This is a genomic window from Microbacterium sp. NPDC091662, from assembly GCF_044756705.1.
Lineage (GTDB): Bacteria > Actinomycetota > Actinomycetes > Actinomycetales > Microbacteriaceae > Microbacterium.
This window is the reverse complement of record NZ_JBIVTM010000001.1, coordinates 1-227,428: the sequence shown is the minus strand read 5'-3', so window position 1 is coordinate 227,428 and position 227,428 is coordinate 1. Positions and strand designations below refer to the sequence as shown.

General features: G+C 67.8%; 219 protein-coding genes, 4 tRNA genes and 1 rRNA gene. 58 read left to right on the top strand and 166 right to left on the bottom strand.

Going from position 1 to position 227,428, the window contains the following annotated elements:
* Positions 1–7: 7 nt before the first annotated feature.
* Positions 8–775: an alpha/beta fold hydrolase gene (locus ACIQLD_RS01120; protein ID WP_402604065.1), complete on the top strand. Its 768-nt coding sequence runs from the start codon at positions 8–10 to the stop codon at positions 773–775.
* On the opposite strand, the gene ACIQLD_RS01115 is transcribed toward ACIQLD_RS01120, so the two are convergent.
* Entirely contained in the window at positions 770–2,008 is a 1,239-nt protein-coding gene (locus ACIQLD_RS01115) for an MFS transporter (protein ID WP_402604062.1), read from the bottom strand. The genes ACIQLD_RS01120 and ACIQLD_RS01115 overlap by 6 nt on opposite strands.
* Positions 2,005–3,384 carry a glycoside hydrolase family 1 protein gene (locus ACIQLD_RS01110; protein WP_402604060.1) on the bottom strand — a complete coding sequence of 460 codons (1,380 nt, stop codon included), beginning with the start codon at positions 3,382–3,384 and terminating at the stop codon, positions 2,005–2,007. The genes ACIQLD_RS01115 and ACIQLD_RS01110 overlap by 4 nt, the downstream gene beginning before the upstream one ends.
* Before the next feature lie 222 nt (positions 3,385–3,606).
* Between ACIQLD_RS01110 and rpsT the strand changes: the two genes are divergently transcribed.
* A complete protein-coding gene (gene rpsT, locus ACIQLD_RS01105; RefSeq protein ID WP_017830351.1) occupies positions 3,607–3,867 on the top strand; it encodes a 30S ribosomal protein S20 in 261 nt (86 codons plus the stop codon).
* A 101-nt stretch (positions 3,868–3,968) separates the two neighbouring features.
* On the opposite strand, the gene holA is transcribed toward rpsT, so the two are convergent.
* The 5 genes from holA to ACIQLD_RS01080 all read right to left on the bottom strand — a co-directional run bounded on the left by holA (position 3,969) and on the right by ACIQLD_RS01080 (position 12,053).
* The gene (gene holA / locus ACIQLD_RS01100) at positions 3,969–5,006 is read right to left on the bottom strand and encodes a DNA polymerase III subunit delta (protein ID WP_402604057.1); all 1,038 of its coding nucleotides are present in this window, start codon (positions 5,004–5,006) and stop codon (positions 3,969–3,971) included.
* Between the two features lie 61 nt (positions 5,007–5,067).
* The gene (locus ACIQLD_RS01095; protein ID WP_402604054.1) at positions 5,068–7,398 is read right to left on the bottom strand and encodes a ComEC/Rec2 family competence protein; all 2,331 of its coding nucleotides are present in this window, start codon (positions 7,396–7,398) and stop codon (positions 5,068–5,070) included.
* Positions 7,395–8,021: a ComEA family DNA-binding protein gene (locus ACIQLD_RS01090; protein ID WP_402604051.1), complete on the bottom strand. Its 627-nt coding sequence runs from the start codon at positions 8,019–8,021 to the stop codon at positions 7,395–7,397. The genes ACIQLD_RS01095 and ACIQLD_RS01090 overlap by 4 nt, the downstream gene beginning before the upstream one ends.
* Positions 8,022–8,116: 95 nt before the next feature.
* Positions 8,117–10,693, bottom strand: coding sequence for a leucine--tRNA ligase (gene leuS, locus ACIQLD_RS01085; protein WP_402604048.1), 2,577 nt, complete (start codon positions 10,691–10,693; stop codon positions 8,117–8,119).
* A 34-nt stretch (positions 10,694–10,727) separates the two neighbouring features.
* Positions 10,728–12,053: an anthranilate synthase component I family protein gene (locus ACIQLD_RS01080; RefSeq protein WP_402604047.1), complete on the bottom strand. Its 1,326-nt coding sequence runs from the start codon at positions 12,051–12,053 to the stop codon at positions 10,728–10,730.
* Positions 12,054–12,094: 41 nt separating this feature from the next.
* Between ACIQLD_RS01080 and ACIQLD_RS01075 the strand changes: the two genes are divergently transcribed.
* From ACIQLD_RS01075 to ACIQLD_RS01065, 3 genes are read left to right on the top strand one after another with little or no spacing between them, the layout of a single operon-like run.
* Positions 12,095–12,766, top strand: a complete 672-nt coding sequence (locus tag ACIQLD_RS01075; RefSeq protein ID WP_402604044.1) for a DedA family protein — start codon at positions 12,095–12,097, stop codon at positions 12,764–12,766.
* Positions 12,767–12,770: 4 nt separating this feature from the next.
* A complete protein-coding gene (locus tag ACIQLD_RS01070; protein ID WP_402604042.1) occupies positions 12,771–13,796 on the top strand; it encodes an App1 family protein in 1,026 nt (341 codons plus the stop codon).
* A 1-nt stretch (position 13,797) separates the two neighbouring features.
* On the top strand, positions 13,798–14,661 hold the full coding sequence (locus ACIQLD_RS01065) for a 3-methyladenine DNA glycosylase (protein WP_402604039.1): 864 nt from the start codon (positions 13,798–13,800) through the stop codon (positions 14,659–14,661).
* A 3-nt stretch (positions 14,662–14,664) separates the two neighbouring features.
* Here ACIQLD_RS01065 and ACIQLD_RS01060 read toward each other — a convergent pair whose 3' ends face one another.
* From ACIQLD_RS01060 to ACIQLD_RS01045, 4 genes are read right to left on the bottom strand one after another with little or no spacing between them, the layout of a single operon-like run.
* The gene (locus ACIQLD_RS01060) at positions 14,665–15,879 is read right to left on the bottom strand and encodes a glycoside hydrolase family 3 N-terminal domain-containing protein (protein ID WP_402604037.1); all 1,215 of its coding nucleotides are present in this window, start codon (positions 15,877–15,879) and stop codon (positions 14,665–14,667) included.
* Between the two features lie 25 nt (positions 15,880–15,904).
* A complete protein-coding gene (locus tag ACIQLD_RS01055; RefSeq protein WP_402604034.1) occupies positions 15,905–16,561 on the bottom strand; it encodes an SDR family oxidoreductase in 657 nt (218 codons plus the stop codon).
* 28 nt (positions 16,562–16,589) lie between these two features.
* The gene (locus ACIQLD_RS01050; protein ID WP_402604032.1) at positions 16,590–17,117 is read right to left on the bottom strand and encodes a hypothetical protein; all 528 of its coding nucleotides are present in this window, start codon (positions 17,115–17,117) and stop codon (positions 16,590–16,592) included.
* Positions 17,114–17,905, bottom strand: a complete 792-nt coding sequence (locus tag ACIQLD_RS01045; RefSeq protein WP_402604029.1) for a hypothetical protein — start codon at positions 17,903–17,905, stop codon at positions 17,114–17,116. The genes ACIQLD_RS01050 and ACIQLD_RS01045 overlap by 4 nt, the downstream gene beginning before the upstream one ends.
* Before the next feature lie 138 nt (positions 17,906–18,043).
* On the opposite strand from ACIQLD_RS01045, the gene ACIQLD_RS01040 reads away from it, so the two are divergent.
* Positions 18,044–19,066, top strand: a complete 1,023-nt coding sequence (locus ACIQLD_RS01040; RefSeq protein ID WP_402604027.1) for a DUF2804 domain-containing protein — start codon at positions 18,044–18,046, stop codon at positions 19,064–19,066.
* Here ACIQLD_RS01040 and ACIQLD_RS01035 read toward each other — a convergent pair.
* Positions 19,053–20,123 (bottom strand): NAD(P)-binding domain-containing protein, encoded by a 1,071-nt coding sequence (locus ACIQLD_RS01035; protein WP_402604024.1) that lies wholly within the window; start codon positions 20,121–20,123, stop codon positions 19,053–19,055. The genes ACIQLD_RS01040 and ACIQLD_RS01035 overlap by 14 nt on opposite strands.
* A gap of 148 nt (positions 20,124–20,271) precedes the next feature.
* On the opposite strand from ACIQLD_RS01035, the gene ACIQLD_RS01030 reads away from it, so the two are divergent.
* The 6 genes from ACIQLD_RS01030 (at position 20,272) to ACIQLD_RS01005 (ending at position 23,290) form a co-directional block, all read left to right on the top strand.
* Positions 20,272–20,344: transfer RNA gene (locus tag ACIQLD_RS01030), tRNA-Ala, on the top strand.
* 64 nt (positions 20,345–20,408) lie between these two features.
* Complete coding sequence (locus ACIQLD_RS01025; protein WP_402604022.1) at positions 20,409–21,029, top strand: hypothetical protein; 621 nt, start codon at positions 20,409–20,411, stop codon at positions 21,027–21,029.
* 107 nt (positions 21,030–21,136) lie between these two features.
* The gene (locus ACIQLD_RS01020) at positions 21,137–21,325 is read left to right on the top strand and encodes a hypothetical protein (protein ID WP_402604020.1); all 189 of its coding nucleotides are present in this window, start codon (positions 21,137–21,139) and stop codon (positions 21,323–21,325) included.
* Positions 21,326–21,387: 62 nt separating this feature from the next.
* A complete protein-coding gene (locus ACIQLD_RS01015) occupies positions 21,388–21,873 on the top strand; it encodes a hypothetical protein (RefSeq protein WP_402604018.1) in 486 nt (161 codons plus the stop codon).
* Between the two features lie 104 nt (positions 21,874–21,977).
* Positions 21,978–22,583: a DUF305 domain-containing protein gene (locus ACIQLD_RS01010; protein WP_402604016.1), complete on the top strand. Its 606-nt coding sequence runs from the start codon at positions 21,978–21,980 to the stop codon at positions 22,581–22,583.
* Between the two features lie 71 nt (positions 22,584–22,654).
* Entirely contained in the window at positions 22,655–23,290 is a 636-nt protein-coding gene (locus tag ACIQLD_RS01005) for a CueP family metal-binding protein (RefSeq protein ID WP_402604013.1), read from the top strand.
* A gap of 113 nt (positions 23,291–23,403) precedes the next feature.
* On the opposite strand, the gene ACIQLD_RS01000 is transcribed toward ACIQLD_RS01005, so the two are convergent.
* The 8 genes from ACIQLD_RS01000 to ACIQLD_RS00965 all read right to left on the bottom strand — a co-directional run bounded on the left by ACIQLD_RS01000 (position 23,404) and on the right by ACIQLD_RS00965 (position 31,656).
* A complete protein-coding gene (locus ACIQLD_RS01000) occupies positions 23,404–23,688 on the bottom strand; it encodes a hypothetical protein (protein ID WP_267414980.1) in 285 nt (94 codons plus the stop codon).
* Between the two features lie 105 nt (positions 23,689–23,793).
* On the bottom strand, positions 23,794–24,801 hold the full coding sequence (locus tag ACIQLD_RS00995) for an Lrp/AsnC family transcriptional regulator (RefSeq protein WP_402604010.1): 1,008 nt from the start codon (positions 24,799–24,801) through the stop codon (positions 23,794–23,796).
* A 23-nt stretch (positions 24,802–24,824) separates the two neighbouring features.
* Positions 24,825–25,724: an alpha/beta fold hydrolase gene (locus ACIQLD_RS00990; protein ID WP_021198533.1), complete on the bottom strand. Its 900-nt coding sequence runs from the start codon at positions 25,722–25,724 to the stop codon at positions 24,825–24,827.
* Positions 25,725–25,752: 28 nt separating this feature from the next.
* Positions 25,753–26,931, bottom strand: coding sequence for a M24 family metallopeptidase (locus ACIQLD_RS00985; RefSeq protein ID WP_402604007.1), 1,179 nt, complete (start codon positions 26,929–26,931; stop codon positions 25,753–25,755).
* Positions 26,932–26,940: 9 nt separating this feature from the next.
* Positions 26,941–27,840: an ABC transporter permease gene (locus tag ACIQLD_RS00980; RefSeq protein WP_021198531.1), complete on the bottom strand. Its 900-nt coding sequence runs from the start codon at positions 27,838–27,840 to the stop codon at positions 26,941–26,943.
* Positions 27,837–28,799: an ABC transporter permease gene (locus ACIQLD_RS00975; RefSeq protein ID WP_402604005.1), complete on the bottom strand. Its 963-nt coding sequence runs from the start codon at positions 28,797–28,799 to the stop codon at positions 27,837–27,839. The genes ACIQLD_RS00980 and ACIQLD_RS00975 overlap by 4 nt, the downstream gene beginning before the upstream one ends.
* A gap of 32 nt (positions 28,800–28,831) precedes the next feature.
* Positions 28,832–30,451, bottom strand: coding sequence for an ABC transporter substrate-binding protein (locus ACIQLD_RS00970; RefSeq protein ID WP_402604003.1), 1,620 nt, complete (start codon positions 30,449–30,451; stop codon positions 28,832–28,834).
* Positions 30,451–31,656 carry a dipeptidase gene (locus ACIQLD_RS00965; protein ID WP_402604000.1) on the bottom strand — a complete coding sequence of 402 codons (1,206 nt, stop codon included), beginning with the start codon at positions 31,654–31,656 and terminating at the stop codon, positions 30,451–30,453. The genes ACIQLD_RS00970 and ACIQLD_RS00965 overlap by 1 nt, the downstream gene beginning before the upstream one ends.
* Positions 31,657–31,825: 169 nt before the next feature.
* Here ACIQLD_RS00965 and ACIQLD_RS00960 point away from each other — a divergent pair, with 169 nt between their 5' ends.
* Positions 31,826–33,481 (top strand): dipeptide ABC transporter ATP-binding protein, encoded by a 1,656-nt coding sequence (locus tag ACIQLD_RS00960; RefSeq protein ID WP_402603998.1) that lies wholly within the window; start codon positions 31,826–31,828, stop codon positions 33,479–33,481.
* Between the two features lie 23 nt (positions 33,482–33,504).
* Here the strand turns inward: ACIQLD_RS00960 and ACIQLD_RS00955 are convergent, their stop codons facing one another.
* The 10 genes from ACIQLD_RS00955 to rplU all read right to left on the bottom strand — a co-directional run bounded on the left by ACIQLD_RS00955 (position 33,505) and on the right by rplU (position 40,869).
* A complete protein-coding gene (locus tag ACIQLD_RS00955; protein WP_402603996.1) occupies positions 33,505–34,194 on the bottom strand; it encodes an SDR family oxidoreductase in 690 nt (229 codons plus the stop codon).
* A 1-nt stretch (position 34,195) separates the two neighbouring features.
* On the bottom strand, positions 34,196–34,579 hold the full coding sequence (gene rsfS, locus ACIQLD_RS00950; RefSeq protein ID WP_402603993.1) for a ribosome silencing factor: 384 nt from the start codon (positions 34,577–34,579) through the stop codon (positions 34,196–34,198).
* Positions 34,579–35,742: a hypothetical protein gene (locus tag ACIQLD_RS00945; protein WP_402603991.1), complete on the bottom strand. Its 1,164-nt coding sequence runs from the start codon at positions 35,740–35,742 to the stop codon at positions 34,579–34,581. Before ACIQLD_RS00945 ends, rsfS begins: the two co-directional genes overlap by 1 nt.
* On the bottom strand, positions 35,739–36,344 hold the full coding sequence (gene nadD, locus ACIQLD_RS00940; RefSeq protein ID WP_021198523.1) for a nicotinate-nucleotide adenylyltransferase: 606 nt from the start codon (positions 36,342–36,344) through the stop codon (positions 35,739–35,741). Before nadD ends, ACIQLD_RS00945 begins: the two co-directional genes overlap by 4 nt.
* Before the next feature lie 6 nt (positions 36,345–36,350).
* The gene (locus ACIQLD_RS00935; RefSeq protein ID WP_021198522.1) at positions 36,351–36,575 is read right to left on the bottom strand and encodes a hypothetical protein; all 225 of its coding nucleotides are present in this window, start codon (positions 36,573–36,575) and stop codon (positions 36,351–36,353) included.
* A 65-nt stretch (positions 36,576–36,640) separates the two neighbouring features.
* On the bottom strand, positions 36,641–37,894 hold the full coding sequence (locus ACIQLD_RS00930) for a glutamate-5-semialdehyde dehydrogenase (protein ID WP_402603987.1): 1,254 nt from the start codon (positions 37,892–37,894) through the stop codon (positions 36,641–36,643).
* 9 nt (positions 37,895–37,903) lie between these two features.
* Positions 37,904–38,689: a glutamate 5-kinase gene (proB, locus tag ACIQLD_RS00925; RefSeq protein WP_402603985.1), complete on the bottom strand. Its 786-nt coding sequence runs from the start codon at positions 38,687–38,689 to the stop codon at positions 37,904–37,906.
* Positions 38,686–40,185 carry a GTPase ObgE gene (gene obgE / locus ACIQLD_RS00920; RefSeq protein WP_402603983.1) on the bottom strand — a complete coding sequence of 500 codons (1,500 nt, stop codon included), beginning with the start codon at positions 40,183–40,185 and terminating at the stop codon, positions 38,686–38,688. The genes proB and obgE overlap by 4 nt, the downstream gene beginning before the upstream one ends.
* A 99-nt stretch (positions 40,186–40,284) precedes the next feature.
* On the bottom strand, positions 40,285–40,542 hold the full coding sequence (gene rpmA, locus ACIQLD_RS00915) for a 50S ribosomal protein L27 (RefSeq protein ID WP_028501603.1): 258 nt from the start codon (positions 40,540–40,542) through the stop codon (positions 40,285–40,287).
* 18 nt (positions 40,543–40,560) lie between these two features.
* Positions 40,561–40,869, bottom strand: coding sequence for a 50S ribosomal protein L21 (gene rplU, locus ACIQLD_RS00910; protein ID WP_028501602.1), 309 nt, complete (start codon positions 40,867–40,869; stop codon positions 40,561–40,563).
* 245 nt (positions 40,870–41,114) lie between these two features.
* Between rplU and ACIQLD_RS00905 the strand changes: the two genes are divergently transcribed.
* On the top strand, positions 41,115–41,381 hold the full coding sequence (locus ACIQLD_RS00905; RefSeq protein ID WP_402603981.1) for a DUF4031 domain-containing protein: 267 nt from the start codon (positions 41,115–41,117) through the stop codon (positions 41,379–41,381).
* On the opposite strand, the gene ACIQLD_RS00900 is transcribed toward ACIQLD_RS00905, so the two are convergent.
* On the bottom strand, positions 41,346–43,988 hold the full coding sequence (locus ACIQLD_RS00900) for an Rne/Rng family ribonuclease (RefSeq protein ID WP_402603978.1): 2,643 nt from the start codon (positions 43,986–43,988) through the stop codon (positions 41,346–41,348). The genes ACIQLD_RS00905 and ACIQLD_RS00900 overlap by 36 nt on opposite strands.
* Before the next feature lie 283 nt (positions 43,989–44,271).
* On the opposite strand from ACIQLD_RS00900, the gene ACIQLD_RS00895 reads away from it, so the two are divergent.
* Positions 44,272–44,889 carry a vitamin K epoxide reductase family protein gene (locus ACIQLD_RS00895; RefSeq protein ID WP_402603976.1) on the top strand — a complete coding sequence of 206 codons (618 nt, stop codon included), beginning with the start codon at positions 44,272–44,274 and terminating at the stop codon, positions 44,887–44,889.
* Positions 44,890–44,977: 88 nt separating this feature from the next.
* On the opposite strand, the gene ndk is transcribed toward ACIQLD_RS00895, so the two are convergent.
* The 4 genes from ndk to ileS are packed head-to-tail and all read right to left on the bottom strand — an operon-like array spanning position 44,978 to position 50,544.
* Positions 44,978–45,394, bottom strand: a complete 417-nt coding sequence (gene ndk / locus ACIQLD_RS00890; RefSeq protein ID WP_402603974.1) for a nucleoside-diphosphate kinase — start codon at positions 45,392–45,394, stop codon at positions 44,978–44,980.
* Between the two features lies 1 nt (position 45,395).
* On the bottom strand, positions 45,396–45,809 hold the full coding sequence (locus ACIQLD_RS00885; RefSeq protein ID WP_402603971.1) for a DUF4233 domain-containing protein: 414 nt from the start codon (positions 45,807–45,809) through the stop codon (positions 45,396–45,398).
* Positions 45,806–47,158, bottom strand: a complete 1,353-nt coding sequence (locus ACIQLD_RS00880) for a bifunctional folylpolyglutamate synthase/dihydrofolate synthase (RefSeq protein WP_402603969.1) — start codon at positions 47,156–47,158, stop codon at positions 45,806–45,808. The genes ACIQLD_RS00885 and ACIQLD_RS00880 overlap by 4 nt, the downstream gene beginning before the upstream one ends.
* Positions 47,155–50,544 (bottom strand): isoleucine--tRNA ligase, encoded by a 3,390-nt coding sequence (gene ileS / locus ACIQLD_RS00875; protein ID WP_402603967.1) that lies wholly within the window; start codon positions 50,542–50,544, stop codon positions 47,155–47,157. The genes ACIQLD_RS00880 and ileS overlap by 4 nt, the downstream gene beginning before the upstream one ends.
* A 312-nt stretch (positions 50,545–50,856) precedes the next feature.
* Between ileS and ACIQLD_RS00870 the strand changes: the two genes are divergently transcribed.
* Positions 50,857–51,507 (top strand): pentapeptide repeat-containing protein, encoded by a 651-nt coding sequence (locus ACIQLD_RS00870; RefSeq protein ID WP_402603964.1) that lies wholly within the window; start codon positions 50,857–50,859, stop codon positions 51,505–51,507.
* 7 nt (positions 51,508–51,514) lie between these two features.
* On the opposite strand, the gene ACIQLD_RS00865 is transcribed toward ACIQLD_RS00870, so the two are convergent.
* From ACIQLD_RS00865 to ACIQLD_RS00850, 4 genes are read right to left on the bottom strand one after another with little or no spacing between them, the layout of a single operon-like run.
* Positions 51,515–53,023, bottom strand: a complete 1,509-nt coding sequence (locus ACIQLD_RS00865; protein ID WP_402603962.1) for an ATP-binding cassette domain-containing protein — start codon at positions 53,021–53,023, stop codon at positions 51,515–51,517.
* Positions 53,020–53,832, bottom strand: coding sequence for an ABC transporter permease (locus ACIQLD_RS00860; protein ID WP_402603960.1), 813 nt, complete (start codon positions 53,830–53,832; stop codon positions 53,020–53,022). The genes ACIQLD_RS00865 and ACIQLD_RS00860 overlap by 4 nt, the downstream gene beginning before the upstream one ends.
* Entirely contained in the window at positions 53,829–54,806 is a 978-nt protein-coding gene (locus tag ACIQLD_RS00855) for an ABC transporter permease (RefSeq protein ID WP_402603957.1), read from the bottom strand. Before ACIQLD_RS00855 ends, ACIQLD_RS00860 begins: the two co-directional genes overlap by 4 nt.
* 25 nt (positions 54,807–54,831) lie before the next feature.
* Entirely contained in the window at positions 54,832–56,442 is a 1,611-nt protein-coding gene (locus tag ACIQLD_RS00850) for an ABC transporter substrate-binding protein (protein ID WP_402603955.1), read from the bottom strand.
* 170 nt (positions 56,443–56,612) lie between these two features.
* Between ACIQLD_RS00850 and valS the strand changes: the two genes are divergently transcribed.
* Complete coding sequence (valS, locus tag ACIQLD_RS00845; RefSeq protein ID WP_402603953.1) at positions 56,613–59,228, top strand: valine--tRNA ligase; 2,616 nt, start codon at positions 56,613–56,615, stop codon at positions 59,226–59,228.
* On the top strand, positions 59,228–59,443 hold the full coding sequence (locus tag ACIQLD_RS00840; RefSeq protein ID WP_402603951.1) for a hypothetical protein: 216 nt from the start codon (positions 59,228–59,230) through the stop codon (positions 59,441–59,443). The genes valS and ACIQLD_RS00840 overlap by 1 nt, the downstream gene beginning before the upstream one ends.
* Before the next feature lie 25 nt (positions 59,444–59,468).
* Here ACIQLD_RS00840 and ACIQLD_RS00835 read toward each other — a convergent pair whose 3' ends face one another.
* From ACIQLD_RS00835 to tdh, 4 genes are read right to left on the bottom strand one after another with little or no spacing between them, the layout of a single operon-like run.
* Entirely contained in the window at positions 59,469–59,687 is a 219-nt protein-coding gene (locus tag ACIQLD_RS00835; protein ID WP_402603949.1) for a hypothetical protein, read from the bottom strand.
* Positions 59,684–60,307 (bottom strand): ArsR/SmtB family transcription factor, encoded by a 624-nt coding sequence (locus ACIQLD_RS00830; protein ID WP_402603947.1) that lies wholly within the window; start codon positions 60,305–60,307, stop codon positions 59,684–59,686. Before ACIQLD_RS00830 ends, ACIQLD_RS00835 begins: the two co-directional genes overlap by 4 nt.
* Before the next feature lie 57 nt (positions 60,308–60,364).
* Complete coding sequence (locus ACIQLD_RS00825; RefSeq protein WP_402603945.1) at positions 60,365–61,543, bottom strand: glycine C-acetyltransferase; 1,179 nt, start codon at positions 61,541–61,543, stop codon at positions 60,365–60,367.
* Positions 61,543–62,586 carry an L-threonine 3-dehydrogenase gene (gene tdh, locus ACIQLD_RS00820; protein ID WP_402603943.1) on the bottom strand — a complete coding sequence of 348 codons (1,044 nt, stop codon included), beginning with the start codon at positions 62,584–62,586 and terminating at the stop codon, positions 61,543–61,545. Before tdh ends, ACIQLD_RS00825 begins: the two co-directional genes overlap by 1 nt.
* Positions 62,587–62,669: 83 nt before the next feature.
* On the opposite strand from tdh, the gene ACIQLD_RS00815 reads away from it, so the two are divergent.
* Genes ACIQLD_RS00815 through ACIQLD_RS00805 form a run of 3 tightly spaced genes read left to right on the top strand, consistent with a single transcriptional unit; the run spans position 62,670 to position 66,188 of the window.
* Positions 62,670–63,587 carry a LysR family transcriptional regulator gene (locus tag ACIQLD_RS00815; RefSeq protein ID WP_402603941.1) on the top strand — a complete coding sequence of 306 codons (918 nt, stop codon included), beginning with the start codon at positions 62,670–62,672 and terminating at the stop codon, positions 63,585–63,587.
* Between the two features lie 32 nt (positions 63,588–63,619).
* Entirely contained in the window at positions 63,620–65,686 is a 2,067-nt protein-coding gene (locus tag ACIQLD_RS00810; RefSeq protein ID WP_402603939.1) for a M3 family metallopeptidase, read from the top strand.
* A gap of 4 nt (positions 65,687–65,690) precedes the next feature.
* The gene (locus ACIQLD_RS00805) at positions 65,691–66,188 is read left to right on the top strand and encodes a GyrI-like domain-containing protein (RefSeq protein ID WP_402603937.1); all 498 of its coding nucleotides are present in this window, start codon (positions 65,691–65,693) and stop codon (positions 66,186–66,188) included.
* A gap of 30 nt (positions 66,189–66,218) precedes the next feature.
* Here the strand turns inward: ACIQLD_RS00805 and ACIQLD_RS00800 are convergent, their stop codons facing one another.
* The 11 genes from ACIQLD_RS00800 to ACIQLD_RS00750 form a co-directional block, all read right to left on the bottom strand.
* Positions 66,219–66,725, bottom strand: a complete 507-nt coding sequence (locus tag ACIQLD_RS00800) for an NUDIX hydrolase (RefSeq protein ID WP_402603934.1) — start codon at positions 66,723–66,725, stop codon at positions 66,219–66,221.
* A 26-nt stretch (positions 66,726–66,751) separates the two neighbouring features.
* Positions 66,752–68,020: an ATP-dependent Clp protease ATP-binding subunit ClpX gene (gene clpX / locus ACIQLD_RS00795; protein WP_402603931.1), complete on the bottom strand. Its 1,269-nt coding sequence runs from the start codon at positions 68,018–68,020 to the stop codon at positions 66,752–66,754.
* 176 nt (positions 68,021–68,196) lie between these two features.
* Positions 68,197–69,048 (bottom strand): aldehyde dehydrogenase family protein, encoded by an 852-nt coding sequence (locus ACIQLD_RS00790; protein WP_402603928.1) that lies wholly within the window; start codon positions 69,046–69,048, stop codon positions 68,197–68,199.
* Positions 69,045–70,487, bottom strand: a complete 1,443-nt coding sequence (locus tag ACIQLD_RS00785) for an aldehyde dehydrogenase family protein (protein ID WP_402603925.1) — start codon at positions 70,485–70,487, stop codon at positions 69,045–69,047. Before ACIQLD_RS00785 ends, ACIQLD_RS00790 begins: the two co-directional genes overlap by 4 nt.
* A 13-nt stretch (positions 70,488–70,500) precedes the next feature.
* A complete protein-coding gene (deoC, locus tag ACIQLD_RS00780; protein WP_402603923.1) occupies positions 70,501–71,502 on the bottom strand; it encodes a deoxyribose-phosphate aldolase in 1,002 nt (333 codons plus the stop codon).
* On the bottom strand, positions 71,499–72,434 hold the full coding sequence (locus tag ACIQLD_RS00775) for a sugar-binding transcriptional regulator (protein WP_402603920.1): 936 nt from the start codon (positions 72,432–72,434) through the stop codon (positions 71,499–71,501). Before ACIQLD_RS00775 ends, deoC begins: the two co-directional genes overlap by 4 nt.
* Before the next feature lie 152 nt (positions 72,435–72,586).
* The gene (locus ACIQLD_RS00770) at positions 72,587–73,228 is read right to left on the bottom strand and encodes an ATP-dependent Clp protease proteolytic subunit (protein ID WP_402603918.1); all 642 of its coding nucleotides are present in this window, start codon (positions 73,226–73,228) and stop codon (positions 72,587–72,589) included.
* A 20-nt stretch (positions 73,229–73,248) separates the two neighbouring features.
* On the bottom strand, positions 73,249–73,845 hold the full coding sequence (locus tag ACIQLD_RS00765; RefSeq protein WP_017830295.1) for an ATP-dependent Clp protease proteolytic subunit: 597 nt from the start codon (positions 73,843–73,845) through the stop codon (positions 73,249–73,251).
* Between the two features lie 81 nt (positions 73,846–73,926).
* On the bottom strand, positions 73,927–74,421 hold the full coding sequence (locus ACIQLD_RS00760; RefSeq protein ID WP_402603915.1) for a tetratricopeptide repeat protein: 495 nt from the start codon (positions 74,419–74,421) through the stop codon (positions 73,927–73,929).
* A gap of 70 nt (positions 74,422–74,491) precedes the next feature.
* Positions 74,492–75,964, bottom strand: a complete 1,473-nt coding sequence (gene tig, locus ACIQLD_RS00755) for a trigger factor (RefSeq protein WP_402603913.1) — start codon at positions 75,962–75,964, stop codon at positions 74,492–74,494.
* 63 nt (positions 75,965–76,027) lie between these two features.
* Positions 76,028–76,101: transfer RNA gene (locus ACIQLD_RS00750), tRNA-Pro, on the bottom strand.
* A gap of 108 nt (positions 76,102–76,209) precedes the next feature.
* Here ACIQLD_RS00750 and ACIQLD_RS00745 point away from each other — a divergent pair.
* Positions 76,210–76,280, top strand: a tRNA-Gly gene (locus ACIQLD_RS00745).
* Between the two features lie 163 nt (positions 76,281–76,443).
* Entirely contained in the window at positions 76,444–77,673 is a 1,230-nt protein-coding gene (locus tag ACIQLD_RS00740; RefSeq protein WP_402603911.1) for a hypothetical protein, read from the top strand.
* A gap of 69 nt (positions 77,674–77,742) precedes the next feature.
* Here ACIQLD_RS00740 and ACIQLD_RS00735 read toward each other — a convergent pair whose 3' ends face one another.
* The 16 genes from ACIQLD_RS00735 to ACIQLD_RS00660 all read right to left on the bottom strand — a co-directional run bounded on the left by ACIQLD_RS00735 (position 77,743) and on the right by ACIQLD_RS00660 (position 93,738).
* Positions 77,743–78,096 carry an RNA polymerase-binding protein RbpA gene (locus ACIQLD_RS00735; protein WP_017830291.1) on the bottom strand — a complete coding sequence of 118 codons (354 nt, stop codon included), beginning with the start codon at positions 78,094–78,096 and terminating at the stop codon, positions 77,743–77,745.
* Complete coding sequence (gene secG, locus ACIQLD_RS00730) at positions 78,096–78,344, bottom strand: preprotein translocase subunit SecG (protein ID WP_047524024.1); 249 nt, start codon at positions 78,342–78,344, stop codon at positions 78,096–78,098. The genes ACIQLD_RS00735 and secG overlap by 1 nt, the downstream gene beginning before the upstream one ends.
* Positions 78,345–78,425: 81 nt before the next feature.
* Positions 78,426–79,217, bottom strand: a complete 792-nt coding sequence (tpiA, locus tag ACIQLD_RS00725) for a triose-phosphate isomerase (protein WP_402603908.1) — start codon at positions 79,215–79,217, stop codon at positions 78,426–78,428.
* Positions 79,208–80,422 (bottom strand): phosphoglycerate kinase, encoded by a 1,215-nt coding sequence (locus tag ACIQLD_RS00720; RefSeq protein WP_402603906.1) that lies wholly within the window; start codon positions 80,420–80,422, stop codon positions 79,208–79,210. The genes tpiA and ACIQLD_RS00720 overlap by 10 nt, the downstream gene beginning before the upstream one ends.
* Positions 80,423–80,432: 10 nt before the next feature.
* Positions 80,433–81,443, bottom strand: coding sequence for a type I glyceraldehyde-3-phosphate dehydrogenase (gene gap, locus ACIQLD_RS00715; RefSeq protein WP_402603904.1), 1,011 nt, complete (start codon positions 81,441–81,443; stop codon positions 80,433–80,435).
* Between the two features lie 115 nt (positions 81,444–81,558).
* On the bottom strand, positions 81,559–82,185 hold the full coding sequence (locus ACIQLD_RS00710; protein ID WP_021201518.1) for a superoxide dismutase: 627 nt from the start codon (positions 82,183–82,185) through the stop codon (positions 81,559–81,561).
* Between the two features lie 186 nt (positions 82,186–82,371).
* Entirely contained in the window at positions 82,372–83,349 is a 978-nt protein-coding gene (whiA, locus tag ACIQLD_RS00705) for a DNA-binding protein WhiA (protein WP_402603902.1), read from the bottom strand.
* A gap of 67 nt (positions 83,350–83,416) precedes the next feature.
* The gene (gene rapZ, locus ACIQLD_RS00700) at positions 83,417–84,289 is read right to left on the bottom strand and encodes an RNase adapter RapZ (RefSeq protein ID WP_402603900.1); all 873 of its coding nucleotides are present in this window, start codon (positions 84,287–84,289) and stop codon (positions 83,417–83,419) included.
* Positions 84,290–84,323: 34 nt separating this feature from the next.
* The gene (uvrC, locus tag ACIQLD_RS00695) at positions 84,324–86,228 is read right to left on the bottom strand and encodes an excinuclease ABC subunit UvrC (protein WP_402603897.1); all 1,905 of its coding nucleotides are present in this window, start codon (positions 86,226–86,228) and stop codon (positions 84,324–84,326) included.
* Positions 86,228–89,116, bottom strand: coding sequence for an excinuclease ABC subunit UvrA (gene uvrA / locus ACIQLD_RS00690; protein ID WP_402603894.1), 2,889 nt, complete (start codon positions 89,114–89,116; stop codon positions 86,228–86,230). Before uvrA ends, uvrC begins: the two co-directional genes overlap by 1 nt.
* 9 nt (positions 89,117–89,125) lie before the next feature.
* Positions 89,126–89,722, bottom strand: coding sequence for a hypothetical protein (locus tag ACIQLD_RS00685; protein ID WP_402603892.1), 597 nt, complete (start codon positions 89,720–89,722; stop codon positions 89,126–89,128).
* Positions 89,719–91,032: a DUF58 domain-containing protein gene (locus ACIQLD_RS00680; protein WP_402603890.1), complete on the bottom strand. Its 1,314-nt coding sequence runs from the start codon at positions 91,030–91,032 to the stop codon at positions 89,719–89,721. Before ACIQLD_RS00680 ends, ACIQLD_RS00685 begins: the two co-directional genes overlap by 4 nt.
* The gene (locus tag ACIQLD_RS00675) at positions 91,029–92,000 is read right to left on the bottom strand and encodes an AAA family ATPase (protein WP_402603888.1); all 972 of its coding nucleotides are present in this window, start codon (positions 91,998–92,000) and stop codon (positions 91,029–91,031) included. Before ACIQLD_RS00675 ends, ACIQLD_RS00680 begins: the two co-directional genes overlap by 4 nt.
* Positions 91,997–92,470: a hypothetical protein gene (locus ACIQLD_RS00670; RefSeq protein ID WP_402603886.1), complete on the bottom strand. Its 474-nt coding sequence runs from the start codon at positions 92,468–92,470 to the stop codon at positions 91,997–91,999. Before ACIQLD_RS00670 ends, ACIQLD_RS00675 begins: the two co-directional genes overlap by 4 nt.
* On the bottom strand, positions 92,467–93,222 hold the full coding sequence (locus ACIQLD_RS00665; RefSeq protein WP_402603884.1) for a DUF4129 domain-containing protein: 756 nt from the start codon (positions 93,220–93,222) through the stop codon (positions 92,467–92,469). The genes ACIQLD_RS00670 and ACIQLD_RS00665 overlap by 4 nt, the downstream gene beginning before the upstream one ends.
* Before the next feature lie 72 nt (positions 93,223–93,294).
* Positions 93,295–93,738 (bottom strand): MarR family winged helix-turn-helix transcriptional regulator, encoded by a 444-nt coding sequence (locus ACIQLD_RS00660; protein ID WP_402603881.1) that lies wholly within the window; start codon positions 93,736–93,738, stop codon positions 93,295–93,297.
* A 45-nt stretch (positions 93,739–93,783) separates the two neighbouring features.
* Between ACIQLD_RS00660 and ACIQLD_RS00655 the strand changes: the two genes are divergently transcribed.
* Positions 93,784–94,026 carry a hypothetical protein gene (locus ACIQLD_RS00655; protein WP_402603878.1) on the top strand — a complete coding sequence of 81 codons (243 nt, stop codon included), beginning with the start codon at positions 93,784–93,786 and terminating at the stop codon, positions 94,024–94,026.
* A 35-nt stretch (positions 94,027–94,061) separates the two neighbouring features.
* Here the strand turns inward: ACIQLD_RS00655 and ACIQLD_RS00650 are convergent, their stop codons facing one another.
* From ACIQLD_RS00650 to rpsA, 12 genes are all read right to left on the bottom strand, one after another.
* The gene (locus ACIQLD_RS00650; protein ID WP_402603875.1) at positions 94,062–94,409 is read right to left on the bottom strand and encodes a TfoX/Sxy family protein; all 348 of its coding nucleotides are present in this window, start codon (positions 94,407–94,409) and stop codon (positions 94,062–94,064) included.
* 11 nt (positions 94,410–94,420) lie between these two features.
* A complete protein-coding gene (gene uvrB, locus ACIQLD_RS00645; protein ID WP_402603873.1) occupies positions 94,421–96,493 on the bottom strand; it encodes an excinuclease ABC subunit UvrB in 2,073 nt (690 codons plus the stop codon).
* Between the two features lie 58 nt (positions 96,494–96,551).
* A complete protein-coding gene (locus ACIQLD_RS00640) occupies positions 96,552–97,343 on the bottom strand; it encodes a GNAT family N-acetyltransferase (protein WP_402603871.1) in 792 nt (263 codons plus the stop codon).
* A 12-nt stretch (positions 97,344–97,355) separates the two neighbouring features.
* Positions 97,356–98,573 (bottom strand): MFS transporter, encoded by a 1,218-nt coding sequence (locus ACIQLD_RS00635; RefSeq protein ID WP_402603868.1) that lies wholly within the window; start codon positions 98,571–98,573, stop codon positions 97,356–97,358.
* The gene (gene coaE, locus ACIQLD_RS00630) at positions 98,570–99,169 is read right to left on the bottom strand and encodes a dephospho-CoA kinase (protein WP_402603865.1); all 600 of its coding nucleotides are present in this window, start codon (positions 99,167–99,169) and stop codon (positions 98,570–98,572) included. Before coaE ends, ACIQLD_RS00635 begins: the two co-directional genes overlap by 4 nt.
* A gap of 31 nt (positions 99,170–99,200) precedes the next feature.
* A complete protein-coding gene (locus ACIQLD_RS00625; RefSeq protein WP_402603863.1) occupies positions 99,201–99,779 on the bottom strand; it encodes a CoA-binding protein in 579 nt (192 codons plus the stop codon).
* Positions 99,776–101,080, bottom strand: a complete 1,305-nt coding sequence (locus ACIQLD_RS00620) for an O-acetylhomoserine aminocarboxypropyltransferase/cysteine synthase family protein (RefSeq protein ID WP_402603861.1) — start codon at positions 101,078–101,080, stop codon at positions 99,776–99,778. Before ACIQLD_RS00620 ends, ACIQLD_RS00625 begins: the two co-directional genes overlap by 4 nt.
* 7 nt (positions 101,081–101,087) lie before the next feature.
* Entirely contained in the window at positions 101,088–103,091 is a 2,004-nt protein-coding gene (acs, locus tag ACIQLD_RS00615; RefSeq protein WP_402603858.1) for an acetate--CoA ligase, read from the bottom strand.
* Positions 103,092–103,093: 2 nt separating this feature from the next.
* On the bottom strand, positions 103,094–103,954 hold the full coding sequence (locus ACIQLD_RS00610; RefSeq protein ID WP_402603855.1) for an ABC transporter permease: 861 nt from the start codon (positions 103,952–103,954) through the stop codon (positions 103,094–103,096).
* Positions 103,951–104,991 (bottom strand): aliphatic sulfonate ABC transporter substrate-binding protein, encoded by a 1,041-nt coding sequence (locus ACIQLD_RS00605; RefSeq protein WP_402603852.1) that lies wholly within the window; start codon positions 104,989–104,991, stop codon positions 103,951–103,953. Before ACIQLD_RS00605 ends, ACIQLD_RS00610 begins: the two co-directional genes overlap by 4 nt.
* Positions 104,988–105,836 carry an ABC transporter ATP-binding protein gene (locus ACIQLD_RS00600; protein ID WP_402603849.1) on the bottom strand — a complete coding sequence of 283 codons (849 nt, stop codon included), beginning with the start codon at positions 105,834–105,836 and terminating at the stop codon, positions 104,988–104,990. The genes ACIQLD_RS00605 and ACIQLD_RS00600 overlap by 4 nt, the downstream gene beginning before the upstream one ends.
* Positions 105,837–105,978: 142 nt before the next feature.
* Positions 105,979–107,433 carry a 30S ribosomal protein S1 gene (gene rpsA, locus ACIQLD_RS00595; protein ID WP_021201539.1) on the bottom strand — a complete coding sequence of 485 codons (1,455 nt, stop codon included), beginning with the start codon at positions 107,431–107,433 and terminating at the stop codon, positions 105,979–105,981.
* A gap of 239 nt (positions 107,434–107,672) precedes the next feature.
* Here rpsA and ACIQLD_RS00590 point away from each other — a divergent pair, with 239 nt between their 5' ends.
* Both ACIQLD_RS00590 and ACIQLD_RS00585 read left to right on the top strand, forming a co-directional pair.
* On the top strand, positions 107,673–108,221 hold the full coding sequence (locus ACIQLD_RS00590; RefSeq protein WP_402603846.1) for a hypothetical protein: 549 nt from the start codon (positions 107,673–107,675) through the stop codon (positions 108,219–108,221).
* A gap of 224 nt (positions 108,222–108,445) precedes the next feature.
* A complete protein-coding gene (locus ACIQLD_RS00585) occupies positions 108,446–109,051 on the top strand; it encodes a hypothetical protein (protein ID WP_402603844.1) in 606 nt (201 codons plus the stop codon).
* A gap of 18 nt (positions 109,052–109,069) precedes the next feature.
* On the opposite strand, the gene ACIQLD_RS00580 is transcribed toward ACIQLD_RS00585, so the two are convergent.
* Positions 109,070–109,795: a hypothetical protein gene (locus ACIQLD_RS00580; protein WP_402603842.1), complete on the bottom strand. Its 726-nt coding sequence runs from the start codon at positions 109,793–109,795 to the stop codon at positions 109,070–109,072.
* Positions 109,796–109,883: 88 nt separating this feature from the next.
* Here ACIQLD_RS00580 and ACIQLD_RS00575 point away from each other — a divergent pair, with 88 nt between their 5' ends.
* On the top strand, positions 109,884–110,822 hold the full coding sequence (locus ACIQLD_RS00575) for a 5'-3' exonuclease H3TH domain-containing protein (RefSeq protein WP_402603840.1): 939 nt from the start codon (positions 109,884–109,886) through the stop codon (positions 110,820–110,822).
* 27 nt (positions 110,823–110,849) lie between these two features.
* On the opposite strand, the gene ACIQLD_RS00570 is transcribed toward ACIQLD_RS00575, so the two are convergent.
* Both ACIQLD_RS00570 and trpD read right to left on the bottom strand, forming a co-directional pair.
* Complete coding sequence (locus tag ACIQLD_RS00570) at positions 110,850–111,836, bottom strand: PHP domain-containing protein (protein WP_402603838.1); 987 nt, start codon at positions 111,834–111,836, stop codon at positions 110,850–110,852.
* Between the two features lie 2 nt (positions 111,837–111,838).
* On the bottom strand, positions 111,839–112,909 hold the full coding sequence (trpD, locus tag ACIQLD_RS00565; protein WP_402603836.1) for an anthranilate phosphoribosyltransferase: 1,071 nt from the start codon (positions 112,907–112,909) through the stop codon (positions 111,839–111,841).
* Positions 112,910–113,197: 288 nt separating this feature from the next.
* Here trpD and ACIQLD_RS00560 point away from each other — a divergent pair, with 288 nt between their 5' ends.
* From ACIQLD_RS00560 to ACIQLD_RS00530, 7 genes are all read left to right on the top strand, one after another.
* Complete coding sequence (locus ACIQLD_RS00560) at positions 113,198–113,755, top strand: heme-copper oxidase subunit III (RefSeq protein WP_208323613.1); 558 nt, start codon at positions 113,198–113,200, stop codon at positions 113,753–113,755.
* Positions 113,756–113,775: 20 nt separating this feature from the next.
* Positions 113,776–114,579 (top strand): c-type cytochrome, encoded by an 804-nt coding sequence (locus tag ACIQLD_RS00555; RefSeq protein ID WP_402603834.1) that lies wholly within the window; start codon positions 113,776–113,778, stop codon positions 114,577–114,579.
* A gap of 36 nt (positions 114,580–114,615) precedes the next feature.
* On the top strand, positions 114,616–115,692 hold the full coding sequence (locus tag ACIQLD_RS00550; protein ID WP_402603831.1) for a ubiquinol-cytochrome c reductase iron-sulfur subunit: 1,077 nt from the start codon (positions 114,616–114,618) through the stop codon (positions 115,690–115,692).
* Complete coding sequence (locus ACIQLD_RS00545; protein ID WP_021201549.1) at positions 115,689–117,500, top strand: ubiquinol-cytochrome c reductase cytochrome b subunit; 1,812 nt, start codon at positions 115,689–115,691, stop codon at positions 117,498–117,500. The genes ACIQLD_RS00550 and ACIQLD_RS00545 overlap by 4 nt, the downstream gene beginning before the upstream one ends.
* Positions 117,501–117,580: 80 nt before the next feature.
* Entirely contained in the window at positions 117,581–117,985 is a 405-nt protein-coding gene (locus ACIQLD_RS00540; protein ID WP_402603828.1) for a RidA family protein, read from the top strand.
* 2 nt (positions 117,986–117,987) lie between these two features.
* Entirely contained in the window at positions 117,988–118,503 is a 516-nt protein-coding gene (locus tag ACIQLD_RS00535) for a GNAT family N-acetyltransferase (protein WP_402603826.1), read from the top strand.
* Between the two features lie 151 nt (positions 118,504–118,654).
* Positions 118,655–119,074, top strand: coding sequence for a rhodanese-like domain-containing protein (locus ACIQLD_RS00530; protein WP_402603823.1), 420 nt, complete (start codon positions 118,655–118,657; stop codon positions 119,072–119,074).
* A 67-nt stretch (positions 119,075–119,141) separates the two neighbouring features.
* Here the strand turns inward: ACIQLD_RS00530 and ACIQLD_RS00525 are convergent, their stop codons facing one another.
* The 5 genes from ACIQLD_RS00525 to ACIQLD_RS00505 all read right to left on the bottom strand — a co-directional run bounded on the left by ACIQLD_RS00525 (position 119,142) and on the right by ACIQLD_RS00505 (position 124,196).
* Entirely contained in the window at positions 119,142–119,576 is a 435-nt protein-coding gene (locus tag ACIQLD_RS00525) for a cytochrome c oxidase subunit 4 (RefSeq protein WP_402603820.1), read from the bottom strand.
* 3 nt (positions 119,577–119,579) lie between these two features.
* A complete protein-coding gene (ctaD, locus tag ACIQLD_RS00520; RefSeq protein WP_171011008.1) occupies positions 119,580–121,313 on the bottom strand; it encodes a cytochrome c oxidase subunit I in 1,734 nt (577 codons plus the stop codon).
* A gap of 3 nt (positions 121,314–121,316) precedes the next feature.
* Positions 121,317–122,219, bottom strand: a complete 903-nt coding sequence (gene coxB / locus ACIQLD_RS00515; protein ID WP_402603817.1) for a cytochrome c oxidase subunit II — start codon at positions 122,217–122,219, stop codon at positions 121,317–121,319.
* A 140-nt stretch (positions 122,220–122,359) separates the two neighbouring features.
* Positions 122,360–122,722, bottom strand: coding sequence for an iron-sulfur cluster insertion protein ErpA (erpA, locus tag ACIQLD_RS00510; protein ID WP_017830247.1), 363 nt, complete (start codon positions 122,720–122,722; stop codon positions 122,360–122,362).
* A gap of 70 nt (positions 122,723–122,792) precedes the next feature.
* Entirely contained in the window at positions 122,793–124,196 is a 1,404-nt protein-coding gene (locus ACIQLD_RS00505) for a dipeptidase (protein ID WP_402603815.1), read from the bottom strand.
* A gap of 46 nt (positions 124,197–124,242) precedes the next feature.
* Between ACIQLD_RS00505 and ACIQLD_RS00500 the strand changes: the two genes are divergently transcribed.
* A complete protein-coding gene (locus tag ACIQLD_RS00500) occupies positions 124,243–124,815 on the top strand; it encodes a DUF3043 domain-containing protein (RefSeq protein WP_402603813.1) in 573 nt (190 codons plus the stop codon).
* On the opposite strand, the gene ACIQLD_RS00495 is transcribed toward ACIQLD_RS00500, so the two are convergent.
* The 29 genes from ACIQLD_RS00495 to ACIQLD_RS00355 form a co-directional block, all read right to left on the bottom strand.
* Positions 124,790–125,827 (bottom strand): quinone-dependent dihydroorotate dehydrogenase, encoded by a 1,038-nt coding sequence (locus tag ACIQLD_RS00495; protein ID WP_402603811.1) that lies wholly within the window; start codon positions 125,825–125,827, stop codon positions 124,790–124,792. The two genes, ACIQLD_RS00500 and ACIQLD_RS00495, sit on opposite strands and share 26 nt — an antisense overlap.
* A gap of 10 nt (positions 125,828–125,837) precedes the next feature.
* On the bottom strand, positions 125,838–126,308 hold the full coding sequence (gene nrdR, locus ACIQLD_RS00490; protein WP_292769157.1) for a transcriptional regulator NrdR: 471 nt from the start codon (positions 126,306–126,308) through the stop codon (positions 125,838–125,840).
* A gap of 10 nt (positions 126,309–126,318) precedes the next feature.
* Complete coding sequence (gene hisD, locus ACIQLD_RS00485; RefSeq protein ID WP_402603807.1) at positions 126,319–127,623, bottom strand: histidinol dehydrogenase; 1,305 nt, start codon at positions 127,621–127,623, stop codon at positions 126,319–126,321.
* A gap of 1 nt (position 127,624) precedes the next feature.
* The gene (locus tag ACIQLD_RS00480) at positions 127,625–128,875 is read right to left on the bottom strand and encodes a hypothetical protein (RefSeq protein WP_402603805.1); all 1,251 of its coding nucleotides are present in this window, start codon (positions 128,873–128,875) and stop codon (positions 127,625–127,627) included.
* 71 nt (positions 128,876–128,946) lie between these two features.
* On the bottom strand, positions 128,947–132,465 hold the full coding sequence (gene dnaE, locus ACIQLD_RS00475; RefSeq protein WP_402603803.1) for a DNA polymerase III subunit alpha: 3,519 nt from the start codon (positions 132,463–132,465) through the stop codon (positions 128,947–128,949).
* Between the two features lie 62 nt (positions 132,466–132,527).
* Entirely contained in the window at positions 132,528–133,628 is a 1,101-nt protein-coding gene (locus ACIQLD_RS00470) for a hypothetical protein (protein WP_402603800.1), read from the bottom strand.
* The gene (locus ACIQLD_RS00465; protein ID WP_402603798.1) at positions 133,603–134,208 is read right to left on the bottom strand and encodes an RNA polymerase sigma factor; all 606 of its coding nucleotides are present in this window, start codon (positions 134,206–134,208) and stop codon (positions 133,603–133,605) included. The genes ACIQLD_RS00470 and ACIQLD_RS00465 overlap by 26 nt, the downstream gene beginning before the upstream one ends.
* Before the next feature lie 41 nt (positions 134,209–134,249).
* Positions 134,250–135,374, bottom strand: coding sequence for a hypothetical protein (locus ACIQLD_RS00460; RefSeq protein ID WP_402603795.1), 1,125 nt, complete (start codon positions 135,372–135,374; stop codon positions 134,250–134,252).
* Positions 135,361–135,951 (bottom strand): RNA polymerase sigma factor, encoded by a 591-nt coding sequence (locus ACIQLD_RS00455; protein ID WP_402603792.1) that lies wholly within the window; start codon positions 135,949–135,951, stop codon positions 135,361–135,363. Before ACIQLD_RS00455 ends, ACIQLD_RS00460 begins: the two co-directional genes overlap by 14 nt.
* Before the next feature lie 31 nt (positions 135,952–135,982).
* The gene (locus ACIQLD_RS00450; protein WP_402603790.1) at positions 135,983–136,582 is read right to left on the bottom strand and encodes a GNAT family N-acetyltransferase; all 600 of its coding nucleotides are present in this window, start codon (positions 136,580–136,582) and stop codon (positions 135,983–135,985) included.
* 48 nt (positions 136,583–136,630) lie between these two features.
* Positions 136,631–137,551, bottom strand: a complete 921-nt coding sequence (locus tag ACIQLD_RS00445) for an RluA family pseudouridine synthase (RefSeq protein WP_402603787.1) — start codon at positions 137,549–137,551, stop codon at positions 136,631–136,633.
* 2 nt (positions 137,552–137,553) lie between these two features.
* Positions 137,554–138,234, bottom strand: a complete 681-nt coding sequence (gene lspA, locus ACIQLD_RS00440) for a signal peptidase II (RefSeq protein WP_402603784.1) — start codon at positions 138,232–138,234, stop codon at positions 137,554–137,556.
* A 9-nt stretch (positions 138,235–138,243) separates the two neighbouring features.
* A complete protein-coding gene (locus ACIQLD_RS00435) occupies positions 138,244–138,831 on the bottom strand; it encodes a DivIVA domain-containing protein (RefSeq protein WP_402603781.1) in 588 nt (195 codons plus the stop codon).
* A 180-nt stretch (positions 138,832–139,011) separates the two neighbouring features.
* Complete coding sequence (locus tag ACIQLD_RS00430) at positions 139,012–139,311, bottom strand: YggT family protein (RefSeq protein ID WP_029258344.1); 300 nt, start codon at positions 139,309–139,311, stop codon at positions 139,012–139,014.
* A 3-nt stretch (positions 139,312–139,314) separates the two neighbouring features.
* The gene (locus ACIQLD_RS00425) at positions 139,315–139,794 is read right to left on the bottom strand and encodes a cell division protein SepF (RefSeq protein ID WP_402603778.1); all 480 of its coding nucleotides are present in this window, start codon (positions 139,792–139,794) and stop codon (positions 139,315–139,317) included.
* Between the two features lie 43 nt (positions 139,795–139,837).
* Positions 139,838–140,545, bottom strand: coding sequence for a YggS family pyridoxal phosphate-dependent enzyme (locus ACIQLD_RS00420; RefSeq protein WP_402603776.1), 708 nt, complete (start codon positions 140,543–140,545; stop codon positions 139,838–139,840).
* Positions 140,542–141,684, bottom strand: coding sequence for a cell division protein FtsZ (gene ftsZ, locus ACIQLD_RS00415; protein ID WP_402603773.1), 1,143 nt, complete (start codon positions 141,682–141,684; stop codon positions 140,542–140,544). Before ftsZ ends, ACIQLD_RS00420 begins: the two co-directional genes overlap by 4 nt.
* Positions 141,685–141,848: 164 nt before the next feature.
* Complete coding sequence (locus ACIQLD_RS00410) at positions 141,849–142,781, bottom strand: FtsQ-type POTRA domain-containing protein (RefSeq protein WP_402603771.1); 933 nt, start codon at positions 142,779–142,781, stop codon at positions 141,849–141,851.
* Positions 142,782–142,784: 3 nt separating this feature from the next.
* Positions 142,785–144,185 (bottom strand): UDP-N-acetylmuramate--L-alanine ligase, encoded by a 1,401-nt coding sequence (murC, locus tag ACIQLD_RS00405; RefSeq protein ID WP_402603769.1) that lies wholly within the window; start codon positions 144,183–144,185, stop codon positions 142,785–142,787.
* A gap of 40 nt (positions 144,186–144,225) precedes the next feature.
* A complete protein-coding gene (locus ACIQLD_RS00400) occupies positions 144,226–145,302 on the bottom strand; it encodes a UDP-N-acetylglucosamine--N-acetylmuramyl-(pentapeptide) pyrophosphoryl-undecaprenol N-acetylglucosamine transferase (protein ID WP_402603767.1) in 1,077 nt (358 codons plus the stop codon).
* A complete protein-coding gene (gene ftsW, locus ACIQLD_RS00395; RefSeq protein WP_402603764.1) occupies positions 145,299–146,504 on the bottom strand; it encodes a putative lipid II flippase FtsW in 1,206 nt (401 codons plus the stop codon). The genes ACIQLD_RS00400 and ftsW overlap by 4 nt, the downstream gene beginning before the upstream one ends.
* Positions 146,473–148,008, bottom strand: a complete 1,536-nt coding sequence (gene murD / locus ACIQLD_RS00390; protein ID WP_402603761.1) for a UDP-N-acetylmuramoyl-L-alanine--D-glutamate ligase — start codon at positions 148,006–148,008, stop codon at positions 146,473–146,475. Before murD ends, ftsW begins: the two co-directional genes overlap by 32 nt.
* Entirely contained in the window at positions 147,998–149,104 is a 1,107-nt protein-coding gene (gene mraY / locus ACIQLD_RS00385; RefSeq protein WP_017830225.1) for a phospho-N-acetylmuramoyl-pentapeptide-transferase, read from the bottom strand. Before mraY ends, murD begins: the two co-directional genes overlap by 11 nt.
* Positions 149,101–150,513, bottom strand: a complete 1,413-nt coding sequence (gene murF, locus ACIQLD_RS00380; protein WP_402603759.1) for a UDP-N-acetylmuramoyl-tripeptide--D-alanyl-D-alanine ligase — start codon at positions 150,511–150,513, stop codon at positions 149,101–149,103. Before murF ends, mraY begins: the two co-directional genes overlap by 4 nt.
* 27 nt (positions 150,514–150,540) lie before the next feature.
* On the bottom strand, positions 150,541–152,310 hold the full coding sequence (locus ACIQLD_RS00375; protein ID WP_402603757.1) for a peptidoglycan D,D-transpeptidase FtsI family protein: 1,770 nt from the start codon (positions 152,308–152,310) through the stop codon (positions 150,541–150,543).
* Between the two features lie 24 nt (positions 152,311–152,334).
* Entirely contained in the window at positions 152,335–152,901 is a 567-nt protein-coding gene (locus ACIQLD_RS00370; protein ID WP_402603755.1) for a hypothetical protein, read from the bottom strand.
* A complete protein-coding gene (gene rsmH, locus ACIQLD_RS00365; RefSeq protein ID WP_402603753.1) occupies positions 152,898–153,836 on the bottom strand; it encodes a 16S rRNA (cytosine(1402)-N(4))-methyltransferase RsmH in 939 nt (312 codons plus the stop codon). Before rsmH ends, ACIQLD_RS00370 begins: the two co-directional genes overlap by 4 nt.
* A 102-nt stretch (positions 153,837–153,938) precedes the next feature.
* On the bottom strand, positions 153,939–154,370 hold the full coding sequence (gene mraZ, locus ACIQLD_RS00360) for a division/cell wall cluster transcriptional repressor MraZ (protein WP_017830220.1): 432 nt from the start codon (positions 154,368–154,370) through the stop codon (positions 153,939–153,941).
* Positions 154,371–154,634: 264 nt separating this feature from the next.
* Entirely contained in the window at positions 154,635–155,009 is a 375-nt protein-coding gene (locus tag ACIQLD_RS00355) for a DUF3040 domain-containing protein (RefSeq protein ID WP_029258357.1), read from the bottom strand.
* A gap of 97 nt (positions 155,010–155,106) precedes the next feature.
* On the opposite strand from ACIQLD_RS00355, the gene ACIQLD_RS00350 reads away from it, so the two are divergent.
* Positions 155,107–156,195, top strand: a complete 1,089-nt coding sequence (locus ACIQLD_RS00350) for a polyprenyl synthetase family protein (RefSeq protein WP_402603749.1) — start codon at positions 155,107–155,109, stop codon at positions 156,193–156,195.
* 31 nt (positions 156,196–156,226) lie between these two features.
* Here ACIQLD_RS00350 and ACIQLD_RS00345 read toward each other — a convergent pair whose 3' ends face one another.
* Positions 156,227–156,592, bottom strand: coding sequence for an Rv2175c family DNA-binding protein (locus tag ACIQLD_RS00345; RefSeq protein ID WP_402603747.1), 366 nt, complete (start codon positions 156,590–156,592; stop codon positions 156,227–156,229).
* Between the two features lie 121 nt (positions 156,593–156,713).
* On the opposite strand from ACIQLD_RS00345, the gene ACIQLD_RS00340 reads away from it, so the two are divergent.
* Entirely contained in the window at positions 156,714–157,910 is a 1,197-nt protein-coding gene (locus tag ACIQLD_RS00340) for a LysM peptidoglycan-binding domain-containing protein (protein ID WP_402603744.1), read from the top strand.
* A 78-nt stretch (positions 157,911–157,988) separates the two neighbouring features.
* Entirely contained in the window at positions 157,989–159,935 is a 1,947-nt protein-coding gene (gene pknB, locus ACIQLD_RS00335; protein ID WP_402603742.1) for a Stk1 family PASTA domain-containing Ser/Thr kinase, read from the top strand.
* Between the two features lie 110 nt (positions 159,936–160,045).
* On the opposite strand, the gene ACIQLD_RS00330 is transcribed toward pknB, so the two are convergent.
* On the bottom strand, positions 160,046–161,386 hold the full coding sequence (locus ACIQLD_RS00330; protein WP_017830214.1) for a class II 3-deoxy-7-phosphoheptulonate synthase: 1,341 nt from the start codon (positions 161,384–161,386) through the stop codon (positions 160,046–160,048).
* Between the two features lie 47 nt (positions 161,387–161,433).
* Positions 161,434–162,123 (bottom strand): 1-acyl-sn-glycerol-3-phosphate acyltransferase, encoded by a 690-nt coding sequence (locus tag ACIQLD_RS00325; RefSeq protein WP_021199324.1) that lies wholly within the window; start codon positions 162,121–162,123, stop codon positions 161,434–161,436.
* A gap of 152 nt (positions 162,124–162,275) precedes the next feature.
* Between ACIQLD_RS00325 and ACIQLD_RS00320 the strand changes: the two genes are divergently transcribed.
* Positions 162,276–164,108, top strand: coding sequence for an AMP-dependent synthetase/ligase (locus tag ACIQLD_RS00320; RefSeq protein ID WP_402603739.1), 1,833 nt, complete (start codon positions 162,276–162,278; stop codon positions 164,106–164,108).
* A 64-nt stretch (positions 164,109–164,172) separates the two neighbouring features.
* Here ACIQLD_RS00320 and def read toward each other — a convergent pair whose 3' ends face one another.
* The 3 genes from def to ACIQLD_RS00305 form a co-directional block, all read right to left on the bottom strand.
* A complete protein-coding gene (def, locus tag ACIQLD_RS00315) occupies positions 164,173–164,664 on the bottom strand; it encodes a peptide deformylase (protein WP_402603737.1) in 492 nt (163 codons plus the stop codon).
* Positions 164,664–166,421: a MinD/ParA family protein gene (locus ACIQLD_RS00310; RefSeq protein WP_402603735.1), complete on the bottom strand. Its 1,758-nt coding sequence runs from the start codon at positions 166,419–166,421 to the stop codon at positions 164,664–164,666. The genes def and ACIQLD_RS00310 overlap by 1 nt, the downstream gene beginning before the upstream one ends.
* A gap of 65 nt (positions 166,422–166,486) precedes the next feature.
* Positions 166,487–169,894: a pyruvate carboxylase gene (locus ACIQLD_RS00305; protein ID WP_402603732.1), complete on the bottom strand. Its 3,408-nt coding sequence runs from the start codon at positions 169,892–169,894 to the stop codon at positions 166,487–166,489.
* Positions 169,895–169,987: 93 nt separating this feature from the next.
* On the opposite strand from ACIQLD_RS00305, the gene ACIQLD_RS00300 reads away from it, so the two are divergent.
* Positions 169,988–170,800, top strand: coding sequence for a ParA family protein (locus ACIQLD_RS00300; RefSeq protein WP_402603730.1), 813 nt, complete (start codon positions 169,988–169,990; stop codon positions 170,798–170,800).
* 93 nt (positions 170,801–170,893) lie between these two features.
* On the opposite strand, the gene ACIQLD_RS00295 is transcribed toward ACIQLD_RS00300, so the two are convergent.
* The 3 genes from ACIQLD_RS00295 to ACIQLD_RS00285 all read right to left on the bottom strand — a co-directional run bounded on the left by ACIQLD_RS00295 (position 170,894) and on the right by ACIQLD_RS00285 (position 172,710).
* Positions 170,894–171,439: a MerR family transcriptional regulator gene (locus ACIQLD_RS00295; RefSeq protein WP_402603728.1), complete on the bottom strand. Its 546-nt coding sequence runs from the start codon at positions 171,437–171,439 to the stop codon at positions 170,894–170,896.
* A 99-nt stretch (positions 171,440–171,538) separates the two neighbouring features.
* Positions 171,539–172,225 carry a MerR family transcriptional regulator gene (locus ACIQLD_RS00290; RefSeq protein ID WP_402603726.1) on the bottom strand — a complete coding sequence of 229 codons (687 nt, stop codon included), beginning with the start codon at positions 172,223–172,225 and terminating at the stop codon, positions 171,539–171,541.
* Positions 172,225–172,710 (bottom strand): FHA domain-containing protein, encoded by a 486-nt coding sequence (locus ACIQLD_RS00285; protein ID WP_402603724.1) that lies wholly within the window; start codon positions 172,708–172,710, stop codon positions 172,225–172,227. The genes ACIQLD_RS00290 and ACIQLD_RS00285 overlap by 1 nt, the downstream gene beginning before the upstream one ends.
* Positions 172,711–172,810: 100 nt before the next feature.
* Here ACIQLD_RS00285 and ACIQLD_RS00280 point away from each other — a divergent pair, with 100 nt between their 5' ends.
* Together ACIQLD_RS00280 and lpdA are read left to right on the top strand one after the other, a co-directional pair.
* Positions 172,811–173,461, top strand: a complete 651-nt coding sequence (locus ACIQLD_RS00280; RefSeq protein WP_402603722.1) for a copper resistance protein CopC — start codon at positions 172,811–172,813, stop codon at positions 173,459–173,461.
* 9 nt (positions 173,462–173,470) lie between these two features.
* A complete protein-coding gene (lpdA, locus tag ACIQLD_RS00275; protein WP_402603720.1) occupies positions 173,471–174,868 on the top strand; it encodes a dihydrolipoyl dehydrogenase in 1,398 nt (465 codons plus the stop codon).
* Between the two features lie 66 nt (positions 174,869–174,934).
* On the opposite strand, the gene ACIQLD_RS00270 is transcribed toward lpdA, so the two are convergent.
* From ACIQLD_RS00270 to ACIQLD_RS00245, 6 genes are all read right to left on the bottom strand, one after another.
* Positions 174,935–176,086 (bottom strand): FAD-dependent oxidoreductase, encoded by a 1,152-nt coding sequence (locus tag ACIQLD_RS00270; protein ID WP_402603718.1) that lies wholly within the window; start codon positions 176,084–176,086, stop codon positions 174,935–174,937.
* Complete coding sequence (locus tag ACIQLD_RS00265; protein ID WP_402603716.1) at positions 176,073–176,798, bottom strand: methyltransferase domain-containing protein; 726 nt, start codon at positions 176,796–176,798, stop codon at positions 176,073–176,075. Before ACIQLD_RS00265 ends, ACIQLD_RS00270 begins: the two co-directional genes overlap by 14 nt.
* Entirely contained in the window at positions 176,795–177,955 is a 1,161-nt protein-coding gene (locus ACIQLD_RS00260; RefSeq protein ID WP_402603713.1) for a type III polyketide synthase, read from the bottom strand. Before ACIQLD_RS00260 ends, ACIQLD_RS00265 begins: the two co-directional genes overlap by 4 nt.
* Positions 177,956–178,016: 61 nt before the next feature.
* Entirely contained in the window at positions 178,017–178,631 is a 615-nt protein-coding gene (locus ACIQLD_RS00255; RefSeq protein WP_402603711.1) for a CYTH domain-containing protein, read from the bottom strand.
* A complete protein-coding gene (locus ACIQLD_RS00250; RefSeq protein ID WP_029258374.1) occupies positions 178,624–178,836 on the bottom strand; it encodes a hypothetical protein in 213 nt (70 codons plus the stop codon). Before ACIQLD_RS00250 ends, ACIQLD_RS00255 begins: the two co-directional genes overlap by 8 nt.
* A 65-nt stretch (positions 178,837–178,901) precedes the next feature.
* Complete coding sequence (locus ACIQLD_RS00245; protein ID WP_402603707.1) at positions 178,902–179,372, bottom strand: prepilin peptidase; 471 nt, start codon at positions 179,370–179,372, stop codon at positions 178,902–178,904.
* Positions 179,373–179,505: 133 nt separating this feature from the next.
* Here ACIQLD_RS00245 and ACIQLD_RS00240 point away from each other — a divergent pair, with 133 nt between their 5' ends.
* The 3 genes from ACIQLD_RS00240 to ACIQLD_RS00230 are packed head-to-tail and all read left to right on the top strand — an operon-like array spanning position 179,506 to position 185,281.
* Positions 179,506–180,288, top strand: coding sequence for a hypothetical protein (locus ACIQLD_RS00240; RefSeq protein ID WP_402603704.1), 783 nt, complete (start codon positions 179,506–179,508; stop codon positions 180,286–180,288).
* The gene (locus tag ACIQLD_RS00235; RefSeq protein ID WP_402603701.1) at positions 180,285–181,823 is read left to right on the top strand and encodes a DNA polymerase Y family protein; all 1,539 of its coding nucleotides are present in this window, start codon (positions 180,285–180,287) and stop codon (positions 181,821–181,823) included. Before ACIQLD_RS00240 ends, ACIQLD_RS00235 begins: the two co-directional genes overlap by 4 nt.
* Positions 181,823–185,281 (top strand): error-prone DNA polymerase, encoded by a 3,459-nt coding sequence (locus ACIQLD_RS00230; RefSeq protein WP_402608465.1) that lies wholly within the window; start codon positions 181,823–181,825, stop codon positions 185,279–185,281. The genes ACIQLD_RS00235 and ACIQLD_RS00230 overlap by 1 nt, the downstream gene beginning before the upstream one ends.
* A gap of 16 nt (positions 185,282–185,297) precedes the next feature.
* On the opposite strand, the gene ACIQLD_RS00225 is transcribed toward ACIQLD_RS00230, so the two are convergent.
* From ACIQLD_RS00225 to ACIQLD_RS00215, 3 genes are all read right to left on the bottom strand, one after another.
* Entirely contained in the window at positions 185,298–185,681 is a 384-nt protein-coding gene (locus ACIQLD_RS00225; RefSeq protein ID WP_402603699.1) for a hypothetical protein, read from the bottom strand.
* A 288-nt stretch (positions 185,682–185,969) separates the two neighbouring features.
* On the bottom strand, positions 185,970–186,344 hold the full coding sequence (locus tag ACIQLD_RS00220; RefSeq protein ID WP_402603697.1) for a DUF2255 family protein: 375 nt from the start codon (positions 186,342–186,344) through the stop codon (positions 185,970–185,972).
* A gap of 39 nt (positions 186,345–186,383) precedes the next feature.
* Entirely contained in the window at positions 186,384–187,028 is a 645-nt protein-coding gene (locus ACIQLD_RS00215; RefSeq protein WP_402603695.1) for a TetR/AcrR family transcriptional regulator C-terminal domain-containing protein, read from the bottom strand.
* A gap of 186 nt (positions 187,029–187,214) precedes the next feature.
* On the opposite strand from ACIQLD_RS00215, the gene ACIQLD_RS00210 reads away from it, so the two are divergent.
* From ACIQLD_RS00210 to helR, 3 genes are all read left to right on the top strand, one after another.
* On the top strand, positions 187,215–188,450 hold the full coding sequence (locus ACIQLD_RS00210; protein WP_402603692.1) for an MFS transporter: 1,236 nt from the start codon (positions 187,215–187,217) through the stop codon (positions 188,448–188,450).
* Positions 188,447–190,036, top strand: a complete 1,590-nt coding sequence (locus ACIQLD_RS00205; protein ID WP_402603690.1) for an amidohydrolase — start codon at positions 188,447–188,449, stop codon at positions 190,034–190,036. Before ACIQLD_RS00210 ends, ACIQLD_RS00205 begins: the two co-directional genes overlap by 4 nt.
* 115 nt (positions 190,037–190,151) lie before the next feature.
* On the top strand, positions 190,152–192,284 hold the full coding sequence (gene helR / locus ACIQLD_RS00200; RefSeq protein WP_402603687.1) for an RNA polymerase recycling motor ATPase HelR: 2,133 nt from the start codon (positions 190,152–190,154) through the stop codon (positions 192,282–192,284).
* Between the two features lie 20 nt (positions 192,285–192,304).
* Here helR and ACIQLD_RS00195 read toward each other — a convergent pair whose 3' ends face one another.
* Positions 192,305–193,129 (bottom strand): ABC transporter ATP-binding protein, encoded by an 825-nt coding sequence (locus tag ACIQLD_RS00195; RefSeq protein ID WP_402603684.1) that lies wholly within the window; start codon positions 193,127–193,129, stop codon positions 192,305–192,307.
* A complete protein-coding gene (locus tag ACIQLD_RS00190; protein WP_402603682.1) occupies positions 193,126–193,794 on the bottom strand; it encodes a FadR/GntR family transcriptional regulator in 669 nt (222 codons plus the stop codon). The genes ACIQLD_RS00195 and ACIQLD_RS00190 overlap by 4 nt, the downstream gene beginning before the upstream one ends.
* Positions 193,795–194,062: 268 nt before the next feature.
* Here ACIQLD_RS00190 and ACIQLD_RS00185 point away from each other — a divergent pair, with 268 nt between their 5' ends.
* Positions 194,063–195,790: a 2-isopropylmalate synthase gene (locus ACIQLD_RS00185; protein ID WP_402608464.1), complete on the top strand. Its 1,728-nt coding sequence runs from the start codon at positions 194,063–194,065 to the stop codon at positions 195,788–195,790.
* A gap of 23 nt (positions 195,791–195,813) precedes the next feature.
* Here ACIQLD_RS00185 and ACIQLD_RS00180 read toward each other — a convergent pair whose 3' ends face one another.
* On the bottom strand, positions 195,814–197,628 hold the full coding sequence (locus ACIQLD_RS00180) for a sigma-70 family RNA polymerase sigma factor (RefSeq protein WP_402603680.1): 1,815 nt from the start codon (positions 197,626–197,628) through the stop codon (positions 195,814–195,816).
* A 333-nt stretch (positions 197,629–197,961) separates the two neighbouring features.
* On the opposite strand from ACIQLD_RS00180, the gene ACIQLD_RS00175 reads away from it, so the two are divergent.
* Positions 197,962–198,642, top strand: a complete 681-nt coding sequence (locus ACIQLD_RS00175) for a hypothetical protein (RefSeq protein ID WP_402603677.1) — start codon at positions 197,962–197,964, stop codon at positions 198,640–198,642.
* A 248-nt stretch (positions 198,643–198,890) separates the two neighbouring features.
* The gene (locus ACIQLD_RS00170; protein ID WP_402603675.1) at positions 198,891–200,378 is read left to right on the top strand and encodes a VaFE repeat-containing surface-anchored protein; all 1,488 of its coding nucleotides are present in this window, start codon (positions 198,891–198,893) and stop codon (positions 200,376–200,378) included.
* Between the two features lie 38 nt (positions 200,379–200,416).
* On the opposite strand, the gene ACIQLD_RS00165 is transcribed toward ACIQLD_RS00170, so the two are convergent.
* The 5 genes from ACIQLD_RS00165 to ACIQLD_RS00145 form a co-directional block, all read right to left on the bottom strand.
* Complete coding sequence (locus ACIQLD_RS00165; RefSeq protein WP_402603672.1) at positions 200,417–201,001, bottom strand: NADPH-dependent FMN reductase; 585 nt, start codon at positions 200,999–201,001, stop codon at positions 200,417–200,419.
* Positions 201,002–201,092: 91 nt separating this feature from the next.
* On the bottom strand, positions 201,093–201,593 hold the full coding sequence (locus ACIQLD_RS00160) for a hypothetical protein (protein WP_402603669.1): 501 nt from the start codon (positions 201,591–201,593) through the stop codon (positions 201,093–201,095).
* Between the two features lie 92 nt (positions 201,594–201,685).
* The gene (locus ACIQLD_RS00155; RefSeq protein WP_402603666.1) at positions 201,686–202,777 is read right to left on the bottom strand and encodes an ATP-binding protein; all 1,092 of its coding nucleotides are present in this window, start codon (positions 202,775–202,777) and stop codon (positions 201,686–201,688) included.
* Positions 202,778–202,918: 141 nt separating this feature from the next.
* The gene (locus ACIQLD_RS00150) at positions 202,919–203,095 is read right to left on the bottom strand and encodes a hypothetical protein (RefSeq protein ID WP_402603663.1); all 177 of its coding nucleotides are present in this window, start codon (positions 203,093–203,095) and stop codon (positions 202,919–202,921) included.
* Positions 203,092–203,775 (bottom strand): hypothetical protein, encoded by a 684-nt coding sequence (locus tag ACIQLD_RS00145; RefSeq protein WP_402603661.1) that lies wholly within the window; start codon positions 203,773–203,775, stop codon positions 203,092–203,094. Before ACIQLD_RS00145 ends, ACIQLD_RS00150 begins: the two co-directional genes overlap by 4 nt.
* Positions 203,776–203,926: 151 nt before the next feature.
* On the opposite strand from ACIQLD_RS00145, the gene ACIQLD_RS00140 reads away from it, so the two are divergent.
* Together ACIQLD_RS00140 and ACIQLD_RS00135 are read left to right on the top strand one after the other, a co-directional pair.
* Positions 203,927–204,775: a hypothetical protein gene (locus tag ACIQLD_RS00140; protein WP_402603659.1), complete on the top strand. Its 849-nt coding sequence runs from the start codon at positions 203,927–203,929 to the stop codon at positions 204,773–204,775.
* Positions 204,776–204,940: 165 nt separating this feature from the next.
* Positions 204,941–205,327 (top strand): hypothetical protein, encoded by a 387-nt coding sequence (locus tag ACIQLD_RS00135; RefSeq protein WP_402603657.1) that lies wholly within the window; start codon positions 204,941–204,943, stop codon positions 205,325–205,327.
* A 33-nt stretch (positions 205,328–205,360) separates the two neighbouring features.
* Here the strand turns inward: ACIQLD_RS00135 and ACIQLD_RS00130 are convergent, their stop codons facing one another.
* From ACIQLD_RS00130 to ACIQLD_RS00120, 3 genes are all read right to left on the bottom strand, one after another.
* Positions 205,361–205,864, bottom strand: coding sequence for a hypothetical protein (locus ACIQLD_RS00130; RefSeq protein WP_402603654.1), 504 nt, complete (start codon positions 205,862–205,864; stop codon positions 205,361–205,363).
* Positions 205,857–206,300 carry a DUF6389 family protein gene (locus ACIQLD_RS00125; RefSeq protein WP_402603651.1) on the bottom strand — a complete coding sequence of 148 codons (444 nt, stop codon included), beginning with the start codon at positions 206,298–206,300 and terminating at the stop codon, positions 205,857–205,859. The genes ACIQLD_RS00130 and ACIQLD_RS00125 overlap by 8 nt, the downstream gene beginning before the upstream one ends.
* A 138-nt stretch (positions 206,301–206,438) precedes the next feature.
* Positions 206,439–206,515: transfer RNA gene (locus tag ACIQLD_RS00120), tRNA-Pro, on the bottom strand.
* Between the two features lie 106 nt (positions 206,516–206,621).
* Between ACIQLD_RS00120 and ACIQLD_RS00115 the strand changes: the two genes are divergently transcribed.
* From ACIQLD_RS00115 to ACIQLD_RS00095, 5 genes are all read left to right on the top strand, one after another.
* Positions 206,622–207,206, top strand: a complete 585-nt coding sequence (locus ACIQLD_RS00115; protein ID WP_402603649.1) for a GNAT family N-acetyltransferase — start codon at positions 206,622–206,624, stop codon at positions 207,204–207,206.
* Positions 207,207–207,239: 33 nt separating this feature from the next.
* Complete coding sequence (locus ACIQLD_RS00110) at positions 207,240–207,695, top strand: hypothetical protein (RefSeq protein ID WP_402603647.1); 456 nt, start codon at positions 207,240–207,242, stop codon at positions 207,693–207,695.
* Between the two features lie 77 nt (positions 207,696–207,772).
* Entirely contained in the window at positions 207,773–208,441 is a 669-nt protein-coding gene (locus ACIQLD_RS00105) for a lysoplasmalogenase family protein (RefSeq protein ID WP_402603645.1), read from the top strand.
* Positions 208,441–208,812: an RNA-binding S4 domain-containing protein gene (locus ACIQLD_RS00100; protein WP_402603643.1), complete on the top strand. Its 372-nt coding sequence runs from the start codon at positions 208,441–208,443 to the stop codon at positions 208,810–208,812. Before ACIQLD_RS00105 ends, ACIQLD_RS00100 begins: the two co-directional genes overlap by 1 nt.
* A 63-nt stretch (positions 208,813–208,875) precedes the next feature.
* A complete protein-coding gene (locus tag ACIQLD_RS00095; protein ID WP_402603640.1) occupies positions 208,876–210,297 on the top strand; it encodes a DUF222 domain-containing protein in 1,422 nt (473 codons plus the stop codon).
* 30 nt (positions 210,298–210,327) lie between these two features.
* On the opposite strand, the gene ACIQLD_RS00090 is transcribed toward ACIQLD_RS00095, so the two are convergent.
* The 18 genes from ACIQLD_RS00090 to rrf form a co-directional block, all read right to left on the bottom strand.
* The gene (locus ACIQLD_RS00090) at positions 210,328–211,233 is read right to left on the bottom strand and encodes an NUDIX domain-containing protein (protein ID WP_402603638.1); all 906 of its coding nucleotides are present in this window, start codon (positions 211,231–211,233) and stop codon (positions 210,328–210,330) included.
* 61 nt (positions 211,234–211,294) lie between these two features.
* Complete coding sequence (gene der, locus ACIQLD_RS00085) at positions 211,295–212,767, bottom strand: ribosome biogenesis GTPase Der (protein WP_208323601.1); 1,473 nt, start codon at positions 212,765–212,767, stop codon at positions 211,295–211,297.
* 40 nt (positions 212,768–212,807) lie between these two features.
* Complete coding sequence (cmk, locus tag ACIQLD_RS00080) at positions 212,808–213,527, bottom strand: (d)CMP kinase (RefSeq protein WP_402603636.1); 720 nt, start codon at positions 213,525–213,527, stop codon at positions 212,808–212,810.
* A complete protein-coding gene (locus ACIQLD_RS00075; RefSeq protein WP_402603634.1) occupies positions 213,520–214,656 on the bottom strand; it encodes a prephenate dehydrogenase in 1,137 nt (378 codons plus the stop codon). Before ACIQLD_RS00075 ends, cmk begins: the two co-directional genes overlap by 8 nt.
* Positions 214,653–215,459 (bottom strand): pseudouridine synthase, encoded by an 807-nt coding sequence (locus tag ACIQLD_RS00070; protein ID WP_402603631.1) that lies wholly within the window; start codon positions 215,457–215,459, stop codon positions 214,653–214,655. Before ACIQLD_RS00070 ends, ACIQLD_RS00075 begins: the two co-directional genes overlap by 4 nt.
* Positions 215,456–216,070 (bottom strand): SMC-Scp complex subunit ScpB, encoded by a 615-nt coding sequence (gene scpB / locus ACIQLD_RS00065; RefSeq protein ID WP_402603628.1) that lies wholly within the window; start codon positions 216,068–216,070, stop codon positions 215,456–215,458. Before scpB ends, ACIQLD_RS00070 begins: the two co-directional genes overlap by 4 nt.
* Positions 216,060–216,917 (bottom strand): segregation and condensation protein A, encoded by an 858-nt coding sequence (locus tag ACIQLD_RS00060; protein ID WP_402603625.1) that lies wholly within the window; start codon positions 216,915–216,917, stop codon positions 216,060–216,062. Before ACIQLD_RS00060 ends, scpB begins: the two co-directional genes overlap by 11 nt.
* The gene (locus ACIQLD_RS00055) at positions 216,901–217,734 is read right to left on the bottom strand and encodes a ParA family protein (RefSeq protein WP_181157642.1); all 834 of its coding nucleotides are present in this window, start codon (positions 217,732–217,734) and stop codon (positions 216,901–216,903) included. Before ACIQLD_RS00055 ends, ACIQLD_RS00060 begins: the two co-directional genes overlap by 17 nt.
* 155 nt (positions 217,735–217,889) lie before the next feature.
* Positions 217,890–218,792: a site-specific tyrosine recombinase XerD gene (gene xerD, locus ACIQLD_RS00050; RefSeq protein WP_402603623.1), complete on the bottom strand. Its 903-nt coding sequence runs from the start codon at positions 218,790–218,792 to the stop codon at positions 217,890–217,892.
* 2 nt (positions 218,793–218,794) lie between these two features.
* The gene (locus ACIQLD_RS00045; protein WP_402603621.1) at positions 218,795–219,376 is read right to left on the bottom strand and encodes an NUDIX domain-containing protein; all 582 of its coding nucleotides are present in this window, start codon (positions 219,374–219,376) and stop codon (positions 218,795–218,797) included.
* 11 nt (positions 219,377–219,387) lie between these two features.
* Complete coding sequence (locus ACIQLD_RS00040; protein WP_402603618.1) at positions 219,388–221,082, bottom strand: CTP synthase; 1,695 nt, start codon at positions 221,080–221,082, stop codon at positions 219,388–219,390.
* Positions 221,083–221,099: 17 nt separating this feature from the next.
* Complete coding sequence (gene recN / locus ACIQLD_RS00035; protein WP_402603616.1) at positions 221,100–222,791, bottom strand: DNA repair protein RecN; 1,692 nt, start codon at positions 222,789–222,791, stop codon at positions 221,100–221,102.
* A gap of 13 nt (positions 222,792–222,804) precedes the next feature.
* Positions 222,805–223,725 carry an NAD kinase gene (locus tag ACIQLD_RS00030; RefSeq protein ID WP_402603614.1) on the bottom strand — a complete coding sequence of 307 codons (921 nt, stop codon included), beginning with the start codon at positions 223,723–223,725 and terminating at the stop codon, positions 222,805–222,807.
* Positions 223,722–224,519: a TlyA family RNA methyltransferase gene (locus tag ACIQLD_RS00025; RefSeq protein ID WP_402603611.1), complete on the bottom strand. Its 798-nt coding sequence runs from the start codon at positions 224,517–224,519 to the stop codon at positions 223,722–223,724. Before ACIQLD_RS00025 ends, ACIQLD_RS00030 begins: the two co-directional genes overlap by 4 nt.
* Positions 224,516–224,692, bottom strand: a complete 177-nt coding sequence (locus ACIQLD_RS00020; RefSeq protein WP_168436332.1) for a hypothetical protein — start codon at positions 224,690–224,692, stop codon at positions 224,516–224,518. Before ACIQLD_RS00020 ends, ACIQLD_RS00025 begins: the two co-directional genes overlap by 4 nt.
* A 51-nt stretch (positions 224,693–224,743) precedes the next feature.
* Positions 224,744–225,781: an HAD-IIA family hydrolase gene (locus tag ACIQLD_RS00015; protein ID WP_402603608.1), complete on the bottom strand. Its 1,038-nt coding sequence runs from the start codon at positions 225,779–225,781 to the stop codon at positions 224,744–224,746.
* Complete coding sequence (locus ACIQLD_RS00010) at positions 225,781–227,274, bottom strand: primosomal protein (protein WP_402603606.1); 1,494 nt, start codon at positions 227,272–227,274, stop codon at positions 225,781–225,783. Before ACIQLD_RS00010 ends, ACIQLD_RS00015 begins: the two co-directional genes overlap by 1 nt.
* Positions 227,275–227,346: 72 nt before the next feature.
* Positions 227,347–227,428 (bottom strand): 5S ribosomal RNA (gene rrf, locus ACIQLD_RS00005); the annotation flags it as partial.

Sequence of the window (227,428 nt, the reverse complement as noted above, 5' to 3'; positions counted from 1 at the left end):
TGAACCCGTGAGCGTCCAGATCGTCTTCGTGCACGGTATCCGCACGTCCGCCACCATGTGGCGGTCCCAGGCGGCCTACCTCGAGGAGCGCGGCTACGCCTTCACCGCCGTCGACCTCCCGGGGCACGGTACGCGGATGCAGGAGGACTTCACCCTCCACGAGGCGCTGCACACCATAGATGAGGCGGTGCGCGCCGCGGCCGAGAAGGGCCCCGTCCTGCTGGTGGGGCATTCGATGGGCGGATTGCTCTGCCTCGCGTATGTCGGGGGCGCGGAGCAACCTCCCGTCGCGGGGCTGATCGCGGCGTCCTGCACCTCGATCCCCCACGGTGCCGGGCTCGCGGCCTACCGTCTCTTCACTCGAGCCGTCGATGCCCTTCCCGACCGCGGGATGTGGCTGACCGGCCGGATCCTCGAAGCCACCGTGCCTGTGGAGACCCGGTCCGACTTCGCCGCCGGCGGCTACGCGCTCGACACCCAGGACGCCGCGCTGCGCAGTCTGGCCGCGCTCGACATCGCCGCGGCGATCCCTCGCATCACGATCCCGCTCTGGTTCGTGAACGGGCAGTACGACCAGCTGCGGCTCAACGAGTCACTGTTCCGACGGCTCGCACCACACGCCGAGCTCATCATCGTGCCGCGCACGACGCACCTGGTCACCGCCATGCGGCCCCAGATTTTCAACGCCGTGCTGAACCTCGCCATCGCGACCGTGGAGACGGCGGCGGACCAGACTATGCAGCAGGACGCGGGACAGCACTCCTCGACGTCATGATGCTCTGGTGGGCTGCCGCGCGAAGGCGGTGAGCAGCCCTCCCGCGAGGGAGAGCACCGCGGCGGCGACGAACACGAGCCAGAAGCCGCCGACCAGCGCGACCAGTCCCGCCCCCAGAACCGGCCCGATGAGCTGCCCGAGGGCTGCCGTGACGTTCACGATGCCCAGGTCCCTGGCGTGATCCTGCTCGTCGGGCAGCAGATCGGCGGCGAATGCGAGTCCCACCGTCGAGAACGCGCCATAGCCGAGGCCCATCAGGGCGGCGGCGACCATCGTCATCTCGAACGTCGGCAGGACAGCGATCGCGACGCCTGATGCCGCCTGCACGATGGTCGCGGCGACCGTGAGCGTCCGGCGATTCCCCGTGCGGTCGGAGACGATGCCGGTGACCACTGAAGCGATCACGACGAACACCGTGTAGACGACGATGAGCAGCAGCAGATTGTCCTGGGCGATAGCGCTGGGCTGACCGAGGCCGTGCAGCAGGAAGAACAGGAACAGCGCGGTCCCGAGCGCATTTCCGACATTCGTCACCAGGCGTCCGGAGAGCATCCAGGCGAAGTCGCGATCCCGTAGCGAGGCCAGACGCCGTCGTCCGCTCTGCTTCGGCCTCATCGCCTCCGTGGTCGGCGGATCGGGCAGCAGCAGTGCCGTCGTCGTACCGACCACCGCGATGATCCCGGCGAGCAGGAGATAGCCCTGCCGGAGGTCGAGGCCGAGCAGGACGACGACCCCGACCCCGACCACGATGCCGACGGCCTGGCTCGACCCGACGGCCGCTGAGGCGGCGCCGCGCTGTGTGGTCGGCAGCTGGTCGGCGATGAGCGCGGTGAAGGCCGCCGACGATACGGCGACGCCGATCGACACCCCCACCCAGCCGGCCCCTACGGCCCACGGGCCCTGGGCGTAGCCCGTGAGGACGAGACAGACCGCCGTGAACAGCACACCGCCCAGCGCCCAGGGACGCCGACGGTGGCGTCCCGCAGCAGTACGGTCCGAGAGCGCACCGGCAGCCGGCCCGGCGATGATGCCCGCGAGCCCGCCGATTCCCAGAACCAGCCCGGAGGAGACGACACCGCGGATCCAGTCGTCCTCCGGGGTGTCGAGCTGCAGCGGCAGGAGCAGCTGCACCGGCGTGAGCTGCACGGTCCAGATCGCGAGCCACGCCAGCGTGAACAACGACATCCAGCGCGCGCCCGCTCGTACGGTGGGGGTTCCGGTCGCTTCGGTCATCTCGCCGCCTCCGTCGATGCAGCGGTCGCATCCGAGCGCGAGGTCTCGATGAGACCCCGGTACCAGTCGTAAGACGCCTTGGGTGTCCGCTCGCCCGTATCGAAGTCGACGTGGACGAGCCCGAACCGCTGGGTGTAGCCGTCGGCCCACTCCCAGTTGTCCAGCAGCGACCACACCGTGTATTCCTCCACGGGTACCCCGGCATCGATCGCTTCGCCGACAGCCGCGATGTGACCGGCGAGGTACGAGATCCGATCGGTGTCCTCGACGCGCGCGGCTCGGTCGGGCTCGGGGAACGAGGCACCGTTCTCGCCGATGATCACGGGCGGCATCTGCGGATGCCGGGTGTGCAGGTCGATCAGGAGATCGCGCAGCGCGCTCGGCATGATCGGCCATTCCGGACCGAACCCGGTGACCGGGACTCCCGGAGTGGGCACGATGTCGAACGGGATCGGGCTCCCCTGCTCGGCGGCGGTCACCGTGGTCGGGTTGTAGAAGTTGATTCCGTAGAAGTCGATCGAGCGGCCGATGGCCTCGAGGTCGCCGTCCTGCACGGGCATCGGGGGCAGGCCGAGTGATTCCAGGTCGGGGTATGTACCGGCGAGGAGGGGTTCGCTGAAGATCCGGTTGTGGATCAGATCGTAGACCGCTGCGGCCTGGTGGTCTTCGGCGGTGTCGCCCAGCGGCAGGACCCGAGTGTGGTTGTTGACCAGTCCGACCGATGCGGCACCACGCTCCCGCAGAGCGGCTGCCGCCCGAGCATGGGCGAGCAGTTGATGGTGAGCGGTCGGCAGCGCGCCGAAGAGGAGCTGCTTGCCGGGCGCCAGCGCGCCGACCGCATACCCCTGGAGCGTGGTCATCGCGGGTTCGTTCAGGGTGTACCAGTGTTGCACCCGGTCGCCGAGACGATCGGCCACGATGGCCGCGTAGTCGGCGAAGCGCTCCGCGGTATCGCGCTCGAGCCAGCCGCCGCCTGCTTCGACGAGACTCGGCATCTCCCAGTGGAACAGGGTGGGGAACGGGACGACCCCGGCATCGAGGAGGAGATCGACCAGGCGCGAGTAGTGATCGAGGGCCGACGTGTCACCGCGGCCGAGGCCGTCCGGCTGCACGCGAGCCCACGGAATCGAGAACCTGTAGCGGTCGAGCCCCAAGCCGGCGGCGAGGGCGACATCGTCCTCGGCGTGCCGGTAGCTGTCGCACGCGGGATCCGCCGTCGATCCGTCGACGATCGCTCCGGGCTTCTCGAGGAAGTCGTCCCAGATGGAACGGCCGGATATCCCGGTCGGGCGCGAGCCCTCGATCTGGAATGCGGAGGTCGCCGCAGACCAACGGAGCCCGGAGGGCGCGAACGGATGAGGGGAATCGAGGCTCATGAGGCTCCTTGACATCAGTGTCGGGATAGTGATGATTCTGCACCCGGTACCATCGAATGCGCGACTGGGTCTCGCATTCTCCTCGTCGTTTCGCGTCAACAGCCCGTCTGCTGGTAGACTCGACTCTTGGCTTGCGTGTGGGTTCTTCCCTCACGACCGCTGTGCAGCAGCCCTCTTCTGCTGCCGGCATTCCGAACACTCCTGTACAGAAAGCGTCCACACGTGGCAAACATCAAGTCGCAGATCAAGCGCAACAAGACCAACGAGAAGGCGCGCGAGCGCAACAAGGCCGTGAAGAGCGAGCTCAAGACGGTCATCCGCACCACTCGCACGGCCGTCTCCGCCGGCGACAAGGCCGCCGCAGAGGCCGCCCTCAAGAAGGCTGCCGTCAAGCTCGACAAGGCCGTCAGCAAGGGTGTCCTGCACAAGAACCAGGCGTCGAACCGCAAGTCGGCTCTCGCCAAGCAGGTCGCTTCCCTCTGAGCTGAGGCTTCTGAGAAAGGCCCGTCCCGTTCATCGGGGCGGGCCTTCTTGTTGCCTCGGAGCGTCTCCGCAGTCGAAGCCGACTGACCGCTCTCGTTCGATTACTCGCCGAAAGGCTGACGCGTGGCGATGACGGTGACCATGCGCTCCAACGCGAAGATCGGGTCGCGAGCCGCACCCTTGACCTCACCATCGGCCCTGGCGGTGGCCTGGATCGCCATTCCGAGCGATCGCTCGTTCCAACCGGCGAGGTCGCGGCGGGCGCGGTCGACCTGCCAGTCCTTCATACCCAGGCGCTGGGCGAGCTGGCGGCTCGGCTCGCGGTTGCCGGCGACGCGCGCCATGGTGCGGAGCTTCATGGCGAAGGCCGCGACCATCGGGACCGGATCGGCGCCCGACGAAAGTGCATGGCGGAGAGCGACGAGGGCCTCGCCGTAGCGGCCGGCGATGGCCGTGTCGGCGACGACGAACGCCGACACCTCGACCCGGCCTCCGTAGTACTTGGTGACGATGTCTTCGGAGATGTCGCCCTCGACGTCTCCGATGAGCTGCTGACAGGCCGCTGCGAGCTCGGTGAGGTCGTCGGCGAAGGCCGAGACCAGCGCACGCAGAGCGGGAGGCGCGATGCGCTTCTTCGCCGCGCGGAACTCACCGGCAGCGAAGTCGACCCGGTCGCTGTCGCGCTTGATGGCAGGGCACGCGATCTCGATGCCGCCGCCGCTCCCGGCTCGAAGCGCGTCGAGGAGCTTCTTGCCTCGCACGCTGGCGCCCGTGTGGCGAAGGATGACGGTCGCGCCCTCCTGCGGGTTGTCGAGGTAGGACACCGCCTCCTGGATGAACGCATCGGAACACTTCTCCACGCCGGAGACGCGTACGAGACGCGGTTCCCCGAACAAGGACGGCGACGTGAGGGAGAGCAGCGTTCCTGGCGCGTAGTCATCGGCCCGGACGTCGCTGACTTCGAGCGCGGGGTCTTCGGCGCGGAGGTAGTCGCGAACGCCGGCGATCGCGCGCTCAGCACAGACCTCTTCCGGCCCGGACACGAGCACGACCGGGGCGGGGTGCGGCTCACGCCAGGAGACCTGCGGGATCTTGGTGGGCTTCGCGCCGCCGCGGGAAGGGGTTCGCGAAGCTGCCATGGATCCAGCCTACCGGCGGTCGCCGACACGACCCCTCTCGGTCGAGGCCGGTCCCAGCGGCTCACCCCGCAGACTTCTCGGTCCAGACCTGCAGCTCGCCGGCGCGGAGGCCGAGCAGGATGCGCCCCCGTTCATCGGTGCGCAGCACGTGAGCACCGGTCGCCGCCAGGAGGTCGAGGGTCTCTGATCGAGGATGTCCGTAGTCGTTGTCCGCTCCGACGCTGAACAGCGCCACCCGGGGCCGCATCGCCTCGTACAGACCGGGATCCTGGTCGGCACTGCCGTGGTGCGCCACCTTGACCACGGCGTACGGTGTCAACCTCGCCGTGCGCTGCAGCATGCGCTGCGGTGCGGCCGAGAGGTCGCCGAGGTAGATCGATCGGGGGACCTCTCCCCCGTCGAACTGCATCACCACGCTCGCGTCGTTGCCCTCTGGAAAAGCCGCGGAGTTGGGCAGCGGCCAGAGCACGCGCCACGCGGCGTCGCCCAGCATGCCGTGCTGGCCCGCCGACGCCTCGTCGACGCGTGCGCCTGCGTCGACGAGGCCATCGAGGAGACGTCGATCCGATTCCTCGGCGATCGGGCCGTGCAGAACCGTCGCAACCCGTCCGGAGAGGGCGGAGACCCCGCCGACGTGATCGAGGTCGAAGTGCGTGAGCACGAGAAGGTCGATGCGTTCGATGCCGAGCGACCGCAGGCACGCGGACAGAGGCTCCGGATCGGGCCCCGCGTCGATCAGTGCGACCTTGGCCCCCGAGCGCACGAGCACCGCATCTCCCTGCCCGACATCGCACACCGCGATCGCCCAGGCGTCAGGTGCCGTCGCCGTCGCCAGGGGGCCGTCGAGGAGCGCACGAGAACCGGCGAGCGACAGAACCACCACCACGATCACCGCCGCAGCCCGACGCACCCAGACAGCCCCTCGCGCAACGCGTGACCGCGGCGGATGGATGGGGGTGCGCACGAGCAGCATGACGATCGCCGCGCTCACCACAGCTACGAGCAGGGCGCTGCCGAGACCTGCGGGCATCAGGACCTGCGCGCCCGGCAACTGTGCTGTGGTGGTCGCGGTCGTCGCGATCCAGGCTGCGGGGAGCCACGCAGAAGCCGCGAGCAGGTCGGCGAGCACCGGCAGCGCACCGGCGAGGCATGCGAGGAGTCCGACCACTGTCGCAACCGGGGCCGCGGGCGCCGCGATCAGGTTCGCTGCGACACCGATCAACGACTGCTGTTCAGCGAAGAGGGCGATGATCGGGCCGCATGCGAGCTGGGCGGAGAGCGGGACCGCGACTGCGACCGAGACAGGGCGCGGCATGCCCCGAGCCAGACCGCGCGCGAGCGGTGGGGCGAGCAGGATCAGAGCACCCGAGGCGACGGCCGACAGGGCGAACCCGGGCGTCGCCGCCAGCCACGGGTCGGCAAGGAGAATCGTGGTGGCGCACAGCGACAGCATCCCGGCCCCGGCGCTCGGCCTCCCCCACAGCACGGAGAGCATGCCCACGGCCGCCATCACCCCTGCGCGGATCACGCTCGGCTCGGGGGTGACCAGTACGACGAACCCGGCCAAACCCACGAGCGAGAGCACGACCCGCAACCGGCGACCGCCCCCGCACAGTGCCGTGAGCCCGAAGATCGCACCGACGACGATCGCGCAGTTCGCTCCAGAGACCGCGGTCAAGTGGCTGAGACCGCTCGTGCGCATATCGTCGTTCAGCTCGGGTGTCACGGCGCGCGTGTCGCCGACCGCGAGGCCGGGAAGAAGACCGGCTCCCGGTTCGGGCAGACGCGACGAGCGCTCGACGAACACGCCCTTGATCGTCGCCGCCGCACCGAAGACACCGGGCGCGGGCGAGATGACCTCGGCGTCGCTCGCGAAGACGACCAACGCCGAACGCTCCCCCGCATCCGTCGCCGATGACTCGCCCACGACCCGAACCGTCGCCCCGAGGTCGAAGCCCTCGGCCGGCACGACCCCCAGGCGCACCGGTGCTGCGGAGGGCGCCGCTCGTCCTGGTGCCCCGAGCATCGACGCGACCGCCTCGAACCACAGCCGCCCATCGCGTCCGACCGATGCAGAGGATGTCACCTGGGCCGTGATCTCGACCACGCGAGCGTCCCACCCCATCGCCGCCTCCCGAGCAGGCAGCGCGAACCCGACCGATGCTGCGGCAGCCGCCATCACGGCCAGCACCACGACGGTAAGGCTCCCGCGAGCCCGGGAGTCCCCGTGAAGATGGATTCGACGGCGCAACACGGATGCCAGCGCGCCTGCGGCCACGAGCAAGCACGCGCCGACACACCCCCACGCGACCGCAGGGAACAGCACACACAGCAGCGCGACGATCCACACCGCCACCGCGAGCGGCAGCAGCCGGAGATCCCGCCGCGTCACACCCTGACCTCGTCGCGCAGACCGGCGAGCAGCTTCTCCCCGATGCCGGGCACGGCGAGAAGGTCGTCGACCGACGTGAACCGACCGTTCTCCTCCCGCCAGGCGATGATCCGCTCCGCGAGCGCCGGCCCGATGCGCGGCAGCGTTTCGAGTGCGGCCTGATCAGCCGTGTTGAGGTCGATCCGGTCGTCGCTCGGTGGTGGCACTGCTCCGCCGGGACCGCCGACGATGGCCCCGGCTACCGGCACCACCACCTGTTCCCCGTCTTCGAGCGTCCGGGCGAGGTTGACCGCGGTCAGATCGGCGTCGGCGGTCGTCCCACCCGCGGCCGCCAGCGCATCGACGAGGCGTGCGTCCAGATCGAGCATGTAGAGCCCAGGTCTCTCGACGGCTCCGAGAATGTGCACGTAGAGCTCGCCGGCCGGATCGCCTTCCGATCCGGTGTCCGTCCCCGTGCCCGTTCCCGCGTCCGTCAGCGACACGGCTTCGACGGGCGCGACCTGTCCCCTCATGATGCCGAGCCCCACGGCAGCCGACAGGACGACGAGAGCCAGCACCACCGCCGCTCCGACGCTCAGGCGCAGTCGACGCCGGGGCGGAAGGGGCGGCTGGGGAGATTCCATGCGGCCACGCTAGGCCCGGTCGGTCCTCCGACCGGGCGGCGTTCGCCCGGTCGGAGACAAACCCGTACGAGGAGTCTTCCGTGGAGGAAAGGAGGTCAGCCCTTGACGACGAAACTCACGATCTTCGGAGCACGCACGACGACCTTCACGATCTCACGGTCGCCGATCGACCGGATCACGCGTTCGTCGGCACGCGCCAGAGCCTCGAGCTCCGACTCGCCGATACGTGCGGAGACCTCGAGCTGAGCGCGCATCTTGCCGCCCACCTGCACGACGGCGGTGATCGTGTCTTCGATCAACAGTGCCGGGTCGGCGGAGCGCCACGTCACCAGGCCGACGGAAGGCTCGTGTCCGAGGATCTCCCACATCTCCTCCGCCGTGTGCGGAGCGATGAGGTCGAGCATCACGGCGATCGTCTCCGCCGCCTCGCGGACGGCGGGGTCAGCCGCACCGGCAGCACCGTCGATCGTCTTGCGGGTGATGTTCACGAGCTCCATCAGGCGCGCGACCAGAACGTTGAACTTCGTCTGCTCGACCAGCGCAGGCGCTTCGGCGAGCAGCTTGTGCGTCGCACGACGCAGAGCCGAGTCGCCGCCGTCGAAGACCACGTCGACCGGGCTCGACACCTCGCCGGCGATACGCATCGCGCGCGCCAGGAACTTCTGGGCACCGGTCGTCGAGACGTCGGCCCAGTCCTTGTCATCCTCCACCGGACCGGCGAATGCCAGCCCCACACGCAGGGCGTCGGCGCCATGAGCGTCCAGCTCCTCCTGGAAGAGCACCAGGTTGCCCTTGCTCTTGGACATCTTCTGTCCGTCCAACAGAACCATGCCCTGGTTGATGAGGTTCGAGAACGGCTCGGTGAAGTCGATCAGCCCCATGTCGAACAGGACCTTCGTGATGAAGCGCGCGTACAGCAGGTGCAGGATCGCGTGCTCGACACCGCCGATGTAGGAATCCACCGGTGCCCAGCGGGCTGCCTGCGCCGGATCGAAGGCCACGGTGTCACTGTTCGGCGAGAGGAAGCGCAGGAAGTACCACGAGCTGTCGACGAACGTGTCCATCGTGTCGGGGTCGCGCAGCACGGGGTCGCCGGTCTGCGGATCGGTCGTGCGCACCCAGCTCTCGGCACCGCCCAGGGGCGACGTGCCCTTGGGCTTGAGGTCGAGTCCTTCGACGCTCGGCAGCTTCACGGGGAGCTTGTCCTCGGGAACCGGGATGATGCTGCCGTCCTCAGCGTGCAGCATCGGGATCGGCGTGCCCCAGAAGCGCTGGCGCGAGATCAGCCAGTCACGCAGACGATAGTTCTTGGCGGCACGGCCGGTGCCCGTGGCCTCCAGCTGCTCGATCGCTCGCGCGATGGCATTGCGCTTGGAGAGTCCGTTCAGCGCACCGGAGTTGATCATGCGCCCCTCGCCCGTGAGGGCGACGCCGGTAGCCGCGGGGCTCTGCTCCTCGAGCGCGGCCCCGGTGTCGATCGGCACGCCGTCTTCGTCGACCTCGATCACGGGCATCGCACCGGTGACGGGAGCCGTCGTGTCGACCACGACCTTGACGGGCAGGTCGAATGCGCGGGCGAAGTCCAGGTCACGCTGGTCGTGCGCCGGGACGGCCATGACCGCACCGTGACCGTAGTCGGCCAGCACGTAGTCCGCCGCCCACACCGGCAGCTTCTCGCCGTTGACGGGGTTGATCGCGTAGCGCTCGAGGAACACACCGGTCTTCGGGCGGTCCGTGGACTGCCGATCGATGTCGGTCTCCTTCTGCACCTGCTCCAGGTACGTCTGGAAGCGCTGACGCACGTCGTCGGAGGCACCGGCCGCGAGCTCGGACGCCAGGTCGGAGTCGGGTGCGACCACGAAGAACGTCGCGCCGTGCAGCGTGTCAGGGCGCGTCGAGAACACCGTCACCGGCTCCTCACGTCCCTCGATCAGGAAGTCCACGTCCGCACCAACGGAACGGCCGATCCAGTTGCGCTGCATCTGCAGCACCTTGTGCGGCCAGAATCCCTCGAGCTGGTTCAGATCGTCGAGCAGACGGTCGGCGTAGTCGGTGATCCGGAAATACCACTGCGTGAGCTTCTTCTTGACGACCTCGTAACCGCAGCGCTCGCAACGTCCGTCGACGACCTGCTCGTTCGCCAGCACCGTCTGGTCGTTGGGGCACCAGTTGACCGGGCTCTTCTTGCGATACGCCAGGCCCCGCTCGTACAGCTTCAGGAAAAGCCACTGGTTCCAGTGGTAGTACTCGGGGTCGGACGTGTGCAGCACCCGGCTCCAGTCGAACGAGACACCGTACTGTTCGAAGCCGACCTTCTGCTGCGCGATGTTCTGATAGGTCCAGTCACGAGGATCGGCACCCTGACGGATCGCCGCGTTCTCGGCGGGCAGGCCGAAGGAATCCCAACCGATCGGGTTCAGGACGTTGTGCCCGCGGTGACGCCAGAAACGGGCCACGATGTCGGAGTAGAGGTAGTTCTCGGCGTGCCCCATGTGCAGGTCGCCGGACGGGTACGGGAACATCGCGAGCACATATCGACGCGGGCGGGTGTCATCGTCGCCGCCCGTGAGGAACGTGCCATTGTCCGCCCAGTACTTCTGCCACTTGTTCTGGATGGCGTGCGCCGACGGGGTCTCGTCGTCGACAGGAGCGGTGGACAGGTTCTCAGACAACGAACGCACGACCAATCTGGTGGAAAAAGCGGGATCAGTTCAGGATATCGGAACGCCAGGGCACGGGCATTCCGGCACCGAGGGCAGCGAGCGGTGCCCGCGCTTTCGTGGCGACCTCCGCCACCTCGGACGCAGCGACCGACCCCCAGGTGATCCCTCCGCCGGCACCGACGAATGCCTGCTCCCCCTCGATCAGGATGCTGCGGATCACCATCGCCAGATCCAGAGTCCCGTCCGAGCCGATGTAGCCGAAGCAGCCGGCGTACACACCGCGGGGCCCACCCTCCAACTCGTGCAGCCTGGTCATCGCCGACAGCTTCGGAGCGCCGGTCATGCTGCCGGCGGGAAAGGCAGCGCAGAGGAGGGCCTCGACCGTCGTCCCCTCGGCCGCCAGCCCGCTCACGGTACTCACGAGCTGGTGCACGGCAGGGTAGCTCTCGACCACCCAGAGCCCCTCGACACGGATGCTTCCGGGCACGCACACTCGCGAGAGGTCGTTGCGCATCAGGTCGACGATCATGACGTTCTCGGCGCGCTCCTTGCGGTCCGTCGCGAGTTCTGCGGCGAGCGCGGCGTCTTCGACGGGATCGGCGCTTCGGGGCCTGGTTCCTTTGATCGGGCGGGTGCGGATGACTCCACCGGCGGCATGGAGAAACTGCTCGGGGCTGGCGCTCAACAGGGTGCGATCACCGATCCGCACGAATCCGCCGTGGTGGGCCGGCGTCGCGGTGCGCAACCGGCGGTAGACGTCGACGGTGTCATGGCTCCCCGTGACGGTGAAGCGGGTCGTCAGGCACAGCTGATAGGCGATGCCCTCACGAATGAGGTCGCGGCATCGTTCGATGAGTGCGGCGTACTCGCCGGGGTCGTGTCGGGCGACGGCGACGCGCGGCGGGTGGGCGGGGGCGTTCATGGACGAGGGCACGACTTCCGGGACCCCCACCACGGCCCGGACCACTGCCGACCAGTCCTCGAGGTCGCCCGCCATCCCGAGCGCCCAGACGCGCTGCTTGTCGTGGTCGAAGGCGACGACGCGGGTGGCGCGCAGCCAGGAACCGCCTGGGTTTTCACGCGGGCCGGCGATCGGTGCACCGACGGCGGCGGCGCCGCTCTCGTAATCGAGCCACCCCACCCACCCCCCGGTGAACGGCGGCAGCTCCGGGTCGGCAGCGACGACGTCGAGACGCACCTCGCGCGGAAGCGTCGAGCGCACCCCCGTCCCGACGAAGCTCCATCCCGTCGTGGCGCCGGCGCCGGCGTCGAGCCAGAAAACATCCGGAGTTGTGACCTCGAGCATCCCGAACACCGACGACGGCTCCACCCAGGCGGGAAGCGGGCGAGCACTCAGCTGTTCGGGCACCTTTCCAGCCTAGGACCGGGTGGCTCCCGTATCCTCATGGGGTGGACGACCTCCTGATCTGGCTCCTCGACACCGTGCAGTCGATCGATCCGGTCGCCCGCACGCTCATCGCCGGGCTCGCCGTGATGCTGGAGACGAGCATCCTGATCGGTCTCATCGTTCCCGGTGACACGATCGTGATCATCGCCTCGATGGGTGTCGCCACTCCCCTCGAGGGCATCGCGATGGGCGTCGCGGTCGTGATCGGTGCGCTGATCGGCGAGAGCATCGGGTTCTGGCTGGGGCGCTGGCTGGGCCCCCACATCCGCGTCTCCTGGCTGGGACGGCGGATCGGTGAGCACAACTGGGTACGCGCGGAGAACTATCTCGAACGCCGTGGGGGGATCGCGATCTTCCTGTCCCGTTTCCTGCCCGTGCTGCACTCTCTCGTGCCTCTCACCGTGGGCATGAGCGAGTATCCATATCGCAAGTTCCTGGCGTGGACGGCTCCCGCCTGCATCCTCTGGGCCACCGCCTATGTGAGCGTCACATCGCTCGCCGCCGGCAGCTTCCGCGAACTGGTCGACCGTGTGCACTTCGCGGGGTACATCTTCGTCGGTGTGATCGCGCTGTTCCTGCTCCTGGCCTTCCTCGGCAAGAAGGTGCTGCAGCGTGTCGAAGCCCGTCATCTGGAGTCCCCGGAGGCAGAGGCAGACGCCGACATGAAAGACTGAGGCAATGGCATCGGCTCCCCCAGCCCCCCGGATCCACTGGTTCGCCCGACTCGAACATCGCCTCCATGTCTGGCGTGAAGGTCGTGCGCGCCGTCGTGGCCGTGTCGCGACGATCCTTCCCTTCCCCGGATACGGCGGTCCGGGCTGGGTCCGCGTCGTCGGCCGGGTGCTGATCGTGCCACCTCAGCGTCGCACGCGTGACGGTGAACCCGCCAGTGTGCGCGGATGGCGCAGCTTCGTCGGCATCCCGGTGGGGTTCGCCGCTGTGAGCGTGCATTTCGGTGAGACCACTCATCAGGTGGCGGCCGACCGCGGCGGCGTGGTCGATGCCATGATCCGCGTCGACCTGGAGCCCGGCTGGCAGACGTTCACGTTCTCCGTCGAGGGACAGGCGCCGGTGGAGGCGCGCGCGTTCATCGTGGCCGAGGGCACCTCGTTCGGCGTGGTGTCGGATGTCGACGACACCGTGATGGTGACGGCGCTGCCTCGTCCCTTCATCGCCTTCTGGAACTCCTTCGTGCTCGACGAGCATGCGCGCCTTCCGGTTCCGGGGATGGCCGTCCTCCTCGACCAGCTGCTGCGGCAGCATCCCGGCGCGCCGATGGTCTACCTCTCCACCGGCGCGTGGAATGTCGCCCCCACCCTGTGGCGGTTCCTCGGTCGTCATCTCTTCCCGGCCGGCTCCATGCTCCTGACCGACTGGGGTCCCACCCACGAGCGGTGGTTCCGCAGCGGGCGTGAGCACAAGCTCACGAACCTGCGTCGCCTCGCGACGGAGTTCCCCGACGTGAAGTGGCTGCTGATCGGAGACGACGGTCAGCACGACGAGTCGATCTACAGCCAGTTCATGGACGAGTACCCCGACTCCGTCGCCGGTGTCGCGATCCGTCGTCTCCTCCCTGCCGAGGCGGTGCTCGCCGGTGGACGCGCCGGTCACGAACCGCACTCCGAGGATGCCGCCCCGTGGGTGAGTGCCGAGGACGGCGCCGGCCTTCGCGACCTGCTCGGCGAAGCCGGCATCCTGCGCTGATATGAACATCGCCCGCTCGGACTGGACCCTCCGCGAGGAAGCGCATCGCGAACGCGCCGACGCCCTCACCGCGGCGCACCGCGAACGGGCGAGGCGCGCGGAGAAGCATCCGGTGTGGGACTTCCTCTTCACCTATTACTCCTACAAGCCGGCACAACTACGTCGGTGGCATCCGGGGGCCGGCGTCGAACTCGTCGACGCCGCAGAACGCCTCGACTGGCGCTGGTACTCTCCAGGACGGACTGCCGGGAGCGCTGTTCCCGATGCCGCAGCTTTCGGCAGGGAGAAGGCGGAGCTGGTGGGGCTCATCGAGAAGATGCTGCGCCGCACCGCGTCTCGCCCCGGACAGTTCGGCTGCTTCGGCCTGCACGAGTGGGCGATGGTGTATCGCGCAGACGAGCATCGCCACGCGGTGCCGTTGCGACTCGGGCAGGCCGGCACGGATGCCGTCGTCGAGGATCACGAGCTGCGCTGCACCCATTTCGACGCGTTCCGCTTCTTCACCCCCGAGGCGGTCCCCCGCAACCGCACGCCGTTGAGCCGCGACGACCAGCCGTCGTTCGAGCAGCCCGGTTGCCTGCACGCGGGGATGGACCTCTACAAGTGGGCGACGAAACTCGGGCCCCTCATCCCCGGCGAGCTCCTCCTGGATTCGTTCGAGCTCGCCCGCGACATCCGCCTCCTCGACATGCAGGCCGCACCCTACGACCTCTCGGCATGGGACGTGGCTCCCGTCCGCATCGAGACGACCGAGGGAAAAGCCGAGTACGTCCGCCGGCAGCGAGGGTTCGCGGACCGCGGTTCCTCGCTGCGCACCGCGCTGTTGAACGCCTGGCTCGGCGACGGGGCGCGCGAGGCCGCCTGAGCGTCAGCCCGCCGGCTCGCAGTCGTCGCAGACCACCCACCGGGCCGTCGCCGCGGCGATCTGCATACGCAACGCGACCACACGCGTCGCCGCTTCCTCGAGCCGCTCGGGCGGAAGGGTTCCTGCCTCGGCTGACGCCGCGATGCCCGCGACCATCGCTCCGGCCGTCTGCGCGTCGGATCCGGCGATCATCAGCACGAGGTCGTTCCCCGCAGCGATCGCCGCCACACCGTTCGCGACCGGATCCGCATAGGCCGGATCTCCCGATGAGAGCAACATGCCGAGATCGTCGGTCACCGCCACCCCGTCGAAGCCGAGTTCGTCTCGTGCGATCTCATGCCACCGCGGCGAGAGCGATGCCGGCAGCGGATCGATCGCCGTGTATGCCAGATGCCCGTACATCAGGAGCGAGGCCCCGGCGTCGATACCCGCGGCGAACGGAACGGCGACGGTGGCGCGCCATTCCTCTAGCCCCATCGCCGTGGTCGGGATCGCGTGATGCGAGTCGCCGGGAGCCGCGCCGTGGCCTGGGAAGTGCTTGAGGGTCGAGGCGACGAACTGCTCCTGCGCGATGGTTGCCGCCGCCACGCGCTCCGCCGCCCCCGCAGGATCGGTGCCGAGTGCGCGTCCGTGGATGAACGAGCCGGGGTCGGCCGTGTAGTCGGCGACCGTTCCGAAGTTCACGGTGATGCCTGCTCGCCCCACCAGAGAGCCCCGTGCGGTGAACGCCGCGGAAGTCTCGGCGACCGGGAGCCCCTTCAGAGAAGGCGAGGCAGGAAAGCCGTCACCGTTCAGGCGGGAGACCAGGCCGCCCTCTTGATCCACCGCGATGAGCGGTGGCAGGGCGGGGTCGACGGTCAGAGCTGTGGTGAGAGCCTGCAGCTCGGTTTCGGAGGCGGGAATGTTGGCACCCATGAGGATGAAACCACCCACCCCGGACGCCATGTACGCGCGAAGCGCTGCCGGGTCGGTTCCCGCCACGTGTCCCATGACCACCGTCGACGCTCGTTCCGCGACGGTCATCTCCCGTACTCGTGCCTCCGCCGATTCGACGAATCTCTCCGCCCCGATGCTCGGCGCGGCGGTCTCCGGGCCCCGGGAGGTCAGAGACGACATCGAGGGCGCGACCGATGCCGAGGCGGTCGAGGACGCGCAGAGCCCCACCGCCGCGGCGAGCGCGAAAGCGCCCGCCGCCCATCCCCGGTGTCGAGACTTCACGGTCGTCGATGCGGTGCGGCGGACGTCAGCAGGCCAGCGCCTCGGCGATCGGCGCCGCGGAATCGACGTCGCCGTTTCCGAAGCGGATCGTTCGCCCCACCGTGCACGGCTCGTGGAGGGAGGCCGCGATCACGGCGGCGACATCGGCGCGCGACACCGCGCCGCGCCCGTCCGGATCGATCTGGATCCGCCCGGTGGGATCGTCGAACGTGAGCGTGCCCGGCGCGAGGATCGTACCCTCGAGGCCGGTGCCGCGCAGATGCTCGTCGGCGGCCCACTTCGCGTCGGCGTAGGGGAAGAAGGAGTCGCCCTCCGGTACACCGTGATCGGCGGTGGAGCCGAGCCACGACACCATGACGTACCGGCGGACGCTCGCGCGTTCGGCTGCGTCCATGGAACGCTGCGCGGCGTCGCGGTCGACCGCGTAGGTGCGCTCCGCCGATCCGCCACCAGCGCCGGCCGACCAGACGACGGCGTCATGACCACGGATGATCTCGGCGAGCGCTTCGACATCCATGTTCTCGACGTCGGCTATCAGTGCTTTCGCTCCGCCGGCCTCGACATCGGAGGAGTGGTCCGGGTTGCGGATCACCCCCGTCACCTCGTCTCCCCGGGCGACGAGGAGCGGCGCAAGCAGGAGGGCGATGCGGCCGTGGCCGCCGAAGACGATGATTCGCGACATGCCTTCACCCTACGCGCCCCCTCCGCACTCAGCGCGGGGTCTGATCGCTGTCGACAACGAACGCCTGCGGATGGTCCGGAAGGTAGCGCACGACGATCAGTTGACCGCCGGGGATGTAGGCGTCACGGTCGGGATACACAGCGGGGGTGAAGAAGTTGCTCTCCAGCGTGTACTCGACCCCTTCGGCCGTGGTGAACGTCACCCAGTCGCCGTTCAGTGTCGCTGCCGTCGGCCGTCCGTTGTCGTAGATGTACGCACGGGTGACGGGCACGCCGGTGAGACTGAGGATACCGATCACCAGGCAGGCGAGCATGAGGAACGCGAGGATGCGCGCGCCGATGCGCGCGATCCCTCCCCCGACCCCGCCGCGCGGGCGCTGATCCGGCCGCAGCAGTCCCTCCCGCTCGCGTATGGCCCGCAGTTCCCCACCGGGCACGGCGCCGCGTGCCGAGAGCGCGAACAGTCCGAGGATCGAGAACCCGGCGATGAACACCATCGCGTATCCGTGCGACGCCGGGAAGTTCACGAGCCAGATGAGCGTGTCCATCGGGTTCATCGCCCCACCTCCTTCTCGATCGTCACGGCGACGGTCTGCGGATCCTCACGCCGATAGAACGCCCAGATCGGCGCTCCGACCTGCAGGTGCGCAATGGCCTGCGGGTAGACGAAGACGGTGGTGTCCGCTTCCCAGGTCGCCGCTCCCTCCGGTGCCATCAGCACGCGCAGGGCGAGTTCGCTCTGCCCCTCACGACGCCGCCCCGTGGGCCGCACCTCGAGCACGGATGCCGTCACCGCGATACCGCTCGTGCGCGCCCGCACCTGCCGGGGGTCGATCAGCCCCCGCTCGATCCGCCACTGCAGCATCGCATCCCGCACCGCGGGGTCGTTCAGGTCGGCGAGTTCCACCGTGTCCTGGTCTGTGAGGCTGTACCGCACAGGCACCGGGAGCCCGACTTGCAGGCCGGCGAGGTCGGAGGCGTCGACCAGCATCCGCAGCTGGGCGATGAACTCCTCTGCGGTGCTCGGAGTCACCCGGATGAACAGGTCGTATTGCGGCACGTCGTTGACGGTGAGACCGGTGCGTGCGACCTCGACGATCGTGCCTACTCCGATCTGCGTCTCTCCGTGCACTCTCGTGCGGCGCCCGAGACCGGAGAGCATCCCACCGAAGGTCAGCAGCAGCCCCCACGCGACCCCGATGATGATCGGAGCACCCAACGTGTCCTCTCCCGAGAACGGAAGGATCGACTGTCTCTGGTCGACGCCGAACAGACCCTCCCCGACCCAGACGATGAGCCAGGCCGACAACAGCAACCAGACGACGAAGAGCAGGATGCGGAGCATGCCCTCAGCGTAGCCAGGAGCCGATCTGCTCCCGAACACAGGTTCTGCACCGGGTCCGGCATCCTGCGCACCCGGTCCTCTACACTCGGGGCAACGACGCCGACCCGAGACGGTGTCCCTCCCGACAGCAGGACGACGATGCCCACACCGCTGATCGAGCGCGAGATCACCGCGCACGTGTCTCTCACCACGCCCGCAGGGGCCCTGAACCGGGAGGCGCTCGGCTGGTCGCGCACGCCGGTGCACGACACAGCGGGGATCCCCGGCCGCGGACACTGGGGGCGCAACAAGCGGTGGGAGTACTGGAACGTGATGACTCCGTCGCACATCGTCGCCGTCACGGTCTCGTGCGTCGACTACATGGCGCTGCACGAGTTGTGGGTGCTCGATCGCGCGACCGGTGACGACATCGGCACCACCGTGATCTCTCCGGGAGGGCGCAGTGCGACGCTCCCGGCGTCCCTCGGCGCGGGGCCGGCTCGAGCGCGCACACGACGGATCACCGTCGACATCGACGAGACCTTCGACGGAACCCGCCTGCGCGCCTCTGCTCCCCGCGTGTCGATCGATCTGCTGGCCGGTCGTCCGCAGGCGCACGAGTCGCTCGGTGTCGTCGTGCCGTGGCGGCAGGGCGACGACATCCCCCGTTTCCAGTACACGGTCAAGGACGTGGCGCGTCCGACCACCGGGACCGTGACGGTGGACGGGCTGTCGCACGAGGTGCCCGCGGGCAGCTGGGCGGTACTGGACCATGGACGCGGACGCTGGCCGTATCGTGTGCGCTGGAACTGGGCCGCCGCCGGCGGTGCCGTCGACGGACGCACCATCGGGCTGCAGCTCGGGTCGAAATGGACCGACGGCTCTGGCGCGACCGAGAACGCGCTGCTCGTCGACGGACGGCTGTCGAAGATCAGCGAAGAGCTCGTGTGGGACTACGACTCCGAGCATTTCATGCGTCCGTGGCGCGTTCACGGGATCAGCGCCGACCTCGTGTTCACCCCGTTCTACGACAAGCACTCCCACACGAACGCCCTGGTCATCTCGAACCGGACCGATCAGCTGTTCGGTGTCTGGACCGGCTGGGTGCGTGACGACAGCGGAGCACGGGTGCACGTCGACGGCATCGAGGGCTTCGCAGAAGAGGTTCTCAACCGCTGGTGACCTGCGCGGCTACGGGCTGCAGGGCACGCTGCACGCCCTTCGCCGCTGAGCGGCCTGCCCGATTCGCACCGATCGTGCTCGCCGACGGCCCGTAGCCGACCAGCTGCACGCGGGGGTCGACGACCGCTGTCGTACCCCGGCCGCTCCGGTCGAGCTGGATGCCGCCGGCGGCACTGCGCAGGTGCAGCGGAGCCAGGTGACCGATCGCGGGACGGAATCCCGTGGCCCACAGGATGACATCGACCCGCTCGAAGCTGCCGTCGGCCCAGCGCACGCCGTCGGGCTCGATCCGCTCGAACAGCGGGCGACGGTCGGCGTACGCACCCAGACGCTCGGCCTCCCGCTCCTGGGGGCGGAGCATGAGCCCGGTGACGCTCACCACGCTTTCCGGGGGAAGACCCGCGGCGACGCGCTGCTCTACGAGAGCGACCGCTGCGGCTCCCGCCTCCGGGGTGAAATCGTCGTCGCGCCACACCGGTTCGCGGCGGGTGACCCAGAGCGTGTCGGTGATCGGCGCCAGGGCACCGAGAAATTGCACGGCCGACGCTCCCCCGCCCACGACGAGCACCCGTTTGCCGACGAAGTGCTCGGGCCCCGGGTAGTCGACGGTGTGCAGTTGCTCGCCGACGAATGTCTCCATGCCGGGGAAATGCGGGAGGAACGGATGCGACCAGGTGCCGGTCGCGTTCACGAGGGTGCGGGTCGTCCACTCCCCCTCACGTGCCCGCACGACGAGAAGGCCGTCCTGGTCCTCGACGTGCTCGACGTGCACGGGGCGGAGCACCGGCAGCTCGTGCATCTTCTCGTATCGGGCGAAGTATGCGGGAACGGCCTCGTTCGCGCGTGCGCCGTCTCGGGGCGGCGGGGTGTCGCCGGGCAGTTCGGCGACGCCATGCACGTCGCGCATCGTCAGTGCGTCCCATCGGTGCTGCCAGGCACCTCCGGGCTGTTCGTCGGCGTCGAGGACCACGTGCGAGATGTCCAGCCTCGAGAGGTGGAAGGATGCCGAGAGACCGGCCTGCCCTGCGCCGATCACCAGACTGTCGAGGATGCTCACGCCGGTTGCAACGCCCGGCGTCGTGCGCTTGTTCCTCCGCACCGCGCCCCGTGCGGTGACGCGCCCGGGATGCCCACCCCGATTGGTGCTCGCATCGATTCGTGTAGTACTCTTTTCAAGTTGCTCCGGCTGGTTCGGAACAGCGTCTGGGCCTGTGGCGCAGCTGGTAGCGCACCTGCATGGCATGCAGGGGGTCAGGGGTTCGAGTCCCCTCAGGTCCACAGAAAAAGCCCCCGGTTCTCCGGGGGCTTTCTTCGTTTAACGCGGGAGCGATCAGGAGGTCCGATGACGGAAGCACCACTCGCCTACGCGGATCGCGTGCGCGCATCGCGGGGATATCTGACGGTGAGCCAACTCATCGCGGACGACCTCAATGTCTTCCTCGATCCCTTCTCCACCCTCCTCTCCGCACATGCCCGGATCGGGACCGGCAACGTGTTCGGGCCGAACGTACGCGTCGACGCCGACTCCGACGCTCTGCGCATCGGCGACGACAACCGCTTCTTCGAGGGCACCCGCATCGAGGCGACCAGCGGCGGACGCGTGAGCATCGGCGCCGACAACGAGTTCGGCCCGCATGCGGTGGCTCTCCTCGCGAATCGCCCCGATGCCGTGATCGCGATCGGCAGTCGGGTGCGTCTGATCGGGAGGATCGACCTCGCCGGCGCTTCCACGCTGGGCGATGGATCGCAGATCCTCGGCGATATCACCGCGGTGAACGTCGCACTCGTGGGCGGCGGGAGCCACCGTGACCCCGATCCCGATCAGCGCGGAGCCGTGCTCAAGGGTCGGGGTCGCGCCTCCGGACTCACCCTGGCTCGCGGTCACGTCATCAATGGAGACGGTCACTTCGCCACCGCCGCTGTAGAGGCCCAATCGGTCTATCACCCTCGCCCCGCCGGATGACCGCGCGGAATCGACCTCGCTAGCGCGCGTGACCACGAGCGTCAACCCGATTCCGCCGAGCCCCTGCACCTTCTACCGTGAACGCACCTCGACGAAAGGATGCGATCATGTCGAACCCGATCATTCCCCCCGTTCCGCCGATCCCGCATGACGATGACCCTGGCGCTGTGCCGACCAGGGAAGTCGACGGCGAGCGCGTTCTGGATCCGGATGTCGATGACGCGCTCATCGACAGCGCCGAAGCCGACCGCGTCGCTGCCGGGGCGGAAGAGGACGAAGACGACAGAGACGTCTGACCGCACCACTGCCGCCGGGCATCGCGCCGCATGCCGACACCCGCGCCCCTAGACTTGCTCTCATGGCACCCATGGCGGCGACGCGGTCCGGAAGGGGCTCATCGAGCGTCTTCCGAGGCGTGCTGTCGGGCGTGCTCCTCGTCGCCGCGGTCATCCTCGGTCTGCTGGGGATGCACACCCTGAATCTGCACGGCACCGCAGCGGCCGATGCTCCGGCGGCGGCGACTTCGGCGGCGATGACCGTGTCCGAGCCGGTATCCGCGCACCACGGCACAGCACAGGAGTCTGCACCGGCGCAGGCACACCCGTCCGGAAGCCCGTCCGGCACGAACGCGATGTCCTGCGTGGGCTGTGGAACCGATGCCCACTCCGGCATGGCGATGATGTGCGTCCTCGCGCTCCTCCTCGCTCTCGTGCTCCTCATCGCGCCTGGAGTGCTTCGCGGTTGGACGGCGATGCTCCTCTGCTCGCCGCTTCTCGAGGTCCTGGCCGCGCGGGCCCTCCCCCGCGCCCCTTCTCTGCACGTTCTCTGCATAAGTCGCACCTGAGCGGCCGTCGAGCCCGCGCTCTCGTGCCACGGCTCCAGGCCTCTCACCCTCGCGCATCGCCGTCCGGCGTGCGCGCGACGACTATGCGTATTTGGAGAACACCCATGAAGATTCGTGCTGCGGCGACCGCCGCGCTCACCCTGTCCGCCGTGCTGCTGCTGTCCGGCTGCGCGCCCGATACCGACGACGCATCCATGCCCGGCATGGACCATGGCTCGTCATCGCCCTCGGCCGGCATGAGCGATGCCGACGTCAAGGATGCCGACGTCATGTTCGCCTCCATGATGATCGTGCACCACGAGCAGGCGATCGAGATGAGCGACATCGTGCTCGAAGCGGAGGGGATCGACCCCGCGGTGACCGCCCTCGCCGAGCGGATCAAGGCCGCGCAGGGCCCGGAGATCGAACAGCTCGAGGGATGGCTGGACGACTGGGGCATCGGCTCCGACGACCGCGACGCGAACGGGATGGACCACGGCGACGGGATGATGAGCGACGACGACCTCGCCGCGCTCGGCTCCGCCGACGGTCCCGAAGCGTCGCGCCTGTTCCTCGACCAGATGATCGTGCACCACGAGGGAGCCGTCGAGATGGCGCAGGCGGAGGTCGACGGCGGGAGCGATCCGGAAGCGATCGAACTCGCCCAGACGATCATCGACGCGCAGACCGAGGAGATCCAGGAGATGAAGGACCTCCTCTCTGCCCTCTGATCCCGTTTCCGGGGCCGGTGCCGGCGCATCCCGCCCGGCACCGACCCCACCTCGTACGAAGGACAGTCCCCATGAACAATCCCCTCCCCTCCGCCACGCCCGCCGCCTTCGCAGCGCCCCGACGGAGGCTGTCCGCTGGACTCGCCGCGCTGGCCGTCGCCGGCATCGCCCTCGCCGGGTGCGCGCCCGCGGTCTCCCCCGCCGACGTCGGCTCGGTGGCGTCGGCACAGGAGTTGCTCGCCGCGCACGACCTGGCGGGGCTCGACGTCGGCGAGGTGATCGAACGACTCGACGCGATGCCCGTCGCGGACCGCCCGGACGATCTCCTCGCATCCGTCGAACCCGACGCGCTCCTGCTGCGTGACACGAGCGGCCGGGAGAGTCGACTGCCGATGCCCGACGATGCGGTGTACATCTCGGTCGCACCGTTTCGCGATCAGACTCACGAGTGCCACTTCCACAGCCTCACGACATGCATCGGCGAGCTCTCCGACGTCGAGATGCGAATCGTCCTCACCGCCGACGACGGGACGGTACTCGTCGACGAGACGCGCCGCACCCACGACAACGGCTTCACCGGCATCTGGGTTCCTCGGGGTATCGAAGCCACGCTGACTGTGGAGAGCGCAGGCCTCACGGGTGCCGTGCCGCTGTCGACCATCTCACCGGACGATCGGACCTGCGTCACCGATCTGCAGCTGCTCTGATCCGGCCGGCGATCGCTGGCGCGCCGGCCGCAGGCACGCATGGATGAAGCGCACCTCCTCGGTGGTCGAGGAGGTGCGCTTCTGCACTCGCTGTCGGCACCGGGTGGAGTCGACTAGGTCGCCATCAGCGGCGGCCGATGCGGAATGGAGATCGGCCGCGTGGCCCTGCTCGAACCGCGCATCCTCTCGACGTCCTCGAGCACCTCGAACACGGTTCCGTATCGTGTGGCGAGCGGCAGATCGCGCAGCCAGGTCACCTCGACCTCGGTCTCGGCGAGTTCGTACACGCACGCGACGACATGGCGCGGATCATTGGGCGAGTATCGAAGGTCGTTGATCACCCACTCCGACGCCGTGATGCGATTCAGCATGAAACGCGGATCCGGAAGTTCAGACATGTGGGGCCCTCCAGGACTCTCTCTCCATAGAGAGTGCGCCACGGACGGTGCCCCGGGAAGCCCCTTGACACTGCGCGCGGAGGGTGCCGTCACGGAAACCCGGGGCTACGACGCGGTGTCCACAGCCCCTGCCGAGGCCACCTGGGCCCGCCACCACGGCGTCTCGATGAAGCCGCGCTTCATGAAGACGAGCTCCATCGCCGCATTCCATCCGCGAACTCCCTTGAGGTGCGCGATGGTCCCGGTGAGGAAGTCGTGCAGGGTCTCGGTACTCGGAAGGATGATCTCGCAATAGAGCGAGTTCTCCTCCAACGCCGCGGCGAGGAATCGTACCGACACGTGATGGGCGAGCGTCTGGGCGACGGAGGCGATCCGCGACGGTTCTACCCGCAGGATCAACAATGTCTCGGCACTCATCCCCAGTGCCGATGCCGGCACCATGGTCACGGTGGTCAGGCATCCGGCGTTGCGCATCCGCTCGTAGCGACGGCGCACGCTGCTCTCGTTCATGTCGAGCGTGTCGCCGATCGACTGGAACGACGCACGGCCGTTGTGACGCAGCTCTTCGACGATGGCCCGGTCCGCGTCATCGAAGTGCGTGGGATCGCAAGTGTTCGGCGCGGGCATGTACGACTGCGGGTCGCTTCTAGCCTCGGCATGGGCGTCGTAGAGCTGCCGCCCCCAGTCGAAGCTCACCTTGTACGTGTGCACGACCAGGTCGCTGCGCCACCGTTCGACGCCCGGGATCGCCTGCAGATCGGTGAGGACATGCGCATACGTCGCGGAGTCGCCCGGGATGACGACCTCGGCGAACACGTCGAACTTGCCGGTCACCAAGGTCACGAACCGCACGTAGGGCGAGCCGATCAGCGCCTGCGCGACACTCAACTGCGACCCCGGTGTGCAGTTGATGCGCACGAAGAAGGTCTCCACGTGCCCTTCGCTGCCCAGGGTCGGCACGATCCCTACACGCACCAGTCCTTCCGCCAGCAGCTGCTGGCCGCGTCGCGTGACGGTCGAGACCGATGCTCCGGCGAACTCCGCGATCGATGTCCAGCTTGCGCGCCCGTCCTGCTGCAGCGCTACGACGATCCGTCGGTCGAGGTCGTTCACTTCTCTCGTCAGGTGAACACTGCTCATCGGGTCGGCGGGTACACCCGGTGCAGGAACGTGCGCACGGTCTTCGTCCACGCCTCTGCCTCCTCGATCTGCGGGGAGTGCCCCGATTTCTCGAACACCACCATCTCGGAGTCCGGGATGAGATCGGCGATCGTCTGGCTACACGATACTGGCGTGATCCAGTCCGTCCGGCCCACGGTGATGAGTGTCGGCACACCGATCTCGTGCAGCCGTGGCTTGAGGTCATAATTCGGGAGGTTCACCGAGAAGGCGTAGTTGTGCGCGCGGTAGCGGTACGGCGTGGCCTGCACCTTGCGCTCGGTCGCCTCCGGATCGTAGACGAAGTCGTACAGCGGCAGGATCTCGCGCCAGCAGTCCTTGAGGTCTTCGTCGTCGTGGACCTGTCCCACGTCGATGCGATCGAACTTCTCCATGTCGATCGTCACGCGATCGGAGGCGAGCGCGTTCTCGCGAGCCAGGTGGGCGTTGGAGTTGTCCGGCGACGTGTCGCGCAGCACGATGGCCGCCACCCGCTCCGGGTATCGCAGCGCGTACTCCATGGCCATGAAGCCGCCGTACGAGCCACCCGCCATCACGATCTTCTCGGCGCCGATCCATTCCCGCAGACCATCGATGTCCGCCGCCCACTGCTCGTGGCTGTAGACGCCTTCCCCGTCGCTCTGGCCGCTCCCGCGCGCATCGAACACCACGACGCGGTACTCATCGGCCAGGCGCCCGAAGCTGGCACGCGGTTCCGCACGGGAACCGAGACCAGGAGCACCGTGGTGGGTGATGATGACGGGCGCCCCCTCGGGACCGAGCACCTCGACGGCCAGGTGGTTGCCGTTGATCTCGACCCACTCGTGGGTGCTGGTGGCTGCGGCGAACTCCGGCGATACCGGCGGTGTCGATGTCATGTTCTCTTCTCTCTCGGATTCCGGGGCGTCAGAGCGCGATGATGCAGTCGTCGAGACTGCGGGGGAAGGTGGTCAGAGGTTCGGCGCCGGTGTCCGTCACGAGCATGCTGTCGCTGATGCGGTACCCCGCGTGCCGTGGGACGTAGATGCCCGGCTCGTTCGAGACGACCATGCCCACCTCCAGCAGCGTCGCATCGCCGTCTTCCAGCCAGGGCGCCTCGTGCATGCCGAGACCGATGCCGTGTCCTTGACGATGCCGGATGAACGCGCCGAGTCCGGCACCGCGGATCACGTCGAGACAGAGGCGGTTGGCTTCGCGACACTCGAGCCCGGCGCGGATGGTCTCACGCCCGAGCTGCTGCGCCGCGTGGATCGTGTCGTGGTAGCGCCGCTGCTCCGCCGTGGGCTCGCCCAGCACGAAGGTGCGCTCGCCCTCGATGAAGCGACCGCCCACCGCGCAGCCCAACGACAGCATGAAGGTGTCGCCGGCTTTGAGGCGGTTCACCGAGGGGAGCCCGTGCGGGAAGGCGGAGTTCGTGCCGGAGTAGACCAGCCCGCCGGCGAGCAGGGAGGCCACCACCACGTTGCGGTGCTCTGCGTACATGATGCCGGTACCGGTCGCCGTGACGTGACGTTCGAGCTCGGCCTCGGTGGGGAGCTCTCCCCCGGCCGCGACGGCCTCGACCACCAGCGAGACCCCGGCCTCGAGCATCCGATCCGTCACGCGGGCGGCCTCGCGGTGCAGGGTCACCTCCTCGGGGAACTTCACGAAGCGGGCGCGGGTCAACAGGTCCGAGGCGACGAGATCGGCTCCGGGCATCGCCTCCCTCACCGCCGAGAGACGGGAGAACGGCATGGATGACGCGAACCCGACCCGTCCCCGCGCCGAGACCGCGCGAGCCAGAGCCTCGAACGGTGCAACGACTCCGGGGAACTCGAAGAACGCCACCAGTTCCGCCCTCGCGGACTGTGATTCCGCGTACTCGCGTTCCAGTTCGGGCAGCAGCATCACCACCCTGCCGTTCGCCTCGATCCAGATCGCCACCGGACGCTCGGAAGGGTGGTGGAAGAAGCCGGTGAGGTACGCGATGTCCTCCGGATGGTCGGTGAGGAAGGCGTCGAAGCCCTGCGCCCCCATCCGGTCGCGGACACGGGCCTGCACGCGATCGAAGAACTCGGGCGCGAGCCGCTGGTCGAACTCGGTCATATCCGGCTCCTATCGGGCGAGGTGGCGCGGGTTGCGCGCATCGTTGTAGGCGATCGACAACAGGGTCGCGGACAGCACCAGGATGAGGATCGCGATCGAGGGGAAGAGCGTCAGCCACCAGGCACTGACCATCGCGCCGGCCTGCTGCGCCTCGTAGAGGATGCGACCCCAGGACCAGGTCGTCGGGTCGCCGAGGCCGAGGAAGGCGAGTCCGGCGGCCGAGAGCACGGCCCGCGAGGCCGTCACGACCACGGACACCACGACCACCGGCGTGACGGCGGGGAGGACGTGTTTCGTGATGATCCAGACCGGAGAGGTGGTCATCAGGCGCGAGGCGTCGACATAGGGCAGCCCGACCACGGTCAGCGCCTGCGAGCGCACGAGACGGGTGACCTCCGGCCAGGAGAACGCGGCGACCACGAAGATGATCGTCGACGTGCTCGGCCCCACGAGCGCGGCGATCAGGATCATGAGCGGGAGCACCGGCAGCGAGAGCGTCATGTCGACGATCACGCTGATGAAGCTGTCGAGCTTGCGGAAGTAGGCGCCGAGCACAGCGATGATCGTGCCGAAGACGATCGCGATCAGCGAGGCAGCCACCGCGACGAGCACACTCTGCTGCGTTCCCCAGATCACCTCGGAGAAGACATCGCGGCCCAATGCGTCGGTACCGAACCAGTGGTCGCCGCTCGGCGGACGCAGGACGTCCGGTCCGTAACTGGCGGGATAGGGCGCGATCAGCGGCGCCGCGAGAGCCACGATCACCAGCAGGATCAACAAGCCGAGCGAGATCATGCCGAGCGGGTCCCGGCGGAAAGCGCGCCAGGTGTGCGCGCTCGCCCGCTCGCTGCCGGCGGCGGTCGGCTCGCTCGGAGCGAGGGTCTCTGAAGCGGGCATCGGAGCGGTCATGAGGTCTTCACTCTCGGGTCCAGGTAGCCGTAGATGATGTCGGTGATCGTGTTGGCGACCACGACAGTGATGGCGAGCATGAGGAAGGCGCCCTGCAGCACCGGGAAGTCGAGCTGTGTGACGGCCTCGTAGATCCCGCGCCCGATGCCCGGATAGGCGAACACGGTCTCGGTGAGCACTGCACCGCCGACCAGGAATCCGAGTTGCAGGCCGATCAGGGTCGTGGTGGGGAGCAGGGCGTTGCGCAGGGCGTGCTTCCAGAGGATGCGGCCGCCGCGGATGCCGTTCGCCTTCGCCAGGAGGATGTAGTCCTCGCCGAGCGTCTCGATCAGCGTCGAACGCATCGTGAGCACGTAGGAGCCGACCTGGATGAGCATGAGCGACACCGCCGGGAGGACGAGGTGCTGCGCGACGCTGAGGTACCACTCGAAGCCGTAGGTGTTGTTGGTGTAAGCACCTCCGATCGGGAACCATCCGAGGTTCAACCCGAACACGAAGAGCAGGAGGATGGCGACGCTCGGGACGAACAGGGACTGCCCCGTCACGCCGACCACCTGCACCGCCCTGTCGATGAAGCGCCCCTTGTGGGATGCGGCCGCGACCCCGAGTGGAACGCCGATGAGGATCGTGAGCACCAGTGCCGTGATCGTCAGGAGAAGGGTCCACGGCAGCCGCTGCATGAGGACATCGGTGACCGGGATCGACTGCGTGAACGAGATGCCGAGGTTGCCCTGCAGCAGCTGCCACATGTAGAGCCCGTACTGCACGATCAGGGGCTGGTCCAGCCCGTACTGCTCGAGGATGGTCGCCCGGATGTCGTCCGTCATGTTCGGACTCGCCAGCGCCAGGGCCGGGTCGCCGGGAAGCAGACGCAGGAGCAGGAACGTCACGGTCACGGCGAACCAGATCGTGAGCAGACCTCGACCCACGCGACGGAGAATGAACGATGCTCGGGACACCCGGGCGACCTTCCTCGAGATTTCAGTGGTTGTTACTCGACCGGGTGCGCGCTCGCGAGCGAGAGCGGGTTCACGATCGAGAGCAGCTCGCTCGGCTTCGAGATGAAGCCGGCCCATTCGTCGCTGGCCGCGAAGAACAGGTTCTGCGTGTACATGATGTTGTCGTAGACCTGCTCGTGCACGATCTTGTTCGCCTCGCGCATGATCGAGATCTTCTCGTCCTGGTCGAACGTGACCATGCCCTCCTCGATCAGCGCGTTCAGGTCGGCGTCGTCGACATGGGTGTAGTTGATCGCACCGCCGGGAAGGTACGACAGCGAGAAGTTCGTCACCGGATCGTCCATGATGGCGAAGTTGCCCGCGAAGATGTCGTAGTCGCCCTCGCTGGTCATCGAGAGGTACGTGTTGCGCTCGGTGCCCTGCAGCTCGATCGTGATGCCGGCCTCGGCCGCGCTGTCCTTCACCATCTGCGCCCATTGGCTTGTCACGCTGTCCTGCAGCGAGTAGATCAGCCGGAACGAGACGGGGAAGTTCCCGTTCGCGTCTGCCGCGTAACCGGCTTTCTCCATGAGGGAGCGCGACTTCTCGGGATCGAACTCGTACTCCTTCACCGACTTGTCGTAGTACTTCGCGAGCACCGGCATCAGAGCGCTGGAACCTGTCGAGACGGCCTGCCCCTGCAGTACGACGGTGCGGATCGCGTCATAGTCGACCGCATGGGCCAGAGCCTGTCGCACCTCGGTCTTCGCGAGGTCGGGCTTGTCCATGTTGTAGACCAGGTGCGCGTAGCCGAGCCCGGGCGCCTCGATGACCTGGAGGCCGTCGGTGCTGCTGAGCTGCTCGACCTGTGCGGGTGGCAGCGCGTTCGCGATCACATCGATCTCGCCGCTCTGCAGCGCCAGGATCTCGGTGTTCACGTCCGGGTATACGCGGTACACGACCTCGGCGGGTCCCGGGACGCCGCCCTTGACGAGCGGGTAGTCCTCGACGCGCTTCAGCGTGTAGTGCTGGCCGACCTGGAAGTCGCTCATGATGAACGGCCCCATGCCCACCCAGCCTCCGGCGCTGCCGTCGTTCGCGAACTCGGCGATCGACCCCTGCGGCTCGAACACGTGCTTCGGAACGACGACGCCCCAGAAGCCGATCTCTTCGACGATCGAGGAGTCGGGCTGGGTGAGGGCGAGCTCGACGCGGGTCTCCGACACCGCGGTCGCGGTGTCGAGGTTGCCCAGCTGCCCGTAGAACGTGCCGGGGGCCTGATCGCGCTTGACGGCGTTCAGCGTCCAGGCGACGTCCTCGGCGGTGAGGGGCTCACCATCGCTCCAGGTGAGATCGTCGCGGATCTCGTAGAAGCCGGTGGTGTCGTCCACGTAGCCCCAGTCGGTGGCCACGTGGGCTTCCTTGGTGCCGTCGTCGCTGATGCTCAGCAGATGCGGATACATCAGGTTCGTGATCCACGAGTCCGTGCGGCTGTTGCCGAGGACCGGATTGAAGTTCACGACATCTGTCGTCGTGCCGATGCTGATCGTCTCGTCGCTGGGGCCGGTGGAGCCGGATGACTCCCCCGGTTCCGGCGCGGACGGGGCGCACGCGGTGAGACCGACGGCGAGAACCGCGGCCGCACCGAGAGCGAGGAACTTGCTGTACTTCATCAGACCCAGACCTCCTCGAGTACGCGCATGGTGTTCCCTCCGACGACGGCGCGAATCTCGTCGTCGGAGTAGTCGTGCTTCACGAGCCAGCCGATGATGTTGTAGAAGGCCTCGGCCGGGTTCTCGATGCCGTCGACGTACGGCTGCTTCTCGTAATCGACGTTCGCATGTGCCTGCCCGAGCGACAGGTTCGACGAGAACGCGTCGTGCAGGCCGACGTGATCGCCGAACAGCGTGTCAGGACCGAAGCTGACGTGCTCGAGTCCCACCAGGTCCACGCAGTACTGGAAGTGGTCCATGACCGATTCCAGGGAGTGCTTCGGGTGCTGAGGCGAGATGGTCGTGTGCGGAGCCGCCTCGATACCGATCACTCCGCCGCGCTTGGCGCACTCGATGATCGTCTCGTCCGTCTTCATGCGGTTGGTCGGCCACAGACCACGTGCGCCGGCATGCGTGATGAACACGGGCTTGGTCGAATGCGCGATCACATCCAGACACGTCTGGTCACCCGAGTGCGAGATGTCGATCGCGATGCCGAGCTTGTTCATCCGCTCGACCGCGCGCTCGCCGAAGTAGGTCAGCCCGCCGTCGCCGCGCTCCTTGAGACCGCCGCCGAGCATGTTCGCCTCGGAGTAGGCGATGCCCATCTGGCGCACGCCGAAGCCGTACAGCACGTCGAGACGGTCGACCTCGTTCTCGATCATCGTGGCGGCTTCGAGAGCGAAGATGTGCGCGACGCGACCGGTCTCGGCGGCGTGGCGGATGTCCTTGATCGACTCGGCCTTGATCACGAAGTCCTGATGCGCGAGGTCGGCCATGCGCACACCGAGGTCGAACAGCACGTCCTGGTACTTCCACCCGGCATCGCTCGAGATGCAGCAGGTTCCGTCCATGCCGTTGTCGAACACCGCGGTCAGACCCGAGCGCGCGAGGCCCTGGTAGCCGGTGGGTTCCCGGCCCTGGCGGATGTGGTCGCGAAGCTCGCCCATGTCTTCGGGGAAGACCTGGACGTGCTCGTGCAGGGAGATCACGGTCTCCTCGCGGAGCAGACGCTCCGTGCGCTCCTGCTGCGCGTCGCTCAGTCCGAGATCGTAGGCGGGCACGCGGCCGATCTGCTTGGCGTAGCGGAATTCGCGGTAGTCCTTGCCTGCTTCGAGGTAGTCGTACGCGGTGTAGCCGGTGTACCGGCCAGCTTGTTCGAGCACGGATGCGCTCCTTCGGTTCGATGATGCGGGTGCCACTCCCGGTCGACGAGCGGGAGATTCCTCGAATCTGGAGGATTTCGGCGCAGAAGTCAACTGTTGTGATTATCTTCGGCTGAAATGTTTCCTTTTCGAAACAATTCAGAACCGAGAAGCTGGCATGATGGCATCCATGGAGAACACATCCGACCCCCAGAACGCCGTGGTCCTGGACGTCAAGGGACTCACCGTCACCCTCACCGGCGATGGACGCCGCAACCGCGTGGTCGACGGCATCGATCTCGCCGTTCGCCGCGGCGAAGTCTTCGCGCTGCTCGGCGAATCAGGCTCGGGCAAGTCGATGACCGCCCGCGCGATCATGGGTCTGATCGACGAAGGAGACGTCGAGGCGGCGACGATGTCACTGAGCGGAACCGACCTTCTCGCCCTCTCCCCCGAGCAGCATCGACGCCTGCGAGGCGTGCGCGTCAGCCTGGTCATGCAGGACGCCCTCTCCGCGTTGAATCCGGTCCTCAGCATCGGCGACCAGATCATCGATCTCATCCGCGCACATCGCAGCATCGGCCGCCGCGCCGCCGAAGCGCGCGCGGTCGAGCTGCTGACCCTCGTCGGTATCCCCACCCCCGACAAGCGTGTGCACGACTATCCGCACCAGTTCTCCGGCGGTCAGCGCCAGCGCATCCTGATCGCCATGGCGATCGCGCTGGATCCTGATCTCATCATCGCGGATGAGCCGACCACCGCGCTCGATGTGACGGTGCAGGCGCAGATCCTCGACCTGCTGCTGTCCCTGCGCGACCGGCTGGGCATGGGAATCCTGCTCATCACGCATGATCTGGGCGTGGTGATGGAGGTCGCCGATCAGGTCGCCGTCATGCGCTCTGGCCGAATCGTGGAGTCAGGGTCCGCCGACGAGGTGCTCACGAAGCCGCAACACGCTTACACGATCCGTCTGCTGAACTCCATGCCGCGAGATGTGAGCGCAGCCGCGGAGAACGACGGGACGGCGCCCATCCTCGAAGGTCGCGGCCTGAAGCGCACGTTCCGTTCCGGAAGCGGGCGACGAGCGCACCGAGTCGCCGCCGTCGCGGGTGTCGATCTCGAGCTCCGCCAGGGCGAGATCCTGGCGATCGTCGGCGAATCGGGCAGCGGCAAGTCGACGCTGGCGCGGATGCTGGTCGGACTCGACTCACCCGATGCTGGCACCCTGCGCTACCGCGATCAGGACGTGACGCGCGGTCGGCTCCGCGACCGGAAGATCCTGCGTCGCGGCGTGCAGATGGTCTTCCAGGACCCGTACATGTCGTTGAACCCGCGGATGACCGTGCAGCAGATCATCTCCGAACCGCTCGCCGCGACCCACTCGGGAACGCCGGCGACGCGACGTGAGCGCGTCGCCGAGCTGCTCGATCTCGTCGGCCTCACCGCCGAGATGGGGTCGCGCTTCCCGCACCAGTTCTCGGGCGGCCAGCGCCAGCGCATCGGCATCGCCAGGGCGCTCGCGCTCGATCCGGACGTTCTGGTGTGCGACGAGCCCGTCTCGGCGCTCGACGTGTCGATCCGCGCACAGATCATCGACCTGCTGTGCGACCTGCGCGAACGGCTGGGCATGTCGATCGTCTTCATCGCGCACGACCTGTCCCTCGTGCGCCACATCGCCGATCGCGTGGCGGTCATGTACCTGGGGAACATGGTCGAGATCGGGGAGACGGAAGACGTTTACCGCCACCCCGAGCATCCCTATACGCAGTCGCTGCTGTCCGCGATTCCGCCGCAGACGCGCGCGGAGCGCGGCATGCTCGCACGCCGGACGCGTGTGACCGCCTGACCGTCTGATACGACGAGGCCGGATCAGCGACCCGGGCGCACCGTGAGGTCGGTGATCTCCGCGTCGCGCGGAAGATCGAGAGCGGTGAGGATGGTCGTGACGACGGCGTCGGGTGTGATGAAACGACCCGCGTCGTAGTCCTGCCCCTCCTGCTGGTGCACGCGCTCCTGCATCGGAGTGGCCGTGCGACCGGGATAGATCGACGTCACCCGCACGCCGTGCGACGTCTCTTCAGCACGGAGGGCATCGGCAAGAGCTCTGAGACCGTGCTTCGATGCCGCATAGGCCGACCATCCGGCGTTGGCACGCAGTCCCGCCCCCGAGTTCACGAACACGACCTGTCCCTGCGATACGCGCAGGACGGGCAGAAGAAGACGCGTGAGCTCGGCAGGAGCCACCAGGTTCACGGCCAACTGCTGTTCCCAGAGCGCGGGAGCGAGGTCTGCGACGTCACCGAGATCGACCACGCCGGCGACATGGACGAGCGAATCGATCCGGTCGGGCAGGTGCTGCTTCGACAGCGCCCACGACAGACGACCGGGCTGAGCCAGATCTGCGACCAGGACGGATGCCCCCGGAAGGCTCTCTGCGATCTGTCTGGCGCGTCCGGCGTCTCGGGCCAGCACCGCCACGTCATCGCCACGGTCCAGCAGACGGCGTGCGAGGACTGCGCCGATGCCGGAACCCGCACCGGTGATCAGGTGCGTCGGCATGTCAGCTCGGGTCGGTGGTGGCCGGCTCTGCCACGTCGATCGGAACGACGGGGCAGTCCTTCCAGAGGCGCTCGAGACCGTAGTAGACGCGCTCCTCCTGGTGGAACACGTGCACGATCAGGTCGCCGAAGTCGAGCAGCACCCAACGGGCCTCTGCACGTCCCTCGCGCCGCACGCGCTTGTGTCCCGACTCGATCAGGCGGTCCTCGATCTCGTCGGCGATCGCGGCGACGTTGCGCTCACTGTTTCCGGTGACCAACAGGAAGATGTCGACGAGCGGAAGAGGCTCGGAGACGTTCAGTGCGACGAGATCTTCACCGCCCTTGTCGATGGCGGCACGGGCAGCGAGACGCAGCATCTCTTCGGCAGTTTCAGGTGATTGCATCAGAACACATTCGTGGTGATGGCGATGATGACGACGACACCGACAGCGAGGGCGAGGCCTCCGGCGACGATCGCCAGGGTGATCATCAACCGGTTGCCCTTCTCGGGCGCCGGCGGACGGATCACCTCGCCGGCGGGCTTGATGGTGCTGACCGCCGAGCTGGCGGCGATCGGCGTAGGCGACGACGCGGGGGGAAGTTCGCCGTCGATGAGAACGGCGTCGACATCCTTGCCGTCGGTGGTTCCGAGAGCATGACCCTGCGAGCCCATGCCCTGTGGCAGTTCGTAAGACCCGGTGACGAGGATCTCGCCCGTGGAGGCGACGGGCCCCGAGAGCGATCCTTCGCCCGGGGACGGCGTGAAGATCAGCGCATTCGGCGCGGAGTGCTGCGAGCCGGTCGAGTCACCCACGGTGAGCAACTCGTCGAACGACGGGCGGAAGGGCGCGTGCGGGTCGGGCGCATCAGCGAGGATGCCCTCTCCGAAAGCGGGGTTGACGGTGGGGCGCTCGTCGGTCACGTCGTCGTCATCGGTGTCACCCACGTCGGCGAGAACATCATCGGCGTCATCGGCGTCGCCCTCGAGTTCGGGCGGAAGGCCGAGAACAGAAGCGACGTCGTCTTCGTCCATGGGCTGCACTGCGGGCTCTTCGACAGCGTCCAGCGGCACATCGCCCACGGAGTCCGCGACGACGGCTGCACGCACGGGCGCGACGGCGACCTCGTCGTCGACATCATCGTCGTCGGCGTCGCCGGGCTCTTCGTTCCTGGTGGAGTTCGTGGAGTGCGAGCCGTTCTCCGCGGGGGTGTCGACGGGAGACGCTTCGACCGTCGACTGCTCGGGAGCGTGCGCGGCCTCCTCCTCGTCGGCACCGTCTGCTGCTCCCTCGGCGGGGATGACGGGCACGGAAGCCGTGCGGACCTTCTCCAGCTCGCGCGCCTGGCGACGAGTCAACGGAGCGTCACCGCTCTCATCGCCGATGACAGGCGCCGGTGCGACCTCCGCAGGTTCGGCAGCACGGGGCAGCGGCGGCGCGGGTGGTGCCGCCTCAGCCGCCGCAGCGGCCTCCTCGCTGGAGATGACCGGGGTCGAACCCGTCAGTCGGATCTCCCGCAGCTGCTTTCGCGTCAGCGGACCCTGCTCCTGCTGATCCGATGTACTCATGCCTTGCTCCGATACAGATGATGCTTCGCGATGTACTGAACGACCCCATCGGGGACCAGATACCAGACCGGCTGATCGTCGCGAACGCGTTCACGGCAGTCCGTCGACGAGATCGACAGCGCCGGCACTTCCAGTTGACTGACGTTGTCGCTCGGGAGGCCGTCTGTGCTCAGGACATGTCCCGGGCGTGAGACCGCGACGAAGTGGGCCAACTCCCACAACTCATCATGGTCCCTCCAACTGAGAATTTGCGCTACGGCGTCGGCTCCGGTGATGAAGAAGAGGTCGGCATCGGGTCGATCGCGCTTCAGGTCACGCAGGGTGTCGATCGTGTAGGTGGGCCCCTCGCGGTCGATGTCGACCCGGCTCACCGTGAACTGCGGATTCGAGGCGGTGGCGATCACCGTCATGAGGTAGCGATGCTCGCTGGGTGAGACGCCCGACTTCTGCCACGGGTGGCCGGTCGGCACGAAGACGACCTCGTCGAGTCCGAAGGAGTTCGCGACCTCGCTGGCTGCGACCAGGTGGCCGTGGTGGATGGGGTCGAACGTACCGCCCATCACGCCGATGCGCGGGGGGCGCGTGGTCGCAGCGTCGTTCATGGGGGCCTAGTGGCCGTGTCCCGCCTCGTGGCCGTCCTTGCCGTGCTGCGCGGCCCAGGCCTCGGCCTTCGCCGAGTGGCGGTTGGCGACGTTCTTGTACGAGAAGGTCACCAGCCCGAGGAAGGCGAACACGACCGCAGCGATGGCTCCGAAGATCACCGTTTCGAGCGCGACGTTGCCGTGGTGCTCGGTTTCGGCAGCGGCCATCGCGATCTGTGCGACGAGGTTCATCCTGACTCCGTTTCGTGGCGTGCTGTTCGGGATCCTGTGAGGTACAGCGTCCCCCAGTCTAGCCCTCAGCCGCGGGTCTGCCCCGCCCCACGCGCGAGCCATTTCGTGCTGGTCAGCTCGGACAGCCCCATGGGTCCCCGCGCGTGCAGCTTCTGGGTCGAGATGCCGACCTCCGCACCGAATCCGAACTCGCCCCCGTCGGTGAAGCGCGTCGAGGTGTTCACCATGACGACGGCGGAGTCCACCTCGGCGAGAAAGCGTTCCGCATTGCGCGAATCGGTCGTGATGATCGACTCGGTGTGCCCCGTGCTGTAGCGACGGATGTGGTCGAGGGCCTCGTCGAGGGAGTCGACGACCTTGATCGCGATGTCGAGGCTCAGATACTCGGTCTCCCAGTCCTCCTCGACCGCAGGGATCACGTTCGACACCATGCCCGCGACCATGTCGTCACCGTGAATCGCGACGCCCTCGCTCTGCAGCGCACTGGCCACGAGCGGGATGAGTCGCGGAGCCGCTTGCCGATGCACCAGCACGGTCTCCACCGCGTTGCACACGCTCGGGCGCTGCACCTTGGCGTTCACGACGATATCGCTCGCCCAATCGTCCGGGGCCGTCTCGTCGAGGAAGATGTGGACGTTGCCCGCGCCGGTCTCGATGACGGGAACGGTGGACTCCGTGACGACCGCTTCGATGAGCCCGGCGCTCCCCCGCGGAACCAGTACATCGATGAAGCCACGGCCGTGCATGAGAGCCTTCGCCCCCTCGCGGCCGAAGCCGTCGACGGTCTGGATCGCCTCGCTCGTGAGTCCCACGCTCTCCACCGCCCGCCGCATGACATCGACGAGCACCGTGTTCGACTCGCGCGCGGCACTCCCTCCGCGCAGCACGACGGCATTGCCGGAGCGCAGCGCGAGCGCGGCGATGTCGACCGTCACGTTGGGCCGGGCCTCGTAGATGGCTCCGACCACTCCGAACGGCACGCGCACCTGCTCGAGGGCGACGCCGTTGGGCATGCGGTGCCCGCCGACCACCCGGCCGACCGGGTCAGCGAGAGCGGCCACTTCGCGCACGGCGGCGGCGAGGGCAGCCACCCGCGTCTCATCGAGACGCAACCGGTCGATGAGCGACTCGCCGATGCCATCCTCGCGTCCGCGGGCGATGTCCTGAGCATTCGCCTCGATGATGCGCGGCGCGGCATCGAGGAGGGCCACGGCGATCGCTTCGAGCGCCCGGGCCTTGTCATCGCTCGTGAGCGCAGCGGTGGCACGGGAGGCCTCTTTGGCGCGCTCCAGGCGCACCTGCGGGGTCTGGTCGGTCATCCGCCCAGTTTATGAGGTGGCCGGCTCGAACCAGGTTCCTATTTCCGCGCCGGCGAGGGCCTGCGCGACGAGGTCGGCGCTGGTGACCAGAACGCCGATACCGGAAGCCGCCGCGAGGCGCGCCGCCGAGACCTTCGTGGCCGCTCCCCCGGTGCCGACGCTGTTGACGACCGTCGCCCCGAACTCGAGGCCGGTGAGGTCGGCGTCCGGTGCCACCACGTCGATCGGCTCTGCACCGGGATCGGTCGGAGGCTTGGTGTACAGCGACTCGATGTCACTGAGAAGGATGAGCGCATCGGCTTCGATCAACTGAGCGACGAGCGCTCCGAGCCGGTCGTTGTCACCGAAGCGGATCTCCTGCGTCGCGACGGTGTCGTTCTCGTTGACGATCGGGAGGGTGCGCAGCCCGAGCAGGCGCTCCATCGCGCGGCGGGCGTTGGAGCGGGACGTCGGGTTCTCGAGGTCACCGGTCGTGAGGAGCACCTGGCCGGCGACGATGTCGAAGGGACGCAGCGACTCCTGGTAGCGGTACATCAGAATGTTCTGCCCCACGGCGGCGGCGGCCTGCTGGGTCGCCAGGTCGGTCGGGCGGGCGTCCAGGCGCAGGAACGGGATGCCGGAGGCGATCGCACCCGACGACACCAGCACGACCTCGGCACCGCGCGCGTGCGCTGCCGCCAGAGCCTCGACGATGACAGGGATCCGCCACGACGACTCTCCACTGATCGAGGAGGATCCGACCTTCACGACGATGCGAGACGCGGTGGCGAGATCCGCGCGGGTGCGTGCTGTCACTCGCCGTCCTCGCGGTAGGCGGCGAGACGCTGCGTCTCGACCTCGGCACGCGCCTCGGCCTTCGCGTCCATCCGCTCGTAGTACTGCTCGCGTCGCTCCGACGTCGTGCGGCGCGCGTTCGGCGCCAGACGGGGGTCGGTTCCACGGGGCGCACTCATCAGTTCGGCCGCCGAAGTCATGGTGGGCTCCCAGTCGAAGACGATGCTGTCGCCCTCGCCGATCACGACGGTAGAGCCCTGCACCGCACCGAGACGGAAGAGCTCGTCCTCGACGCCGAGCTTCTCGAGTCGGTCGGCGAGATAGCCGACGGCCTCTTCGTTCTGGAAGTCGGTCTGCTGCACCCACCGGACCGGCTTCTCACCCATGATGCGGTAGACGTTTCCGTAGGTGCCACCCTCGACCCGGATGCTGAAGTCCTTCTTCGAACCTCGCGGCCGGATGACGACGCGCTCCGGCGGCGTCTCGAGAGCCGCTTCGGCGCGAGCTTTCTCGACGAGCTCGCCCAGCGCGAAGGTGAGTGGACGCAGACCGTCGTGGGAGACGGTGGAGATCTCGAACACGCGGAATCCGCGGGCCTCGAGATCAGGGCGCACGAGCTCGGCGAGGTCGCGCGCCTCCGGGACGTCGATCTTGTTCAGAGCGATGAACTGCGGGCGCTCCAGCAACGGAGTCTGTCCTTCAGGAACCTCGTAGGCGCCGAGCTCGGCGAGGATGACGTCGAGGTCGGAGATCGGATCGCGACCGGGCTCCAGCGTCGCGCAGTCGAGAACGTGCAGTAGGGCAGAGCAGCGCTCGACGTGGCGGAGGAACTCGAGACCGAGACCGCGGCCCTCGCTCGCGCCCTCGATGAGACCGGGTACGTCGGCGACCGTGTAGCGGAAGTCACCGACCTGCACGACGCCGAGGTTCGGGTGGAGGGTCGTGAACGGGTAGTCGGCGATCTTGGGTCGCGCGGCCGAGATCGCACCGATCAGGCTCGACTTGCCGGCCGACGGATAGCCAACGAGGGCGATGTCGGCGACCGTCTTCAACTCGAGGACGACATCTCCCTCGTGTCCGGGCGTGCCCAGCAGAGCGAAGCCGGGCGCCTTGCGCTTCGGTGTGGCGAGGGCGGCGTTGCCGAGCCCGCCCATCCCGCCCTTGGCGACGACGAACCGCTCGCCGGGGATGATCATGTCGATGAGGACATCGCCCGCGGTGTTCTTCACCACGGTGCCGACCGGGACGGGCAGCTCGAGCGTCTCGCCGAGGAACCCGGAACGGTGGTCGCCCATGCCAGGGCCGCCATTGCCGGAGGAACGGTGCGGCGAGTGGTGGTACGAGAGCAGCGTGCCGGTCTGCGGGTCGGCGACGAGCACGACGTCGCCGCCGTCGCCGCCGTTGCCTCCGTCGGGGCCACCGAGCGGCTTGAACTTCTCGCGGTGCACGGAGACGCAGCCGTTGCCGCCCTTACCCGCACGCAGGTGCAGTGTGACGGTGTCGACGAACGTGACCATTTGCTAGTCCTCTGGGTTGCTGTGCATTTTCGGAGGGTAGATACACGGACGGGGCGAGCCGAAGCCCGCCCCGTCCGGATGCCTAGTGTCGCGCTGTGATCACTCAGCTGCGGCGACGATGTTGACGACCTTGCGGCCGCCCTTCGCGCCGAACTGGACCGCACCGGCGGCCAGAGCGAACAGCGTGTCATCGCCGCCACGGCCGACGTTGACGCCGGGGTGGAAGTGCGTGCCGCGCTGACGGACGATGATCTCGCCGGCGAGGACCTGCTGACCGCCGAAGCGCTTCACGCCGAGGCGCTGAGCGTTGGAGTCACGACCGTTACGGGTTGAGCTTGCGCCCTTTTTATGTGCCATGTCCTAGTCCCCTCGGGCTTACTTGATGCCGGTGATCTTGACGCGCGTGAGCTCCTGACGGTGGCCCTGGCGCTTCTTGTAACCGGTCTTGTTCTTGTACTTCTGGATGATGATCTTCGGGCCGCGGAGGTTGCCGATGACCTCAGCCGTGACCTTGACCTTCGCGAGCGAATCAGCGTCGGTGGTCACCGTGGCGCCGTCGACGAGCAGCACGGCGGCCAGCTCGATCTTCTCGCCCTGGGCAGCCTTGACACGGTCGAGCTGAACGATCGTGCCGACCTCGACCTTCTCCTGCCGCCCACCGGCGCGCACTACTGCGTAAACCACTTCATACCTGTTTCGTTGGGGAGCTCGCGGCTCCGAGATCTCACGGGAAGACTGTTGCTTGCATGCGCCGCAGAACGGCGGGCGCGAACGCAAGGCTCTCCGCTTCGACCGACGAGGACGACGCGGCATACGCACCAAGGGACTACTTTACCGGATGCGGGTCGGTGTCGCAAAGCGGGCCGACTCCGACGCCCCTCGCATCCTGCATCGGGCCGCGCCCGACGGTGCGGACGTAGGCTGGCGAGGTGACCGTACTCGTCGACGAACCCCTCTGGCCCGCCCACGGACGCCTGTGGGCGCACCTGGTCAGCGATGAGAGCCTCGACGAACTGCACGCGTTCGCCCGCGCGAACGACGTCGCCGCTCGCGCGTTCGACCTCGATCACTACGACGTGCCGGAAGAGATCATCCCCCGACTCGTCGCCGCCGGCGCTCAGCATGTGCAGGGCAAGGAGCTGGTGCGCCGGCTGATCGCCTCAGGACTCCGAATCCGCAGCCGCGACCGGCGCTGACGGCTCGTTGTTCACCGAGACGGGTGTACCGGTGAGCGCAGCGGTACTCACCCGACGACGTCCGCGTCCCTGACCGGGGGCCTTCGGCTCCGGAAGGGCGTCGAGGACCGAGTCGAGGAGCTGCTCCGCGGGAGACTTCGGTCCCTTGCGGTCGCCGCGCTTCTTGCGGGCCTTCTTCGGACGCTCGGCGGCCACGGGTGCCTCAGCTGCGACGTCCACCGTCCCGGCGTCCTGAGTGCCCTCCGCCGCCGGAGCGATCGTGGACGCGGCGATCTGCGCGAGGGCCGACTTGGCCCCCTCCGTGATGCTGTGGGTGACGGCGGGAGCGGCCGGAGCGCTCTGGCTCTGCCCGTTTCCGTTGCCGCCGTTGCCTCGCTGACGCCGGCCGCTCTGACCGTTGCCGCCGTTGCTGCTGCCGCCGTTGTTGCTGGAGCGGTGCTTCACGACAGGGTCGTGGTGCACGATGACACCACGACCGGCGCACACTTCGCACGCCTCGCTGAAGGTCTCCAGCAGACCGAGGCCCAGCTTCTTGCGCGTCATCTGCACGAGCCCGAGCGAGGTGACCTCGGCGACCTGGTGCTTCGTGCGGTCGCGGCTCAGGCACTCGACCAGGCGCCGCAGCACGAGATCGCGGTTGGACTCGAGCACCATGTCGATGAAGTCGACGACGATGATGCCGCCGATGTCGCGCAGACGCAGCTGGCGGACGATCTCCTCCGCCGCCTCGAGGTTGTTCTTGGTGACCGTCTCCTCGAGGTTTCCGCCGGAGCCGACGAACTTGCCGGTGTTGACGTCGACGACCGTCATGGCCTCGGTGCGGTCGATCACGAGCGAACCACCCGAGGGCAGCCACACCTTGCGGTCGAGAGCCTTCTCGATCTGCTCCGTGATGCGGAACGCGTCGAATGGATCTGTCTCGTCCTCGTAGGCCTCGACGCGCTCGAGGAGGTCGGGGGCGACGCTCTCCAGGTAGGCGCGGATGGTCTGCTGCGCGTCCTCACCCTGGATGAGCATCTTCGTGAAGTCCTCGTTGAAGACGTCACGGACGATCTTGACGAGCAGGTCGGGTTCGGCGTGCAGGAGTGCCGGCGCCTGCTGGTTCTCGACCTGCTTCTGGATGTGCTCCCACTGCGACGTGAGACGCTGCACGTCGCGGGTGAGCTGGTCTTCGGTCGCGCCCTCGGCCGCGGTGCGGACGATCACGCCGGAGGACTCCGGCAGCACCTCCTTGAGGATGCGCTTGAGACGAGCCCGCTCGTTGTCGGGGAGCTTGCGGCTGATGCCGTTCATCGAGCCGCCCGGCACGTAGACCAGGTAGCGGCCGGGAAGCGAGATCTGGCTCGTGAGACGGGCACCCTTGTGACCGACGGGGTCCTTCGTGACCTGCACGAGAACCCGATCGCCGGGCTTGAGCGCCAACTCGATGCGACGCGGCTGGTTGCCGGTCTCGACACCGTCCCAGTCGACCTCACCGGAGTAGAGCACGGCGTTTCGCCCGCGACCGATGTCGACGAATGCGGCCTCCATGCTGGGAAGGACGTTCTGCACGCGGCCCAGGTAGACGTTTCCGATGAGCGACGCGTCCTGGTTGCGGGCGACATAGTGCTCGACGAGCACGCCGTCCTCGAGGACGCCGATCTGGGTGCGGCCGTTCTTGGACCGGACGACCATCTTGCGATCGACGGATTCACGGCGTGCGAGGAACTCGGCCTCGGTCACGACGGGGCGGCGACGGCCGGCGTCACGGCCGTCGCGGCGACGCTGCTTCTTCGCCTCGAGACGAGTCGACCCCTTGATCGCCTTCGGCTCGGTGATGTATTCGACGACACGCTGACGCTGACGCGGCTCCTCGCGCTGGTCGTCGCCCTCGGATCCGCCGCGGCGGCGACGGCCACGGCCTCGGCCCGCTGCATCGTCCTGCGCCTGCTCGCGCTCGGCGATCCGGTCGAAGATGCGCTCGCGACCCGGACGTGCGGGCAGCGGCACGATCTCGGGCGCGTAGAAGTGGAGCTGCGTGGAGACCTGAGAGACGAAGACCTCGGGAAGCAGACCGAGCGACACCGCGGTCACCGGTGCCGGAGCCTCGGGAACAGCCGGGGCTTCCTTCGAGGCGGTCTCTTCGACGCCCTCCTGCGCCGCGGGCGTCTCTGCGGGTTTCTCCTCTGCAGCAGCCTCCTCGATGATCGCCTCGGCGACCACCTCGACGTCGGCATCAGACGAGACCTCGGTCGGCGTCTCGGCGTCGGCGCGCACGGCTTCGGGAGCCGCAGCTTCCGGCGTCGCATCCTCGGAGGATTCCTCTGCGACAGCGGCTTCTGCCTTCGCTTCGGCTTCCGCCTCGGCGACGGCGACCGCGACGGACTCGGCCGCGGCAGCAGCGTCGTCGGCAGCAGCCGCAGCGTCATCGGCAGCGGCGTAGCCTGCGGCGACGTCGTCGGCGGCAGCGTCCTCCGCGACCTCTGCGGCATCAGAGAGCTCGTCGCCCTCGTCCGACGACCCTGCGAGGTCGTCCGCGTCGGGAGCGATGGGCTCCGTCAGCTCTCCCGCGGCGTCAGCCGGGAAGTCGAGGGTAGGGGCGTTGTTGTCATTGTTCTCATCGGCCATCTCTGGCTTACTCCCTGCACGGGACACTCGGTGTTCCGTGAAATCTCATGCGGTACCCGCGGGTTCCGCGAACTCACTCGGTTTGCGACCGGCTCATGGCTCTGATCGCGTGGGGCATTGGACCCCGAAGTCTGCTCGATGCGTGTCGCGGCAACGCCGTTCATCGCATCACAGGCCATTATCGCACCAAGTCACTCCGTTCGCGGCATCCCGCTTCCCTCGCCGCGTTTTTCTCCGGCCTGTTCTCGCCGCATCCATAGCAGTCGCTGGGATAATCCCCAGTATGAGCGAGCAGCGCACCCGCCCCGTCATCTACGCCGTCTGGCTGATCATCGCGAGCGTGGTGGGCTGGTTCGCCGCCTTCCAGCTCACGATCGAGAAGTTCGTCCTGGCCGCCAACCCCGACGCCGTACTGAGCTGCAACGTGAGCGTGATGATCCAGTGCGGGAAGAACCTCGAATCCTGGCAGGGCGCGGTCTTCGGCTTCCCGAACCCGATCCTCGGGATCGCGGGATGGATGGCGCCGCTGTTCGTCGGCGTCGCTCTGCTTGCGGGTTCCCGTTTCCCACGCTGGTTCTGGCTCACCTTCGGCGCCGGGGTCACCTTCGCCTTCGGCCTCGTGTGCTGGCTGATCTGGCAGAGCATCTACGCCCCCAACCTCGGTGTCCTCTGCCCCTGGTGCATGCTCACCTGGTCGGTCACCATCCCCACGTTCTTCGCGACGATGCTGCATCTCACCCGCAACGGCACTTTCACGAGCAACGAGAAGACGAAGGCGTGCGCGGAGAGGCTCATGGCGTGGGTTCCGCTGGCGACGATCCTCGCGTATGCCATCGTGATCCTGCTCGCCCAGCTGCGCGGCCTCGACCTCCTCGGCGAAGTCATCGGCATGATCTTCTGAACCCGCCGCTTCGCCACCTGAACACCGAGACGACGAAAGCCCGCCCGCCGAGAATCGGCGGGCGGGCTTTTCGCGTGCGGACGGTTTCTCAGTCGAACCAGATACCGAGCTCGCGTGCGGCCGACTCGGGACTGTCCGAGCCGTGCACGAGGTTCTGCTGCACCTTGAGGCCCCAGTCGCGACCGAAGTCGCCACGGATCGTGCCGGGAGCAGCGGTCGTCGGGTCGGTGGTGCCCGCGAGCGAGCGGAAGCCCTCGATCACACGGTTGCCCGCGAGACGGATGGCGACCGACGGGCCCGAGAGCATGAACTCCAGCAGCGGCTCGTAGAACGGCTTGCCCTCGTGCTCTGCGTAGTGGGCGGCGAGCAGATCCCGGTCGGGCTCCACCAGGCGGATGTCGACGAGGGAGTATCCCTTCGCCTCGATGCGGGCGAGGATCGTGCCGGTGAGGCCGCGAGCGACACCATCGGGCTTGACGAGGACGAGGGTTTCTTCGGTGGCCATGTCATTCACTCTCTGTCTGAGTCTCGGTCGTGGGCTCGGCAGGGCGTCGTGCGTCCAATCGGGCCCCTCCGATGGTCGCATACGCCCACATGCCGCCGAAAATCAGGACGACGAGCAGGATGGAAGGGACGAAGAACGCCGACAGCGCGACGAGGGCTTGGACGACCCACCCGGCGGTGAGCGCCCATGGTTTCGTGATCATCCCGGCGATGGCGATGCAGGCGAGCGCGAGCACGGCGCCGGCGACGATCGCCCACCATTGCTCGATCCCGTCTGGCAGCTGGCGCAGCCCGAAGATCGTCAAGCCCACGAGGAAGACCACGATGGCCTCGAACCCCAGCACGACCGGGGCGAGCTTCTGCACCAGGGTGCGCTGCGGGCGCGGTCGGTGGGCCGGTGTCGCATCGGCGCTCATGCGCGCCACCCCGCCTTCCAGTCCTCGTCCTGTGCCAGTGCGATCGCCTCTCCGGCGAGCACAACGGAGCCCGCGATGATGACCGCGCGTCGATCAGAGGATGCGGCCCACTCGCGCGCGGCGTCGGCGGCATCGGCGAGCGAGTGGTGCACGGTCGCCCGCTGTCCGGTCTGCTCGACGAGGTCGGCGATCGCATCCGCGTCACTCGCACGATCCGAATCCGGGGCGGTGGCGAACACGTGCGCCGCCCCCGGCGCCAGTTCGGCGACGATGCCCGCGGCATCCTTGTCGGCGAGCACGCCGAGCACCAGACCCCACTCGTCGAAGTCGAAACTGTCGTCCAGAGCCTGCGCGAGTGCCTTGGCGCCATGCGGGTTGTGTGCCGCGTCGACGATCACGGTCGGAGCGATGCCGAGCAGCTGCAGCCGACCGGGCGAGGTGCTCTCCTGCAGACCCGCGGTGACGATGTCAGCGGCGATGCGCTGCGTGGCCCCGCCGATGAGCGACTCGACCGCTGCGACCGCGAGGGCGGCGTTGTGCCCCTGATGCGCGCCGTACAGCGGCAGGTACTCCTCGGTGTACTCCCCCGCCAGACCGCGGATCGTGAGCAGCTGCCCGCCGACCGCGAGCTTCTGCTCGGTGAGGCCGAACTCCTCGCCCTCGAACGCGATCGTCGCGTTGCGCTCCGCCGCCACCCGACGCAGTACCTCGGCCGCCTCGGCGGGCTGCTGGGCGGACACCACGGCCGCGCCCTCCTTGATGATCCCGGCTTTGACCTCGGCGATCTCGGCGATCGTGCTGCCGAGACGGTCGGCATGGTCGATGTCGATCGGCGCGAACACCGCGACGTCGCCGTCGGCGGTGTTCGTGGAGTCCCACTCGCCGCCCATACCGACCTCGAGCACCAGCACGTCGATCGGCGCATCGGCCACCGCGACGAACGCGAGCACCGTCAGCAGCTCGAAGAACGTCAGCGGAGCGTCACCCGCCGCCTCCAGCTCGGCGTCGACGATGTCGACGAACGGCTCGATCTCGTCCCACGCGTCCGCCACGGCTTCATCGGCGATGGGCTCGCCGTCGATCATGATGCGCTCGGTGAAGCGCTCCAGGTGCGGACTGGTGAAGAGTCCCGTGCGCAGATCGTGCGCGCGCAGCAGGCTCTCGATCATCCGCGCGGTCGACGTCTTGCCGTTCGTTCCCGTGATGTGCACGACACGATAGGTGCGCTGCGGGTCGTCGAGGAACGCGAGGATGCGCGCGGTGCGCTCCTTGCGGGGCTGCACCCAACGCTCTCCGGCGCGGCTCAGGAGGACCTCGTAGACGGCATCCGCCCTGTCTTTGTCGCTCATGCTCCCGCTCCCTTCCTGGTGACGGCGATCGTGAAGTCGCCGGCGTTCGCGTACGTGCCGGCGGGGATGACCGCGGAGAACTCGGGCGTCACTCCCCCGGCGGCGGCGAGAACGGCCCCGTGTCCGAAGATCGAATCTCCCTGCGCATCGATCACGTAGTACTCCTCGGCGAGGGTCTCCGCAGCGATGCCGGCCAGGTCGAACGCCGTGACGACGGCCCGGGTGTCGGCGTCGTCCTGGAACCGGAGGACGAGCGTGATGCGGTCGCTGACGTCGAAGTCGGCGTTCTTGCGGGTCTCCTGCACGGCGCGGATCACATCGCGCGCGAGCCCCTCGGCCTCCAGCTCCGGGGTGGTGGTGGTGTCGAGCAGCACGAAACCGCCGGTCGGGACGATGGCCAGGGCCTCCCCCTCCGGGCGACCCGTCGTCTCGAGCACGAGCTCGTACTCGGACGGCTCCAGGACGATGCCGCCCGCCGTCACGACGCCGGACACCTCGCTCCAGTCGCCCGAACGCGCGGCCTGGATCGCCTTCTGCACATCCTTGCCGAGGCGCGGTCCGGCCGCGCGGGCGTTGACGCTGAGGCGGTGGGCGATGCCGTACTCCGCTGCCGTGTCATCGGCGAGTGCGACGAGCTCCACCGACTTCACGTTGAGCTCCTCACGGAGGATGTCCTCGAACTGGCCGAGCGACGCGGCGAGCGGCGACACCACCGTGAAGCGGGCGAGCGGGAGCCGCACGCGCAGCTTCTCCTTCTTGCGCAGCGCGTTGCCGACACTCGACAGCTCGCGCACCGCATCCATCGCGTCACGGATCTCATCCGCTGCGGGGAACTGCGCATCGTCGGGCCAATCGGTCAGGTGCACGCTGCGCCCGCCGGTCAGGCCCTGCCACACGCGCTCGCTGACGAGCGGCACGAGAGGCGCCGCCACGCGGGTGAGCGTCTCGAGCACCGTGTAGAGGGTGTCGAAGGCCTCGCGGCTCTTCGGGTCTTCCGTCACGCCGGTCCAGAAGCGGTCGCGCGAGCGGCGGATGTACCAGTTGGTCAGCACCTCGGCGAAGTCGCGCAGACGCGCGGACGCGGTGGTGGAGTCCAGTCCCTCCAGATCGACGCGCACCTCGCGGACGAGGTCGCCGAGGCGGGCGAGGATGTAGCGGTCGAGCACATCCGTGGAGTCGGTGCGCCATTCGGCCTCGTAGCCCCCGGCGCCCGACGCGTTGGCGTACGTGGCGAAGAAGTACCACGAGTTCCACAGCGGCAGCAGGAACTCGCGGACACCCGAGCGGATGCCCTCCTCGGTGACGGCGAGGTTCCCCCCGCGCAGCACCGAGCTCGACATCAGGAACCAGCGCATCGCGTCTGAGCCGTCGCGGTCGAGCACCTCGGATACGTCCGGATAGTTGCGCAGCGACTTCGACATCTTGTAGCCGTCGCTGCCGAGCACGATGCCGTGGCAGCTGACGCCCGTGAATGCCGGACGGTCGAACAGGGCCGTCGACAGCACATGCATGACGTAGAACCAGCCGCGCGTCTGACCGATGTACTCGACGATGAAGTCGGCCGGCGAGTGCGAGTCGAACCACTCCTGGTTCTCGAACGGGTAGTGCACCTGGGCGTAGGGCATCGAGCCCGAGTCGAACCACACGTCGAAGACGTCTTCGATGCGACGCATCGTGCTCTTGCCGGTGGGGTCGTCCGGGTTCGGACGTGTCAGGTCATCGATGTAGGGACGGTGCAGATCGATCTCACCCTCGGGGTTGCGCGGCAGCGAGCCGAAGTCGCGCTCGAGGTCTTCCAGAGACCCGTAGGCGTCGACGCGCGGGTACTCCGGGTCGTCGCTCTTCCAGATCGGGATCGGCGAGCCCCAGTAGCGGTTGCGGCTGATCGACCAGTCGCGCGCGCCCTCGAGCCACTTGCCGAACTGTCCGTGCTTGACGTTCTCCGGCACCCATGTGATCTGCTCGTTGTTCGCGAGCATGTCGTCCTTGATGTCCGTCACGCGGATGAACCAACTCGACACGGCCTTGTAGATCAGAGGGTTCCGGCAGCGCCAGCAGTGCGGGTAGGAGTGCTCGTAGCTCTGCAGGCGCACCAGTCGACCGTTCTCACGGATCAGGCGCACGATCGGCGTGTTCGCGTCCATCCACAGCTGGCCCGCGACGTCGGTGACGTTCGGGAGGAACTTCCCGCCGTCGTCGAGCGACAGGATCGTCGGGATCCCGGCCCCACCGGCGACCCGCTGATCGTCCTCACCGTAGGCCGGAGCCTGGTGGACGATGCCGGTGCCGTCGCTGACCGTGACATAGTCGTCGACGAGGATGCGCCAGGCGTTCTCGGTGCCGTAGGTCTCGGTGTCGGCGTAGTAGTCGAACAGGCGGTCGTAGGTGACGTCCTGCAGCTCGGCGCCACGCACCGTCGCGTCGACCGCGGCGAGCGCATCCTCGGTGCTCTCGTAGCCGAGGTCCTTGGCGTAGCCGCCCAGCAGCTCACGCGCCAGCAGGTAACGGTGCGCGGAGGCCTCGATCGCCGCATCCGTGGTCCCCGCCGCCTGGTGCACGTCAGCCGCACCGTTCGGGCCGGCAGCGAGCACCACGTACTCGATGTCCGGGCCCACGGCGAGCGCGAGGTTGGTCGGCAGGGTCCAGGGCGTGGTCGTCCAGGCGAGGGCGCGCACGCCGGTGAGGCCGAGCGCCTCGGCCTTGGCTCCCGTCAGCGGGAAGGTCACCGTCACGGAGGGGTCCTGACGCATCTGGTACACGTCGTCGTCCATGCGCAGCTCGTGGGCGCTGAGCGGGGTCTCGTCGCGCCAGCAGTACGGCAGCACGCGGTATCCCTCATAGGCGAGGCCCTTGTCGTACAGGGTCTTGAACGCCCAGAGGACGCTCTCCATGTAGCCGAGGTCGAGCGTCTTGTAGCCGCGGTCGAAGTCGACCCAACGGGCCTGACGGGTGACGTAGTCCTGCCACTCGTGCGTGTACGCCAGCACCGAGCTCTTCGCCTTCGCGTTGAAGACGTCGATGCCCATCTCCTCGATCTCGGCCTTCTCGGTGATCCCGAGCTGCTTCATCGCCTCGAGCTCTGCGGGCAGTCCGTGCGTGTCCCAACCGAAGACGCGGTCGACCTTATGGCCGGTCATGGTCTGGAAGCGCGGGAACACATCCTTGGCGTATCCGGTGAGCAGGTGGCCGTAGTGGGGCAGGCCGTTCGCGAACGGCGGGCCGTCGTAGAACACCCACTCGGGCGCGCCCTCACGCTGCTCGATCGAGGCGCGGAAGGTGTCGTCGTTCTTCCAGAACGCGAGCACCTCCTCCTCGATCTGCGGGAAGCGGGGGCTGGGTGCGACGGAGTCGGCGGCGGGGCCGAAGGAGGAACGGGGGTAGGTCATCGTGTCTCGCAGTGGTCGTCGTGGCGGATGCTCCTGCGAGGACGACCCTCGCGGACCGCGGTACCACCTCGCGTGCCGCGCCGTGCGACGCGACCACTCTCACTGCGGCTGTGACGGGCCTGCCCCGCTCGGTTCTACTGAGCAGCACCCGAGGGTGCTGCCGTTCTTCCGAGAGCTCCCCGGTGATGGCCGGATCGATGCTCTTGCCTCCAGTGTACGCGTGCGCGTCCTCTCAGGACGCCCCCTCCCCTCTCCGGCGCCCAGCCCCCGCTCTCGGTACGCGATGTCGTCGGCGCGCCCTACGCTCAGACCATGGCCCGCACCCCCGAGTCCCCCGCTCCTCCCCGCATCACCGCTCCCGACCTCCCACCCATGCTCGAGCCCGCTGTCCCCTCACGCAGCACCGACCTGATCGCCGCGCGGCTCGACCTGAGCGGCACCGTCGATCTCGCCTACTCGACGCTCGAGCAATGCGTCGTGAGCGCCGACGCCGACGCGGTCGACCTCACGGGAGCGACGGTCGTCGACGTCGACATGTCGGGCGTGCGCATCGCCTCGCTCCGCATGCGCGATGCCGGCGTGCGGCGGGTGCGGATCAGCGGAGGCCGCATCGGCACGCTCGACCTGAGCGAGACACGCATCTCGGAACTCGACCTGCATGATGTGCGCATCGACTACCTGAACCTCGGTGCCGCGAAGGTCACCGATCTCGAGATCTCCGGCTGCACCATCCGCACGATCGACATGCCGCAGGCCGAGCTCACGCGTGCGAGATTCACCGCCACGTCGACCGACGAGGTCGATTCGCGGGGCATGCGGGCGAAAGACCTCGACCTGCGCGGTCTCGACGCCGTCGCCTTCCTCGACGCGAACAGCCTTCGCGGCGCGACTCTCACGTCGTTCCAGGTGCAGCAGCTCGCCCCGGTGATCGCGGCGGGCATCGGCATCCAGATCAAGGACTGACGACGGATCAGGGGTGGGCAGGGCCGCTCGCCGCGAGCAGTTCGCGTGTGAACGCATGCTGCGGCGTCGCGAACACCTCTGCAGTGGCGCCCTGCTCGACGATGCGTCCGTCCTGCATCACGAGCACCTCGTCGGCGACCGCTCCGACCACATCGAGGTCATGGGAGACGAGGATCATCGTCAGCTGCCGTTCCTGCTGCAGCCGAGCGAGCAGCCGCAGCACCCGCTCCCGCACCGACGGGTCGAGCGCCGAGACGGGTTCGTCGAGAACCAGCACCTCCGGGTCGGCGGCGAGAGCGCGGGCGATGGCCGCCCGCTGCCGCTGACCGCCGGAGAGCGCGCTCGGACGCCGATCGGCGAGCTCCGGGGCGAGGTCGACCTCGGCGAGGAGCCGGGTGACGCCCGCAGCACGCTGAGCGCGCGGCACTCCACCCGCTTCCAGCCCCTCCCGCAGCGAGCGGCCGATCGTCCAGCGCGGATCGAACGCTCCGAGCGGATTCTGGTGCACGAGCTGCACCCGGCGCTCCGCCGTCCACCGCAGGGTTCCCGTGTCCGGCGCATCCACTCCGACGATCATGCGGGCGAGTGTGGTCTTGCCGGAGCCCGACTCCCCCACGATGCCGAGTGTCTGTCCGTCCTGCACCGTGAACGAGGCATCGACGACCGCGGGCACCGCGTCGAAACTCCGCGACACGTCGCGGGCGATCAGCACCGGAACGGAATCCGTGGGGGCTGAGGCCCGAGGTTCGTGGATCGTGGCGGCGATGAGCTGCTTCGTGTACTCATGCCGAGGGTTCTCGAGCACTTCGGCCACGGGGCCCGACTCCACGACGACCCCGCCCCTCATCACCATGACCCGATCGGCGATCCGTCGGACGGCCGCGAAGTCGTGACTGATGAACACGAGCGCCGTTCCCGCATCGGTGATCTCGCGCAGCAGCGCCAGGATCCGCGCCTGAACGGTCGCATCGAGAGCGGTCGTCGGCTCATCGGCCACCAGCACGGCCGGAGCCGCGGCGAGCGCGGAGGCGATCAGGGCGCGCTGCCGCAGACCGCCGGAGAGTTCGTGCGGGTGCTGTCGCGCACGGCGGTCGGGGTCCGGCATCCACACCCGCCCGAGAAGATCGCGAACGCGCGCCGCCTGCGCTGCACGTCCCCGCACGAGTCGATGAAGCTGCAGCGGCTCGGCGACCTCAGCCCCGATCCGTCGCAGGGGGTCGAGCGAGACCAGCGCGTCTTGGGAGACGAGCGCGATCGCGGCTCCCCGCACCTGTCGCCACGCACGTTCAGAGAGCCCGGCAGCATCCGTCCCGTCCACAAGGAACCCGTCCAGCGAGACATCGGCGTCCACAGGAGTCAGCCCCAACAGCGCACGGGCCGTGAGCGACTTGCCCGCGCCGGACTCCCCCACGATCGCGATGCACTCACCGCGGTCGACGGTGAAGGACACGTCATCCACGACCGGTTGACCGCCGAACGCGATCCGCAGCCCTCGCACGTGCAGTGCAGCGCTCATGAGGTCCTCCCGTCTCCGCGGGCGCGCAGGATGCGCCCCACGACGGTCACCGACACCACGGTGAGCGTGATCGCGATCCCGGGGAACAGCGAGATCCACCAGGCCTGTCCCAGCACGTTGCGCCCCCCGGCGAGCATCAGCCCCCACTCCGGCGTCGGTTCCGACGGGCCCAGCCCGAGGAAGCTGAGTCCGGCGGCGGCGAGGATGCTCGACCCGACGCCGATGGTCGCGAGCACGCTCAACGCGCCGAGCACACCCGGCATCACATGGCGCGTGAACGCGCGCATCCGCGGCACCCCGAGGATGCGCGCCGCCTCGACGTGTTCGGCGACGCGCAGAGTCTGCGTCTGCACGCGCGCCAGCCGGATGTAGACGGGCAGGGCGGCCAGGGTCACCGCGATCGCGATGTTCACAGGCCCGGGGCCCAGCACGGCGATGACGACCAGCGCGACGAGGAACTCGGGGAACGCCATCAGCACGTCGTTCACGCGCATCACGGTGGTATCGACGCCCCGCGGAGCGACGCCGGCGAGCGCGCCGACGACGAGTCCGCCGACGAGCGCCACCCCTGTGGCGAAGAGCCCGATCCCCAGCGAGCGTGCTGCACCGTAGACGACCCGCGAGTACACGTCGCGCCCGCTCTGGTCGGTGCCGAACAGATGCTCGGCGCTCGGCGGGAGCAGGGCGGAGCGGACGTCGGTCTGGAGAGGATCGTGCGTGGCGAGGACGCCGGGCCAGAGCGCCGCGAACGCGATCACCGCGAGAACGGCCACCGATGCCCAGAGCAGCACCCGCTGCGCGCGCCTCATCGGAGGGGCCCCGGACGGACGGCGCTCGTGCGGGCAGGGCGGGCCCGCGCGGCGTGGATGCGCGGGTCGATCAGCGGATGCACGAGTTCGACGATGAGGTTCACCGCAACGAAGACCAGGGCGCTCAGCAGGATGATGCCCGTGATGACCGGCAGGTCGCGGTCACTGATCGCCGCAAGCGTCACACGGCCGAGCCCAGGACGGGCGAACACGGTCTCCACCAGCACCGCACCTCCGAGCACGGATCCCGTGAGGTAGGCGGCGAGCGTGACGGCAGAAGCGGCACCGTGGCGCAGCCCGTGCCGCAGGGTGAACCACGACGGACTCGCACCACGCGCTCGCACCGTCTCGGCGAAAGGCATCCGCTCCGCCTGTGTCAGCCCGTCGCGCAGCACCTGGCTGAGCAGAGCGGCCACGGGGAGCGCGAGGGTGATCGCCGGCAGCACGATCGTGGCGGGATTTCGGGCGCCGGACACCGGGAACCAGCCCAGTCCGAAGGCGAAGACGCTCAGCAGGACCAGCCCGATCCAGAAGACCGGGGAGGAGAGCACCACCAGCTCGACCGCCGCCGCGACCGTCCGCCCCGCCCTGCCTCGAACGAGCACCGCCACGGACAGCGCGAGCACCAGGGCGATCACGAGGGCGAGCACCGACAGTTGAACCGTCGCACCGAGTTGACGCCCGATCACTTCGGTCACGGGCATCCGCAACTGGTACGACTCCCCCAGGTCTCCCCGAGCGAGCTGGCCGATGAAGCCGAGGTACTGCTCGAACGGCGGCCGATCGAGCCCGAGATCGGCTCTGATGCCTTCCTTGACCGCCTCGCTCACCTGCGCCTGGGGGCCCAGCATCACAGACACCGGATCTCCGGGGATCACCCGGAAAGCGAGGAAGGCGACGGTCGCCGCCCCCCACAGGACGATGACGACGGATGCGGCGAGGCCGGCGATACGGACGAGAGCAGCCTTCACCACTCGTGCCCTCCGCTCAGCCGGCGGTTCAGCCGACGGTCACATCGTAGAACAGCGGTCGACCGTACAGGTCGTACTGCAGTCCCTCGACGCGCTCGCCGACGGCCGTGATCGCCGACGGGCTGTAGAGCGGCACGATCGCCGTGTACGTGGCGTTCCACTGTTGCAGCTGTGTGTAGAGCTCGTTGCGCTCATCCTGGTCGCTGGTCGCGACGGCCTGCTCCAGCAATGCGTCGATCTCGGGATCGCTCACCTGCGACGCATTCTGGAATCCGTCGGTGTGCAGGTGGCTGCGCAGCAGGTCGGGGTCGACGCCCGAGAAGCCCCAGTCGGTCAGATCGAACGTCTTGGGCTCGTACTGCTCGTTGTAGGCACCGGGCTCGAGCACCTCGCGCTCGACCTCGAAGCCGATCCCCTTGAGGTCGGACTGGATCGCGTTGGCGAGAGCGGCGCGGTCGTCCGGGACGGGGGTCCAGGCGATCCAGCGCACCGAGAGCCGCTTGCCGTCCTTCATGCGGATGCCGTCGGTGTCGCGCGCAGTCCATCCCGCCTCGTCGAGGAGGGCATTCGCGGCATCCTGGTCGAATGGCCAGCTGCCCTCGAGCGACGCGTCGTACCCCGGGGTCGTCGAACCGAGGATGCTCCATGCGCGCGGGAACTGGCCGAAGTAGATCTCCTCCACCGCCGCGTCGATGTCGATGCCGCGCGCGAAGGCCTGACGCACCTTCTCGTCAGCGAACACCCCGTACTTCTCGTTCAGGTACAGCGAGTACGGCAGGCCCGGGTACTCGATCGAGTCGACCGTGATGCCCTCGCCGAGATCCTTCGCGAGGTTCGGCGGGATGTTGCTGGCGAGGTCGGCCTCACCGCTCGTCACCACGCCGGTGCGGACCGATGCCTCCGGCTGGATCTCGACACGGAGCGTCTCGAACTTCGGGGCCTTCGCGTCGTGAGGACCCCATGCGTAGTCGTCGTTGCGGGTGTACACGATCTCCTGGTCGGGCGTGTACTCGGTGAGTTCGAACGGACCGGTGCCGACGGTCACGCCGGGCCCGCCCGCCTTGAGCTTGTCCGCGGACTTCTCGAGGACCGCCGGCGAGTAGAAGCCCAGCTGCGGGGTGCTCGCCGCCTGCAGGAACGGCGCGTACGGCTGTGTGAAGGTCACCGTGACCGTGTGGTCATCCACGACTTCGGTGCCCTTGTAGAAATCGGCGCCGAGCATGCTGGATGCCTGGGCCGATGCCGTCTCGGGGTCGACGATGCGGTCGAAGTTGGCCTTGACCGCGGCGGCGTCGAACTTCTCGCCATCCGTGAAGGTCACGTCGTCGCGAAGGACGAACGTGTACTCCGTGCTGTCCGGCGAGACCTCCCAGCTCTTCGCGAGCCACGGGCTGAACGTTCCGTCTTCCTCTTGGAACACCAGCGAGTCGAGCACCGCCCGCTGCACCATGCCGGAGACGTCGAGCTGGCTCACCTGCGGGTCCATGTGACCGGCCGAGAGGTTCGCGCCCTCGATCGACCACACGAGCTCGCCGCCTTCGCTGTCGGAACCGGGAGCCGCGCAGGCGCTGAGCACCAGTGCGGAAGCAGCGGCGAGCGCCGCGAACGGCAGGAGACGACGCACTGATTTTGCGGGCATGACGATTCCTCTGGACGAGCGGGTCGGGATTCCTCCATCCTACGGCCGATTGTTGGACGGGGTCGATCTGCGACGGCCTGCCGGCGCCCCGATGCTCGATAGACTGTTCGGCACAACCCACACTCAGGCACGCTCACACAGTGCCGCATACATCGCTCGAGGAGACCTTCATGCCTGCTTCCGAATCGTCGCAGAACCAGATTCCCGACAAGCCCGTCCTCGAAGGCCTCGAAGCGAAGTGGGACGCCGCCTGGGCGGAGGAGGGCACGTACCTGTTCGACCGCCTTCGTGCGGCGCAGGCCGGCCGCGAGGGCGTGTACTCGATCGACACCCCGCCGCCGACGGCATCGGGCAGCCTGCACATCGGACACGTGTTCTCGTACACGCACACCGACGTGAAGGCCCGCTTCGAGCGCATGCGCGGCAAGACCGTGTTCTACCCGATGGGGTGGGACGACAACGGTCTGCCCACCGAGCGCCGGGTGCAGAACTACTACGGCGTGCGGTGCGACCCCTCGCTCCCCTACACCCCCGACTTCACACCCCCGTTCGAGGGTGGAGACAACAAGTCGAGCCGCGCGGCCGACCAGCAGCCCATCAGCCGCCGCAACTTCATCGAGCTCTGCGAGCGTCTCACCATCGAGGACGAGAAGCAGTTCGAGGCGCTGTTCCGACAGCTCGGACTGAGCGTGGACTGGACGCAGACCTACCGCACGATCTCGGATGACACCATCCGTCAGAGTCAGCTCGCGTTCCTGCGCAACATCGAGCGCGGCGAGGCGTACCAGGCGCTGGCCCCGACACTGTGGGACATCGACTTCCGCTCCGCCATCGCGCAGGCCGAGCTCGAGGACCGCGACCAGCAGGCGGCGTATCACACGATCGAGTTCCCCTTCGCGGACGGCTCTGGATCGATCGCGATCGACACGACCCGCCCTGAGCTGCTCCCCGCGTGCATCGCGATCGTGACGCACCCGGAGGGTCCGCACAAGCACCTCATCGGCACCAAGGTGAAGACACCCTTCTTCGACGCCGAGATCGAGATCCACGGACACCACCTCGCCCAGCCCGACAAGGGCACGGGAGCCGCGATGGTCTGCACCTTCGGCGATGTGACCGACATCATCTGGTGGCGCGAACTGCGCACCACCGAGAACGAGCCGCTGCCGAACATGACGACCATCGGCCTCGACGGGCGTTTCCTGCCCGGGGCGCCGAGCTCCGTCGTGAACCCCGAAGCCGTGACCTGGTATACCGAGGAACTCGCGGGCAAGACGGTCTTCAGCGCACGCAAGGCCATCGTCGAGAAGCTGCAGGCGACCGGCGACATGACCGCCGTCGGCAAGCCCTTCAACCACGCGGTGAAGTTCTTCGAGAAGGGCGACCGTCCGCTCGAGATCGTCTCCACGCGCCAGTGGTACATCCGCAACGGCGCCCGCGACGGCGAACTGCGGGACAAGCTCATCGCCCACGGCGAGGAGCTCTCCTGGCACCCCGAGTTCATGCGCGTGCGCTACGAGAACTGGGTCGGCGGCCTCACAGGCGACTGGCTCGTGTCCCGTCAGCGGTTCTTCGGCGTGCCGATCCCCCTGTGGTACGCGCTCGACGAGAACGGTGAGCGCGACTACGACCGCGTGCTGACTCCCGACACCGCGACGCTCCCGATCGATCCGACCACCGATGTACCGGCGGGCTACTCCGAGGACCAGCGCGGGGTGGCCGGCGGCTTCGATGCCGAGGCCGACATCCTCGACACCTGGGCGACCTCGTCTCTCACCCCGCAGCTCGCCGGCGGCTGGCAGCGCGATGAGGAGCTGTGGCAGCTCACCGCCCCGTTCGACCTGCGTCCGCAGGGTCAGGACATCATCCGCACCTGGCTGTTCTCGACCATGCTGCGCTCGACGCTCGAAGACGACCGCACGCCGTGGCGCAACGCCGCGATCTCCGGCTTCATCGTCGACCCCGACCGCAAGAAGATGTCGAAGTCGAAGGGCAACGTGGTCACCCCGGCCGATGTGCTCGACGCCCATGGCTCGGACGCGGTGCGCTACTGGGCCGCATCGAGCCGTCTCGGCATGGACGCCGCGTTCGATCCGCAGAACCCGACGCAGGTGAAGATCGGTCGCCGTCTGGCGATCAAGGTGCTCAACGCCGCCAAGTTCGTGCTGTCGTTCCCCGTGCCGGACGGCGCACAGGTCACGCATGCTCTCGATGCGTCGATGCTCACCGCACTCGACAGCGTCATCGCCGAGGCGACCAAGGCCTTCGAGCGCTACGACGCAGCGCGTGCCCTCGAGCTCACCGAGGCGTTCTTCTGGACGTTCTGCGACGACTATCTCGAGCTCGTGAAGGAGCGCGCCTACAACCAGGCCGATGTGGGGCAGGCCTCTGCGGCGCTCTCGCTGCGGCTGGCCCTGTCGACGCTGCTTCGCCTGCTGGCTCCCGTTCTGTCGTTCGCGGCAGAGGAATCGTGGTCCTGGTTCGAGGAAGGCTCCGTGCACACCGCCGCCTGGCCCACGCCTCTCGGCATCGACGGCGACCCGGCCGTGCTGGCCGCAGCCAGCGAGGCGCTGATCGGCATCCGTCGCGCGAAGACCGAGGCGAAGGCCTCACAGAAGACTCCGGTCTCACGTGCGGCGATCGCCGCCCCCGCCGCGAAGCTCGACGCCCTCCGCGCGGCGGCCGATGACCTCCGCGCCGTCGGCCGCATCGCCGAGCTCGAGTTCACCGAGGCGGAGGCGTTCGCGGTCACCGCGATCGAGCTCGCCCCGGTCGAGGCCTCCTGATGCAGCTGGGCACGCGCTGGGCCGCGGGGTCCGAAGCTCCGGCCTCGGTCCCCGCGTCCCTCCGACCGGCGATCGCCGAGGTCGAGTCGCGGGGCCTCGCGGGCCACTGGACGCTCACTTGGCTGGAAGGCCGCGCGATCGCAGAGCTCGACGCGGGGTGGGAGGTCTTCCAGACCGCGACCGGAGAGATCGTCGCCCGCCCTTTCGAGGACTGACCCCCGGACGGGACGAGGACACGCCTCAGCGCCGCGTCAGGCCGAGCTGTGCGAGTGCGTGATCGACGGCGCGCGGGTCGTGCTTGCGCGCCTGCTGCTCGCGCAGCAGGTCGAGGGAGATCTCGCGTCTCTCGGCGCGCCGGGAGATGCGGTGTTCGACGTAGGCGGTGAGATGATCGGCGAGTCGCAGCAGCCCGCGTTCGGTCTGCGTCGGAGCCACCAGGTGAAGCGTCGCGCTGGTCATGATTCCTCCACGGTGTCGTCGCTGGATCCGTGCGTCGCCTGTTGCGGCGTCGGCAGGTCGAAGAGTTCGGTGCGGAGCGAGACGCGCCGCACCTCGGGCCCGGTCTGGCCGCGGTAACGCTCGATAGCGCTCTCGACGATGGTCTCGAGCTCCTCGCGCAACGACATGGCCTGCTCCGGCGTCATGTCGAGGTGCGTGGTGATGGTGATCCCCACATCGCCCCAGCCCTCGGGCACCTCGGACTGCGGTCGGTTGAGGTACGACATCAGGGTCTCGTGCCGCAGTCGGAAGAACTCCGACGTCACGATCTGGGCGGCAGCGCGGTTCGCCGGCGAGGTCATCTCGTCAGGGCCGGGCACGTCGATGCGCCCCTTAGGCCGCTCCCACCACCGCTCACGCGCCGTCCCCCGCCCCTCGACCTCGCGGATGAGATCGTGCGCAGCCAGCGCGCGGAGGTGGTAGCTGGTCGACCCGGAGGTCTCCCCCACCAGCGCGGCCAGCGAACTGGCGGTCTGCGGGCCCCGTGCGGCGAGCAGGTCGAAGATCTTCACCCGGAGCGGGTGCGCCAGCGCTTTCAGCGCGCTGGCATCGAGAGTCCTGACCTGCGTCTCGTTCGTCATGCATGCAAAGATACCGTTGCAAAGACTTCTTTGCAAGAGTTTCTTTGCAACAACCGATCAGCCCACGACAGCGCGTGCCGCGACGAAGGCCGCGACGCAGCGCTCCACCTGTTCCGGGGTGTGCGCCGCCGACAGCTGCACACGGATCCGCGCCAGCCCGCGCGGCACGACGGGAAAGCTGAAAGCGGTCACGTACACGCCCCGCTCCTGCATCTCCCGGGCGATCCTGGCCGTCTTCGCCGCATCGCCGAACATGACGGGGACGATGGGGTGCTCGCCCGGCAGCAGGTCGAAACCCTCAGCCGTCATGCGATCCCGGAAGAGGGCGGCATTGCTGCGCAGCCGCGCTCGAAGGTCGGCAGACCCCTCGACGAGGTCGAGGGCGGTCAGGGTTCCGGCCACGATCGCGGGAGCGAGTGTGTTCGAGAACAGATAGGGACGGGACCGCTGACGCAGCAGCGCCACGATCTCGGCGTGCGAGGCGACGTACCCGCCCGAGGCCCCGCCCAGCGCCTTGCCGAACGTCCCGGTGTAGATGTCGACGCGGTCGGCGACTCCGCAGAGCTCCGGCGTTCCCCGACCGTTCTCCCCCACGAAGCCGACGGCGTGCGAGTCGTCGACGAAGACCAGTGCGTCGTAGCGCTCGGCCAGGTCGCAGATCTCGGCGAGCGGTGCGATGTAGCCGTCCATCGAGAACACGCCGTCCGTCACGATCACGCGGAACCGGGCGTCTGCCGCTGCCTGCAGCTGCTCTTCGAGATCGGCCATGTCGCGGTTGCGGTAGCGGAGCCTCCGCGCCTTCGAGAGTCGGATGCCGTCGATGATCGACGCGTGGTTCAGCTCGTCCGAGATGATCGCGTCCTCGGCGGAGAACAGCGTCTCGAACACTCCCCCGTTCGCGTCGAAGCACGACGAGTACAAGATGGCCTCGTCCGTGCCGAGGAAGTCGGCGAGCCGACGTTCCAGCTCGAGGTGCTGCTCCTGCGTGCCGCAGATGAAGCGCACGCTGGCGAGGCCGTAGCCCCATTCCTGCAGGGCCGTCGTCGCTGCGTCGAGGATGCGCGGATCGTCGGCGAGCCCGAGATAGTTGTTCGCGCAGAAGTTCAGCACCTCCGCACCGTCGGCGGTGATCTCCGCGTTCTGCGGTCCGCGGATGCCGCGTTCATGCTTGGTGAGCCCTGCCTCCTCGATACCCGCCAGCTCGTCCGACACATGCTTCTGAAAAGTCCCGTACATCACAGCTCCGTCCAGTCGAGGATGATCTTGCCGGTTCCCGCCGACTCGGCCGCGGCGAATCCGCGCTCCCAGTCGCGAGCGGGGACGACCTCGGCGATCACCCTGCCGATGGCGTCCCGCAGGGTGGCGCTGGTCTGCAGCATCGCCCCCATCGCGTTCCACGTCTCGAACATCTCGCGTCCGTAGATGCCTTTGATCGTGAGCATATGGGTGACGAGCTTGCCCCAGTCGATACCGAATCCCGCGCTCGGCAGGCCCAGCATCGCGATGCGGCCGCCGTGATTCATGTTGTCGATCATGGCGGGCAGTGCCGACGGCGCGCCGCTCATCTCGAATCCGATGTCGAACCCCTCGCGCATGCCGAGCGTCTGCTGCGCGTCGCGGATGTCGCGGACCGAGACGTCGACCACCTCATCGGCGCCCATCCGGCGCGCCATCTCCAGGCGGGGCACGCTGACATCTGTCGCGGTGATGAATCGCGCACCCGCATGTCGGGCCACGGCGATCGCCATCAGCCCGATGGGTCCGCAACCGGTGACGAGCACGTCCTCCCCGACGAGCGGGTAGGTGAGCGCCGTGTGGACGGCATTGCCGAGCGGATCGAAGATCGCGCCGAGTTCGGGCGTCACCTCCGAGTGATGCACCCACACGTTCGCCGCCGGAAGGGCGAGGTACTCCGCGAAGGCGCCGTTCCGCTGCAGGCCGAGACCGATCGTGCGGATGCACATCTGCCGGCGTCCCGCCCGGCAGTTGCGACAGGTGCCGCACACGATGTGCCCTTCGCCGGACACCCGATCGCCGACGGCGATGTCGTGCACGCCGGGGCCGACCTCGACGACCTCGCCGTAGAACTCGTGGCCGGGGATCAGGGGAGCGACGATCGCCGATGCCGCCCAATCGTCCCAGCGGAGGATGTGCAGATCGGTGCCGCAGATTCCCGTGCGCAGCACGCGGATGACGACGTCATCGGTGCCGGCGATCGGATCGGGGCGCTCGACGAGCTCGAGTCCTGCACCCGGTGCGCCTTTGAACAGTGCCTTCATGCTTCCGATCCCACCTCAACAGACGATGTAGAGCAACCGCTAACGTCTGCACCATCGATGTAGCAATTGCTAAACTTTCGGGGGTGGAACTCCATCAGCTTCAGATCCTGCGCGAACTCGGCGCTCTCGGAAGCGTCACCGCCGTCGCCGAAGCTCTCCGCGTCACCCCGTCCGCGGTCTCCCAGCAGTTGGCCGTGCTGCAGCGCGGATTCCCCACTCCGCTCACGCAGAAGCAGGGGCGGACGCTCGCCCTCACCCCGGCAGGCGAGGTGCTCGCGGCCGCCGCGACCGAAGCGATCGACGCCATGGCCGCCGCCCGGCATGCCGTGGAGGAGTTCGAGGACGCTCCGACCGGCGTGGTGAGCGTGAGCGGCTTCCACAGCGTGGGCCAGGCGTTGTTCGGCCCGCTGCTGCGCGAGTTCGCCGGCGATACCCGTGCACCCAGTGTGCAGGTGACCGATGAGGATGTCGCGCAGAGCGAGTTCCCCGCGCTCACCGCGCGCTACGACCTCGTGCTCGCTCATCGCATGGAGCACTCGCAGCCGTGGCCGACACAGGGCGTACGGAGTCTGACGCTCGTGCGTGAACCCCTCGATGTGGCCGTGTCGATCTCCCATCCCCTCGCTGCCCGCTCGAGCCTCACTCCCGCCGACGTCGCAGGGGAACAGTGGGTCACCAGCCGCATCGGTTACTCCCCCGACGACGTGCTGCGTGCGATCTCCGCCGTCGCGAACCGGCCGATCGATGTCCTGCACCGCATCAACGACTACGGCGCGGTGTCGGCCGTCGTCGCCGCAGGGGGCGTCGTCGGAATGCTGCCGCGCTTCACCTCGCGCAGTGTCGATGACCGCGACATCGTACGCATCCCGCTCGAAGGCGTGAGCACCCGCCGGATGATCGACCTGCTCGCGCGCCCGGAGACGCTGCGCCGCCGATCGGTCCGGGTGGTCGTCGATGCGCTGCGACGCGTGATGACGCGCCTGAGCGAAGACGGTTCCTGAGCACGCTGCATGCCGGTGGATAGGCTCGGAGGATGACCGACGCCACGAATCCGCTGCTGCAGCCGTCGACGCTCCCCTACGGACTCCCCGACTACCGTGAGATCCGCGCCGAGCACTACCTCCCGGCGTTCCACGCCGGCTTCGAGGAGCAGCTCCGCGAGATCGGACGCATCACGATGGTGCGGTCGATGCCGACGTTCGAGAACACCTTCGAGGCGCTGGAGCGCTCCGGCGAGCTTCTCGAGCGGGTCGCGCACGCCTTCTACACCGTGAGCTCGGCGGATGCGACGCCCGAGATCCAGGAGATCGACGAACAGCTCGCACCGCTCATGGCCGCTCACCAGGACGCGATCACCCTCGACGGCGCGCTGTACTGGCGCGTGCGGCGCGTGTACGAACAGCTCGACACCCTGAACCTCGATGCCGAGCAGCGGTATCTGGTGGAGCGTCACCACCGCGAGATGACACATGCCGGCGCCGGCCTCGACGACGACGCCAAGAAGCAGCTGACCGCGCTGAACCAGAAGCTGTCCACACTGACGAACACGTTCGAGCGCAACCTCCTGAACGACACGAACGATCTCGCCGTGGTGTTCGACTCCCCGACCGAACTCGACGGCCTGAGCGCCGGAGAGCTGTCAGCTGCCGCACGCGCTGCGGCAGACAGAGGCCTCGACGGCAAGCTCCTGATCACCCTCCCGCTCTTCACCGGGCATCCCGCACTGTCGCAGCTTCGCGTGCGGGAATCGCGCCGACGCATCATGGCGGCATCGCGCGCGCGAGCTTCCCGGGGCAACGCGAACGACAACCGCGCGGTGCTCTCCGAGATCGTGCGTCTGCGCGCAGAGCGCGCTGCCCTGCTGGGCTACGAGTCGCATGCGGCGTATGTCACCGCCGACGAGACCGCCGGCACCCCGGAGGCCGTCGAGCAGATGCTCCGTCGCCTCTCCGCCCCGGCCGCGCGCAACGCGCGAGCCGAGCGCGCCGCCCTCCAGGCGATCGTCGATGAGACCGAGCCAGCGCCCTTCGCGATCGAGGCCCACGACTGGGCGTTCTACACCGAGCGGGTCCGTACCGCCCGCTACGACATCGACTCCAGCGCGCTGCGACCCTGGTTCGAAGCCGAGCGCGTCCTGCAGGACGGCGTCTTCTTCGCGGCGACGCGGTTGTACGGAGTCACCTTCTCCGAGCGCGACGACCTCGCCGCTTACCACCCCGGCGCTCGGGTCTTCGAGGTGCGCAACGACGACGGCTCACCGGTCGGGCTGTACGTGCTCGACCTCTACACTCGCGACTCGAAACGCGGCGGCGCCTGGATGAACGCGATCGTGAGCCAGTCACGGCTGCGCGGCACGGCTCCCGTCGTCGTCAACAACCTCAACGTGCCGCTGCCGGGCGAGGGTGAGCCGACGCTGCTGACCCTCGACGAGGTCACGACGCTCTTCCACGAGTTCGGTCACGCCCTGCACGGGCTCTTCGCGACGGTGACCTACCCGCACTTCTCGGGGACCAACGTGTTCCGCGATTTCGTCGAGTTTCCGAGCCAGGTGAACGAGATGTGGATCCTGTGGCCCGAGGTGCTCGACAACTATGCACGCCACCACGAGACCGGTGCACCGCTCGACCCGGCGATCGTGGAGCGCCTGCGAGCGACCGAGACGTTCGACCAGGGACATGCGACCAGCGAATACCTGGCCGCGGCCTGGCTCGACCAGGCGTGGCACCGGCTGACCACGGCGGCCACCGTCGACGACGTCGCCGCGTTCGAGGCTGGCGCCCTGACCGATATCGGGCTCGACGATCCTGCCGTGCCGACCCGCTACTCGTCCACCTACTTCGCCCACGTCTTCTCCGGCGGGTACAGCGCAGGCTACTACTCCTACATCTGGAGCGAGGTTCTCGACGCCGACACGGTGGACTGGTTCCGCGAGAACGGCGGCCTCACGCGCGGGAACGGCGACCGGTTCCGTGAGCGCCTGCTCGGGGTGGGCGGCTCGAAGGATCCGCTCGAGGCCTATCGCGACTTCCGCGGCCGCGATGCCGAGATCGAGCCGCTGCTGAAGCGCCGTGGACTGGACGGCGGAGTCGTGGGACTCTGAGCGCATGAACGTATTCCCTGACACCCCGTTCGGCCCTGCGGACCGCCTCGACCTCGATGCCGTGCCCCTCGCGGTGATCCGCCACAACGGCATCCGTCTGGCCGATATCCAGGAGGCATTCGACGCGGGCTACGCGGCCATCGCCCTCACCTTCGCCGGAGAAGTGCTGATCCCGACCGGCCCGGCGCTCGCGATCTACCACGGAGATCCGATGGGCGTCTTCGACCTGGAACTCGGCTTTCCGGTTCAGACTCCCCCGGAGAACCCGATCCCGACGGCGAACGGGCGCGTCATCGTCGCCTCGACGCTGCCCGCGGGCCCTGCGGTGGCGACGACGCTGTTCGGCTCCTACGAAGAGCTCGGCGGTGCATGGGGTGGGCTCGTCGAGCGCGCCGGCGCACAGGGTCTCCGTCCCGGCGGCGTCTGGATCGAGATCTACGTGTCCGACCCGAGCACCACCCCGGCAGAGCTGCGCACCGACCTCGTCATGCCGACCACCTGAGAACATCGGGCGGATCGCGGAACGGCGGGCTCAGCGTCCGAGCTGGTCCATCGCCTTGTACCAGGTGAGCTGGTGGTAGCTCTGCGAGAGACGGTCGCCGAGTCCGTCGAGTGACAGCACGTGCACCGCGATCGACTCGCTGTCGTCGAGCGACTGCTCCGCCACGCGCTCGCATCCGCGAGCGAGGAAGTGATGCACGCGGTTGGTGTGGTTGCCGAAGTTCGCCCACGTCGCACCGAGGTCGATGAGCTCATCCGCCACGAAGCCCGTCTCCTCCAGGAGTTCGCGGGCGGCCGCGTCCTCCGGAGACTCTCCGGGCTCCACTCCGCCGCCTATCGTGCCGAGCGCCACGACGCGGGCACCGTGCCGGTATTCCTCCACCAGGATGGCGTCGTCGTTCCGATCGAGAGCGAGGACCGATATCCAGTCGGCGTACTCCAGCACGTAGTACGGCGCTATGGAGAGCCCGCTGACATCTTCACAGTCATCTGCATGCAGGCGGATCCACCGGTCGGCGACGAGAGTGTTCCTCGCCACCGTCTTCCAGGGTTCCGGCTCCGCACTCATGCGCTCTTGCGCTTGCGCTCCATCACGATCGTGGGCGGCGCGCCTTCATCGACGGCCGCACGGGTCACGATCACCTTGGCGACGTCTTCTGCCGACGGGATCTCGAACATGATCGGTCCGAGCACGTCTTCCAGGATCGCCCGGAGTCCACGAGCACCGGTCTTGCGTTCGACGGCGAGGTCGGCGATGGATCGGAGCGCTTCCTCTTCGAACTCGAGCTGCACGCCGTCGATCTCGAACATGCGCTGGTACTGCTTCACCAACGCATTGCGCGGCCCGGTGAGGATGTCGATCAGCGCATCCTGGTCAAGCGGCGACACGTTGGTGACGACAGGCAGACGCCCGATGAACTCGGGGATCAGACCGAACTTGTGCAGATCTTCGGGCAGCACCTCACTGAAGAGGTCGAGGTCCTTGCCCTTGTCATGCAGCGGGGCCCCGAAGCCGATGCCGTGTTTGCCGACGCGTGCCGACACGATGTCTTCGAGACCGGCGAAGGCGCCGGCCACGATGAACAGCACGTTGGACGTATCGATCTGCAGGAACTCCTGGTGCGGGTGCTTGCGGCCGCCCTGCGGAGGGACCGAGGCGACCGTGCCCTCGATGATCTTCAGGAGGGCCTGCTGCACGCCCTCGCCCGAGACATCGCGGGTGATCGACGGATTCTCGGCCTTCCGGGCGATCTTGTCGACCTCATCGATATAGATGATTCCCTGCTCGGCACGCTTGACGTCGTAGTCGGCGGCCTGGATGAGCTTGAGGAGGATGTTCTCGACGTCTTCTCCGACGTAGCCCGCTTCGGTCAGCGCGGTGGCGTCGGCGACGGCGAAGGGGACGTTGAGGCGTTTCGCGAGCGTCTGCGCGAGGTAGGTCTTACCGCAGCCGGTCGGCCCGATGAGCAGGATGTTGCTCTTGGCGATCTCGACCTCTTCGGCCTTCTGCTCGGCCGTCTGCAGGGTGCCGTGTGCGCGCACCCGCTTGTAGTGGTTGTAGACGGCGACGGCGAGAGCACGCTTGGCCGGCTCTTGTCCGACCACGTATTCCTCGAGGAAGGCGAAGATCTCACGCGGCTTCGGGAGCTCGAACTCGGCGACCCCGTCGGCAGACGACTCGGCCATCCGCTCTTCGATGATCTCGTTGCACAGCTCGACGCACTCGTCGCAGATGTACACGCCGGGGCCGGCGATGAGCTGCTGGACCTGCTTCTGACTCTTTCCGCAGAAAGAGCATTTGAACAGGTCAGCGCTTTCACCGATGCGGGCCATGCGCGTCCTCCTAGGGGGGATCAGAGATCGTCCTTCGAGCCTAACCTCTGCATACGACACCGGGCCGCATTGAGGACACTCGACATCGGGTCGTGAAACGGCGAAGGGGCCGGGAGCCTTCAGCTGCCCGGATGTGGGCGACGGCTCCCGACCCCTTCACGAGATCGACGGGACGGTCAGACCATGCTCTTGGTGTGCCAGACGGTCTTCACCTCGGTGAAGGCCCCGATACGCTCCGGTGAGGCGACGACCTCTCCGGGGGTGAGCACCCGCTTGAGCGTCTCCGCTGCGGCGATCTGCATGTCGACCCAGTCGAGAGCGCCGGCGCCGGCGAGGTCGAGAGCGTTCACGTCCTGATGCGAGGCCAGCCACGGTGCGATCTCCGCGGGCGAGCCCGTGAGCACGTTGACGACTCCGCCGGGAACGTCGCTGGTGGCGAGCACCTCGGCGAGGCTGATGGCTGAGAGCGGGTGCTGCTCGCTCGCGACGACGACCACCGTGTTCCCGGCGACCAGGGCGGGAGCCACGACCGACACCAGGCCGAGCAGCGCCGAGTCCTGCGGGGCGACGATCGCCACGACGCCCGTCGGCTCCGGCACGGAGATGTTGAAGTACGGTCCGGAGACAGGGTTCGCATTGCCTGCCACCTGGGCGTACTTGTCGCACCACCCGGCATACCAGACCCAGAGGTCGATCGCTTCGTCGACCTGCGAGGCGGCGGCTGCAGACGACACGCCCTCCTGAGCCGAGATCTCGTCGATGAACTGCGCGCGACGCCCCTCGAGCACCTCCGCGACGCGGTAGAGGACCTGGCCGCGGTTGTAGGCGGTCGCACCGGACCAGCCCTTGACGGCCGCACGCGCGGCCACCACGGCGTCGCGGGCGTCCTTGCGGGAACCCTTCGCGGCGTTCGCGAGGAAGGCGCCCTTCGGCGTGAGCACCTCGTACGTGCGGCCGGACTCGCTCCGCGGGAAGGCCCCGCCGATCGCCAGCTTGTACGTCTTCGGAACGGTCAGTCGCTTGCTCATGCTGCGGCTCCCTTGAGGTAGGCGGTGAGACCCTGGCGGCCGCCCTCGCGGCCGAATCCGGACTCCTTGTAGCCGCCGAACGGGCTCGACGGGTCGAAGCGGTTGAAGGTGTTGGCCCAGATGACGCCCGCACGCAGACGGTCGGCCACCGCAAGGATGCGCGATCCCTTGTCGGACCAGATGCCGGCGGAGAGACCGTAGGGCGTGTTGTTCGCCTTCGCGATCGCCTCGGCCGGAGTGCGGAAGGTGAGCACCGAGAGCACGGGGCCGAAGACCTCGTCGCGGGCGATGCGATGCGATGCCTCGACACCGGTGAAGATCGTCGGCGCGAACCAGAAGCCCTGCTCCGGGATCGCGCAGTCCGCGGTCCATCGCTCAGCGCCCTCGGCCTCGCCGATATCGCTGAGCTCGCGGATGCGGGCAAGCTGTGCCGCCGAATTGATCGCACCGATGTCGGTGTTCTTGTCGAGCGGGTCGCCCAGACGCAGCGTCGACAGGCGTGTCTTGAGCCGGTCGACGACCTCATCGTGGATCGACTCCTGCACGAGCAGACGACTGCCGGCGCAGCACACGTGACCTTGGTTGAAGAAGATCCCGTTCACGATGCCCTCGACAGCCTGGTCGATGGGGGCGTCGTCGAACACGATGTTCGCCGCCTTGCCGCCGAGTTCCAGCGTCAGCTTCTTGCGCGTTCCGGCCACCGCGCGTGCGATGTCGCGACCCACGCCGGTGGAGCCGGTGAAGGCGACCTTGTCGACGTCGGGGTGACGCACCAGCGTCGAGCCCGTGGCGCCGGCACCCGTGACGATGTTGACCACGCCAGCAGGCAGGTCTGCCTGCTGCAGGATCTCCGCGAAGATCAGCGCCGTGAGGGGCGTGGTCTCTGCGGGCTTGAGCACGACCGTGTTACCGGCGGCGAGAGCGGGGGCGATCTTCCAGGCGAGCATCAGCAGCGGGAAGTTCCACGGGATGATCTGACCGGCGACACCGAGCGCCCGGGGGTTGGCGCCGAGTCCCGCATGGTCGAGCTTGTCGGCCCAGCCCGCGTAGTAGAAGAACCAGGAGGCAACGAGCGGAACATCGACGTCGCGGCTCTCCTTGATCGGCTTGCCGTTGTCGAGGCTCTCGGCGACGGCGAGCTCGCGAGCGCGCTCCTGCACGAGGCGGGCGATGCGGAAGAGGTACTTCCCGCGGTCGCGGCCGCTCATCCTCGACCAGGTCTTCTCGTAGGCGCGACGGGCGGCGGCGACCGCACGGTCGACATCCTCGTCACTGGCCGAGGCGATCTCGGCGATGTGCTTCTCGGTCGCGGGCGAGATCGTGGTGAACGGGGTACCGGAGCCGTCGACGAACTCGCCGTCGATGAACAGCCCGTAACTGTCCTTGAGGTTCAGGATCGCGGTGGACTCCGGTGCGGGAGCGTATTCCAGAAATGACATGTTCGTCTTCCCGTCAGTCGATCGTGACGTAGTCGGGGCCCGAGTAGCGGCCGGAGCTGAGCTTCTGACGCTGCAGGAGAACGTCGTTGAGGAGGCTGGATGCGCCGAACCGGAAGAGGTGCGGCTGCAGCCACTCCTCGCCCACGGTCTCGGCGACGGTGACGAGGTACTTCACCGCGTCCTTCGAGGAGCGGATACCACCGGCCGGTTTCACGCCGATCTTCTCTCCGGTGCCGCGGTGCCAGTCGCGCACCGTCTCCAGCATCAGGAGAGTCGTCGGGAGCGTCGCGGCAGGCTGCACCTTTCCGGTCGAGGTCTTGATGAAGTCCCCTCCCGCCAGGATGCCCAGCCACGAGGCACGCTTGATGTTGTCGTAGGTGTTCAGCTCACCGGTCTCCAGGATCACCTTGAGCGAGGCATACGAGCCGTCTTCACGACGGCACGCTTCCTTGACCTGGGCGATCTGGTCGAACACGAGGCCGTAGCGGCCGGAGAGGAATGCCCCACGGTCGATGACCATGTCGATCTCGTCGGCCCCGGCGGCGACCGCTTCCGCGGTGTCGGCGAGCTTGATCGCGAGAGACGAGCGCCCGCTCGGGAACGCCGTGGCCACGGCCGCGACCGAGATCAGTCCGTCGTCGGGATCGCCATGCAGGCCGCCGAGTGCGGTGACCGCGTCGCCGACCATGTCGCCGTAGACGCAGACCGCGGCGACCCGCGGGGTCGAGGGGTCGGCGGCGTCGGGTGTCTTCGCCTTGGCGACGAGCGAGCGCACCTTGCCGGGGGTGTCCGCACCCTCGAGGGTGGTGAGGTCGATCAGTTTGATGATCGTGTCGAGCGCCCACGCCTTCGAGGTGGTCTTGATCGAGCGGGTGCCGAGGCCGGCAGCGCGCTGCTCCAGACCGACGGCGTCCACACCGGGAAGTCCGTGCAGGAAGCGCCGGAGCGTGGCGTCGTCGGGCTCTCCGCCCAGAACGTCCACCGCCGTCCTGCGGCTGAGTTCTTTGGTCGTCACTGTTCCTCCAACAATGCTCGTGCTGTGGTCTCATCGGTCACCAGAACGCCACAGAGGCCGCTGGTGACCACGGTGCGTGCGATGTCGTGCTTGGCGGGGCCAGCCGTCACGAAGATCGCGTGCGCGGCTCCGCGCAGACGATCGAGCGAGACGCCGACCGTTCGCGCATCGAGCTGCGAGTCGACGATGTTCCCCTCGGCGTCGACGTAGCGGCCGAGAACGTCTCCGACCGCGCCACGACGCGCGAGCTCCTCGACATCCTCAACGCTGAGGTAGCCGTTTTCGACGTGTGCGGACGAGGCGTCGCAGGGTCCGGCGGTGAACAGGAACGCCTGCGCCTCCGCTGCTTCTTCGAGCACGGCGGCGACGGTGCGGTCGGACTCGATCGCCTGCTTCGTCTCCACACGCTCGAGAATGGCAGGGCTCGGCAGCAGCGAGACCTGGCCCGATGCGCGCTGAGCGATCGTGACGGCGAGGCCTGCCGCGCCGCCGGAGCGCCGATTCAGGCTCACTCCCCCGTTGAGCTGCACGACGGTCACGCCGTTCGCCCATCCGTCCGGGAGCGCCTCGGCGACGGCGCGGAGCGTGCGCCCCCAGCTCACCCCGAGCGTGCGGGGCACCGGCCGCAGTGCGGTCAGGAAGTCGGCGGCGGCCTGCGCCACCCGCTCGAGCGTGCCGTCATCGCCTTCCGGGGCCGGCACGACGACGGCATCCGTCAGTCCGAACCGGTCGACCAGAAGCCGCTCGAGGCCGAGCCTGCGGGCGCGGGGGTGCACGATCTCGATGCGCACGATGCCGCGTTCGCGAGCCTGCGTCAGCAGGCGGCCGACCTTCCAGCGAGAGATCTTGAGGAGTCCGCCGATCTCGTCCTGGGTCTTGTCCTCGTCGTAGTACAGCTCGGCGACGCGAACCATGAGCAGATCTTCTTCCACGGCATCCTCCTTCCTCCTCCAGAGTAAGCCCTCGTCAGCGTTCGCGCATCAAGATGCTCATATGCGCATCCCAGGGAGAAGGCTCTGCACATCCGCCGGATACGACGAAGGGCGCCCGTCGTGATGACGGACGCCCTTCGGGATCGATCGGGTCAGACGCGCTTGCGCGTCGTGAGCACCTGGTCGACGATGCCGTACTCCAGCGCCTGCGCGGCAGAGAGGATGTTGTCGCGATCGATGTCGCGGTTCACCTGCTCCGGCGTGCGCTTCGTGTGGCCGGCGAGGGTTTCCTCGAGCCAGGTCCGCATGCGAAGGATCTCCGCGGCCTGGATCTCGATGTCGGAGGCCTGGCCGTGGCCGGCCTCCCCCATCGCGGGCTGGTGGATGAGCACGCGAGCGTTCGGGAGTGCGAGGCGCTTGCCCGGCGCACCGGCCGCGAGCAGCACGGCCGCAGCGGAGGCCGCCTGGCCGAGCACGACGGTCTGGATCTGCGGTGCGACGTACTGCATCGTGTCGTAGATCGCCGTCATCGCGGTGAACGAACCACCGGGCGAGTTGATGTACATGGTGATGTCGCGCTCGGCATCCTGGCTCTCCAGGACGAGGAGCTGCGCCATGACGTCGTCGGCCGACGCGTCGTCGACCTGCACGCCGAGGAAGATCACGCGGTCTTCGAACAGCTTGTTGTACGGGTCCTGGCGCTTGAATCCGTAGGCCGTGCGCTCCTCGAACTGCGGGAGCACGTAGCGGCTGGAGGGCAGGTCACCGGCAGCGCGGAAGGTGGGTGTGTACATGAGCGTCCTTTCGCTTTCCGTTACTCGGTGTCCTGGTCGGTTCCGCCGCCGCCGATGACGTCGGAGGCCGATTCGCGGATGTGGTCGACGAAGCCGTACTCGAGGGCTTCCTCGGCGGTGAACCAGCGGTCGCGGTCACCGTCGGCGTTGATCTGCTCGACCGACTTGCCGGTCTGCGCCGCGGTGATCTCGGCGAGGCGGTTCTTCATCGACATGATGAGCTGCGCCTGGGTCTGGATGTCGCTCGACGTTCCGCCGAAGCCACCGTGCGGCTGGTGCAGCAGCACACGGGCGTTGGGCGTGATGTAGCGCTTGCCCTTGGTGCCGGCGGTCAGCAGCAGCTGGCCCATCGATGCGGCCATTCCGATGCCGACCGTGACGATGTCATTCGGCACGAACTGCATCGTGTCGTAGATCGCCATGCCCGCGGTGATCGAACCGCCGGGCGAGTTCACGTAGAGGTAGATGTCTCGCTCGGAGTCTTCTGCGGCGAGAAGAAGGATCTTCGCGCAGATCTCGTTCGCGTTCTCGTCGCGCACCTCCGACCCCAGCCAGATGATGCGGTCCTTCAGCAACCTGTCGAAGACGCTCGTTGCGAGGAGGGGTTCTGCAGCCATGTCAGCTCCTGATTCCGTGTTTCAGTGATTCGAATCTACCGGCGACAACGCAGCACCCAGGCCGTGTTCGCCGTCGGCATATCAGGTGTCGGCGTCCGCGATCTCGCGGGCATACGCCGTCATCGACCGGTGGTAGCGCGGGAGATGCGGCACCAGAGCGAGCAGTGCCACCGAGAGCCCCTGCGCTGGCCGTCCAGCACTCGCGAGGATGAGGGCATGGACGCACGCGATGGCGTCACGATACGGGCCGTCCGCCGAGAGCTCCTCCTCGGCGCGGATCACGGCGAGGGCTTCGTCGTACTCACCGAGGTTTCGCAGCGAACTGGCCATCTGGATCACGCACTGGGGGCGATGCTCACCATCCAGCCCCAAAGCCAGCGCGCGCCGGTAGAGGACGACAGCCTCCGCCGGCCTTCCCGCGGAATCCCGCGCGCCTGCACGCTCGAATTCGGCGCGGGCGTCGTCGGGTCCGCGCTCGGCCGCGAGGGCGTCGATGCGGGCGATCGTGTCGTCCCCGACCTCCTCGCCCGCCGCGTCGTCCCACACCTCGTCGATGCGCTCATCCCACGTCTTCATCGTCGTCCTCCCTGGATGGAAAAGAGGGCGGATGCCGCAGCACCCGCCCTCTTCACTGGATCGTGTCCGATCACTCGGCCGTGTCGGCCGCCTTCTTGGCCGGAGCCTTCTTGGCAGCGGGCTTCTTGGCAGCAGGCTTCTCGGCGTCGTCAGCCTCGTCGGCCTTCTTGGCCGGAGCCTTCTTGGCGGCCGGCTTCTTGGCCGGAGCCTTCTTGGCGGCCGGCTTCTCCTCGGCCTCGGTGGAGTCGGTCGACTCTGCCTCGTCATCAGTCACGATGAAGTCGGACAGATCGACGGCCTTGCCGTTGCTGTCGACGACCTTCACCTTGCCGAGCGCGATCGCGAGGGCCTTGTTGCGGGCGACCTCTCCGACGAGCGCCGGGAGCTGGTTCGAGGACTGCAGCGCCTCGACGAACTCCTGGGGAGCCATGCCGTACTGCGCAGCCGACTGGATGAGGTACTGGCTGAGCTCTTCCTGCGAGACCTGAACATCGGCCTGCTCGGCGATCGTGTCGAGGAGCACCTGCGTGCGGAACTGCTTCTCGCTCGCCTCGGTGACCTCGGCGCGGTGCACCTCGTCCTCGAGACGGCCTTCGCCCTCGAGGTGGTTGTGCACCTCGTCCTCGATGAGCTGCGGCGGGACGGGGATCTCGATCTTCTCGAGGAGTGCCTCGACGAGCTTGTCGCGCGCGGCCGAACCCTGGGTGAACACGCCCTGCTGAGCGACGCGCTCGGCCAGGCTCTCGCGCAGTTCCGCGATCGTGTCGAACTCGCTGGCGATCTGCGCGAAGTCGTCGTCGGCCTCGGGGAGCTCGCGCTCCTTGACCGCCTTGACGGTCACGGAGACCTCGGCCTCGGAGCCGGCGTGGTCACCGCCGACGAGCGCGGAGCGGAACGTGGTGTCCTCACCGGCGGTGAGCGACTCGATCGCGTCGTCGATGCCCTCGAGCAGCTCGCCGGAGCCGATCTCGTACGAGACGCCCTCGGCGCGGTCGATCTCGGCACCGTCGATCGTGGCGACGAGGTCGAGCTCGACGAAGTCGCCCTTCGCTGCGGGACGGTCGACCGGGACCAGCGTGCCGAAGCGAGCGCGCATGTTGTCGAGCTCGGCATCGAGCGCGGCGTCGTCGGCCTCGACGGCGTCGACGGTCACCGTGATGCCGTCGTAGGAGGGCAGCTCGATCTCGGGGCGGACGTCCACCTCGATGTCGACGAGGAGGTCTCCCGAGAAGTCCTTCTCGTTCGGCCACTGCGTGATGTCGGCAGCCGGACGGCCGACGACGCGCAGCTTGTGCTCGACCGTCGCCTCGCGGAAGAACTTGTCCAGGCCCTCGTTGACGGCGTGCTCGATGACGGCGCCGCGACCGATGCGCTGGTCGATGATCGGAGCCGGGACCTTGCCCTTGCGGAAGCCGGGGATCTGCACGTCCTGAGCGATGTGCTCGTACGCGTGAGCGATGCTGGGCTTGAGGTCGTCCGGGGTGACCGTGATGGTGAGCTTGACCCGGGTCGGGGTCAGCTTCTCGACGGTGCTGTTCGCCATGCTGGTGTGTTCTCCTTGTGATTTCCGCTTCGAATCGCGGCTGTAAGGTCCGTGGGGGCCGTGTCGGGGCGACAGGAGTTGAACCTGCGACCTCCCGCTCCCAAAGCGGGCGCTCTACCAAACTGAGCTACGCCCCGGGGAATCCGCATGCGGATTCAGCCCCACCGAGTCTAACGGACAGGAGCATGCGTCAGAGTCCGGTATAGTCGATGAGTCGGTACCGAACCTCTCAGGGGTCCGGATCCGGGGCTGTAGCTTAGTGGTAAAGCCTTAGTCTTCCAAACTAATGATGCGGGTTCGATTCCCGTCAGCCCCTCCGCGCGAGAAGGCCTCCACCATCGGTGGAGGCCTTCTCCGATTCCGTGGGACCTTCTCCGATTCCGGTGAGACCTTCTCGGACTCCGCCCGTTCCGTCGAATACGCTGACAGCATCGCTGCACGCAGTCTCCGACCGGAAGGCATCATCGAATGGGCACGACGTGACCGACCAGTCGCGGCAGGGCGTCGACACACGCACGGCACCGCTCCCCGGTGGGCACGTGCTGCCCGTCGTGTTCTCCGCTGGTCCACCCGCTGCAGCGGCGACGCCACGCCGGAAGAGGCGCACGGGCATCACCGTCGGTCTGATCGGCGGAGCTGCCGCGATCACGGCGCTGGTCCTCACTCAGGTGACGGCGAATCTCGGGTACGACAGTGCCGTGTCGCGGTACGTGAGCGCTGCGGAAGCGACATCGACCACGAAGGCGCAGGTCCGCGAGGAGATCGCGGGCCTTCGCGCTGCCACAGACGCGGCGGGACGGATCCTCGCCGCGGGAAACCAACCGATCGCAGTGCCCGACGATGCCCAGACGGGTTTCGCCTCGGCGGTCACCGACGGGATAACCGCCGCATCCGACGCAGAGGGCGTGGTCTCGACGGAGATCCCCGGTGCGGGCACGAAGCCCGGGTGGTTCTGGGAACTGTTCGGCGCCACGTCGGAGTTGGAGCAGCGACGACAAGAAGTCGACGCGCTGTCCGACGACCTCGCGGAAACCGCCACCGATACGGCCGAAGCACTGAAGGCCGTGACGGAGGGCGGTCTGGCCGTGATCACCGCCGCCGGCGCGGCTGCTCCAGGATTCGAGTCCGCCCACGTCTCCGCCCGCAACGACGCCGTGATCGCCCTACGCACAGCAGCTGCCGACGCGACCGCCGCGACGACCGTGGATGACAGCACCGCAACCGCCTACCTCTTGCTGCAGGACGCGGCCGCCCAGGTCGTCGCCACCGAGAGCGAAGAGCTGGCGGAGAAGGCAGGACCGCTGCTGAACGCGCGGCTCGAGATCGAGGCGTTCGCCCGATCCCTCGCGCCCGGCGTACTCCTCGACTTCGACTGGTCGCCGGTCGTGAGCGGCGCCGGCTACAACGGCAGCATGGGCGGCTACACGACGTGGTGGTGGGGTGACTCCGGACGCGCCACGATCGAGCTCTCGAACTCGGTCGCCGAACAGTGGCCGGCCGTCCGCAGCAGGGCGCTCGTCGCCCACGAGGTGGGGCACGCGATCAGCGTGAAGTGCCAGAGCATGTACGACTCCTCGACCCAGGACAGCATCGAGAAGTGGGCGACCGCGTGGGCCATCAGCATGGGCTACACCGACGACGCCAACGGGGTATGGGCGTATGGCTATCCCCCGCAGAACTACATCGACGCCGCAGCGGGCTGCCGCTGAGGACTGCATCCGGATACGGAAGAAGCCGCCGCGATGACTCGCGGCGGCTTCTTCGATGTCAGACCGAGGTCACTGACCTCGGCGCTCGCGCAGCTGCGTGAGCGCGTCGTCCAGAAGCTGAACGGCTTCCTCGTCGGTACGACGCTCCTTCACGTAGGCGAGGTGCGTCTTGTACGGCTCGGCCTTCGCGAGCGCAGGAGGATTCTCCTTGTCGCGACCGGCCGGCAGACCGGACTGCGGGTGATCGATCGTCTCCGGGATCTCCTCTTCGGGGAGACCGGCGGCGAAGTACCGCACGGTCTCGTTGCCGAGACCGTCCCAGTACGAGACCGCGATGCGGTCGGCGTGATAGCCGTGGTCCTGCTCGCCCATGGGGCCGGAGCCGACACGGGTGCCGCGGATCGCGTTTCCACCGGTAGCCATCAGATGACCTCGAATTTCGTGATGAGGCCCAGCGCGACGATGGAGATGAACCACGTCAGCGCCAGGACGACGGTGAAGCGGTTCAGGTTCCGCTCCGCGAGCCCGGAAGAGCCGACCGCTGAGGTCATGCCTCCACCGAACATGTCGGACAGGCCACCGCCGCGGCCTTTGTGCAAGAGGATGAGGAGGGTCAGCAGAACGCTGGTGATGCCCAGCACGACCTGCAGGACGAACTCGAGAATTGCCACGAGAAAGAGCCTTTCGCTGGGGCCGGAGCGCCCCCGTAACGGTCAAGTATACGGTGCAGCGGGGCCGAAGCCCCGCTGCACTCACACGCCGACGTGCTTCTCGAAGCGGATGATCGCGGCGAACTCGTCCACGACGAGGCTCGCCCCGCCGACCAGAGCGCCGTCCACATCGGGCTCGCGCATGAAGCTGGCGATGTTCCCCGACTTCACGGAGCCGCCGTAGAGGATGCGCGTACGCGCTGCCGCCTCGTCGCCCAGGACCTTCGCGATGACGGCGCGCAGAGCGGCGCAGACATCCTGCGCCTGCTGCGGGGTCGCCGCCTGTCCGGAGCCGATCGCCCACACGGGCTCATACGCCACGACGATGTCCGCCTTCGACGAGACGCCCTCGAGCGCCGCCTCGAGCTGGGACACCGGGACCGCACTGGCACCGAACTTCTCGAGGTCGCCGGCGGTCTCGCCGACGCAGATCACCGGGACGAGGTCGTGCTTGAGCGATGCCTTCACCTTGGCTGCCACGACGTCGTCGCCCTCGGAGTGGTACTCCCGGCGCTCGGAGTGTCCGATGATCACGTACTTCGCGTCGAGCTTCGCCAGGAACGCACCCGACACCTCGCCGGTGTATGCACCGGAGTCGTGTGCCGAGACATCCTGCGCGCCGAGCGCGAACGGGATCTTGTCCGCATCGATGAGCGTCTGCACGCTGCGGATGTCGGTGAACGGCGGGAAGACCGCCACCTCGACGGATCCGTCTTCGTGCTTCGCGTCCTTCAACGTCCAGTGCAGCTTCTGCACGAACGCGACCGCCTGCAGGTGGTCGAGATTCATCTTCCAGTTTCCCGCGATCAGCGGGGTACGGGAGTTCACGCCCATCCGAGGACCTCCAGCCCAGGTAGTTTCTTGCCCTCGAGGAATTCGAGGCTCGCGCCGCCACCGGTCGAGATGTGACCGAACTGGTCGTCGGTGAAGCCCAACTGGCGCACGGCCGCCGCGGAGTCACCACCGCCGACGACGCTGAGGCCGTCGACTTCGGTGAGCGCCTGCGCCACGGTCTTGGTACCCGCCGCGAACGCCGGGAACTCGAACACGCCCATGGGGCCGTTCCAGAACACGGTCTTCGACTCGCGGATGACCTCGGCGAACTTCGCCGCCGTCTCCGGGCCGATGTCGAGGCCGATGCCCGAGGCACCGAACGGCGTGGACTCGATGGCATCAGCCGCAGCGACTTCGTGCGCGGCGTCCGCGCCGAAGGACGCGGCGACCACGACGTCGGTGGGGAGCACGAGCTCCACGCCGCGCTCCGCCGCCTCCGCGATGTAGCCGCGAACGGTTTCGAGCTGGTCCTCTTCCAGCAGGCTCGACGCCACGGCGTGACCCTGTGCCTTGAGGAAGGTGAACAGCATGCCGCCGCCGACGAGGATCTTGTCGACCCGCGGCAGCAGGTGCGAGATCACGCCGAGCTTGTCGCTGACCTTCGACCCGCCGAGCACGACCGCGTACGGCCGCTCGGGGTTCTCGGTCAGGCGGTCGAGCACGTCGAGCTCGGTCGCGATCAGCAGGCCGGCCGCTGACGGGAGCAGCTCGGCGAGCTCGTAGACGCTCGCCTGCTTGCGGTGCACGACCCCGAACCCATCGGAGACGAGCACATCGCCGAGCTCCGCCAGCTCTGCTGCGAAAGCCGCACGGGTGGTGTCGTCCTTCGAGGTCTCCCCCGGGTTGAACCGCAGGTTCTCGATGACGACGACTCCGCCGTCCTCGAGGAAGTCCACGGCGTCCTTCGCCGACTCGCCGACCGTGTCGCGTGCGAACGCGACCGGGGCGCCGAGCAGCTCGGACAGGCGCTGGGCCACCGGCTCCAGGCTGTACTTCGGGTCGGGCGCGCCGTCCGGCCGCCCGAGGTGAGAGCACACCACGACGCGGGCGCCCGCGTTGATGAGTGCGTTGAGGGTCGGCAACGAGGCGCGGACACGGCCATCGTCCGTGATGATCCCGTCCCGCAGGGGGACGTTGAGATCACAACGGACGATGACGCGCTTGCCCTCGAGCGACCCCAGGGTGTCCAGGGTGCGCAGAGTCATGTGTCTGAGCTTAGAGGCGCTCGGCCACGTACTCGGTCAGGTCGACGAGACGGTTGGAGTAGCCCCACTCGTTGTCGTACCAGCTGGAGACCTTGATCAGGTTGCCGCTCACGTTGGTGAGCGTCGAGTCGAAGATCGACGAGTGCGGGTTGTGCACGATGTCGCTCGAGACGATCGGGTCCTCGTTGTACTGCAGGTAGCCGGCGAGGCGACCCTCGGCAGCGGCCTTCTTGTACGCCTCGTTGACCTCGTCGACCGTCAGGTTCTCGCGGTCGGTGATGAGGGTGAGGTCGACGATCGAGCCGGTGGGGACCGGAACGCGGTACGACGAGCCGCTGAGCTTGCCCTGGAGTTCCGGGAGCACCTCGCCGATGGCCTTGGCGGCACCGGTCGATGCCGGCGTGATGTTGATCGCGGCGGCACGTGCACGGCGGAGGTCGCTGTGCGGGCCGTCCTGCAGGTTCTGGTCCGCGGTGTACGCGTGGGCCGTCATCATGAAGCCGCGGTCGATGCCGAACGCGTCGTTGAAGACCTGGGCGAGCGGCGCGAGGCAGTTCGTGGTGCAGGACGCGTTGGAGATGATGTGATCGGTCTCCGGGTTGTACGTGTCCTCGTTCACGCCCATGACGAACGTGCCGTCGACACCGGTGCCCGGAGCCGAGATGAGGACCTTCTTCGCGCCGGCCTCGATGTGCTTCTTGGCGAGCTCGGCCTTGGTGAAGAAGCCGGTCGACTCGATGACGATGTCGACGCCCAGCTCGCCCCAGGGGAGGCCGGCGGGGTCGCGCTCGGCAAAGGCCTTGATGACCTTGCCGTTGACGGTGATGCTGTCGTCGTCGTAGCTGATGTCGGCGTCGAGGACGCCGCCCACCGAGTCGTACTTCAGCAGGTGCGCCAGGGTCTTGTTGTCGGTGAGGTCGTTGACGGCGACGATCTCAAGGTCCGCTCCCTGCGCGAGAGCCGCGCGGAAGTAGTTGCGTCCGATGCGGCCGAAGCCGTTGATACCGATCTTGACAGACACTCAGGTCTCCCTGTTTCTCGTGCGCTGCACGCAGCTTTCCAGCAATCGTGAAGCGCGGGGTTTTTTGGCTGAGAGGGCGTCCCGACGAGCCGTGGCCCGTCGGGACGCGACCCGATTACGACAGTACCAGCAGGCCGTTCGTCTGCTTGCGGGCGACCTCGAGGCGCTGGGCGACGTTCTCCCAGTTCGCGATGTTCCATGCGGCCTTGACGTAGTCGGCCTTCACGTTGAGGTAGTCGAGGTAGAAGGCGTGCTCCCACATGTCGAGCTGGAAGAGCGGGATCGTGCCCTGCGCCGTGTTCGACTGCTGATCGAACAACTGCTGGATGATCAGACGCGAGCCGATCGAGTCCCAGCTGAGCACCGCCCAGCCGGAGCCCTGGATTCCGGTCGCCGCCGCCGTGAAGTGTGCCTGGAACTTCTCGAACGAGCCGAAGTACTCGTCGATCGCCGCCTTCAGCTCACCCTCGGGCTGGCCTCCGCCGTTCGGCGAGAGGTTCGTCCAGAAGATCGAGTGGTTGACATGGCCGCCGAGGTTGAACGCGAGGTCCTTCTCGAGCTTGTTGACGTTCGCCAGGTTGCCGCTCTCGCGGGCCTCGGCGAGCTGGTCGAGCGCCGTGTTCGCACCTGTCACGTAGGCCTGGTGGTGCTTGTCGTGGTGCAGCTCCATGATCTTGCCGCTGATGTGCGGCTCGAGGGCTGCGAAGTCGTAGGGAAGGTCGGGGAGCGTGTAGGTCGCCATATCGCTTTCATCCAATCCGCGCCGCGCCGCGGCGCTTGCCGATCCTCCGCGCCGCCGATGTGCGGCGTAGAGCGGACGTTCTTCATCCTACTGACGACAACGCGGGTGCGGCCCGGAACCTTCCGCCATATGACGAAGACCCGCCGCCCGGATGCCGGGCGGCGGGTCTCTCGTCGAGGGCGCAGGTCAGACGTCGAGTCCGACGGGGACCGCGGCCTCTGTTCCCGGGATGCCCTCCTGCTGAGCGCGCTTGTCCGCCATCGCGAGCAGGCGGCGGATGCGTCCGGCGACGGCATCCTTCGTCAGGGGCGGGTCGGCGTGGTGGCCGAGCTCGTCGAGGCTGGCGTCGCGGTGCGCCAGACGAAGCTCGCCGGCCACCTTGAGGTGGTCCGGCACCTCGTCGGCGAGGATCTCGAGCGCGCGCTCGACACGTGCGCACGCGGCGACGGCGGCCTGCGCGGAACGACGGAGGTTCGCGTCGTCGAAGTTCACCAGGCGGTTGACGCCGGCACGGACCTCGCGGCGCTGGCGGAGCTCCTCCCACGCGATGGCTGTCTTCTGTGCACCCATCTCGTTGAGGATGATACGGATCGCCTCCCCCTCACGCACGACGACCCGGGGCATCCCGCGCACTTCGCGCGCCTTGGCCGCGACGCCGAGTCTGTGAGCGGCGCCGACGAGGGCCATCGCCGCCTCCGACGACGGGCAGACGACCTCCAGCATGGCGGAGCGACCGGGCTCGCTCAGGGATCCTGCGGCGAGGAAGGCACCGCGCCACAGGCCGGCCACCTCGGCACGAGAGCCGGTGGTGAGTCGGTTGGGCAGCCCGCGTACCGGGCGGCGACGCTGATCGAGCAGACCGGTCTGACGCGCGAGGGTCTCCCCCTGTGCGATCACGCGCACGGCCCAGCGCGCTCCGTCGTTCGCGGTGCTCGACTGGACCTGAGCGATCTCGGGTCGCACGCCGTAGATCTCGGCGAGGTCACGCGCGACGCGGCGCGCGAGAGTCTCAGCATCCACCTCGGCCTCCACGGCCACGCGACCGGCGATCGAATGCAGACCACCGGCGAACCGGAGGATGGCGGTCACTTCCGCGACTCGCACCGTCGGGGGTGCATTGCGGATGCTGACCAGCTCGGCCTTGACGTCGGTGGTTAGTGCCACGACACTCCTTCACGTTCACGCGCCGGATCGCGACGCAAACGTCCAGCTTACTCGGCCGGACGGCCCGCTACTCTCGGCCCAGGTCCCGGTGACGTACGTTCACGGCGACGCCGGGGATCGCTGCCAGGCGACGCGACAGCTCCTCCGACATGGCGACGGAGCGGTGCTTTCCCCCCGTGCAGCCGATCGCGATCGTCGAGTGGCTCTTGTTCTCGCGCTGGTACCCCTCGAGCACCGGCACCAGTGCCGTGGAGTAGGCGTCCAGGAACTCCATCGCGCCCTCCCGGGAGAGCACGTACTCGCGAACGGTCTCGTCCTGGCCGGTCAGTCCTCGCAACTCCTCATTCCAGAACGGGTTCGGCAGGAAGCGCATGTCCGCGACGATGTCGACGTCGGTCGGCAGCCCGTACTTGAACCCGAAGCTGAGCAGCGTGACCCGGTGTCGCGCCTCCCCCTCTTCGGAGAAGATGTCGGAGACCTGCGTGGCGAGCTGGTGGATGTTGAGCGTCGAGGTGTCGATCACCAGGTCGGCCGCTTCGCGGATCGGTGCAAGCCGTGCACGCTCGATGCGGATGCCGTCGAGCAGGGTGCCTTCGCCCTGCAGCGGGTGCGGTCTGCGCACGGACTCGAACCGGCGCACCAGCACGTCGTCGGACGCATCGAGGAAGAGCACGCGGACAGAACCCCGGGAACGCAGTGCGCGCGCCACCCCGGGGAAGTCGTCGAAGAGGTTGCGTCCGCGCACATCGACGACCGCCGCGACCTTGGGCAGCGCGGTGCCGCCCATGTCGGTCAGATCCAGCAGCGGACGCAGGATCTGCGGGGGCAGGTTGTCGACGACGTACCAGCCGAGATCCTCCAGTGCGTTCGCCACCGTCGTCCGACCTGCGCCGGACATGCCCGTGACGATGAGGAACTCGCCCTTTTCCCCGTCAGTCATTACTCAGTGCTCCCTCTCCCCCTCGGCTTCCAGCCTAGCGAGTGGACAGGTGCGTGTGGATGTTCTGAGCGAGCACGGGACCGATTCCCTGGACTTCTTCGATCTGCCCGGGCTCGGCGGCACGGAGAGCGGTGACCGACCCGAAGTGCTTGAGCAGCACCTTGATGCGAGAGGCACCGAGCCCCGGCACTTCGGCGAGCACTGAGCCTATGTCGTTGCGCCGCTTCTTCCGCTGATGCGTGATCGCGAACCGGTGCGCCTCATCGCGCAGGCGCTGCAGCAGGTACAGGGCTTCGCTCGTGCGCGGCAGGATCACGGGGAAGTCCTCGCCGGGAAGCCAGACCTCTTCGAGGCGTTTGGCGATGCCGCAGACCGCGATCTCGGTGTGTCCGGCGTCGCGGAGCGCTCGGGCCGCGGCCTCCACCTGCGGCTGCCCTCCATCGACGAGGAGCAGCTGCGGCGGGTAGGCGAATCGGGGCTTGCGTCGCACCGTCGCCTCCCCGACGTCTTCCGCGACGACCTCGTCGGTCGTCGGATCGATGGTCTCGGGCTCTTCGGGACGGTCGAGGTAGGCCAGCCGGCGACGGAGCACCTGGTACATGGAGTCGGTGTCGTCGGTCGTCTCAGCGATGTTGAACGACCGGTACTGGTCTTTGCGGGGAAGCCCGTCCTCGAACACCACCATCGAGGCGACGACATTGGTGCCGCCGAGGTGCGAGATGTCGAAGCACTCGACGCGCAGGGGCGCTTCGTCCATGCCGAGCGCTTCCTGCAGATCGGTCAGCGCCTGGGTTCGAGCGACGTAGTCGGTCGTGCGTCGCGTCTTGTGCCGGATCAGCGCCTGTTGTGCGTTCAGTGTGGCGGTACGCATGAGGTCGGCACGCTGACCGCGCTGGGCGACCGCGATCTCGACCTTCTTGCCACGTCGCTCTCGCAACCACACCTCGAGCTCCGCTGCATCATCGGGCAGCGTCGGAACCAGGATGCGACGCGGAACATCCTGTGCCTCGCCGTATGCCTGCTGCAGCACCTGCTCGACGAGCTCGCCGCTGGAGATGTCGATCTCCTTCTCGATCGTCAGGGCGCGCACACCGCGGACCCTGCCGCCACGGATCACGAAATGCTGCACAGCTGCGGCCAGCTCGTCTTCGGCGATCCCGAACAGATCGGCATCCTCGTCGCTGGGAAGGACGAGTGCGCTCTTGCCCAGCACGGCTTCGATCGCCGACAGCTTGTCGCGGTACTTGGCCGCCGCTTCGTAGTCCATCGCCGCTGATGCTGCCAGCATCCGTTTCGTGAGCTCGCGGGTGAAGCGCTCGTCTCCGCCGGCCATGAAGGCGACGAAGTCGTCGACCATGGCGCGGTGCTCCTCGATGCTCACCGTCATCGAGCACGGGCCCCCGCACTTGCCGATCTGCCCCGGGAAGCACGGACGGCCCGTCTGCATGGCCCGACGGTAGCTGGAGTCGCTGCACGTGCGGATCGGGAACGCCTTGATCATCAGATCGATGGTCTCGTGCACCGCCCAGACCTTCGGGAACGGACCGAAGTACCGCGCGCCGGGGATCCTGCGGTTGCGGGTGACGATCACGCGCGGCGCCTCGTCGGCAAGGGTCACCGCCATGAACGGGTAGGACTTGTCGTCCTTGTACCTCACGTTGAAGGGCGGATCGAACTCCTTGATCCACATGTACTCGAGCTGCAGCGAGTCGACATCGGTCGAGACCACCGTCCACTCGACGGACGAGGCGGTGGTGACCATGCGACGGGTGCGTTCGTGCAACGTGCGCAACGGTGCGAAGTAGTTCGACAGGCGTTGACGCAGATTCTTCGCCTTGCCCACGTAGAGCACTCGGCCCGCGGAATCACGGAAGCGATACACGCCGGGGTCGGTGGGGATCTCCCCCGGCCGCGGCTTGTAGGGCAGCACGTCGGCCATCAGCTGGCCTTCCGCGCGGAGCGCCCCTCACCCAGGATCTCGCCGAGGAACAGCCCGGTGTGGCTCGCCTCGACGCGGGCGATCTGCTCAGGGGTGCCGGTGGCGACGATCTGACCGCCGCCGGAGCCCCCCTCGGGACCGAGGTCGATCACCCAGTCGGCCGACTTGATCACGTCGAGGTTGTGCTCGATGACGATCACCGTGTTGCCCTTGTCGACCAGACCGTTGAGTACCTCGAGGAGCTTGCGGACGTCTTCGAAGTGCAGGCCCGTGGTCGGCTCGTCGAGCACGTAGATGCTGCGCCCGTTGCTGCGGCGCTGGAGCTCGGTCGCCAGCTTGACGCGCTGCGCCTCGCCACCGGAGAGCGTCGTCGCCGACTGGCCGAGTCGCACGTAGCCGAGCCCGACATCGACGAGCGTCTTCATGTAACGGTGGATCGCCTGGATGGGCTCGAAGAATTCGGCCGCCTCCTCGATCGGCATCTCGAGGACCTCGGCGATGTTCTTGCCCTTGTAGTGCACAGCGAGCGTGTCGCGGTTGTAGCGCTTGCCGTGGCAGACCTCGCAGTCCACGTAGACGTCGGGCAGGAAGTTCATCTCGATCTTGATAGTGCCGTCGCCCGAGCATGCCTCGCAGCGGCCGCCCTTGACGTTGAAGCTGAAACGACCGGGCTGGTAACCACGGACCTTCGCCTCCGGCGTCTCGCTGAAGAGTGTGCGGATGCGGTCGAACACACCGGTGTAGGTCGCCGGGTTCGATCGCGGGGTGCGGCCGATCGGCGCCTGATCGACGTGCACGACCTTGTCGAGGTTGTCGAGCCCCGTCACCCGCGTGTGCTTGCCGGGAACCGTGCGGGCACCGTTCAACCGCGAGGCCAGTACCTGGTACAGGATGTCGTTGACGAGTGATGACTTGCCGGAACCGCTGACCCCGGTGACCGCGGTCAGGACGCCGAGCGGGAAGTCGGCTGTGACGTTGCGTAGGTTGTTCGCACGGGCCCCGACGACGCTCAGCATCCGCTTCTTGTCGATCTTGCGGCGCTTCGTCGGCATCGGGATCTCACGGCGCCCGGAGAGGTACTCCCCCGTCATCGACGCACTGTCGTTGAGCAACGCCGAATACGGACCCGAGTGCACGACCTCGCCGCCGTTGACCCCGGCGCCGGGGCCGATGTCGACGACCCAGTCCGCGGCTTCGATGGTCTCTTCATCGTGCTCCACCACGATCAGCGTGTTGCCGAGGTCGCGCAGGGTGAGCAGGGTCTCGATCAGGCGCCGGTTGTCACGCTGGTGCAGACCGATCGACGGCTCGTCGAGCACGTAGAGCACACCGGTCAGACCGGAGCCGATCTGCGTCGCCAGACGGATGCGCTGCGCCTCTCCACCCGAGAGGGAGCCTGCCGAGCGGCTGAGGTTGAGGTAGGACAGGCCGACCTGCAGCAGGAAGTCGAGACGGAGCCGGATCTCTCGGAGCACCTGCGCCGCGATCTTCGCTTCACGGTCGGTGAGTGTGAGGGTCTCCATGAAGGCGCGCGCATCGGCGAGACTGAGATGCGAGACCTCGGCGATCGAGTGGCCGTGCACCTGCACGGCCAGGACCTCGGGCTTGAGGCGGTTGCCGTCGCACACGGGACACGGCACCTCGCGGAGGTACTCGCCCCAGCGGTTGCGCTGGTTGTCGGATTCGGCCTGCAGGTACTGCCGCTCGATGTACGGAACCACACCCTCGAACCCGGACGTGTACCGCATCTCGCGGCCGTAGCGGTTCTTCCACTTGACGGACACCTTGTAGTTCTCGCCGCGCAGAACGGCGTTCTGCACGTCGGAGTGCAGCTCGCGCCAGGGCGTGTCCAACGAGAAGTCGAGGTCGTTCGAGAGCCCTTCGAGCAGACGCTCGTAGTACTGGAACAGCCCCTTTCCCTGGGTCGTCCAGGGGATGATGACGCCCTCGCGGATCGAGAGGTCTTCGTCACCGAGCATCAGATCGACGTCGACGGACATGCGCGTGCCGAGCCCGGAACAGGCGGGGCAGGCGCCGAACGGCGCGTTGAACGAGAACGTGCGCGGCTCGATCTCGGTGAGCGTGAGGGCGTGTCCGTTCGGGCAGGCCAGCTTCTCGGAGAAGGTCTGCCATGCGTCGTCGCCCTCGCCGTCGACGTAGTTGATCTGCACCACGCCGCCCGCGAGCCCGAGCGCGGTCTCGACCGAATCGGTGACACGACCGAGGATGTCGTCGGAAGCGACCAGACGATCGACCACCACCGCGATGTCGTGCTTGTAGCTCTTCTTCAGCGTGGGCGGCTCGGCGAGCTGGATGAGGTCGCCGTCGACGATGGCCCGCGAGTAGCCCTTGGCGCCGAGCTCGCGGAACAGGTCGACGAACTCGCCCTTCTTCTGCGACACGATCGGCGCGACCACCTGGTAGCGCGTGCGCTCGGGGAGCTCCATCAGCTGATCGGCGATCTGCTGCACCGTCTGACGCTGGATGCGCTCACCGCATTCGGGACAGTGCGGAATACCGATGCGCGCCCAGAGCAGACGCATGTAGTCGTAGATCTCAGTGATCGTGCCGACGGTGGACCGCGGGTTGCGGTTGGTCGACTTCTGGTCGATCGAGACGGCAGGGCTGAGGCCCTCGATGAAATCGACGTCCGGCCTGTCGACCTGGCCGAGGAACTGGCGCGCGTACGCGCTCAGCGATTCGACGTAGCGACGCTGCCCCTCGGCGAAGATCGTGTCGAACGCGAGGCTGGACTTTCCCGACCCGGACAGGCCGGTGAACACGACGAGGGAGTCGCGGGGAATGTCGATGTCGACGTTCTTGAGGTTGTGGACGCGGGCACCGCGGACACTGAGTTTTCCGGAGGAGGCAACGGGGACGATGGGCACCGGACAAGTCTACGAGGGGCCACGGACATTGGCTCCGTGAGGACTCTCGGCGACCGATTCCTCTCCCGCCGACGGTGCCTTCCTCCGCGGTGCATCCGAGCTCCGGACGGCCCGCAGCGCCAGCACCACACCCAGCACGAGCGCCGCTGCCGCGAGTGGGGCGAAAGGGGTGATGCCGTGATCGACGTCCGAAGGCGCCAGCAGCCAGACCGCGAGGACGACGGGCTGCGCCAGCAACTGGATGACGAGGAAGCGCGCGAGGCTCGGGCCCAGCACGGCGAGGGCGACACGCGAGGTGTTCGGGATCACGAGACTCAACGATGCGAGCATGTGGATCGCGGGAACGACCAGGACGGCGAGGGCCGTTCGTCCCGGATCCGGTTCGTTCAGGATGACGCCGAACGCCAGGCATGCCGCCGCGAGCCACGCCGCCAAGGACCGCGGGATCACGACCGCGAGGAAGGCGGCGATCACCGCCACACCCTGCCACAACGGGAAAGGAACGAGCACGACCGCCCCTCCCCACACGATCGCGACGAGCAGGAGTCGGACGGCGATCCCCGGAACAGCCGCCCGCACCCGGAACGAACGCAGGCCGCGCTTCATCGCCGCACCGTCCGCATCCGCTGCTGACGAAGAGCCGCGAGCCGCATCGCGACGTCGACGTCGGGATCCGTCCAGGCGACGACCTCGACGCCTGCATGCCGCAGCTCGACGAGGATGTCGACGCGTTCCGCGAGCAGGGTCCGCAGCGCGATGCGCTGCTCTCGGGTGAGTCGGCTCTCGTCAGGGGCAGGGAGGACGTCGACGGCGACCACGGCGTGACCCGCCGCTCGCCACCGGGTGGCGAGCTGCGCGGCGACGCCGTCGAAGAACGTGGAGAGCACGAAGACGATGGAGCCGGCCGGTACCACCGGTGACCGGCGGTACCGGGAGTCCTCGTCGCTCTGACCGGTCGCCGCGATCATGTCACGCAGACGCGCGAGGTGGCGCGGGCCGCCGCCGGATGGGAGGCTGCGTCCTCCGGCGGACAGCGCGTGATATGCGACCCGATCGCCGACTCCGACCGCCGCGGTCGCGATGGACAGTGCCGCCTCCCGCGCGAGATCCAGCGAGGTGACGCCTGCCCGGTCGGCATCGTCCGATCCCCAGGAGGCGACGACGGTCCCGAGATCCTCTGCCGTGTCGACCGCGATCACCACCGAGGAATCGCTGAGAGTGGCCGTGCGTCGCACGAGGAGTTCGCCCGGTCGACGGGCGGCACGCGCGGTCGCCCGCCAGTCGACACGGCGCAGCTCGTCTCCGGGGGCGAACGGATGGATGTCGCGGAAGTCGCCGCCCTGGCCGGGGCGCGATCCTTCGTGGGCACCGTGCAGTCCCGTCAAGCGCGGGGCGACGGGCAGACGGCCGATCCGGAGATGCCGCGGCGGCGTGTTCCACTCCAGCGCGACTCGAGGAGCGGACTCCGTGACCCACGCGCCGTCGAGTGCGGCCCCGCGGACCGTCACTCCCAGCAACTCCACCGGACCGGAGTGCTGCAGGCTGTTGCGCGACGCGAGGACGGAGCGCCCTGGCTTCACGTCAGCGACCCCTGACCGCTGCTCCTGCTGATCGACCGCGATCTGGAGCCAGTCGCCGTCGAGGTCCGCGTCCACCACAGCCATGACCTCCGATGAGGCGTCCGAGCCGCCCGGACGTGCACGCAGCTCGATCGACAGCACATCGTCACCGGGTCGACGCAGCAGCATCCATGCCGTCGCGAGCGCGAGCGGAAGCCCGATGCCGATCACGTCGGGTCGCGAGAAGACGAGCCCGACAGCGGCGAGGATCGTCGAGCCGGCGAGTCCGATCGCGATCACGGGCGTCCGGCTCCACCGCACGGGGGCGCGCGCCGTGACGCGGACCGGCTCGGTCACCGCACCGCAGCCACGGTCGGCGGCACCGGCGTAGCCTCGACGACGGCCGCCACGACGGAGCGGGGATCCACCCCTTGCGCCCAGGCCTGCGGCGTCAGGGTCAGCCGGTGAGCGAGCACGGGTTCGGCGATGCGCTTGATGTCGTCCGGTCGCACGTAGTCCCGACCGTCCAGAGCCGCGAGTGCCCGACCGAGAAGGACGAGAGCCTGCGACCCGCGCGGCGAGGCGCCGACCGCGACGTGCGCCGCATCCCGCGTGCCCCTTGTCAGCTCCACGCAGTACCTCGCGACATCGGCATCGACATGGATCCGCTCGACGGCCGCCTGGATCGCGAGGAGACCCACTCCGTCGACGACCGGATCGACGGACGCGTCGGGGCTCTGCCGGCGCACCCGGTCGAGGATGATGCGCGTCTCATCCTCCGGAACGGGGTAGCCGACGGCGAGGCGCACCATGAAGCGGTCGAGCTGCGCCTCGGGAAGCGCGTACGTGCCCTCGTACTCGATGGGGTTCGAGGTCGCGATCACGTGGAAAGGCAGTGGCAGCGCGAAACTGTTTCCCTCGACGGTGACCTGATGCTCGGCCATCGCCTCCAACATCGCCGACTGGGTCTTGGGCGTGGTGCGGTTCACCTCGTCGGCGAGGAGCAGCCCGGTGAAGATCGGGCCGGGTCGGAACACGAAGTCTCCGGTGGCCGGCGCATAGACGTAAGAGCCGGTGACATCTCCCGGGAGCATGTCCGGGGTGCACTGCAGACGTCGGAACTCGAGGCCGAGTGCACGAGCCAGGCTGCGCGCGGCCAGCGTCTTCCCCAGCCCCGGAACATCCTCGAAGAGCACATGCCCACCCGCGAGGATCGCGGCGAGGGCGATCGTGAGGGGCTCGTCCATCCCGACGACGGCGCCGCGGACGCTGTCGAGCACTCGACGCCCGGTCTCGGCGATCTGCGTGGTGTCCTGGTTGCTCATCCGGTCTCCTCCGTGTCGTTCGGGATGCGGTCGATCGCGTCGAGCACGATCTCGATGTCGGTGCTGCGCACTTCACGACGGTGCAGGGCGTCGCGCACCCCCTCGCCGAGGAGGACGTCGATGCGAGCGTGCTGCGTGGGATCGTCGAGGTCGAGTCCACGCAGGGCGAGGCGTCTTCTCAACACGCTCTGCACCCGGCGCACGACGACGTGGCCGGCGACCCCCGTACGTGTGTTGATCGCCCAGGCCAGGCGGGACACCTCCGAGCCGCGCGAGGTGCGGCTCGGCTTCTCGGGAGGCCAGACGGGCCCGACCTCGATGAACTCCTGGCGGCAGGCCAGGACCACCCCGACAACGAGGATCATCCAGGCGAGCACGAACGGCACGGGGAAACCCAGCTGACCGAGCACGAGGAGGACGACCAGAGCGACCACGGCGCCGACGCCCAGGACCAGCATCCGTCTCTTCATCGCCACCCCTCCTGGATGGCGCGGAGACACTCGGCGGCTCGGGCCCGATCACCCTCACCGGCGTCGTGGCCACCGAAGCGCACCTGTTCGTAGAGGCCCAGCAGGGCGACGACGTCGTCGGCGATCCCGGCGCGTCTGCCGACGATACGCACGGTGAACTCCGACGGGGTCTCATTGGCACCGCGACCGGCACCGGCATCCGCTGCCGACTCCTCCAGGCCCACCCACGCAGCCACGATGCTGTCGCCGGGCAGAGGCCGGCTGTCGATCGTCCGCAGCGCTTCCGCGATTCCGCGCCTGATCGTCGCATCATCCGGCTCGACGTCGGTCACGGGTGCGGTGACGGCCTGGGTATCGACGCGCGTCGCCTCCCGACGCGCGAGCGGACGGTCGCGCCAGAGGCCCACGAGATAGCGGATCAGGAGTCGGGCGCCGAAGAACACCATCGCGAGCACGGCGGCGATGACGACCGCCGCGAGGATGTAGCCGATGATGACGAGCAGCGGCGAATCCTCCGGAGGATCCAACGGCGGAGATGCGGTCTCCGCCGGCGCCGTCGGCACGACGTCATCGCCGGAGCGTTCCTCGGTGTCGGTGAACCATCCTCCGAACTGCGGAAGGCCCTGCGTCGCCGCAGCGAACATGATCGTCGCGAAGAAGCCGGCTATCACGATCAGCGGGAGCAGAAGCCACCGCGGCTTCTCCGTCCCGGCACGCTCCCGCACCGGGACCGAGGGCTCGGAGCGCGACATGCCTCCACCCTAGGGGGCTGATCCCCCACGTCGCGGTCATCGCCTCCGGTGGCGCGATGCGTGGATGCCGCGTCAGCCGAGGTCAGGACGACGGCCGGCGAACGGGCCGAGACCGTCGCGGAGCGCCGCGATCTCGTCGACTCCCATGCCCACCGCCGCCATGACCTGATGCGGAACGTCCACCGCCCGGTCGCGCAGCGCCGCGCCTGCCGGCGTGAGCGTGATCTCCAGGCGTCGCTCATCCTCGGCGCTGCGCTGACGACCGACCAGCCCTTCCGCCTCCAACCGCTTCACGAGCGGTGAAGCGGTCGCCGGTTCCATGGCGAGGTCGATCGCCAGGTCGTTGAGGGTTCGCGGTGCCCGCTCCCACAGCGCCAGCATGACGAGGTACTGCGGGTGTGTGAGGCCCAGCGGCTCGAGGATGGGGCGGTACAGGGCGACGACGTTCCGCGCTGCAGTCACCAGGGCGAAGCAGAGCTGGTTCTCGAGCCGGAGCAGGTCATCGGATGCGGTCACAAGGGAGACTATACATCTGCACTAATAGTTAGTACACTAATGAACATGCAACAGGACTCCGACCGCCCGCCCCTCCGCACTCGCATCCGCGACGCAGGAGGGCTGTACTCCTGGGTGAACACGAACCTCATCCGGTTCGCGGGACCCGCATCGGTCGGTCCATACGAGAAGACTCCGCCCCCGAGTGCCGCGGAACGCGCCGAACGCGCCTGCCCTCTCTGCGGCGCCCCGATGACGGAGCATGAGATCGACCGCACCGGTCCGAAGACCCTGGTGCACTGCCCGTAGAAACCCCTGCTGCGGCGACGATCCCGCCTGTCGCGTCAGTTCTGCTCTGGCGACGTCGCCGACCCCGTGGACTCCCGAGCGACGTCGAGCCAGAACATGAGCGCGGTGTCGTCTTCGATGGCCCCGGCCGCCACGTCGAGCCAGCCGGAGCTCATCGTGCGCGCACCCATGACGGCACGTGCTGCGCCGGGCTCGGTGAGCAGCGCGGCACCGTTCTCGTCATCGACGCGCACCAGCAGAACGCCACCCGGACGCGCGCCGACGAGGATGCGACCGTCATCGAGGAACGCCCGGGTGCCGAACATGCGACGCTCTTCTATCTCGGTTTCCGCTCCCAGCAGTGCACGCACCCGGTCGGCGAGCTCGTTCCCCGCAGCATCCATCGGTCAGCCTCCTACGCGTGTCCGGCGCGCTCCATGGCACGGAGTTCCTTCTTGAGGTCCTGCACTTCGTCACGCAGACGCCCGGCGAGTTCGAACTTCAACTCGGCCGCTGCCGCGAGCATCTGATCGGACAGATCCTGGATCGTGGCTTCGAGCTGCTGCGCTCCCTCTGCCGCGATGCCCGTGCGGCGCAGGTTGGGGGTCGGCGACTTGCCCTTGCCTGTGGCGCGGCCTCGGCCCGACAACATCTCCGCTGTGTCTGCCCCTTCGCGGGCCAGCACCTCTGTGATGTCGGCGATGCGCTTTCGGAGCGGCTGCGGGTCGATGCCGTGCTCTTTGTTGTACGCGACCTGCTTCTCGCGGCGCCGGTCGGTCTCCTCGATCGCCTTGGTCATCGAGTCGGTCATCTTGTCGGCGTACATATGCACTTCGCCGGACACGTTTCGTGCCGCACGACCGATGGTCTGGATCAGGGAGGTACCCGAACGCAGGAAGCCTTCCTTGTCGGCGTCGAGGATCGCGACGAGGGAGACCTCGGGAAGGTCGAGGCCCTCACGCAGGAGGTTGATGCCCACGAGGACGTCGTACACGCCGGCGCGCAGTTCGCTGAGCAGCTCGACGCGACGCAGCGTGTCGACATCGGAATGCAGGTAGCGCACCCGCACGCCGTGCTCGCCCAGGAAGTCGGTGAGCTCCTCGGCCATCTTCTTGGTGAGAGTCGTGACGAGGACGCGCTCGTCACGCTCGACCCGCACCCTGATCTCTTCGAGCAGGTCGTCGATCTGCCCCTTCGACGGCTTCACCACGATCTCCGGGTCGACCAGACCGGTCGGGCGGATGATCTGCTCGACGACACCGTCAGCGATCCCCATCTCGTACTTGCCGGGGGTCGCGGACAGGTAGACGGTCTGACCGATGCGGTTCTTGAACTCGTCCCACCGCAGCGGCCGGTTGTCCATCGCGCTCGGCAGCCGGAACCCGTGGTCGACGAGCGTGCGCTTGCGAGATGCATCGCCCTCGTACATCGCACCGATCTGCGGCACGGTCACGTGCGACTCGTCGATCACCAGCAGGAAGTCGTCGGGGAAGAAGTCGAGCAGCGTGTGCGGCGGCTCTCCGGGTTCGCGTCCGTCCATGTGCCGCGAATAGTTCTCGATTCCGGAGCAGAAGCCCAGCTGCTGCAGCATCTCGAGGTCGAAGGTGGTGCGCATACGCAGACGCTGCGCCTCGAGCAGCTTGCCCTGGCGCTCGAACTCGGCCAGTCGCTCTTCCAGCTCGGCCTCGATCGTGCCGATGGAACGCTGGATGACGTCGGTTCCGGCCACGTAGTGCGAGGCCGGGAAGATCGGTACGGCGTCGAGCTTCTCGATGACCTCTCCGGTCAGCGGGTGGAGCGAGTAGAGAGCCTCGATCTCGTCGCCGAACAGCTCGATGCGGATCGCGTGCTCTTCGTAGACGGGGATGATCTCGATCGTGTCACCCCGCACCCGGAAGTTGCCGCGTGAGAAGTCGACGTCGTTGCGGTTGTACTGCATCGCGATGAACTGGCGGATGAGGGCGTCACGGTCGTAGCGCTCCCCCACCTGCAAGGCGACCATGGCGCGCAGGTACTCCTCGGGAGCGCCGAGTCCGTAGATGCAGGACACGGTCGACACGACGATCACGTCGCGACGGCTCAGCAGCGAGTTCGTCGTGGAGTGCCGCAGCCGCTCGACCTCGGAGTTGATCGATGAGTCCTTCTCGATGAAGGTGTCGGTCTGGGGCACGTAGGCCTCGGGCTGGTAGTAGTCGTAGTACGACACGAAGTACTCGACGGCGTTGTTCGGCATGAGTTCGCGGAACTCGTTCGCGAGCTGTGCGGCGAGCGTCTTGTTGTGCGCGAGCACGAGCGTCGGGCGCTGCACCTGCTCGACCAGCCACGCCGTCGTCGCGGACTTTCCGGTACCCGTCGCACCGAGCAGCACGACGTCGGTCTCCCCCGCGTTGATGCGCGCCGCCAGGTCGGCGATGGCCTTCGGCTGGTCGCCCGCGGGCTCATACTCGCTGATGACCTCGAAAGGACGGACACTGCGCGTGGGTTGCATACCTCCAGCGTATGCCGCCCCTCCGACATCGAGGCCGTCGCGAGGGATCCGTCCAGGTTCAGATCGACGGTCGGGTCCACACATAGGGTGTCGTCGTCGACACCTTCAGGAACCCCGACCGCTCCAGGATGGGTCGGGAGAACTCCGTCGAGTCCGATTGGAGATACCGGATGCCGCGCGAGAGGGCCGACCGCGCCCGCTCGGCCGTGAGCGCGCGGTAGATCCCCCGCCCCCGCCACTCCGGAAGCGTCGCGCCGCCCCAGAGTCCCGCGAACTCCGTGCCGGCCACCGGTTCGAGACGCCCCGCACTGACCACCACGTCGTCGACGAGGGCGATCCACAGCTCGGTCGAGGCATCCTCGTGCAGACGGACGATGAGCGACTCCGCCCTCGAACGCCAATCCGGATCATCGAACACGAGTCCCTGCATCTCGCCCGCCGCGAGCACCTCGTCATCGGAGCGGCTCCGCCTGATCGTCACCTGCGTCGGGATGTCGACCTGCTGCGCGAGGAGCTGTGCCTCCCCGACCATGATCGACTCCGGATCCTCCGGCACGAACCCGCGGGCGATGAGGGCATCGTGGAGGCCGGGCGCCCGGTCGTGGCCACGGGTCTTCCACTCGACCTCGGTGACCTCGGGGACAAGGACGAAGTGATCTGTTGCGGCATCGACCAGCAGGGCGACGCCATCGGCATCCAGGTCGCCGAGTCCGGCATATGTGATGAATCCGCGTCCGCCGGGGAACGTCGCCAGCAGGAGCGGTCCGTGCTCGACCGTGCTCGAGGCGTCCGAGACCTCCGGGGTCGTGCGGAGCTGCGCGTCGTACGCGTCGAGATACTGCTGCTGCATGACGAGGTCCTCTCAGGACGGCGGCTGCCCGGTGGGTGCGCCGCGCAACGCCGAGACTGCGGCGAGAGCGGCCGCCGCGCACATCGCGACGATCACGGCGACGAACCATCCCCAGCTCGCGGCCCCGAACACGAGGCCGAGCATCCATCCGAACAGGCTCGATCCCGCGTAGTAGGCGAAGTAGTACAGCGACGACGCTTGCGCCCGACTGGCGGGACCGGCCGCGACCGGCGTCCATCCGGAGGCGATGGCATGGGCACCGAAGAACCCGGCGGTGAAGAGCACGAGCCCGAGCAGCACGATCGCCGCCACCGGCACCAGAAGCAGACCGGCGCCCGCGGCCATCACACCGATCGAGGCGAGCAGCACGGGAAAGCGTCCGATCCGCGAGGCGAGCGCCCCGGCCCAGGGAGACGAGACCGTGCCGGCCAGGTAGGCCAGGAACAGCAGTGTGACCACCCAGGCGGGCAGGACGAACGGCTCGGCAGAGAGATGGAAACCGAGGTAGTTGTAGACCGCGACGAAGGCCCCCATCAGCAGGAAGCCCTGCGCGTACAGCGCCCACTGCAATGGCGAGCGCAACGGCGCGCGCAGCTTCTCCAGGATGCCGGGCCCGCGATCGGCGCGCAGACGACCGGGAACGAAACCCCTGGCGCGCGGCGTGAGCCAGAGGAAGAGCGCGGCCGCCGCCGCGCACATCACGGCGACAGACAGGATGCCGGCGCGCCACCCGCCCACCTCCCCGACGATCCCCGAGCCGATGCGACCGAGAAGCCCGCCGACCGTGGTGCCGGCGATGTAGCTTCCCGCGGCCGCGGCGGCGTGGGTGACCTCGACCTCCTCGCTGAGATACGCGAGAGCCACAGCCGGCACTGCTCCGAGGGCCACCCCTTCCGCGAACCGCAGGACGAGAAGCGTGGCGATCTCCCCGCTCAGTGGCGCAGTGAGTCCGAACACCGTCGCCGTGAGCACGCCCGTGGCCATGGCAGGCACGCGACCGATGCGATCGGCGACCATCGACCAGGGGATGACGGCCAGCGCCAGCCCGAGTGTCGCAGCGGAGACGCTCAGTGCCGCAGTCGCCGGGGTGACCGAGAGATCGGAGGAGATCTGCGGAAGCACGGCCTGGGCCGAATAGAGCTGTGCGAACGTCGCGATCCCCGCGAAGAACAGACCGACGATGAGACGCCGATACTCGCGGGAGCCCGGCGCGTGACCGGAGAAGGTCACTGCGCGCTGATCCGCTCCCAGAGGGAATCCGTCTGCTCGCGCGTGCGCTCGAGAGTGTCGGACGTGTCGATGACGACGTCGGCGATCGCGAGACGGCGTTCATCGGAGACCTGAGCGTCGATGCGATCCTGCGCCGCGCGCTCGTCCATGCCGCGCAGTTCGACGAGTCGCTGTCGACGTACAGGGGCCGGGGCATGTGCGACCACGATGAGGTCCCAGGGATCGTCCACGCGCGCTTCCACCAGAAGAGGCACGTCGTAGACGACGACAGCGTGTGCATCGTCGGCGAGAGCTGCGTCGAAACGACGCTGCGACTCTTCGCGCACGGCCGGATGCACGATCGCGTTCAACTGCGCGAGGAGGTCGGCATCGCCGAACACCCTCGCCCCCAGCCTCGCCCTGTCGAGGGAGCCGTCCGGCGCGATGACACCGGCGCCGAAGGTCTCGGCGATCCGCCCGAGCACCGGCGATCCGGGCGACTGCACGTCGCGCACGATCTGATCCGCGTCGACGATGAGGGCGCCGTGCTCCGCCAGACGCCGGGCGATGGTCGACTTCCCGGAGGCGATGCCGCCGGTGAGCGCGATGAGGGGCATGCCGCCAGTCTAGGGTTCGCGGCGGCCGCTCTCACCTCGCGAGCAGCTGACGCCGCGAACTGATCACGCCCGTGTCGAAGCCCGCCAGATGCAGGCCGCCATGGAACCGTGCGTGCTCGATCTTGATGCACCGGTCCATGACCACCGAGAGACCTGCGCCCTCCGCGATCGCCGCCGCGTCCTCATTCCAGGAGCCCAGCTGCAGCCACAGCGTCTGCGCGCCCGCCTCGATCGCCTCCTGCGCGACGCCGGGAAGGTCGTCATGCCGTCGGAACACGTCCACGATGTCGGGAATCACGGGGAGGTCGCTCAGCGTCGCATACACGGGCTGTCCGAGGATCTCGGTCTCTCGCGGGTTCACGAGGTAGACGTCGTATGCCGTGCTGGAGAGCAGGTACGTCGCCACGAAGTACGACGCGCGCGCCGGGTTGTTCGAAGCGCCGACGATCGCGATCGACTTCGCGCGTCGCAGCAGACCGAAGCGCTCCTGCTGGCTCGGCCCGATCCAGGTCCGCCCGGGAACGGTCGCCGTCGTTCCGGGCAGCGCACAGGCCACAGCATCCGTGGCGGCGGGCAGCGCGCACGCATCGCCCGAAGTCGTCACGCTCATCGCTTCGCTCCTGTCGCCGTGGTGAGGGCCTGGTCGAGGTCCCAGATGATGTCGTCGGCGTCTTCCAGTCCGACCGATATGCGGATCAGATCTGCACGCACGCCTGCAGCGGTGAGCTGCTCCTCGGTGAGCTGGCGATGCGTCGTCGATGCCGGATGGATGACCAGGGTGCGGGCATCCCCGATGTTCGCGAGGTGGGACGCCAGCTGCAGGTTCTCGATCAGCGTCTCCCCCGCCGCCCGCCCATCTTCGGACTCGACGCCGAACGCGAACACCGAACCGGGTCCGAGCGGCAGGTACTTCGCCGCGCGCTCATGGTGCGGGTGTCCTTCGAGACCTGCCCAGGTCACGTAGGCGACTCGCGGGTCGGAGGCGAGCCAGTCGGCGACGACTCGGGCGTTCGCGAGATGCGCGTCGATGCGCTGCGGAAGGGTCTCGATGCCCTGGAGCAGATTGAACGCCGACTGCGGGCTGAGCGCGGGGCCGATGTCGCGCAGCTGCTCGGATCGGAGCTTGGTGAGGAAGCCGTACTCGCCGAAGTTGTCCCACCACCTGATGCCGCCGTACGAGTCCACGGGTTCGGTCATCTGCGGGAACTTGCCGTTGCCCCAGTCGAACGTGCCCTTCTCGATGACGACGCCGCCGAGTGTCGTTCCATGTCCGCCGAGGAACTTCGTCACGGAGTGGATCACGATGTCCGCGCCGTGCTCGAGAGGGCGCGCGAGATAGGGCGTCGCCAGCGTCGCATCGACCACGAGGGGTACCCCGGCTGCGTGGGCGACGGCCGCCAAACCTTCGATGTCGGCGATCTCGCCGGAGGGGTTGCCGATCATCTCGACGTAGACGACCTTCGTCTCCGGGCGGATCGCGGCGGCGAAGTCGGCGGGATCCGTCGAGGCGACGAACGTGGTCTCCACGCCGAAGCGCCGCAGCGTCACGTCCAGCTGGGTGACCGTGCCGCCATAGAGCTGCGCGGCGGCGACGACGTGGTCGCCCGTGCCGACGAGGGCCGCGAACGTGATGAACTCGGCACTCATCCCCGATGCGGTGGCGACAGCGCCGATGCCACCTTCGAGCGAGGCCAGACGCTCCTCGAGAGCGGCGACCGTGGGGTTGCCGATCCGGGAGTAGATGTTGCCGTACTTCTGCAACGCGAAGAGGTTGCCGGCATCCGCCGCATCGTCGAACACGAACGATGTCGTCTGATAGATCGGCACCGCACGCGCGCCGGTCGAGGCGTCTGGCGTTCCGCCGGCGTGCAGTGCCCTGGTGCGGAACCCGAAGCGATGTTCTTCCGTCATGATGTCCTCAGTTCAGCGGTGGCGAGAGTTCAGCGGTGGCGAGCACGCCGGCGATGTCGTCGACGGCCCAGGGGTTCTGCAGCGAGGTCGTGTCTCCGAGCGGCGGGGCATCCCGACCGGCTCTGCGGTCCTGCTCGGCTTCCCACAACTGCGCCAGGAGGCGACGCACGATCTTGCCCGAGCGGGTCTTGGGCAGGTCCGTTACGACCACGATGTGCTTCGGCTTGGCGACGGGGCCGATCGACTGCGCGACCTGTGCGCGCAGGTCTGCCGGAGTCACGTCGGCGCGGCCCGACGGCGTGACGAACGCCACCACGGCCTGCCCGGTGATCGGGTCGAAAACTCCTGCAGAGCCGGCTTCACCGACGGTGTCATGCGCGACGAGGGCCGACTCGATCTCGATGGTGGAGAGTCGATGTCCGGAGACGTTGACGACGTCATCGAGTCGGCCGAGGATCCAGACGTACCCATCGGCGTCTCGCGTCGCACCGTCTCCGGCGACGTAGAAGCCGCCGTACTCGCCCTGACCGGCATACGCCGACCAGTAGGCGTCGCGATAGCGCTTCGGGTCGCCCCACACAGTGCGGGCCATTCCGGGCCACGGGCGACGGACGACGAGCGTTCCGGAGCGCCCCGGTTCGACCTCGCGTCCGTCGGCGTCGACCACGGCGACGTCGATCCCCGGCAGCGGCACCGAGGCCGAGCCGGGCTTGAGGCGCGTGACCCCGGGCAGCGGCGCGATCATCGCGGCGCCGGTCTCGGACTGCCACCAGGTGTCGATCACCGGCAGTTCCTCACGACCGAAGTTCCGTCGGAACCACACCCAGGCCTCGGGGTTGATCGCCTCGCCGACGGTGCCGAGCAGCCGAAGGGTCGAGAGATCGTGGCCGACGGGGAGCCGCGGGCCGAACCAGGTCATGAACGTCCGGATCAACGTGGGGGCCGTGTAGTACACGGTCACCCCGTAGCGCTCGATGATCTCGAGGTGGCGCTCACGATGCGGGGAATCCGGCGTCCCCTCGTAGATGACCTGCGTGAGGCCATTCGAGAGCGGTCCGTAGATCTCGTAGGTGTGCGCGGTGACCCAGGCGAGGTCTGCAGTGCACCAGTGCACGTCGTCGGGCTTCGCGTCGAAGTGCGCCCAGTGCGCCCAGCTCGCCTGCGTGAGATAGCCGCCGGAGGTGTGCACGAGGCCCTTGGGCTTTCCCGTGGTGCCCGAGGTGTAGATGATGAAGAGCGGATGCTCGGCGTCGAACGGCTGAGCGTCGTGCACGGGCGATGCGGTGTCGACGACGTCGTGCCACCAGACATCGCGCCCATCCGTCCACGGCACGTCCTGGCCCGTGCGCCGGAGCACCAGCACGTGTTCGAGGGCGGGAAGACCGGACGCGGCGATATCGGCCGTCGACTTGACCTCGGTCGCGGTGCCGCGTCGGTACTGACCGTCACTCGTGACCAGGAGCTTCGCACCGGTGTCCTCGAGGCGGAACCGCACAGCCTCGGCGGAGAAACCCCCGAACACCAGTGAGTGCACGGCACCGATCCGCGCGCAGGCGAGCGTGATCACGATCGTCTCGACGAGCACAGGTAGGTAGATCACGACACGGTCGCCCGCCTCGACGCCGAGCGCCACGAGGGCGTTGGCGGCGCGGGACACGCGCTGCTGCAGGTCGGAGTACGTCACCGCGACACGGTCCCCCGGCTCCCCCTCGAAGTGCAGGGCGATCTTGTCTCCTCTGCCGGCCTCGACGTGCCGGTCGACGCAGTTGACGGCCACGTTGAGCGTGCCGCCGGTGAACCAGCGCGCCGCGGGAACGGCGTCTCCGATCGGCGGCTCCCATTCGTGTGCGGTGTGCCAGGACTCCGACCAGTCGAGGCGTCGAGCCGCATCCTCCCAGAAGGCGACGGGGTCAGCCGCGGCGCGAGCGTACGCCTCCGCCGTCACGTTCGCCTGCGGGAAGTCGTTCGACGGCTCGTAGACACGTGCCTCCTGCAACCGGACCTCGGTCATGCTCACACCCACCGACGAAGCAGGTACTTCTCCACCAGCACGAGAACGCCGTTGGTGACGGTGCCGAGCACAGCCAACAGCACGATCGAGAGGAGGATGCGGTCGACCCGACCGCTGTTCTGAGAGTCCGTGAGCAGGAAGCCGAGACCCATCGACGACGCGATGAGCTCGGCGGCGACCAGGAACAGCCAGGCCTGGGCCAGGGCGAGGCGGAGTCCGGAGACGACCGATGGCACGACCGCGGGCAGCTGCACGATGCGGAACAGCGACCAGCCGCGCAGGCTGAACGAGCGTCCGGCCTCGACGAGCTGCGGATCGACGTGCCGGAGCGCGGAGGCGACCGTGGTGTAGACGGGGAAGAACGCCCCGATCGCGATGAGCGTGACCTTGGACTCCTCCCCGATCTGCATCCAGAGGATCAACAGCGGCACCCAGGCCAGCGACGGCACGGCACGGATGGCGGCGAGCGTCGGGCTGAGCAGCACGTCGCCCAACCGGGACAACCCCACCACTCCCGCCGCGGCGAGGCCGATCACGGAACCGATCGCGAATCCGAGCAGCACGCGCTGTACGGAGATGGCGATGTGGGTCCAGAGCTGACCGCTCTCCGCGAGCTCGGCACCGGCTTGGAAGACCGAGGCGGGCGTGGGCAGGCGGTAGGGCGGGATCAGCCCGTTCGTCGTGACGACCTGCCAGACGATCAGGATGATCGCCGGGAGCAGGAGTCCGGCGATGATGCGGACGAGGGGTGTATCCCAGGTGCGCCGAGCAGCGGCATCCGACCGTCGGAGGCCGCCTCGCGCGACGTCGAGCGCGTCTCGCGAGTCTGCGGGCACGATCACACGCTGGTCGAGTTCACTCACTCGCCGCCGACCGCCTTCTCGGCGAAGGTCGCGTTCACGATCGAGGAGAGCGCCTTGTCGACCGAGTCCTTGCCACCCTGCACGTCGCCGGACTCCACGAGCACGGGGGCGATCTTCTCGAGAACCGCGATCTGGTCGTCTCCGGGGACGCCGCTCACGTCGAGGTTCGAGCGCTCCTCGATCACCGTGGTGGCGACGCCGATGTCGATGCCGGCGACGTCGGCGAGAAGTGCCGCGGTCTCTTCGGGGTTCTCCAGCGCCCATTCCCGTGCCTGCTCGTAGGCGTCGACGACCGCCTGCGCGAGGTCGGGGTGGTTCGTGATGAAGTCTTCAGTCGCGTTGAGGAAGCCGTAGGTGTTGAAGTCGACGTTGCGGTAGATGAGCTTGTCCCCCGACTCCGCCTCGGCTGCGGCCATGATCGGGTCGAGGCCCGACCATGCGTCGACCGAACCGCCGTCGAGAGCGGCGCGGCCGTCGGCGTGCTGCAGGTTCTGCACCTCGACGTCCGAGAGCGAAAGCCCGCCCTCTTCGAGCGCCTGCAGCAGGAAGAAGTACGGATCGGTGCCCTTGGTGGCGGCGACGGAGGCCCCCTTGAGGTCTTCGATCGAGGTGATGTCGCTGTCCGGGCCGACGACGATGGCGGCCCACTCCGGCTGCGAGAAGATGTCGATCACCTGGATGGGCGATCCGTTGGCACGGGCCAGGAGCGCCGCGGACCCCGCGGTCGATCCGACATCGACCGAGCCGGAGCGCAGCAGTTCGTTCGCCTTGTTCGAGCCGGCGGACTGCACCCACTCGACCGTGACCTCGTCGCCGAGGATGTCTTCGAGGATGCCCTGGTCGCGGATCACGAGACTCAGCGGGTTGTACGTCGCGAAGTCGATCGACAGCGTGTCGGACGACCACTCGGTCGTCCCGGACGTCGGCTCTGCGTCGGTGGCGGCGGCGTTCTCACCCGCGACACAACCGGTGGCGACGAGCATCATCGTTCCGGCGATGGCGATCGCGGGGATGATTCGGCGGGTGGTGATGCTCATCGGGTCTCCTCGGCGGTGCGGTGGTGGGTGTCGACGCCGAGACCTTCGAGGAGGTCGGCGCGCAGGTCGGCGAGACCGCGATCGGCACGGTCTCGAGGGCGGGTGCCCGGCACGGTGATCGTGCGGGCGATCGAGGACTCGTCGCCACCGGCTTCACCCAGCGTGCGCAACAGCAGGACACGGTCGGCGAGGTAGAGTGCTTCCTCCACATCGTGCGTGACGAGGAGGACCGTGGTCGGCTCCGCCGCGTGGATCTTCAACAGCAGATCGTGCATGCGCAGGCGCGTCAATGCGTCGAGCGCTCCGAATGGCTCATCGAGCAGGAGCACGCCGGGGTTCCGGGCGAGAGCTCTGGCGAGAGATGCGCGCTGCGCCATGCCGCCGGACACCTCGCGCGGACGCTGATCGGCTGCGTGATCGAGGCCGACCAGCTGCAGCAGCTCGCGGACGCGTTCACGACCGGGGCGGCGCGCGGTGCCCCGCGGGAGGCCGAGTTCGACGTTCTGTGCGATCGTGCGCCACGGGAGCAGACGAGGCTCCTGGAAGGCGACGGCCGTGCGCTCGTCGACGTCGGCGACGGGTGTGTCATCGAGTCGGATGCTGCCCCGTGTCGGCGCGTCCAGACCGCCGACGAGGCGGAGCAGGGTCGACTTCCCGCATCCCGACGGCCCGACGACGGCTACGATCTCGCCGGCGGCGATGTCGACGTCGACTCCCCGCAGCACATCGCGGCGCCCGTGTGGCAGAGGAAACGATCGTTCGATGCCGTCGAGCCGAACGGCCTGCGCCGTGCCCGCCGCCGTCGAGGCATCGGCGGTGCGCGGCGCGGGCAGCAGGGTGGTCATACGCCCATGCTGGCCGAGCTGATCGATTGTTACGAATGCCGTCGTAACGTTGCGTCACGCGCGGGATTCCGTGGTGCGGACATGCGAAACGGGCCGCCACGCCCGCCCGAAGGCGAGGTGACGACCCGTTTCAGAATGCTGCTTAAGCGTTGCCGCCCGAGAGCTTCTCGCGCAGAGCGGCGAGAGCCTCGTCGTCCGCGAGGGTGCCGGCGCCGGCAGCCTCGCTGGTGAAGGTCTGACCACCGAAGTCGTCTCCGGCCGCAGCCTCGGCCTCGGCCGCCTTGACGACCTGAGCCTTGTGCGCCTCCCAGCGAGCCTGGGCTGCAGCGTACTCCTGCTCCCATGCCTCGCGCTGGGCGTCGAAGCCTTCCTTCCACGCACCGGTCTCGGCGTCGAAGCCCTCCGGGTACTTGTACTCGCCGTTCTCGTCGTACTCGGCGAGCATGCCGTACAGGGCCGGGTCGAACTCGGTGCCGTTGGGGTCGACCGACTCGTTGGCCTGCTTCAGCGACAGCGAGATGCGACGACGCTCGAGGTCGATGTCGATGACCTTGACGAAGACCTCTTCGCCGACCGACACGACCTGCTCAGCAAGCTCGACGTGCTTGCTGGAGAGCTCGGAGATGTGGACGAGGCCCTCGATGCCGTCTGCGACGCGAACGAACGCACCGAACGGAACGAGCTTGGTGACCTTACCCGGCGTGACCTGTCCGATCGCGTGGGTACGGGCGAAGACCTGCCACGGGTCCTCCTGCGTCGCCTTCAGCGACAGGGAGACGCGCTCGCGGTCGAGGTCGACCTCGAGGATCTCGACGGTGACCTCCTGGCCCACCTCGACGACCTCGGAGGCGTGCTCGATGTGCTTCCAGGACAGCTCGGAGACGTGCACGAGGCCGTCCACGCCGCCCAGGTCGACGAACGCACCGAAGTTGACGATCGACGAGACGACACCCTTGCGGACCTGACCCTTGTGCAGGTTGTTCAGGAACGTGGTGCGCGACTCCGACTGCGTCTGCTCGAGCAGCGCACGGCGGCTCAGGACGACGTTGTTGCGGTTCTTGTCGAGCTCGAGGATCTTGGCCTCGATCTCCTGGCCGAGGTACGGCGTGAGGTCGCGGACGCGGCGCAGCTCGATGAGCGAGGCCGGCAGGAAGCCACGGAGGCCGATGTCGACGATGAGTCCACCCTTGACGACCTCGATGACCGTGCCGGTGACGACGCCGTCGTTCTCCTTGATCTTCTCGACGTCTCCCCAGGCACGCTCGTACTGTGCGCGCTTCTTGGAGAGGATCAGACGGCCTTCCTTGTCCTCCTTCTGGAGAACGAGGGCCTCGACCAGATCGCCGACGGCGACGACCTCGTTGGGGTCGACGTCGTGCTTGATCGAGAGCTCGCGCGAGGGGATGACGCCCTCGGTCTTGTAGCCGACATCGAGGAGGACCTCATCGCGGTCGATCTTGACGATCGTGCCTTCGATGATGTCGCCGTCGTTGAAGAACTTCAGGGTCTTCTCGACCGCGGCCAGGAAGTCCTCAGCAGATCCGATGTCGTTGATGGCGACCTGCTTGGTGGCCGGGGCGGTCGTTGCGGTAGTCATGTAGTGGGTTGTCCTTGTTGAATGGAGACTCGGGCTGCGAGGCAACGACCGCGCACGGCCGACTGCATGCTTCACAGCAGTTGGATTTTGGTTTTCTCGTCACGAGGGCACGCGCATGCACGCCACGAGTGACGATTAAGGCTATCAGAAGTTCTGATACTGCAGGAGTCGGATTCCGACGAGCGTGGACCTGTGGATAACTCCCGCGGCGCTCCCGCGCTCCCAGCTACCGTGACGGGGTGATCTCGCCGACCCGTCTCCCTGCCACATCCCGTCGCTTCGGCGCCCTCACGATGACCGCGGTCGTCGTGATGCTCGCGGGCTGCGCGCCGACCCCGGCCCCGACGCCCACGCCGACCGCAGCCTTCGCCTCGGAAGAAGAGGCCTTCGCTGCCGCAGAGGAGACTTTCCGCCAGTACACGGCTGCGACCAACGGAACCGATCTCACGGATCCAAACTCATTTGCACCCGTTTTCGACTGGCTACTGGGAGACGCACTATCGGCAGCCCGCGAAAACTACAGCCAGTTTCATGCAGCGGGGATCACTCGACGCGGCTCCTCCACCTTCGACACCTTCACACCAATCAAGTATTCCGAGGCGGTAGTTACAGCGCATGTCTGCCTTGACATCGCAGAGGTCGAGCTGTTCAACGCAGACGGCACCTCCGCAGTCCCCCCTGATCGACCGTCGCGTCAGGCCATCGAGGTGTTGTTCACGCCAGCGAAGACCGACACTAAGTTCGCGATCTCATCTACCACTCCGACAGAGAGCCTTCAGTGCGCTTGATGTCACCCGCCGCTGCCGTGTACTTGGTGCTCGCAGTCAGCGTCATCCGCATTGGAACACCTGACGTACCGCCACCTCAAGCAGGTTTCGATGGGGCTTGGGCATCGACCAGCGAGCACACGGTTGTAATCACCGGTACCCAGACCCAGCCCTCCTCCGGCACCCCGCATAACAACACCCCGGGCAGAGACTCCCCGTCTACCCCGACATCTCCGGTCTTCCCGGTGCACGAGTTCGACTTCGATTCGTGTCTCGACGACTGGAACAGCTCCCGCAGCTGCTTTCGCGCCACGGCCGACGAGGAACCGACGCCACCCCCGCCACCGGGAACGACTGAGCCGGCGGCCCCGGCGATCACGATCGGTGATCTCGCACAGTTCGCTCCCGACCCGGTCGCGAACGTCGGCGAGCCAGACAACATCGGCGTGGCCGGGATGCCGACGAACTTCGTCGCAGCGGCGTCAGCGCACACGCGCTCGGGGACCCTCTTCAGCGCTCCCCTGTCGGTGCGGTTCACGCCTGTCGGATACGAGTTCGTGCACGGCGACGGCACCTCAGCGACCTCGAGCACCGGTGGACAGACCTGGGCGGCGCTCGGGCAAGCGCCGTTCACCCCGACCGCGACGAGCCACGTCTATCGAGAGCGCGGCAGCTACCAGGCGCACGTCACCGTCCGCTACGCCGCGGAGGTCGACCTCGGCGACGGCTGGTTCCCCGTCACGGGCGAACTCACGATCCCCGGTCCGGCACGCGAGATACGCATCTTCGAGGCGCACACCGCACTCGTGGCCTTCACCTGCGAGCAGCGGCCATCGGCACCAGGCTGCTGAGTGACCTCCCGAGCAGGTCTAGCGCACGACCGTCACGTCGACCGGGGCCCCGTCCGCATCGACGTACCCGTCGAGCGTCAGTTCCGCGTCCTCACCGATTCCCTCAGCCGGCACGAACGTGATCTGCGGAACCAGATCCATCGTGCAGACCTCGTTCCCGCTCGCCTCCAGCCGAACGATCGCCTCTTTCTCGCTGACCACATCGACGGTTCCGGCCACCGGCATGCAGGTCGACGACCCCCAGGTGAGGATCGCGAGTTCCTGCTCGTCGATCCATGCCGCTGCGGGTGTCTGCTCAGGCATCCGATCGGCCGGGATGACCTCTCCTGCCGCGAGGCCGGGCAGCGTCAGCTCGGTGGTCAACCCACCGGGGTCCGTCACCGTCAACTCGACCGATCGTGAGGAATCGAACGCAGCGGGCAGCCCGACGTACATTCCGTGCGCGGTCTGCACTGCCGCGCACACCTCATCCGTGGTGTCGACGAGCACGATCTCGAGCGACTGGTCCCCGGCGACGATGTCCCCGATCTGCGGCGCGCACGCGTCGCCCCACGTCTTCAGCACGAACGACGTCGCATCGAGCCACGCCGCCTGCGGTGCGTACGACGTGTCGGAGGCGTCCGGATCGGAGGTCGATTCCGGAACCGGACCCGTCCCCGCCGAGGTCGCGCATCCGGTCAACACCGCAGCGAGCGCCATCCCGCCCACGACGAGGGACGAGAACCTGCGAAGAGAAGCTGTCATACCGGTGAGTGTCGTACCCGAGCGGATCGTCTCACCCTCCGACCCACGACGACCGGTCGGCGTCGCATGCCCGTGGCAGACTGTGCTCGTGACCGATCGCCTCATGCTGCTCGACACCGCCAGCCTCTACTTCCGCGCCTTCTACGGCGTCCCCGACAAGGTGACGGCACCGGATGGCTCGCCGATCAACGCGGCGCGCGGTCTGCTCGACATCATCGCCAAGCTCGTCGCGCTCTACGAACCCACCCACGTCATCGCGTGTTGGGATGACGACTGGCGCCCGCAGTGGCGCGTCGACCTCATCCCCAGCTACAAGACGCACCGCGTCGTCGAGGTCGTCGCGAGCGGACCTGACATCGAAGAGGTCCCCGACCCCCTCGAAGCGCAGATCCCGCTCATCCGCGAGACGCTCGCGGCGATCGGGATCCCGATCATCGGGGTGGCAGAGCACGAGGCCGACGACGTCATCGGCACGCTCGCGACCGACGCGACGATGCCGGTCGACATCGTCACCGGAGACCGCGACCTGTTCCAGCTCGTCGACGACTCCCGCGATGTGCGGGTCATCTACACCGCGCGCGGCATGAGCAACCTCGAGATCGTGACCGATGCGACGGTGGTCGCCAAGTACGGGGTGCTTCCCTCGCAGTATGCCGACTTCGCCACGATGCGCGGCGACGCCTCAGACGGTCTTCCCGGTGTGGCCGGCGTCGGCGAGAAGACCGCCGCGACGCTGCTGCAGACTCACGCCGATCTCGAGGGCATCCGCGCCGCCGCCGAGGCCGGAGAAGGCATGAGCGCCGGGGTGCGGGCGAAGGTGCTCGCCGCATCTGCCTACCTCGACGTCGCCCCGACCGTGGTCGCGGTCGCGACCACGCTCCCCATCACGGCGCCAGACCTCCCGCTGCGGGTGCTCGACCCTTCGGAGGTCGACGCGGCGACGGCTCTCGCCGAGAAGTGGAACCTCGGCGGCTCGATGACGCGCGCGGTGGCGGCGGTGTCCAAGGCCGCCCTCGCGGCCGGCTGACCACCGAGCACCCAACCGCAGCTGCGTCTACTCCGCCCAGGCGAGCAGCCGCGAGAGCCCCCAGGTCGTGACGATCCGGGAGGCGGGAATGCCCGCTCGCTCGGCTCGCTCTGCACCATGATCCAGCAGTGAGAGCTGGCCGGGAGCGTGCGCGTCCGAGTCGATGGAGAACAGGCATCCGGCGTCCAGCGCGATCGCGATCAGTTCGTCCGGCGGGTCCTGGCGCTCGGGACGCGAATTGATCTCGACCGCCACGCCGTTGTCCGCGCACGCGGCGAAGACCGCCGCCGCGTCGAACGCCGAGGGCGGACGCGTCCCTCGCTCCCCCTGTACCAGTCGACCCGTGCAGTGTCCGAGCACGTTCACCCTCGGGTGCGACACCGCCGCGATCATACGTGCGGTCATCGGACGCGAGTCCATGCGCAACTTCGAATGCACCGACGCCACGACGATGTCCAGCTCTCCGAGCAGAGCATCCTCCTGGTCGAGAGCGCCGTCTTCGAGGATGTCGACCTCGATGCCGGCGAGGAGGGTGAAGCCGCCGCCGGACTCCGCACGCACCAGAGGCATCTGCTCGCGCAACCGTTCGGCCGAGAGCCCTCTGGCCACACGAAGACGGGGTGAGTGGTCGGTGATCGCCTGATACTCGTGGCCCAACGCGCGCGCTGCCGCAGCCATGACCGGGATGGGAGTCGCGCCGTCGGACCAGTCGGTGTGCGCGTGCAGGTCGCCACGGAGCTTCGTGCGCAGCACCGAGACCCGCTCGGGTTCGACATCACCACGTAGTTCGACGAGGTAGTCCGGCACCTGCCCGGTCTGCGCCTGGCGGATCACCGCGAAGGTCGACTCTCCGATGCCCTTCGCCGCCCGAAGGCGCGTGGGATCGGCACGAACGTCATCCGGAAGGTCCTGAAGCGTCGCAGCCGCCTGACGAAAGGCCTTCGCTCGATACCGTGACGCCCGCTCGCGTTCCAACAGAGAGGCGATCTCCAGCAGCGCGTCGACGGGGTCCACGGTTACTCCTTCGGGGTGGCCAGCTCCCGGCTGACCGAGATCCACTGGTCGAGCTTGGCCAGGGCACGACCGTCGTCCACCGCCGCCGATGCCTTGTCGTATCCCTCGCGCAGGCGTTCCAGGATCGGACGCTGCACCTGGGTGGCATCCTGTGAGAGCTCGAACGCGACGATGCCTGCTGCGGCATTGAGCAGCACGATGTCGCGCACGGCTCCGCTCTCCCCCGCCAGAGTGCGCCGCAGCACCTCCGCATTGTGCTGCGGCGATCCGCCGATCAGGTCGGCCAGGTCGGCGAGCGGGATGTCGAGGTCGCGGGGGTCCAGGTCGTGCTCGTGGATGTCCCCGCGGGTGACCTCCCAGATGCGGCTGTGACCGGTCGTGGTGAGCTCGTCGAGTCCATCGTCGCCGCGGAACACCAGTGCGGTCGCGCCTCGGGTGCGGAAGACGCCGGTGATGAGCGGGACGCGCTCGATCTGCGCGACACCGACCGCGTTCGCCTCGGCGCGTGCCGGGTTGCACAGCGGCCCGAGCATGTTGAAAACGGTGGGGACGCCGAGTTCGGCGCGGACCGGCCCCGCGTGCTTGAAGCCGGGATGGAACGCGCCGGCCCACGCGAACGTGATGCCGGTGCGGTCGAGGATGGATGCGACGGCGGCGGGATCGAGCGATAGCTCCAGTCCCAGCGCTCCGAGTACGTCGGAGGATCCCGACGCGGAGCTGGCAGCGCGATTGCCGTGCTTGACCACGGGAACTCCGGTGGCGCCGATGATGATCGCCGCCGTGGTCGAGACGTTCACCGTACCGACGCGGTCACCGCCCGTTCCGACGATGTCGAGCACGTCGGGAGAAACAGGAAGAGGTACAGCCGCCTCGAGGATCGCGTCGCGGAAGCCGACGATCTCGTCGATCGTCTCCCCCTTGGCGCGAAGCGCGACGAGGAATCCGGCAAGCTGCGCCTCGGTGACGCTCCCCTGCATGATCTGACGCATGGCCCAGGTGGACTCCCACACGCTGAGATCGCGACGCTCCAGCAGAGAGGTGAGCACGTCGGACCAGGTCAGGGAATCAGCCATGTGTGCGATCCTATCGGCGCAGAGAAAACATGCAGATGCTTCCGAACGCACGTGCACTCCGCGCCCACCCCCTGTTTCCCGCGGATTCACCGGGTATTCGCAGTGTTTTCTTAGGGTCCCCTAAGTCACCGAGCGGCAATTCGAGGGCTGTCGGTGCAAGAATCACGCCCGCGGATCGGCCATAATGGAGGGGTGACGACCTCAGCGACGTATGCCCCGGCGGCGAGAACGATTAAGCGGCCCAACCCGGTAGCTGTCGGCACCATTGTGTGGCTCGGCAGTGAGGTGATGTTCTTCGCGGGACTCTTCGCGATCTACTTCACCCTCCGCAGCACCTCTCCGGAGCTGTGGGCGGCCCGGACCGAGCTGCTGAACGTCCCGTTCGCCGCAGTGAACACTGCGATCCTCGTGCTCTCCTCGTTCACGTGCCAGATGGGCGTGTTCGCGGCAGAGGACCTGCAGCCCTACAAGATCGGCAAGGGACAGAAGAACGGCGCCGGCCGCCGTCGCCTGTTCGGCTGGGGAATGGTCGAGTGGTTCTTCCTCACCTTCGCCCTCGGCGCGATCTTCGTCTCCGGCCAGGTCTGGGAGTACGCACAGCTGGTCGCTGAGGGCATGCCCATCAGCGCCGACTCGTACGCCTCTGCGTTCTACCTGACGACCGGCTTCCACGCCCTGCACGTCACCGGTGGACTGGTCGCGTTCCTGCTCGTCATCGGACGTGCATACGCCGTCAAGAACTTCCGGCACAAGGAGGCGACCTCCTCGATCGTGGTGTCCTACTACTGGCACTTCGTCGACGTCGTCTGGATCGTGCTGTTCCTCGTTATCTACTTCCTGAAATAAGAGCGGAGCTGATCCCCGAGATGGCACGAGAGAAGAAGCGCCGTTCCAGCGGTCGTCGCAGCCCTTTGGCGGCGGCCGCGCTCATCGGAGCAGGCCTCATGATCACCGGCGCCGTGTACGCCGGAGCGTCCGCCGCGTTCGCCGCGTCCGACACCCAGTCGGCTGCGACCTCGCAGCTGACCGTCGAAGACGGCAAGAAGCTGTTCACGGCCAACTGCGCCACCTGCCACGGCCTCGACCTGCAGGGAACCGCCAACGGCCCGAGCCTCTACGGCGTGGGTGAGCTGGCGACCGAGTTCCAGCTGTCGACCGGCCGCATGCCGCTGCAGATGCAGGGTCCCCAGGCACCTCAGAAGGCACCGCAGTTCACCGAGGACCAGATCCTCGCGATCTCGTCCTTCGTCCAGTCCGAGGCTCCCGGCCCGACGTTCCCGTCGGACCACATCCTCGACGGCAAGGGTGACGTCTCCAACGGCGCCGAGCTGTTCCGCGTCAACTGCGCGATGTGCCACAACGTGGCCGCCGCGGGTGGCGCGCTCACCGAGGGCAAGTACGCCCCCGGACTCAGCGAGACCAGTGCGCTGCACATGTACGCCGCCATGGTCACCGGCCCGCAGAACATGCCGGTCTTCGGCGACATGAACCTGTCCGACGAGGACAAGCGCGACATCATCTCGGCGCTGCTCTTCCAGCAGCAGTCCGTGCAGATCGGCGGATTCTCGCTGGGCTCGCTCGGTCCGGTCTCCGAGGGCCTGTTCGTGTGGATCTTCGGTATCGGCGCGCTCGTCGCCGTCACCGTGTGGATCACGGCGAAGTCCAACTGACGCTTAATCATCGAAGAGGAACGTACGAGGAGCACCATGGCACACGACGACGACTCGCAGGCTCTTGACAGGGCCTACCAGCCCTCTCCGGGGCTGGGTGTCGCAGTCAGCGATCCCGTGCAGAACCCCGGGCTTCCGCCGCACCGCGAGCGGATGACCGACAAGGACCCGCGCGCTGAGAAGGCCGCTGTCCGCACTGTCTACACGCTGTTCTATCTCTCGCTCGCCGGCAGCATCTGGGCGGTCGCCGCCTACATGCTGTTCCCGATCGAGAGCGGCGCGCTCATCGACATCCGGCAGAACAACCTCTTCATCGGTCTCGGCATCGCCCTCGCGCTGCTGGCCCTCGGCATCGGTGCGATCCACTGGTCCAAGGCGCTCATGTCCGATAAGGAGTTCATCGAACACCGCCACCCCACCCGCGGCAAGGACTCCACGCGTGAGGCGGCCATCAAGGCCTTCTCCGACGCGAATGAAGAGTCGGGCTTCGGTCGTCGCTCGATGATCCGCAACTCGCTGTTCGCCGCGATCGTCGCCTCGATCATCCCCGGTGTGACGCTGTTCCGTGGCCTGGCGCCGCACTCCACCCCGGACGACCCCACCGCGGGCGACCCGGTCGTGCTGCTCAAGCACACGATGTGGGAAGAGGGCGCACGCCTGGTGCGCGATCCCGACGGCACCCCGATCCGCGCCGCTGACGTCACCCTCGGTTCCGCGTTCCACGTGATCCCGGAAGAACTCGCCACCCTCAGCCACAGCGACGGCTACCTCGAGGAGAAGGCCAAGGCCATCGTGCTGATGATGCGCCTGCGCCCCGAGCAGTTGATCGAGGCCGAGGACCGCAAGGACTGGTCCTACGACGGCATCGTCGCCTACTCCAAGGTCTGCACGCACGTCGGATGCCCTGTGGCTCTGTACGAGCAGCAGACCCACCACCTGCTGTGCCCGTGTCACCAGTCGCAGTTCGACGTCACGGACCACGCAAAGGTCATCTTCGGCCCGGCGGCTCGTCCGCTGCCGCAGCTGCCCATCACCGTCGATGACGAGGGCTACCTGGTCGCACGCAGCGACTTCAAGGAACCCGTCGGCCCGAGCTTCTGGGAGCGCCATTGAGCACCGCAACGCTGTCCAAAGAGGACAAGGACACCAAGGCGCCGCTCGGCGGTCGCTTCGTCGGTGCCGCGTCGAACTACATCGATGAGCGCACCAGCCTCTCCGGCTTCGTCAAGGAGCTCGGTCGCAAGATCTTCCCCGACCACTGGTCGTTCATGCTCGGCGAGATCGCGCTGTGGAGCTTCGTCGTCGTGTTCCTCTCCGGAACCTTCCTGACGTTCTTCTTCCAGGCGTCCATGGTCGAGACCCACTACACCGGCGCCTACGCTCCGATGCGGGGTATCGAGATGTCCGCGGCGCTCGAGTCGTCGCTGCACATCTCCTTCGACCTGCGCGGTGGTCTCCTGGTCCGCCAGATCCACCACTGGGCCGCGCTCGTGTTCATCGCCGGCATCGGCGTGCACATGCTCCGCGTGTTCTTCACGGGCGCCTTCCGCAAGCCCCGCGAGCTCAACTGGGTGATCGGCTTCATCCTCTTCATCCTCGCGATGGCCGAGGGCTTCACCGGCTACTCGCTTCCCGACGACCTGCTGTCGGGCAACGGTCTGCGCATCATCGACGGCATGATCAAGGGTCTCCCCCTGATCGGAACCTGGACCTCGTTCCTCCTCTTCGGTGGCGAGTTCCCGGGTACCGACATCGTCGGACGTCTGTACACGCTGCACATCCTGCTGCTGCCGATGCTGGTCATCGCGCTGATCGTGGTGCACCTGATGCTCATGATCATCAACAAGCACACGCAGTTCGCCGGCCCGGGCCGCACGAACGACAACGTCGTGGGTTACCCGATGATGCCGGTCTACATGTCGAAGATGGGTGGCTACCTGTTCATCGTCTTCGGCACCATCGTGCTGATCGCGACGTTCTTCCAGATCAACCCGATCTGGAACTACGGCCCGTACGACCCGTCCCCCGTCTCCGCCGGTACCCAGCCCGACTGGTACATCGGCTTCGCTGACGGCGCCCTGCGTCTGGCACCGTCGAACTGGGACATCGTGTTCCTCGACCACACCTGGTCGTTCGGCATCATCGCCCCGGTTCTGGTTCTCGGCCTGTTCATCGTCGCCGTCGCGATCTACCCCTTCATCGAGGCGTGGGTCACCGGCGACAAGCGCGAGCACCACATCGCTCAGCGCCCGCGCAACGCCGCGACGCGCACCGCGATCGGTGTGGCCGGCGTGATCTTCTACGCCGTCCTCTGGGCTGCGGCATCGTCCGACCTCATCGCGACGCACTTCATGCTCACGATGGAAGGCGTCATCCACACGCTGCAGGCGCTGCTCTTCCTCGGCCCGATCCTCGGTTACTTCGTCACCAAGCGCATCTGCATCGCGCTGCAGAAGAAGGACCGTGAGATCGTGCTGCACGGCTTCGAATCCGGCCGCATCGTGCGCCTCCCCGGTGGCGAGTTCATCGAGGTGCACCAGCCCGTCGACAAGTACGACCGCTGGAAGCTCATCGACGTCGACACCTACGAGCCTCTCGTCGTGCGACCGAACGACAAGGGCCGCATCCCGTGGACGGAGAACCTCCGTTCCTCGATCTCCCGTTGGTTCTTCGAGGACCGCCTCGCCCCGCTCACGCAGGCCGAAGTCGAGGCAGCGGATGCTCACCAGCACCACGTCACGGCTCACAACGACGAGACCGAGGCCGCAGAGATCCAGGGCGCTCACGAGCGTGCGGGATTCCCTGACGCCCCGCTCACGGTCGATGAGACCCACGTCGACGAGACTCCGAACACGCCGAGCACGGTCATCGCGACCGAGCCGGTGAAGAAGCCTCGCAAGAAGTCGGAGGATGGCGAGTAGTCGCCACTCCCCCACTGATGAAGGCCTCGTCCATTCGGACGGGGCCTTCATCGTTAATCCCCGAATGAGAGGATCGAACCATGTCATCCGCCGTCCAGCTGATCCGCGCCGCCGCCCTCGCCGACGCTCCCTATGCCTACGCCGCGACCGCACCGGCCGGCTCACGCCTGATCTTCCTCGCCGGCGCGTGCCCGCTGAATGACGACGGCACGACCGCAGCACCCGGCGACTATGCCGCTCAGGCCGCCAAGTGCGTCGAGACGCTCAAGGGAGCGCTCGACGTCGCCGGCGCCACCATCACCGACGTCATCAGCACCCGGGTGCTCGTGGCCTCCTCCGCCCAGGCCGACCTCGTCACGGCCTGGGACGTCATCCATGCCGCTTTCGGCTCGCACGACGTGCCCAGCACGCTCCTGGGAGTCACTGTGCTCGGCTACGACGACCAGCTCGTCGAGATCGAAGCGATCGCGGCTGTCGCCGACTGATCATGAACGTCTCCGTGCGACCGACCTCTCCCGACGACGACGCGGTGACCGAGCAGATCGAGGTCGCCGCCGATGCTCTCCTGATCGAACGTTTCGGCGCAGCCGATTGGCCTCCCCCGACGCCCGCTCACGAACGCGCATCGACGCCGGGCTTCGTCCTCGTGGCCGAGCACATCGACTGCGCGACGACGAGACCGCTCGTCGTCGGCTTCGTGCATGTCTTGGAGTTCGACGGGCACGCCCATCTCGAACAGCTCTCGGTCCTTCCGTCATTCGGACGCCGCGGCATCGGTCGTGAGCTCGTCGCGGCCGCACTCGTGGAGTCACGCCACCGGGGTCATACCGAAGTCACCCTCCGCACATACCTCGACGTGCCCTGGAACGCGCCCTTCTACGCGTCCTGCGGCTTCGTCGTGAGTGAGCCGCGCACGCCGCTGCTCCAAAAGCTGGTCGACGTCGAGTCAGCGCTGGGGCTCTTCGAGCACGGACCGCGCGTGCAGATGACGGCATTGCTCTGATCGCTACGCTGCTTCGGTCGACGGCCACACCACGTTCGGCCACATACAGTCCTCGTTGGCGGCATCCCCCGCTTCGGCGTTGACCGCAATCCGTCGCGGTGCGACAGGAATCCGCTGGGTGGCTCGCGTCTGCGCTCCCTAGGCTGAAGTCATGATCGATCGCGCCGACTTCTACGCAGCCAAGTTGACCTATGAGACGGATCCCAGCGATGTCCACGCCGCGCTCCGAGCCGGAGCGGACATCGTCGTCATCGATGTCCGCTCCGACGAGGCATGGGCCCAGGGCCGAGTGGCCGGTGCCGTTCACATGCACTACAACGAGATCGCCTCGCGTGCCCCGACCGAGATCGCTGAGGGTACTGCCGTCGTGGTCTACTGCTGGAGTCCCGGCTGCAACGCCGGCGCGAAGGGCGCGCTCGAGTTCGCCCGTCTCGGATACACCGTGCGCGAGATGATCGGCGGCTTCGAATACTGGGTCCGCGAAGGGTACGCGGTAGAGGACGCCGATGGCGTCCATCACCGCCCCGTGGATCCGTTGACCGGCATCGCACGCGTCCGTACTCACGCCTGATCACGACTTTCCCGCGCACGAAGAAGGCCCCCGGAGGAATCCGGGGGCCTTCTTCTGCGGAACTGTATCAGCGGGCGAAGTTGCCGCGATAGTACTCGTACACCCAGCCGACGATCGCGACGACGAAGATCGCGAGACCGATCGGCAGAAGGAAGTGCCCGACCGCGAGACCCACGACGAAGATTCCGGCCGAGGCCGCGAGCACGATCGGCCACCAGGACCACGGGCTGAACTCGCCGAGCTCCGGGTCACCGTCATCGATGTCGGAGGTCAGGATGTCTTCGGGCAGCTCACCGCGCTGAGCCTTGTGGGTGCGATCGAGGTAGAACGCGATCATCGCTGCCATGAAGGCCGCGAAGAACAGGGCGACCGTGCCGACCCACTCGATCCGCATCGCGAAGTTCTCAGCCGGGGTGGCCAGGATGTGCCAGCCCGTGTAGACGACGCCCACGAGGGCGAAGAACGCGGTCAGGACCCACCAGAGAATGACGTTGTCGCGCATGACTTAGTGGGCCTCTCGCTCGCCGGGAGCCGTCGTGGCGAACTCCGCGGCCTCCGGGTGATTCAGGTCGAATGCAGGACGCTCGCTGCGGATGCGCGGGATCGACGTGAAGTTGTGACGCGGCGGCGGGCACGATGTCGCCCACTCGAGCGATCCGCCATAGCCCCACGGGTCGTTGACCGTGACCTTCGGCGCCTTGCGCGCCGTGATCCAGACGTTCAGGAAGAACGGCAGCATCGAAGCGCCGAGGATGATCGCACCGATCGTCGAGACCTGGTTCTGCCAGGTCCAGCCATCTGCCTCCGAGTAGTCGGCGTAACGACGCACCATGCCGTCGACGCCCAGCCAGTGCTGGATGAGGAAGGTCATGTGGAAACCGATGAACAGCAACCAGAAGTGCACGTAGCCGAGACGCTCGTTCAGCATGCGTCCCGTCCACTTGGGCCACCAGAAGTAGAAGCCGGCGAACATGGCGAACACCACGGTTCCGAACACCACGTAGTGGAAGTGGGCGACGACGAAGTACGAGTCGGAGAGAGCGAAGTCCAGCGGCGGAGCCGCGAGGATGACGCCGGTCAGACCACCGAAGACGAACGACACGAGGAAGCCGAGGGCGAAGACCATCGGGGTCTCGAAGGTGACCGAACCTCGCCAGAGGGTACCGATCCAGTTGAAGATCTTCACACCCGTCGGCACGGCGATCAGCATGGTCATCAGCGCGAAGAACGGCAGCAGGACCGAGCCCGTCACGTACATGTGGTGAGCCCACACCGCGACCGAGAGAGCGGCGATGGCGATCGTCGCGTAGACGAGGGTCTTGTATCCGAAGATCGGCTTGCGGCTGAAGACCGGGAAGATCTCGGAGACGATGCCGAAGAACGGCAGCGCGATGATGTACACCTCGGGGTGACCGAAGAACCAGAACAGGTGCTGCCAGAGCAGGACACCGCCGTTGGCCGGGTCGTAGATGTGAGCACCGAGGATGCGGTCGGCTGCGGCAGCGAAGATGGCGGCCGCGAGCACAGGGAACGCCATCAGGATCAGGAGGCTCGTGATGAGCGTGTTCCAGGAGAAGATCGGCATGCGCCACATCGTCATACCGGGGGCGCGCATCGTGATGATCGTCGTGATGAAGTTGACGGCACCGAGGATCGTTCCGAAACCGGAGATGCCGAGACCGACCATCCAGAGGTTTCCACCGGCACCCGGCGAGAACGATGCCCCTGCCAACGGCTGGTAGGCGAACCAGCCGAACGATGCCGCACCCTGCGGGGTGAGGAAGCCGGCGACAGCGATCGTCGATCCGAAGAGGAAGAGCCAGAAGGCGAAAGCGTTCAGACGCGGGAAGGCGACGTCAGGAGCACCGATCTGCAGCGGGAGGATGGCGTTGGCGAAGCCAGCGAACAGCGGCGTCGCGAACATCAGCAGCATGATCGTGCCGTGCATCGTGAAGAGCTGGTTGTACTGCTCCTTGGTCGGGATGATCTGCATGCCCGGCGCGAACAGCTCGGCACGGATGACGAGCGCCATCACACCGCCGAGGAGGAAGAACATCACGGACGCGATCAGGTACATGTACCCGATGGTCTTGTGGTCGGTGGAGGTGATCCACTTGACGACGATGTTGCCCTTCTGCTCGACGCGCGAGGAGCTCATGAGAGCGGCCTGACGTGCGGGCAGAGTGCTGGGACGCGAGCGGGGAGACTCGTCGGTACGGGGAGCTTCTGTGGTCGACATGGCTTACTCCCCTCCTTCCTCGGTGTCGGTCTTCGGGGTTGTCCCCGGGAAGTTCGAGAGACGGTCGTAGGCACCGGTGATGTCGCCGGTGTTGCCCTGCTCCTCGAGCGACGCGAGGTACGAGTCGTACTCGCTCTGCGAGACGACCTTCACGTTGAAGAGCATCATCGAGTGGTACTCGCCACAGAGCTCGGCGCACTTGCCGGCGTACTCGCCCTCACGAGTCGGGATGAAGGACCAGGAGTTGTCCTTCCCGATGAACATGTCCTTCTTGTACAGGAAGTCGATGATCCAGAAGGAGTGGATGACGTCACGCGACTGAAGGTTGATCGTCACCTTCTTGTCGACCGGCAGCACCAGCGTCGGCAGCTGCGCCTGGTCGATGTTGCCGTCCTTGTCGGGCTGAGCCTGGATGCCCATGGTCCACACGGCGTCGGAGTTGTCCTTCTCGTCACCGTCGTACTGGAAGTCCCACGCCCACTGCTTCGCGATGGCGGTGATCTCGACGTCGGGGTCGTCCCACTTGGCTTCGATCTCGGACTGATCGCGAGCGGTGAAGAAGAACATTCCCAGCACGAGGATGAGCGGCACGATCGTGTAGAAGATCTCGATCGGCATGTTGTAGCGCATCTGCACCGGCAGGCCGGTCTGGCCCTTGCGACGGCGGTAAGCGATCGCTGCCCAGGCCATCAGGCCCCAGGTGATGATTCCGACCGCGAGAAGCACGATCCAGGAGTTGACCCAGAGCGACGAGACACGCTCGGTCTGGTTGGTGGCGGCAGGACCGCCCTCCACGAAGCCCGGAAGAAAGCCGTTCAGCTCGGTGGGAGAGCATCCCGCCAGGGCCAAGGCTGCCGCAACTCCCACAGGGAGGGCGGCCCAACGAAGGCTGCGTTTCGAGGGCACGATGCACCTTTCAGATCGCGAACAGAGCACACCCAAGTCTAGGGCAACCTCACACCTGATTCATGCCATCCACGCAGGTTGTAGAACCAGAACGGCCGCCGTCACCAGTGGTGACGGCGGCCGAGCAGGTGGAGCGAAGATCAGTGGAAGCTGTCACCGCAGGCGCAGCTGCCCGCCGCGTTGGGGTTGTCGATCGTGAACCCCTGCTCGGAGATCGTGTCCTTGAAGTCGATCGCCGCGCCGTCGAGGTACGGGACGCTCATGTTGTCGATGATCACCTCGACGCCGTCGAAGTCGACGGTCTCGTCGCCCTCCAGGTAGCGCTCGTCGAAGTAGAGCTGGTAGATGAGGCCGGAGCATCCGCCGGGCTGCACGGCGACGCGCAGTCGCAGATCGTCGCGGCCTTCCTGCTCGAGGAGGTTCTTCACCTTCGTGGCGGCAGCGTCGGTCAGGGTGACGCCGTGTGCGCGGGTGGTCTCTGGGGAGAGTGTGGTGTCGCTCATGTCGCTCCTTGTGACGGGCCGCAGGTGCACGGCTTCTCGGACGATTCTACCGCCGCAGATCCTGTGCGGCTCAGAGTTCCGCCGCATTCATCCGCGCGAGCAGCAGCGCCTCGGTCGCAACCGCATGACGGAAGGTGTCGAGGTGCAGCGATTCGTTCGGGCTGTGTGCGCGCGAATGCGGGTCTTCGACACCGGTCACCAGGATCTGCGCGGCCGGGAACTCCCGCACCAGATCGGCGATGAAGGGGATCGATCCGCCGACACCCAGATCGACCGGAGGCACTCCGTAGCCGTCACGCATGGCGTCACGGGTCAGGGCGACGGCCCAGCCGCTCGTGTCAACGAGGAAGCCGTCGCCGAGGTCGACATCCGAGAACGCGAGCTCGGCCCCGAACGGGGCGTGCGCACGGAGGTGGCTCTCGAGGGCGTCGTACGCGTACTGACCGGTCTGCCCCGGAGCGACGCGAGCGCTGATGACGACAGTGACCTCGGGGAGCAGCGTGTTGGATGCCGCGGCCACGCTCGTGGCGTCGATCCCGATCACCGTGACCGACGGCTTGTTCCAGATGCGGCTGAGGATCGTGCCATCGCCGATCGGGGTGGTGCCCGGCAGGAGCCCGGCCTCGTCGCGGAGCGTCGCCTCGGTGTAGTCCGGAGTGGGCGCATCGCGCTCCGTCATGCCGTCGACGGCCACCGAGCCGTCGGCGTTCCACAACGTGGACAGCAGCGTGACGGTCGCCATCATGGCATCGGGCACCGCACCGCCGAACATCCCCGAGTGCGAGGCGTGATCCAGGGTGCGCACACGCATCGTGAAGCGTGCATTGCCGCGGAGGGAGACGGTGAGTCCGGGGGTCACGGAATCCCAGTTGCCGGAGTCGGCCACCACGATCGCGTCGGCGCGCAACGCATCCTTGTTGTCGGAGAGGAACTGGGCGAACGAACGGGACCCGTACTCCTCTTCCCCCTCGATGAACATCGCGATGCCGAGGTCGAGGTCGTCACCGAGCACCTCGCTCACCGCACGGATCGAGGCGATGTGCGACATGATCCCGGCCTTGTCGTCGGCTGCTCCACGTCCGTAGAGACGCCCATCGCGCACCGTCGGCTCGAACGGCGGAGTCTCCCACAGGGCGTCATCCCCGGGAGGCTGCACATCGTGGTGCGCATAGAGAAGGATCGTGGGCTTGCCGTTGCGCGCGGCGCGGGTGGCGAGGACGGCCGGCTGCCCCTGCTCGTCGGTGCCCGGAATCGCGGCGCGGAGCACCCGCACCTCGTCGAAGACTCCGATCCCGGAGGCCAGAGCCGCCACGGCTTCCGCGCTTCGCTCCAACTGGCTCTGATCGAACGCGGGCCAGGCCATCCCCGGAATGCGCACGAGGTGGCCGAGATCCGACAGCGCTGAAGGGATTCCGGTCGCCACCGCCTCGAGGACGGCGGCATCGGACTCACGGGGAGGAACAGGAGAGGTCATGCGAGTAATCTTAAGGTGATCCCCCGCCGGCGAACCGAGGAACTCCGTGTCCACTACCCCTACCTCCCCTTCCACGAACGACGACGCCCCCGAGACGACTGCCGTCGGCAAGGGGCGCGCGACGCCGACCCGTGCGGAGCAGGAGGCAGCTCGACGCCGCCCCCTGGTCGCCAACACCAAGGAGGCGAAGGCGGCCGCGAAGGCAGACCTCAACGAGCGTCGCGCCCGCGCACAGGCGGGCATGGCCGCCGGCGAGGAGAAGTACCTCCCCGTTCGCGACAAGGGCCCGCAGCGCCGCTGGGTACGCGACTACGTGGATGCCGGTTGGCACCCGGCCGAGTTCGTGATGGGCGTCATGGTGCTGGTCATCCTCGCCTCGCTCGTCCCGGCGAACACCGTCATCTCGTTCTACGCCTACATCGTGATGATGGGGTATCTCGTGATCGCGATCGGCGGCATGGTCCTGCTCGGCATGCGGGTCAAGCGCAAGGCGGCGGCGAAGTTCGGCAAGGAGCGCCTCGAGCGCGGCCTCGGCTGGTACGCCGCGATGCGCGCGCTGCAGATGCGCTTCATGCGTCTGCCGAAGCCGCAGGTCAAGCGCGGCCAGTACCCCGACTGAGCAGTCCCCTGTTGATCTCGCGGCCCCAGAACGGACCGCGGTACAGGAAAGCGGTGTAGCCCTGCACGAGGGTCGCACCCGCGTCGAGACGTTCCTGTACATCGGATGGCGTCTCCACTCCCCCGACCGCGATCACGCAGAAGTCAGAAGGAACGGCTTCACGCACGACGCGCAGCACTTCGAGCGAACGCTTCTTCAACGGCGCGCCGGACAGGCCCCCCGCTCCCGCCGCCTCGACCGTGGCGTCATCCGTCAGCAGTCCGTCCCGACTGATCGTGGTGTTGTGGGCGATGATTCCGGCAAGCCCCTCGTCGACCGCCATCTGCGCGATCGACGTGATCTCTTCGTCGGAGAGGTCCGGGGCGATCTTGACGAGCAGCGGCGTGGCACCCGAGGCCTCGCGCACGGCACGCAGCAGCGGCGCGAGCGTCTCGACGGCCTGCAGCCCACGCAGGCCTGGGGTGTTCGGCGACGACACGTTCACAGCCAGGTAGTCGGCGAGCGGAGCGAGACGTGTCGCCGAGGCCACGTAGTCGGCCGTCGCATCCTCGACCTCGACCACCCGGCTCTTGCCGATGTTGACGCCGATGATCGTGTCGGGAGCACCGCGACGCAGGCGCGCGAGGCGACGTGCCGCCGCGTCCGCTCCCGCGTTGTTGAAGCCCATGCGATTGATCACGGCACGGTCGGCGATGAGACGGAAAAGCCGAGGCTTCGGGTTGCCATCCTGGGGTATCGCCGTGACAGTGCCGACTTCGACGTGCCCGAAGCCGAGAGCCGCGAGCCCTCGCACGCCCACCGCGTTCTTGTCGAAACCGGCGGCCACGCCGAACGGCGACGGGAATGTGAGACCGAGCGCCTCCACGCGCAACGACGGGTCAGGACGTGTGATCGCACGAGTCGCCCACGAGAACGGGGGCGCGCCGAGTACACGGATCACCGCCATGCCGGCGTGGTGGGCGAACTCGGGATCGAAGCGCGAGAGGACAGCGCGGAAGAGCAGCGGATACATCCCTGCCAGATTACCGGTCCTCGGACTCCCGCTTCGTGTGGTCGGCGCGCAGATCGGTGATTGCGGCCTCGAAGTCCTCGAGGGAGTCGAACGCCTGATAGACGCTGGCGAAACGCAGGAACGCGACCTCATCGAGTTCACGCAGCGGGCCGAGGATCGCGAGACCGATCTCGTTGGTGTCGAGCTGCGAGACACCGGTCTGCCGCACCGCCTCTTCCACGCGTTGAGCGAGCACGGCGAGGTCGCCCTCTGTGACCGGCCGCCCCTGACAGGCTTTCCGCACGCCCGTGATGACCTTCTCGCGGCTGAAGGGCTCCATCACGCCGGAGCGCTTGATCACGTTGAGGCTCGCGGTCTCGGTCGTGGTGAAGCGGCCGCCGCACTCCGGGCACTGTCGACGACGCCTGATCGAGAGCCCGTCGTCGCTGGTGCGTGAATCGATGACGCGGGAGTCGGGGTGTCGACAGAAGGGGCAGTGCATCTGACCGATCCTACGCGGTGAAACGGGCCTCGATCGCTTCACCGTGTGCGGGGAGCACTTCGGTGTCGGCGAGGGCGACGACTCCGGCACGCACTGCAGCCAGCGCTGCCCTGTCGTAGGAGATCACCTGCTGCGGACGGAGGAACGTGTACGCCCCGAGCCCCGGGGCATAGCGCGCCTGTCCCCCGGTCGGCAGCACGTGATTGCTGCCTGCCATGTAGTCGCCGAGGCTGACCGGTGTCTGGTCCCCGACGAACACGGCGCCGGCGCTGGTGAAGTCCGCGGCGGCCTCCTCGGCGTCCACGAGGTGCAGTTCGAGGTGCTCCGGCGCGTAGGCGTTGCTGAAGGCCGTGGCCATCGCCCTATCGTCCACGAGGACGATGGCGGACTGCGGCCCCGAGAGAGCGGCAGCGACACGTGCGCTGTGTCGGGTGTTCGCGGCGATGCGCTCGACCTCGACGGCGACCTGTTCGGCGAGCTCGGCCGCATCGGTGACCAGCACCGCGGACGCCTGCTCATCGTGCTCGGCCTGGCTCACGAGATCAGCGGCGATGAGACGCGGATCGGCGTGGGAGTCCGCGACGACGAGGATCTCGGTCGCCCCGGCCTCCGAATCGGTGCCGACGACCCCGGCGACCGCACGCTTCGCTGACGCGACGTAGTTGTTGCCGGGGCCGGAAACGACATCCACGGGATCGAGACCCAGTGACGGCACACCGTGCGCCAGGGCGCCGATCGCCCCGGCACCACCCATCGCATACACCTCGGTCACCCCCAGCAGCGCGGCCGCTGCGAGGATGGTCGGGTGGATCCGACCGTCCTGGTCAGCTTGCGGCGGCGATGCCAGCGCGATCTGCTCGACCCCGGCGATCTGCGCAGGGACGACGTTCATGATCACGCTCGACGGGTACACGGCCTTGCCGCCGGGGATGTAGACCCCCACGCGGTGCACCGGCTGCCAACGCTGCGTGATGACGGCCCCTTCTCCGATCCGGGTCACCTGGGTCGCAGGAACCTGCGCGGCGGAGGCCAGTCGTACCCGGCGGATCGCCTCCTCGAGCGCGCTCCTGACCTCGGGGGCGAGTTCAGCGAGCGCCGTCGTGATGTGCGCGGCGGGCACACGCACGGCGTGGCCGGTGACCGCGTCGAATCGTTCGGCCTGCTCGCGGAGAGCGACTTCGCCGCGATCGCGCACGTCTTCGACGATACGCACAGCGGTGTCGAGTGCTTCCGCGCGTGCCTGGGTGGCCCGGGGTACGGCGGCGAGCATGCCGGCGGGCGAGAGCTCGCGCCCTCGCAGATCGATGGTGCGCATTTCAGCCCTTCGTGATGTCGGAGATGTCGTGGAGGTAGCCGATCCGTCCGTCATCATGTCGGACGACGAACGCACCCCCACGGTCTTCGATCACGAGAGCCCAGGCGCTCGGGCCGATGCGGAAGAGCGGTTCACCGCGTTCGTCGTGCACGTCGCGCTCGGAGGGAGCGAGGATCCAGAATGGCTGAGCGGCGGGAACCGTCTCGCGAGGATTCGTCTCCTCGACGTCGGCATCCGAGACGCTTTCCCGAGCCAGCGGCACCGGCTCATCCCCGATGACATCGGTCTCGTACGTCGCCGCTGTCTCCAGGAGCGACTCGATGCTCCCGGTGTCCGAGACGATCTCGGGTTCCTGACCACGAGAACGACGCGAATAGGCGGGCACGTACTCCTCGTCGGAGGTCTCCTGCTCGGTACCGATGCCGCCGCCCGAGGCGTGGGCCGTGAGCGGTACCTGCTCGGCCAGGTCGAATCGGGCGATCTCGTCGGTGGCCTGCCGGCCGGAGGGCTCGACATCGAGTTGAACGACGATCGGAGGCGCAACCGCACCCTCGACGTTGGCATCTGTCCGGCTGTCGTCCGGCGCATCTGACTCGTCCAAGGATGCGGACGGGTCGGGTCCAGCGGCCGCTCCCTCCGCCGACTCTTCAGCGGAGTCCGCGGCCGGCACGGGCTCAGGGCGCGGCCTCGCGATCACGGGACGCACCGGGTTCGCGTTGCGGTGCGCGAGAGTCACCAGGCGACCGTGGAAGTCTTCCTTCAGCCCCGGGATGATCGGCGCGAACACCGTGAGGACGACGAGCGCCAGAGACGTGATGACCATGGCCACCCCGTTCCACGGGAGGCTCCAGGTTCCACCGGCCGCCAGTGCGGAGATCGCGAGCCAGAGACTGCCTGCCCAGACCACCGCCGACACGGAGAAGGCGACCGAGGCGAACTGATCGATGCCGAGCGAACCGACCCGGCGGATGCCGTCGGGCGAGAATCGGCGCAGCACCAGCAGGAAGACGGCGACGGTCGGGAGCGCGACCGGGAGGACCCACTGGATGCCGACGCCCCACAGCGAGAGATCGCCGATCAGCGGGAAGAAGGAGAACACGAAGGACAGCAGCCAGACGCCCACGATCAGCAGCTCGCGCAACGTGAAGCCGAGGATGCCGAACTCGGGCGTGACCTCTTCGTCGTAGAGGACGCCGTCATCGTCGCCGAAAACCAGGTCCTCGGTTTCCGATTCGGGGAGATCCGTGCTCATGCGTGGTCCTTTCGTCACAGGGCTCGACGGGTGGATTCGTCGTGCTGCCGACGGCTCACGATCCTACCCGCTCACCCCAGACAGGTGGGTCCGAGCAGAGACTTGAGGTCACCGAACAGGTCTGCGGAGACCTTGACCGGCATCGGCACCTCGAACACCTTCGCGGTGCCTCCGCGGTGCACGCGAAGCACCACCTCGGTGTCACCGTTGTGTCGGCGGAGCACCTCGGCGAGCTCCATCATCACGCGCTCGGTCGCGCGCTGTTCGGCGAGGACCAGCGCCAGCGGACCGGCGGCGTCGAATGAGCCCACGTCGGGCGCGAAGGCCGACTGCGCATGCAGGTTGAGCCCGTCATCGCGCCGGGACACGCGCCCTCGGACGGCGAGAATCGCATCCTGCTGCAATGTGTGCTGGAACTCGGTGTAGGTCTTCCCCATGAACATCACGGTGACCTCGCCGTTGAAGTCCTCGACGGTGATCATGCCGTACGGGTTTCCACTCGCCTTGGCGACACGATGCTGCACGCTGGTGACGAGCCCGGCCACCGTCACCTGGTCGCCGTCCTGCAGGTCTTCGGAGTTGTTGAGGTCGTGGATCGAGATCGATGCATGCTTCGCGAGAGGCACCTCGAGCCCGGCGAGCGGGTGGTCTGACACGTAGAGACCGAGCATCTCCCGTTCGAAGGCGAGCTTGTCCTTCTTCCCCCACTCAGGACGCGCGGGGACCTTGGCGGGAGCCACCTCGTCCATACCGTCGTAGAGACTGTCGAAGTCGAAGCCGATGGCGCCCTGTGCCTCGTTGCGCTTGCGGTCGACGGCGGCCTCGACCGCGTCTTCGTGCACCTCCATGAGTGCGCGCCGGGAATCGCCCATCGAGTCGAAGGCACCGGCCTTGATCAGCGACTCGACCGTGCGCTTGTTCGAGACGTGCAGCGGAACCTTTTCGAGGAAATGATGGAACGAGGTAAAGCGCTCGTCCTTGCGGGCCTGCACGATCCCCTCGACGACGTTGCTGCCGACGTTGCGCACGGCGCCGAGACCGAAGCGGATGTCGTCGCCGACGGCCGCGAAGAAGTTGATCGAGTCGGAGACATCGGGCGGAAGGACCTTGATGCCCATTCGGCGGCACTCGTTCAGGTAGAGAGCCATCTTGTCCTTGGAGTCACCGACGCTGGTGAGCAGTGCCGCCATGTATTCGGCGGGATAGTGCGCCTTGAGGTACGCGGTCCAGTACGAGACGAGGCCGTATGCGGCGGAGTGCGCTTTGTTGAAGGCGTAGTCCGAGAAGGGCAGCAGGATGTCCCACAGCGCCTTGATCGCCGCCTCGCCGAACCCGCGCTCGGTCATGCCGCCCGCGAATCCCTCGTACTGCTTGTCGAGCTCGGATTTCTTCTTCTTACCCATCGCTCGACGCAGGATGTCTGCCTGTCCGAGACTGAACCCGGCGACCGCCTGAGCGATGGCCATGACCTGCTCCTGGTAGATGATGAGCCCGTAGGACTCCTCCAAGATCTCGGCGAGGGGTGCTTCCAGCTCGGGGTGGATCGGAGTGATCTCCTGCACCCCGTTCTTGCGCAGCGCGTAGTTCGTGTGCGAATTGGCACCCATGGGCCCCGGGCGGTACAGGGCGATGAGGGCCGAGATGTCACCGAAGTTGTCGGGCTTCATCAGGCGCATGAGTGAACGCAGGGGCGGGCTGTCGAGCTGGAAGACGCCCAGGGTGTCACCACGGGCGAGCAACTGGTACACGCCGGGGTCGTCGAGGCCGAGGTGTTCGAGGTCGAGCTCTTCGCCACGGTTCGTGCGGATGTTGTCGAGCGCATCCGAGATGATCGTGAGGTTGCGGAGCCCCAGGAAGTCCATTTTGATCAGGCCGAGGGACTCACACGACGGGTAGTCGAACTGTGTGACGATCTGCCCGTCCTGCTCGCGGCGCATGATCGGGATGATGTCGAGCAGCGGATCGGACGACATGATCACGCCGGCGGCATGCACGCCCCACTGACGCTTCAGTCCCTCGAGACCCTGCGCGCGGTCGAACACCGTCTTCGCCTCGGGATCGGTCTCGATCAGCGTGCGGAACTCACTGGCCTCTTTGTATCGGGGGTGTGACGAGTCGAACATGCCGTCGAGGGGCATGTCCTTGCCCATGACGGGCGGCGGCATCGCCTTGGTGAGCCGCTCCCCCATGCTGAACGGGAAGCCGAGCACACGCCCGGCATCCTTCAGCGCCTGCTTGGACTTGATGGTGCCGTAGGTGACGATCTGCGCGACGCGCTCGGAGCCGTACTTCTCCGTGACGTAGTCGATGACCTCGCCACGGCGCCGGTCATCGAAGTCGACGTCGAAGTCGGGCATGGAGACACGATCCGGGTTGAGGAAGCGCTCGAAGATCAGGCCGTGCTCGAGCGGGTCGAGGTCGGTGATCTTCATCGCGTAGGCGACCATCGACCCGGCACCCGAACCACGGCCGGGACCCACGCGGATGCCGTTGTCCTTCGCCCAGTTGATGAAGTCGGCGACCACGAGGAAGTACCCCGGGAAACCCATCTGCAGGATGATGCCGGTCTCGTACTCGGCCTGCTTGCGCACCTTGTCGGGGATGCCCCCGGGATAGCGGTAGTGCAGGCCGGCCTCGACCTCTTTGATGAGCCAGCTGTCTTCGGTCTCGCCGTCGGGCACCGGGAAGCGCGGCATGTAGTTGGCCGAGGTGTTGAACTCGACCTCGCAGCGCTCGGCGATCAACAGGGTGTTGTCGCAGGCTTCGGGGTGATCGCGGAACAGCTGCCGCATCTCGGCCGCGGACTTGATGTAGTACCCGTCGCCGTCGAACTTGAACCGGTTCGGGTCATCCATCGTCGAACCCGACTGCACGCACAGGAGCGCTTCGTGGGCGTCGGCCTCATGCTGGTGCGTGTAGTGAGAGTCGTTGGTGGCGACCAGCGGGATGTTCAGGTCCTTCGAGAGCCGGAGGAGGTCGGTCATCACGCGTCTCTCGATGGACAGCCCGTGGTCCATGATCTCGGCGAAGTAGTTCTCCTTGCCGAAGATGTCCTGGAACTCCGCTGCTGCCGCCCGCGCCGCGTCGTACTGGCCGAGCCGGAGCCTGGTCTGCACCTCACCTGACGGGCACCCCGTCGTCGCGATGATCCCCTTGCCGTAAGTCTGGAGCAGCTCGCGGTCCATGCGGGGCTTGAAGTAGTAGCCCTCCATGCTCGACCGGGAACTGATCCGGAAGAGGTTGTGCATGCCCTCGGTGCTCTGGCTCCACATCGTCATGTGGGTGTAGGCGCCCGAGCCGGAGACGTCGTCGCTCTTCTGGTCGGGTGAGCCCCACTGCACGCGCGTCTTGTCGCTGCGGTGCGTGCCCGGGGTCATGTATGCCTCGAGCCCGATGATCGGCTTGATACCCGCGTTGCGCGCCGCGTTGTAGAACTCGAACGCGGCGAACGTGTTGCCGTGATCGGTCACCGCGATGGCCGGCATCTTGTATTCGGCGGCCGCCTGGGTCATCGCGTTGATCTTCGCCGCACCGTCGAGCATCGAGTACTCGCTGTGCACGTGCAGGTGGACGAAAGAGTCGGATGCCATGCCTTCGATTCTACGGCGGGGCCCCGACACCGAGGTCGGTGTCGGGGCCCCGCCCCGCCCGGCTAGGGCAATGAGTCCACGATCGAGACCGTGAATGTCTTCCGGATGTCCGGGATGTTTGCCGGGACGATACCGTCCTCATTGCCACCCCGGTCAACTCGACTCGTGAACTCGGTCACCCAGCCAGTCTCCGCATCGATCGAAATCGTCGTGGTAGTCGGAATGCTCATGACGGAGTAGTGGATGCGGTAGATGATCACGCCGGCGCTCACGGAGATCTTCTCGGCGCGACCCGTCAGCTCGAGTGCCTGCAGGAGTGTCTTGCGAGTCTGCGCGGGAGCGTAGTTGGCCATCAACTCCTCGCTGAGGGCGTTGAGCATCAACTCTTCAGCCCGCTCCGGCTCCGCAGCCCCCGATGCGAACTTGTCACGAAAGAACTGGATGAGCTGACCGGGGTCATCCGGGTACTGCGCGTACCACTGAGCGGAGCCAGGAATCGGCATCTCGCCGTCCCCGAATCCCCCGACGTAGCTGGACTCGTAGATCTCAGCTCGGTAGGGCGCGACATTGTTCCAGAGCCGGAGCGAATCTTGGCTCTCTGGGTAGAGCCACGTTTTCTCGTTGGAGGGGCCGAACTGGGAGATCCACTCTCCGGTCCGGTCGCCCGGGACATAGAGCTCATGTCTCTCACGCAGAACAGCGGCCGTCGTGGGCTGATGCTCTTCGGGCCGGAACCACCATTGATAGATCGATGTCGCCGGATCAAGATAAAGCAGCCGATCATCAGTCGTCACGATCTTCAGGTACTGTCCTGCCTCCGGTGTCGTGCCCGGGAACGGTTCCGTGACCGACGCCCCCGACGTGGGAGCGGCCTGCGGTGTCGGCGATGTCTGCGGCGTCGGCCGGACGGTCTCAGGTCGGACCGCCTCGACGCGCGGGTTCGGTGCCGTCAACTGGTTGACCACCACGACACCGGCAGTCGCTGCAGCCACCCCGGCCACGGCTCCGGCGATCACGAACATCGGCCGACGCGTGATCCGCTTTCGCTCCGCGCTTCGCCCCTCGTCGATCCCGATGAGAAGCCGCGCCCTCGCCGCGGTGATCCGCTCCTCCGTCAGGCCTGCCCCCCGGTTGACCTCACGCACTCGCTCGAAAACGTCCATCGACCTCTCCCTTCTTCTCATTCACGACGTGTTCTCGCCTGTTCCCACGGGCCGGATTCAACCGTGTACGAATCCGGTTCATCCGCGATCGGACAGTCCCCACGGGGACGCCGAGAGCGACGGCGATCTCCTCGTAGGTGAGATCTCCCCAGGCGTACAGCAGCAGGGTCTCGCGATCTTTTGCCGAGAGCGATGCAATCATCGGTGCCAATTCGCGAGTGGAGATCTCGGCGTCGAGTCGGGCGACCGTCACATCGAGGTCACCATGTGAGATGTGTTCTTCTCTGGCCGCAGATGCAGCACTCGAGCGCAGGTGCTTCGCCTCGCGCGCACGATGCTTCCTGATCAGACGCGACGCGATCCCGTACAACCACGGAAGCGCCGAGTCCCAGGCCGTGTCGAACGACTTGCGTCGTGCGAACGCGACCAGGAACGTCTCACTGAGGATGTCCTCGCCCGCATCGGGGCCGAGACGGCGGGCGGCGTAGCCGCCCACCGTCCTGGCATGCCGATCGAACAGTTCGGCGAAGGCTCGGGGTTGCCCGAGCGACCGCTGAATGATCTCGCTGTCTGTGCTCACACTATGTATTGCCCCAGAATGCGAGGACGGTTCGAAAGTGGTCACGGCAGAGTGTCGACCACGCTCATCTCGAAGGTCGTCCGGGAGTCGGGGACGTCACTCGGCATGATCCCCACCCCGACATCACTGGTCTCCGTGGTCTCGGTAACGAGTCCTGTCGCGATCTCGATCGTCACCGTGTACCTCTTCAGCGAGGTCCCACCGCCCTCGGACGTTGCAAGACGGGAGTCGAACGTGATCGTCCGCTGCCCTCCCTGCTCCGGTCCGACCGTCGACCCGGGCAGAAGGCTGAGTGAACGGTACATGGTGGCGCGCATCTCGGGGTCCCCGACATTGAAGGAAAGCAGCCCGATGAGCATCCAACCGATCTTCCCTTCCTGCCAGCCATCGCGGTCCGGTCCCAGATAGTCACGGATCCACGCGACCATCGCCTGCGGGTCGCGCGGCATAGTGTCGAAGTACCAGAGCATGTTCTCGGCGGCGCTTTCAGGGAGCCACGGTACGTCGGGGGACAACGGCTGACCTTGGCCGGAACTCTGCAGGAACCGATCCGAGTATGTTCGCGCCAGCTCCTCGTCGCCAATGATCCTCGTCACCTGGTATGGACTTGTCTCCCGGTACCACTGAGAGCGGAGATCCGCCGGGCTGTAATCGGCCCCGCTTCGTTCGAGCACCCAGCCACTCGTCGCCGTTGCCCGAGTTCCGAAATCCCCCGGTGAAAATCCTTGTTCGGCAAGCGCCCGGTCGAAAGTCACCAGGTGCTCCTGCGTCCAGCCGTGCCGCAGGTACTGTCCGGGTCCCAGCACAGGCGGAGCAAACTCAGCTGCCGCGTTCGCAGCGCCCTGAAGGACGTCCGTCGCCGTAGCCGGTGTCGGAGTCGGGACCGGACTCGCCACGGCCGTAGGGCGCGGTTCAACTGTGGGCACCGCCTCCACGGTCGGAGCCGGCGCAGTGACGCTGTTAACGACGAGCACGCCTGCAGTCACTGCGGCCGCAGCGCCGAGAGCCCCTGCGGCAATGAACCAGGGTTGCCGAGCCGAGCGCGGCCGCGCGGGTCGCTGTTCCTCTCGGATCTCCATCAGGAGGAGTGCCCGCGCCGCGGCGAGGTTCTCCTCCTCGCCCTCGATCTCGGGCCTGGTCTGCTGAACCTTCTCAAACACGTCCAAGGGTCTCTCCCTTCTTCTCCTGCTGCTCGAATGCCTGAATCCTTCGGGTGGAGTCCAGTCGTCTGCGGACCCGGTTCAGACGCGATCTCACGGTGCCGACGGGAACGCCGAGGGCCGCCGCGATCTCGTCGTAGCTCATCCCCTGCCAGGCATACAGCAGCAGGGTCTCGCGATCTTTCGGCGCGAGCGCTGCGATACGCGCTCTCAGCATCTCGACCTCGCGCGCGGCATCGACGCGAGACATCGCATCGTCGAGGCCTCCGAGCGTCGAGTGCTCTTGCCGGGAGGTGGAGGCCGCGAACGACTTCCACTGCTTCGCCTCCAGCGCGCGATGGCGACGGATCAGGCGCGAAGCGATGCCGAGAAGCCAGGGCGCCGCCGATTCGATGTCCGTGTCGAAATCGGCACGTCGGCGGAAAGCGACGAGGAATGTCTCGCTCAGGACGTCCTCGGCCGCATGCCGACCGACCCGATACGCCGCGAAAGCGTTGACTGCGCGCGCATGTCTGTCGAAGAGCTCGGCAAACGCCGCCGGCTGCTGGAGAGATCGCTGGATGATCTCGCTGTCTGTGGTCACGCTATGTATTGGCCGTGCGCCGTCGTGCGGTTCACGCTTTCTTCGACGATTTCTGCGATGCACCCAGATCGAGCCGCATCAGCACTCGAGGGAATCCATCCAGGACAGAACCGGTGTCTGCCGCCTTCACGAACCCCGCGCTCTCGAACAACGACCGCGTGCCGACGTACGCCATGGTGAGATTGACCTTCTCGCCGCCGTTGTCGACCGGATAGCCCTCGATCGCCGGTGCTCCTCGCTTCTCGGCGTACGCGACGGCACCGTCGATCAGCGCATGCGAGATGCCCTGCTTCCGGTAGCCGGGGCGCACGCGGAAGCACCATAACGACCACACGTCGAGATCGTCGACGTGCGGGATCAGACGATTCCGCGCGAAACTGGTGTCGCGACGCGGATGCAGCGCCGCCCATCCCACCGGTTCCCCGTCGCGATAGGCGATCACGCCGGGCGGCGGATCCTCGTGGCACAGCTCACGCACGCGGTCGGCTCGAGCGTGCCCCTTGAGAGCCAGGTTCTCTTTGCTGCCGATGCGGTAACTCAGACAGAAGCAGACGTTCGACGTCGGCTTCTTCGGCCCGACGAGCGTCGCGAGGTCGTCGAACTCGGTGGCGGGGCGAACCTCGATGGTCATGGGTTCAGTGTGGCGCACAGCGCCGACATCCGGCCGGAGAAGCGCGGACTACTCGCCGCGCAGCACGTCCAGTGCGTGCCGGTAGTCCTCGGGATACGGGGACTCGAACTGCACCCAGTCCCCCGTCGTCGGATGCGCGAAGGCGAGCTGATGCGCGTGCAGCCACTGGCGGGTGAGCCCCAGCCGCGCGGACATCGTCGGGTCTGCTCCGTAGAGCGGGTCGCCGACACAGGGGTGGCGGTGCGCAGCCATGTGCACGCGGATCTGATGCGTGCGGCCCGTCTCGAGGTGGATCTCGAGCAGCGATGCGCCAGGAAACGCCTCGAGCGTCTCGTAGTGCGTGACCGACGGTTTCCCGTCGGGCACGACCGCGAACTTCCAGGAATGGTTGGGATGACGCCCGATCGGCGCATCGATGGTCCCGGCGAGTGGGTCGGGGTGGCCCTGGACGACGGCGTGATAGATCTTCTCGACCGTACGGTCCTTGAACGCCTGTTTCAGGACCGTGTAGGCGTGCTCGGACTTCGCCACGACCATCAGGCCGCTGGTGCCGACGTCGAGTCGGTGCACGACACCCTGACGTTCCGGCGCACCGCTGGTCGCGACACGGAAGCCCGCAGCGGCGAGAGCACCGACCACGGTCGGCCCCTCCCAGCCGACCGACGGATGGGCTGCGACCCCCGTCGGCTTGTCGACCACGATGATGTCATCGTCGTCGTACACGATGCCGAGCTCCGGCACGGCGATGGGAACGATCTTCGGTGCCTCTTTCGGCTGCCATTCGACGTCGAGCCAGCCGCCTGCGCGCAGGCGGTCGGACTTGTCGAGTGTCACGCCGTCGAGTCGTACTCCCCCTGCTGCGGCGACGTCAGCAGCGAAGGTGCGGGAGAACCCCATCAGCTTCGCCAGGGCCGCGTCCACGCGGGTGCCGTCCAGGCCGTCGGGGACAGGCAAGGACCGCGACTCCACGGTCAACGTCCTTCCGATGCGGGAGCCGCATCCTCCGAGGGAGTGTCGTCGTCGGCCGATCGCGGCGCGGTGGAATCGCCGGCCTCGACCATGTCGTCGTCGGTGTCGGTCGCCGCGACAGCCGCGGAAGCTGCGGCTTCGGCTTCTTCCTCGGTCTCGACGATCTCATGATCGCGTTCGCGCGTGCCGTCGAAGCGCAGACCGAAGACCACGAGCAACGCGACCGAGATCATCCCGGTCACGATGAAGATGTCGGCGACGTTGAAGATCGCCGGCATCATCCACGGCATCGAGATCATGTCGACGACGTGCCCCACCGGGAAGCCGGGATCGCGGAACAGACGATCGCTGAGGTTGCCGAGAACTCCGCCGAGGAGACAGCCGAGCACGACCGCCCACAGGCGGGACTTGAGCCCGAACGCCTTCCAGACGATCACGCAGGCCACGACCGCGAGAGCGATCGTGAAGATCCACGTGACCTCGGACCCGAGGGAGAAAGCCGCTCCAGGGTTGCGGACGTAGTACAGCTGAAGGAACTCCCCCAGGACGGGAACCGGTTCCTGGTACGGAAGGTTCTCGATCGTGAGGTACTTCACAAACTGATCGGCGGCCAGTACGAGCGCTGCGAGAATCGCAACGACCGCACCGGCCGCCGACCGACGAAGGGGACGGCGTCCTGACAAGAGGGCGCCTTACAGACCGATCGCGGAGACGGGCGTGGAATCCGTGGAGGTCGACTTCTCGTCGAGCTCGCGGAGCTGGCCCTCGATGTAGCCACGCAGCTGCGAACGGTAGTCGCGCTCGAAGTTGCGGAGTTCGGTGATGCGGGCCTCGAGCGTGTTGCGCTCGCGCTCGAGTCGTGCGGACTCCTCACGCTGCTTGGCCTCGGCCTCGGTACGGATACGGGCGACCTCAGTCTCGGCCTCGGCGATGAGCGCGTTGCGCTTCGCCTCACCCTCGGCGACGTGCTCGTCGTGCAGACGCTGTGCGAGTTCGATGATGCCGGCGGTCGCGGTCGCGGAACCGGTCGGAGCGGGCTCCGCAGGGGCCACAGCCACGGGGGCCGGGGCCTCGACAGCGGCGGGCGCGGCGGCTTCAGGAGCAGCACCGGACTCGTACGCGGCCAGCTTGGCCTTCAGCTCGACGTTCTCCTCGAGAGCCTTGCGCCACTCGATGACGATCTCGTCGAGGAAGTCGTCCACCTCGTCCGGGTCGAAGCCGTCCTTGAAGCGGACGTGCTGGAACTGCTTGGTGACGACGTCATCCGGGGTAAGTGCCATGGGTGGCTCCTCTTTCGATGAGTTCGATTGCCAGTATCGATGTATGGCGTGGTCGTGATGTGGCGCGAACCCGGGGCGCGCACCTGGGTGCCAGCATAGCCCCCGCGCATTGGCGCCGCGATGTCACGACACCCAGAGTGGGTGAAGTCGCTGGGCCGGGTCAGGGGACACGCCTGGATTTCAGCGGATGAACAACCCGACGACGTTCATCAGAATCAGAACGATCAGCAGGGTCAGCGCAAAGCCGAAGTCGAGCGACAGCGAGCCGATCCGCAGTGGCGGGATGATCCGTCGGAAGAACCGGATGGGCGGATCGGTGAGGGTGTAGACGGCCTCGGCGAGCACGAGCCCGAATCCCTTGGGACGCCATTCACGATTGAACATCGGGATGTAGTCCAGGATCAGGCGCGCGAAAAGCACGAAGACGTACAGCAGGAGCACCAGGTGAACGATGCTCGCGAGGACGGAGACCAGCTGCACGGGCTACGACTGGTCGAAGCCCGCAGACTCGGCGTCTGCGTGTGCGATGCCCCCGTGACCCGAGACGGCGATGTTCTCCGGCGACAGCAGGAACACCTTCGAGGTCACGCGCTCGATCCGGCCGTAGAGGCCGAGGGAGAGCCCGCTCGCGAAGTCGATGAGGCGACGCGCGTCGGCATCGCTCATCTGGGAGAGGTTGATGATGACCGGGACGCCCTCGCGGAAGCTCTCCGCGATCAACTGGGCGTCGCGGTACTGCTTCGGGTGGACGGTGAGAATCTCGTTCACGGCTCCTGCAGACGGCTGACGGACGGCGACGGGGCGGCGCAGCGGCGTGACAGGGGCCGGTGCCGGCTCCTCACGATCACGGTCGCGGTCACGCTCGCGGTGAGCGCGGACAGGTGCCTGCGCCTCTTCCTCGTAGACCTCTTCTTCATCGGCGAGGCCGAGATACACCATGGTCTTCTTCAGTGGGTTACCCATCGTGTCCTCCGGTTCGAACGTGTCGGGCTGGTCTTTTCACAGGTTAACCCCGGTCGGGCCGGGGTCCGGTGATTGCGGAGCCGATCCGCAGGTGTGTCGCGCCGGCGGCGATGGCCTCGACGAAGTCTCCGGTCATCCCGGCAGAGATCCAGGACGCGTAAGGGGCGACGGAACGGACGCTGTCCGCGACATCGCGCAGCCGGGCGAAGGCCGAGGCGGGCTCCTCGTCAAGGGGCGCCACTGCCATGACGCCGCGCAGGTGCAGCGACGGCAGCGCCAGGACGTGCTCCGCGAGGGCGATGGCCTGAGCCGGCACGACTCCCCCGCGCCCGGGATCGTCGGTGAGGTTGATCTGCACGAGCACGTCGAGTCGGTCGTCGCCGTCTGCCGCGCGGTGCAGGGCGTCCGCGAAGCGGTCTCGATCGACCGAGTGCACGACGTCCGCACTCCTGCGGATCGCCGCCGCCTTGTTGGTCTGTCCCTGGCCGATGAAGTGCCAGCGCAGATCCGGCGCGGCGACCTCGGTCCCCTTCGCCGACAGCTCCTGCTGGCGGTTCTCCCCGACGTCGTGCACCCCGAGTTCGTACAGATCACGCACCAGGGAGGCGGGGTGGAACTTCGTCACGACGATACGGGTGATCTCCTCAGGCCGTCGACCCGCGACCTGCGCGGCCGCGGCGATCTTCTCGTCGATCGCCGACAGCCGCGCAGCCAGGGGGGAAGTCCCCGAGGCGTCGACCGGAGAGGTCACTTCAGGAATTCGGGGATGTCGATGTCGTCATCGGCGAACGCCGGCTCGATGCTGGTGGTCGGAACGCGCTGCTGCACAGGCTCGGGCTGCACCGTCTCGCTCTTGCTCTCGGCCTCGTCCGCGAGCGCGACCTCGGGAAGCGGCGTCGTGGACGGCCGCGACACCACCATCGGGTCCAGACGCAGGGAGGGCTCGCCGCCGTCGAAGCCGGCCGCGATCACCGTCACCCGCACCTCGTCGCCGAGAGTGTCGTCGATGACCGTACCGAAGATGATGTTGGCCTCGGGGTGCGCAGCCTCCTTGACGAGGTCGGCGGCATCGTGGATCTCGAAGATTCCGAGGTTCGAGCCACCCTGGATCGAGAGCAGCACGCCGTGCGCACCCTCGATGCTGGCTTCCAGAAGCGGAGACTCGACCGCCAACTCCGCAGCCTTGATGGCACGGTCGGCACCGCGCGCGGAACCGATGCCCATGAGTGCCGATCCGGCACCCTGCATGACCGACTTCACGTCGGCGAAGTCGAGGTTGATGAGACCCGGGGTCGTAATCAGGTCGGTGATTCCCTGCACACCGGCGAGAAGGACCTGATCGGCCGTGGCGAATGCCTCGATCATCGAGATGCCGCGGTCGCTGATCTCGAGCAGACGATCGTTGGGCACCACGATGAGGGTGTCGACTTCTTCCTTGAGCTTGGACACTCCGGCCTCGGCCTGGCTCTGGCGGCGACGGCCCTCGAACGAGAACGGCTTGGTCACGACACCGATGGTGAGGGCGCCGATCGACTTCGCGATGCGGGCCACGACGGGCGCGCCGCCGGTGCCGGTGCCACCGCCCTCACCAGCCGTCACGAAGACCATGTCGGCACCGGTCAGAGCCTGCTCGATCTCTTCAGCGTGGTCCTCTGCGGCACGGCGACCCACCTCGGGGTCAGCGCCGGCGCCGAGGCCGCGGGTGAGTTCACGACCCACGTCGAGCTTGACGTCGGCGTCGCTCATGAGCAGCGCCTGCGCGTCGGTGTTCACGGCGATGAACTCGACTCCGCGGAGGCCGAGATCGATCATGCGGTTCACGGCGTTGACGCCGCCACCGCCGACGCCGACGACCTTGATCACGGCGAGGTAGTTCTGGTTCTGGCTCATGGCCGGCCTCCGATTATTCGAGCCTGGAAGTGGGTGAACCTTAAACCTCAAGTAGAGGTGTAAAGTATTTCCCGGTATTGCGTTCTCTTTGATTGACGGTAAGCGCCGCCCGGCTGCGCACGCGCGAAGACACGGGCGTGTCGCGCCATTCCCCGCGAAAGCGGTCAGCCGACGACGGCGACTTCGGCGGAAGTGACGTCGATCGATGCGGCGTCGGGGTTCGCGCCCATGGCCTTCGAGAGGACCACCGCCTTCAATGCGGACTCCTCAGCGCTCCCCCACACCACGGTCAACCCGCTGCTGAGCGTCAGAGTGACGTCATCGGCCGTGCTCGCGCTGATCCCCGTCAGTGCGGCACGGACATCGGCGGGGAGCGAACGCACCACGAGACCCGCGCTGCGGAACGCCGCGGAATCGACGCCGCCAGGGACGTCGATCACCGGCTGCCCCGCGGGCTGATCCGAGGTGGTGGAGAGCGCGACACCGGCAGCATCGACCAGCGTGTAGCCGGCGTCCGAGCGGAGAACGCCCACCGGAGTGCGTTCCACGATGCGCACCGTGAGGTCGTGCGGCGGACGCGCTTCGATGGCATATGTCTCGATGAGAGGGAAGGCGAGCAACGCGGCCTTCACCTTGCTGGAATCGACGAGAGCGAGCGGGGTTCCGAGCTGGTCCCCGAGCGCGGCCTCGATCGCGGCGGGGTCGAGGCTGGTGGCACCGGCGACGCTGATCTTCTGAACGGCGAAGAGCGGACTGTACGCGGCGGCGACGCTGCCTCCGACGAGCAGGACGGCGGCGCCGATACTGCTCAGCCAGACGATCCTCCGTCGTCGCGATCGCTGGGTGAAGCGGCGGATCTCGGCGCGGAGCGCCTTGCGACGCGCGCGCGCCGCGCGCCAGACATCCCTCGTCGACGTCGGCTGCGGATCGTCGGCTGACGGGTCATCCGTGTGCTCGTCGGGCGTCGCGTCGCCGGAGGACGAGAACCCGTCCTCCGCTTCGGCATCGCGTCGCCGTCGGCGGGACTTCACCGCCGGCGCGGCATCCTTCTCCCCCTGGCTATCCGGGGTGGTCGGAAGCGGTGCAGGGCGACGCATCGGCTACGCCCCGTCGGTCCGACGCAGCGAATCCAGAACCTGCGGGATGATCTGGTAGACGTTGCCGCACCCGAGAGTGACGACGAAGTCACCCTCTCGTGCCACCGTCGCGGTGTAGTCGGCCGCCTGCTGCCAGTCTGCGACGTAGTGCACGTGCGATGGATCTCGGAACGCACCGCTCACCAGCTCGCCGGTGACGCCGGGCACAGGGTCTTCCCTGGCCCCGTACACGTCGAGCATCACGGTGTGATCGGCGAACTCTTCCAGGACGTCGGCGAACTCCTGGTACATGTGCTGGGTGCGGGAGTAGGTGTGGGGCTGCTGGATCGCGATGATCCGGCCCGACCCCGCGATGCTGCGCATCGCCTCGAGCGCAGCCCGCACCTCCGTGGGGTGGTGCGAGTAGTCGTCGTACACCGTGACGCCACGCGCGACGCCGTGCTGCTCCAGGCGACGCACCGTGCCCGCGAAGCCTTCGACGGCGCGGACGGCGTCGGCGAGGGAGTAGCCCAGCGCACGCAGCACCGTCACAGCGCCCGCCGCGTTGATCGCGTTGTGCACGCCGGGAACGGCGAGCTGCATGCGCGCCTGCTCCTCACCGTGGGTCACCGTCGCCGCCACGGGACCTGCGGCGACGATATCGGTGACGCGCACGTCCGCTCCCTCCGCCTGGCCGAACGTCAGAACGGTCGGGTGAGAGAGACCGGCACCGACCCGCAGCGCACCGGGATCGTCGCTGGAGATCACGACGGCCTGGGTCGCGGCGTCGGCGAACTGCACGAACGCCTGGTGGAATGCCTCGTCCGATCCGTAGTGGTCGAGGTGATCGGGATCGACGTTGGTGATCAGCGCGACCGCGGTGTCGTACAGCAGGAAGGTGCCATCGGATTCGTCGGCTTCGATGACGAACAGATCGCCAGATCCCGTCGCGCTGGATGTGCCGAGCTGCTCGATCACGCCGCCGTTGACGAAGTGCGGATCAGCACCGAGCTCACGCAGGGCAGTCACGACCATGCCCGTCGACGTCGTCTTTCCGTGCGCACCGGCGACGGAGACCAGACGACGGGTGCCGATCAGCCAGTGCAGCGCCTGAGATCGGTGGATCACATGGAGTCCGCGGGCCTTCGCGGTCACGAACTCGGGATTCTCCGGCCAGATCGCTCCCGTGTGCACGACGGTGTCGGCGTCGCCGAGGTGGGCCGCGTCGTGGCCCACGTGCACCGTCGCACCGGCTGCGGCCAACGCGCGCAGATTGTCGCTATCGGCGCGGTCGCTGCCGGAGACGCGGATGCCGGCATCGAGGAACATCTTCGCGAGACCGCTCATGCCGGAACCGCCGATGCCGATGAAGTGCGCGGAGGTGATCGTCTCGGGAATGGGGAGGGAGAGGTCGGGTCTGATCATTTCCGCTTCAGTCTACTTTTCTTCGGTCTCGCCGACCGCGTCAGGCGGTGGCGAGTGCGCGGTCGATGAGGGTGATGACGTTCTCGGTTCCCGTGCGGGTCCCGGCCGTCTCGGCCGCGGCAGCCATCCGCGCGATCCGTTCTCTGTCTCCGAGCAGCGGGACGACGATGCGACGCACCGCGTCACCGTCGAAAGACCCATCGTCGAGCAGCTCCGCGGCTCCTGCAGCGACGGCGGAGGCGGCGTTCAGACGCTGCTCGCCGTTGCCCACGGAATAGGGAACGTACAACGCCGGGATACCCAGAGCGCTGATCTCACTCACGGTCGCCGCCCCGGAGCGGGAGACGATCAGATCAGCCAGAGCGAAGGCGAGATCCATGCGATCGACGTAACGGTGCAGCGCGTAGCCTTCGACGCCGGGGTCGACGAGATCGCTACGCTCCCCGGTCACGTGCAGCAGCTGCCAACCGGCATTCAGGATGTCGCGCCACGAATCCGCGAGCGCTTCGTTGAGACGCTGCGCGCCCAGTGAGCCGCCGAAGACGAGGAGGACGGGGCGCTCGGCGTCGAGACCGAAATAGTCCGCCGCCTCCGCTCGCGAAGCCGCGCGGTCGAGGGCGATCACCTCTCGGCGCAGGGGCATTCCGACGAGCTCGCCGCCACGGAGCGGAGTGCCTTCGAAGGCGACCCCCACCGCGGCGGCGCGGCGTGCGCCGAGCACATTCGCCAGACCCGGCTTCGCATTCGCCTCGTGCACGACGAACGGCACGCCCTCGCGGCGAGCGGCCACGTATGCCGGCGCGGACGCGTATCCGCCGAAGCCGACCACCACGTCGATGCTGTGCCGTCGGATGTGATCGCGCACCTGCGCGATGGCTCGGCGGAATCGTCCGGGGAACGACATCGCCTGCCTGTTCGGCCGTCGCGGGAATGGCACCTTGTCGACGATCAGCAGTTCGTAGCCGCGCGCAGGGACGAGACGGGACTCCAGCCCCTCGGCCGTGCCGAGCACGAGCACGGAGGCTTCGGCATCGCGTGCGCGGAGACCGTCCGCGACGGCGAGCAGGGGGTTGACATGACCGGCGGTGCCACCGCCGGCGAGGAGATACGAGGTCACCTGGTGACCCTACCCCGCTCGGCTGACTGCTTCTCGGTCACAGGAATCGTACGCGCGAAGGCCAACAGCACGCCGCACGCGATGAGCACCGCGAGCAGGGCGGTACCGCCCTGGGACATGAACGGGAGGGGGACGCCCATCACCGGGAAGACACCGATCACGACGCCGACGTTCATGACGGCCTGACCGACGATCCACACCGTGATGCCGCCGGCAGCCACGCGGATGAACGGATCCGGCGTCTTGCGGATGATGTGGAAGGCGCCGATCGTGAAGAACGTGAACAGGGCGAGCACCACGATGCAGCCGATCAGGCCGAGCTCCTCGCCGACGATCGCGAAGATGAAGTCGTTGCCTGCGGCAGGGAGCCACCCGTACTTCTCTTGCGAGTTGCCGAGCCCGAGCCCGAAGATGCCGCCGGTCGCCATCCCCCAGATCCCGTGGATCGACTGGTAGCAGTCCGTGTAGTAGAGCGCCATGTTGTCGCAGGTCGCGGTGATGCGCCGCATGCGGTCCTCGCTCGACAGCGCGTAGGCGAGCACCGCGATGACGCCGAGGATGAGCGGGATGATGAACAGCCGGAGCTTGACCCCCGAGAAGAAGAGGCACCCGAGGAGGATGAGCACCAGCACCATCGCGGTGCCGAGGTCCTTGCCCGCGAGCACGGTGCCGATCGCCAGCGCGCCGACCGGGATCACAGGGATGAACACGTGATGCCAGGTGCCGAGCATCGCGCGCTTGCGCAGCAGCACAGCGGCGATCCAGAGCGCGAGGGCGAGCTTGAGGAACTCCGACGGCTGCAGGGTGAAGCCCGCGATCTTGACCCAGTTACGGTTTCCGCCGTCTTCGATGCCCAGCGGGGTGAACACGAGCATCTGCAGCGCTACGGCGCCGAACAGGGCAGGCCAGGCCATCCTCTTCAGGAAGTCGACGGGCAGACGGCTGATCAAGAACATCAGCGGGATGCCGAGGAGCGCGAAGACTCCCTGGCGGAGCACGCCGTCCATCGGATTGACGCCCTTGGAGACGGCTGTCGCGCTCGTCGCCGACAGCACCATGACGAGGCCGAAGAGCGTGAGCAGCAGGGCGGTCGACGCGATGAGCAGGAACTCCGTCGACACCGGGGTGAACCGGCGCCCAAGCGAGACCCTGGCCGCGAGACCGCCGGACTCAGACCGCGGAGGGCGAGATACCTGTGTCATCGGCGCTCCCCCGGTCGATCCAGTCCCGCACCGCCTCGGCGAAGCGATGGCCCCGTTCCGCGTAGCCGGAGAACTGGTCGAAGGATGCCGCCGCCGGGGCCAGCAGGACTGTCCCCTCGTCGTCGACGATCCCCGCGGCGATCTCCACGACACGGTTCATGACCTGTCCAGTCTCGCCAGCATCCACCTCGAACACCGGCACCGCGGGCGCGTGTCGCCCGAATGCCGTGACCACTGCCGAGCGCTCGACCCCGATCACGACGGCGGCTCGTGCCGTTGTCCCGACGTCGGCGACGAGATCGGAGATGTCGACGCCCTTCAGATCTCCGCCGAGCACCCACACGGCACCGGGGTACGCGCGTAGCGACGACGCCGCGGCGTGCGGATTCGTCGCCTTCGAGTCATCGATCCAGGTGATGCCGCGGTGCCGGGCGACGACCTCGATACGGTGGGCATCGAGGTGGAAGGACTGGAGGGCGGTGTGGATCGCCTCCGGCTCGACGCCGAGCGACCGCGCCAGCGCGCTCGCGGCGAGGATGTTCTGCACGATGTGGGGTGCGGCGAGACCTGCGGCATCGAGATCGGCGATGGTCGTCAGTTCGAGGGCGCTGCGCGAGCGGTCGTCGAGGAAGGCCCGGTCCACGAGCAGTCCTTCGACCACTCCGAGATCGCTGGGGCCGGGGATGCCGAGATCGAAGCCGATGGCGCGCGCACCTTCGACGACCTCCGCCTCCTCGACCATCTGCCGGGTGGCCTCATCCGCCTTGTTGTAGACGCACGCGATCCTGGTATTGCGGTAGACCAGGGCTTTCGCGTCACGATAGGCCTCGGCGCTCCCATGCCAGACGAGGTGGTCGTCGGCGAGGTTGAGGCACACGGAGGCGTAGGGGAACAGCTCTCCCTCGGGGCACGACTGCCCCAGATACCAGAGTTGATGGCTGGAGAGCTCGACGACCAGGACGTCGAATCCCGCGGGGTCGCGCACCGCGTCGAGCACCGGCACCCCGATGTTCCCGCAGGGAGCCGCCCGCAGCCCGCCCTCGACGAGCAGCGTGGCCGTCAGCTGGGTCGTCGTGGTCTTGCCGTTGGTCCCGGTGATGAGCACCCAGTCCGCCGGCGTGCCGTCGTCGCGGACGACCTTGTCGCGCACGCGCCAGGCGAGCTCGACATCGCCCCAGATCGCGATATCCGACTCCTGCGCCCACCGGATGAGCGGATGCGACGGAGAGAAGCCCGGCGAGGCGATGACGACCTCGGGCGCGAAGTCGACGAGAGCTGTCGGCACTTCGGCGAGCGAGCCCAGTTCGAGTCTGGCGCCGATCACCGGGAGCAGGCGTTCGTACTCCTCCTCGGCGGATTCGCTCAGCACGAGCACGTCGGCACCCAGTTCGGCCAGCGTGTCCGCGACCGAGAAGCCTGTCATGGAGAGGCCGAGCACGGCGACCCGCAGACCGCTCCAGTCGGCGTTCCAGCTCGTCAGCCCGGCGAGACGATCAGTCGACACGGGTCAACCATTCGACGTAGAAGAGTCCGACGGCCGAGACGGCGAGCAGGCCCGCGATGATCCACATCCGCACCACGATCGTGACCTCGGACCACCCGCGCATCTCGAGGTGGTGATGGAAGGGGCTCATGAGGAAGAGGCGCTTGCCGCGCGTGAGCTTGAAGTATGTGCGCTGCAGGATGACGGAGCCGGACGACAGGACGAAGACGCCGGCGATCACGAGCAGGAGGAGTTCGGTGCGGGTGAGGATCGCCATCGCGGTGATGACACCGCCGATCGCCATCGAGCCGACGTCGCCCATGAAGACCTTCGCCTTGGGGGCGTTCCACCACAGGAATCCGATGAGGCTCGCGGCGAACGAGGCCGCGATGATGGCCAGGTTGAACGGATCGCGCACTTCGTAGCATCCGCCGAGCGCGTCGGGATCCCCGCCGATACAGGGCTGCTTGAACTGCCAGAATGCGATCACGCTGTACGCGCCGACGACGATGACTCCGGCTCCGGCCGCGAGGCCGTCGAGACCGTCGGTCAGGTTCACGCTGTTCGACGTCGCGACCCCGATGATCGAGATCCACACGAGGTAGAGGATCCATCCGAGCACCACGCCGAAGGCGAACAGGTTGAGCCAGGTGATGTCGCGGAACAGCGAGATCGCCGAGCTCGCCGGCGTCTGGCCCCACTTGTTCGGGAAGTTCAGCGCGACGATTCCGAAGGGGATGATGACCAGTAGCTGGCCGATCACCTTGCGCCAGCCGGAGAGCCCGAGGCTGCGCTGGCTGCGCACCTTCATGTAGTCGTCGATGAAGCCGACGGCGCCGAATCCGACCATCAGCCAGATCACCAGAAGCGCCGACAGTGCAGGAACCTCGCCGCTCACCAGCACACCGGTGAAGTAGCCGACCATCGAGCCGACGATGAAGATGACGCCGCCCATCGTGGGGGTGCCGCGCTTGGCCTCGTGACTCGGGTTGTGGACGGACTCCGGGGTACGGATGACCTGCCCCCAGCCCCACTTCCGGAAGAGCCGGAGGAAGACGGGAGTCAGGAACAGGGTGAAGGCGAGCGAGATCGCCGCCGACATGATGAGAGACCTCACGAGAACAATTCTCCCAGACGATCGCCGAGATGCCGGAGCCCCACGGAGTTGGATGACTTCACGAGCACGCGGTCGCCGTCGCGGAGCTCGGTGCGGAGGTACTCGAACGCCGAGTCCTGGTCGGGCAGGTGCACGGCTTCGCTGTCCCAGGAGCCCTCGCCGACTGCGGCGAGATAGAGCCGCCTCGCCTCGGGGCCGACGACGACGATCCGCTGGATGTTGAGACGCACCGCGAGCAGCCCGATCCGGTCGTGCTCCTCCCCCGCGCTCTCGCCGAGTTCGCTCATGGCGCCGAGGACCGCGACGGTGCGCTCGTCGGGGCCCGTGATCTGCGCGAGCGTGCGCAGAGCGGCGGCCATGGAGTCCGGGCTGGCGTTGTAGGCGTCGTTGATGATCCGCACCCGATCGCTGCCCAGAGGCTGCATGCGCCACCGTTCGGCGATCTCGACCGTCTCCAACCGGGCCACGGCGTCCGCTGCCGCGACGCCGAGCACGCGCGCTGCGGCGATCGCCGCCAGAGCGTTGGAGATGTGATGCGCTCCGAGCACGCGCAGCCGCAGAGGAAGCCGTGCGCCGTCGACCTCGATGACGCAGGACGTGCCGGCGGCGGACACCTCGATGTCGTGTGCGCGTACGTCCGCCGTGGGACCCTGGCCGAAGCCGACCGTGCGCAGTCCACGAGAGTCCGCGAGTTCACGCATGGCGGCGACCCGGGGATCGTCGACGTTGAGGACGGCGGTTCCGGGCACGCGGGCGGCGGCGACGAGTTCGGCCTTCGCCTTCGCCGTCGCCTCGATACCGCCGAATCCGCCGGCGTGCGCCATGCCGACCATCAGCACGACGGCGACATCGGGCTCGACGAGACCCGCCAGGTGAGCGATGCTCCCTGGGGCCGCAGCACCGAACTCGCTCACGAGGAATCGGGTGCCCTCCGTGACCCGGAGCATGGTGACGGGGGCGCCGACCTCGTTGTTGAACGACTTCACGGGCGCCACGGTCTCGCCCTCGCCCTCGAGGATGCGTGCGAGGAAGTTCTTCGTGGTGGTCTTGCCGTTCGACCCGGTGATGCCGACGATCCGGAGCGCGCCGCCCGCGCGAACGCGCGCGACGACCTCCTTGGCGAGTGCACCGAGGGCGGCGACGGCGTCCGGCACCACGATCTGGCTCACGGCGACGTCCACCGGGTGTTCGACGATCGCCAGGGTGGCGCCTGCGGCGACAGCGGAGCCGACGAATCGGTGCCCGTCGGTCTCGGCCCCGGGCTTCGCGACGAAGATCGAGCCGGGGCCCATCGTGCGCGAATCGGTGTCGACGAGACCGTCGACCACGGTCTCGGCGGTGTCTTCTCCGGCCACGCGCAGATCACCGCCGACTGCGGCGGTGATCTCAGCGAGCGTCAGGGCGATCATGTCATCTCCATGCGCGGCTCTCGCCGACTATCCGAACTTGGGAAGGAGCTCGTCCATCGGGACAGAGGACGGCATCACGCGATACGTCTTCATCACCTGCGTCATCGCCTTCTGGAAGGCGGATGCGGTGGCCGCGGACGATACAACCTTAGTCGGCTCGTCGAGGGTGACCACGACGACGTACTGCGGATCGTCGACCGGCGCGAAGCCCACCATGCTGGTGTAGTACACCCCGGCCTTGTATCCGCCGTTGCCGTCGGAGACCTGCGCCGTACCGGTCTTGCTGGTCACGCGGTAGCCCGGAACCTGGATGCGCTCGGCGTTGCCGCCCTGCACCGCCACGTTCTCCAGCATGCGTGTCAGCTCGGCGGCGGTCTGCTCCTTGATGATCTGCTCGCGCTTCGGGTCGGCCGGTGCGGTGACGGTGCCGTCCGCTCCGGTGCACGACTCGACGAGTGAGAGATCGATCTTCTCTCCGCCGTTCGCGATGGCCTGGTAGGCACCGGCGAGCTGGGCCGCCGTCACGGTGAAGTACTGCCCGAACGTCGTCGTGTAGAGCGACTGGTTGTCCCAGTCGCTGACCGGGTGCAGGATCCCGCCGACCTCCGAGGGGAAGTCGAGGGTCTTGTCCCCCACCCCGAACCGCTCGAGGTAGTCGTACCGCACCTCGGGGCTCACCATGGTGCCGAACTTCGACAGCGCGACGTTCGACGAGTCAATGAGTCCCCCGGCGAGGGTGTAGTTGTACGCGGGGTGGCTGAACGCGTCGTTGACGACGGCACCGTTCGGGAACTTCTCCCGCGAGGCCGCGCTCACCGTGCTGAGGGGGGTCAGGCCCGCGCCCTCGATGGCGGCAGCGGCGGTGACCGCTTTGAACGTCGATCCGGGCTCGAAATCGCGGTGGAAGATCTGGCTGGCCCTGGTCGCCGGCGTCGAAGCATCGAGATCGTTCGGGTCCAGCGCCGGCCACTCGGCCGCGGCGCGGATCTTCCCCGTCTTCACCTCGACGACCGTGACCGTGCCGCCCTTGGCGCCCTGCGTCTGCGCCTCCTCGGCGATCATCTGCTGTAGATACCAGTTGAGGTCGCTGTTGATGGTCAGCTGCACGGATCCGCCGTTCACGGCGTCGACCGTGCGTTCGCTCCCGGGAATCACGACGCCGTCTTTGCCCTTGCGGTACGTCTCCTCGCCGTCGATGGGCGCCAGGCAGGAGTCGTCGAGCTTCTCTACACCGGCCTGCGCCTCTCCCGAGTTGTCGAGGAAGCCGAGGATGTTGCCCGCGACCGCACCGTTCGGGTAGACCCGTGTCTCGCGCGCCTTCAAAGAGAGGTAGGAACCGACCCCGAGATCCCGCAGAGCCATGTACTGCTCCGTGTTCAGGCCCTTCTTGAGCGGCGCGTATTGACTGTCCGGATTCTCCGCGAGAGCGTTCGATACCAGGGTTCGCACCTCATCGCCGGTCTGCCCGGTGATGGCCGCGATCTTGTCGGACGCTTCGGCCCACGGCAGCTTCGGGTCCTTCTCCTCGAGCAGCATGATGACCTGCGGACTCAGCTGCGCGTCATAGACCATCACGCTGGAGGCGAGAACGGTCCCGTCGGAGTCGAGGATCGACCCGCGCTGGCCGGGAATGGCCGAGCTCGCCCCGAGATGCTCCAGGGACTCGGAGACGTGCTCGTCTGCGCTGACCACCTGGATATCGACCAGTCGCACCACGAAGGCGACCAACACCGAGAGGATGACGGCGAGAGCGACGACGGTGCGTCGCCGCGGTCCGCGGGTGGCTCGTGTCGTCATGGGACCTCTCCGTCGATCGTGGGGTCAGTGCGTGGTGGGGCTGGGGAGGCCGTCGGTGATCGACGGCGGGAGTTCCTGCGCCGGTTGCTCGGTCGTCGCCGTCCCGTCCTCGGTCTCCGCGGGAGGAGGCGGCGGCTCCACGATGAGCGAGTTGCTCACGGCACCGACGCCGGCGGGATTGACGGTCGACGTCCAGTCGGCCCCTGCACCGGTGCCGAAGACGGCGCCGTCGCTGAGACGCAGGTACGACGGCGAACCGGCGACCACCATCCCGAGCCCGGCGGCGCTGCTCGCGAGCACCTGCGGCGAGCTGACGCCGGTGAGCTCCTCCTGGAGCGCATGGGTCTTGAGGTTCAGTTCGCGCTGCTGTGACGAGAGACTCGCGAGAGTGAACGAATCCTGGGTGATGGCGAGCGACAGCCCGATCTGCGCGGCTCCGATCGCGAGTGCTCCGCCGAGCGCGATGAGGGCGTAAGCGAGCTTCGGCTTGCGGCGGGCTGCCTGCCTCGTGACCGGTTGCAGCTTCCGCTGCGGCGTCTTCTCCGGCGCGACCGGCTGCACCGGCTTCCGGACGACGGCGTTCAGGCTCATGCGCTCTCCCGCAGCTTCTCGGCGGCGCGCAGGCGCACCGGGATCGCCCGCGGGTTGCGCGCGCGTTCTTCGTCATCGGCGAGCTCGGCGCCCTTGGTCAGGATGCGGAACCGCGGAGCGTGTTCGGGGAGCTCCACCGGAAGCCCGGCGGGAGCGGTCGACGCGGAAGCCGCGGCGAAAGCCTGCTTCACGAGGCGATCCTCGAGCGACTGGTACGACATCACGACGATGCGACCACCGACGTCGAGCGCGTCCATCGCCGACGGGATCGCGTCCGCGAGCACGTTGAGCTCCGTATTCACCTCGATGCGCAGCGCCTGGAACACGCGCTTGGCCGGGTGCCCCGCGCGCTGGGCGGCAGCGGGAGTCGCCGCGATCAGGATCTCGACGAGTTCACCGGACCGGGTGATCGGCTGCTTCTGACGCGCCTCGATGATGAAGCGCGCGTATCGACCCGCGAGCTTCTCCTCGCCGTAGCGCTCGAAGATACGGCGGAGGTTGCCCTCGCTGTACGTGGCGATCACCTCGGCCGCGGTGACGCCCTTCGTCTGATCCATGCGCATGTCGAGCGGGGCATCCTTCGAATACGCGAATCCGCGCTCTGCCTCGTCGAGTTGCAGGGACGAGACTCCGAGATCGAAGAGGATCCCCGACGCCCCCTGCGCATGCAGGCCGATCTCGTCGTACACGGTGTGCACGAGCGTGACACGGTCCTTGAAGCGGGCGAGCCGCTCCCCCGCGATGCGCAGCGCGTCGGTGTCGCGATCGAGACCGACCAGGCGGATGTTCGGGAAGCGTTCGAGCAGTGCTTCGGAGTGTCCCCCCATGCCGAGGGTGGCATCGACGAGCACCGCTCCGTCCGCCTGGAGGGCGGGAGCGAGCAGTTCGACGCAGCGGTCGAGCAGTACTGGGGTGTGGATGTCTCGGAGGTTCATGATCTTTCTCGGGGTGACCTTCGGCTCTGATCCCCCTCCGCTTCTCGACCCGGCACCGGGGAAGTGTGTCGGGGCGGGAGCGGCGGGGCATCACAGCCGTGGTCAGAAGAGTCCCGGAATCACCTCCTGCTCGAGGTCGGAGTAGGTCTCCTCGCCGGCGGCGAGGTAGGCGTTCCAGCTCTCGGCATCCCAGATCTCGGCGTGTGCGCCGACTCCGGTGACGATGAGTTCCTTCTGCAGACCTGCGTACTGACGCAGGTGCGCCGGGATCGTGATGCGGTTCTGGCTGTCTGGCATCTCCGCGCTGGCTCCGGAGAGGAACAGTCGCATGAAGTCACGCGCCTGCTTGTTGGCGAGCGGCGCCTGACGGATCCGCTCGTGCATCGCCTCGAACTCGGCCGTGCTGAACACGTAGAGGCACCGTTCCTGGCCTCGGGTGACGACGATGCCGCCGCCGAGGTCTTCACGGAACTTCGCAGGAAGGATGACCCGTCCTTTGTCGTCCAGCTTCGGTGAGTGCGTACCCAGCAACATCGGCCATCACCCCCTCTGCGTCCGGCCAACTCGAGGTGCGCCCCACTTTACTCCACTTTCCTCCACATACCTACGACCAATCCGCAGACTATCGCGGGTTTCCTCGACGGGCACGCCGAAGAACCGCGGAATTCCGCGGTGGAGGATGGTGGAGGGCAGGTGGAGGGATCTGCCGGATCAACGAGACCGCCTCCCGCGACCTTCGTTAACGACAGAAGCCCGGATGCTCAGCATCCGGGCTTCTGTCGTGAAAGTCTGTGGAGGTCAGTGACCGTCCTGGCGTCGATCCCATCGGTCATTCATCCGATCCATGAAAGACGCCGATTCCTGTCGTTTCGGAGCGGAGCGCTCACGGGGCGTGGTCGCGGTCGTGCGCCGCACAGGTGTCACGGCGACCATGACGCCGGCGAGCATGGCGGCGAATCCGACGACACCGACGACGATGCCCCAGACTCCGCCGAGGATCACTCCGGCGACCAGACCGCCGACACCGGCGAGCAGGAGGAGCGCTCCGTAGACGAGATTTCGGTAGCTCAATGCTCGATCGCCGGACGGCGCGGTCACGACGTCGGCATCATTGTGAAGGAGATGGCGTTCCATCTCGTCGAGCAGACGCTGCTCCTGTTCGGAGAGTGGCATTTCGTCCCCCTCGGGTATCGTGCCTTCCATTCTACGCGCGCCGAGGCGTCCGGGGCTAGCAGTTCGGCGTCCCCTTGCTTTACGTATGCTGGGAGTCGTGCCGCCCTCCTCCCCCGTCCCCGATGCCGTCGCCGCACACCTCGAGCGCTTCCTCGCGCGGATGCGCGAAGAAGCGACGGACTACGGCCCTGATGCGGCGACGTTCCTCGATGCCGCCGCCGGCACACTCGATGGAGGCAAGCGACTTCGTGCCCGGTTCTGCCACGCGGGTTGGCGCGCCGTCGCGAAGTTCGGCGACCGTGCGGCCACGGAGACCGATGCCCTGTGGGACATGTGCACCGCCTTGGAGATCTTCCAGTCGGCCGCGCTCGTCCACGATGATCTGATCGACAACTCCGACACCCGCCGGGGCCGGCCCGCTGCGCATCGCGCGCTCGAGACGTCTCATCGCGCCTCGGGATGGTCGGGAGACGCGGAGATGTTCGGCCGAGCATCGGCCATACTCCTCGGCGATCTCCTCGTCGCCTGGAGCGATGACCTGCTGGAGTCGGCGCTCGAGGGACAGCCACACGCGCGCGCCGTGCGTACCGAGTACGCCCGGATGCGGAGGGACGTGACCACCGGCCAGTTCCTGGACATCGCCGAGGAGTCGGCGTGGAGCGTGAACGACGGAGGTCTCCACGCCGAAAGGGCTCTGCGCGTGGCGTCCCTCAAATCCGCCAGGTACAGCATCGAGCAGCCTCTGGTTCTGGGGGGCGCCTTCAGCGGAGCCGACGCGGACCAGCTGGCAGCACTGCGCCGCTTCGGGCATCCGATCGGCATGGCCTTCCAGCTTCGCGACGACGTGCTCGGCGTCTTCGGCGACGCATCTCTCACCGGGAAACCGACCGGAGACGATCTTCGCGAGGGGAAGCGCACGGTACTGATCGCGCTCACCAGACAGACTCTCGACGCTTCCGCGCGGAATCTCCTGGATGAGATGCTCGGCGACCCCGACCTGACGCCACAGCAGGTGTCGTTCCTGCAGGCGACGATCACCGATTCGGGAGCACTGGGTCAGGTCGAGACGATGATCGCCGACTTCGCACGCGAGGCCGATCGCGCACTCTCGGGCGCGCGGCTCGACAACGCCGCCGTCGGCGAGTTGCGAGACCTCGCACGCGCGGCCACCGTGCGCTCCTCCTGACGACCGGGGTCAGGCTTGCTCACGACCGGGGTCAGGCGAGCGTGCGCGCGAGGCGTCGGACCGAGCTCTTGTGTCCGGCCAGCAGTGCCTCGATCGGCGAGCGGCCAAGGCTCTCTTCTTCGGCAAGCAACCAGTCGATCAACTCGTCGTCCGTGAATCCGGCGTCCTGAAGGACGATCACCGTTCCCCGCAGAGAACTCAGCGGGTGGCCGTCGACGATGAACACCGACGGCACGGCGAAGGCCCCGTTGCGACGCGACCCGACGAGGTAGTGCTCATCGATCAGACGACGCACTCGGCCGAGGGGCTCGTCGAGCACCTCGACGAGGTCGGGCATCGTCAGCCACTCGACGGCGGCGGCAGGGGATCCAGCAACGTTCTCAGACACGTTGCCCACTATCTCACCTCTGCGTGACCGATGCATGTCGACCCACCAGTCACATCCTTCACTTGCGTCACTTCTGTTGACTTCTGTTTACATCCGTGTCAGCGTGAAAAGCTCGAAAAGGGGGCAAGCCTTGATACTCAAGACCGCCACGCGACGAACACGGCACCTGCAGATCGGAGTGCCTGCTGCGGTGCTCGGGGCCCTGGCGACCACACTCACCGCCACGCCTGCCCACGCCGCTCCATCGGACACCGCCGCGGTGGAGCGCCCACGCCTCCTGCCCGCACGCGTAGTCCCGACAGAAGCCGCCCCGTCGAGCTACGTCGTCCAGCCCGGCGACACGGTCTCGGCCATCGCGACGCGCTTCGGACTGCGCGCGGTCGACGTACTGACCTGGAACGGCCTCTCCTGGCGCTCCGTCATCTACCCGGGCCAGACCCTGACCCTCCAGCAGGCAGCAGCAGCCACTCCCGCTCCCGCGGTCGCCCCGGCCCCCGCCCCCGTGCCGGCGACCACGCACCAGGTCGTCGCCGGCGACACCGTCTACGCCATCGCGCAGAGATACGGCACCACCGTGGATGCGGTGCTGTCAGCGAACGGCCTCACCCGTGCCTCTGTCATCTTCCCCGGCCAGAGCCTCGTCGTCGCCACCGCGACAGCGGCCGCGCCGTCTCCGACAGCGGCGCCCGCTCCTGCGGTTGCGCCGACGTCCGCGGCGACGCATACGGTCGTCGCGGGAGACACCCTGTTCGGCATCGCGCAGAAATACGGCACGACGACGCAGACGCTGTATGCCGCGAACGGCCTCGGCCCCGCGTCGATCATCTACCCCGGCCAGACGCTCTCCGTGCAGGGAGTCGCCGCACCGGTCCCGACCCCCGCATCGGCCCCCGCCTCGGCCGGCGGCCCGCAGGCGGCGACGCTCACCGCTGAGCAGGCCGCGAACGCGGCGCTGATCATCCGCATCGGTCGCGAACTCGGCGTCTCGGATCGTGCGATCGCGATCGCCCTCGCGACCGGGATGGTCGAGTCCGGGCTGCGCAACCTCGACTGGGGCGACCGCGACTCGCTCGGCATCTTCCAGCAGCGTCCCAGCACAGGGTGGGGAACGCCTGCACAGATCATGGACGCCGACCGGAGCACGCGCGTCTTCTACGGCGGCCAGAGCGACCCCAACGGTCAGGTGACGCGCGGCCTTCTGGACATCCCCGGCTGGGAGAGCATGCCCTTCACAGAAGCAGCCCAGGCGGTGCAGATCTCGGCCTATCCGGACAAGTACGGACAGTGGGAGACGCAAGCCTATGCCTGGCTCGCACTCCACGGTTGACGACATCCGGGAAAACCCGCAGGCCCGAGGGGTGAGCCGCTCCCCTGTCTTTCAGCCAGTTCTCCATAGAATTCTGACGTGACGACCAATCAGCAAGCCGACCCCCTCATCGGGCGGCTTGTCGACGGCCGCTACCGTGTGCGTGCCCGCATCGCCCGCGGAGGCATGGCGACGGTGTACGTCGCAACCGACCTCCGCCTGGAGCGTCGCATCGCCCTCAAGGTGATGCACGCGCATCTCAGCGACGATTCCGCCTTCCAGAGCCGCTTCATCCAGGAAGCCAGAGCCGCAGCCCGCTTGGCGGACCCCCACGTCGTGAACGTGTTCGACCAGGGGCAGGACGGCGAGCTGGCCTATCTCGTGATGGAGTATCTGCCCGGCATCACGCTGCGCGAGCTCCTGCGCGAGCAGAAGCGCCTCACGATCCCGCAGACCATCACCATCATGGATGCGATCCTGGCCGGTCTGTCCGCCGCGCATCGCGCCGGGATCGTGCACCGCGACGTGAAGCCCGAGAACGTGCTCCTCGCCGAAGACGGCCGCATCAAGATCGGCGACTTCGGGCTCGCGCGAGCGACCACCGCGAACACCGCCACCGGACAGCAGCTGCTCGGGACGATCGCCTACCTCGCCCCTGAACTCGTCACCCGCGGCACGGCCGACGCCCGCAGCGACATCTACGCACTCGGCATCATGCTGTACGAGATGCTGGTGGGCGAGCAGCCTTACAAGGGCGAGCAGCCCATGCAGATCGCGTTCCAGCACGCCACGGAGTCGGTGCCGCGGCCGAGCGTCCGCAACCCCGCAGTGCCGGAGCAGCTCGACGAGCTCGTGCTCTGGGCCACGGAGAAGTCGCCCGACGACCGACCCGACGACGCGCAGCAGATGCTCGAGCGCCTGCGCGAGATCGAGCGAGACCTCGGCATCGCCCCTGCCGCTGCCAGAGCCACCGCCCCGCAGCACAGTCAGGGCGACTCCGGCGACCTCACCAAGGTGTTGCCGGGCACGATGGTGATCGCCGATCCCACGGCGCCCGTCCCTGCTGCGCTCGACAACGCGACCCTCTTGCGCCGACGGGCATCGAAACGACGCGCACGCGGTGCGTTCCTGCTCACCCTCGTCCTGCTGCTGGCGGTGCTCGCCGGCGGGGTCGGCTGGTGGTTCGGCTCGGGCCCCGGCTCGCTGATCGCTGTACCCGCGGTCGCCGGAGGGACATACGACACCGCCGCCGCGACGCTCACCGACGCCGGATTCGTGCCCACACAGAAGGACGAGTTCTCGATCGACATCCCCGCGGGCACCGTGATCGAGACGGATCCTGCTGAAGGTGCGCGACTCGACAAGGGCGCGTCTGTCGCGGTGATCGTCTCCGCGGGGCCGGCGACGCACACACTCGATCCGCTGAACGGACGTGCGGAGCAGGACGCGCGCGACTATCTCACCGGCCTCAACGTCAACGTCACGGACAAATCGCTCCTGCTCTTCTCCGACGCCGACGCCGGGATCGTCATCAACGCCTACGTCACCCCGAGGGCCGGCGGAGAGGCGTACATCTGCGGCGACGGCTGCGAGATCTTCGAAGACGACACGGTCGAGCTGTACGTCTCAGCCGGCGACTTCCCCGACGTCGCGGGCATGTCGGTCGGCGAGGCGACGTCCACGCTCACGGACAAGGGCCTCACCGTGACCGCCGACCCCCAGTACACCTTCAGCGACAACGTCGCCAAGGACGTGGTCATCGGCGTGGCCGATCGGGCAGAAGAGGGCAATTGGCGGCCGGGCGACAGCGTGCAGCTGATCGTCTCGAAGGGCCCGGAGCTCTTCCCCGTCCCGGATGTCTCGGGCAAGACCCTGAACGAGGCCAAGAAGATCCTCTCCGACAACGGGTTCAAGTCGACCTATGCCGCCTGGGGCGATCTGCCTGGCTTCGCCGAGATGGCCAAGGTCACCGGCCAGGACCCCGGCCCGGACAAGTCGCTCCCCCGCGGCGGCACGGTGAACCTCTCCATCCAGCTCAGCGGCTGAGAGGGGGCGCCGTTCTCACGCGGTCCCCGCTGAGAACGCGAACGACAGAAGAGAAGCCGCCCTCCCCGGTGATTCCGGGAGGGCGGCTTCTTCGTCTCGGTGACGGAGCGTCAGCGTTTCTCGAGCTCCTCGGCCACCAGGAAGGCCAGCTCCAGCGACTGCATGTGGTTCAGTCGCGGGTCGCAGAGGCTCTCGTAGCGCGTGGCCAGAGCGGCCTCGTCGATCTGCTCCGACCCGCCGAGGCACTCGGTGACGTCGTCACCGGTGAGCTCGACGTGGATACCACCGGGGAAGGTGCCGACCGCACGGTGCGCTTCGAAGAAGCCCCGCACCTCGTCGACGACGTCGTCGAAGCGACGGGTCTTGTATCCCGTCGGCGTGGTGATGCCGTTTCCGTGCATCGGGTCGGTGACCCACAGCGGCTGCGCGCCGGAATCGCGAACGGCCTCGAGCAGCGGCGGCAGAGCATCGCGGATCTTGCCCGCCCCCATGCGCGTGATGAAGGTGAGGCGTCCGGGCTCGCGTTCGGGGTCGAGCTTGTCGATCAGTGCGAGCGCGGTGTCGGGCGAGGTGGTCGGTCCGAGCTTCACGCCGATGGGGTTGCGGATCTTGGAGAAGTAGTCGACGTGCGCGCCGTCGAGCTCACGAGTGCGCTCCCCGATCCAGAGGAAGTGCGCCGAGGTGTTGTACGGCGTGTCCGTGCGCGAGTCGATGCGCGTCATCGGACGCTCGTAGTCCATCAGCAGACCCTCGTGCCCGGTGAAGAACTCGACCCGCTTGAGTTCGTCGAAGTCCGCTCCCGCAGCCTCCATGAACTTGATCGCGCGATCGATCTCCGCGGCCATGCGCTCGTAGCGCTGGTTGGCGGGGTTCTGGGCGAAGCCCTTGTTCCACGAGTGCACCTCGCGGAGATCGGCGAAACCGCCCTGGGTGAACGCACGGATCAGGTTCAGCGTCGACGCCGCCGTGTGGTAGCCCTGGAGCAGCCGACCGGGGTCGGCGGTGCGGGAGCCCTCGGTGAAGTCGTAGCCGTTCACGATGTCACCGCGGTAGGCCGGCAGTGTGACGTCTCCACGGGTCTCGGAGTCGCTCGAACGCGGCTTCGCGAACTGCCCTGCCATACGCCCCATCTTGACGATGGGCATCGAGGCGCCGTACGTGAGCACGACCGCCATCTGCAGCACCGTCTTGATGCGGTTGCGGATCTGTTCGGCCGTCGCCCCGGCGAAGGTCTCGGCGCAGTCGCCGCCCTGGAGCAGGAACGCCTGGCCGGATGCCGCACGGGCGAGCCTGTCGCGAAGGTTGTCGACCTCGCCCGCGAAGACCAGCGGCGGAAGCGTCGCGATCTGCTGGGAGACGTCGGCGACGCGGTCCGCGTCGGGCCACTGCGGCTGCTGCTTGATGGGAAGCGAGCGCCATGCATCAAGGGCTTCGATGTGGTGCGGGAGCATGCGTTCCAGCCTAGTGGTCGCGGGTGCCACCCAGATCCGCGCGAGGCCTATGTGACACGGGTCGGAAGCCGGTCCTTGACCGTCGACGCGTAGACGTCTTCGTACTTCTGCTCGCCGAGCCGCTGCAGGGCCACCATGATCTCGTCGGTGACCGAGCGCAGGATGTAGCGGTCATTCTCCATGCCCGCATAGCGCGAGAAGTCGAGAGGCTCCCCGATCACGATGCCGACGCGCACGATGCGCGGCAATCTCCTGCCGATCGGCATCGCCGTGTCGGTGTCGACCATGATCACCGGCACGACCGGGACTTTCGCCTCGAGCGCCATCCTGGCGATACCGGTGCGACCCCGATACAGCTTGCCGTCGGGGCTCCGCGTCCCCTCGGGGTAGATCCCGAGCAGGTCGCCTCCGCCGAGCACCTGGAGCCCCGTGTTCAGCGAAGCCTCTGACGCCTTGCCACCGGATCGATCGATAGGGATCTGCCCCGTCGCCTTCATGAAGAACTTCGTGGCCCAGCCCTTGAGCCCGCGGCCCGTGAAGTAATCGCTCTTCGCGAGGAACGACATCGATCGGTCGATCACCAGGGGAAGGAAGATGGAGTCGGCGAAGGAGAGGTGATTGCTCGCCAGGATCGCCGCGCCGTTCGCGGGCACGTTGTTGCGCCCCACGATCCAGGGGCGGAACACCGCCTTGACCACGGGGCCGATCACCACGTACTTCATCAGCCAGTAGAACATCGTGGTGAAGTCTAGCGCCGCGCCCGGCGTCCGTCGGAGTCGTCTTCCGGCTTCGACCATGCACGCGACCCAGTTCCACCTGGGGCGCGACTCGGTTCCATGCCCTAGACTCGGAGGCAAGTCCGTGCCCGACCGGTACCGAAGGAGCTGCCGTGGTCCAGTTTGAAGTCCCCGCGATCGTCCCAGCCGATCCCGACGCGAACGTCGCCGACCTCCTGGTGAAGCGCGTCGAAGCCACCCCGGATCGTGCACTGTTCTCGGTTCCCGAGGGAGAGGGCTGGCGAGACATCTCCGCTGCCGACTTCCAGACGGCCGTGATCGCCCTCGCGAAGGGCTTCGTCGCCGCCGGTATCCAGCCCGGCGAGAAGGTCGGCTTCCTCGCGCGCACCACGTACGAGTGGACACTTGTCGACTTCGCGCTGTTCTACGCCGGCGCCGTGATGGTCCCGATCTACGAGACCAGCTCGCCCTCCCAGATCCAGTGGATCCTCGAAGACTCCGGTGCGATCGCGCTCATCGTGGAGTCGCCCGAGCACTTCGCCCGTGTCGACGAAGTCCGCGGCGACCTTCCGCTGATCCGCGAGGTGTGGCAGCTGCACCTGGGCGCCATCGACACCCTGACCGCCCAGGGCGCTTCTGTGACCGACGCCGAGATCGAGCGCCGTCGCAACCTCGCGGTGGGGTCCGACATCGCGACCCTCATCTACACCTCCGGATCGACCGGACGTCCGAAGGGATGCGTGCTCACGCACAGCAACTTCGTCGAGCTGTCCCGCAATTCGGCCAAGGCCCTGGACGAGGTCGTGCAGACTCCGGGCGCTTCCACGCTCCTCTTCATCACGACCGCCCATGTGTTCGCGCGGTTCATCTCGATCCTCGACATCCACGCGGGAGTGCGCACGGGGCACCAGCCCGACACGCGCCAGCTCCTGCCGGCGCTCGGATCGTTCAAGCCGACCTTCCTCCTTGCTGTCCCGCGCGTGTTCGAGAAGGTCTACAACTCGGCGGAGCAGAAGGCCGAAGCCGGCGGCAAGGGCAAGATCTTCCGCGCTGCGGCCGACGTCGCCATCGAGCACTCGAAGCTGCTCGAGGCGGGCAAGTCGATCCCGTTCGGCATGAAGCTCAAGTTCGCGCTGTTCAACAAGCTCGTGTACAGCAAGCTCCGTGAGGCCATGGGCGGCAACGTCGTCTACGCCGTCTCGGGCTCCGCTCCCCTCGGCTCGCGGCTCGGACACTTCTTCCACAGCCTCGGCGTGGTGATCCTCGAGGGCTACGGCCTGACCGAGACGACCGCGCCCGCCACGGTGAACCTGGCGGACAAGTCGAAGATCGGCACGGTCGGTCCTGCACTCCCCGGGGTCGGCGTGCGTCTCGCCGACGACGGCGAGATCGAGGTGCGCGGCATCAACGTGTTCAAGGAGTACTGGAACAACCCCGAAGCGACGGCCGAGGCGTTCAGCGAAGGCGGCTGGTTCCATACCGGAGACATCGGCAGCTTCGACTCCGAGGGCTTCCTCACGATCACCGGACGCAAGAAGGAGATCATCGTCACGGCCGGCGGCAAGAACGTCGCTCCTGCCGCGCTCGAGGACCCGATCCGTGCGAACCCGATCATCGGTCAGGTCGTGGTCGTCGGCGACCAGCGTCCGTTCATCTCGGCGCTCGTCACGCTCGACCCCGAGATGCTCCCGACCTGGCTCGCGAACAACGGCCTCGAATCCACCATGTCGCTCGTGGATGCATCGAAGAACGCGGCCGTCCGGGCCGAGGTGCAGCGCGCCGTCGATGCTGCGAACGCTCGCGTCTCGCGTGCCGAGTCGATCCGGAAGTTCACGATCCTCGATTCCGAGTGGACCGAGGCTTCCGGGCACCTGACCCCGAAGCTCTCGATCAAGCGGAACATCATCATGAACGACTTCGCGGACGAGATCGCCGCGATCTACGATGAGCCCGTCGCGACGACGAACGTCCCGATCGGCGGCTGACACACCCCCGAACGATGAAGAAGGGCCCCGCTCATGCGGGGCCCTTCTTCATCTGTTCCGGCGTTCAGAACCAGGAGCTCTCCCGTACTTCGCGCATGGCGACCTTGCGCGTCTCCGGGTCGAGTCTGGTCAGGAAGAGCTTGCCGTCGAGGTGGTCGGTCTCGTGCTGCAGCGCCTGAGCGAGCAGGCCGTCGCCCTCGAGCACCACTGCGTTGCCGTCGAGGTCGATGCCCTCGACGCGCGCCCACGGGTGGCGCTGCGCGTCGTGCCAGAGACCGGGGACGGAGAGGCAGCCCTCCCCTGTCGGCTCAGGCTCACCGCGCACCTCGGTGAGCACCGGGTTGAGCACATAGCCGATATCGCCGTCGATGTTGTAACTGAAGGCACGCAGAGCGACGCCGATCTGCGGCGCCGCGACGCCCGCTCGTCCCGGCAGCTCGACGGTATCGACCAGGTCGGCCACCAGCGCCCGAACCCCGTCGTCGATCGCCTCGATCGGTGCGCAGACCGTCCGCAGCACGGGGTCGCCGAAGATGCGGATCTCGCGGACCGCCATCAGGCAGCCCTGGCCCGCAGGCCCTCGACCAGCAGCGCCGCGAGTTCGCGGGCAGCGATGCGGGTCTCCGGCAGGAGGTTGGCGAACACGATCGTCCCGCCCCCCGCGATCTGCGGGTCGTAGGGCACCCGGACGACGCTCCGTGCACGCGTGGCGAAATGCGCCTGCAATTCGTTCAGACGGACCAGAGGCGTGCCGGGTGTGGACTGGTTGAGGACGACGATCGCTTCGCGCGCCTGCTCCGCATACCCGTTGGTCTCGAGCCACGTGAGGGTCTCGGATGCGAGTCGGGCCTCGTCGACGCTCAGTCCCGAGACGATGACGATCTGATCGGCGAGATCGAGCGTGGCCGACATCACAGAGTGGACGATCCCCGTGCCCGTGTCGGTGAGCACGAGCGAGTAGTAGTGCGCGGCCACACCGGCGACGTCACGGTAGTCGCTGTCGCTGAAGGCCTCGGCGATGCGCGGGTCGGCATCGGAGGCGAGGACGTCGAGGCGTGTCGCATCCCGAGCCACGATGGCCGAGATGTCGTGGTATCCCTTGACGTCGTCGTGGATCCGGACGAGGTCGCGCACGGACTTGCTGTGGTGCGGACGCACGATGCGCTCGGCGAGGGTCCCGCGATCGGGGTTGGCATCGACCGCGATCACGCGGTCTTCGCGGGCATCCGCCAACGCCATTCCCAGCAGGGCGGTGATCGTCGTCTTACCCACCCCGCCCTTGCGGGACAGCACGGGCACGAAGCGCGCACCGCCCGCGAGCGGTGCCGCGATCCTCGCGGAGAGGGCCTTGCGATCCCGGGCGCGACGGCCGTCGCCGATGTTGATGCGCCGGCCGGAGACGGCGTAGAGGAAGTGGCTCCATGCCCCCTCGGGCTCCGGCTTCGTTATCCGGTGCGGGTCGAGCAGACGGTCGGCGGTGAGCAGGTCGGCGGACTCGCGTGAGGACTCGCCCAGATCGTCCAGACGCTTCGAGGTGAGCGTCACGTCCGTTCGGGCCGCCGGACGAGCCGGTTGCGCCACGACGGGTCGCTCTTCGGGGATGGACACGATGGTGGTCTCCTTCTCGGCGGACGCCCGCACGGCGGATGCCGGTGCGGGAGTCGTCTCGATCTCGGATTGAGCGTGGGAGAGGAACCGGGCGGCCGCGGCTTCTTCTGCAGCCCGCTCCTCGGGGGAGTCCTGATCGCCGGCGATCGATTCAGAGTGCTGTTCGTCGACCACGACCGCGTCGACGACGGCATCGTCCACAGGGATCACCGGATCGAGCGCGGTCACGTCGATCACGATCGGTTCTGCGACGACGGTGGCCTCATCGATGATGACCTCATCGACAAGGGGCGCATCGTCGATCACACCCGTGACGACAGGAGGTTCCGCGGTCGGCTCGATCGGGGATACCGTCTCGACGATCGGGGAGGTCGCGGCTTCCTCTGTCGACCCGGAGGGCGCCGATGAGGAGACCGGCGCAGAAGCGGAGACGGGGCGGGGTCCTGTCTTCGTCTTGGACTTCGTCTTCGACGGGGCCTTCGGCATCTGCTCTACGGCAGGCACCTGATCGATCACGAGATCGCCGATGACCTCGCCTTCGACGACGCCGTCGTCGGCGAGGTCATCGTCCTCGTCTCGAGGAAGGGTCACGCTGACCTGAGCGGTCCCGCCGAGGATGCCGATGCCCGCCGTGTCGAGATACGCGGCTTCGTCGAGCACCCCCAGCGAGTTCTCCTCGGGGTCAGTGGTGTTCTTCGGTGTCACGATGTCGCTCCAAGCCTGCGCGGGCCTCGGGTGCGCACGGATGCGCGGCCCTCGCCCGCACAAGATTAGTGCGCCGGACGGATCACGACCAAAAGATCTCCCGCATCCACCTGCTGCGTCTCGGCGATCGCGTGCCGTTCGACGACACCGTCGACGGGGGCGGTGATGGCTGCCTCCATCTTCATCGCCTCGATGGATGCGACGGGTTCGCCCGCCCGGACGACGGCCCCGACCTCCGCCTTCAGAGTGACGACACCGGAGAACGGAGCGGCCACCTGACCGGGAACGGAGGTGTCGGCCTTCTCGACCTCGATCGCATCGACCTTGATGGAGCGGTCCCGGACGAACACCGGGCGGAGCTGCCCGTTCAGCGTCGTCATGACGGTGCGCATGCCCTTGTCGTCCGCGTCACCGATGGCCTCGAGTCCGACGTACAGCCGCACCCCGCGATCGATCTCGATCTGGTGCTCCTGGCCGGCGACGAGGCCGTACAGGTAATCGCTCGTGTCGAGCACCGAGAGGTCGCCGAACAGCTCGCGGCGCTCGGCGAACTCCGCACTGGGCGCGGGGAACAGCAGCGTGTTGAGTCGCGTCCGCCGTTCAGCGCTGGTCCCGGCGAGGGCGGCCTCATCGTCTGCAGTGATCGCGGTGAGACCGGTTCGCACTGAGCGCCCGGCGAGGACCTTCGTGCGGAACGGCTCCGGCCATCCCCCGGGAAGATCGCCCAGCTCGCCGGCCATGAAGCCGACGACCGAATCCGGGACGTCGTACTTCTCGGGATGAGCTTCGAAGTCGGCAGGGTCCGCCTTCACCGCCGCGAGGTGGAGGGCGAGATCGCCGACGACCTTCGACGAAGGCGTCACCTTGGGCACGCGGCCGAGGATGCGGTCAGCCGCGGCGTACATGTCCTCGATGAGCTCGAAGTCGTCGGCGAGGCCGAGCGCCTTGGCCTGCTGCCGGAGGTTCGACAGCTGTCCGCCCGGGATCTCGTGGTGGTAGACGCGGCCCGTGGGACCGGGCAGTCCCGACTCGAAGGGCGCGTACTGCCGACGCACCGCCTCCCAGTAGGGCTCGAGGTCGGAGACGGCGTCGAGCGAGATGCCGCTGTCGCGTTCGGTGTGCGCGAGCGCCGCCACGAGGGAGGACAGCGACGGCTGGCTCGTGGTCCCGGAGAGCGGTGCCGATGCGGCGTCCACCGCATCCACGCCGGCGGCACTGGCGGCGAGGAGCGTCGCGAGCTGACCGCCGGGTGTGTCATGCGTGTGCAGGTGGACCGGCAGATCGAAGCGTTCGCGCAGCGCCGTGACGAGCGTGGCGGCCGCGGCCGGGCGCAACAGGCCCGCCATGTCCTTGATCGCGATGATGTGCGCGCCGGCCTCGACGATCTGATCCGCGAGATGCAGGTAGTAGTCGAGCGTGTAGAGGTCTTCCGCCGGGTCGAGCAGGTCTCCGGTGTAGCAGAGGGCGACTTCGGCGACGGCGGTCCCGGTGTTGCGAACCGCCTCGATCGCCGGCCGCATCTGCTCCACATCGTTGAGGGCGTCGAAGATGCGGAAGATGTCGACGCCGCTGGCGGCGGCCTCTGCGACGAACGCCTCGGTCACCGCCGTCGGGTACGGCGTGTAACCGACGGTGTTGCGACCGCGCAGCAACATCTGGATCGCCACGTTGGGCAGCGCGGCACGGAGCTTGTCGAGGCGCTCCCACGGGTCTTCGCCCAGGAAGCGCAGCGCGACGTCATAGGTCGCGCCGCCCCAAGCCTCGACCGAGAGCAGGCCGGGAGTGAGCCGCGCGAGATACGGAGCCGCGGCGACCAGGTCCTTCGTGCGCACGCGCGTGGCCAGCAGCGACTGATGCGCGTCGCGGAACGTCGTGTCGGTGATCGCCAGCGCCGTCTGCGCGCGGAGACTGCGGGCGAAGCCCTCCGGCCCCAGTTCGAGGAGCCGCTGGCGCGAGCCCGGTACCGGCTCGGAGGTCAGATCGACGACAGGCAGCTTGGTGATCGCGTCGACGACACCGGGGTGCCCCCCGTGCGGCTTGTTCACCGTGACGTCGACCAGCCAGTTGAGCAGCTTCGTGCCGCGATCCTTGGAGACGCGACCGCGAAGCAGCTCAGGGCGCTCGTCGATGAACGACGTGCTGACGTCGCCGGCGATGAACGCATCGTCTTCCAGGAGCGCCTGGAGGAAGGGGATGTTGGTCGAGACGCCGCGGATCCGGAACTCCGCGAGGGCACGACGGGCACGGGCGACGGCCGCGGGGAAGTCGCGTCCACGGCAGGTGAGCTTGGCCAGCATGGAATCGAAATGCGGGCTGATCTGCGCACCCTGATGGACCGTGCCGCCGTCGAGACGGATGCCGGCACCGCCGGGAGACCGGTAGGTGGTGATCTTGCCGGTGTCGGGGCGGAACCCCTGCGTCGGGTCTTCCGTGGTGATCCGGCACTGCAGCGCCGCTCCACGCAGATGAAGGTTCTCCTGTTGCAATCCCAGATCGGCGAGCGTCTGACCGGAGGCGATCCGCATCTGGCTCTGCACCAGGTCGACATCGGTCACCTCTTCGGTGACCGTGTGCTCGACCTGGATCCGCGGGTTCATCTCGATGAAGACGACCTCGCCCGTGCGCTCCCCCGCGGTCTCGAGCAGGAACTCGACCGTCCCGGCATTCTCATAGCCGATGGAGCGGGCGAAGGCGACCGCGTACCCATGCAGCGCGGTGCGCACGCTGTCGTCGAGGTTCGGCGCCGGCGCGATCTCCACGACCTTCTGATGGCGCCGCTGCACCGAGCAGTCGCGTTCGAACAGATGCACCGTCTCGCCGGTCTTGTCGGCGAGGATCTGGACCTCGATGTGCCGCGGGCGCACGACCGCCTGCTCCAGGAACATCCTGGCGTCGCCGAAGGCGCTCTCCGCCTCACGCATCGCCTCGGCCAGAGCAGGCGCCAGGTCACCGGCCGTCTCGACACGGCGCATACCGCGTCCGCCGCCGCCGGCGACGGCCTTGGCGAACAGCGGGAATCCGATGTCGTCCGCCTGCGCCACCAGCGCCTCGACGTCGTCGGATGCCTCGGTGGAGCGCAGGACCGGGACGCCGGCCTCGATCGCGTGACGTTTCGCCTCGACCTTGTTGCCTGCCATCTCGAGCACGTTCGAGGGCGGGCCGATGAACACGATCCCGTTCGCCGCGGCCTTCTCCGCCAGCTCCGGGTTCTCAGAGAGGAAGCCGTACCCGGGGTAGATCGCGTCCGCCCCCGACTCGAGTGCGACGCGGATGATCTCGTCGACGTTCAGGTACGCGCGCACCGGATGCCCGCGCTCACCGATCTCGTAGGCTTCATCGGCCTTGAGCCGATGCACGGAGCCGCGGTCCTCGTGGGGGAACACCGCGACGGTGCGCGCTCCCACTTCGACTGCCGCACGGAAGGCACGGATCGCGATCTCGCCGCGATTCGCCACAAGGATCTTCTGGAACATGCACACCTCTGGGAGCTCGATGCGCAGCGTTTTCGATGCGCATGGGGCGGGGCTGAGTGTTCCCCCAGCCTAGGGGAAGGTAACGTGGACTCCGTGCACGTACTCAGCGTCAGCTCTCTCAAGGGAGGCGTCGGCAAGACGACCGTGACACTCGGGCTGGCCTCAGCGGCTTTCGCCCGAGGAGTCCGGACTCTCGTCGTCGACCTCGACCCGCAGTCCGACGTCTCCACCGGGATGGACATCCAGGTGGCAGGACGCCTCAACATCGCCGACGTCCTGGCGAACCCGAAGGAGAAGGTCGTCCGTCAGGCGATCACCTCCAGCGGCTGGGCGAAGGTGCACCCGGGCACGATCGATGTCCTCATCGGCAGCCCCTCCGCGATCAACTTCGACGGACCGCACCCCAGTGTGCGCGACGTGTGGAAGCTGGAAGAGGCGCTCGCCTCCGTCGAGGCCGACTACGACCTCGTGCTCGTCGACTGCGCGCCCTCCCTGAACGCGCTGACCCGCACGGCGTGGGCCGCGAGCGACCGCGTCATGGTCGTCACCGAACCCGGCCTCTTCTCCGTCGCCGCAGCCGACCGCGCGCTCCGTGCGATCGAGGAGATCCGCCGCGGACTCTCGCCGCGACTCCAGCCGCTCGGCATCGTGGTGAACCGCGTGCGCCCCCAGTCCATCGAGCACCAGTTCCGTATCAAGGAGCTGCGCGACATGTTCGGGCCGCTCGTGCTCTCCCCTCAGCTGCCCGAGCGCACGTCTCTGCAGCAGGCCCAGGGCGCTGCCAAGCCGCTGCACATCTGGCCGGGAGACTCCGCACAGGAGCTCGCCGCCGACTTCGACCAGCTGCTCGACCGCATCATCCGCACCGGTCGCATCGCCGTCCCTGAGAGTGGTCAGCAGAACTGACCACTCTCAGCGCGCACAGCGAAACGGCCGTCCTCTTCGAGGACGGCCGTTTTCTGCAGGACGAGAGCTCCTGTACGTCGAGCGAGCGCGACGTCAGGCGGAACGCTTGGTGCGACGCGCTGACAGCTCGTCGACGGGGTCCGCAGCGGTGGCATCGAAGGCGACGAGCGTCGACTCCACCTCGCGGAGAACCTTGCCGACGGCGATGCCGAACACACCCTGGCCGCGGCTGACGAGGTCGATGACCTCGTCGTTCGAGGTGCACAGGTAGACCGACGCACCGTCGCTCATGAGCGTGGTGCCTGCGAGATCGCGGATGCCGGCGCGGCGGAGTTCCTCGACGGCCGTACGGATCTGCTGCAGCGAGATGCCGGTGTCGAGAAGGCTCTTCACGAGCTTGAGGACGAGGATGTCACGGAAGCCGTAGAGACGCTGCGAACCGGAGCCGCTCGCGCCGCGGACCGTGGGCTCCACCAGTTCGGTGCGGGCCCAGTAGTCCAGCTGACGGTAGGTGATGCCGGCGGCCCGAGCAGCGACCGCACCGCGGTAGCCGACCTCGTCATCCATGGCCGGGAGACCGTCGGTGAAGAGGAGTTCGGGTACGAACCGCGGGTCGCCTGTGAGCTCATCCGCATTCATCTGAAATCCTCCCTGGAACGGTTATCTCCACGGTAGAGCAGTGCCTGGGCACCGGCAATCACATCCGTGCGACCGCGAAGGTGTGTCGCAATCAGTTCGTTACGAAAGCACTCGGGAGAGCGCGTCCTTGACGAAGAGCGAGCGCACCTCGTCGATGCGCGTGGCGAGCTCGGGAGCGAGCTCGCTGGCCTTCGCACGGGAGGCGGCATCCGTCCGACGCAGCAATGCGGACATGGCCGATTCGATGAGGGCGACCTCACGCTCAGCTCCCTGGCGGAGCGAGCGCAGGTGCCGCGGTTCGATCCCGTGGCGATCGAGGCCGACGAGACCGCGAAGCAGTGTCACCGTCGCCTCGGGGTAGCTCTCCTGAGCGGTGATGACGCCCGTGCTGATGGCGTCGTTGAGAAGCTGAGGGCCGGCTCCGGCCGCGGCGAGGAGCTCGTCGCGACGGTAGCGGCGCGGCGTCGGGGCGATCGACGGCGGCGGCACGAGCGCGGTCGCGTCTCCCCCGGCGTCGACGTCATCGAGCTGCTCGCGGATGACGCTCAACGGCAGGTAGTGGTCGCGCTGCAGCGTGAGGCCGAGACGGAGCCGCTCGATGTCGGACGCCGAGAACTTCCGGTAGCCGGATTCCGTGCGAGACGGAGTGACGATGCCCTGCACCTCGAGGAAACGCAGCTTGCTGGAGGTCAGGTCGGGGAACTCCGGAGTGAGCCGTGCGAGCACCTGACCGATACTCAACAGGCCCGCGGACGCAGAGCGTTCGCGGGCGGGAGAGGCCGCCATCAGGCGTTCGCCGCCAGGCGGTCGTGCGGAGAGGCGAAGAAGTTCAGGCGGAACTTGCCGACGCGGAGTTCGGAACCGTCCACCAGGGTGCTGCGATCGACGCGCTCGCCGTTGACGTAGGTCCCGTTGAGCGAGCGCTGATCGATGATCTCGAACGTCGATCCCGTACGGGTGATCTCCGCATGGCGACGCGAGACCGTCACGTCATCGAAGAAGATGTCGGCCTCGGGGTGCCGGCCGACGGTCGTCACGTCGGTGTCGAGGAGGTATCGCGCTCCGGCGAGAGCGCCGGAGCGGACCAGCAGAAGCGCCGATCCCGCAGGCAGCGCGGCGATCGCCGTCTGCTCGACGTCGGTGAGTTCCACACCGAACGGCACGAACGACAGGTCGGAATCGTGTCCGAACGTCTGCGTCACGTCGTGTCTCTGCTCACCGGAACGGTGGATCGCGGCTTCTCCGGCCGGTCGGCTGTCGCTGTCAGTCACTGTGCCCTCCTGGTTGTCCAGACTAACGGATGCCGAGGCGGTCGGGGGAGGCCGCTTTCACACTCAGCCGCCCCATACCGTGGATTCATAGGCTGTACTCGTGAAGACCAAAGCTCTGCGCCGCTCGGCCGCCCCGATCGCCCTCGCCACGACACTGCTCGTCGCCTTTCTCGTGCTCCTCTCCCCTCTTTCGGCGTCTGCGCACGACGCGCTCGTGTCGTCCTCGCCGGCGGCGGACGAATCGGTCGACGTCGTTCCCGCCGCACTGACGCTCACCTTCAGCGCGAAGCTGATCGGCGGCGAAGGCGCCACCGAGGTCGTCGTGACCGATCCGTCTGGCGCCTCCATCACCGATGGTCCGGCGACCGTCGACGGCGCGATCGTCACGCAGCCGTTGACGGGCTCGGGCCCGGCCGGCGCCTACCACGTGATCTGGAAGGTCGTCTCCAGCGACGGTCACCCCACGTCGGGCGAGTACTCCTTCACCGTCACCGTCGGCGACGAGGGCACCGCCACGACCGAGCCCACCACCGCGCCGACCACGACGGCGCCGACGGCCGAGCAGACAGCAGCGCCCGCGCCCACGGCCACCGCCGTGACGGATTCCGGCGATTCCGCCGACGGCTCCGCGTGGATCTGGGTGGTCGCGATCGTCGCCGTGCTGGTCATCGCCGGCGTGGTCGTCTGGATCATCATGAGCCGCCGCCGTGGAGGGCCCCGGACCGATTCCGACCCCTCGTCCGAGCGATAGGCTTAAGGCATGCCACACTACGACGTCGTCATCCTTGGTGCAGGTCCTGGCGGATACGTCGCTGCGGTTCGCAGCGCGCAGCTCGGTCTCTCCACCGCCATCATCGAGGAGAAGTACTGGGGCGGTGTCTGCCTCAACGTCGGCTGCATCCCCTCCAAGGCGCTCCTGAAGAACGCGGAACTCGCCCACACCCTGAACCACAAGGCCGATTTCTTCGGAATCTCCGGTGAGTTCACGATCGACTTCGGCAAGGCCTTCGATCGCAGCCGCGAGGTGGCCGAAGGCCGCGTCAAGGGCATCCACTTCCTCATGAAGAAGAACAAGGTGACCGAGTACAACGGTCGTGGCACCTTCACCGGCCCCAAGGCGATCTCGGTCGCCAAGGCCGACGGCACGACCGAAGAGGTCACCTTCGACAACGTCATCATCGCCACCGGTTCCAAGGTCCGCCTCCTCCCGGGTGTCACGCTCAGCGAGAACGTCGTGACCTACGAAGAGCAGATCATGACCCGCGAGCTGCCCGAGTCGATCGTCATCGTCGGCGCCGGCGCCATCGGCATGGAGTTCGCGTACGTCCTGACGAACTACGGCGTCAAGGTCACGATCATCGAGTTCCTCGACCGCGCGCTTCCCAACGAGGACGCCGACGTGTCGAAGGAGATCACGAAGCAGTACAAGAACTACGGCGTCGACATCCTCACCTCGACCAAGGTCGAGTCGGTCGTCGACAACGGCTCCTCGGTCACCGTCACCTACACCGGCAAGGACGGGCAGCAGTCGTCGATCGAGGCCGGCAAGGTGCTCATGTCGGTCGGGTTCGCCCCGAACATCGAGGGCTTCGGTCTCGAGACCACCGGCGTGAAGCTGACCGAGCGCGGCGCGATCGACATCGACGACCACATGCGCACCAACGTCGAGGGCATCTACGCGATCGGCGATGTGACGGCCAAGCTGCAGCTCGCCCACGTGGCAGAGGCGCAGGGCGTCGTCGCGGCCGAGACCATCGGCGGCGCGGAGACCCAGACGCTCGGCGACTACCGCATGATGCCGCGCGCGACGTTCTGCTCTCCGCAGGTCGCGTCGTTCGGTCTCACGGAACAGCAGGCCAAGGACGAGGGACGCGAGATCAAGGTCGCGACCTTCCCGTTCATGGCGAACGGCAAGGCGCACGGCCTGGGCGAGCCGGTCGGCTTCGTCAAGCTGATCGCCGACGCCGAGCACCTCGAGCTCATCGGTGCGCACATGATCGGCCCGGACGTCTCCGAGCTCCTGCCGGAGTTGACCCTGGCCCAGAAGTGGGACCTGACGGCGCTCGAGCTTGCCCGCAACGTGCACACGCACCCGACGCTGTCGGAGGCCCTGCAGGAGGGCTTCCACGGCCTCGCCGGGCACATGATCAACTTCTGATCGAGACTCCTCACGAAGGCCCGGTCCGCACACAGCGGATCGGGCCTTCGTGCGTCTCCGGCCCCGTCAGAGGCCGCGCATGGTGAGGAGCCCGGCCGTCCATCCGCGCAACGGGGCTGACCCGAGCCCGTGCATCACCAGCTCCCGCCCGCGCACGACCGCCCAGGGGGCAGGAGCGCCCATCGACATGTAGAACGCCGAGCGGCGCTGCGCCCGGGAAGCCGACCTGCGCACCTGTCGTTCGAACCCCGACAGGTCGGGTTCCCGGCTCGGTGGCGTCCGCACGAGGTCGGCGGCGAGACGCACGGCATCCATCCACCCGAGGTTCATCCCCTGCCCGCCGATCGGGCTGATCTCGTGCGCGGCATCACCGAGGAGCACCACCCGCCCGTGCTGCAGCCGCCTCGCCGTGTGCTGCGCGGCGACGAACGCTGTCGGCGTCGCATCGGGCGCGGGTTCGAGGGCGATTCCCGTGCGCATCTCGATCGTCGCGCAGAAGCCCTCGATGCGGCCCAGGCCTCCGCCCTCCGCATTCCCCATCGCTGCTTCCCCCGCCGCCGGCTCCCGCACCACCCATCTCCGCCGCCCACCGGGAAGAGGGAACGACTCGACGAGTCCCTCCGGTTCGCAGTGCAGCACGGCCCGCGCATCGGGCGTCGCATCGGCGAGGTCGACCATCGCGTAGGACGCCCGTCCCCTGCGGCGGCGCCACCCGGCCTCGATCTCGTCGCGGAGTCGGCTGCGCACGCCGTCGGCGACGACCACGACGGAGGCCGACAGCTCGTGCGGTCCGTCGGTGGAAGCGGCTGTGACCTGCACGGCATCCGCGGTCTGCCGCAGGCCCTGCACGTCGCATCCGAGGAGCAGTGCCTCGGAGGAGAGCGACTGCAGGCGGGCACGCAACAGCGCTCCTGTCCGCGGCTGCGGGAGGATCAGCACCGGGCGATCCGGCCCGAAGGTCAACGCCGCCAGAATCCGGCGGCGACTGCGCACCTCGCCGCCGTCGAGGCGCAGCGCCTCCATCCGCACCGAGTCGCCGATGCCCGCGGCATCCAGAGCCTCCAGCCCCGGATGGTGGATCCCGATCGCCCTGGTCCGATCATCCGCATCCGCACGGCGCTCGCACACCGCCACGCGCACCCCCTCCTGCACCAGCAGACAAGCCAGCAGCAGTCCGACGGGCCCCGCTCCCACGATCAGGACGTCATGATCGGGCACGGTCCCCCTCCCATCGCAGTTCCAGGCGAGCGGGCACACCCCCGCGGACGATCCAGTCGGTCGGGGCGATCGCCGCGAGCTCGGAGACCGTGTACGAGCGGCGGATGCTGATGAGGCCGTCCTCGCGGATGAACGAGTCCGCGAGCAGGGTCCTCGATATCGGCCACGTCGCCGCGTCGAACAGCACATGAGCCATGCGACTGCGGGCGATGTCGTGATGCGACACCAAGCCGTCTGGAGCCGCGAGCTGCACGGAGTCGCGGAGCACGGTCCGGAGTTCGGCGTCGCCGAGATGGTGCAGCACGTGATTGGACAGCACCACGTCGTAGGTCTCGCCCGCCGCCACCAGCTCGGTCGTGAGGGCGCGGCGATATCGAATGCCGGCGCCGCGGTCGTGCGCCGATGCCCAACGGATCGCCCGCTCGTCGGCATCGAGAGCGGTGATCTCGGCGTCGAGCCCGTCGTGACGCAATCGCCAGGCGAGCAGACGGCAGAGGTCTCCCCCGCCCGCGCCGACGTCCAGGATCCGCAACCGCCGGGAGCGCAGCGCCCGCGGCCGGATGTCACGGCGGTAGAGGGTCCCCGGGCGGGAGACCAGAGCGTTCACGAACCCGAACCGCCCGTAGGTCCTGGCCAGCGCGCGCGTATCGGCATGCGGATCGTCCATCAGCTCGGGAGTGTCGATGTCCCGCGTCGTGAGCACCGGCCTCATGACCCGGGCGAAGCGACGACGGTCATCAGCGCGCTCTCGGCGGTGAGCCCCGGACCGAAGGCCATCGCCGAGACCCGATCGCCCGCGCGCGCCCCCTCCTCTTCGAGGATCTTCTTCAGGACGAACAGCACGGTCGCGCTGGACATGTTGCCGTTCTGCCTCAGCACTTCCCTGGCCGGGTGCAGCTGCGCGTCGCTGAGATGCAACCGCTCCTGCACCTTGTCGAGGATGCTGCGCCCGCCGGGGTGGATCGCCCAGTGCTCGACGGTCGACCCCACGCTGCCGGCCTCGAAGGCTTCGCCCAGGCGCCCTTCGGGAGCATAGAGCGGTCGGAGTGCGCCGATGATCGTCTCGCCGATGATCTGCGGAACCGCGGTGGAGAGGATCATCTCGAAGCCGGTGTCGCCGATCGTCCAGGCCATGTCCTCCTCGCCCTCCGGCGCGATCGCGGTGTGGAAGCGGTCGAGGCGCAGCCCGGTCGAGGGAGAGGGAAGATCGCGCGCCGTGACGATTCCGGCGGCCGCGCCATCGGCGAACAGGGATGAGGCGACGATCGTGTCGGGGTTCTCCGAGGAGCGCAGATGCAACGTGCACAGCTCGACACTCACCACCAGGACGACCGCGTTCTCATCCGCCGCGCAGAACTGACTCGCCGCACGGAGCGCCGGCATGGACGCATAACAGCCCATGAAGCCGAGGTGGAAGCGCTGCACCGCGTCGGACAGGCCGAGCGCGCGCACGATCTCGTACTCCGGGCCCGGGGCGTGGAACCCGGTGCAGGAGACCGTGATGACGTGCGTCACATCGGCAGGCTCGAGATCGGGGTCGGACTCGATCGCCCGCCGCGCGGCCTCGACGAAGAGCTTCGCGGCCTCTCGGCTGTAGAGATCGTTGCGTGCTTTCGTGCCGGGGGCGAGCAGCATTCCCGTTCGTCGGTCGAAGAAGACGGGATCGGTCGTGTCGGATTCGAGCGACAGCTCGTCGATCACGGTGTGCCGGGTGTCGATGCCCGAGACGTTGAAGGACGTCGTGACGATGCGCTGCGCCAGCCTCCCGAGGTCGGGTTGCTGCGCGAAGACATCACGCACCTGCTCCTGGACGAGAACGGTGTCGGGGACGATCGTCTGCAGCGATCGAAGCACAGGCGGTCGGCTCATGGTGCCACTCAAGCACCGCGCACCGCCCGGGGGAAGGGGTTGCGCCCGACCGCGGTCTGGCCTAGAAGCCGAGCGCCCGTGCGAGCTTCGAGCCGGACGCCGATTCACGGCCCCCCGCTGCGAGGACGGCTTGCTCCACGGCATCGAAGAACCTGGTGCGCCCCGCGTCGTCGGATGGCGCTGCAGGACCGAGCTCCATCTCCCACTCACGCCATTCGCGCTGCACGTTCTGACGCAGGTCGGTGGCCCGCACTCGATCGTCGACGAACTCGGCGACGATTCCGCCGGGCCCGGTGAGCAGATAGGCGGTGCGGTCGTTCTCGATGCGGGCGAGCGGGGTGAGGGGTGCGCTCGTCCACTCGGAGACGGTCTCAGCGACAGCCGACGGAAGCTCATCGCCCTCGCCCAGCGGCCAGCCGAGTTCGAGTCGTCCATCGCCCCGCCGCGGGCCCTTCACGTGCCAGCCCTCATCAGGACCACCGGTACGACGACGCAGCGCCACGCCGCCCTGCGAGAGCGCGCCGTCAGCGGTGTCGAAGTACCGGGCGTCCAGGACGCGCACTTCGCCGGAGGTGACGGCATCGACCCCGGGGATCGCGTCCCAGCGCGGCAGCGGCGTCTCGAGATCGACGTCGTACTTGCGCTCGACCTCGACCGTTCGGGACGGCTCAGTCATCGTCGAGCGTGAGGTCCTCGAGAGACTCTTCGAACCAGTAGTCGATCTCGGTGGGCCCATCGTTCGGGCCGGTGTTCTGCGGTCCGCCTCGGCGGTTGTACACCACCTGCGTCTCGCTGTAAGGGACGATCAACTTGTCGTCCGCGTCGCCGAGAGGGATGATCTGCCCGTCGAGCGGGCCGCCGTGAAGCCGTGCGAGTGCCATGTGCTCAGGGTAGCGCCGTCGTCGCGGTATCCGGGCGAGGCATGCGGATTCCTCTGAGGGCGGCGTCATCCGAGGACGACGCCGACGAGGGCGCCGGCGATCATCCACGGCCCGAAGGCGATGCGGGTGGAACCTTCCGCTCTTCGCAGCAGGATGAGCACGAGCGCGTAGAGCGCCCCCAGCACGAAGGCCGCTGCTGCACCGATCGCCAGCGCCTGCCAGCCGTGCCAGCCCAGCACGAGGCCGATGACGGCGGCGAGCTTCACGTCTCCCCCGCCCATCCCCGCACGGCTGATCGCCCGCAGCACCGCATAGAAGCCGCCGAGCAGCAGCATGCCGAGGAGGGCGCGGAGGAACGGCCCGCTCTCCCCCGCGCACAGGGCATCGATCGCACCGAGCACGAGCAGGGACGCGAGCGTCGGCAGCACGATCCGGTTCGGGAGCCGATGCGTGCGGATGTCGATCACGATGAGCCAGGCTCCGACTCCGATCAGTGCGGTGTGCACGAGCGCGATGAGAGCGAGTCGGATGTCCATCCCCGCAGATTAGGAGATCGACGAACCCCGCCCCGACCTCCTGTGGACAACCTTGCGCCGATGTCCGATGTACGAACTATCGTCGTTCACACAACTTGGTATATTAGAATATATCTTCGAGAAAGGATGCAGGGTGATCGGGCTCGATGCAATCGCCTCGCTCTCTCCGGCGGGCGATTCCCGCGCAGGAGAAGTGCTGCGACTGCGCCGCGAGATCAGTCGGATGCAGCGGCGACGCAGCGAGCATGCACTGCTCCCCCTCGACCCGGCCCTCACCGACCTCTTCCCGGAGGAAGGACTGCAGACCGGCACCTCCTACACCGTCTCTCCCTCCCCGAGTCTCGTACTCGCACTGCTCAGCGCGGCGTCGCAGAAGGGGCTCTGGTGCGCCGTGATCGGGATGCCGACCCTCGGCGTCGAAGCGGCCGCCGCATTCGGCATCGACCTCGCGCGGCTGATCCTCGTACCCTCGCCCGGAGACCGCTGGCTCGCGGCGACCTCGGCCCTGGCCGAAGTCGTGCCGCTGATCGTCGTGGCCCCCGGCTCACGAGCTCGAGACGCCGACGTCTCCCGACTGAGCGCGCGCCTGCGCGACAGGGGATGCACACTCCTGGTCACCGAATCACCCGGCGCCGAACGCTGGCCGCAGAGCGAGGGCACGATACGCCTTCACGATCCGCGTTGGCACGGCCTCGGCGCCGGCTGGGGGCTGCTCTCCGACTGCACGGTCACCGTGACGGCCCGGACACGGCACAGCCCTCGCCCGTCGAGCGTGCGCGTGCAGCTGCCGGGAGGGCACGGTGCCATCGAGCCCGTCACGGCCGAACTGACCGCACTGCCTGCTTTCTCCCCGGAGATCGTCGTTCCCGGCGAGTCCGCACCGCCGGAGCTCCTGCACTGGGCGGAGGCGGGATGAACAGCCCGCTCCGCGTGCTCGTGCTGTGGTTCCCCGATTGGCCGATGCGGGCCGTCCTCGGCAGCGCGCCCCCACATCCGCCCACAGCCCTGGTGCAGGCGAACATCATCGTCGCATGCACCGCCTCCGCCCGCGAACACGGTGTGCGCACCGGCCAGCGTCGCCGCGTCGCACAGGGGCATCTCTCGTCGCTGCGGGTGCTCCCCCATGATCCCGAGAGGGACGAACGCGCCTTCCTGCCGGTGCTGCAGCTGATCGAGAAGCACGCCCCCGGGGTCACACTGCTGCGGCCGGGGCTCGCGATCCTCCGCGCTCGGAGCATCTCCCGCTATCACGGAGGGGAGGCAGAGGCCGCTACCGCGCTCACCGCCGTCTTGGCGGAGGCCGGGTTCCCCGAGGTGCGCATCGGTGTCGCCGACGGTCCGTTCACCGCCGAGATCGCCGCACGGGGCCCCGCGCCCTGCACGGTGGTGCCACCGGGAGGCTCCCGGGAGTTCCTGGCACCCTACCCCGTGCAGGTGCTGCGCGATGAACAGATCACCGGCCTCCTCGTCCGGCTCGGAATACGCACCCTCGGCGAGTTCACCGCCCTCGCCCCGCTCGACGTGCGCGACCGCTTCGGCGAGCACGGCGCGCGCCTGCACGCACTCGCAGCGGGCGCCGACTCCCGTCCGCTGACCCCGCGCCCGCCCGACCCGGAACTGGTACGCGGCATCGAGTTCGACTCCCCGCTGGGTGGAACGGATCAGGTGGCCTTCGCGGTGCGTCAGACGGCGGACGCGGTGATGCTCGCCCTCGGCGACGCCTCGCTCGTCTGCACAGAGGTGCGGATAGACCTGACCGACGACAACGGCGTGGTCTTCTCCCGGTCTTGGCTGCATCCGACCTGCTTCGATGCCTCCGACCTCGTCGACCGGGTGCGCTGGCAGCTGGAGGCTCTGGCCGCGCAGTCCGCGAAGGATCCCGTCGACGAGGCACGGGCGTTCGGGGGCATCATGGCGGTGCGCATCGTCCCCGGCGCCGTCGACGATGCCGCGCATCACCAGCCCGGCCTCTTCGGTTCCGGCACCGATGAGCGACTGCATCATGCGGTCTCCCGCGTGCAGACCATGCTGGGCCATCAGGGCGTGGTCACCGCTGCCGTCGCGGGCGGGCGCTGGCTCGCCGACCGCCAGGTGCTGACGCCCTGGGGAGAGCGCGCGGTCCCCCCGCGCGACCCCGACTCCCCCTGGCCAGGGAGCCTTCCCGATCCGCTGCCCGCCGAGGTCTTCCTGCCCCCGCGCCCCATCGGCGTGCTCGCCGCGGATGAGACCGAGATCCGCATCGACGAACGCGGGGCGCTCTCGAACGATCCCGCCCGCATCGACGGAGCGGCCGTGCAGGCGTGGGCCGGCCCCTGGCCGGTGCACGAACGTCGCTGGACGTCGAGCGGGGGAAAGCGAGGACACCGGCTCCAGATCGTCGACGATCACGATCGCGCGTGGCTGGTCTTCCACACCGGCGAGCGCTGGTGGGCCGAGGGGCGGTACCGCTGATGGGCTGGCACAACCCGCCCCTGTCCTGGAACGAGCTGGAGCGCACCCTCAGCGGCGAGGAGTCGGCTCCACCGGGTGCCGAGCCGCGGGGGCAGCGGACCGATCCCGGACCGGTGAGCCGTCGTCGCAAGCGCACCCCTCCCCCCGCCGTCACCCGCCCGGAGGACGCGGTCCCCTACGCCGAGCTGCACGCGCATTCGTCGTACTCGTTCCTCGACGGGGCCTCCTCTCCCGAAGACCTCCTCGCCGAGGCCGAGCGCCTGGGCCTGACCGCACTCGCCCTCACCGACCACGACGGCTTCTACGGTGCCGCGCGCTTCGCCGAGTCGGCCGACCTCATGCAGAGCCCCCTGCAGACGGTGTTCGGCGCCGAGCTGTCACTCGACCTTCCTGCACCGCAACGGGGTTCCGCCGATCCTGCCGGCGAGCATCTGCTGGTCCTCGCCCGAGGGATGGAGGGATATCACCGGCTCTCGGGGGCGATCACGGCGGCGCAGCTGCGCGGCGGCGAGAAGGGGCGCCCGGTGTACGACCTCGACGACCTCGCCGCACGTGCGGACGGGCACTGGACGATCCTGACCGGCTGCCGGAAGGGCGCCGTGCGCCGCGGGCTCGAAGCCGGAGACGCCGCCCACCCGTTGCGGTCGCTGGTCGACCTGTTCGGGAGCGAGCATGTCGCCGTCGAGCTCTTCGACCACGGAGACCCCCTCGACACCCGCCGCAACGACACCCTCGCCGAGCTCGCCCGACGGATGCGGCTGCCGGTGGTCGCGACCAACAACGTGCACTACGCCACCCCCGCACAGGCACCGCTCGCCGAGGCCGTGGCCGCGGTCCGCGCGGTGCGCAGCATGGACGAGCTCGACGGGTGGCTGCCCTCCCACGGTGGTGCGCACCTGCGCAGCGGAGCCGAGATGTCGGCGCGCTTCCAGCGCTACCCCGGAGCGATCTCGTACGGGCTCGAGCTGGCCGCGGCGTCCGCCTTCCCCCTGCGCCTCGCCCGCCCGGCGCTGCCGCAGCAGAAGGTGCCGGAAGGGCACACGCCCATGAGCTGGCTGCGGCATCTGGTCTGGGAGGCCGTGCCGTCGAAGTACCCGCGGCTCGACGACGACGGGCGCCACCGGATCGCGCGCGAGCTCGACGTGATCGAGGAGAAGGACTTCCCCGGGTACTTCCTGATCGTGCACGGGATCGTCACGGAGGCGCGCAGGCTCGGCATCCTCTGCCAGGGTCGGGGGTCGGCTGCGGCGAGCGCGGTCTGCTACCTGCTGGGGATCACCGCGGTCGATCCGATCCTCTACCGCCTGCCCTTCGAGAGGTTCCTCGCGACCACCCGCACGGAAGAGCCCGACATCGATGTGGACTTCGACTCCGACCGCCGCGAGGAGATCATCCAGTGGGTGTACCGGGAGTACGGCAGGGAGCGAGCGGCCCAGGTGGCGAACGTCATCCAGTACCGCCCGAAGAACGCGGTGCGCGACATGGCCAGAGCACTCGGGCATTCCCCCGGTCAGCAGGATGCGTGGTCCCGCCAGGTCGACGGCTGGGGCACCGGGCTGGAACCCGTCGAGGGGCACGACATCCCCGAGAACGTGCTCGCCTATGCCGGTGAGCTGCTGAAGGCTCCGCGCCATCTCGGCATTCATTCCGGCGGCATGGTGCTCACCGCGCGGCCGGTCGGCGAGGTCGTCCCCGTGGAGCACGCCCGCATGGAGAACCGCACGGTCATCCAGTGGGACAAGGACGACTCCGCCTTCATGGGGCTGGTGAAGTTCGATCTGCTGGGCCTCGGGATGCTCGCCGCCCTCCAGCACTGCTTCGACCTGATCCGGGAGACCACCGGGGAGGAATGGCGGCTCGAGACCATCCCCAAGGAGGAGGCGGGGGTCTACGACATGCTCTGCCGCGCGGATTCGATCGGGGTCTTCCAGGTGGAGTCCCGTGCGCAGATCGGGCTGCTCCCCCGTCTGCAGCCGCGGTGCTTCTACGATCTCGCCATCCAGATCGCGCTCATCCGCCCCGGGCCCATCCAGGGCGGTGCTGTGCATCCGTTCGTACGCCGCAAGATGGCGAAGGACCGCGTCGACGAGGAGAACCGGGAGCGGGCGGCTCGCGGGGAGGATCCGGTGGAGTTCCCGATCCCCTACCCGCACAGCGATCTGGAGGACATCCTCAAGCGCACGCTGGGCATCCCGATCTTCCAGGAGCAGCTCATCCAGATGGCGACGGCGATCGGCGACTGCACGGCCGATGAGGCGGACCTGCTGCGCAGGGCCATGGGCTCCAAGCGCGGCCTGGAGAAGATCGAGAAGGTCAGGGACAAGCTGTATGCGGGGATGGCGCGGCGCGGACTCGTCGACGAGGCGGCCGATCGCATCTACGCGCAGATCCAGGCGTTCTCGAACTTCGGATTCGCCGAGTCGCACTCCCTGTCGTTCGCCCTGCTCGTCTACGCCAGCTCCTGGCTGAAGCTGCACTACCCCGCCGCGTTCCTCGCCGGATTGCTGCGCTCGCAGCCCATGGGCTTCTACTCTGCGGCGACGCTCACCGCTGACGCGCGACGGCACGGGGTCGAGGTGCACCGCCCCGATCTGCACATCTCCGGTTCGACGGAGACCCTGGAACCGCTCGCGGGTTCCGCGAGGAACGGGCCGACCGGGCGGGACGAGTGCCTCGCCGTCCCTCAGCCCTTGGTCCCCCGCTTCGACCGAGAGGCTCCGGATGAGTCGGCCGCGCATCGCCGGGACGGGGAGTTCGCGGTACGGCTGGGGCTCGGCGGCATCCGCGGGATCGGCGTGCCGATGGCCGAGAGGATCGTCGCCGAACGCGAGGCGAACGGCCCGTACCGGGACCTGAACGATCTGGTGCGACGGACGGATGCCACCGCCGCGCAGTTGGAGGCTCTCGCCACCGCCGGCGCCTTCGACTGTCTGGGCCTGGAGCGCCGAGAGGCCATCTGGATGGCCGGCGCCGCGGCGGACGATCGTTCCCGTTTCCTCCCGGGGACGACGGTCGCCGTGCAACCGCCCCTGTTCGCCGACCAGACCAGTTACGAGCGCCTCTCGGCCGACCTGTGGGCGACCGGCGTGTCGACCGACGATCATCCGATGACACACTTCCGCGAAGAGCTCTGCGCGCGCGGAGTTCTGACAGCGGTCGATCTGCAGGGACATGAGGTCGGCCGACGCATCGAGGTCGCCGGTCTCGTCACCCACCGTCAGCGGCCGGCGACGGCCGCCGGGATCACCTTCGTGAATCTCGAGGACGAGAGCGGTCTGGTGAACGTCGTCTGCTCGGCCGGAGTCTGGAACCGCTACCGCCGCATCGCCAGGGAGTCACCGGCGCTCATCATCCGCGGCATCCTGGAGCGCTCGGCGGAGGGCGTGGTCAACGTCCTCGCCGATGGGTTCGAGGATCTGCGCACCGGTCTCACACATCGGTCCAGGGATTTCCACTGAGGACGGCAGCCCCGACTCACCAGAAGCGCTCGGGCTCCTCGACGGGAGGACGATCAGCCCCACCCCAGCGGTCCGCCTCGGCCTTCGCGGCGTCCGCGGCGGCGTCGGCCTCGCGGAGAGCAACCTTGGCGCCGGTCGGACCGGGCCCGATGGGATCGACGAGCAGCGACGTGTGCGCACCGGCACCGCCCATGGTCACGGTGCACCGCAGGACGCGCCCGATCCAACGGGAGAAGTCGCCGCTCGGGTCTTCTGCGCGTCGATACCGGATGCCGGTGTCGAGGTCGACGAGGGCGAGGATCACCGGTTCGTCGGTGAGCGGATCGACCTGCTCTGTCACCTCGATGCGGTGGCCGTGGGCGATGGCGACCTGAGCGGTGAGCACGAGCAATCTGTCCATGAGTCCACCCTAGAGAAGCCCGTCAGGAAGACAACAGGGAGTCGCCGCGGGCAACTTTCGCAAATTTCTTTGTCCCCCAAATGGCGGACAAGACGATTAAGCGATATTCTGCTCTCCGTAGCGGGGGCTACGAGGCTGATGGACTGGGGAATCAGCCGTGAGCGCAGCGAGATCTTCGCCGCCTCCCCCACCGTCCGGGAAGGGCGGTGAGCCCTCTCGACGACACCGTCTGGGGCGGGTCATCGAGAGGGCCAATCTCCCCGGACGATGCACCGCACCGCGACGCGATCAGTCGAGCGGGATGACCTCGAGCGTGTTCGAACGCACCGGCTCCTGGCCCATCTCGGGCGCGTACGGACTCGGCGTGTACTTGCGGAGGTACTCGGCATCGATCGCGGCGTTGATCGCCTCATCGCCGACCCGCTCGAAGCGGACATCCTTCGTGACGCCACCCGCGGACACACGTCCGCGCAGGCTGGCCAGGGCCGGGGCGTACCACTTGCCCGCAAGACCCGTGTAGGAGCGGACGAACAGGCGCCCGTCGACCGCGACAGCCCAGATCCCCACGGTCTTCGGCATCGTCCCGTCCTCGAGCTGCGCGGAGAGATCGAACATCTCCGGCTCGGCGATGCGGCCGAGCTCGTCAGGGTTCCAGGTCGTCATGAGTCCTCCTCGGGATCGGCGGATGCAGCAGAGTGCATGCTACGTCAGATCCGCTCGGACCCCACGATCGGTCACGGATCGAGTGCCGATGAGACGTGCACGCAGCGAGTCGAGGAGGAGGCCGACCCCGAGCTCGAACATGCGATCGGACCGCGCACTCCCCCGCTCCGCACCGTCGATGAGACGCCCCAGGGTGCGCGTGGCCTCACCCGGCTGCCAGACCTCATCGGGAGAGGCGAGATCGAGACCGAAGCCGATCGCGAAGGCGTCGATGACGGCGATCACCGAGAGCACCTCATCGTCGGGGAAGCCTCCGTCGACGAGCACGGATGCGAGATCGTCGTATGCGGCGATGACCGCCGGGTTCGTGATCGTCTTCCCCACGAGCAGCGGCACGAGCTGGGGGTGATCCGCGTACATCCGGCGCTGCGTGCGCAGCACTGCGAGCACGAACTCGTCCCAGCGCTCACCGTGCCACTCGACGCGGTATCCCTCCACGAGCTCTCCGCGCATCAGTTCGAGGATTCCGTCCATGCCGTCGACGTGGTTGTAGAGCGATGACGGGCGCACGCCGAGCTCGCGGGCGATGGCGTTCACCCCGAACGGCTCACCGGCTCTCGCGAGCGCGAGGCCCGCTGAGCCGATGATCGCCGGGGACAGCAGCGGAGAGGAAGGCCTCGGCATCGGGGGCTCGCTTTCTCCGGAAGACCGGACGTGAGATCTGGGGGTTCCGTGCGAACCCTCTCCTGTGCATAATAATGAACACCATTCGTTTACGAACACCATTCGTTTACGACGTCGTGCCCCACCCGCCGCACGTCCGCTGTCTCCCTCTCCGCGTACAATGCCGTGCCGACTCCCTGGAGCCCCATGACCACTCTCGATCTCCGCACCAGAATCCCCCTCCGCTTCCCGACGGCGACGGCGACCTTCGTCATCGGGATCGCGGGATACCTGGGCGTCAATCTGTCGCCGTACATGATCACCGCCGCGCAGACGGGACTCGGCCTCGACGTCCTCACCGCCAGCTGGCTCGTCACGGCGACCCTGCTGCTCACTGCGGTGACCGGCTTGGCGATCGCCCCGCTGTGCGCCGGAGCGCATCGCCGCACCGTCGCGCGCACCGGGCTCGGCCTCGCCGTCGTGGGCTTCGCGACCGCGGCCCTCGCACCGGCCGCCATGCTTCCCGGGCTGCTCCTCGGTGGCGCCGGAGCGGGTGGCGCGGTCGCCGCATCGGGCGCGGCGCTCGCCGCTTTCCGCAACCCCGACCGGGTCGCCGGCTTCAACGGGCTCGCGAACCGGGGAGTCATCACGGTGGTGCTCGCCGTCATCCCCCTGATCGGCCTCGCCCCTCTCGACGTCTTCGGCGCGCTGGCGCTGTTCAGCCTGATCGGGCTGATCGCCTCCGCGTGGCTCCCGGCCGCACCGGTGATCGCCCCGCAGGCGGGGGCGGCCGTCGCCGAGGCGATGCCCATCGAGGTTCCTCCGACCGGCACTGTGCGCACCTCCCCCGCCCGTTCACGAACGGTCACGATCGCCGGCTTCGGACTCCTCCTCGTGTTCGCCCTGTGGGCGGCGAGCGAAGACTCCCTCTGGGCGATGGCGGGCGTCATGGGCGCAGAACAGGCCGGTCTGACGCCCGAGGGACTCGGCATCGCACTCAGCGGCGCGACGGCCGGCGGACTCCTCGGCTCGCTTCTGCTGATGATCGTCGGGGCTCGGTTCGGGCGCGCGGTACCCCTGGTCGTCCTGCTGGTCGCCGGAGGCGTGCTCAAGATCGTCGAGGGGTTCGTGACCGATCCCACCGCCTTCATCGTGGTGTTCATCACCTGGAACTCCGTCTACGCCATCGCGTTCATGTACTTCGTGTCGACGTCGGCGGCACTGGATGCCGACGGGCGCTGGTCGGGGCCCCTGCTCGCCGTCTACCTGGTCGGCTCGGCGCTCACCCCGGTCATCGGCGCCGCCCTCGTCGGCGCTCTGGGTTATCAGGGATTCGCGGTGGCACTCGGCATCGCGAGCTTCGTCCTGGCCGTGCCCACAGGGGCGATCGCCCTCATCTCCACCCGTCTCGAACGCATGACCGCACAGGAGGTCGACGAATGACCCGCACCCTCTACCGCAACGGCCGCATCTTCACCGGGGATGAATCCCGATGGAGCGAGGCGCTCGTGGTCGACGGCGACACGTTCGTGCATGTCGGCACCGAGGAAACGGCGCCGTCCGCTGACGAGGTCGTCGATCTCCACGGCAGCGTCGTGCTCCCCGGGTTCACCGACGCGCACACCCACCTGCTCATGATGGGCGAAGCGCTCGGGCAGGTGGGGCTCACTGATGCCTCCTCTCTCGAGGAGATCCAAAGCCGGCTCCGCGCCGCGCGCGACACGGCACCCGGCGTGCTCCGCGGACGCGGATGGCTGTTCGATGCGATCCCCGACGGCGAGCCGACCGCGGCCATGATCGATGCGGTCGTCTCCGACGTCCCGGTCTACCTCGACGCGAACGACTATCACTCGTGCTGGGTGAACACGGCCGCGCTCATCGAGCTCGGAATCACCCGCGACACCCCCGACCCCATCGGCGGGCGCATCGCCCGCGACGCGGGGGGCGACCCGACCGGGATGCTCTACGAGACCGCCGCGCAGCTGCACGCCTGGGCGCACCGCGATGCCACGACCACCGACGCCCAGCGCGATGCTGCGATCGAGCGGGTCGTCTCCGCGTACCTCGCCGCCGGCGTGACCGGAGCCGTCGACATGGCTTTCGACGAGCTCGGGCTCGCCGCCCTCGGCCGGGCGGCCGCTCACGGCCGCCTGCCGCTGCGCATCGCCGCGCACTGGTTCATCGTGAACACCGGAGACGATGCCGCGAACCTCGCACAGGTCACGCAGGCCGCAGACCACGCGTCGACGACGACGGCGGGGGTACGAGTGCTCGGGATCAAGCTCGTTCTCGACGGCACGATCGACGCGTGCACGGCCGCCATGCGGGCCCCCTACGCCGACGGGTCGAACGCCGCGCCGATCTGGCCCGCGGAACGCCTGTTGCCGGTCGTCGCCGCGGCGGACGCCGCAGGACTGCAGATCGCGATGCACGCCATCGGCGACGCCGCGAGCACGCTCGCCCTCGATGCGATCGAGCACGCCGTCGCGGTGAACGGCGACCGCCCGCGTCGGCACCGCATCGAGCACCTCGAGTACGCGGCGCCGGGCACCGCGGAGCGGATGGCACGGCTCGAGGTGACGGCGTCGATGCAGCCCGTGCACGCCGATCCCGCGATCTTCTCCAACTGGGCGGCACAGGTCGGAGACGAACGGGCCGACCGCGCGTTCGCCTGGTCGGAGTACGACGACGCGGGTGCACTCCTCGCCTTCTCCACCGACGCGCCGACCGCGCCGCATGACGCCATGGCGAACATGTACGTCGCGGCCACCCGCGCTTCGGCTCTGGCTCCGGGCGTTCCGGCGATCCATCCCGAGCAGGCGCTCCCCCTGGAGCGTGCGATCGCGCATGCCACTCGGGATGCCGCGGCATCGATCGGCGACGGGGACTGGCGCGGCCGTATCGCTGCCGGATATGCGGCCGACTTCGTCGTTCTCGATGTCGACCCGTTCGAGGGGGATCCCTCTGCACTGCTGACGACCCGGGTGGTGCGGACCGTGATCGCGGGCCGCGCGGTGCACGAGATGTAGCTCTCCGTCTGCATTTCCAGGATATCGCCGAGGTGGGGGCTTGCCGCAAGGCCCCCACCGTGGGGCAGAATCGACCCTCGCTCGTGCGAACTGCGCGCGAGCGTGAAGGAGATCCATGCCTTTCGACCCCTTCCATCTCCCCGACGATCTGCGCGCGAAGTCGACGGCAGAACTCATCGACGCCGACCGCGATCACCTCCGCAGGATCGACGACGCCCTCGAGGCGCACCGTGCCGCCGTGACCTCACGTCTGGCCGAGGTCCGTCAGCGTTCCGCCCGGTTCGGAGACGCGGCCGTGGAACGCGACCTCGAGATACGTCGCCTGAGCGGACGGCTCCGCGTGCTCGAGCGCTACGGCATCGACATCTGCCTCGGTCGGATGACTCCGGAACACGGCGACCCCGTGTACATCGGCCGCACGGGCCTGGCCGCCGCCGACGGCACCCGGCTGCTCATCGATTGGCGCACCCCGGCGGCAGAACCGTACTTCGCGGCGACCATGGAGGATCCGCGCGGGCTCCTGTCCCGACGTCGATATCGGTGGGTCGACGGACGGATCAGAGACTACTGGGATGAGGCATTGACCGACGCCGCATTCAACGGCGCGGCCTCGCTCGACGACCAATCCGCCTTCATCGCCAGTCTCGGCGCCCATCGCACGTCGCGCATGCGAGACGTGCTGGCGACGATCCAGGCCGACCAGGACGCGATCATCCGCGCGTCTTCCCCCGGCGCACTGGTCGTCGATGGTGGACCCGGCACGGGAAAGACCGTCGTGGCGCTGCACCGCGCGGCGCACCTGCTGTATGCCGAGCCGCGACTCACGCAGAGCGCGGGCGGCATGTTGCTGGTGGGACCGCATCCGCAGTACCTCGCGTACGTCGAGGATGTGCTGCCCAGCCTCGGTGAAGACGCCGTCCGATTGTCGACGCTGCGTGACCTGGTGCCGGAGGGAGCAGCGGCCGTGGACGAGCGGGATGCGCGGGTGACGCAGCTGAAGGCCTCGCTCGATCCCGTCGCGATGCTCGAGGCGGCGACGACATGGTTCGAGCGTCCTCCGCAGCACGCCACGCGTGTCGAGTCGCCATGGGCCGACCTCTGGATGAGCCGCGAGGAATGGGCCGAGCTGTTCTCCGGTGCCGACCCGGCCGTCTCGCACAACGAGGCGCGCGACGAGGTGTGGGAGGAGATCCTCGAGCTGCTGAGCGACCAGGTCCATGACGATGACGTGCCTGCCCACATCGTGCGACGGTGGCTGCGTCAAGACGAGGAGCTCACCGGAACGTTCGTGCGCGCCTGGCCGCTGCTGTCACCGACCTCGGTGGTCGCTCGGCTGTGGAGCTCGCCCGAGTTCCTGCAGCACTGCGCCGCGGGCCTCTCGCCCGGAGAGATCGCGATTCTGCAGCGCGAGGACCCCGAGCGCTGGACCGTCGCCGACCTCCCTCTCCTCGACGCCGCACGCCGTCGCATCGGCGATCCCGACGCCGTCCGCGAGGAGCACCGGCGCCAGGCCGTGATCGCTTCGGCACAGGAGCAGATCTCCCACGTCGTCGACCACCTGATCGAAGACGATGACAGCGAGATGAAGGTCATGTCGATCCTGCGCGGACAGGATGCGAGGAACGTTCTGCTCGGCGTCGACGCCCCGCCCCCGCTCACACCGGATGAGCTGGCAGGGCCGTTCGGGCACATCGTCGTCGATGAGGCGCAGGAACTCACGGACGCGGAATGGCAGATGCTCGTGGCCCGCTGCCCCTCCCGCAGCTTCACGATCGTGGGCGACCGCGCACAGGCGCGACACGGCTTCACCGAGAGCTGGGAGACGCGGCTCGCCCGCATCGGTCTCCGCGATGTCCGGATCACCCACCTGGGTGTGAACTATCGGACCCCGGCCGAGGTGATGGAGGCAGCCGCTCCGGAGATCTTCGCCGTGATCCCGGATGCGAATGTGCCGACGTCGGTACGCGAGAGTGGAATGCCGGTGCGGTACGACGTCGCCGCTTCTCTCCCACACCTGCTGAGCACCTGGCTCGATGAGCATCCGGACGGTGTTGCGTGCGTGATCGGCGACCCGGACCTTCCTGTGAGCGCACGCGTGCGATCTCTGACTCCCGAGGGGTCGAAGGGCCTGGAGTTCGACCTGGTGGTCCTGGTGCGCCCCGAGCAGTTCGGTGATGACATCACCGGCGCCGTGGACCGTTACGTGTCGATGACCCGGTCGACGCGGGAGCTCGTCGTGCTCCGGTGAGCACGCCCGGGCTCGCGCCGTCAGTCCACGAGCACCCGACCGGCGCGGGCCTGCCATCGCTCTTCGCGGTGCTCGATCCGAATGGGGTAGTCGAACGCCTCGGTCACGAGGTCGGTCGTGAGGATGTCCTTCGCCAGCCCCCGCGCCACGATCTCGCCCTTCGAGACCAGGGCAGCATGCGTGGTCGACCCGGGCAGCTCCTCGAGGTGGTGCGTCACGAGCACTGTCGCCAGATCGGGCTGCGCGTCGTGCAGCAAGTCGAGGGTCTCGAGGAACTGCTCCCTTGCGGCGACATCGAGGCCGGTGGAGGGCTCGTCGAGCAGCAGCAACGCCGGGTCGGGCAGCAGTGCTCGCGCGATCAGCGCCCGGCCGCGCTCTCCCTGCGACATGGTCGGCCAGGTGGCGTCTTCACGCGCGCCGAGGCCCAGCATCCCGATGAGGTGATCAGCGCGCGCGATGATCGACGGCGAGGGCTCCCAGCGGTTCATCATCTCCGCCGTCCCGGTCGCGCCGGTCAGGACGACCTGTCGCACCGTCAGCGGCGAGCGCAGCGGATGACGCGGATTCACATGTCCGATCGATTCCCGCAGCCGTCGGATCTCGACCCGTCCGAGCTGCTGACCCAGGACGTGCACAGATCCTCTGGTCGGGTGCGCCTCAGCGCCGCACATGCTCAGGATCGTGCTCTTGCCCGCGCCGTTGGGGCCGATGAGGGCCCAGTGCTCCCCCGTCCTGACGGTGAGGTCGACGCCGGTCAGGATCTGGCGCGAGCTGCGGACGACATCGACGCCTCTCAGCACCAGCACTTCGGTCGCATGGTTCTCGCGACGCCCCTCCTCGATCATGCCAACGCATCCCGCAGGGTGAGGAGGTGTGCCCGGCTCCGCTCGGAGGCGGCGCGCTCGTCGCGGTCGGCGATCGCATCCACCTGCGCGACATGGGCGTCATGGTCGACATCGTCGCCGAACTCCCGTCGGATGCGGAGCATCTCGATCATGGCCGCGCGCAGCCGTGGGGTGAAGCTGTCGAACAGGTCGAGGAGGACGGAGTTGTGCGATGCGGCGACGATCGCGCGGTGGAAGGCGGTGTCGGCGTCGACGTGGCTGTCGATGTCCGACCGATGCGCATCGCGATCCGCCAGGGCGCGGCGGATGCCGCGCAGATCAGAGGGCGTGCGCCGTGCCGCGGCGAGCGCGGCGGCCTCGGTCTCGATCGCGATGCGCGCTTCGATCACCGCGACGATGCCGGCTTTTCGCAGCACCGCATCCCAGTCCTCGGGGGCATCGAGCGCGGTGACGAAGACGCCGGCGCCCTGTCGCGAGGCCAGCACCCCCCGCCCGGCGAGCTGACGGATCGCCTCGCGCACGGTGGAACGACCGACTCCGAGCTGCGGCGCCAGCGTCGTCTCACCCGGGAGCTTCTCCCCCAGCGCCCATTCTCCGGCGCGGATCCGCTCCAGTAGGAGTTCGGCAGCCTGGTCTGCCAGCGGTTCTCGCCTCACCTGGGCCATCGCATCTCCGAATCTCTCGTCTACTTGTCTGAGGAGCTGTGTTACAGTCTAGCCATGTTCTCATCAGAGCACCTTCTTCTTCGCCGCCACGGCGGGACGTAGCCGGACCGGCTCCCCGTCGTGGAGTCGAACGTGTGCCGGTCGCAGATTCCCGTAGAAGGACGCCGCACCAGCCATGACCCCGACATCGTTCCCCCACACCTCCGCTCCCGCGTTCCCCCACCCCTCCCCGGCCGCCGGCCTCGATACCGACGCCGGCCCCGACCGGATGCCGACCTGGAACAGTCAGCGACGTTCCCCGATGCCGTCGCACCGCTACCGCGACGTGTACTCCCGCGTCGACGTGCCCCTCACCGAGCGCGACTGGCCGACACAGCGTCTCACCGCGGCCCCGCTCTGGGTGCCCGTCGATCTGCGTGACGGCAACCAGGCGCTCGCCGAGCCGATGGACCCCGCGCGCAAGCGCCGCTTCTTCGAGTTGATGGTGAGGATGGGCTACAAGGAGATCGAGGTCGGATACCCCTCAGCGTCGCAGACCGACTACGACTTCGTGCGGCTGATCGCCGAGAGCGACATCGCCCCCGATGACGTGACGATCGTGGTGTTCACGCCCGCGCGCCGCGACCTCATCGAGCGCACGGTCGCATCCATCCGGGGCATCGCGAATCCGGTCGTTATCCACATGTACACCGCGACCGCCCCCACCTGGCGCAGCCTGGTGCTCGGACAGGAGCCCGAAGAGCTGAAGCAGCTCATCCTCTCCGGTGGCCGTGACGTGTGGGAGTTCGCCGGAGAGCTGCGAAACGTGCGGTTCGAGTTCTCCCCCGAGGTGTTCAACCTGACCGAACCCGACTATGTGATCGACATCTGCGATGCGATGACCGAGCTGTGGCAGGCGACGCCCGAGCGCCCGGTGATCCTCAACCTCCCGGCCACGGTCGAGGTCGCCACCCCGAACGTGTACGCCGACCAGATCGAGTACATGCACAAGAACCTCGCTCGTCGCGATGCCGTGATCCTGTCGGTGCACCCCCACAACGACCGCGGCACCGGCATCGCCTGCGCCGAGCTCGCGCTGCTCGCCGGCGCGCAACGGGTGGAGGGCTGCATCTTCGGCAACGGTGAGCGCACAGGCAACGTCGACATCGCGACGCTCGCCCTGAATCTGCATGCGCAGGGGGTGGACCCCATGATCGACTTCTCCGATATCGACGAGATCCGGCGCACGGTCGAGTACTGCAACCGGATCGAGGTTCACGCCCGGCACCCGTACGTCGGCGACCTGGTGCACACCGCCTTCAGCGGGACTCACCAGGACGCGATCAAGAAGGGCTTGGCCGAGCATCGCGCTCGCGCCTCAGCCGAGGGACGCGCAGAACGGGAGATCGAGTGGCGGGTCCCCTACCTGCCGATCGATCCCGCCGACATCGGCCGTGACTACGACGCGGTGATCCGTGTGAACTCGCAGTCCGGGAAAGGCGGCATCGCCTACCTGCTCGAGACGGAGTACGGGATCGAGCTGCCTCGTCGCCTGCAGATCGACTTCGCTCGACACGTGCAGCGGCACACGGACACCACCGGCGCCGAGGTCACGGCAGCCGAGCTGTGGAGGGTCTTCGGGGAGGTGTACCTCCCTTCCGATGCCCGCACCGATATCGCGCTCGTCTCGTACGACACCGCCGAGTCCGACGGCGATTCCCGCACGCGGATCACGCTGCGCATCGGCGGGCGCGAGCACGCGACCACCCATGCCGGAGGCGGTCCGGTCGAGTCCCTCGCTGCGGCTCTCGACGCCCAGGGGATCCACGTGGAGATGGTGGGTCTGCACCAGACCAGCGTCGGGTCCGGCTCCGACAGCGACGCGCTCACGCTTCTCGAACACCGCACTTCAGGGGGGAGCTTCTGGTCGGCCGGCCAGGGTCGGTCCGTTCTCTCGGCGAGCCTGTCCGCCGTGATCGCCGCGGCGAACCGCGTGCGGCCGGCTCCTAGCCGATAGTCGCGCCGCGTGGTGAAGCGTCCTCAGAACTCGCTGACGTCCCAGAACCTGATGTCATCGAGCACGTAGGGATCGAAGAGCCCCTCCGTGACCGTCACCACGCGTCCGACTTCGGGGCCGAAGCGGGGGCCGTCGCACGCGGAGATCCGAAGGACGTAGATCCCGTAGTTGTAGAACCGCAGAACCCGCGTCGCCGACCCGGCGGCGTCGAGGGGGACCACAGCGGATTGGCCGGTGTCGGACTCGATGCAGATCGATCCGTTCGGCGCGCCGCGCATCGTGAACGGGAGGCCGCCACCCACCCCGTCGCGAAGCGTCACCGACGGATAGCTGTCAGGAAACCCGTCGAGCGTGATCTGCTCGATCGTGAAGGTCACCGTGGTCGCTTGCGACGCCACGCCTTCCGTGATCGTCCACACTTCCCCGGGGTGAGTGCCCGTCGGGAGCTGGAGTGCGCGCAGGTCGAAGGTCCACGCACCTTTCGCATCCGGGAGCACCTCGTACGCGAGGCCGGCCACCTGCACCGCGACAGTCGTGCCCGGTTGCACGATGCCCGTGAAGACCGGTGCGAGGAACGCGGAGGAGGGGGCCGTGGATCCGACCGCTGGCGCAGCCGGACTCGACGGGCTCGACCCCGGTGGCACGGTCGTGCCGGCGGCAGCCGGCGCCGCGGGAGCCGGGCGATCGGGGAAGCCGAAGGGCCCATCCGCAGAGAAGCGGATCGGTATCTCCGCAGCGGGGGTCGGCCGTGAAGACGGCCCGACGACGGCCTGTGTCGCGGGGAGCGCATCGAGCGGGACGGCTGTCGACGTGGTCGCGGCGGGCGGGGTCGTCGCCGCACTGCTCGTGAGCGGGGCCAGGTCCGCGGAGATCGCCGCTGCGGGGTCAGCCCCCTGTGGCGGGAACAGCGACAGCGTGGTGGCCCCGAGGCCGAGGGCGAGCACACCGGCCGCGACGGCCGCCGCACCCAGTGGACCGATCCCGGCTGCGATCGTGATCGTGACCGGTGCGACCAACCAGGACGACGCCGCGGGGAGGACCACGCCGAGAGCTGCGAGGCTGCCGATGGAAGCCGCCGTCTTCCGGCCGTCCCGATACGACGCCCGAAGGTCCCTTTCGACGGCGTGACAACGAGAGCACGTGGCGAGGTGGCGTGTCAACCGTGCGCTCAGCGGAAGCGACCCTCGGAGGATCGCTCGCGGGAGGTCGTCGGCGATGTGGGCGGGATCCCCCCGCAGGTCCGTTGGAATGTGCTGCTCCAACCAGCGCAGTCGAAGCCCGTGACGCGCGCGCCGATGCAGCGACGACACCGCATTCGGCGGAATGCCGAGCTCACCGGCGATCATGGGCCGGGCCGCGTTCTCGACATCCGTCAACCAGAGGATCCGCTGCCAACGAGACGGCAACTCCTGGAACGCGTGCAGCAGCATGGCACGGTCGTCGGCACGCTCGAGCTCCTGGAGCGCGTCGTCCTCGACGATGAGGTCGACATCCGGGTCCTGGATGAGACGGGATCCCTCGCGATACCAGCGTGCGGCTATGTTTCGGATCACCGCGAACAGATAGCCGCGGAACGCTTCGGTCGGTCCTGCACCCCGATGCCGGATCTGCTCGTAGACCGTCAAGAACGCTTCGGAGACGAGGTCATCGGCCTGGGTCGGAGCCCACCGACGGGCGACACGAACGGCTGCGCCGACATGGCGCAACCAGAGGTGCTCGTAGGCGGCATCATCACCCGCGCGAAGAGCGTTCACGAGTTCGTCGTCCGGCCACGCCGACATGACGCTCTCGGCACGAGCCGGCTGCGATCCCTGAGGCGTCACACGGAGGATGGTCACAGCGGTGGAGCCTTTCCGAGGCGGCCTCGATGGTTCTATCGCGCCCGCGCACCACGACATCTCAGCGGAGGAATGCGGACGGTCTCACTGTAGCGGTGCGCCGCCGCGTCGTCGTGGCGATCCCGCTCCCCCGCTCGGTTGACCTCCTTTCGGGCGTCACAAGACTCCGTCGAAAGTCAGGAGAACTCGTCGCGACACTTTTCGTGGCTTTCCTGCACTTCCTCGATGACGGCGCATGAACACCGGCTCGACCGGGTATGCCCGAGCGAAACGGGAAGAAGGAGACGCGTGTTCGAGAAGCGAGGAGATGCGAGGCGCGCACGGCGAGCTGCGGTGACGGACGAATCCGTCCTCCAGCGCAATCGGATCCACCAGCTGCTGACTCAGGAGCTACGCCTCGACGTGGTGCAGACGGGGGGCGGCATGCGCCCTCTCCTGGAGTGGTTGCGCCGGGCAGATCAGACGCAGTGGCCGCACCTCTTGGTCTTGGGCGTCCCCTCCGCGGGCGAGGCGGGCCCGCACTCCGAAGCGGTGGCTGCCCTGCGCGGAGCAGGAGTCCGTGTGCTCGCGGTGACGTCACTCCCCGCGCGACGCATCGCCCGTCGACTGCTGGCAGACGGCGTCGAGGGGTTCGTCTCGACAGCCGACAGCGAACAGGACTTCCTGTCGGCAGCAGGCAGCGTGTTGGCAGGTCGTGCGATCACCACATCCCGCGCTCGGACGGATCTGCAACGGCAGGTTCGAGGGCCGCGACTCAGCATCCAGGAGGAGCGGGTGCTCGCCCTCTATGCCTCCGGGCTCACGATCGTCGAAGTCGCCGATCGTATCGGGGTACGACACGACACCGCACGCAAGTACCTGAATCGTGTGCGTACCAAGTTCACGGCTGCCGGGTGGCCGGCCCGTTCCAAACTCCAGCTCGCACGGATCGCCTGGGCCGAAGGCTACGCCGACCCGGATGCAGAGGGGATCCTCGCCGAGATCGGTCCCCTCGTGGCAGCGGACTTCGGCTGAGTCGGCGCCCCCGACTCGTCCCGCATCGACGGCCGCCTTCCGTGGGCGGGGAGATACCGGACCGCGGGATGACCCCCGCCGGGGGTCAAACCCGGCAGGACCGTCTACCGGTCCGCGCTCTCGTGCCGATAATGAGTCGGGGGTCGCGAAGAAGACCTCTCCCCCCGCCGTACCCGGCATCGCCGCGGAGCCGACAGAAGGATGCTGCCCTGATCGTGAAGATGAGAGAATCGGTCCGCTCAGCCGGGATGCGACGGAGAATCGCCGTCGCGCTGCTCGCACTCACCTTGATCGCCCCGGCGTCGTTCGCATCCGCGTCCGCCATGGCGGTCGAATCGGGAGACGCCGTCTGGATCGGTTCACGGACAGGACATGGATACCCGGGCACGGCGATCTTCCCGATCTACTCGCAGACTCCGGCCGACCCGTCCGATCCCGGGGAGCCGGATCTGTGGGCGTACTGCATCGAGCACGACGTCTCCGCGCTCACGAACCGGGAAGGCACCGTCGGCGACCACTCCGGCTACCTCGGCAGCAACAAGTTCACCGACCCGGCGGTGCAGGCACGGGTCCATTGGACGATCACCCACTCCTACCCCGCAGTGAGCCTCGCCGACCTCGAAGCCGCCACCGGCATCGCCGGGCTCACGCGCAACGATGCGATCGAGGCGACACAGTACGCGATCTGGAACTTCACCGACCTCTGGTCCGATCCCACGACGGCATGGAGCTGGGAGACGCCGGACTCAGAGGCCGTGTACCACTACCTCGTCGACGGTGCGCTCGCCGGAGCAGGCGCCACACCACCCGCACCGCAGGCCGTCTCCGTCTCCGTCGCCGCACCGGCGGTCTCGCCCGTCGCCGGCAGCCTCGCCGGACCGTTCGTCGTGACCACCGATCAGCCGAGTGCACGCGTGTCGACCACCCCCGCATACGCGATCACGGATGCGACCGGTTCAGCCGTCGACGCTGACGCCGTCGTCGACGGCCAGGAACTGTACATCGATCTTCGCGGCGTCACCACCGCTGGTTCGGCGCGCCTCACCGCTGCTGTCGACGGCACCGGCGCAACGGGCCTCGTCGTCTCGGTCCCCGTGGTTCCCGGGGACACGCCGACGAGTGCATCTCACGCACAGTCGATCGTCCTCGTCGGCGCGGCCAACGCCGCCACCTCGGCAGCCGCGGACATCACGTGGCGCGCAACCGCATCTCCGACGATCGGCACCACCCTGACCGATGCAGCCGACGGCGATCAGGCGCTTCCCTGGAATGGGGGCTCGCTGGTCGACAGGATCGCGTACACAGGCCTGACGCCCGGCACCGAGTACACCGTCTCAGGCCTGCTGATGCGGAAGTCCGACACGTCGTCCACCGGCATCACCGGATCGACGACCTTCACCCCCACGGCTGCGGACGGTTCGGTGGATGTGACCTTCATCGTGCCGACCGGGTACGCGGGCCAGACTCTGGTGGCATTCGAATACCTCTTCCTCGGCGCGACCGCCGCCGGCACACCGATCGCGACGCATACGGACATCGACGATGCGGCCCAGACCGTTGCGGTCGCTGCCGCCCCGGCCAGCGGAGCGTCAGCGTCGCCGGCAGACACCTCGGTGGGAGCGGCCAGGCTTGCGGCGACAGGTGGAGACGCGCCGATCGGGCTCATCTCTGTCGCTTTCCTCGCAGTGCTCTCCGGTGCTGCCCTGTTGGTGATTCGCCGACGGGTGCACGTCTGAGCCGTCCGGTTCACTGAACAGGCGACGTCGGCGAAAGGCTACTCCGGGTCCCCGACGTGCCCGGGCGCGGTGAGGGAGAGAACCCGCTCGACGAAGGCCGCGTATTCCTCCATGTAGTGTTCCAGGAACTTCCGCGTGCTCTCGTCTTCGACCGCCCCGTCCGTGCCGAACATCTCGGGGCGATAGGTCAGGTACGCCTCGGGGGCGTTGAGCTGCGGCGCGTTGAGAAAGCTCAGCACGCTGCGCATCGACGACTGCATGACAGCGGTGCCGATGGCCCCGGTGGAGGCGCCGATGATGCCGGTGGGCTTTCGCGCGAACGAGTTGTGACCCCACGGGCGCGACCCCCAGTCGATCGCGTTCTTCAGCGCCCCGGGGATCGAGCGGTTGTACTCGGGCGAGATGATCAGCAGGCCCTCCGCGTGCTCCACCGCCGCCTTGAACGCGCTGACGGCGGCAACCGGGTCGAGCTCGTCATCGCGGTTGTACAGCGGCAGATCGCGGATGGGGATCTCGACCATCTCGAGGCTGGGCGGCGCCAGCTTCACGAGCGCGGTCGCGACGACACGGTTGATCGAGTCGTGGGCGAGGCTTCCGATGAGGTAGCCGATCCGGTGAGTCATGCGGGTTCTCCCTTGTTCGTTCCGCCGTGTTCGTTGGCGTTCAGGCTAGCCCCGTGCGCCGGATCCGCAAGCCCGTCCCGGCCCACGGGCCTCAGTGCACCAGAGCCTTGAGCACCACGAAGACGAGACCGAACGACGCGGTTCCGAGGGCCCCGAGAACGCGCGTGAGCAGCGGGCTCCCCCGACGGAGGAAGGCCACATAGCCGAGGAAGGCGAGGATGATGACGCCCGACCAGAGCGCGAGGTCGTTCGCGAGCCCGTCGGGGATCACGCGGGTCGTTCCGGCCAGCAGGAACACCGCCGGCACCGTGGCGGAGCTGAGCATGCCGAGGGAGTGCTTGACCGATGCCGCGAACGCCGCTCGGACGCCGACGACTTCGCCCTGCTCCCGTTCGTCACGGTCGCTGACCCTGGCCACGGTGCCGGCGTAGACATGCGCACCCCAGAACACCAGCACGGTGACGGCGACGGTGACCAGCACCACCAGCGACGTCTCACCGTGTGCCGAAGACACGGCGACCAGGCCGCTGACGAGAATCGTGCCGTAGACCGCGGCCTCCGTGCCGAATCCCGATCGCAGGGCTCTGTGCATACGGAGGATCCCGTCATCCGCCGCCGTTCTCCGCCTGTCCATCCCCGGTGCCGCTCCTGTTCCGTCGTCCCACCGCGACATTCGCGCTTCCATCATGCCTCGGGGCGCAGCGGAACCTTCACGTCGCCGCCGGCCTCCTCGGTGATCCGCTCCCCCATCTGCACGAAGGTCGGTGCCGAGATGAACCCCCCGGCGAACAGCGCTTGCCCCTGCACGAAGTCGGCGGAGCGGCGGATGGCGTCCTCGGAGGCGAAACCGAAGACGTCGGCGAGCTCGGCGAGATCCCGAGGCGCGTTGACCCGCATCAGCGCGAGGTTGTCGCACTGCGAGAGCACGTTGGGATGGATCTTCGTCGGACGCTGTGTGGAGAGCAGCAACCAGAGCCCGAACTTGCGCCCTTCGGCCGCGATCTGCACGAGATGCTCGGTGAGGGCACGTTCGACGGCGGTCTCGGGGTTCGGCGAGCAGAGGTTGTGCGCTTCGTCGATGACGACCAGAACGGGCCGTCGTTCCTCGCGGTGTGCCCAGAGGTGTTCGAGCACGGCGAGGGCCGCGACCTTCGGCTCGGCACGATGCTCGAAGCCGCCCAGGTCGAGGACCGTGGCTCGTGGACGTTCGTCGATAGCGTCGGTCACCGACAGCGCACCGCGCGACCAGAGTTCCCACTCCAGCACCTGCAGGTTCTCCATCCGGTTCGCCAGGCTGACCCGAGCGGGGTCCGCCGACGCCCGCAGCTCCGGGAGCATGTCGCGTGCATCGAAGCTCTCCGCCTCCTGCTCCACGTGGATCAGGGCGTTGTACTCCTCCGCATCAGCGATGGGATCCATCTGCAGCACGGCCGCCTTCGACGACGGAGCGAGGTCGACGAAGCGCACGTGCAGCCGGTCCCCCTCCCCCGCACCCGAGCGGAAGACACGGATGTCGAGCTCGGCCATCCGGTCCGCCTCCGTCGCACCTGCGGAGGCACGAGTCTCCCGCACGCGGGTGAAGTCGCCGTTCGGGTCGAGGATGAGCATCGGAAGTTCGGTGTGCAGGAGCAGCTGTTCGAGCACGACACCGAGCGCGTAGGTCTTCCCGCTGCCACTCTGCCCGACCCAGAAGGTGTGCCTGTTGAAGCGTCGGGCGTCGAGATCGACGGCGGAATCGGGGTCGTCGAGGGCTGTGCCGATCGTGAGGTGCGTCATCGTTGTCGTGCGCCTTTCGCCTCGGGAGTCAGACCGGATCGGCTCACCGATACCGTGATCGACATCATCCTCGTTCCGGCGGGTTCCCGCCAGCTCGGGAGCGCAGGCCAACGATGGTACATGCGAGGGGGCCGCAAGCCGTCAGCGATCGACGGTGAACCATGCCGTCGGGCCGTTGGTGAGCTTCGCGGTCTCCTTACCGCCGAAGCGGCAGGCGGCGTCCGGCCACGCGACGAAGTTCCTCTCCGCGCGACGCGCGGTGTCACTCGCGGGTGTCATGAAGACGCAGAGCCGATGGAGCTCCGACGGTGGGTTCATGACACCAGCGGGGACGTGATCTTCGTGGCCCGGTAGGACTTCCCGTCCTTCGTGGCACGCCAGCGGCGCCAGTGCTTCGCCGACAGACGGACGGGCAGGTGCTTCTGGACGTGAGCGGCCGCATCGTGCAACCGGTCGTCGGCGGGGAACGCGAGCCAGAGCGAGAGAGAGGAAGCTGTCGTGCCGAACGTGGCACGCACCCCTGACGCACCGAGGAGGCGACCGTAGCCATCCACCGCGAACCGCCCGAACGCATCGGTGTCGATCCCCTCGTAGGGCGCGCGCGTCGCGGGGTCGACCAGCGCGACCTGCGCGTTCCAGACCAGTGAGGCCAGCGGATGCCCGTGCTCGGTCACCGCTTCGGAGTCCGCACCGCTCAGGGCGTCGAGGGTGGCATCGACGTCGTCCGAGCGAACCCGCCACCGGGTGTGCGTGCGCTGCCGGCTCTGCGGTCCGCCGAGGTGCGCTGCCGCGAAAGACTCGAAGCGGCCTGCGACGTCGGGCGGGCCTCCGGCCCAGACCTGGAAGGACATCTCCGGTGCACCGATGGTCCGGCCTGCGGCATCGAGGAAGGCCTGCACGCCCTCGTAGGCCGAGCGGGGCTTCTTGGTGCGAAGCGAGTGCGCGCCTCCCGCCGAGGCCGGCAACCCGTCGTAGGTCACGACCTCGGGATTCACCATCACCCCACCATTATCGCGACTGCCCGGACGCGCACGTAGCGTGCGCAGGCTCTGCGGGAACGGCGGCGGCGCGTCCGGAACGACGACAGCACGCACAGCTAGTGTGATTCGTGCGACGCGGACGACAGCCGACGGATTCAGGGGTGAGTGGATGAGGACGTCAACGGGTAAGCCGACCATGGTGCTGCACAGCGCGTATCAGGAGCAGTTCGACAAGCCGGACAGAGACCTCGTCTTCTACGACCAGTCCTACGACACCGAGCAGCTGTCACACATCACCGACGTGCATCTGTGGTCTCCGCCGGACGGGCCCATCGACCGTCTCCCGGAGATCATCACTGCGATGACGAGCATGAAGACTCTCCGCATCGGACCGGGGCGTGTCCTCCCCACCGTCGTCACCGAACTGCGGCAGGGCGATCTCCCCGAGAGCCTGGAAGAGCTCTCCGTGCACATCGGCGATCGGGCCCTGGTGTGGCCGGAGGTGGTGGTGCCGAACCTGAAGACCCTCTACGTCGGCGAACCCTTCCGCTTCAAGAACGAGCACTTTCCCCGGCTCCGGGTCCTCTCCCTCTACCCGCAGAGATCTCTGAGCAATGTGCGGCAGGCGCTCGAACTGCCGCTGGAAGAGTTGAATCTGCTCAATGTCCCCACGGACGAGGAGATCTTCCGCCTCGTCGAACCGGTCGGGCTTCGCCGTCTCGGGCTGATCGGTGGACGCACGCTGACGAGCCTCAACGGAATCAGCGCGCTCCCCCAGCTGGAGTCGTTGCGGCTGAAGAATCTCACCGCTCTCGGTGACATCTCGGAGCTGGCTGCCCTCCAGCACCTCGAGATCGTGAACATCCAGTACTGCAAGAAGATCACGGGCATCGCCGCCATCAACGACCTCCCCCGACTGCGCAGGCTCACTCTGGTCGGATGCGGGAACATCGGCCTCGAGACGATCGAGTCGAAGCTGTCGACACTGGAATGGGCCAACACCGGCGCGACGACGTGACGGCCTGCGGCGAGAGTGCTCGGTAACGTTGGCATGATGACGGGACTCTTCGGGCGTGCGGTCGGATCCTTGCAGGAAGCCGGGTGGACGTCCGCGCCGCCTCTATCCACAGATGATGGTGTTCCCTCCGCGCTGCGAACGGCACCGGAACCGGTGATCCGCTGGGTGTCCTCGTTCTTGTTGCTGTCGAACTCGGACGAGACGGTGTGGTTCTTGTCTCGCCACGACTACTCGAACGTCGCGGAGGATGCGTTCGCGTGGAACGAGTGTGAGCAGCTGAGTATCCAGGCAGCGACGACGGAAGACGAGGTGGTCGCGGTCTCCCGTTTCTGGGAGCGTCACGTACCCATCCTGCTGTCCGTTCGCGACGGCTACGAGTACCTGGCAGTGCGTGACGACGGAGCAGTCGTCCACGGAGCGGAGCCGGAGTTCGAAGAGGCGGTTGTCGTGTTCTCTCAGTTGGAGGATCTGCTGAAGTACATCATCGCGTGTCCGACAGCACGGAACGGCGTCGTCGAGAGACTCCTGTTCGACGACACCGGTCGCCCCTGACCCGGCCCTCAGCCGCGAGCCCGCCATACGCTTTCATCGGCTCATCCCATCCGCAGCAGGACCTGCATCTGCGCCGGGCGCAGGCTCGTCATCGATGAGGAACGCGATCTTCCGTCGCTCCGCGTCCGCGTCGAAGGCAGCGTCCCGAGCGGCGATGCGACCGATGAGATCTGCGACCGACACGTGGATCGTCTGACGAAAGAAGGCGACCGGATCAGAGGCCGCGCTGACGTCGTCTTTGCTGATGCGGATCTCTCCCGTGACAGTGCGTCGCGACAGGAACACGCGTGGTGTCCGCAACCCCGACGGCGCGGGCACCGGAGTGATCTCGCCACCGACCATCAGGAAGAGGTCGAAGTGATATGAGAATTCCACCGTACGCACGTGCTGCTTGATTCGCCCGAGCTCCTCGATGAAGCCGGCCTGCGGCGATGGACCACCCCATACCGTACGAAACGTGAGCCGCCCCTTCGGCATGCTCTCGCGTGCCGCGCTGACCTGTTCTCGCGGGGCTTCGCCTCCGGAGGGATCAGTCATCGTGACGCCCCACACGTATCGGGTCCATCGCGCCGTCCGGCGTCACGACTTCCCACCGCAGATCAGGCGTTCCCGTCGGGATGAGCGGGTCGATCCATTCGGCCACGACTTCGACGATGACATCTTCGAGCTGTTCTCGAGACCAATCCGCGGGTCGCGCCGGAACCGGGGGCTCCCAGCCTTCCTCGCCCCAGATCACACCGAACAGCTCCCGTTCATCGCCGAGTTGCCGGTCGAGGGCGAACGAGTCGGCGCCCTCGAAACGTGCCCACACTCCGAACGGACCCTCGGCATCCTGATCGACGAACACCTCGATGAGCACCCCTTCGGCACCGGCAGTCGCTGCACGATGGAGAGCGGAGAGCCGCACAGCCGCGGACTGCGACACCAGATCGAGCACGGCTCTCATCGCATCGCGGTACTCGACGGTGTTCACCGGATGAGCCTATCGACAGCGCCCGTATGGCTGTGTGTGCAGGCTCGGCTGTCACGTTCGGCGAGAAGTCGAGGAATCCTGCGGCGGAAATGACAGAGGCTCGGAACCTCGCGGCTTCCGCGTGATTCCGAGCCTCAGTGGTCGGGCTGACAGGATTTGAACCTGCGACCCCTTGACCCCCAGTCAAGTGCGCTACCAAGCTGCGCCACAGCCCGTTGTTCTGCACTCTCGCGCAGGCAACTCCCCTATCTTAGCCGCATCCCGCGCCCCTCCGCGAACCGGGCCGTTGCGAGTGTCGGATGCCACGCGTAGCGTCGCGGCATGGCGACGATCACAACCGAGGTGGCGACGACCGCCCGCTGGGACGACGTGCAGCACGCGCTCACGGGCGGCGGCGATGGAGCCAGTTGCCAGTGCATCTGGCCGGTGCTCAGCAACAAGGACTGGAACGCGACCACGACCCCGCAGCGCACCGAGATGTTTCGCGCCGAGATCGACGATGGTCCGCCACCGGGGATCATCGCGTACGTCGACGGCGAGGCCGCCGGGTGGATCCGCATCGGTCCTCGCACCCGCCAAGCACGGGTTCCCCGCACCCGCATCATCGCTGCGGCCAGCACCGAACCGTTCGACGACGACTCGGTGTGGGCCGTGACGTGCTTCGTGGTGCGCCGAGAACACCGCGGCACAGGGCTCAACCTCGAACTCCTGCGCGCCGCCGTGGAGTATGCCCGACAGTCCGGGGCTCGCCTCATCGAGGGGTATCCCGTGGACACCGGAGGAGAGAAGAAGCGCACCAACGACCTGTTCCACGGCACCCTCGGCACCTTCCTCTCCGCTGGCTTCACCGAGAAGACCGAACTCAAGCCGGGCCGCACCCTCGTCACCCTCGACCTCGCCGCATGATCGCTACCCTCGGAAGCCACTAGCGTGAAACCCATGACCGACGAGAATTCGACCATCGACGATCCCGAACTCGGCCCGTTCACCCGTGCCCACTCGGAACTCACCGACGGCACGGTGCTGACGCACGACTGGTTCGTCGGCACGACTTCCGTCGAGGGCACCGAGATCGAACTCATGCTGGAGGGCACCAGCTCCGGCGAGGTCGCGCCACTCCTCCCCCGGATGCGCGACACGGTGAAGCGACTGGACATCGTCCGCCGGATCGCCACCGACGCCGTTGTCACGAACTTCAGCACGGGCGCCCCGGAGACCCGTGAACTCGATGACGCCGCGTCCGACCTCACGATCGAAGCGATCGAAGCGGCCACCGACGGCACCGTCGTCCTGCACCTCATCGACACCTGCGGCGAGCACTTCCCCGAGGGGTACTGGCCGGCCGTGCACCTCGGGGTCGATGACAGCGTCGTAGTGGTCACCGTCGAGTCGTGAACCGTCGAGTCGTGACCAGCGGGACCACGCAGAGCACGTCGCAGGACCCCACCACGCCCCGACCCTACGATGAGGGGATGCAGCGTCGCACCCCGTCCCTCACGCTCGCGTGGGCCTTCCTCCCGTTCGTCGCGGTTTCCCTCCTCCACGTCGGCTTCCTGGCTGCCGACAATCCGCTCGCTGCGCCCACGAAGCTGATGCTGATGCCGCTGCTGGCCGTTCCGGTGCTGGTCTCTGCACGACGTCTCGTTCCGCGAGTCACACTGATGCTCCTGCTCGCCTCATTGGTGTTCTCCTGGCTCGGAGACGGTGCCGGAGCGTTCTTCCCCGCGGGCCCCGAGCTGCCTCTGATGCTGCTCTTCTTCGGCATCGCCCATGTGGCATACATCGTGCTGTTCGCGCGTCATCTGTCGATTCGCCGGATGCCCTGGTGGGCGCTGGTGTACGTGGCCTGGTGGATCGGGATGATCGCGATCCTCGGCCCGCACACCGGCGGTCTGCTCATCGCGGTAGCCCTCTACGGACTCGTGCTGGGTGGAACCGCTGCCTTCTCGGCTCGCTGCCACCCTCTCGTCGCAGTCGGCGGGGCGTTCTTCCTCGCCAGCGACACGATCCTCGCCTTCCGCCTGTTCCTGCCCGATTCGCTGCCATCTTGGAGCAGCCCTGCGGTGATGCTCACCTATACGATCGGCCAGGGCCTGATCATCGCCGGCGCCCTCGTGACGCTGCGCAAGAGGAGTACCTGATGGATGCCGCACGTGTCGACCGCTGGCTCTGGGCTATCCGGGTCTACAAGACGCGATCGGCCGCCACGACAGCATGCCGTGCGGGGCATGTACGGGTGAACGGCGACAAGGTGAAGGCCGCGCAGCAGGTTCGCGTCGGAGATGAACTGCGCATCCGCATCGCCGGATTCGACCGGATCCTCATCGTCCGTCAACTCCTCGTCAAGCGCGTGGGAGCACCGATCGCCGCACTCGCCTACGACGATCGCACCCCCGAGCGGGAACCGCAGGCGGCCCTGGGTCTCCGCGACCGCGGGGCCGGGCGACCGACCAAGCGCGAGCGGCGCGACATCGACAAGCTGCGCGGGCGGAACGACGAGAGCTTCGGCTGATATCTCGGCATGCATCGCCTCCACACTCTTTCTTGATTCGAAACTTTGTTCTAGCCTGGAGGCATGGTAGTCACGACCGATCTAGACCTCGAACTCGAGGAACGACGCCGCGTTCTGGATGCGTGGGTCACCACCAGACGCCGGATCGCCGCACTCGAAGCCGAGGCCGCAGAACTGCTGACAGAACAGTTGGCCATCCACGAAGCCGATGTCTCCGCAAGCCCGTTCCATCGTGAGTCGATCCATCGCTCGATGATCGCGGAGTTTTCCGCCGCTGGACACCTGTCGAAAGGTTCGATGGAGTTCGCCTTCGCCGATGCCCACGCTCTTCATGCCCACCTCCCTGCTGTGCGCGCTGCATTCGCCGACGGCCTGATCAGTGCCGGACATGTGCGTGAGATCGCCAGGGCCTGCGCGGTCGTCGCCGAAGCGATCCGCAACAAGAAGGCCGCCCCCGCGGTCATGGAGCTCTTCGAGACGGCGGTGCTCGTCGTCGCCGAACAAGACACGGCAGCACGCACACGCGCTCATGCGCGCCAGGTCGCCGCTGCCCTCGTCGGCGAGACACTCGTTGAAAGGCACGGCCGGGCCGCGGAAGAACGATGTGTGACGGTGAAGTCGCTTGACGACGGACTTGCCGTGCTCACCGCGGTGCTCCCGGAGTGGATCGCCACCGCGATCTCCGACCGCCTGAACCGCATGACGCGCGAGGTCGTGCGGGCCCGAGACACCCGGGAGTTCGTGCCCCAGCCCTGGTGGTTCGATGACGAGGGCGACAGCGCCCCTCCCCACGCCCACCCCTTCGACGACGCCTCGCTCGACCTCGTCGACAGTGCCGTGATCCGCGGTGCCGACGGTGACACGTTCGCGACCGATCCAGAAGTGGTGCATTTCCCGGCCGACACCCGAACGTGGAGGCAGACCGAAGCAGACCTCTTCACGGATCTGCTCCTGACCGCAGACCCGAGCGTCGCTCACGGCGACGGTCTCGACGGCATCCAGGCTCGTATCCAGGTCACGGTCGCCGCGACCACGCTCGCCGGTGCCGACCACGGCCCTGCCGAACTCGACGGACACGGCCCCCTGCACCCGGACATCGCCCGCGAACTGGCGGGGCGCAACACCGGCTGGACCCGTCTGTTCCTCGACCCGGCCGGCATGGTGGTCGAGACCGACACCTACACACCGACCGAGGGCATGCGCCGGTTCCTCCGCGCACGTGATCGACACTGCCGCTTCCCGGGGTGTCGCATGCCGGCGCACCGCTGCGAGATCGACCACAACCACGATCACGCAATGGGCGGGAAGACCAGACTCGACAACCTCAGTCACTTCTGCCGAGGCCACCACACGCTCAAGCATCCGGACGTTCCCGATCCGCATCGCTGGACCGCCCAGCAGGAGAGAGACGGCAGCGTCACCTGGCACAGTCCGCTCGGCCGCGACTACACCGACCCACCACCCCGACGAGTGATATTCGTCTGAATCATGATGTGCGCGAAGCTGGAGACGACGTCATTCGTGTGCGGAGAGAAGCTCGAGCAGCCATCCGGCCGAACGGATTCGGGTGGCACCGGCACGCTCGGCTCGTTCGCGGAGGCCCCGGTCACTGGTCACGGCCACGACTGTGTGGGTCGCTGCGACACGGCGCTCGACCTCCGCGACGATCGCGTCATCACCTGCAGCTTCCGCACGGACCACCGACACCGTGCTCACCTGGTCGTCGATGCCTCGTGCCTGCCCCTCGACCACCAGGGAGACGTCCGGGAACCACTCGTCGCCTGCGAGCTCCAACGCGTCGGCGGGAACCGCCAGCCCCTCCAGGCGAGCACGAAGACGAGCGGCGGCGCCCGCACGGTCCTTCCACCACCCGTCCGGGACCGAACCGACGACATTAGCGGCATCCACCACGATCGCCGGACGCACCTCGAGCAGCCCGCGCAGCGCCGGCCACGCCGAACCGAAACCGGGGTGCAGAGGTCGCGTTGCGACCTGATCGACCGGCACCCATTCCAGGGCGACGCTCTCGGGGTCACTGATCACGGGCTCGAACGGGACCCGCACGTCAGCGACGACGGTCGTGTACGACCAGATGCCCAGGTCGAGAACGCTCGTGAACCGGGCGCTCACGGCACCGTCCGGCACGCCTGCCTCTTCCTGGGCCTCACGAATCGCTCCCGCGATCGCGCTCTCGTCCTCGTGGAGTGCGCCGCCCGGCAAGCCCCAGGTCCCACCGAAGTGACTCCACGAGACCCGATGCTGCAGCAGGATCCCGCGCGCGGGGTCGTAGGCGAGAAGTCCGGCAGCGCCGAAGCGCCCCCAGTACTTCTCCCCCGACTCCGCGATCACCCAGGCATCGCCGGGGTTCCGCGGCCCCTCGGGGCGACGCGGCTCACCGAAAGCAGGAGGTACGACAGTCACCCCTTCAGCCTTTCACAGCATGGGGGTCACAGCACTACGGCGCGACATGCGCCGGAACAGATCAGCGCTGACGCTTCTCGCGCACGCGCATGTTGATCACGATCGGCGTGCCCTCGAACGAGTACAGCTCGCGCAGACGTCGCTGGATGAACCGGCGGTATCCCGGGTCGAGGAAACCGGTCGTGAACAGCACGAACGTCGGCGGGCGCGTCGACGCCTGGGTGCCGAACAGGATGCGCGGCTGCTTGCCGCCACGCAGCGGGTGCGGGTGCTCGGCGACGAGCTCGGCGAGGAACGCGTTGAACTTGCCCGTCGGGATACGACGGTCCCAGTTCTCCAGGGCCGTCTCCAGCGCGGGCACGAGCTTGTCGAGGTGACGGCCGGTCTTCGCCGAGATGTTCACGCGCGGAGCCCAGGCGACGTGCGCCAGGTCCTGCTCGATCTCACGCTCGAGGTAGCGACGACGGTCGGCGTTCTCGAGGTCGTCGTCGTTCAGACGATCCCACTTGTTGAACGCGAGCACGAGGGCACGGCCCGACTCCAGCACGAGGTCGATGATGCGCACGTCCTGCTCGCTGATCGACTCCGAGACGTCGAGCACGACGACCGCGACCTCGGCCTTCTCCAGCGCGGCGGAAGTGCGCAGCGAGGCGTAGAAGTCCGCCCCCTGCGCCATGTGTACGCGACGACGGATGCCGGCGGTGTCGACCAGACGCCACATCTTCCCGCCGAGTTCCACGACCTCATCCACCGGGTCACGGGTGGTGCCGGCCAGATCGTTGACGACCACGCGCTCCTCGCCGGCCGCCTTGTTCAGCAGGGACGACTTGCCCACGTTCGGACGACCGAGGATCGCGACGCGGCGCGGTCCTCCGATCTCCTGCTTCGCGACGGCCGAGACCTCGGGAAGCTTCTTGAGCACGGCATCCAGCAGGTCGGCGACGCCACGTCCGTGGATGGCCGACACGGGCCAGGGCTCGCCGAGACCCAGGCTCCACAGCGCTGCGGTCTCCGGCTCCTGGCGTGCGTCATCGATCTTGTTCGCGACGAGGAACACCGGCTTGCCGCTCTTGCGCAGCAGCTTCACGACGTGCTCGTCGGTCGAGGTCGCACCCACCATCGCGTCGACGACGAACAGCACCATGTCGGCGAGGTCGATCGCGACCTCGGCCTGCATCGCGACCGAACGGTCGATGCCGCGGGCGTCAGGCTCCCACCCACCGGTGTCGACGAGCGAGAAGCGACGGTCGGCCCACTCGGCCTTGTACGTCACGCGGTCACGGGTGACACCGGGAGTGTCCTCGACGACGGCCTCGCGGCGGCCGAGGATGCGGTTGACGAGCGCCGACTTGCCCACGTTCGGTCGTCCGACGATCGCCACCACGGGGAGCGCAGGACTGTAGTGGATGCCGTCTTCGCCGAGCGTGATGCCCGCGAGGAGTTCCGCGTCCTCATCATCCAGCTCGTAGTCGGAGAGGCCGGCGCGCAGGGTCTCCGCGCGCTGCTCGGCCAGATGCTCGTCCAGCTGGTCCATCTTCTCGGCGAGCTGGTCGGGGCCGCCTTCATATTCTTCGTCAGCCACGGTGTGCTCCTTGGATTCGTTCGATCACCGTGAGCACGGCGTCGATGGTCTGGGGGAAATCGAGTTCCGTCGAATCGACGACCTCGACGCCTTCTGCGGCGTTCAGGAAGTCGACGACGGCACTGTCTGAGGCGTCACGCTTGTGCAGCGCCGCGGCGACAGCAGCCGCATTCTCGCCGGCGAGTTCACCGGCACGTCGTGCAGCCCGTACTTCGGGGGCTGCGGTGAGAAGGATCCGCACGGGGGCGTCCGGTGCGACCACGGTGGTGATGTCACGGCCCTCCACCACGACGGCGGGGTACGGCGATTCCGACACCAGGCGGCGGAACAGCTCGTTGACCTGCGCGCGCACCTCGGGTACGCGCGCCACGCCGCTCACCGCGCCCGAGACCCGCGGGTCTCGAATGGCCTCGGTGACCTCGACGTCGCCGACGAGCACCGTCCGCTCGTCGGGGTCGAGCCCCAACGTGATCGGGAACTCGGCCGCCGCAGCGCGCACGGCCTCGGGGTCGTCGGTGTCGGCGCCCCTCTCGAGAACGTGCCAGGCGAGGGCGCGATACGCGGATCCGGTGTCGAGGTAGCCGAACCCGAGCCTGCGGGCGACGGCCTTCGAGACGCTGGACTTGCCGGATCCGGCCGGCCCGTCGATCGCGATGAACTTGTGGGCGTCGGTCGCCGACGCCTGCGCGGCAGAGGTCGAGATATCAGTCATTCGTGCTCCCTGCGATGCGCCATCCGCGTTCCTGCAAACCGGTGATCGCGCCGTACAGCGCCGCGGGGTCGACGCTGATCTCGGCGAGGCCGAACTGCGCACCGGGCGAGTGCTCGAGACGGAGGTCCTCGACGTTCACGCCGAGTTCGCCGAGCTCTCCGAACAGGCGCCCGAGCTGGCCGGCCGTATCGTCGACCATGACGACGAGGGTTTCGAAACGCTGGTTCTGTCCGTGCTTGCCGGGGAGGCGTTCGACGCCGTCGTTGCCCTGACGGATGGTCTCGGCGACGGTGCGCCGGGCGCCGGGCGCACCCGGGTCGCGCAGGGCGTCGGAGATCTCGCCGAGGTCGGAGGCCAGCGCGTCGAGGATCTCGACCACGGGCGCGGCATTCGCCCCCAGGATCTGCACCCAGAGCTCGGGGGCGGACGCCGCGATGCGCGTCGTGTCACGGACGCCCTGGCCGGCAAGACGGAGCGCCCCCTCTTCCGCTTCCGCGAGGCGACCGGCGAGCAGGCTCGCGACCACCTGGGGCACGTGCGAGGTCAGCGCGACCGAACGATCGTGCTCCTCCGGGGTCATCTCGAGCGGCGTCGCTCCCACGTCGAGCGCTAGGGCCTCGACGAGCGCGAGGTCGGAAGCCTTCGTCTCCTCGTCTCGGCACACCACCCAGGGGCGACCGATGAAGAGGTCGGCGCGCGCCGAGATCGCGCCACCGCGCTCGCGACCAGCGAGCGGATGAGAGCCGATGTAGCGGGCGAGGTCGACCCCGCGAGCCTGAAGCGTGCGGAAGGGCTCGAGCTTCACGCTCGCGACGTCGGTCACGACGGCCTGCGGGAAGCGTTCGAGCTCGGCCTGGATCACATCGGCGGTGACGTCGGGCGGCACGGCCACGACGATCAGCGACGGTGAGTCGTCATCGGCGGAGACACGGCCTGCGCCGTAGTCGACGGCGAGACGCAGCTGCGCGGGCGAGGCGTCGGTCAGGACGACGTCGACCCCCTTCGCGCGGAGGGCATGACCGATGCTGGCACCGAGCAGACCGGCGCCGACGATGCGGACGGTGCCGGAGAGACGCGGCGCGACGAAGCCCGCTCTCCGCCCCGTGGGCGCACTCGTCGTATCGGTCATTCGTTCTCCTGCTCGCCTGGCGCCTCGGCGACACCGGAATCACGGCGCGACAGGGTCAAAAGCGCGCCGAGTTCGATTTTACTCAGTTCCCGCGTCTTCCCGGCCGGGAGGGTTCCCAGGTGGAGGGGCCCGAACTGCCGTCGGACCAGCTCGGTGACGGGGTGGCCCACCGCCGCGAGCATGCGTCGCACGATGCGGTTGCGGCCGGAGTGCAGCGTCAACTCCACCAGGCTCTCCTCGCGGGAGGTGTCCAACAGCCGTGCCTTGTCGGCGGCGATCGGTCCGTCCTCGAGCTCGATGCCCTTCGTCAGCTTCGAGATCGTCTGCGGGAGGACCGTGCCCTCGACCTTCGCGATGTACACCTTGGTCACACCGAACGAGGGGTGGGCGAGCACGTGCGCGAGCGCACCGTCGTTCGTGAGGATCAGCAGACCGCTCGTCTCGGCGTCGAGGCGGCCGACGTTGTAGAGGCGCTCCTCGTACTTCTCGGTGAAGCGACGCAGATCGGGGCGGCCGTTCTCGTCCTTCATGCTGCTGACGACGCCGGTGGGCTTGTTGAGCATGACGTAGCGCTTGGAGACATCGAGCTGGATCGCGGTGCCGTCCACGTCGACGAGGTCGTGCTCGGGGTCGATCCGTCGCCCCTGCTCGGAGACGACGATGCCGTTGACGCGGATGCGCCCCTCGGCGATGTACTGCTCCACCACGCGGCGGGAGGCCACGCCGGCGGCGGCGAGCACCTTCTGCAGGCGCACGCCTTCGGGCGCGCCCTCGGATTCTGCGGAGGCGTCGAAGCCCGTCATCGGATGGTCCCTTCGTCGAAGCCGTCTGCACCGTCATCGAGCAGCGGGGAGATCGGGGGCAGCTCGTCGAGCGAGTTGATGCCCAGGTGCTGCAGGAGCGCGTCGGACGTGCCGTAGTTGATCGCGCCGGTCTCGGAGTCCGCGAACAGCTCGGTGATCAGCCCTCGGGCGAGCAGGGTGCGGACGACCGAGTCGACGTTCACTGCGCGGATGGAGGCGACCTGGCTGCGCGTCACCGGCTGCTTGTAGGCGATGACGGCCAGCGTCTCGAGCGCCGCCTGCGACAGGCGCGCAGGCGCCTGTCCCCCGACGAACTCGGCCACCACGGCGTCGAGGTCCTCGCGGACGTACAGTCGCCACCCGCCGCCCACTTCGCGCAGCTCGAAGCCGCGCCGTGGCCCCGCGCCCCGACCGTCGTAGTCCTCGACGAGCAACTCGAGCGTCTGGCGCACCGCGGGCACGGGCGACCCGACGGCGGCGGCCAGCGCGACCAACCCGATCGGCTCGTCCACAATGAACAGGATCGCCTCGATCCGCTCGGCGAGGGGGAGCTCAACGGATGCCTCCGCTGTCGCAGCGGTCAGGTGCTCTTCCGTCACATCATCGGTCATAGTCGGCCCCCAGGGTCGCCAGCGTCTCATCCGACCAGGAGTCGGCGGCCCAGCGGAGCGTCAGCTCGCCGAGCGGTTCCAGTTGTTCGAAGGACAGGGCCGCATGCCGGTAGAGCTCCAGCACGGAGATGAAGCGTGCGACGACGATGCCCGGCTCGGTCACACCGGCGACGAGCTCACGAAAGCTCACCGACTCGGTCCCGCGCAGCAGCGTCACGACGATCGCCGCCTGCTCGCGGATACTGACCAGCGGCGCGTGCAGGTGGTCGAGCCCGACGTGTGGGATCTCCTTGGGCGCGAACGCCAACAGCGCGAGCGCGGCGAAGTCGTCGGCGCTCAGCGACCATACGAGCTCCGGAGTCTGGCGTCGGTGCGTCTCCTCGAGACGGACGGCACGGACGTGACGGCGGTCCTCGCGCTGCAGGCAGCGGGCGAACCACGTCGAGACCTCCTTGAAGGCCCGGTACTGCAGTAGGCGGGCGAACAGCAGGTCGCGCGCCTCGAGAAGCGCCACGGCTTCGGCGTCGACGAGCTCGCCCTGCGGCAGGAGTCCGGCCACCTTCATGTCGAGGAGCGTCGCGGCCACGACCAGGAACTCGGAAGCCTGGTCGAGATCCTCGTCATCGTCGAGCGCGCCCAGATACGCGATGAACTCGTTGGTGACCGCGCTCAGCGACACCTCGGTGATATCCATCTCGTGTTTCGAGATGAGGTTCAGCAGCAGGTCGAAGGGACCGTCGAAGTTCGACAGCGACACCCGGAACCCGGTGGGGTCGGCGGGCACGGCTTCGCCTGCGCTCTCCACGAGCGACGCGTCGACAGGTCCCTCGCTAGGCGACGGCGCCACGGGCGACCAGCTCCCGCGCCAGCCGCAGGTACGCCTGAGCGGCAGCGTGCTCGGGGGCGAACTCGGTGATGGGCACACCCGAGACCGACGCATCAGGGAACTTCACGGTTCGACCGATCACGGTCTCCAGCACATCGTCGCCGAACGCCTCGACGACCCGCTCCAGAACCTCACGAGAGTGCAGTGTGCGCGGGTCGTACATCGTCGCCAGCAGGCCGTCCATCGTGATCGACGGATTCAGCCGGTCGCGGACCTTGTCGATCGTCTCGATCAGCAGCGCCACACCGCGCAGAGCGAAGAACTCGCACTCGAGCGGGATGATCACACCGTGCGCCGCGGTCAGCGCGTTGACGGTGAGGATGCCGAGAGACGGCTGGCAATCGATGAGGATGACGTCGTACTCCCCCGCCACCTGGCGCAGGACGCGGGCGAGGATCGTCTCTCGTGCCACCTCGTTGACGAGGTGGACTTCCGCGGCGGAGAGGTCGATGTTGGCCGGCATCACGTCGAGGCCCTCGACACTCGAGTGCACGATCGCATCGTGCGCGTCGCGCTTGGTGTCCAGCAGCAGGTCGTAGATCGTCGGCACGTCGTGCGTCGGGATGCCGAGGCCGGCCGACAAGGCGCCCTGCGGGTCGAAGTCGACGGCGAGAACCTTCCGGCCGTACTCCGCGAGGGCAGCGGCGAGGTTGATCGACGTCGTCGTCTTGCCGACGCCGCCCTTCTGGTTGCACAGCGCGATGATGCGCGCGGGACCGTGCGACTTCAACGGTTCGGGGGTCGGGAACCCGTGATACGGGCGGCCGGTGGGTCCCATGGGGGTCTCGTCGGCCTTCTGCGCCTTCGCCCTGGACTTCGCCACTTTCTCAGCCACCCGTTCTCCTGCTCCTTCGTGCTTGGTCGATTGTACCGGGCAGGCTCCCTCTCCTACGCCTCGGCACGCGGCAGACGCCCTCCCGGGCATGGCGGAGGTCACCGCGCACGGGGATGCGAGGTCGCGTAGATGTCACGGAGTGTGTCGACAGAGACATGGGTGTAGATCTGCGTCGTCGCGACGGAGGAGTGTCCGAGCAGTTCCTGCACCACGCGCACGTCGGCGCCGCCCTGCAGGAGGTGCGTCGCGAACGAGTGTCGAAGGGTGTGGGGTGAGACGTCCACGGTGATCTGGGCGCCTTCGGCCGCTGCCCGGATCACGAGCCACGCGCTCTGGCGGGAGAGCGGGGCACCCCGCGCGCCGAGGAAGAGTCGGGCCGAGGCACGACCCTTGGCGGCGAGATCCGGGCGCACACGTGTCAGGTACGCGTCCACGGCGGCGCGCGCGTAGGACCCCAGTGGCACGATGCGCTCTTTCGACCCCTTCCCCCGCAGCCGTAGGACGTCGCCGTGTGCGAGGTCGTCCACATCGAGGTCGATCGCCTCGGAGACGCGCGCGCCGGTCGCGTACAGGAGCTCGAGCAGGGCGCGATCACGGATGCCGAGTGGTTCCTCGGGCGAGGGCGCGGCGAGCAGGCGCTCGACCTGTTCGACGGTGAGGGCCTTGGGCAGCCGTCGCGGCGCTTTCGGTGGACGGAGCCTGCCGCTCGGGTCGTCGGCTTCGATCCCCTCTCGTGCGAGGAAACGATGCCATCCCCGCACGGACGACTGCAGCCGTGCGAGGCTCGTCGATGCCGGCGGCGGCGTCGCGGACGCCCGTTCCGCGATGAATCGATCGATCGTCGCCGGAGTCACCTCCGCGGTGTCGCTGATCCCCTCGGCGACCAGCCACTCCCGGTATCCCCCGAGGTCACGTCGGTAGGCCGCGATCGTGTGCGCACTCAGTCCGCGTTCGACGGTGACATGACGCAGATAGGTGTCGAGGGCGCGATCGAGCAGCATCCTCAGCCCCGGTCGCGCAGCCTCTGCGACGCCGCGAGCACGCCGATCGCGAGGATGCCGTTGCGCATCCGCCCCTCGAGCACCGCGGAGACGGCCTCAGCCAATGGCAGCCATTCCACGCGGATGTCGGCTTCCTCGTCTTCGCGATCATGTGCCGCGCCCGACGACTCGACGCCGGTCGCGAGGAACACGTGGATGATCTCGTCGTTCCCCCCGGGCGTCGTCCAGGAGGAGACCAGCGGTTCCCAGTGGCCGGCGACGAGGTCGGCCTCCTCGGCGAGCTCACGTCGTGCGGCGTCGAGTGGCTCTTCGCCTTCCACGTCGAGCAGCCCGGCCGGAAGCTCCCAATCGCGGTGACGGATCGGGTGGCGGTACTGCTGGATCAGCAGCACACGCCCCTCATCGTCGAGAGCGACGATCGCCACCGCGCCGGTGTGATCGACGTACTGTCGGACGATCTCGCCGTCGCCGTACCGCACGCGGTCGGAGCGCACGTCCCAGACCTTGCCCCGGTAGACGAGGTCGCTCTGGAGGACCTCCGGCTCGAAGGGCTCGTCCCGGAGGCTCTCCGTCGACTCCGTCATCGCGACTCGATTCAGTCGTCCGCGCTGACGTCGAACAGCTCGCTCGCGCGGTGCCGCTCGATCGCCGCGCCGACCAGTCCGCGGAACAGCGGGTGCGGGGCGGTCGGACGCGAGCGCAGTTCGGGGTGCGCCTGCGTGGCGATGTAGTACGGGTGCACGTCGCGGGGCAGCTCGACGTACTCGACCAGATCGAGCTCCGGGTTGAGGCCGGAGAACACGAGCCCGGCCGCGGAGAGACGATCACGGTAGGCGTTGTTCACCTCGTAGCGGTGACGGTGACGCTCGGATGCCTCCGGAGCGCCGTAGAGCTCACGGGCGAGCGATCCTTCGGCCAGGGCTGCCTGATACAGACCGAGGCGCATGGTGCCGCCGAGGTCGCCGCCGTCGAGGATGTCGACCTGCTCGGCCATCGTCGCGATGACCGGCTCAGCGGTCTCCGGGTCGAACTCGCTGGAAGAGGCTCCGACGATGCCGGCGACGTCGCGAGCGTATTCGATGACCATGCACTGCAGGCCGAGGCACAGGCCAAGCGTCGGGATGCCCTGTTCGCGGGCGAACTTCAGCGCGCCGAGCTTGCCCTCGATGCCGCGGATGCCGAAGCCGCCGGGCACGCAGATGCCGTCGAGCTGTGCCAGCTGCTCCTGCGCGCCCTCCGGCGTCTCGCAGAGATCGGAGGGGATCCAGCGGATGTTGACCTTGGTCTCCTGCGCGAACCCGCCCGCCTTGAGCGCCTCGGTCACCGAGAGGTAGGCGTCGGGCAGGTCGATGTACTTGCCGACCAGGCCGATCGTGACCTCGTGCTTGGGGTTGTGCACCGCGTGCAGCACCTTGTTCCAGCGGGTCCAGTCGACGTCGGCCGCCTTCTGGTCGAGGCCAAGGCGACGCACGATGTACGAGTCGAGACCCTGCTCGTTCAGCGTCGAGGGGATGTCGTAGATGCTCGGCAGGTCGACGGTGTTGATGACGCCTTCGACGTCGACATCGCACATGAGCGCGATCTTGTTGCGGTTGCTCACGCTGACCGGACGGTCGCTGCGGAGCACCAGGGCGTCGGGCTGGATACCGACCTGACGCAGAGCGGCGACGGAGTGCTGCGTCGGCTTGGTCTTCTGCTCCCCCGACGCGCCCATGAACGGGACGAGCGAGACATGCACGAAGAACACGCTGTCGCGTCCGAGCTCGTGACGCAGCTGACGCGCGGACTCGAGGAAGGGCTGCGACTCGATGTCACCGACCGTGCCGCCCACCTCTGTGATGATCACGTCGGGGCGCGGGTCTTCCGAGGCCTGCAGGCGCATGCGGCGCTTGATCTCGTCGGTGATGTGCGGGATCACCTGCACCGTGTCGCCGAGGTACTCGCCGCGACGCTCTCGCGCGATGACCTGCGAGTAGATCTGGCCGGTCGTGACGTTGGCCGCCTCGGACAGGTTGATGTCGAGGAAGCGCTCGTAGTGTCCGATGTCGAGATCGGTCTCGGCTCCGTCGTCCGTCACGAACACCTCACCGTGCTGGAACGGGTTCATCGTGCCCGGGTCGACGTTCAGGTACGGGTCGAGCTTCTGCATCACGACGCGCAGACCGCGGGCCGTGAGGAGGTTTCCGAGGCTGGCCGCCGTCAGTCCCTTGCCCAAAGACGAAACGACACCACCAGTCACGAAGATGTGCTTGGTCGTGTCGTTCTTGGGTCCCGCAGAAGAAGAGTTCATCACGGGCTTCGATCCTATCAGGAGGTGGGGACGCGGAGGCTGAGAAGTTCGCGGGCGTGAGTCAGAGCAGCATCGGAATCGGCGAGTCCCGACAGCAGGCGTGCCATCTCGGCTTCCCGCTCCTCCCCCTCCAGACGACGCACGCTGGAGGCGGTGACCGCGCCATCATTGGCCTTCACGACCGTTAGGTGATTGTTCGCGAAGGCGGCGACCTGCGCGAGATGGGTCACCGCGATCACCTGAGACTTCTTGGCGAGCCGGGCGAGTCGCCGACCCACTTCGATGGCCGCGGCACCGCCGATGCCGGCATCGACCTCGTCGAAGACGAACGTCGGAACCGGATCGGTCGCGGCGATCACCACCTCGATGGCCAACATCACACGCGACAGCTCTCCGCCCGAAGCACCCTTCGAGACCGAGCGCGGCTCGGCGCCGGGATGGGGCGCGAGGAGGATCGCGACATCATCGCGACCGTGGGCGCTCTCGGCTCCCTCGGAGACCGAGACCTCGAGGCGTGCGTCCGGCATCGCGAGCGCGTGCAACTCTTCCGTCACGGCGTCGCCGAGGCGAGCAGCCGCCTCGGTACGCGCGGCCGTCAGCGCCTCGGCGTGCGCGTCGAGCTCGGCACGCGCCGCATCGCGCTCGGCGATCAGCCGTTCGATGCGATCGCCGTCGTCATCGAGCTCGGCCAACCGGGCGGATCCGGTCCGCCAGACGGTCAGCGCCTCGTCGAGCGATCCGTGCGCACGGATCAGGGTTCCGAGCGCGGCGCGGCGCTCCTCGACCGCGGCGAGCTCATGCGGACCGGTCTCGTCGAGGTCGGCGAGATACGCGGAGAGCAGCCCGGCGATGTCGGCGATCCGATACCCGATGTCGGCGAGGTTCTCACCGATCTCCGTCAGCTTGGCGTCGGAAGCGCGCTCGAGCACGCGACGTGCCTCCGCGACGAGAGCCGAGGCATCGGGCTCGCCCTCTTCGCTCGAGAGCGCTCCGTGAGCGAGCGATGCCGCGAGACGCAGTTCTTCGGCGTTCGCGAGACGTTCGGCGCGCGCGGTGAGCTCCTGGTCCTCCCCCGGCTCCGGAGCCGTCGCCTCGATCAGCGCGAGGGCCTCTCGCAGGCGCACGGCCTCCTCGGCCCGACGGTCCCGGTTCTCGGTGATCTCCGAGATCTCGGTGTCGAGGGTCCGCCAGCGGGCGAAAGCCCGGGCGTATCTGTCCACGGCGTCAGCGATCGGGGTGCCGCCGAAGCGGTCGAGCGCATCACGCTGTGCGACGGCCGAACGCAGTCGCAGCTGCTCGGACTGGCCGTGCACGACCACGAGCTCTTCCGCGAGGGAGGAGAGCACACCGGCCGGGGCCGCGCGCCCGCCGACGCTGGCACGGCTGCGCCCTTCCGAGCTGAGGGTGCGCGATACGTAGAGTTCTGCGGAACCGGCACCGACGGGTTCGAGGTCGCCACCGGCATCGGCGACGATCTCCGAGACAACGCCGCTTTCGGGGACGATCCAGACACCGGCGACCGATGCCTGCGACGCGCCGGCACGCACGGCGCCCGAGTCGGCGCGCTGACCCAGCAGCAGCCCGAGCCCGGTGACGACCATGGTCTTCCCCGCACCCGTCTCACCCGTGATGGCTGTGAATCCGGGGCCCAGCGGCAGCACGGCGTCGGCGATGACACCGAGCCCCTGCATCCGCATCTCCTCGATCATGACGTCTCCTCGATCACGACGATGTTCCCTGCGCCTGCCCGCGCCATCCTTCGACCGGGAGCTGGAATTTGCGAACGAGACGATCGGTGAACGCCGTGGGGTGCAGACGGGCGAGCCGCACAGGACGCGAGGACCGGCGCACCACGACGCGAGCGCCCGGCGGCAGGTCGTGCGAGCGGCGGCCGTCGCACCACAGGATGCCCGAGCCGTCCGTGCGCTCGAGCATCTCGATCGCCACCGAGGCATCGGGGCTGACCACGAGCGGCTTGGCGAACAGCGCGTGCGCCGACAGCGGCACGACCGCGATCGCTTCCACGCTCGGCCAGATCACCGGCCCGCCGGCAGAGAAGTTGTAGGCCGTCGAGCCGGTCGGGGTGGAGATGACCATGCCGTCGCAACCGAAACTCGACAAGGGCCGACCGTCGATCTCGAGCACGACCTCGATCATCCGCTCGCGGCTGGCCTTCTCGACCGTGGCCTCGTTGAGAGCCCACGTCTCGTAGACGACCGCGCCGTCGACGTCTTTCACACGCACCGACAGGGCGAGCCGTTCCTCGACCTCGTAATCGCGGTCGATCACACGGCGCACGGCTTTGTCCATGTCATCGCGATCGATCTCCGCGAGGAAGCCGACGTGCCCCATGTTGATGCCGAGCACGGGAGCCCCGCTGTCGCGCACGAGCTCTGCGGCACGCAGGATCGTCCCGTCTCCGCCCAGCACGATCGCCAGTTCGAGGTCGGCCGGATCGACAGAGATGCCGAGCACATCGGTATCCGTGAAGAACGGATCCACGGCCACGAGGGCCTCGTGATCGTCGGCGGCCAGGACCGGCCGCGCACCGGCCTCCCGAAGAGCGTCGATCACCCGACGTGCGGCCTCGACGGTATCCACACGGCCCGCGTGAGCGACGACCAGGATGCTGCGCTCGTTCATCGTCCTCCTGCCAGTCGGTTGATGCTGTCCAGCCATTCTGTCGGATTGCTGCCCCGACCCGGCGCGAGGTGCACGAGATACTCCGCGTTGCCGTGGGTTCCGAGGATCGGGGAGGGGAGGATGCCGAGCATCCCGAGCCCCACGTCCCACGCACTCCACACGGTGCGGGCCACGGCGTCGGCGCGCGTGGCGGGGTCGGTGACCAGTCCCCCGCGCACGGCGGTGCGTCCGACCTCGAACTGCGGCTTCACGAGAAGAAGGACGTCGGATTCCGACGTGGCCACTGCGGCGACGGACGGCAGCACGAGTTCGAGGGAGATGAACGAGAGATCCCCGACGACCAGATCGGGGGCTGCGACCTCGCCCGTCGCCTCGGCGAGGTTCTCCCGCGTCATGTAGCGCACGTTGTAGCCCTCGACGGAGACGACTCCCGGGTCGGCGGCGATCGACGGGGCGAGTTGTCCATGCCCGACATCGACCGCGAGCACCTCACGTGCTCCCCGCTCACGCAGCACCTGGGTGAAGCCGCCGGTGGATGCTCCCATGTCGAGCGCGAGCCGCCCCTCGACCGGTATCCCGAAGCCGTCGAGACCCGCGATGAGCTTGTGAGCGGCACGCCCGACGTAGTGGTCGGCGCCGGCGATGGTGATCTCCGCCGCATCGTCGACCGCGGTGGAAGCCTTCACGACAGGTCGTCCGTCGACGCTGACGAGGCCCTCGGAGATGAGCGTGGCCGCGTGGGTGCGCGAACGGGCGAGTCCTCGGGCGGCGAGGGCAGCGTCGAGTCGCGTCATCGGGATCCCGAGGTCTCCCGCTGCTCGAGCTTCGCGCCGCTCTCGAGGCGGCGGGAGAGCTCGTCGTGGAGGGCCGAGTACGCGTCGGCCCGCGCCGGGAGCGGCTGCCCCTCGATCAGGCGCAGTCGACTCCACAGACCATCGGTCGGCGCGCTCGTCGTCTCATCGCTCACGGTTCTACTGTACGCGGCCCCTGCGACGCGGGAGGGAGCCACGCGAGTCGCTCAGGGGCGGTGGAACGGATCGTCATAGAGGCGCTCCGGAACGCGCAGGACGAACACCGGGGTACCCGAGGCCCAGATGGCGGCGGCTCCCGCGCGCAGCAGGTCGATCTGTTCACCGGACTCCGACACGATCTCGACGTCGGCGCCCGATACCCGCACCGCGGCGCCGTTCACGTGGAAGACGCCGTCCTGCTCCGTGACCTCGGGATAGGGAACATGCAGTTCGCGCAAGTCGCCGAGGATGTAGGTGGGACGCGAGCCCTCGGGCGCGGCCAGCACGTGCTTCGGGCGATCGATGCCCGTGAGCACCAGCACCGAGTCGATCCCGACCCGGCTCGCCCCCATGATGTCGGTGTCGAGGCGGTCCCCGATGAAGAGGGCCTTCTTCGCGCCGAAGCGTGCGAGGGCCTCGTGGAAGATCGGCTCCTCCGGCTTCCCCGCGACGGTGGCGAGTCTGCCGATGGCCGTGTGCACGGCGGAGACGAGCGTTCCGTTACCGGGCGCCACTCCCCGCTCACGCGGAATCGTCCAATCGGTATTGGTGGCGATCCACGGGATGCCGCCTTCGTCCTCGGGAAGCTTGAGGGCGAAGGCCGCCTCGGCGAGATCCGTCCACGCGACCTCCGGAGCGAACCCCTGCACGACAGCGCTGGGCGCATCATCAGCGCTGCGTGTGACCCTGTACCCGGCCTTCTGCACCTCGTCGACGAGACCGTCGCCGCCGATGACCAGGATCGTCGCCGGTGCGGGCACGATCTGGGCCAGCAGCCGCATCGCCGCCTGCGGGCTCGTGACGACGTCGGATGCCTGAACGCGAAGGCCGAGACTGCTCAGATGCTCGGCGACCGAGGCATCCGTCCGCGCCGCGTTGTTCGTGATGTACCCGAGTCGCACCGACTTCGCGGCCTCGTTGAGGCTGTCGACCGCGAACGGCAGAGCCCCGGGGCCGGCGTACACCACACCGTCGAGGTCAGCGAGAACGGTGTCGACCCCATCGAGCGGGGTGCGCGGTGAGCGCTTCCGAGAGAACAGCGCCACTACGCCTCCGGGTCCGAATCGTCGTCCTCCCCGAGGAGCTCTCGCACTTCGTCTTCGACGGTCTCTTCTTCATCGACGAGTACGGGTTCGTCGATGAGAACCGGTTCGTCGTCTTCGGCCGATTCATCGGACGAAGGCTGTTCCCCATCGGCGTCATCTGCCACCACCGCCGTATCCACCACGGAATCGTCGGCCTCGTCCGGGAACTCCCCCTCGATGAGGCTGTCCTCGATGAAGATCTCCTCGTCGCCGGCCTCGTCGACGCCCAACGCCTCGGCAGCGACGTGGGCGCGGTGCGCCCAGAACTCCGCCTCGTCCGTGCGCCCGAGGTCTTCGAGCACAGCCGCACGGGCCGCGAAAAGCGCCGGGCTCCATTCGAAGGCCCGATCAGGATCGAGCTCAGGGATCTCCAGCTCACCGAGCGCGAGTTCGAGATCACCCTGGTCGAGTCGGGCTCCGGACATCGCGATCGCGAGTGCGACTCGGACCGGAGTATCCAGAGCAGAGCGATCGACGGCACGGCCGGTCTCGAGCGCACGATCGGAGCGACCGATTCCGCGCTCGCTGTCGACCATCAGAGCGATCTGATCGTCCTTGCCGGAGATACGGCGGTAGGTGCGCAGTTCGCGCAGTGCGAGGGCGAAGTCCTCCGTGGCGTAGGCAGTGATACCGAGGGTCTCGCGGACGATAGCGATACGACCGGCGCGGCGAGAAGCGGCCAGCGCGTGCTCGTGAGCGAGCGCGGGGTCCTCGTCGATGAGACGAGAAGCCATCGCCAGATGACGGGCGACGTGCTCGGCGTTCTCCTTGCTCAGGGTCTTGAGTTCGTTGCGCGCCGCGCCGTTGAGATCGCGAGCGGTGACGTCATCGGGGATCTGCGGCTCATCGAACCGCGGACGCTCGTTCGCCGCCTGGGCCGGACGCTCTCTTCCCGCTCCCCCGCGCTGGGGGAACGACCGGGAGCGGTCGCGGTCTCCACCGTCGCGGCGCGGCGCACCACCGTCACGGCGCGGGGCACCACCGTCACGGTTGTAACCACCCTCGCGGCGGGGAGCACCACCATCACGGTTGTAACCACCCTCGCGACGCGGAGCACCACCATCACGTCGCGGGGCACCACCATCACGGTTGTAACCACCCTCGCGGCGAGGGGCACCACCATCACGGTTGTAACCACCCTCACGACGCGGAGCAGCACCATCACGGCGCGGGGCGCCACCGTCGCGGTTGTAACCACCCTCGCGACGCGGGGCACCACCATCACGGTTGTAACCACCCTCGCGACGCGGAGCACCACCATCACGGTTGTAACCACCCTCACGACGCGGAGCAGCACCATCACGTCGCGGTGCGCCACCATCACGGTTGTAACGACCCTCACGACGCGGAGCAGCACCATCGCGGCTGTTGCTGGGGCGTCCGCCAGAAGCGCGGTTGCCGCGCGATCCACTGTCGTCGTTGCGACGCGGACGGCGCTCTTCCTCTTCTGGCATGATGCTCCCTGTTCTTTTCGTGTAAACGCAAAATGGCCACCCAACGATGGGTGGCCATTTTGTCTAAAAGGAGTCCGGCGGTGTCCTACTCTCCCACAGGGTCCCCCCTGCAGTACCATCGGCGCTGTGAGGCTTAGCTTCCGGGTTCGGAATG

Excerpts from the sequence above, each read along its gene's own strand:
- ACIQLD_RS01115 (WP_402604062.1), bottom strand. The coding sequence starts at position 2,008 with ATGACCGAAGCGACCGGAACCCCCACCGTACGAGCGGGCGCGCGCTGG.
- ACIQLD_RS01110 (WP_402604060.1), bottom strand. The coding sequence starts at position 3,384 with ATGAGCCTCGATTCCCCTCATCCGTTCGCGCCCTCCGGGCTCCGTTGG.
- holA (WP_402604057.1), bottom strand. The coding sequence starts at position 5,006 with ATGGCAGCTTCGCGAACCCCTTCCCGCGGCGGCGCGAAGCCCACCAAG.
- ACIQLD_RS01090 (WP_402604051.1), bottom strand. The coding sequence starts at position 8,021 with ATGGAATCTCCCCAGCCGCCCCTTCCGCCCCGGCGTCGACTGCGCCTG.
- ACIQLD_RS01070 (WP_402604042.1), top strand. The coding sequence starts at position 12,771 with ATGGCATCGGCTCCCCCAGCCCCCCGGATCCACTGGTTCGCCCGACTC.
- ACIQLD_RS01065 (WP_402604039.1), top strand. The coding sequence starts at position 13,798 with ATGAACATCGCCCGCTCGGACTGGACCCTCCGCGAGGAAGCGCATCGC.
- ACIQLD_RS01055 (WP_402604034.1), bottom strand. The coding sequence starts at position 16,561 with ATGTCGCGAATCATCGTCTTCGGCGGCCACGGCCGCATCGCCCTCCTG.
- ACIQLD_RS01050 (WP_402604032.1), bottom strand. The coding sequence starts at position 17,117 with ATGAACCCGATGGACACGCTCATCTGGCTCGTGAACTTCCCGGCGTCG.
- ACIQLD_RS01045 (WP_402604029.1), bottom strand. The coding sequence starts at position 17,905 with ATGCTCCGCATCCTGCTCTTCGTCGTCTGGTTGCTGTTGTCGGCCTGG.
- ACIQLD_RS01040 (WP_402604027.1), top strand. The coding sequence starts at position 18,044 with ATGCCCACACCGCTGATCGAGCGCGAGATCACCGCGCACGTGTCTCTC.
- ACIQLD_RS01025 (WP_402604022.1), top strand. The coding sequence starts at position 20,409 with ATGACGGAAGCACCACTCGCCTACGCGGATCGCGTGCGCGCATCGCGG.
- ACIQLD_RS01020 (WP_402604020.1), top strand. The coding sequence starts at position 21,137 with ATGTCGAACCCGATCATTCCCCCCGTTCCGCCGATCCCGCATGACGAT.
- ACIQLD_RS01015 (WP_402604018.1), top strand. The coding sequence starts at position 21,388 with ATGGCACCCATGGCGGCGACGCGGTCCGGAAGGGGCTCATCGAGCGTC.
- ACIQLD_RS01010 (WP_402604016.1), top strand. The coding sequence starts at position 21,978 with ATGAAGATTCGTGCTGCGGCGACCGCCGCGCTCACCCTGTCCGCCGTG.
- ACIQLD_RS01005 (WP_402604013.1), top strand. The coding sequence starts at position 22,655 with ATGAACAATCCCCTCCCCTCCGCCACGCCCGCCGCCTTCGCAGCGCCC.
- ACIQLD_RS01000 (WP_267414980.1), bottom strand. The coding sequence starts at position 23,688 with ATGTCTGAACTTCCGGATCCGCGTTTCATGCTGAATCGCATCACGGCG.
- ACIQLD_RS00990 (WP_021198533.1), bottom strand. The coding sequence starts at position 25,724 with ATGACATCGACACCGCCGGTATCGCCGGAGTTCGCCGCAGCCACCAGC.
- ACIQLD_RS00985 (WP_402604007.1), bottom strand. The coding sequence starts at position 26,931 with ATGACCGAGTTCGACCAGCGGCTCGCGCCCGAGTTCTTCGATCGCGTG.
- ACIQLD_RS00980 (WP_021198531.1), bottom strand. The coding sequence starts at position 27,840 with ATGACCGCTCCGATGCCCGCTTCAGAGACCCTCGCTCCGAGCGAGCCG.
- ACIQLD_RS00970 (WP_402604003.1), bottom strand. The coding sequence starts at position 30,451 with ATGAAGTACAGCAAGTTCCTCGCTCTCGGTGCGGCCGCGGTTCTCGCC.
- ACIQLD_RS00960 (WP_402603998.1), top strand. The coding sequence starts at position 31,826 with ATGGAGAACACATCCGACCCCCAGAACGCCGTGGTCCTGGACGTCAAG.
- ACIQLD_RS00955 (WP_402603996.1), bottom strand. The coding sequence starts at position 34,194 with ATGCCGACGCACCTGATCACCGGTGCGGGTTCCGGCATCGGCGCAGTC.
- rsfS (WP_402603993.1), bottom strand. The coding sequence starts at position 34,579 with ATGCAATCACCTGAAACTGCCGAAGAGATGCTGCGTCTCGCTGCCCGT.
- ACIQLD_RS00945 (WP_402603991.1), bottom strand. The coding sequence starts at position 35,742 with ATGAGTACATCGGATCAGCAGGAGCAGGGTCCGCTGACGCGAAAGCAG.
- nadD (WP_021198523.1), bottom strand. The coding sequence starts at position 36,344 with ATGAACGACGCTGCGACCACGCGCCCCCCGCGCATCGGCGTGATGGGC.
- ACIQLD_RS00935 (WP_021198522.1), bottom strand. The coding sequence starts at position 36,575 with ATGAACCTCGTCGCACAGATCGCGATGGCCGCTGCCGAAACCGAGCAC.
- ACIQLD_RS00930 (WP_402603987.1), bottom strand. The coding sequence starts at position 37,894 with ATGACCGACCAGACCCCGCAGGTGCGCCTGGAGCGCGCCAAAGAGGCC.
- obgE (WP_402603983.1), bottom strand. The coding sequence starts at position 40,185 with ATGGTCACGTTCGTCGACACCGTCACACTGCACCTGCGTGCGGGTAAG.
- rpmA (WP_028501603.1), bottom strand. The coding sequence starts at position 40,542 with ATGGCACATAAAAAGGGCGCAAGCTCAACCCGTAACGGTCGTGACTCC.
- ACIQLD_RS00900 (WP_402603978.1), bottom strand. The coding sequence starts at position 43,988 with ATGGCCGATGAGAACAATGACAACAACGCCCCTACCCTCGACTTCCCG.
- ACIQLD_RS00895 (WP_402603976.1), top strand. The coding sequence starts at position 44,272 with ATGAGCGAGCAGCGCACCCGCCCCGTCATCTACGCCGTCTGGCTGATC.
- ndk (WP_402603974.1), bottom strand. The coding sequence starts at position 45,394 with ATGGCCACCGAAGAAACCCTCGTCCTCGTCAAGCCCGATGGTGTCGCT.
- ACIQLD_RS00885 (WP_402603971.1), bottom strand. The coding sequence starts at position 45,809 with ATGAGCGCCGATGCGACACCGGCCCACCGACCGCGCCCGCAGCGCACC.
- ACIQLD_RS00880 (WP_402603969.1), bottom strand. The coding sequence starts at position 47,158 with ATGAGCGACAAAGACAGGGCGGATGCCGTCTACGAGGTCCTCCTGAGC.
- ileS (WP_402603967.1), bottom strand. The coding sequence starts at position 50,544 with ATGACCTACCCCCGTTCCTCCTTCGGCCCCGCCGCCGACTCCGTCGCA.
- ACIQLD_RS00870 (WP_402603964.1), top strand. The coding sequence starts at position 50,857 with ATGGCCCGCACCCCCGAGTCCCCCGCTCCTCCCCGCATCACCGCTCCC.
- ACIQLD_RS00865 (WP_402603962.1), bottom strand. The coding sequence starts at position 53,023 with ATGAGCGCTGCACTGCACGTGCGAGGGCTGCGGATCGCGTTCGGCGGT.
- ACIQLD_RS00860 (WP_402603960.1), bottom strand. The coding sequence starts at position 53,832 with ATGAGGCGCGCGCAGCGGGTGCTGCTCTGGGCATCGGTGGCCGTTCTC.
- ACIQLD_RS00850 (WP_402603955.1), bottom strand. The coding sequence starts at position 56,442 with ATGCCCGCAAAATCAGTGCGTCGTCTCCTGCCGTTCGCGGCGCTCGCC.
- valS (WP_402603953.1), top strand. The coding sequence starts at position 56,613 with ATGCCTGCTTCCGAATCGTCGCAGAACCAGATTCCCGACAAGCCCGTC.
- ACIQLD_RS00840 (WP_402603951.1), top strand. The coding sequence starts at position 59,228 with ATGCAGCTGGGCACGCGCTGGGCCGCGGGGTCCGAAGCTCCGGCCTCG.
- ACIQLD_RS00835 (WP_402603949.1), bottom strand. The coding sequence starts at position 59,687 with ATGACCAGCGCGACGCTTCACCTGGTGGCTCCGACGCAGACCGAACGC.
- ACIQLD_RS00830 (WP_402603947.1), bottom strand. The coding sequence starts at position 60,307 with ATGACGAACGAGACGCAGGTCAGGACTCTCGATGCCAGCGCGCTGAAA.
- ACIQLD_RS00825 (WP_402603945.1), bottom strand. The coding sequence starts at position 61,543 with ATGTACGGGACTTTTCAGAAGCATGTGTCGGACGAGCTGGCGGGTATC.
- tdh (WP_402603943.1), bottom strand. The coding sequence starts at position 62,586 with ATGAAGGCACTGTTCAAAGGCGCACCGGGTGCAGGACTCGAGCTCGTC.
- ACIQLD_RS00810 (WP_402603939.1), top strand. The coding sequence starts at position 63,620 with ATGACCGACGCCACGAATCCGCTGCTGCAGCCGTCGACGCTCCCCTAC.
- ACIQLD_RS00805 (WP_402603937.1), top strand. The coding sequence starts at position 65,691 with ATGAACGTATTCCCTGACACCCCGTTCGGCCCTGCGGACCGCCTCGAC.
- clpX (WP_402603931.1), bottom strand. The coding sequence starts at position 68,020 with ATGGCCCGCATCGGTGAAAGCGCTGACCTGTTCAAATGCTCTTTCTGC.
- ACIQLD_RS00790 (WP_402603928.1), bottom strand. The coding sequence starts at position 69,048 with ATGAGCAAGCGACTGACCGTTCCGAAGACGTACAAGCTGGCGATCGGC.
- ACIQLD_RS00785 (WP_402603925.1), bottom strand. The coding sequence starts at position 70,487 with ATGTCATTTCTGGAATACGCTCCCGCACCGGAGTCCACCGCGATCCTG.
- ACIQLD_RS00770 (WP_402603918.1), bottom strand. The coding sequence starts at position 73,228 with ATGTACACACCCACCTTCCGCGCTGCCGGTGACCTGCCCTCCAGCCGC.
- ACIQLD_RS00765 (WP_017830295.1), bottom strand. The coding sequence starts at position 73,845 with ATGGCTGCAGAACCCCTCCTCGCAACGAGCGTCTTCGACAGGTTGCTG.
- ACIQLD_RS00760 (WP_402603915.1), bottom strand. The coding sequence starts at position 74,421 with ATGAAGACGTGGGATGAGCGCATCGACGAGGTGTGGGACGACGCGGCG.
- tig (WP_402603913.1), bottom strand. The coding sequence starts at position 75,964 with ATGGCGAACAGCACCGTCGAGAAGCTGACCCCGACCCGGGTCAAGCTC.
- ACIQLD_RS00735 (WP_017830291.1), bottom strand. The coding sequence starts at position 78,096 with ATGGCTACCGGTGGAAACGCGATCCGCGGCACCCGTGTCGGCTCCGGC.
- tpiA (WP_402603908.1), bottom strand. The coding sequence starts at position 79,217 with ATGGGCGTGAACTCCCGTACCCCGCTGATCGCGGGAAACTGGAAGATG.
- ACIQLD_RS00720 (WP_402603906.1), bottom strand. The coding sequence starts at position 80,422 with ATGACTCTGCGCACCCTGGACACCCTGGGGTCGCTCGAGGGCAAGCGC.
- ACIQLD_RS00710 (WP_021201518.1), bottom strand. The coding sequence starts at position 82,185 with ATGGCGACCTACACGCTCCCCGACCTTCCCTACGACTTCGCAGCCCTC.
- rapZ (WP_402603900.1), bottom strand. The coding sequence starts at position 84,289 with ATGACTGACGGGGAAAAGGGCGAGTTCCTCATCGTCACGGGCATGTCC.
- uvrC (WP_402603897.1), bottom strand. The coding sequence starts at position 86,228 with ATGGCCGACGTGCTGCCCTACAAGCCGCGGCCGGGGGAGATCCCCACC.
- ACIQLD_RS00685 (WP_402603892.1), bottom strand. The coding sequence starts at position 89,722 with ATGAAGCGCGGCCTGCGTTCGTTCCGGGTGCGGGCGGCTGTTCCGGGG.
- ACIQLD_RS00675 (WP_402603888.1), bottom strand. The coding sequence starts at position 92,000 with ATGAGCAACCAGGACACCACGCAGATCGCCGAGACCGGGCGTCGAGTG.
- ACIQLD_RS00670 (WP_402603886.1), bottom strand. The coding sequence starts at position 92,470 with ATGAAGAGACGGATGCTGGTCCTGGGCGTCGGCGCCGTGGTCGCTCTG.
- ACIQLD_RS00665 (WP_402603884.1), bottom strand. The coding sequence starts at position 93,222 with ATGTCGCGCTCCGAGCCCTCGGTCCCGGTGCGGGAGCGTGCCGGGACG.
- ACIQLD_RS00655 (WP_402603878.1), top strand. The coding sequence starts at position 93,784 with ATGCAACAGGACTCCGACCGCCCGCCCCTCCGCACTCGCATCCGCGAC.
- ACIQLD_RS00650 (WP_402603875.1), bottom strand. The coding sequence starts at position 94,409 with ATGGATGCTGCGGGGAACGAGCTCGCCGACCGGGTGCGTGCACTGCTG.
- uvrB (WP_402603873.1), bottom strand. The coding sequence starts at position 96,493 with ATGCAACCCACGCGCAGTGTCCGTCCTTTCGAGGTCATCAGCGAGTAT.
- ACIQLD_RS00640 (WP_402603871.1), bottom strand. The coding sequence starts at position 97,343 with ATGCAGCAGCAGTATCTCGACGCGTACGACGCGCAGCTCCGCACGACC.
- coaE (WP_402603865.1), bottom strand. The coding sequence starts at position 99,169 with ATGCCCCTCATCGCGCTCACCGGCGGCATCGCCTCCGGGAAGTCGACC.
- ACIQLD_RS00625 (WP_402603863.1), bottom strand. The coding sequence starts at position 99,779 with ATGAGCGTGACGACTTCGGGCGATGCGTGCGCGCTGCCCGCCGCCACG.
- ACIQLD_RS00620 (WP_402603861.1), bottom strand. The coding sequence starts at position 101,080 with ATGACGGAAGAACATCGCTTCGGGTTCCGCACCAGGGCACTGCACGCC.
- acs (WP_402603858.1), bottom strand. The coding sequence starts at position 103,091 with ATGACCGAGGTCCGGTTGCAGGAGGCACGTGTCTACGAGCCGTCGAAC.
- ACIQLD_RS00605 (WP_402603852.1), bottom strand. The coding sequence starts at position 104,991 with ATGAGCATCACCACCCGCCGAATCATCCCCGCGATCGCCATCGCCGGA.
- ACIQLD_RS00600 (WP_402603849.1), bottom strand. The coding sequence starts at position 105,836 with ATGACCACCCTGCTGCCCGCGCCGCGCACCGCCGATGCCTCGACGGCG.
- rpsA (WP_021201539.1), bottom strand. The coding sequence starts at position 107,433 with ATGACTACCGCAACGACCGCCCCGGCCACCAAGCAGGTCGCCATCAAC.
- ACIQLD_RS00580 (WP_402603842.1), bottom strand. The coding sequence starts at position 109,795 with ATGACAGCTTCTCTTCGCAGGTTCTCGTCCCTCGTCGTGGGCGGGATG.
- trpD (WP_402603836.1), bottom strand. The coding sequence starts at position 112,909 with ATGGCTGATTCCCTGACCTGGTCCGACGTGCTCACCTCTCTGCTGGAG.
- ACIQLD_RS00560 (WP_208323613.1), top strand. The coding sequence starts at position 113,198 with ATGTTCTTCGCGGGACTCTTCGCGATCTACTTCACCCTCCGCAGCACC.
- ACIQLD_RS00555 (WP_402603834.1), top strand. The coding sequence starts at position 113,776 with ATGGCACGAGAGAAGAAGCGCCGTTCCAGCGGTCGTCGCAGCCCTTTG.
- ACIQLD_RS00550 (WP_402603831.1), top strand. The coding sequence starts at position 114,616 with ATGGCACACGACGACGACTCGCAGGCTCTTGACAGGGCCTACCAGCCC.
- ACIQLD_RS00540 (WP_402603828.1), top strand. The coding sequence starts at position 117,581 with ATGTCATCCGCCGTCCAGCTGATCCGCGCCGCCGCCCTCGCCGACGCT.
- ACIQLD_RS00535 (WP_402603826.1), top strand. The coding sequence starts at position 117,988 with ATGAACGTCTCCGTGCGACCGACCTCTCCCGACGACGACGCGGTGACC.
- ACIQLD_RS00530 (WP_402603823.1), top strand. The coding sequence starts at position 118,655 with ATGATCGATCGCGCCGACTTCTACGCAGCCAAGTTGACCTATGAGACG.
- ACIQLD_RS00525 (WP_402603820.1), bottom strand. The coding sequence starts at position 119,576 with ATGCGCGACAACGTCATTCTCTGGTGGGTCCTGACCGCGTTCTTCGCC.
- ctaD (WP_171011008.1), bottom strand. The coding sequence starts at position 121,313 with ATGTCGACCACAGAAGCTCCCCGTACCGACGAGTCTCCCCGCTCGCGT.
- erpA (WP_017830247.1), bottom strand. The coding sequence starts at position 122,722 with ATGAGCGACACCACACTCTCCCCAGAGACCACCCGCGCACACGGCGTC.
- ACIQLD_RS00505 (WP_402603815.1), bottom strand. The coding sequence starts at position 124,196 with ATGACCTCTCCTGTTCCTCCCCGTGAGTCCGATGCCGCCGTCCTCGAG.
- ACIQLD_RS00495 (WP_402603811.1), bottom strand. The coding sequence starts at position 125,827 with ATGTATCCGCTGCTCTTCCGCGCTGTCCTCTCGCGCTTCGATCCCGAG.
- nrdR (WP_292769157.1), bottom strand. The coding sequence starts at position 126,308 with ATGCACTGCCCCTTCTGTCGACACCCCGACTCCCGCGTCATCGATTCA.
- hisD (WP_402603807.1), bottom strand. The coding sequence starts at position 127,623 with ATGCGCACCATCGATCTGCGAGGGCGCGAGCTCTCGCCCGCCGGCATG.
- ACIQLD_RS00480 (WP_402603805.1), bottom strand. The coding sequence starts at position 128,875 with ATGAGCACGGATCTCCCCGAATCGGAAACCGAGGACCTGGTTTTCGGC.
- dnaE (WP_402603803.1), bottom strand. The coding sequence starts at position 132,465 with ATGGCATCCGACTCTTTCGTCCACCTGCACGTGCACAGCGAGTACTCG.
- ACIQLD_RS00470 (WP_402603800.1), bottom strand. The coding sequence starts at position 133,628 with ATGGACGTTTTCGAGCGAGTGCGTGAGGTCAACCGGGGGGCAGGCCTG.
- ACIQLD_RS00450 (WP_402603790.1), bottom strand. The coding sequence starts at position 136,582 with ATGACCATCGAGGTTCGCCCCGCCACCGAGTTCGACGACCTCGCGACG.
- ACIQLD_RS00435 (WP_402603781.1), bottom strand. The coding sequence starts at position 138,831 with ATGGCACTTACCCCGGATGACGTCGTCACCAAGCAGTTCCAGCACGTC.
- ACIQLD_RS00425 (WP_402603778.1), bottom strand. The coding sequence starts at position 139,794 with ATGGGTAACCCACTGAAGAAGACCATGGTGTATCTCGGCCTCGCCGAT.
- ftsZ (WP_402603773.1), bottom strand. The coding sequence starts at position 141,684 with ATGAGCCAGAACCAGAACTACCTCGCCGTGATCAAGGTCGTCGGCGTC.
- ACIQLD_RS00410 (WP_402603771.1), bottom strand. The coding sequence starts at position 142,781 with ATGCGTCGCCCTGCACCGCTTCCGACCACCCCGGATAGCCAGGGGGAG.
- murC (WP_402603769.1), bottom strand. The coding sequence starts at position 144,185 with ATGATCAGACCCGACCTCTCCCTCCCCATTCCCGAGACGATCACCTCC.
- ftsW (WP_402603764.1), bottom strand. The coding sequence starts at position 146,504 with ATGACACAGGTATCTCGCCCTCCGCGGTCTGAGTCCGGCGGTCTCGCG.
- murF (WP_402603759.1), bottom strand. The coding sequence starts at position 150,513 with ATGATCGCCCTGACGCTCGCTGAGATCACCGCCGCAGTCGGCGGTGAT.
- ACIQLD_RS00375 (WP_402603757.1), bottom strand. The coding sequence starts at position 152,310 with ATGACGACACGAGCCACCCGCGGACCGCGGCGACGCACCGTCGTCGCT.
- ACIQLD_RS00370 (WP_402603755.1), bottom strand. The coding sequence starts at position 152,901 with ATGAGCCTGAACGCCGTCGTCCGGAAGCCGGTGCAGCCGGTCGCGCCG.
- rsmH (WP_402603753.1), bottom strand. The coding sequence starts at position 153,836 with ATGAACCTCCGAGACATCCACACCCCAGTACTGCTCGACCGCTGCGTC.
- mraZ (WP_017830220.1), bottom strand. The coding sequence starts at position 154,370 with ATGTTGCTGGGTACGCACTCACCGAAGCTGGACGACAAAGGACGGGTC.
- ACIQLD_RS00355 (WP_029258357.1), bottom strand. The coding sequence starts at position 155,009 with ATGCCACTCTCCGAACAGGAGCAGCGTCTGCTCGACGAGATGGAACGC.
- ACIQLD_RS00330 (WP_017830214.1), bottom strand. The coding sequence starts at position 161,386 with ATGCTCCCGCACCACATCGAAGCCCTTGATGCATGGCGCTCGCTTCCC.
- ACIQLD_RS00325 (WP_021199324.1), bottom strand. The coding sequence starts at position 162,123 with ATGTTCTACTGGCTGATGAAGTACGTGGTGATCGGCCCCGTGGTCAAG.
- def (WP_402603737.1), bottom strand. The coding sequence starts at position 164,664 with ATGGCGGTCCGCGAGATCCGCATCTTCGGCGACCCCGTGCTGCGGACG.
- ACIQLD_RS00305 (WP_402603732.1), bottom strand. The coding sequence starts at position 169,894 with ATGTTCCAGAAGATCCTTGTGGCGAATCGCGGCGAGATCGCGATCCGT.
- ACIQLD_RS00295 (WP_402603728.1), bottom strand. The coding sequence starts at position 171,439 with ATGAATGCGGATGAGCTCACAGGCGACCCGCGGTTCGTACCCGAACTC.
- ACIQLD_RS00290 (WP_402603726.1), bottom strand. The coding sequence starts at position 172,225 with ATGGCGGCCTCTCCCGCCCGCGAACGCTCTGCGTCCGCGGGCCTGTTG.
- lpdA (WP_402603720.1), top strand. The coding sequence starts at position 173,471 with ATGCCACACTACGACGTCGTCATCCTTGGTGCAGGTCCTGGCGGATAC.
- ACIQLD_RS00265 (WP_402603716.1), bottom strand. The coding sequence starts at position 176,798 with ATGAGGCCGGTGCTCACGACGCGGGACATCGACACTCCCGAGCTGATG.
- ACIQLD_RS00260 (WP_402603713.1), bottom strand. The coding sequence starts at position 177,955 with ATGAGCCGACCGCCTGTGCTTCGATCGCTGCAGACGATCGTCCCCGAC.
- ACIQLD_RS00255 (WP_402603711.1), bottom strand. The coding sequence starts at position 178,631 with ATGACTGAGCCGTCCCGAACGGTCGAGGTCGAGCGCAAGTACGACGTC.
- ACIQLD_RS00250 (WP_029258374.1), bottom strand. The coding sequence starts at position 178,836 with ATGGCACTCGCACGGCTTCACGGCGGCCCGCTCGACGGGCAGATCATC.
- ACIQLD_RS00245 (WP_402603707.1), bottom strand. The coding sequence starts at position 179,372 with ATGGACATCCGACTCGCTCTCATCGCGCTCGTGCACACCGCACTGATC.
- ACIQLD_RS00235 (WP_402603701.1), top strand. The coding sequence starts at position 180,285 with ATGAACAGCCCGCTCCGCGTGCTCGTGCTGTGGTTCCCCGATTGGCCG.
- ACIQLD_RS00230 (WP_402608465.1), top strand. The coding sequence starts at position 181,823 with ATGGGCTGGCACAACCCGCCCCTGTCCTGGAACGAGCTGGAGCGCACC.
- ACIQLD_RS00225 (WP_402603699.1), bottom strand. The coding sequence starts at position 185,681 with ATGGACAGATTGCTCGTGCTCACCGCTCAGGTCGCCATCGCCCACGGC.
- ACIQLD_RS00220 (WP_402603697.1), bottom strand. The coding sequence starts at position 186,344 with ATGACGACCTGGAACCCTGACGAGCTCGGCCGCATCGCCGAGCCGGAG.
- ACIQLD_RS00215 (WP_402603695.1), bottom strand. The coding sequence starts at position 187,028 with ATGCCGAGGCCTTCCTCTCCGCTGCTGTCCCCGGCGATCATCGGCTCA.
- ACIQLD_RS00210 (WP_402603692.1), top strand. The coding sequence starts at position 187,215 with ATGACCACTCTCGATCTCCGCACCAGAATCCCCCTCCGCTTCCCGACG.
- ACIQLD_RS00205 (WP_402603690.1), top strand. The coding sequence starts at position 188,447 with ATGACCCGCACCCTCTACCGCAACGGCCGCATCTTCACCGGGGATGAA.
- helR (WP_402603687.1), top strand. The coding sequence starts at position 190,152 with ATGCCTTTCGACCCCTTCCATCTCCCCGACGATCTGCGCGCGAAGTCG.
- ACIQLD_RS00195 (WP_402603684.1), bottom strand. The coding sequence starts at position 193,129 with ATGATCGAGGAGGGGCGTCGCGAGAACCATGCGACCGAAGTGCTGGTG.
- ACIQLD_RS00190 (WP_402603682.1), bottom strand. The coding sequence starts at position 193,794 with ATGGCCCAGGTGAGGCGAGAACCGCTGGCAGACCAGGCTGCCGAACTC.
- ACIQLD_RS00185 (WP_402608464.1), top strand. The coding sequence starts at position 194,063 with ATGCCGACCTGGAACAGTCAGCGACGTTCCCCGATGCCGTCGCACCGC.
- ACIQLD_RS00170 (WP_402603675.1), top strand. The coding sequence starts at position 198,891 with ATGCGACGGAGAATCGCCGTCGCGCTGCTCGCACTCACCTTGATCGCC.
- ACIQLD_RS00165 (WP_402603672.1), bottom strand. The coding sequence starts at position 201,001 with ATGACTCACCGGATCGGCTACCTCATCGGAAGCCTCGCCCACGACTCG.
- ACIQLD_RS00160 (WP_402603669.1), bottom strand. The coding sequence starts at position 201,593 with ATGCACAGAGCCCTGCGATCGGGATTCGGCACGGAGGCCGCGGTCTAC.
- ACIQLD_RS00155 (WP_402603666.1), bottom strand. The coding sequence starts at position 202,777 with ATGACGCACCTCACGATCGGCACAGCCCTCGACGACCCCGATTCCGCC.
- ACIQLD_RS00150 (WP_402603663.1), bottom strand. The coding sequence starts at position 203,095 with ATGAACCCACCGTCGGAGCTCCATCGGCTCTGCGTCTTCATGACACCC.
- ACIQLD_RS00145 (WP_402603661.1), bottom strand. The coding sequence starts at position 203,775 with ATGGTGAATCCCGAGGTCGTGACCTACGACGGGTTGCCGGCCTCGGCG.
- ACIQLD_RS00140 (WP_402603659.1), top strand. The coding sequence starts at position 203,927 with ATGAGGACGTCAACGGGTAAGCCGACCATGGTGCTGCACAGCGCGTAT.
- ACIQLD_RS00130 (WP_402603654.1), bottom strand. The coding sequence starts at position 205,864 with ATGACTGATCCCTCCGGAGGCGAAGCCCCGCGAGAACAGGTCAGCGCG.
- ACIQLD_RS00115 (WP_402603649.1), top strand. The coding sequence starts at position 206,622 with ATGGCGACGATCACAACCGAGGTGGCGACGACCGCCCGCTGGGACGAC.
- ACIQLD_RS00110 (WP_402603647.1), top strand. The coding sequence starts at position 207,240 with ATGACCGACGAGAATTCGACCATCGACGATCCCGAACTCGGCCCGTTC.
- ACIQLD_RS00105 (WP_402603645.1), top strand. The coding sequence starts at position 207,773 with ATGCAGCGTCGCACCCCGTCCCTCACGCTCGCGTGGGCCTTCCTCCCG.
- ACIQLD_RS00100 (WP_402603643.1), top strand. The coding sequence starts at position 208,441 with ATGGATGCCGCACGTGTCGACCGCTGGCTCTGGGCTATCCGGGTCTAC.
- ACIQLD_RS00095 (WP_402603640.1), top strand. The coding sequence starts at position 208,876 with ATGGTAGTCACGACCGATCTAGACCTCGAACTCGAGGAACGACGCCGC.
- der (WP_208323601.1), bottom strand. The coding sequence starts at position 212,767 with ATGGACCAGCTGGACGAGCATCTGGCCGAGCAGCGCGCGGAGACCCTG.
- cmk (WP_402603636.1), bottom strand. The coding sequence starts at position 213,527 with ATGACTGATATCTCGACCTCTGCCGCGCAGGCGTCGGCGACCGACGCC.
- ACIQLD_RS00075 (WP_402603634.1), bottom strand. The coding sequence starts at position 214,656 with ATGACCGATACGACGAGTGCGCCCACGGGGCGGAGAGCGGGCTTCGTC.
- ACIQLD_RS00070 (WP_402603631.1), bottom strand. The coding sequence starts at position 215,459 with ATGACGGGCTTCGACGCCTCCGCAGAATCCGAGGGCGCGCCCGAAGGC.
- scpB (WP_402603628.1), bottom strand. The coding sequence starts at position 216,070 with ATGACCGATGATGTGACGGAAGAGCACCTGACCGCTGCGACAGCGGAG.
- ACIQLD_RS00055 (WP_181157642.1), bottom strand. The coding sequence starts at position 217,734 with ATGGGACCCACCGGCCGCCCGTATCACGGGTTCCCGACCCCCGAACCG.
- xerD (WP_402603623.1), bottom strand. The coding sequence starts at position 218,792 with ATGCTGCTCGATCGCGCCCTCGACACCTATCTGCGTCATGTCACCGTC.
- ACIQLD_RS00045 (WP_402603621.1), bottom strand. The coding sequence starts at position 219,376 with ATGACGGAGTCGACGGAGAGCCTCCGGGACGAGCCCTTCGAGCCGGAG.
- ACIQLD_RS00040 (WP_402603618.1), bottom strand. The coding sequence starts at position 221,082 with ATGAACTCTTCTTCTGCGGGACCCAAGAACGACACGACCAAGCACATC.
- recN (WP_402603616.1), bottom strand. The coding sequence starts at position 222,791 with ATGATCGAGGAGATGCGGATGCAGGGGCTCGGTGTCATCGCCGACGCC.
- ACIQLD_RS00030 (WP_402603614.1), bottom strand. The coding sequence starts at position 223,725 with ATGAACGAGCGCAGCATCCTGGTCGTCGCTCACGCGGGCCGTGTGGAT.
- ACIQLD_RS00025 (WP_402603611.1), bottom strand. The coding sequence starts at position 224,519 with ATGACGCGACTCGACGCTGCCCTCGCCGCCCGAGGACTCGCCCGTTCG.
- ACIQLD_RS00010 (WP_402603606.1), bottom strand. The coding sequence starts at position 227,274 with ATGCCAGAAGAGGAAGAGCGCCGTCCGCGTCGCAACGACGACAGTGGA.